Source organism: Pseudazoarcus sp. NS20, assembly GCF_059703745.1.
Genome location: NZ_BAAKIY010000002.1, coordinates 455360 through 634203, shown reverse-complemented (window position 1 = coordinate 634203; position 178844 = coordinate 455360). Strand labels below are relative to the sequence as shown.

159 protein-coding genes and 8 tRNA genes (1 of these 167 cut by a window edge) are annotated in these 178844 nt (G+C 63.0%); 80 read left to right on the top strand and 87 right to left on the bottom strand.

Annotation, left to right across the window (positions count from 1 at the left end; genetic code table 11):
• Positions 1–309 (top strand): hypothetical protein (locus AC6H0W_RS08675; protein WP_497576757.1); only part of this gene is annotated, 309 nt, incomplete at its 5' end.
• Here AC6H0W_RS08675 and tyrS read toward each other — a convergent pair.
• Positions 296–1495: a tyrosine--tRNA ligase gene (gene tyrS / locus AC6H0W_RS08670; protein WP_497576756.1), complete on the bottom strand. Its 1200-nt coding sequence runs from the start codon at positions 1493–1495 to the stop codon at positions 296–298. The genes AC6H0W_RS08675 and tyrS overlap by 14 nt on opposite strands.
• A gap of 110 nt (positions 1496–1605) precedes the next feature.
• Between tyrS and AC6H0W_RS08665 the strand changes: the two genes are divergently transcribed.
• On the top strand, positions 1606–2946 hold the full coding sequence (locus tag AC6H0W_RS08665; protein ID WP_497576755.1) for a peptidoglycan DD-metalloendopeptidase family protein: 1341 nt from the start codon (positions 1606–1608) through the stop codon (positions 2944–2946).
• 61 nt (positions 2947–3007) lie between these two features.
• Here the strand turns inward: AC6H0W_RS08665 and erpA are convergent, their stop codons facing one another.
• The 4 genes from erpA to rplM all read right to left on the bottom strand — a co-directional run bounded on the left by erpA (position 3008) and on the right by rplM (position 5441).
• Positions 3008–3358 (bottom strand): iron-sulfur cluster insertion protein ErpA, encoded by a 351-nt coding sequence (erpA, locus tag AC6H0W_RS08660; RefSeq protein ID WP_497576754.1) that lies wholly within the window; start codon positions 3356–3358, stop codon positions 3008–3010.
• A 119-nt stretch (positions 3359–3477) separates the two neighbouring features.
• A complete protein-coding gene (argC, locus tag AC6H0W_RS08655; protein WP_497576753.1) occupies positions 3478–4506 on the bottom strand; it encodes an N-acetyl-gamma-glutamyl-phosphate reductase in 1029 nt (342 codons plus the stop codon).
• Positions 4507–4606: 100 nt separating this feature from the next.
• Positions 4607–4999 carry a 30S ribosomal protein S9 gene (rpsI, locus tag AC6H0W_RS08650; protein WP_497576752.1) on the bottom strand — a complete coding sequence of 131 codons (393 nt, stop codon included), beginning with the start codon at positions 4997–4999 and terminating at the stop codon, positions 4607–4609.
• A 13-nt stretch (positions 5000–5012) separates the two neighbouring features.
• A complete protein-coding gene (rplM, locus tag AC6H0W_RS08645; RefSeq protein WP_497576768.1) occupies positions 5013–5441 on the bottom strand; it encodes a 50S ribosomal protein L13 in 429 nt (142 codons plus the stop codon).
• Between the two features lie 400 nt (positions 5442–5841).
• On the opposite strand from rplM, the gene AC6H0W_RS08640 reads away from it, so the two are divergent.
• A complete protein-coding gene (locus AC6H0W_RS08640; protein ID WP_497576751.1) occupies positions 5842–6261 on the top strand; it encodes an OsmC family protein in 420 nt (139 codons plus the stop codon).
• Positions 6262–6265: 4 nt separating this feature from the next.
• On the opposite strand, the gene coq7 is transcribed toward AC6H0W_RS08640, so the two are convergent.
• From coq7 to AC6H0W_RS08625, 3 genes are all read right to left on the bottom strand, one after another.
• A complete protein-coding gene (gene coq7, locus AC6H0W_RS08635) occupies positions 6266–6889 on the bottom strand; it encodes a 2-polyprenyl-3-methyl-6-methoxy-1,4-benzoquinone monooxygenase (RefSeq protein ID WP_497576750.1) in 624 nt (207 codons plus the stop codon).
• Positions 6889–7347, bottom strand: coding sequence for a CNP1-like family protein (locus AC6H0W_RS08630; RefSeq protein WP_497576749.1), 459 nt, complete (start codon positions 7345–7347; stop codon positions 6889–6891). The genes coq7 and AC6H0W_RS08630 overlap by 1 nt, the downstream gene beginning before the upstream one ends.
• A gap of 322 nt (positions 7348–7669) precedes the next feature.
• Positions 7670–8200: an RNA pyrophosphohydrolase gene (locus tag AC6H0W_RS08625; protein WP_497576748.1), complete on the bottom strand. Its 531-nt coding sequence runs from the start codon at positions 8198–8200 to the stop codon at positions 7670–7672.
• Positions 8201–8349: 149 nt separating this feature from the next.
• Between AC6H0W_RS08625 and AC6H0W_RS08620 the strand changes: the two genes are divergently transcribed.
• On the top strand, positions 8350–10071 hold the full coding sequence (locus AC6H0W_RS08620; protein ID WP_497576747.1) for a proline--tRNA ligase: 1722 nt from the start codon (positions 8350–8352) through the stop codon (positions 10069–10071).
• A 2-nt stretch (positions 10072–10073) separates the two neighbouring features.
• Positions 10074–10712: a lytic transglycosylase domain-containing protein gene (locus AC6H0W_RS08615; RefSeq protein ID WP_497576746.1), complete on the top strand. Its 639-nt coding sequence runs from the start codon at positions 10074–10076 to the stop codon at positions 10710–10712.
• Here AC6H0W_RS08615 and AC6H0W_RS08610 read toward each other — a convergent pair whose 3' ends face one another.
• The 4 genes from AC6H0W_RS08610 to AC6H0W_RS08595 form a co-directional block, all read right to left on the bottom strand.
• Positions 10713–11327 (bottom strand): bactofilin family protein, encoded by a 615-nt coding sequence (locus AC6H0W_RS08610; RefSeq protein ID WP_497576745.1) that lies wholly within the window; start codon positions 11325–11327, stop codon positions 10713–10715.
• Between the two features lie 263 nt (positions 11328–11590).
• Entirely contained in the window at positions 11591–13036 is a 1446-nt protein-coding gene (tldD, locus tag AC6H0W_RS08605) for a metalloprotease TldD (protein ID WP_497576744.1), read from the bottom strand.
• Positions 13037–13099: 63 nt separating this feature from the next.
• Positions 13100–13924: a carbon-nitrogen hydrolase family protein gene (locus tag AC6H0W_RS08600; protein WP_497576743.1), complete on the bottom strand. Its 825-nt coding sequence runs from the start codon at positions 13922–13924 to the stop codon at positions 13100–13102.
• Positions 13921–17805, bottom strand: a complete 3885-nt coding sequence (locus AC6H0W_RS08595) for a YhdP family protein (RefSeq protein ID WP_497576742.1) — start codon at positions 17803–17805, stop codon at positions 13921–13923. Before AC6H0W_RS08595 ends, AC6H0W_RS08600 begins: the two co-directional genes overlap by 4 nt.
• 243 nt (positions 17806–18048) lie before the next feature.
• Between AC6H0W_RS08595 and glnE the strand changes: the two genes are divergently transcribed.
• The 5 genes from glnE to AC6H0W_RS08570 all read left to right on the top strand — a co-directional run bounded on the left by glnE (position 18049) and on the right by AC6H0W_RS08570 (position 24395).
• Positions 18049–20730, top strand: a complete 2682-nt coding sequence (glnE, locus tag AC6H0W_RS08590; protein WP_497576741.1) for a bifunctional [glutamate--ammonia ligase]-adenylyl-L-tyrosine phosphorylase/[glutamate--ammonia-ligase] adenylyltransferase — start codon at positions 18049–18051, stop codon at positions 20728–20730.
• Positions 20720–22252, top strand: coding sequence for a CYTH and CHAD domain-containing protein (locus tag AC6H0W_RS08585; RefSeq protein WP_497576740.1), 1533 nt, complete (start codon positions 20720–20722; stop codon positions 22250–22252). The genes glnE and AC6H0W_RS08585 overlap by 11 nt, the downstream gene beginning before the upstream one ends.
• 59 nt (positions 22253–22311) lie before the next feature.
• Positions 22312–22764 (top strand): SixA phosphatase family protein, encoded by a 453-nt coding sequence (locus AC6H0W_RS08580; protein ID WP_497576739.1) that lies wholly within the window; start codon positions 22312–22314, stop codon positions 22762–22764.
• 59 nt (positions 22765–22823) lie between these two features.
• Entirely contained in the window at positions 22824–23402 is a 579-nt protein-coding gene (locus tag AC6H0W_RS08575; protein ID WP_497576738.1) for a DUF2062 domain-containing protein, read from the top strand.
• Between the two features lie 63 nt (positions 23403–23465).
• Positions 23466–24395 carry a hypothetical protein gene (locus AC6H0W_RS08570; RefSeq protein ID WP_497576737.1) on the top strand — a complete coding sequence of 310 codons (930 nt, stop codon included), beginning with the start codon at positions 23466–23468 and terminating at the stop codon, positions 24393–24395.
• 15 nt (positions 24396–24410) lie between these two features.
• Here AC6H0W_RS08570 and mnmA read toward each other — a convergent pair whose 3' ends face one another.
• Positions 24411–25535, bottom strand: coding sequence for a tRNA 2-thiouridine(34) synthase MnmA (mnmA, locus tag AC6H0W_RS08565; protein ID WP_497576736.1), 1125 nt, complete (start codon positions 25533–25535; stop codon positions 24411–24413).
• 28 nt (positions 25536–25563) lie between these two features.
• On the bottom strand, positions 25564–26019 hold the full coding sequence (locus AC6H0W_RS08560) for an NUDIX hydrolase (RefSeq protein WP_497576735.1): 456 nt from the start codon (positions 26017–26019) through the stop codon (positions 25564–25566).
• Positions 26020–26314: 295 nt separating this feature from the next.
• Here AC6H0W_RS08560 and AC6H0W_RS08555 point away from each other — a divergent pair, with 295 nt between their 5' ends.
• The 11 genes from AC6H0W_RS08555 (at position 26315) to AC6H0W_RS08505 (ending at position 36358) form a co-directional block, all read left to right on the top strand.
• Positions 26315–27676: a Na(+)-translocating NADH-quinone reductase subunit A gene (locus tag AC6H0W_RS08555; RefSeq protein WP_497576734.1), complete on the top strand. Its 1362-nt coding sequence runs from the start codon at positions 26315–26317 to the stop codon at positions 27674–27676.
• On the top strand, positions 27676–28887 hold the full coding sequence (locus AC6H0W_RS08550) for an NADH:ubiquinone reductase (Na(+)-transporting) subunit B (protein ID WP_497576733.1): 1212 nt from the start codon (positions 27676–27678) through the stop codon (positions 28885–28887). The genes AC6H0W_RS08555 and AC6H0W_RS08550 overlap by 1 nt, the downstream gene beginning before the upstream one ends.
• Positions 28874–29704 (top strand): Na(+)-translocating NADH-quinone reductase subunit C, encoded by an 831-nt coding sequence (locus tag AC6H0W_RS08545; protein ID WP_497576732.1) that lies wholly within the window; start codon positions 28874–28876, stop codon positions 29702–29704. The genes AC6H0W_RS08550 and AC6H0W_RS08545 overlap by 14 nt, the downstream gene beginning before the upstream one ends.
• Positions 29705–29707: 3 nt before the next feature.
• Positions 29708–30364, top strand: coding sequence for an NADH:ubiquinone reductase (Na(+)-transporting) subunit D (locus tag AC6H0W_RS08540; RefSeq protein ID WP_497576731.1), 657 nt, complete (start codon positions 29708–29710; stop codon positions 30362–30364).
• Positions 30365–30973: an NADH:ubiquinone reductase (Na(+)-transporting) subunit E gene (nqrE, locus tag AC6H0W_RS08535; protein ID WP_497576730.1), complete on the top strand. Its 609-nt coding sequence runs from the start codon at positions 30365–30367 to the stop codon at positions 30971–30973.
• 19 nt (positions 30974–30992) lie between these two features.
• Positions 30993–32213, top strand: coding sequence for an NADH:ubiquinone reductase (Na(+)-transporting) subunit F (nqrF, locus tag AC6H0W_RS08530; RefSeq protein ID WP_497576729.1), 1221 nt, complete (start codon positions 30993–30995; stop codon positions 32211–32213).
• Between the two features lie 55 nt (positions 32214–32268).
• Entirely contained in the window at positions 32269–32463 is a 195-nt protein-coding gene (gene nqrM, locus AC6H0W_RS08525; RefSeq protein ID WP_497576728.1) for a (Na+)-NQR maturation NqrM, read from the top strand.
• 24 nt (positions 32464–32487) lie between these two features.
• Positions 32488–32883 (top strand): CBS domain-containing protein, encoded by a 396-nt coding sequence (locus AC6H0W_RS08520; protein ID WP_497576727.1) that lies wholly within the window; start codon positions 32488–32490, stop codon positions 32881–32883.
• A gap of 154 nt (positions 32884–33037) precedes the next feature.
• On the top strand, positions 33038–33958 hold the full coding sequence (locus AC6H0W_RS08515; RefSeq protein ID WP_497576726.1) for a branched-chain amino acid transaminase: 921 nt from the start codon (positions 33038–33040) through the stop codon (positions 33956–33958).
• Positions 33959–33960: 2 nt separating this feature from the next.
• Complete coding sequence (locus AC6H0W_RS08510) at positions 33961–34923, top strand: hydrolase (RefSeq protein WP_497576725.1); 963 nt, start codon at positions 33961–33963, stop codon at positions 34921–34923.
• Positions 34924–34975: 52 nt separating this feature from the next.
• A complete protein-coding gene (locus AC6H0W_RS08505; RefSeq protein ID WP_497576724.1) occupies positions 34976–36358 on the top strand; it encodes a phosphomannomutase/phosphoglucomutase in 1383 nt (460 codons plus the stop codon).
• A gap of 107 nt (positions 36359–36465) precedes the next feature.
• Here the strand turns inward: AC6H0W_RS08505 and alaS are convergent, their stop codons facing one another.
• Positions 36466–39090, bottom strand: a complete 2625-nt coding sequence (gene alaS / locus AC6H0W_RS08500) for an alanine--tRNA ligase (protein WP_497576723.1) — start codon at positions 39088–39090, stop codon at positions 36466–36468.
• 170 nt (positions 39091–39260) lie between these two features.
• On the opposite strand from alaS, the gene AC6H0W_RS08495 reads away from it, so the two are divergent.
• The 5 genes from AC6H0W_RS08495 to AC6H0W_RS08475 all read left to right on the top strand — a co-directional run bounded on the left by AC6H0W_RS08495 (position 39261) and on the right by AC6H0W_RS08475 (position 45211).
• The gene (locus tag AC6H0W_RS08495; RefSeq protein ID WP_497576722.1) at positions 39261–39947 is read left to right on the top strand and encodes a response regulator transcription factor; all 687 of its coding nucleotides are present in this window, start codon (positions 39261–39263) and stop codon (positions 39945–39947) included.
• On the top strand, positions 39944–41221 hold the full coding sequence (locus tag AC6H0W_RS08490) for a sensor histidine kinase (protein WP_497576721.1): 1278 nt from the start codon (positions 39944–39946) through the stop codon (positions 41219–41221). The genes AC6H0W_RS08495 and AC6H0W_RS08490 overlap by 4 nt, the downstream gene beginning before the upstream one ends.
• A gap of 60 nt (positions 41222–41281) precedes the next feature.
• Positions 41282–41839 carry a cob(I)yrinic acid a,c-diamide adenosyltransferase gene (locus tag AC6H0W_RS08485; RefSeq protein ID WP_497576720.1) on the top strand — a complete coding sequence of 186 codons (558 nt, stop codon included), beginning with the start codon at positions 41282–41284 and terminating at the stop codon, positions 41837–41839.
• Between the two features lie 126 nt (positions 41840–41965).
• Positions 41966–44155, top strand: coding sequence for a TRAP transporter permease (locus AC6H0W_RS08480; protein ID WP_497576719.1), 2190 nt, complete (start codon positions 41966–41968; stop codon positions 44153–44155).
• Between the two features lie 48 nt (positions 44156–44203).
• Positions 44204–45211: a TAXI family TRAP transporter solute-binding subunit gene (locus AC6H0W_RS08475; protein ID WP_497576718.1), complete on the top strand. Its 1008-nt coding sequence runs from the start codon at positions 44204–44206 to the stop codon at positions 45209–45211.
• An 80-nt stretch (positions 45212–45291) separates the two neighbouring features.
• Here the strand turns inward: AC6H0W_RS08475 and aroG are convergent, their stop codons facing one another.
• From aroG to yjgA, 3 genes are all read right to left on the bottom strand, one after another.
• Positions 45292–46380 carry a 3-deoxy-7-phosphoheptulonate synthase AroG gene (gene aroG, locus AC6H0W_RS08470; protein WP_497576717.1) on the bottom strand — a complete coding sequence of 363 codons (1089 nt, stop codon included), beginning with the start codon at positions 46378–46380 and terminating at the stop codon, positions 45292–45294.
• An 81-nt stretch (positions 46381–46461) separates the two neighbouring features.
• Entirely contained in the window at positions 46462–47049 is a 588-nt protein-coding gene (mog, locus tag AC6H0W_RS08465; RefSeq protein WP_497576716.1) for a molybdopterin adenylyltransferase, read from the bottom strand.
• Positions 47046–47612 carry a ribosome biogenesis factor YjgA gene (gene yjgA, locus AC6H0W_RS08460; protein WP_497576715.1) on the bottom strand — a complete coding sequence of 189 codons (567 nt, stop codon included), beginning with the start codon at positions 47610–47612 and terminating at the stop codon, positions 47046–47048. The genes mog and yjgA overlap by 4 nt, the downstream gene beginning before the upstream one ends.
• Positions 47613–47673: 61 nt before the next feature.
• Between yjgA and pmbA the strand changes: the two genes are divergently transcribed.
• From pmbA to ribD, 10 genes are all read left to right on the top strand, one after another.
• Positions 47674–49014: a metalloprotease PmbA gene (pmbA, locus tag AC6H0W_RS08455; RefSeq protein ID WP_497576714.1), complete on the top strand. Its 1341-nt coding sequence runs from the start codon at positions 47674–47676 to the stop codon at positions 49012–49014.
• 143 nt (positions 49015–49157) lie between these two features.
• Positions 49158–50240 (top strand): TRAP transporter substrate-binding protein, encoded by a 1083-nt coding sequence (locus AC6H0W_RS08450; RefSeq protein WP_497576713.1) that lies wholly within the window; start codon positions 49158–49160, stop codon positions 50238–50240.
• 98 nt (positions 50241–50338) lie between these two features.
• Positions 50339–50926, top strand: a complete 588-nt coding sequence (locus tag AC6H0W_RS08445; RefSeq protein WP_497576767.1) for a TRAP transporter small permease subunit — start codon at positions 50339–50341, stop codon at positions 50924–50926.
• On the top strand, positions 50923–52701 hold the full coding sequence (locus tag AC6H0W_RS08440) for a TRAP transporter large permease (RefSeq protein ID WP_497576766.1): 1779 nt from the start codon (positions 50923–50925) through the stop codon (positions 52699–52701). The genes AC6H0W_RS08445 and AC6H0W_RS08440 overlap by 4 nt, the downstream gene beginning before the upstream one ends.
• Positions 52680–53351, top strand: a complete 672-nt coding sequence (locus AC6H0W_RS08435) for a histidine phosphatase family protein (RefSeq protein ID WP_497576712.1) — start codon at positions 52680–52682, stop codon at positions 53349–53351. Before AC6H0W_RS08440 ends, AC6H0W_RS08435 begins: the two co-directional genes overlap by 22 nt.
• A 94-nt stretch (positions 53352–53445) precedes the next feature.
• A complete protein-coding gene (locus AC6H0W_RS08430) occupies positions 53446–54531 on the top strand; it encodes a TRAP transporter substrate-binding protein (RefSeq protein ID WP_497576711.1) in 1086 nt (361 codons plus the stop codon).
• A 19-nt stretch (positions 54532–54550) separates the two neighbouring features.
• A complete protein-coding gene (locus AC6H0W_RS08425) occupies positions 54551–55642 on the top strand; it encodes a TRAP transporter substrate-binding protein (RefSeq protein ID WP_497576710.1) in 1092 nt (363 codons plus the stop codon).
• A gap of 79 nt (positions 55643–55721) precedes the next feature.
• The gene (gene glyA, locus AC6H0W_RS08420) at positions 55722–56969 is read left to right on the top strand and encodes a serine hydroxymethyltransferase (protein ID WP_497576709.1); all 1248 of its coding nucleotides are present in this window, start codon (positions 55722–55724) and stop codon (positions 56967–56969) included.
• 24 nt (positions 56970–56993) lie between these two features.
• Positions 56994–57515, top strand: a complete 522-nt coding sequence (nrdR, locus tag AC6H0W_RS08415; RefSeq protein WP_497576708.1) for a transcriptional regulator NrdR — start codon at positions 56994–56996, stop codon at positions 57513–57515.
• Positions 57496–58584 (top strand): bifunctional diaminohydroxyphosphoribosylaminopyrimidine deaminase/5-amino-6-(5-phosphoribosylamino)uracil reductase RibD, encoded by a 1089-nt coding sequence (ribD, locus tag AC6H0W_RS08410; protein WP_497576707.1) that lies wholly within the window; start codon positions 57496–57498, stop codon positions 58582–58584. The genes nrdR and ribD overlap by 20 nt, the downstream gene beginning before the upstream one ends.
• 12 nt (positions 58585–58596) lie before the next feature.
• Here ribD and AC6H0W_RS08405 read toward each other — a convergent pair whose 3' ends face one another.
• Positions 58597–59868, bottom strand: a complete 1272-nt coding sequence (locus AC6H0W_RS08405) for a mechanosensitive ion channel family protein (RefSeq protein ID WP_497576706.1) — start codon at positions 59866–59868, stop codon at positions 58597–58599.
• Between the two features lie 312 nt (positions 59869–60180).
• Here AC6H0W_RS08405 and AC6H0W_RS08400 point away from each other — a divergent pair, with 312 nt between their 5' ends.
• Genes AC6H0W_RS08400 through mnhG form a run of 6 tightly spaced genes read left to right on the top strand, consistent with a single transcriptional unit; the run spans position 60181 to position 66232 of the window.
• Positions 60181–63066: a monovalent cation/H+ antiporter subunit A gene (locus AC6H0W_RS08400; RefSeq protein ID WP_497576705.1), complete on the top strand. Its 2886-nt coding sequence runs from the start codon at positions 60181–60183 to the stop codon at positions 63064–63066.
• A complete protein-coding gene (locus tag AC6H0W_RS08395; protein ID WP_497576704.1) occupies positions 63066–63407 on the top strand; it encodes a Na+/H+ antiporter subunit C in 342 nt (113 codons plus the stop codon). The genes AC6H0W_RS08400 and AC6H0W_RS08395 overlap by 1 nt, the downstream gene beginning before the upstream one ends.
• Positions 63404–65032, top strand: a complete 1629-nt coding sequence (locus AC6H0W_RS08390; RefSeq protein ID WP_497576703.1) for a monovalent cation/H+ antiporter subunit D — start codon at positions 63404–63406, stop codon at positions 65030–65032. Before AC6H0W_RS08395 ends, AC6H0W_RS08390 begins: the two co-directional genes overlap by 4 nt.
• The gene (locus AC6H0W_RS08385; RefSeq protein WP_497576702.1) at positions 65029–65544 is read left to right on the top strand and encodes a Na+/H+ antiporter subunit E; all 516 of its coding nucleotides are present in this window, start codon (positions 65029–65031) and stop codon (positions 65542–65544) included. Before AC6H0W_RS08390 ends, AC6H0W_RS08385 begins: the two co-directional genes overlap by 4 nt.
• Positions 65541–65819, top strand: coding sequence for a K+/H+ antiporter subunit F (locus AC6H0W_RS08380; protein ID WP_497576701.1), 279 nt, complete (start codon positions 65541–65543; stop codon positions 65817–65819). Before AC6H0W_RS08385 ends, AC6H0W_RS08380 begins: the two co-directional genes overlap by 4 nt.
• Entirely contained in the window at positions 65816–66232 is a 417-nt protein-coding gene (gene mnhG, locus AC6H0W_RS08375; protein ID WP_497576700.1) for a monovalent cation/H(+) antiporter subunit G, read from the top strand. The genes AC6H0W_RS08380 and mnhG overlap by 4 nt, the downstream gene beginning before the upstream one ends.
• Positions 66233–66254: 22 nt before the next feature.
• Here mnhG and AC6H0W_RS08370 read toward each other — a convergent pair whose 3' ends face one another.
• Positions 66255–67130 (bottom strand): MBL fold metallo-hydrolase, encoded by an 876-nt coding sequence (locus tag AC6H0W_RS08370; protein WP_497576699.1) that lies wholly within the window; start codon positions 67128–67130, stop codon positions 66255–66257.
• 91 nt (positions 67131–67221) lie between these two features.
• Here AC6H0W_RS08370 and AC6H0W_RS08365 point away from each other — a divergent pair, with 91 nt between their 5' ends.
• The 12 genes from AC6H0W_RS08365 (at position 67222) to darG (ending at position 77674) form a co-directional block, all read left to right on the top strand.
• Entirely contained in the window at positions 67222–67545 is a 324-nt protein-coding gene (locus AC6H0W_RS08365; RefSeq protein ID WP_497576698.1) for an ArsR/SmtB family transcription factor, read from the top strand.
• Positions 67542–67982, top strand: a complete 441-nt coding sequence (locus AC6H0W_RS08360; protein ID WP_497576697.1) for a YeeE/YedE family protein — start codon at positions 67542–67544, stop codon at positions 67980–67982. Before AC6H0W_RS08365 ends, AC6H0W_RS08360 begins: the two co-directional genes overlap by 4 nt.
• Before the next feature lie 10 nt (positions 67983–67992).
• The gene (locus AC6H0W_RS08355; RefSeq protein WP_497576696.1) at positions 67993–68418 is read left to right on the top strand and encodes a DUF6691 family protein; all 426 of its coding nucleotides are present in this window, start codon (positions 67993–67995) and stop codon (positions 68416–68418) included.
• 87 nt (positions 68419–68505) lie between these two features.
• Positions 68506–68865 (top strand): type II toxin-antitoxin system prevent-host-death family antitoxin, encoded by a 360-nt coding sequence (locus AC6H0W_RS08350; RefSeq protein ID WP_497576695.1) that lies wholly within the window; start codon positions 68506–68508, stop codon positions 68863–68865.
• A complete protein-coding gene (locus AC6H0W_RS08345; protein ID WP_497576694.1) occupies positions 68865–69503 on the top strand; it encodes an ATPase in 639 nt (212 codons plus the stop codon). Before AC6H0W_RS08350 ends, AC6H0W_RS08345 begins: the two co-directional genes overlap by 1 nt.
• 109 nt (positions 69504–69612) lie before the next feature.
• Complete coding sequence (hsdR, locus tag AC6H0W_RS08340; protein ID WP_497576693.1) at positions 69613–71973, top strand: EcoAI/FtnUII family type I restriction enzme subunit R; 2361 nt, start codon at positions 69613–69615, stop codon at positions 71971–71973.
• A gap of 44 nt (positions 71974–72017) precedes the next feature.
• Complete coding sequence (locus tag AC6H0W_RS08335) at positions 72018–72317, top strand: type II toxin-antitoxin system Phd/YefM family antitoxin (RefSeq protein WP_497576692.1); 300 nt, start codon at positions 72018–72020, stop codon at positions 72315–72317.
• On the top strand, positions 72314–72748 hold the full coding sequence (locus AC6H0W_RS08330; protein WP_497576691.1) for a type II toxin-antitoxin system VapC family toxin: 435 nt from the start codon (positions 72314–72316) through the stop codon (positions 72746–72748). The genes AC6H0W_RS08335 and AC6H0W_RS08330 overlap by 4 nt, the downstream gene beginning before the upstream one ends.
• A gap of 3 nt (positions 72749–72751) precedes the next feature.
• Positions 72752–74200 (top strand): type I restriction-modification system subunit M, encoded by a 1449-nt coding sequence (locus AC6H0W_RS08325; RefSeq protein WP_497576690.1) that lies wholly within the window; start codon positions 72752–72754, stop codon positions 74198–74200.
• On the top strand, positions 74197–75897 hold the full coding sequence (locus tag AC6H0W_RS08320) for a restriction endonuclease subunit S (protein WP_497576689.1): 1701 nt from the start codon (positions 74197–74199) through the stop codon (positions 75895–75897). Before AC6H0W_RS08325 ends, AC6H0W_RS08320 begins: the two co-directional genes overlap by 4 nt.
• Before the next feature lie 3 nt (positions 75898–75900).
• Entirely contained in the window at positions 75901–76584 is a 684-nt protein-coding gene (gene darT, locus AC6H0W_RS08315) for a type II toxin-antitoxin system toxin DNA ADP-ribosyl transferase DarT (protein ID WP_497576688.1), read from the top strand.
• A 1-nt stretch (position 76585) separates the two neighbouring features.
• Entirely contained in the window at positions 76586–77674 is a 1089-nt protein-coding gene (gene darG, locus AC6H0W_RS08310) for a type II toxin-antitoxin system antitoxin DNA ADP-ribosyl glycohydrolase DarG (protein WP_497576687.1), read from the top strand.
• A 274-nt stretch (positions 77675–77948) separates the two neighbouring features.
• Here darG and AC6H0W_RS08305 read toward each other — a convergent pair whose 3' ends face one another.
• Entirely contained in the window at positions 77949–78152 is a 204-nt protein-coding gene (locus AC6H0W_RS08305; RefSeq protein ID WP_497576686.1) for a cold-shock protein, read from the bottom strand.
• Positions 78153–78511: 359 nt separating this feature from the next.
• Positions 78512–78587, bottom strand: a tRNA-Ala gene (locus AC6H0W_RS08300).
• A gap of 243 nt (positions 78588–78830) precedes the next feature.
• On the opposite strand from AC6H0W_RS08300, the gene AC6H0W_RS08295 reads away from it, so the two are divergent.
• From AC6H0W_RS08295 to AC6H0W_RS08285, 3 genes are all read left to right on the top strand, one after another.
• The gene (locus AC6H0W_RS08295; RefSeq protein ID WP_497576685.1) at positions 78831–79010 is read left to right on the top strand and encodes a CsbD family protein; all 180 of its coding nucleotides are present in this window, start codon (positions 78831–78833) and stop codon (positions 79008–79010) included.
• Between the two features lie 132 nt (positions 79011–79142).
• The gene (locus tag AC6H0W_RS08290) at positions 79143–79274 is read left to right on the top strand and encodes an entericidin A/B family lipoprotein (protein WP_497576684.1); all 132 of its coding nucleotides are present in this window, start codon (positions 79143–79145) and stop codon (positions 79272–79274) included.
• A 318-nt stretch (positions 79275–79592) separates the two neighbouring features.
• Positions 79593–80462, top strand: coding sequence for a hypothetical protein (locus tag AC6H0W_RS08285; protein ID WP_497576683.1), 870 nt, complete (start codon positions 79593–79595; stop codon positions 80460–80462).
• A 122-nt stretch (positions 80463–80584) separates the two neighbouring features.
• Here AC6H0W_RS08285 and AC6H0W_RS08280 read toward each other — a convergent pair whose 3' ends face one another.
• From AC6H0W_RS08280 to AC6H0W_RS08250, 7 genes are all read right to left on the bottom strand, one after another.
• Positions 80585–81574 carry an L-threonylcarbamoyladenylate synthase gene (locus tag AC6H0W_RS08280; RefSeq protein WP_497576682.1) on the bottom strand — a complete coding sequence of 330 codons (990 nt, stop codon included), beginning with the start codon at positions 81572–81574 and terminating at the stop codon, positions 80585–80587.
• On the bottom strand, positions 81571–82710 hold the full coding sequence (locus AC6H0W_RS08275) for a 5-(carboxyamino)imidazole ribonucleotide synthase (protein ID WP_497576681.1): 1140 nt from the start codon (positions 82708–82710) through the stop codon (positions 81571–81573). The genes AC6H0W_RS08280 and AC6H0W_RS08275 overlap by 4 nt, the downstream gene beginning before the upstream one ends.
• Positions 82707–83204, bottom strand: a complete 498-nt coding sequence (purE, locus tag AC6H0W_RS08270) for a 5-(carboxyamino)imidazole ribonucleotide mutase (protein ID WP_497576680.1) — start codon at positions 83202–83204, stop codon at positions 82707–82709. The genes AC6H0W_RS08275 and purE overlap by 4 nt, the downstream gene beginning before the upstream one ends.
• Before the next feature lie 2 nt (positions 83205–83206).
• Positions 83207–84079 (bottom strand): bifunctional methylenetetrahydrofolate dehydrogenase/methenyltetrahydrofolate cyclohydrolase FolD, encoded by an 873-nt coding sequence (gene folD, locus AC6H0W_RS08265; RefSeq protein ID WP_497576679.1) that lies wholly within the window; start codon positions 84077–84079, stop codon positions 83207–83209.
• Positions 84080–84164: 85 nt separating this feature from the next.
• Positions 84165–85895 (bottom strand): potassium/proton antiporter, encoded by a 1731-nt coding sequence (locus tag AC6H0W_RS08260; protein WP_497576678.1) that lies wholly within the window; start codon positions 85893–85895, stop codon positions 84165–84167.
• Positions 85896–85975: 80 nt separating this feature from the next.
• Positions 85976–86614, bottom strand: coding sequence for a response regulator transcription factor (locus AC6H0W_RS08255; RefSeq protein WP_497576677.1), 639 nt, complete (start codon positions 86612–86614; stop codon positions 85976–85978).
• A complete protein-coding gene (locus tag AC6H0W_RS08250; RefSeq protein ID WP_497576676.1) occupies positions 86598–88958 on the bottom strand; it encodes a PAS domain-containing sensor histidine kinase in 2361 nt (786 codons plus the stop codon). The genes AC6H0W_RS08255 and AC6H0W_RS08250 overlap by 17 nt, the downstream gene beginning before the upstream one ends.
• Positions 88959–89217: 259 nt before the next feature.
• Between AC6H0W_RS08250 and aceE the strand changes: the two genes are divergently transcribed.
• From aceE to lpdA (AC6H0W_RS08235), 3 genes are read left to right on the top strand one after another with little or no spacing between them, the layout of a single operon-like run.
• Positions 89218–91899 carry a pyruvate dehydrogenase (acetyl-transferring), homodimeric type gene (aceE, locus tag AC6H0W_RS08245; protein WP_497576675.1) on the top strand — a complete coding sequence of 894 codons (2682 nt, stop codon included), beginning with the start codon at positions 89218–89220 and terminating at the stop codon, positions 91897–91899.
• A gap of 13 nt (positions 91900–91912) precedes the next feature.
• The gene (gene aceF / locus AC6H0W_RS08240; RefSeq protein WP_497576674.1) at positions 91913–93607 is read left to right on the top strand and encodes a dihydrolipoyllysine-residue acetyltransferase; all 1695 of its coding nucleotides are present in this window, start codon (positions 91913–91915) and stop codon (positions 93605–93607) included.
• Positions 93608–93621: 14 nt separating this feature from the next.
• Entirely contained in the window at positions 93622–95394 is a 1773-nt protein-coding gene (gene lpdA / locus AC6H0W_RS08235) for a dihydrolipoyl dehydrogenase (protein ID WP_497576673.1), read from the top strand.
• A gap of 64 nt (positions 95395–95458) precedes the next feature.
• Here lpdA (AC6H0W_RS08235) and AC6H0W_RS08230 read toward each other — a convergent pair whose 3' ends face one another.
• The 12 genes from AC6H0W_RS08230 to ppsA form a co-directional block, all read right to left on the bottom strand.
• Positions 95459–96892: a 4Fe-4S binding protein gene (locus AC6H0W_RS08230; protein WP_497576672.1), complete on the bottom strand. Its 1434-nt coding sequence runs from the start codon at positions 96890–96892 to the stop codon at positions 95459–95461.
• A gap of 12 nt (positions 96893–96904) precedes the next feature.
• The gene (locus AC6H0W_RS08225; protein ID WP_497576671.1) at positions 96905–98794 is read right to left on the bottom strand and encodes a TonB-dependent receptor plug domain-containing protein; all 1890 of its coding nucleotides are present in this window, start codon (positions 98792–98794) and stop codon (positions 96905–96907) included.
• Positions 98795–98993: 199 nt separating this feature from the next.
• Positions 98994–99392, bottom strand: coding sequence for a DUF2946 family protein (locus tag AC6H0W_RS08220; protein WP_497576670.1), 399 nt, complete (start codon positions 99390–99392; stop codon positions 98994–98996).
• A 14-nt stretch (positions 99393–99406) separates the two neighbouring features.
• Positions 99407–99913, bottom strand: a complete 507-nt coding sequence (locus AC6H0W_RS08215) for a copper chaperone PCu(A)C (RefSeq protein ID WP_497576669.1) — start codon at positions 99911–99913, stop codon at positions 99407–99409.
• 118 nt (positions 99914–100031) lie between these two features.
• A complete protein-coding gene (locus AC6H0W_RS08210; RefSeq protein ID WP_497576668.1) occupies positions 100032–100418 on the bottom strand; it encodes a DUF2946 domain-containing protein in 387 nt (128 codons plus the stop codon).
• Positions 100419–100529: 111 nt separating this feature from the next.
• Positions 100530–100694 (bottom strand): DUF1328 domain-containing protein, encoded by a 165-nt coding sequence (locus tag AC6H0W_RS08205; protein ID WP_497576667.1) that lies wholly within the window; start codon positions 100692–100694, stop codon positions 100530–100532.
• Between the two features lie 19 nt (positions 100695–100713).
• Positions 100714–100992, bottom strand: coding sequence for a hypothetical protein (locus AC6H0W_RS08200; RefSeq protein ID WP_497576666.1), 279 nt, complete (start codon positions 100990–100992; stop codon positions 100714–100716).
• 102 nt (positions 100993–101094) lie between these two features.
• Positions 101095–105024 (bottom strand): phosphoribosylformylglycinamidine synthase, encoded by a 3930-nt coding sequence (gene purL / locus AC6H0W_RS08195; RefSeq protein WP_497576665.1) that lies wholly within the window; start codon positions 105022–105024, stop codon positions 101095–101097.
• Positions 105025–105143: 119 nt separating this feature from the next.
• Positions 105144–105692, bottom strand: a complete 549-nt coding sequence (locus tag AC6H0W_RS08190) for a bactofilin family protein (protein ID WP_497576664.1) — start codon at positions 105690–105692, stop codon at positions 105144–105146.
• Between the two features lie 23 nt (positions 105693–105715).
• Complete coding sequence (locus tag AC6H0W_RS08185) at positions 105716–106042, bottom strand: hypothetical protein (protein WP_497576663.1); 327 nt, start codon at positions 106040–106042, stop codon at positions 105716–105718.
• Positions 106043–106099: 57 nt separating this feature from the next.
• Positions 106100–107059 (bottom strand): M23 family metallopeptidase, encoded by a 960-nt coding sequence (locus AC6H0W_RS08180; protein ID WP_497576662.1) that lies wholly within the window; start codon positions 107057–107059, stop codon positions 106100–106102.
• A gap of 234 nt (positions 107060–107293) precedes the next feature.
• Positions 107294–109660: a phosphoenolpyruvate synthase gene (ppsA, locus tag AC6H0W_RS08175; protein ID WP_497576661.1), complete on the bottom strand. Its 2367-nt coding sequence runs from the start codon at positions 109658–109660 to the stop codon at positions 107294–107296.
• Between the two features lie 126 nt (positions 109661–109786).
• Between ppsA and ppsR the strand changes: the two genes are divergently transcribed.
• The 3 genes from ppsR to msrB are packed head-to-tail and all read left to right on the top strand — an operon-like array spanning position 109787 to position 112258.
• On the top strand, positions 109787–110614 hold the full coding sequence (gene ppsR / locus AC6H0W_RS08170) for a posphoenolpyruvate synthetase regulatory kinase/phosphorylase PpsR (protein WP_497576660.1): 828 nt from the start codon (positions 109787–109789) through the stop codon (positions 110612–110614).
• Positions 110615–110668: 54 nt separating this feature from the next.
• Positions 110669–111838 (top strand): DUF2863 family protein, encoded by a 1170-nt coding sequence (locus AC6H0W_RS08165; protein WP_497576659.1) that lies wholly within the window; start codon positions 110669–110671, stop codon positions 111836–111838.
• 12 nt (positions 111839–111850) lie between these two features.
• Entirely contained in the window at positions 111851–112258 is a 408-nt protein-coding gene (msrB, locus tag AC6H0W_RS08160) for a peptide-methionine (R)-S-oxide reductase MsrB (protein WP_497576658.1), read from the top strand.
• A gap of 18 nt (positions 112259–112276) precedes the next feature.
• Here msrB and AC6H0W_RS08155 read toward each other — a convergent pair whose 3' ends face one another.
• Positions 112277–114607, bottom strand: coding sequence for a DNA internalization-related competence protein ComEC/Rec2 (locus AC6H0W_RS08155; RefSeq protein ID WP_497576657.1), 2331 nt, complete (start codon positions 114605–114607; stop codon positions 112277–112279).
• Between the two features lie 71 nt (positions 114608–114678).
• On the opposite strand from AC6H0W_RS08155, the gene AC6H0W_RS08150 reads away from it, so the two are divergent.
• Positions 114679–115233: a DUF2062 domain-containing protein gene (locus AC6H0W_RS08150; RefSeq protein WP_497576656.1), complete on the top strand. Its 555-nt coding sequence runs from the start codon at positions 114679–114681 to the stop codon at positions 115231–115233.
• Here AC6H0W_RS08150 and lolD read toward each other — a convergent pair.
• Positions 115224–115913 (bottom strand): lipoprotein-releasing ABC transporter ATP-binding protein LolD, encoded by a 690-nt coding sequence (lolD, locus tag AC6H0W_RS08145; RefSeq protein WP_497576655.1) that lies wholly within the window; start codon positions 115911–115913, stop codon positions 115224–115226. The genes AC6H0W_RS08150 and lolD overlap by 10 nt on opposite strands.
• Entirely contained in the window at positions 115906–117159 is a 1254-nt protein-coding gene (locus AC6H0W_RS08140) for a lipoprotein-releasing ABC transporter permease subunit (RefSeq protein ID WP_497576654.1), read from the bottom strand. The genes lolD and AC6H0W_RS08140 overlap by 8 nt, the downstream gene beginning before the upstream one ends.
• A 152-nt stretch (positions 117160–117311) precedes the next feature.
• Between AC6H0W_RS08140 and recJ the strand changes: the two genes are divergently transcribed.
• Both recJ and AC6H0W_RS08130 read left to right on the top strand, forming a co-directional pair.
• Positions 117312–119003, top strand: coding sequence for a single-stranded-DNA-specific exonuclease RecJ (gene recJ / locus AC6H0W_RS08135; RefSeq protein WP_497576653.1), 1692 nt, complete (start codon positions 117312–117314; stop codon positions 119001–119003).
• Between the two features lie 86 nt (positions 119004–119089).
• On the top strand, positions 119090–119758 hold the full coding sequence (locus AC6H0W_RS08130; RefSeq protein WP_497576652.1) for an OmpW/AlkL family protein: 669 nt from the start codon (positions 119090–119092) through the stop codon (positions 119756–119758).
• Between the two features lie 68 nt (positions 119759–119826).
• Here AC6H0W_RS08130 and AC6H0W_RS08125 read toward each other — a convergent pair whose 3' ends face one another.
• Positions 119827–121458, bottom strand: a complete 1632-nt coding sequence (locus AC6H0W_RS08125; protein WP_497576651.1) for a methyl-accepting chemotaxis protein — start codon at positions 121456–121458, stop codon at positions 119827–119829.
• 163 nt (positions 121459–121621) lie between these two features.
• On the opposite strand from AC6H0W_RS08125, the gene prfB reads away from it, so the two are divergent.
• Positions 121622–122726 (top strand): peptide chain release factor 2 gene (prfB, locus tag AC6H0W_RS08120; protein ID WP_497576765.1). Its coding sequence is split into 2 segments (ribosomal slippage): positions 121622–121702 and positions 121704–122726, totalling 1104 coding nucleotides; the frame shifts between segments, so codons are not numbered across the junction.
• A 93-nt stretch (positions 122727–122819) separates the two neighbouring features.
• Here prfB and AC6H0W_RS08115 read toward each other — a convergent pair.
• From AC6H0W_RS08115 to AC6H0W_RS08025, 19 genes are all read right to left on the bottom strand, one after another.
• Positions 122820–124208 (bottom strand): DEAD/DEAH box helicase, encoded by a 1389-nt coding sequence (locus tag AC6H0W_RS08115; RefSeq protein ID WP_497576650.1) that lies wholly within the window; start codon positions 124206–124208, stop codon positions 122820–122822.
• A gap of 244 nt (positions 124209–124452) precedes the next feature.
• Positions 124453–124899: a hypothetical protein gene (locus AC6H0W_RS08110; protein WP_497576649.1), complete on the bottom strand. Its 447-nt coding sequence runs from the start codon at positions 124897–124899 to the stop codon at positions 124453–124455.
• Positions 124900–125002: 103 nt separating this feature from the next.
• Positions 125003–126982 (bottom strand): DNA repair helicase YoaA, encoded by a 1980-nt coding sequence (gene yoaA / locus AC6H0W_RS08105; RefSeq protein ID WP_497576648.1) that lies wholly within the window; start codon positions 126980–126982, stop codon positions 125003–125005.
• 137 nt (positions 126983–127119) lie between these two features.
• Positions 127120–128085 carry an L-histidine N(alpha)-methyltransferase gene (locus AC6H0W_RS08100; protein WP_497576647.1) on the bottom strand — a complete coding sequence of 322 codons (966 nt, stop codon included), beginning with the start codon at positions 128083–128085 and terminating at the stop codon, positions 127120–127122.
• Positions 128082–129416, bottom strand: a complete 1335-nt coding sequence (locus AC6H0W_RS08095; RefSeq protein ID WP_497576646.1) for an SUMF1/EgtB/PvdO family nonheme iron enzyme — start codon at positions 129414–129416, stop codon at positions 128082–128084. Before AC6H0W_RS08095 ends, AC6H0W_RS08100 begins: the two co-directional genes overlap by 4 nt.
• A gap of 318 nt (positions 129417–129734) precedes the next feature.
• Positions 129735–130136 carry a DUF6968 family protein gene (locus AC6H0W_RS08090; protein ID WP_497576645.1) on the bottom strand — a complete coding sequence of 134 codons (402 nt, stop codon included), beginning with the start codon at positions 130134–130136 and terminating at the stop codon, positions 129735–129737.
• Between the two features lie 105 nt (positions 130137–130241).
• Positions 130242–131036: an AadA family aminoglycoside 3''-O-nucleotidyltransferase gene (locus AC6H0W_RS08085; protein ID WP_497576644.1), complete on the bottom strand. Its 795-nt coding sequence runs from the start codon at positions 131034–131036 to the stop codon at positions 130242–130244.
• Between the two features lie 117 nt (positions 131037–131153).
• Entirely contained in the window at positions 131154–131573 is a 420-nt protein-coding gene (locus tag AC6H0W_RS08080) for a hypothetical protein (protein ID WP_497576643.1), read from the bottom strand.
• A 603-nt stretch (positions 131574–132176) separates the two neighbouring features.
• Positions 132177–133265, bottom strand: a complete 1089-nt coding sequence (zapE, locus tag AC6H0W_RS08075) for a cell division protein ZapE (RefSeq protein WP_497576642.1) — start codon at positions 133263–133265, stop codon at positions 132177–132179.
• Positions 133266–133532: 267 nt separating this feature from the next.
• Positions 133533–134960, bottom strand: coding sequence for a dihydrolipoyl dehydrogenase (gene lpdA, locus AC6H0W_RS08070; protein WP_497576641.1), 1428 nt, complete (start codon positions 134958–134960; stop codon positions 133533–133535).
• A gap of 72 nt (positions 134961–135032) precedes the next feature.
• Positions 135033–136235: a 2-oxoglutarate dehydrogenase complex dihydrolipoyllysine-residue succinyltransferase gene (gene odhB, locus AC6H0W_RS08065; protein ID WP_497576640.1), complete on the bottom strand. Its 1203-nt coding sequence runs from the start codon at positions 136233–136235 to the stop codon at positions 135033–135035.
• 45 nt (positions 136236–136280) lie between these two features.
• Positions 136281–139109, bottom strand: coding sequence for a 2-oxoglutarate dehydrogenase E1 component (locus AC6H0W_RS08060; protein WP_497576639.1), 2829 nt, complete (start codon positions 139107–139109; stop codon positions 136281–136283).
• A gap of 143 nt (positions 139110–139252) precedes the next feature.
• Complete coding sequence (gene gltA / locus AC6H0W_RS08055; RefSeq protein ID WP_497576638.1) at positions 139253–140545, bottom strand: citrate synthase; 1293 nt, start codon at positions 140543–140545, stop codon at positions 139253–139255.
• Positions 140546–140603: 58 nt separating this feature from the next.
• Positions 140604–140840: an FAD assembly factor SdhE gene (locus AC6H0W_RS08050; RefSeq protein ID WP_497576637.1), complete on the bottom strand. Its 237-nt coding sequence runs from the start codon at positions 140838–140840 to the stop codon at positions 140604–140606.
• Entirely contained in the window at positions 140837–141547 is a 711-nt protein-coding gene (locus AC6H0W_RS08045; protein ID WP_497576636.1) for a succinate dehydrogenase iron-sulfur subunit, read from the bottom strand. Before AC6H0W_RS08045 ends, AC6H0W_RS08050 begins: the two co-directional genes overlap by 4 nt.
• An 18-nt stretch (positions 141548–141565) precedes the next feature.
• The gene (gene sdhA, locus AC6H0W_RS08040) at positions 141566–143359 is read right to left on the bottom strand and encodes a succinate dehydrogenase flavoprotein subunit (RefSeq protein ID WP_497576635.1); all 1794 of its coding nucleotides are present in this window, start codon (positions 143357–143359) and stop codon (positions 141566–141568) included.
• Positions 143356–143709: a succinate dehydrogenase, hydrophobic membrane anchor protein gene (gene sdhD / locus AC6H0W_RS08035; RefSeq protein WP_497576634.1), complete on the bottom strand. Its 354-nt coding sequence runs from the start codon at positions 143707–143709 to the stop codon at positions 143356–143358. The genes sdhA and sdhD overlap by 4 nt, the downstream gene beginning before the upstream one ends.
• Entirely contained in the window at positions 143703–144089 is a 387-nt protein-coding gene (gene sdhC / locus AC6H0W_RS08030; RefSeq protein WP_497576633.1) for a succinate dehydrogenase, cytochrome b556 subunit, read from the bottom strand. The genes sdhD and sdhC overlap by 7 nt, the downstream gene beginning before the upstream one ends.
• Before the next feature lie 72 nt (positions 144090–144161).
• A complete protein-coding gene (locus AC6H0W_RS08025; RefSeq protein WP_497576632.1) occupies positions 144162–144890 on the bottom strand; it encodes a GntR family transcriptional regulator in 729 nt (242 codons plus the stop codon).
• Between the two features lie 210 nt (positions 144891–145100).
• On the opposite strand from AC6H0W_RS08025, the gene AC6H0W_RS08020 reads away from it, so the two are divergent.
• The 3 genes from AC6H0W_RS08020 (at position 145101) to AC6H0W_RS08010 (ending at position 148191) form a co-directional block, all read left to right on the top strand.
• Positions 145101–146093 (top strand): malate dehydrogenase, encoded by a 993-nt coding sequence (locus tag AC6H0W_RS08020; protein ID WP_497576631.1) that lies wholly within the window; start codon positions 145101–145103, stop codon positions 146091–146093.
• 157 nt (positions 146094–146250) lie between these two features.
• Positions 146251–147243 carry an HpcH/HpaI aldolase/citrate lyase family protein gene (locus AC6H0W_RS08015; RefSeq protein ID WP_497576630.1) on the top strand — a complete coding sequence of 331 codons (993 nt, stop codon included), beginning with the start codon at positions 146251–146253 and terminating at the stop codon, positions 147241–147243.
• Positions 147244–147297: 54 nt separating this feature from the next.
• Positions 147298–148191 carry an FHA domain-containing protein gene (locus AC6H0W_RS08010; RefSeq protein WP_497576629.1) on the top strand — a complete coding sequence of 298 codons (894 nt, stop codon included), beginning with the start codon at positions 147298–147300 and terminating at the stop codon, positions 148189–148191.
• Positions 148192–148240: 49 nt separating this feature from the next.
• On the opposite strand, the gene acnB is transcribed toward AC6H0W_RS08010, so the two are convergent.
• Complete coding sequence (gene acnB / locus AC6H0W_RS08005; RefSeq protein ID WP_497576628.1) at positions 148241–150838, bottom strand: bifunctional aconitate hydratase 2/2-methylisocitrate dehydratase; 2598 nt, start codon at positions 150836–150838, stop codon at positions 148241–148243.
• Positions 150839–151037: 199 nt separating this feature from the next.
• Here acnB and acnA point away from each other — a divergent pair, with 199 nt between their 5' ends.
• From acnA to rpmG, 3 genes are all read left to right on the top strand, one after another.
• Complete coding sequence (gene acnA / locus AC6H0W_RS08000; protein WP_497576627.1) at positions 151038–153755, top strand: aconitate hydratase AcnA; 2718 nt, start codon at positions 151038–151040, stop codon at positions 153753–153755.
• A 79-nt stretch (positions 153756–153834) separates the two neighbouring features.
• Positions 153835–154071, top strand: coding sequence for a 50S ribosomal protein L28 (gene rpmB / locus AC6H0W_RS07995; protein WP_497576626.1), 237 nt, complete (start codon positions 153835–153837; stop codon positions 154069–154071).
• A 31-nt stretch (positions 154072–154102) separates the two neighbouring features.
• Positions 154103–154270, top strand: coding sequence for a 50S ribosomal protein L33 (gene rpmG / locus AC6H0W_RS07990; RefSeq protein WP_497576625.1), 168 nt, complete (start codon positions 154103–154105; stop codon positions 154268–154270).
• Positions 154271–154359: 89 nt separating this feature from the next.
• Here rpmG and AC6H0W_RS07985 read toward each other — a convergent pair whose 3' ends face one another.
• Positions 154360–154563 (bottom strand): cold-shock protein, encoded by a 204-nt coding sequence (locus AC6H0W_RS07985; protein ID WP_497576624.1) that lies wholly within the window; start codon positions 154561–154563, stop codon positions 154360–154362.
• Between the two features lie 401 nt (positions 154564–154964).
• On the opposite strand from AC6H0W_RS07985, the gene clpS reads away from it, so the two are divergent.
• Together clpS and clpA are read left to right on the top strand one after the other, a co-directional pair.
• Positions 154965–155273, top strand: coding sequence for an ATP-dependent Clp protease adapter ClpS (gene clpS / locus AC6H0W_RS07980; RefSeq protein ID WP_497576623.1), 309 nt, complete (start codon positions 154965–154967; stop codon positions 155271–155273).
• Positions 155274–155275: 2 nt separating this feature from the next.
• Positions 155276–157552, top strand: coding sequence for an ATP-dependent Clp protease ATP-binding subunit ClpA (gene clpA / locus AC6H0W_RS07975; protein WP_497576622.1), 2277 nt, complete (start codon positions 155276–155278; stop codon positions 157550–157552).
• Between the two features lie 70 nt (positions 157553–157622).
• Here the strand turns inward: clpA and AC6H0W_RS07970 are convergent, their stop codons facing one another.
• From AC6H0W_RS07970 to AC6H0W_RS07955, 4 genes are all read right to left on the bottom strand, one after another.
• Entirely contained in the window at positions 157623–158105 is a 483-nt protein-coding gene (locus tag AC6H0W_RS07970) for a Spy/CpxP family protein refolding chaperone (RefSeq protein WP_497576621.1), read from the bottom strand.
• Between the two features lie 149 nt (positions 158106–158254).
• Positions 158255–160150 (bottom strand): propionate--CoA ligase, encoded by a 1896-nt coding sequence (locus AC6H0W_RS07965; protein ID WP_497576620.1) that lies wholly within the window; start codon positions 160148–160150, stop codon positions 158255–158257.
• Positions 160151–160221: 71 nt separating this feature from the next.
• Entirely contained in the window at positions 160222–161394 is a 1173-nt protein-coding gene (locus AC6H0W_RS07960; protein WP_497576619.1) for a GGDEF domain-containing response regulator, read from the bottom strand.
• A gap of 10 nt (positions 161395–161404) precedes the next feature.
• The gene (locus tag AC6H0W_RS07955; RefSeq protein ID WP_497576618.1) at positions 161405–162403 is read right to left on the bottom strand and encodes an oxidoreductase; all 999 of its coding nucleotides are present in this window, start codon (positions 162401–162403) and stop codon (positions 161405–161407) included.
• A gap of 133 nt (positions 162404–162536) precedes the next feature.
• Here AC6H0W_RS07955 and AC6H0W_RS07950 point away from each other — a divergent pair, with 133 nt between their 5' ends.
• On the top strand, positions 162537–163403 hold the full coding sequence (locus AC6H0W_RS07950; protein WP_497576617.1) for an HDOD domain-containing protein: 867 nt from the start codon (positions 162537–162539) through the stop codon (positions 163401–163403).
• A gap of 5 nt (positions 163404–163408) precedes the next feature.
• Here AC6H0W_RS07950 and AC6H0W_RS07945 read toward each other — a convergent pair whose 3' ends face one another.
• The 15 genes from AC6H0W_RS07945 to AC6H0W_RS07875 all read right to left on the bottom strand — a co-directional run bounded on the left by AC6H0W_RS07945 (position 163409) and on the right by AC6H0W_RS07875 (position 174297).
• A complete protein-coding gene (locus AC6H0W_RS07945) occupies positions 163409–165313 on the bottom strand; it encodes an ATP-binding cassette domain-containing protein (protein WP_497576616.1) in 1905 nt (634 codons plus the stop codon).
• 43 nt (positions 165314–165356) lie between these two features.
• Positions 165357–165431 (bottom strand) — tRNA-Arg (locus AC6H0W_RS07940).
• A 105-nt stretch (positions 165432–165536) separates the two neighbouring features.
• Positions 165537–165613: transfer RNA gene (locus AC6H0W_RS07935), tRNA-Asp, on the bottom strand.
• A 65-nt stretch (positions 165614–165678) separates the two neighbouring features.
• Positions 165679–165754: transfer RNA gene (locus tag AC6H0W_RS07930), tRNA-Glu, on the bottom strand.
• A gap of 11 nt (positions 165755–165765) precedes the next feature.
• Positions 165766–165841 (bottom strand) — tRNA-Ala (locus AC6H0W_RS07925).
• Between the two features lie 89 nt (positions 165842–165930).
• A tRNA-Asp gene (locus AC6H0W_RS07920) sits at positions 165931–166007 on the bottom strand.
• A 65-nt stretch (positions 166008–166072) separates the two neighbouring features.
• A tRNA-Glu gene (locus AC6H0W_RS07915) sits at positions 166073–166148 on the bottom strand.
• A 12-nt stretch (positions 166149–166160) separates the two neighbouring features.
• Positions 166161–166236 (bottom strand) — tRNA-Ala (locus tag AC6H0W_RS07910).
• Between the two features lie 69 nt (positions 166237–166305).
• Positions 166306–167718: an FAD-binding oxidoreductase gene (locus AC6H0W_RS07905; RefSeq protein WP_497576615.1), complete on the bottom strand. Its 1413-nt coding sequence runs from the start codon at positions 167716–167718 to the stop codon at positions 166306–166308.
• On the bottom strand, positions 167711–168637 hold the full coding sequence (gene rssA, locus AC6H0W_RS07900) for a patatin-like phospholipase RssA (RefSeq protein ID WP_497576614.1): 927 nt from the start codon (positions 168635–168637) through the stop codon (positions 167711–167713). Before rssA ends, AC6H0W_RS07905 begins: the two co-directional genes overlap by 8 nt.
• A gap of 18 nt (positions 168638–168655) precedes the next feature.
• The gene (rimO, locus tag AC6H0W_RS07895; protein ID WP_497576613.1) at positions 168656–169984 is read right to left on the bottom strand and encodes a 30S ribosomal protein S12 methylthiotransferase RimO; all 1329 of its coding nucleotides are present in this window, start codon (positions 169982–169984) and stop codon (positions 168656–168658) included.
• Between the two features lie 39 nt (positions 169985–170023).
• Positions 170024–170602 (bottom strand): polyhydroxyalkanoate synthesis repressor PhaR, encoded by a 579-nt coding sequence (phaR, locus tag AC6H0W_RS07890; RefSeq protein WP_497576612.1) that lies wholly within the window; start codon positions 170600–170602, stop codon positions 170024–170026.
• 282 nt (positions 170603–170884) lie between these two features.
• Positions 170885–171625, bottom strand: a complete 741-nt coding sequence (locus AC6H0W_RS07885; RefSeq protein WP_497576611.1) for a beta-ketoacyl-ACP reductase — start codon at positions 171623–171625, stop codon at positions 170885–170887.
• A 180-nt stretch (positions 171626–171805) separates the two neighbouring features.
• Positions 171806–172546, bottom strand: a complete 741-nt coding sequence (locus AC6H0W_RS07880) for a beta-ketoacyl-ACP reductase (protein WP_497576610.1) — start codon at positions 172544–172546, stop codon at positions 171806–171808.
• Positions 172547–172596: 50 nt separating this feature from the next.
• Positions 172597–174297: a PHA/PHB synthase family protein gene (locus tag AC6H0W_RS07875; protein ID WP_497576609.1), complete on the bottom strand. Its 1701-nt coding sequence runs from the start codon at positions 174295–174297 to the stop codon at positions 172597–172599.
• Between AC6H0W_RS07875 and AC6H0W_RS07870 the strand changes: the two genes are divergently transcribed.
• Positions 174284–174574 (top strand): hypothetical protein, encoded by a 291-nt coding sequence (locus AC6H0W_RS07870; protein ID WP_497576608.1) that lies wholly within the window; start codon positions 174284–174286, stop codon positions 174572–174574. The two genes, AC6H0W_RS07875 and AC6H0W_RS07870, sit on opposite strands and share 14 nt — an antisense overlap.
• On the opposite strand, the gene pgeF is transcribed toward AC6H0W_RS07870, so the two are convergent.
• Positions 174568–175326, bottom strand: a complete 759-nt coding sequence (gene pgeF, locus AC6H0W_RS07865; RefSeq protein ID WP_497576607.1) for a peptidoglycan editing factor PgeF — start codon at positions 175324–175326, stop codon at positions 174568–174570. The two genes, AC6H0W_RS07870 and pgeF, sit on opposite strands and share 7 nt — an antisense overlap.
• Positions 175323–176288, bottom strand: a complete 966-nt coding sequence (gene rluD, locus AC6H0W_RS07860) for a 23S rRNA pseudouridine(1911/1915/1917) synthase RluD (RefSeq protein WP_497576606.1) — start codon at positions 176286–176288, stop codon at positions 175323–175325. Before rluD ends, pgeF begins: the two co-directional genes overlap by 4 nt.
• 25 nt (positions 176289–176313) lie before the next feature.
• Here rluD and AC6H0W_RS07855 point away from each other — a divergent pair, with 25 nt between their 5' ends.
• The 3 genes in view from AC6H0W_RS07855 to AC6H0W_RS07845 are tightly spaced (at most 60 nt apart) and all read left to right on the top strand, a layout consistent with a single transcriptional unit that may run on beyond the window.
• Positions 176314–177105 (top strand): outer membrane protein assembly factor BamD, encoded by a 792-nt coding sequence (locus AC6H0W_RS07855; RefSeq protein ID WP_497576605.1) that lies wholly within the window; start codon positions 176314–176316, stop codon positions 177103–177105.
• A gap of 56 nt (positions 177106–177161) precedes the next feature.
• A complete protein-coding gene (locus AC6H0W_RS07850; protein ID WP_497576604.1) occupies positions 177162–178223 on the top strand; it encodes an AI-2E family transporter in 1062 nt (353 codons plus the stop codon).
• Between the two features lie 60 nt (positions 178224–178283).
• Positions 178284–178844 carry the 5' end (the start) of a CoA-acylating methylmalonate-semialdehyde dehydrogenase gene (locus tag AC6H0W_RS07845; protein WP_497576603.1) on the top strand. It continues 933 nt past the right edge of the window, so 561 of the gene's 1494 nt are visible here — the first part of the coding sequence; the start codon lies at positions 178284–178286; its stop codon lies off the right edge, out of view.

The window sequence follows — 178844 nt, the reverse complement described above, 5'->3', positions numbered from 1 at the left end:
CACACTTATCGATTGTCCAAATTTTTAAAGAACCGCTGCCACCCGGCAGCGAAGAAGCGAGATTATGTACAACTCACTTCACTTCGTCAAGCATCTCAGCGAAAAATCTTTGCCGCCGAAACACCTCACAAATCCCCGCAAACCCGCTGCAAACAACACAATCAGCGGCGAAGAGGGGCGCATTGTATAGACACAAAAACCCCTGTCAACACCCCAACAACAACTTCTTCAAAACAACACAAACACAACCACGCACCAATCCAGTGCCGTCAGATACTTAGGCGTAAAAAATACTTCACACAACCTTGATCGAAGCAAAGCGACGCTTGCCAACCTGCAGCACAATCTTGCTACCCGATTGAACGACCAGCGCGCGGTCCTCGATCTTTTCACCATTCATGCGCACCCCGCCCTGCTCGATCATGCGAATTGCCTCCGAGGTGCTCGCCGTCAAACCCGCTTGCTTCAACAGCTGAACAATCGCCAAACCTGAACCGTCAGCATTCAACACTACCTCCGGCATGTCGTCAGGTAAGGCACCGCGGCGGAAGCGCGCCTCGAAATCTTCCAGCGCCATTTCGGCGGCCTTGCGATCGTGGAAACGCTCAACGATTTCCTGCGCGAGCATTACCTTGGCGTCACGCGGGTTGCGACCGGCCTCAACTTCGGCGCGCAGAGCTGCAATTTCCGCAGAGGAGCGGAACGACAGCAAATTGAAGTAACGCCACATGAGTTCGTCGGAGATCGACATCAGCTTTCCGAAGATCTCGCGAGCCGGCTCCGCAATACCAATGTAGTTACCCAAAGACTTCGACATCTTGTTTACGCCGTCCAGCCCTTCCAGCAGCGGCATGGTGAGCACGCACTGGGGGGCCACCCCGTAGTCACGCTGCAGCTCACGCCCGACGAGCAGGTTGAATTTCTGGTCGGTACCGCCCAACTCGACGTCCGACTTCATGGCAACCGAGTCATACCCCTGGCACAGCGGATAGAGGAACTCGTGAATCGCAATGGACTGACCGTTGGCGTAGCGCTTGGAGAAATCGTCGCGCTCAAGCATGCGGGCAACTGAGTGATGCGAGGCCAGCCGAATCATCCCCGCCGAACCAAGCTCCTGCATCCAGGACGAGTTGAAGCACACCTCGGTCTTGTCTGGGTCAAGAATTTTGAAGACCTGCTCGCGATAGGTGCGGGCGTTCTCTTCGATCTGCTCTCGTGACAATGGGGGGCGAGTGGCATTCTTACCTGAGGGGTCGCCGATCATGCCGGTGAAATCCCCGATCAGGAACATCACATGATGACCGAGTTCCTGGAAGTGGCGCAGCTTGTTGATCAGCACCGTGTGACCAAGGTGCAAATCGGGCGCAGTCGGGTCAAAACCCGCCTTCACCCTCAGCGGACGCCCAGTTTTGAGACGCTCAACAAGCTCACTCTCGACGAGCAACTCTTCCGCTCCGCGCTTGATATATTCGAGCGTGCCCTCGACATCCACCATGAAAATCTCCGTTTTACCTTCTGAATCGTCGCGAACGACTTGATTTGCTTTGTACTTTGGCGAGTCCGTTGCTAGACTGCACGAAAAATTTTTTTACCCCAAGGATTCACATGCGGCTCAGGGAAAATGAGATTCTAGCGGAATCGCCTCAACAGCCCACTCGCCCGAAACGGATACCGCTCTCCGTTGCCCTCTTCACCTTCTCCGCTTTCGCCGTCGTCGCCGCGATTGCAGATGTTCCGGGAAGCAACAACACTCCCTTCGAACCTCAAACAGTCATCGAGCAGTTGAGCTCGCCTGGTGTCGAAATGCTGACACTCGGCTCGAACCTCCCGTACGTGTACAACGACAGGATTCTGCCCGGCGACACCCTGCAGTCGATCTTTCGACGACTTGGCATTCAAGACAACGAAGCTTGGGCGTATCTGAACGGCAACAGTGACATGCACAACGTGCTGCGCCAATTGCGCGCAGGCCGCTCGCTGGTCGCGATGGTTGCTCCTGACGGCACGCTCGTTTCTCTTAATCTGCCCGTCGCACGTGGCAGCGAACGCTTTGTAGTCACCCGTGAGAACGGCCAGCTTGTTGCCTCAAGCGCTGAAGCCGCTCAACTCGACACCCAAGTCGAAATGCGCTCGGGAACCATCACTCACTCGCTATTCGGCGCAACCGATGCAGCCGGCGTACCCGACAGCGTCGCGAGCCGCTTCGCAGAAATCTTCGGCACACAGATCGACTTTTCGCGCGATATCCGCAGCGGAGATCAGTTCAGCGTTGTGTACGAAACCGCCTACGACAATGGAATCCCCGTACGCACCGGACGAATCCTTGCGGCGGAATTCCGAAACCAAGGCAAGACTCACCGAGTTCTGCTTCACCGCGAAGCCGATGGCAATGAAGCTTTTTACACTCCGGACGGCCGCGGCCTGAACCAAGCATTCCTCCGCTATCCGCTCGAATTTACGAGAATTTCGTCCAGCTTCGGTCGCCGCATGCACCCCATTCACCGCAGCTGGCGCAGCCACAATGGCACCGACTTCGCGGCCCCGACGGGCACTCCCATCATGGCTTCGTCGGACGGTCGCGTGCACTTTGTCGGCACGCAGAACGGATACGGCAAGACCGTGATCATCCAGCATCGTGACGGCTACTCGACGCTGTATGCACATATGAATGGCTTTGCCCGCGGCATCAGCACGGGGCAGCGCATCCGCCAAGGCGAAACCATCGGCTATGTAGGCATGACGGGCTTTGCCACAGGCCCCCACCTTCACTACGAAATTCGCGTCAACAACCAGCCGCGCGACCCGATGAAAGTGGCACTCCCTCAAGTCGAGCCGCTGGACAAGGCGGAGCTTGCTCGATTCAAGGTCGCAGCAGAGCCCATGCTTGCGCGCCTAGATCTACTCAATCATCAACCGACCCGTGTCGCCTCAGCAGCATCTCGCTGACAATCACCGAAAAGAAAAAAGGACCCCGCGGGGTCCTTTTTTTGGCTCGAACTAAACCGGCTTAGACCGAGAACGAAGACCCGCAACCGCAGGTACTCGTAGCGTTCGGATTGCGAATTACGAACTGCGCACCTTCAAGACCTTCCGAATAGTCGATCTCGGCACCGGACAGGTACTGGTAGCTCATCGAATCGATCAACAAGGTCACGCCGTTTTTCTCAAGCGCGGTATCGTCTTCGGCCACTTCTTCATCGAAGGTGAAACCGTATTGAAAGCCGGAACAACCACCACCCGAAACAAACACACGCAGCTTCAGATCGGGATTGCCTTCTTCGTCGATCAACTCACGAACCTTGCTGGCTGCACTATCGGTGAATACCAGCAGTTCCGGCATGTCGGTAATCGTACTCATGTTCTCTCCTAGGAAAACCACGGTGCCACGTAACTCGCAGCACTTCATATGTACTTTTGACGCAGCGCAAACCAGCGAAGTTCCTTCTGCCGATTCCGCACACGCCTAGCTTACGCTTGTCAGGGGCTGACGGGAACCACTTCCAGCCCGCAAGCCTCATCGAACCCGAACATGATGTTCATGTTTTGAACCGCCTGCCCTGCGGCCCCCTTCACTAGGTTGTCGATGACCGACAACACCACGACCGTATCGCCACCTTGCGGACGATGCACTGCCATACGGCAAAGGTTGCTGGCCCGCACTGAACGGGTTTCCGGATGACGCCCCGGCGGCATGACGTCCACGAACGCCTCATTGCGGAAACGCTCTTCGAAGAGAGCCTGCAAATCGACTTCGCGCGTCAAACGACCATACAAGGTCGCGTGAATGCCGCGCACCATGGGCACCAGATGCGGTACGAAAGTCAGCCCGACGGAGCGACCGGCAACGGTGGCCAAGCCTTGCCGAATTTCGGGAAGGTGGCGATGCCCCGCTACGCCGTAAGCCTGGAAATTATCCGCAGCTTCCGCAAACAGCGTGCGCACCTCGGCCTTCCGGCCCGCGCCCGACACACCTGACTTGGAGTCGGCCACCAAACCATCGAGATCCACCACACCAGCCTCTACCAACGGCAGAAACCCGAGTTGCACCGCGGTGGGATAACAGCCCGGATTAGCGACCAATCGCGCCGTGCGAATAGCTTCGCGATTCAATTCCGGCAGGCCATATACGGCCTCCGCAACCAACTCCGGCGCGGCATGCTCCATGCCGTACCACTTCTGCCACTCGGCAACATCACGGATTCGGAAATCTGCAGCAAGGTCGATCACCCGCACGCCGGCAGAGACGAGTTCGGCCGCCTGCTGCATTGCAATGCCATTGGGCGTCGCAAAGAAGACGACGTCGCACTGATCGAGTCGAGCATCTTGCGGAGCTACGAAAGCCAGATCGACACGCCCACGCAGACTCGGAAACATGTCCGCGACCGGCATGCCCGCCTCGCCTCGAGAAGTGATCGCGGTAACTTCAACACCGGGGTGAACACATAACAGCCTGAGCAGCTCTACGCCCGTATATCCGGTTCCGCCGACAACACCTACCTTGACCATTGCACCTCCTGACTTCGCTTGCAATCGCTTGCGCGGAGCACAAGCCTAAAAACACAAAAGCCGCCCACAGGGGCGGCCTTTGACAAGCAACCAAACGCGGTTAGCGCTTGGAGAACTGCTTGCGGCGACGCGCCTTGCGGAAGCCAACTTTCTTACGCTCGACTTCACGGGCGTCACGCGTGACGAAACCGGCTTTACGCAACACCGACTTCAGTTCGGGATCGAACTCGATCAGAGCGCGGGTGATGCCATGACGCACAGCACCCGCCTGACCCGATTCGCCACCGCCGGTCACGTTGACCATGATGTCGAAACGAGCGGCGTTTTCGGTCAGCACCAGCGGCTGACGGACCACCATGCGACCCGTTTCACGCGAGAAGAATTCGTCAACCGGCTTGCCGTTGACGACGATGCTGCCGGAACCCGGCTTCATGAAAACACGCGCAACCGCCGTTTTGCGGCGGCCCGTGCCGTAATTGTAGCTCACAGCCATTGAGGGGCTCCTGTCAGATCTCGAGAACTTTGGGCTGCTGCGCGGCGTGCGGATGCTCGGCACCCGCATAGCACTTCAGCTTCTTCAGCATGGCGTAGCCCAGCGGACCCTTCGGCAGCATGCCTTTCACAGCCTTCTCGAGGACGCGGGCCGGGAAGCGCTGCTGCATCTTCGTGAAGGTGGTTTCGTAAATACCGCCCGGAAAACCGGTGTGGCGGAAGTACTTCTTGTCCACGGCCTTGTTGCCGGTCACGCGCAGTTTGTCGACGTTGACCACGACGATGAAATCGCCGGTATCAACGTGAGGCGTGTAGATCGCCTTATGTTTGCCGCGCAGACGGCGAGCAACTTCAGCCGCAAGACGGCCAAGCACCTTGTCCGACGCATCGACAACAAACCAGTCGCGCTTGACCTCATGCGGCTTGGCAGAAAACGTTTTCATTCGAATCCTCGATTCTTGTCCGGCCACGCAAGGGCCATCAAACGGAAAGCACGGGATGATATCGGATACCGCTGCTTAGTGTCAAACAACAAGACAGCAGAACGTGCATGAAAAAAAACGCAGCCCGGGGGTTACCGGACTGCGTAAATCCACACCAAAGGAGGAGGGTGGAGGAGACACCGATTGAGGCGAGCAATTCAACCTCACTGAAGCCAATTATCCTGATTAACACTGCTTCAAGCAAGTAAAATTTGTGCGCCGCACAACAAATGTTCTGATGCGAATATAAGAATCCTCTATCAGAGTTTTGCACCTTGGGCGGCGGCCCAACTGACGTGCAAACAGGCGGGTTCCGCTAGAATTTCATCCCTCATATTCTTCACGCCACTTAGGAGCGATCATGGAGTGCACTATCAAATGGCTGGACGGAGTCAGCTTTGTCGCGGAAACCGGCTCAGGCCATCTGGTGGCAATGGACGGCGCCCCTGACGCCGGCGGGCGCAATCTGGCGCCCCGCCCGATGGAGATGCTGTTAGTGGGCGCAGGCGGATGCAGCGCGTTCGATGTCGTGATGATTCTGCGCCGCGGGCGCCACGACATTCGCGGCTGTACGGCCAAGGTCATCGCCGAACGCGCAGAGACCGATCCGAAGGTGTTCACCCGCATCGGCTTTCACTTCACGATAACCGGCAAGAACCTGAAGCCCGAGGCCGTCGAGCGCGCCGTGCATCTTTCGGCCGACAAGTATTGCTCTGCCTCGGTCATGCTCGGCAAGACAGCCGCCATGGAGCACACCTGGGAAGTCGTCGAAGCCGAGTGAATCGTCAGATACGCTGAGCCAGCGTGGTCATCACGCGCCCCATCGCCCGCATGCCCCCTTTGACCGCAGTCGGCAACTCGGCTCCACCGAGCTTGGCTGCCGTTTGCGCGTGACGGACTTCGTCTTCGCTCATCTGCTCAAGGATCGCGCGGGTCTTGACGTCGTCAGGACGCACCTTCTCGAGATGCCTCTTGAGATGTGCCTCGACCTGCCGCTCGGTTTCAGCCAGAAACCCCAGGTTCCAGCGGTCGCCTGCCCTACCCGCCGCCATGCCGATCATCAACGAACCGGCATACCAAAGCGGATTCAGCAGGCTCTTGCGCCCACCCAGTTCGGCAATGCGACGCTCGGTCCAAGCGAGGTGTTCCGTCTCTTCGTCGGCCGCTTTCTCCAACTCCTGCCGAACGCCCTCGTCGCTCGCGGTCAGTGACTGCCCCTGATACAGGGCCTGCGCACAGATTTCGCCGCAGTGGTTCACACGCATGAGCGCTGCGGTTTCCGCGCGCTCGGCATCAGACATGGAGACATCGGGCAAATCCGAACCGGGCACTGGCCGCACGGTTGCAGCGGGCGCGAGCAAGGTGCGCAGCACCTTGTCGAACTGAACGATCAAACCATCGACATTCATCAGCGCCCCCATCCGCGTTCCACCCCCGTTCGCAACGTCCGCAGCGCATCCGCAGTAGTTCGGGGTGGAGCAGGACCGTCGCACAGGTAATTGATCGCCAGGGCGGTCTGCGGGGTGTTCACGCTTGCCGTTCGCATCGTCTGCCACTCTGAGCGACGCGGCGTCGTCCATTCGCCGTCAGGACGACCCAGCGCGTACAGTTTGCGCTCGCCCGTCGTGCACCGGATACCTTCAAAGGTCACGTTCTCGGCCCCACCGCTGGTACGGGTGACCAGCACGAAGCGAACCACGTAGTCAGATCCGACTTCAAGCGACGACTCATCCACATACGAGCGGTTGGATGAGGCCGAGCTGACAAAAAACTCTCGCAGAGAGGCTTCCTGCGGCGGCGGCGGAAACTCGACTTCGGCCTCCCGCCAATTCTCGTCAGGCTCCGAAAGAAACTGGGCCGTTGCCATGACAGGCACGGCCAAAGCCGCAGACAAGACCCCCTGCAAGACACGTCGCAGAATCAAACACATCATCCAACCTCGCATCCTCCCGAGCGGCCAGCGCATCAGCACTCACCCCACAGGCCACACAAATATCGCGAGCGCCGCACGGCGTTCGCACGCAGACTCTGCCCTACCCTTCACCGCAAAGCGCGATGTTCAGACGGGCGTTTCGATGAAAAGTGTACCCCGGAAGCCCAAGCGCCGGTAGAGCGCCCTTTCCAACAACTGGATGGACATGAAAAAGCCCCGCCAATCGACGGGGCTTTCTTGAGCTTGCGCTGATCGGTCACGGCTCGCGAACAACCGCCACGTCCCGGTATTCCGCCGGCAGTTCAGGCACCGCCGGCCGGAACAGTATGGAAGACAGCTCGGACAGCGCCAGCTGATAAACCTGCCGCTTGAATTCGATCACGGAATCCAGCGGAATCCAGTACTCGTGCCAGCGCCAAGCATCGAATTCAGGATGCTTGCTGGCCCGGAGCGACACGTCGGTATCCCGCCCCGTGAGCCGCAACAGGAACCATATCTGTTTCTGACCACGATACGTGCTACGCCACTCACGGCGTATCCAGTTTTTCGGAACGTCGTACTTCAACCAGCCACGCGTGCGTCCGAGAATCTTCACATGGTCGGGTCGAAGCCCGACTTCCTCGAACAGCTCCCGATACATGGCCTGCTGCGGGCTTTCGCCGTGCTTGATGCCACCTTGCGGGAACTGCCAGGAATGCTCGCGAATCCGCTTGCCCCAGAAAACCTCGTTACGCCCATTGACCAGGATGATGCCGACGTTCGGGCGATAGCCCTCGCGATCGAGCATGCTGGAACCCTTGATTCATTCAGTTGAGTCGATTTTTCCACACTTGCAGGGGCTTGGAAAGCGCGAGTCTGCGCGGGTTCCGCTGTTCGCCCCCGCCCCGCTGATAGAATGCGCGCGACAAACCGACAACCTTTCTCCGGAAATTCACGATGTTCGCCAGCAGGTTCTTCATCTCCACGCTCAAGGAAGCCCCGTCCGACGCCGAGGTCACCAGCCATCAACTGATGCTCAGGGCCGGCCTGATCCGCAAGGTTGCCGCCGGCATCTATACCTGGATGCCGATGGGCCTGCGCTGTCTGCGCAAGGTCGAAAACATCGTGCGTGAGGAAATGAACGAGGCCGGCGCCATCGAGGTGCTGATGCCGGCGGTGCAACCTGCCGAGCTGTGGCAGGAATCGGGGCGCTGGGCGCATTACGGCCCGGAACTGCTGCGTTTCAAGGACCGCCACGAGCGGGACTTCGTGGTCGGCCCTACGCACGAGGAAGTCATCACCGACATGGCGCGTCGCGAAATCCGCAGCTACCGTCAGCTGCCGCGCCACTTCTATCAGATCCAGACCAAGTTCCGCGACGAGATCCGCCCGCGCTTTGGCGTGATGCGTGGTCGTGAGTTCCTGATGAAGGACGGCTACTCGTTCCACGCCAGCTACGATGACCTGGTGCGTGAGTACGGCAACATGTACGACACCTACCATCGCATCTTCAACCGCATCGGCTTGCAGTTCCGTGCGGTCGCGGCTGACACCGGATCGATTGGCGGCACTGGCTCGCACGAATTCCACGTCATCGCGGAGACGGGCGAAGACGACATCGCCTACTGCCCTGCATCCACTTACGCGGCCAACGTCGAACTGGCAGAGGCTCTTGCTCCGGCACTTACACGCCCGGCGCCCGCGAGTGCCTTGCAGAAAGTCCATACACCAGGCGTCAAGACCATCGCCGAGCTGGCTGAATACCTCAAGCTTCCAGCTGATCGCACGGTCAAGGCCATCGTCGTCGAGGGTGATGATGAAAGCGGCCGCAAACCGGTCTTGCTGCTGGTGCGCGGCGACCACGAGCTTAACGAGATCAAGGCGCAGAAACTCGATGGCATTGCCGATCCGCTGGTGTTTGCCAGCGCCGAGGCCATCCAGGCAGCATTCGGCGCCGCGCCGGGGTCACTGGGCCCCGTCGGTTTCAAGGGCCGCGTGATCATGGATCGCAGCGTTGCCGCCATGGCCGACTTCGTTGTCGGCGCCAACGAAGACGACTGGCATTACACCGGCGCCAATATCAGCCGCGACTTCAGCGAACCCGAGGTGGCCGATGTGCGCAACGTCGTAGCGGGCGACCCCTCTCCTGACGGCAAGGGCACGCTGGAAATTTGTCGTGGCATCGAAGTCGGCCACATCTTCCAGCTGCGCACGAAGTACGCGCAGGCGCTTGATTGCAAGTTCGTGGACGAGAGCGGGCGTGAGCAGGTCATGGAAATGGGCTGCTACGGCATCGGTGTGTCGCGCATCCTCGGCGCAGCGATCGAACAGAACAACGACGCACGCGGGATTCTGTGGCCGAGCAGCATCGCCCCCTTCGAAGTGGTGATCTGCCCGGTCGGCTACGACAAGTCCGATGCTGTACGCGAAACGGCCAGCCAGCTGCGCCAGCAACTGCTGGAAGCCGGGATCGACGTGATTCTGGATGATCGCGGCGAGCGCCCTGGTGCGATGTTCGCTGACTGGGAGCTGATCGGCGTGCCGCAACGCATCGTGGTGGGTGACCGCGGATTGAAGGAAGGCCTCATCGAGCTTCAAGGCCGCAATGAGGCCGAAGCCCAGCGTATCGCGCCGACCGACGCCTTGCCGACCTTGCTCTCTCGCCTGCGAGCACGCTGAGCATGTTCGCCCTGCCGCGCCCTGCCCTCGCCCTGCTCACCGCCTCGATGCTGTGGGCAGGCGCAACGACGGTGCAGGCCGGGGCGCAGATGTATGAGCCCATGTCGGAAAGCGTGCGCGCCGCGCTGCACGCAGCCGTGAGCGATCGGCCGCCAGCGCGGATCGCGCGCGACGACGACGAGTATCTGGGCTGGAGAAACGCCATGTCCGGGCGGCTGGGACGCTGGCTGCCGGATGAAGCCACGCGCATCGACCTGCTTGATACGGTGCATTACGAGGCCACCCGCGCCGGGCTCGACCCGCAATTGGTTCTGGGGCTGATTCAGGTGGAAAGCGCGTTCCGCAAGTACGCCGTATCAAGTGCCGGCGCGCGTGGATACATGCAGATCATGCCTTTCTGGATCGGCGTCATCGGCCGGCCGGACGACAATCTCTTCCACATGCGCACCAATCTGCGCTACGGATGCATCATCCTGCGTCACTATCTGGACATCGAGAAGGGCAATCTGTTTCGCGCCCTGGGGCGCTATAACGGTAGCCTTGGCAAGGCCACCTATCCGAATCTAGTGCGTACCGCCTGGGAAGGAAACTGGGGCATCACTCCTTCTGCCCAGACGGCACGCGTTGCGGCCAATCCGTAATCAGACGGCGACGGCTTCCGCCGCACGTGCGGCATCCTTGCTGTCGCTGTTTTGGGACTTGTCGCTACCACTGCGGCTGGTACGCTCGGCTTCCGAAGCCATCACGTCACCGCAGATCTGGCCACCCTCTTCGATGAAGATCGAACCATAGCGAATCTTGCCGCTGACGCGACCACCGGCGTGGATCACGAGTTGCTCACGCACCGTCAGTTCGCCGTCGAAACGACCGTGAATTTCGGCCACATCGACGCCAACCTTGCCCTCGAAGGCACCGCCGTCAGCGATACGCAGCACACGGCTGTCCATCGTGGCATCCACGCGGCCTTCCACCACCAGCGTGTCGCAATCAAGAATTTCAGCGCCGCGAAGCTTCACGTCCGGGCCGACAATGAGGCTGCTGTCGCGCTTGCCAGAGTCTTCGCGCTCACGCGAGCGAGCGGACAGATCCGGCGAAGTGGTTGCGGCCGGAGCCGAGGGTGCAGCCTGGGCCTGAGTCGGAGCATTCACCCCCGGACGACGCGCAGGTTCGGTCGCGCCGGTCGCCGGAGTGCGCTGGGCCGTACGATTGGCCGCGTTGTCCGCTGGTTTGTTGAACATATTCGGCTTGTTGAACATGGTGTAGCTCCTTGCTGCGAAGATGAAGCCCGCAGTCTAGGGGGTGCACCAAGGCCGAACCGGCGTGACTTGTTTCAAGGTGGTAAGCGATGAATTGGCTCGTAACCGTGACGTCTTCAACAGGGTAAAGGCAGGAAAGGCGTCAGCAAGCCATTTTGGCTGCAGTTCCAGCAATACAGCGGAATGATAGGCAAAACACCATAGGCCAACGTTACAAACATCGGCTTACATCGGCCGAAACACCCCGCCATTGCTGGAAAAAATCAGGCGGTTCCGCCTACGGTCAGGCCATCAATGCGCAACGTGGGCTGCCCGACGCCCACGGGCACGCTTTGCCCGTCCTTGCCACACGTCCCGACCCCTGGGTCAAGTGCCATGTCGTTACCGATCATCGAAACGCGAGTCAGCGCATCCGGGCCGTTGCCGATCAAGGTGGCGCCCTTGACCGGACGCGTGATCTTGCCGTCTTCGATCAGATACGCTTCAGACGCGGAGAACACGAACTTGCCCGAGGTGATATCCACCTGACCACCACCGAAATTAACGGCGTACAGCCCCTTCTTCACCGAACGCAGAATCTCCTCAGGGTGCTTGTCGCCGCCCAGCATGTAGGTATTGGTCATGCGCGGCATAGGCAGATGGGCATACGATTCGCGTCGGCCGTTGCCGGTCGGCGCCACGCCCATCAGGCGAGCATTGAGCATGTCCTGCATGTAGGCGGTGAGGATGCCGTCTTCGATCAGCACCGTGCGGTTGGTCGGGTTGCCTTCGTCGTCCACGGTGAGAGACCCGCGCCGGTCCGCCAGCGTGCCGTCATCGACGACCGTCACGCCACGCGAGGCCACTTGCTGCCCGATGCGGCCGGAAAAAGCCGAGCTTCCCTTACGGTTAAAGTCTCCCTCCAGGCCATGGCCAATGGCTTCGTGCAGCAAGATACCAGGCCAGCCAGAGCCGAGCACAACAGTCATCGTGCCGGCCGGTGCCGCAACCGCGTCGAGGTTGGTGCGGGCCTGATGCACTGCGGCGCGCGCGTATTCGCGCAGGCGTTCATCGGTGAAATACGCATAGTTGAAACGTCCGCCGCCACCGGCACTGCCCTGCTCCCGGCGGGTGCCGTCTTCCATGATGACCGAGAGCGAAACGCGTACAAGCGGACGAACATCCGCAGCCATGTGGCCATCACTGCGCGCTACCATGACCACTTCCCACGAGCCGGCCACATGCGCCATGACCTGCGTGACGCGGGAATCCTCCGCACGAGCAAAGCCCTCGAGACGCTCGAGCAAGCGCACCTTTTCGGTGTCGCCGAGCGAAGCCAGCGGATCATCCCCGCGATACAACGGGGGCATGGCACGTGCGCGGCCGACCGACACGCTGCGCTCGGCTCCGGCATCCGCAATGGCGCGCGTTGCACGGGCTGCAGCATCCAGCGCGGGCAAGGAGATATCGTCGGAATACGCGAAAGCCGTCTTCTCGCCACTCACCGCACGCACGCCGACACCCTGCTCGATGTCGAAGCTGCCGGATTTGACGATGCCCTCTTCCAGGCTCCAGCTCTCCGCCCGGCGGTACTGGAAATACAGGTCGGCGTAGTCGAGACGGTGGCCCATCAGAGTACCGAGCACGCGCTCCAGGTCATGGTCCGCCAGACTGTATGGCGCCAAAAGGTACTGATCAGCAGTCGCGAGGGCCGGGGTGGCAATGTTCATGTCTTTTCCGTCAGATTGGTTCGTGTGGATGGACCACGAAATAGGCTGTTCGATCCCGCCGGCTCACAGACCACCGAGGGTACGGTGCGCAAGCGCAGGCAGTTGGCCACGCACAGCCTCGAGCCGTGCCGAGTCGAGATCGGCAATCACCATCCCGGGCCCCGCTTCGGTCCGGCAGGCAAGCACTTCACCCCACGGGTCGATGATCATCGTGTGCCCCCAGGTCAAACGCCCGCCGGGGTGTTCGCCGCCCTGCGCTGGCGCCACCACGAAACATTGATTCTCGATGGCGCGGGCACGCAGCAGGACCTCCCAATGCGCACGCCCGGTGGTGGCGGTGAACGCCGACGGCACGAAGATGATGTCCGGCGAGCCCAGCGCACGATACAACTCGGGGAAACGCAGGTCGTAACATACCGACAGGCCCAGACGACCAAACGGGGTGTCGAGCGCAACCGGGCTCGTGCCTGCCTCTATGGTACGCGACTCGTCGTAGCGCTCGCCGCCGTTGTCGAAGCCGAACAGGTGGATCTTGTCGTAGCGCGCGGCCTCACGGCCGGACGAATCGAACACCAGCACGGTGTTGCGTACCCTCTGCGATGTCTCAGCCGTCAATGGCAAGGTGCCACCGACAATCCACACGCCAAGCCGCCGCGCGGTAGCCGACAGAAACTGCTGAATAAGCCCTTCGCCGGGCGTCTCACGCGCTCGAACCTTGGCCTGCTCGTCGGGTGACAGCAAGGCGAAGTACTCGGGCAAAGCGACCAAGCCCGCACCTTGCCCTGCGGCCGCTTCGATCTGCTCTTCGGCCACACGCAGGTTGGCATCGATGTCCGGCCCGGACACCGTTTGAATGGCCGCAACGCGGGCCGCGGCTGACATGGTCATGGCGTATATGCCTCCGTCTCGTCATCGGCCGCCTGAGCCTCGCGCGCCGCATTGCCACCCGCGAGCTTCTCCACCTGCGGGTCATCCCAGCGGCCCGTGATGGCGTAACCGTACGCGAACATGCGCTCGATTGGATCGTTCAACGCTTTCTGTGCCAGATACGCAATGAGGCCGGCAACCGGGTTGACCAGACCAGCCGCGGCACCGATGGCAACACCGTCCGTCAGCGCCGGCTGCACCACTGCCTTGAGATCCTGCGTTTCGCGTTTCAAATCGATCGTACCGGCAATCCACACGCGCGCAGCAGGCCCGGCGATCTGGAAATCGTCCGAGTGCAGCACACCTTGCTGCAAGCTCACGTCACCACCGATTCGATCAAACGCAAAACCATCGCTGAAGACATCGCGAAAATCCAGCGCCAGGCGCCGCGGCAAGGCCTGCAGGCTGAGTACGCCGAGCAGACGGCCCACGCCGGGCTCGAGCTTGGCGAAGCGCCCCTTTTCGGCATCAAGGCGGAAAGCGCCATTCAGGCTGGAGTAATCGATACGGGTCGGCGCGCCCTTCCACTCCAGCTCGCCGGTAAGCAGTGCGGCACCATTGCGAATGGTTTCGGGATAGCCCATGCGGCTCAGGAATTGCCCCACATCCGGGCTGTCCAGCCGCACGCTGAGTTGCGTCAGCGGCGCATCGCCGGGCACCCAGCGCCCGCGTGCAGTCAACTTGGCATCGGCATTGGCAAGAGAGGCCGAGTCGATCAGCCATGCACCGTCTTCATTGCGCGCCTGCAAGGCGAGGCGCCCGAGCTCGCTGTCGTTCAGATAGAAGTGTTCGGCCACGATATCCATGTCGGGCATCGACTGCTGCGGGGACTCATCGCGCAAGGCGCGCGACAACACTGCCTTGTCCGCTTCACCGGCATCGCCCTTGCCAAGTCGCAGGTGGTCGAGCCGCAAGGCCAGCGTGCCCTGCTCGCCCTCATGCCAAGCGAAGCCGCCTTGCACCAAGTCACTGGATACCCGCCCATTCCAGGCCCCTTGACTGGCCGTGGCCGTGAGGTCGAAGTGCTTCAACTCTTGATCGAGAACACGCAGGCTTCCGACATTCGCGCGTACGGCCGCCCAAGGCAGCGTGAGACCGTTACCGACGCCCTGCCCCTGCGCCGGGCCGGCAGACTCGGAGTCGATCAGGTCACGCCAGGCGTCAAGATCCAGCTCGTCCAGCGTGACACGCAGGGACAAGCCGTGTTCCGGCATGCGCGCCTCAGAATGGACACCAATCGCGCCGCGCGTGACGTCGAATCGGCCGGCTTCGTCACGCCCGGAAAACACCGCTTCGAGGCGGTCTTCGAGGCTAATCCGGACATCCTGTACGTCCCCGGCAAAGCCCACCTCCACTTGCAACGGCCAGGCCTCCGAAGCGCTCTTGTTGAACGGATGAGGCAAGCTCGACGAGAGTCCCGCCAAGGTCGAACGCACATCCACGCGCGCGCGCCCTTGCGTGACTGCGATATCGGCTTGCCAGTTGGCGCTGCCGGACAAATGCGACAGCCCCGGCCACTCGTATTGCGCTGCCACGGCACGCATCGTGGCGCCGCCTTTCACGTTGAAGCGCACATCACGTGGCGCCAGCGTGCGTGCTGAAATCTGCAGCGGCTGGCCGAAGGCGCGACCACGCCCTTCCTCAATGCCAAAGGTGCTCTCACTGAAGACGACTCGCCCGCTGGCGCGCTCGACGGGCGGCAGCCACTCGGTCACCTTCACCGTGTTACCCGCAAAACGGAAGGCGCCTTTCACTTTGCTCGCATCGACATCGTGCAGGGGCATGACCAACGTCAGGTCGAGCTCCCCTTCCCCTTCTGCGCTCATGTCATCGGTAAAACCGTTGACGGTGTCGCGCACCGGGCTTTCCGAGACGAAGCGAAGGAAGTCGGAGGTTGCGCCCCGGGCCACACCGCGCAGCGTCATCGGCTGCTCGTTGCGCACATCGAGATCGGGCAGCTCAGCCACCACATCACGCAGTTGCACGCCGAAAATGCGGCCCTCGCTGGCCGAGATGCGCAGCCCCGGCCCCTCGAAGCGCAGCGACGCGACGATGCCTTCGATGGCTGGCCAATCCGGTGCGTACTCGAGCACACCATCGGTCAGGTCAACCGTGACAACGAATTCTCCGGAGCCATCTTCGAACGGAAAATCCGCCAGTCCGCCGCGCAGGGTGAGGCGCGCGTCATGCACCATCGCCTTGCGGATTCCCTGCTGCAGCCACGTGCGCGTCTCATCGCCGATGTTGCGTGGCACGTAACGCCACACGCTGTTGCCCTCGGCCCGGTTCAGTCGCGCCGTTACGTCGATCTCGCCAAGCCGCCCGAGCATCGGGCGATACACGCCCTCGGCCTCGCCCGACACGTCCGGGCTCTCGAAGGTCGCGCGCTCAACACGCACTTCCAACCCCTGCTCGCCGCGGCTCCAGCCACCCTCGGCATTCAGCTCATCGAAGGACAGCCGCGATGCCTCGAACACTTGAGGAATGTCGAGCACTGCATCCCGACTGGTGAGAACGAAGCGGCCCGCATCGCCGTCACCGCTTAACTCTCCGCTCAGCCCCTCGGCGCCGGGCAGGGAATCGCTGGGGCGCACGGCCAGACCGGTGAAGCGCCCTTCCAGGCGAGTGATTTCTGGTGTATCGGCACGGCTGGCCCAATCGATGCGCAAGCCTTCGATGCGCCCGCGCGGGTCATGCTCGGTGATGTGCCGACGGGCTGCGTCCGACAGCGGCACATGCGCGGACAGCTGCACGACCACGCCGAGCTCGGCACTGCTCGCACGCAGCGAGCCGCCCGCGTCCGTCAGGTTCAATTCGATATCGGTCGGCTCGACGCGCAAACCGTCTTCGATCTGGAGTTCGAAGCCTTCCAGGGCAAAGCGCGTACCCTTGGCGTCACGAGCGGCGGTCAGGCGCCCATTCGCGCTGCGGGCGGCAAGCTCGGGCAAGTGCTCTTCCAGTTGCACGCGGAAATCGGCGAGCGCGAAATCGACGGCGCCGGCATTGGGCTCTCCGTCTTCAATGGTGCTCCATGCCTCGACGTTGCCGACCCCGGAAACCGGCCATGGGTAATCAAGCCAGGGTGCCAGGCCATCGAGCCGCCCCTCGACCACTTGGGCATGAAGCTGCCCGTCCCAGCGCGAAATGTCGGCCGGACGATCCGAGACGAGATCACCGCGCAGCGAGATGCGCTGTGCAATGGCGACATCCGGTCGCCCCTCCAGCCCGAAACGGTAACGCCCGGCAGTGCGCACCACCCGCAAGCCGAAATGCTCAAGTTCGAGCAGCGGAGCACCACGCAGTCGGTCATCCCAAGCCAGCCGAGCGTTTTCGATGACGAACTCGCCCTGCTCGAACAACCACGCGGCCACCCCGCCGTCGCCATCCGAACCGCTCATCGGCATGCCCGCAACGTGCATGCGCCCGTCGCCATCCCGCACGACCGACACGTCGGGAGAAATCAGCGTAATACGATGGAAGTTCGGCAAGCCGGTAAGCAAAGAAGACCATGCCAGCTCCGCCTCGATCCGCTCGACCCGCAACGGGGACGGCCCCTCCCCGACACTCAGATCAAAGGCCTGCACACGCAAGGCGATGCCCGGCCAGTCGGCTTGCAGGCGCCCGATGCTGACGGGCACGCCGGCCGCCTGTGACAGACGCTGGACCAACCATTCGCGGTGCTCGTCCGCACGGGGAAGCACAAAGCTGCGCACGCCAAGCAAGACAATCACGAACGCAACCACCACCACTGCAACACGCAGTACCCACCGCCCCCAGTTTCCACGGCGTGCGACCCTTTCGGGCGTCGGGGAGGATGCGGGAACAGGGGAGCGATCAGTCATTGGCGAGTGGGCACAGGAACATTCCGGCTGAACCGGGCCTCGCCAGAGCATCTCCGACGGGTGAAACCGGTGTTCAGCTGCACCGCGGCGAAACAACCCGGACAGGCGCTCGCCAGCGCGCCCCATTCTAACAGCGGCGCAGCCCTTGCAGTGCGCAAAGGCCCGCCATGAGTGCGCTTGTCGGCGCAGCCGGCTGCCTGCATCATGGCCGCTGCCCCGTCACACAGCGCAGGATCGCCCACGATGCACGAAGCCCAGATCAGCCACGCCGCAGGTTTGTCGCGCTATCTCCAGCGCATGCTGGACAGCCGGCCGTGGCTCCGCGAACAGCTTGAATCGTCCATTGCTGACGCGCTCGACGCCGAGGCAATGCAGGCCTTCGTCGGCGAGAGTGCCCGCGACGAGGCCGCCCTGCCCGGCGCCTTGCGGCGCTTGCGCACCTGGGTGCTGTGCCACCTTGCCGTGCGCGATCTGTGCGGCGTGGCCAAGCTCGCGGAAGTCACCGAAACCATGACGACGCTGGCCGAATTCAGCATCCAGCTCAGTCACGAGGTGCACCGCGAAGCGCTGGTGGCGCGTCATGGGCTGCCATTGTCACCCTCGGGCTGGGAGCAGGAGCTCATCATCATCGGCATGGGCAAGCTCGGCGGGCGCGAGCTCAATGTCTCGTCGGACATCGACCTGATTTTCGTCTACCCGGAAGACGGCGATACCGGCGGCACCAAGGTCATCAGCAACTTCGAATTCTTCGAGCGACTCGGCAAACGCATCATCAAGACGCTGGCCGACGTCACCGAGCACGGGCAAGTCTTCCGGGTGGACATGCGCCTGCGCCCCAACGGCGATTCCGGGCCGCTGGTGTGCTCGTTCGACACGCTGGAGAGCTACTTCATCACTCAGGGGCGCGAGTGGGAGCGCTACGCCTGGATCAAGGCACGCCCGCTCAACGGCGAACGCTATGCCGAACTCGAGAAAATCGCCCGCCCCTTCGTGTTTCGCAAATACCTCGATTACGGCGCGTTCAATGCCATGCGCAACCTTCATGCGCAGATCCGCCGCGAGGTAACGCGCCGCGAGCGTGCCAACAACGTCAAGATCGGGCCGGGTGGCATCCGCGAAATCGAGTTCATCGCACAAGTTTTCCAGTTGATCCGCGGCGGACGTGATCGTGAACTGCAGATCCGGCCGACGCTGCGGGTGCTGGCCAAACTGGCGGAACGCGGCATCCTCGCTGCGGACACGGTTGACGAGTTGTCCAGCGCCTATGACTTTTTGCGCCGGCTCGAGCACCGGCTGCAGTATCTGGACGACGCGCAGACACACGACCTGCCGGACGCCGCTCAAGATCTCGGTCTGATCGCTCGCGCCATGGAGTTCGACGGAAGCGAGGCCATGCTCGAAAAGCTCGCTGCCATTCGCGAAGTGGTCAGCCGCCACTTCGACGACGTTTTCAGCGACCCAACGGAAAAGGACGGCAAGGACGAGATCGACGCCGTATGGGCGTCTGGCAGCGAAGACGCCTTCGACCCGGTGCTGAGTCAATTGGGCTACGCCGACCCGCAGCGCGTGGCACACCAATTGGCCGAACTGCACGACAGCCCGCGTTATCAGCAATTGCCCACAGAGATCCGCGGGCGACTGGACTCTCTGGTGCCACGTCTCGTCGAGATCGCCGCCGCCACGCAACACCCGGAACAGACGCTGACGCGCTGCCTCAAACTGATCGAGACGATCAGCCGCCGCGGCGCCTATCTGGCGCTGTTGCAGCAATATCCACAGGCCCTCAAGCGCGTGGCTGACCTGATGAGCGCGTCCAGTTGGGCCACCGACTACCTCACCCGTCATCCAATTCTGCTCGACGAACTGCTCGACGACCGCCATATCCACGTGGAGCCCGACTGGCGCGCGCTGGCCTCCGAGCTGGGGCCGGCCCTTGACGCCATCGAGCCTGACATGGAGCACCAGATGGACATGATGCGCGAGCACCATCACGCTCAGGTGTTCCGTCTGCTCACGCAAGACATCGCCGGAAAACTCACCGTCGAACGCCTGGCCGACCACCTCTCGGCGCTCGCCGACCTGATCCTCGAACTCACGCTGCCGCTGGTCTGGCGCAAGATCAAGAGCCGTCACCGCGACACGCCCGCCTTCGCAGTCATCGCCTACGGCAAGCTCGGCGGCAAAGAGCTGGGCTACGCGTCTGATCTGGACATCGTCTTCCTCTTCGAAGACGACGCCCCCGAGGCCATGGAGGTGTATTCGCGCCTCGCCCAGCGGGTGAACACGTGGCTGTCCACCCGCACGGCCGCCGGCATCCTGTTCGAGACCGACCTGCGACTGCGCCCCAACGGCGACGCGGGCCTGCTCGTGACCTCGATCGAGGCCTTCCGCAAGTATCAGCTCGAATCCGCCTGGCCATGGGAGCATCAGGCGCTTTCTCGCGCGCGCTTCTCCGCTGGGGACAAGCAGGTGGGCGAAGCATTCGAGCACATCCGCAGTGAAGTGCTGAGACAGCCACGCGATCTCGCCAAGCTGCGTCAGGACGTGCTGGGTATGCGCCAGAAGATGCGCGACGCCCATGCCGACAAAGCCGAGGATTTCGAACTCAAGCACGATGCGGGTGGGCTGATCGACGTCGAGTTCATGATTCAGTATCTGGTGCTGGGTCACGCTCACGAACACGCCGAACTCGCACGCAACCTCGGCAACATCGCGCTGCTGCGCATGTGCGGCGAGCTTGGCCTGATCCCCGTGGAGCTCGCCGAACAATGCAGTGACAGCTACCGTTTGCTGCGCCGTCTGCAGCATCGCCAGCGCCTCAACGCGGCCGAATCACGCGTCGCGCCGGCAGACGTGGCCGAGGCGCGCGCACCTGTGCAAGCGCTGTGGCGCATTCTTTTCGGCGAGGCCGGTCATGGCGAATGAGATCGAACTCAAGCTCGGGCTGCCGCAAAAGGCGCTCGGCGCCCTGCGCTGCCATCCGTTGATCGCAGCATGCGAGCTGCAAGGCAAGGTCATCACGCTCGACAACGTGTACTTCGACACGCCCGAACTCCACCTCAAACGCAACCGGGTGGCCTTGCGCACACGCAAGGCCGGACGAACGTGGCTGCAGACAGTCAAGGCCGCAGCCACGTCCACCGGCGGCCTGTCGAGCCGGCCGGAGTGGGAGCAGCCGTATCACGGCGCCTTCGACTTCAGCGCCATCGACCATGCCACCATCCGCAAGCTGCTCGAGCGCCACGCAAACGACATCGCGCCGGTATTCAACACGCGCTTTCGCCGTGAAACCCGGCTGTGGGCACCCGACGATCACACTCGCGTGCTGATCATGATCGACAGCGGCAAGGTGATCTCTGGCGAGCAGGCCACACCCATCTGCGAACTCGAACTTGAGCTTGTCAAAGGCACGCCGCAGGATCTGCTCAAGCTCGCCAGACAGCTCGCCACCGACCTTCCCCTGCTGCCGGACGACGTAAGCAAGGCCGAGCGCGGCTTCAGACTGCATCTGGGCACCCCCGCCCAGCCCGCGCGGGCAGAGCCTTCCGACATCACGCCGGACATGACGCCTTTGGAGGCCTTCCGCGCGCTCGCTTTTGCCTGCATCCGCCAATGGCAGAGCAATGCGGCCGGCGCATCGGCGCATCATGCGCCGGAGTTCATCCATCAACTGCGGGTGTCGCAGCGACGCCTGCGCTCGCTGATCCGCCTGTTCGAACCCGCCCTCCCCGCGCAGTTTGTCGCCACTTGGAGCAACGCCCTGAAACGCAACGCAAGCCGCTTCGGAGACGCTCGCGACTTGGACGTGCTGGCGACCGAGTTGCTGCCGGCGGTTCAAACCACCACGCTTGGCGAAGCCAGTCGCCTGGCGCAACTGGGCCAACGTGTAGACACCGAGCGTGCAAAAGCGCGTCAGCAAACCCTCAAAGCCCTCGACCCGGCCGAACAAGGACGCCTGCTGATCGAGATGATGGGCGATTTGTTGTCTTTGCCCAGCAACGACCTGATCGGGTCAGTCGATCTGCGAACGTTCGCAGCGCTGCAACTGGAGCACCTGCGCAAACGCGCAGCACGCCGTCTGGCCGATGCCACCGACCTCATGCCCGAGCATTTGCACGCGCTACGTCTTGCATTCAAGCAACTGCGCTATGGCCTTGAGTTCTTTTTACCGCTACTGCCACGCAAAGCCCCGGCCTATCTCACGGAACTCGCGCGCGTTCAAAACGCTCTGGGGTTCATCAACGATGTCGATATTGCGCGGCATCGCCTCGGCATGTTGTGCAAAAAGGAGCCGGCTCTACGCGAGGCCGCAGCCTTCTTTTGCGGCTGGCACGGGCCACGCCACGCTCGCAAATCACGCCGCAGCGTGCTGGCCGCGAAGGGGCTGCTGCGTGCCACCCACACCCCGTGGGCCGGCCTTCGCCCCGCCACGCGCAAATCGCCGTAATACCTTTGCAACGCCCTCAACGGAGAATCACCGCATTGACGACACGGGACACTCACCGGATGGATTTGCTTCTCTGGCGGCATGCCGAGGCAGTGGACGGCACGCCTGACCTCAGCCGCGAGCTGACCTCACGCGGACAGGAACAGGCACGCGCCATGGCCGCCTGGCTTCAGAAAAACCGCCCACGCAAACTGCGCGTGCTGGCCAGTCCGGCCACGCGCACCCTGCAAACCGTGAAAGCGTTCACGAACGACTTCGAAAAAGTCGCGGCACTTGGCCCCGACGGAAACGTCGCGGGTGCGCTGGCCGCAGCAGGCTGGCCGGACTCCGGCGGAGCCGTGTTGATCGTCGGCCATCAGCCGGCGCTGGGCAGGCTGGCCGCCCTGCTGCTGTCCGGGCAGGAGGCCGACTGGACGATCAAGAAAGGTGCATTATGGTGGTTCACCAATCGCGTGCGCGATGGCGAAACGCAGACCGTCTTGCGCAGCGTGATCCCCGCCGATTTTGCTTGAATGCGGGGCCTGAACACTGAGCCCTGGAACGGCTGGTACGCGTCGGATTACGGGTTAGAATGCCCCACTCCCTGGCGCGCACCATGATCAAACGCTTCCTCCCGACCCACGAGAGCATCAAAGAAAACCGGCTGTTGAGCTGGTTGGGGCCCCGTATTCACGACCCCCTGCTGTGGCAGGTGAACCGTAATTCGGTGGCTCGGGGCGTGGCGATCGGCGTTTTTTTCGGCTTTCTGATTCCGGTCGCGCAAATCCCTGCCGCAGCGGTAGTCGCACTGGCCGTGCGTGCCAACCTGTGGGTTGCGGCGCTTTCCACCCTGGTCAGCAACCCCTTCACATACGGCCCGATCTATATTTTGGCCTACCGCATCGGAGCGAGCATCCTGCCGCCCGTCGCCGTCGCCAAGCCGGTACCCGACGACCACGCAGTCACTGCCCTGCAATGGATCATCGAAGCCATCAACTGGCTCACCGGCATCGGCCGGCCGCTGGTGCTGGGGATGTTGCTGATGGCGGTGGTAGGCGCCATCGTCGGCTACTTCGGCGTACTGCTGGTGTGGCGCACTAACGTCATCCTTAAACGACACAAACAACGTAAACAGCGATCTGCGTCACGGAAGCCCTCCAGCCCTTCGTGACCCGGCGCTTGCATCTGCTGTACCCTGCGCGCTCTTTTGAATGCAGCGAGCCACTTTCACCCGATGAACGATGCGGTTCAAAACGGCACGGTGCGCGTCATCGACGGCGTACGCCGCGTGCATTACGACGGCTACTGGATCAAGGCGTACGATCCGCCGGCCGATTCGCTCAAGGAAAAGCGCCACCTCATCGAGGCCTTGACCCGGCGGCTGTTCAACCATGTCGAGCATGGCATCAACGTGCCGGGCGAGCGGCTTGCCGAAGCCCGCGCCATCTTCGAGGCCGAGCAGGTTCCCGAGCGCAAGCGCGTCAAGGGCGCGATGCTGGCGGGCGCCCTGTTCAACCGCGCCGCCGACAACTTCACCAAGCTGGTGGACCTGCAATCACGGGGCGCCGACATCGATTCGAGCAACCCTTTGATGCGCGAATGCGGAAAATGCTTGCAGGAAGCCCTTGAGTTAGGCCGCCTGGTGCTGCATCGCAGTGGCGAAGAAGGCATCGATGAACTTTGGGGCGAGCCCTTCCGAGCGTTCTCGATCCCCATAGAAGCCTTTTATGAAAGCCGCTACATCAAGATCGCCGAAGCCTTGCGCGGCATTGATCGCATCGCCGGCACCTTGACGCGCACCTTCGGCAACAGTCTGGTGTTTCACGGCATCGAACAGCATATCCAAGCACTGAGCACGGCGGCCAAGATCAAGTGCGAAACGCTGCGCACGGATGACGACATCTTCGACATCTGGACCGATTTCGTCGTGGCGAGCGAACATCTGGCGGCGTTCAGCCCGCGCCTGATCAACACACCCACGGCCGAAACCATTCAGTTCGCTGCCGAGGGCTGCCAGCTCATCTTGCGCGGACGCGACTTGATCGGCGACATCGCACGAGCGCGTGTATCGATGCCCAAAAGCACACGCGAGTTCGTGGAGCGCTGTGAGCGCTACCAGGAACTCGCACGAGAGCATCTGATTCCGTCCGCAATGGGCGCGTGAACGCCGCATGGCGGTTCAGGCGATGATGCCTCCGCCCAGACACACGCGGGATTCGTACACCACCACGCTCTGCCCCGGAGTCAGCGCCCATTGCGGCTGGGCAAAGACGATTTCCGCGTCCTCTGAGCCGACGCTGTCGACCTCGCAAGGCTCGTCTGTGGCGCGATAACGCGGCTTGGCCGAGTACACCCAGTGAGTGTGCGGCTCACGCCCGGCGATCCAGTTCAGATCAATGGCTTTCAGGCGTTCGCGCAGCAGTGCCGGGTGATCATGCCCCTGCACGGCGTACAACACGTTGGCCGCGACGTCCTTCACAGCCACATACCAGGCATCATGCTCGCCAGCAGAATCCTGCTGCCCTTTCACGCCACCGATGCGCAAGCCCTTGCGCTGACCGATGGTGTGATACATGAGCCCCTGATGCTCGCCCAGCACACGCCCGTCGTCCAGGCTGCGAATCTCGCCGGGTTGCACAGGCAGGTAGCGCATCAGAAATTCGCGGAACGGGCGCTCGCCGATGAAACAGATTCCGGTCGAGTCCTTCTTGGTCGCGACATGCAAACCCGCCTCGGCCGCAAGTCGTCGCACATCGCGCTTGTACAGGCTGCCGAGCGGGAACAACGTCTTGGACAGTTGCGCCTGATTCAGCCGGTACAGGAAATAGCTCTGATCCTTGGTGCCGTCTTCGGCTTTCAGCAACTGGTATTCGACCCGGCCATCGTTCTCCCAGCGTCGCACCTGGGCGTAATGGCCGGTGGCGATGCGCTCTGCGCCCAATGCCATGGCATGGTCGAGGAAGCAGCGGAACTTGATCTCGGAGTTGCACAGGATGTCGGGGTTGGGCGTACGGCCGGCCTCATACTCGCGCAGGAAGTCGGCGAACACCCGCTCCTTGTATTCCTTGGAGAAGTTGACGACTTCCAGATCAATGCCGATCACGTCGCACACCGAAGCCACATCGACCAGATCCTGACGCGACGAACAGTACTGGTCGTTGTCGTCATCCTCCCAGTTCTTCATGAACAGGCCCGTGACCCGGTACCCCTGCTGCTTGAGCAGCCAGGCCGTGACGGACGAGTCGACGCCGCCGGACATGCCGACCACGACATGCATTCCTGCGGGGTCTCGTTCAACGGACATCAGCACTTCCTCCACATCAGATCTTTGGTCATGCGCCGTACCACACCAGGTCGAGCGGGTAGCGTTTGCCGGCCAGCCAGTCATCGAGCGAACGCAGCACCAGCGGGCTGCGGTGACGCTCCGCGCTGCCGCGCAACTCGTCTTCGGTCATCCACAAGGCACGCACGATGCCTGCATCCAGCGCCAACCCGGGCAACGCCTCCCCGGCAGTACCGGCAAAAGTGAAACGCACATAGGTGACGTCTTGCGGCATCAGGCGCCAGTGATAGATACCCACCAGTGCGGAGGGCTCGAATGCATGCGCGGTCTCTTCACGCACTTCGCGCACCGCGGCCTCCACAAGCGACTCCGAGGGCTCCAGGTGACCTGCCGGCTGATTCAATCGCAAGCCGACCGAGGTTTCCTCTTCTACCATCAGGAAGCGGCCGTCGCGTTCGATCACCGAGGCCACCGTGACGTGCGGCTTCCAGCTTCTTTCCATCATTGGCAACTCGAGCAAAAGGAACGCGATTCTACCGCTCGCGCCCCTGCTCAGGCGAGGGCCGCGATGCTGCACTGCAAGGCTTTCCGGGCAAATTGACCGCGGTCAATTATGGGTAAAGCTCATACGCCAAAAGTGGCATCAAAATTTGATGTAATCGGCCCGAGCCAGTAACATTGATACGTTTTGTTCAGCCGACCCAAAACGCTTCCTTCCTTGCTCAAGTCAAGGAAATCTAATGGCGTAGCAGCAACTTTCGGGGTTCAGGTCGGCACCCGACAACCAGGATCAGACCTCTATGCTTATAAAGATCAAGAAAGGCCTGGATCTGCCCATCAGCGGAAAGCCGGAGCAGCGTGTAGAAGACGCAAAACCGGTTCGACATGTGGGAGTCATCGGCGTTGATTACGTCGATCTCAAACCCACGATGCTCGTCGCTGAAGGTGACAAGGTCAAACTGGGGCAGCCGCTCTTCGAGCACAAAAAGCTGCCGGGCGTTGTATTCACTGCTCCAGGTGCGGGCGAAGTCGTGGCGATCAATCGCGGCGCTCGACGCATGCTGCAGTCAGTGGTTATCCGCCTTGATGAAACCGAGGAGACAATCGATTTCACCGCCTGTCCTGCTGACCAGCTCAGCTCACTGACTCACGAGCAGGTTCGCGACAAGCTTCTCACCTCCGGTCTGTGGACTTCGTTCAAGACCCGCCCCTTCGGCAAGATCCCCCACCCTGAAACTCGCCCGGCTTCGATTTTCGTCACGGCCATCGACAGCAACCCGCTGTCGGCCGACCCGCAAATCGTCATCAATGCCGACCTCGAGGCGTTCAACAACGGCCTCGCAGTTCTGGCGCCGCTGACCGACGGCCCGTTGTGGGTGTGCAAAGCCGATTCGGCTCGCATTGATACCGCCTCCAGCGACAAGGTTCGCGTCGTCAGCTTCGACGGCCCGCACCCGGCAGGCCTGCCCAGCACGCACATTCACCATCTTGATCCGGTCAGCGCCTCCAAAATGGTATGGCACCTGAACTATCAAGATGTAATCGCGATCGGCAAGTTGTTCACCACTGGCAAGCTGCCGACCGAACGCGTCATCGCCGTGGGCGGCCCCCGCGCCAAGAATCCGCGCCTGCTGCGCACACGTGTCGGCGCAAGCCTGGACGAAGCGCTCGCCGGTGAAACCATCGACGGTGAAAACCTGCGCATCGTGTCGGGCTCGGTCTGGTCCGGCCGTCGCGTCTCGCAGTGGTCTGCCTATCTCGGCCGCCACCATCTGCAAGTCAGCGTGCTGCAGGAAGGCACCCCGCGCGAGTTCATGGGCTGGGTCAACCCCGCCGGCAAGAACAAGTTCTCGATGCTCAACGTGATGCTTTCGAGCTTCAGTCGCGGCAGCAGCCGCCTGTTCGACTTCACGTCTTCGCAGAACGGCAGCCCGCGCGCCCTGGTGCCGCTCACCACCTTCGACAACATCGTTCCGATGGACGTCCTCGTCACCCCGCTGCTGCGCTACCTGCTCGTCAGCGATACAGACATGGCGCAGAAACTTGGCTGCCTTGAACTGGACGAAGAAGACATGGCGCTGTGCTCCTTTGTATGCGTCGGCAAGCACGATTACGCCCCGGTGCTCCGTCAAAACCTTAGCTTGATTGAGAGGGAAGGCTGATGTCAGGCATTCGACGCTTCCTTGACCGGATCGAGCCGCAGTTCCACAAAGGCGGCCGATTCGAGAAGTACTACGCGATGTACGAGATGGTGGATACGTTCCTGTATTCCCCGCCCGACACCACCCGCACCGCTCCGCACGTCCGTGACGGCATCGACCTCAAGCGCATGATGAGCTACGTGGTCGTTGCCCTGCTGCCGTGCATCATCTGGAGCTGGTACAACAGCGGCTATCAGGCCAACCTCGCGCTGACCGAACTCGACATCGTTCGTGAAGACTGGCGCGGCGCGCTGCTGGCGGCATTCGGCATCGGCTTCAACCCCAACAGCCTGTTCGCGAACCTGGCGCATGGCTTCTTGCTCTTCCTGCCGCTCTACCTGACGACGCTGATCGTCGGTGGTCTGTGGGAGGTCCTCTTCGCCACCGTGCGCAACCACGAAGTAAACGAAGGCTTCCTCGTCACTTCGATGCTGTTCACGCTGACCCTGCCGCCTGAAATGCCGCTGTGGATGGTTGCCATCGGCATCAGCTTCGGCGTGGTCATCGGCAAGGAAGCCTTCGGTGGCACGGGCAAGAACTTCCTGAACCCGGCGCTTACCGGCCGTGCCTTCCTGTACTTCGCCTATCCGGCCGAGATTTCAGGCGATCAGGTTTGGGTTGCAGTGGATGGCTTCTCCTACGCCACCCCGCTCGGCCTCGGCGAAACCGGCGGTTTGGCGGCCATCACCGAGAACGTGAGCTGGATGCAGGCCTTCCTCGGCATCATGCCGGGCTCGCTGGGCGAAACCTCGACGCTGGCAATCCTGATCGGTGCAGCCTTCCTGCTCTACACCCGCATCGCCTCCTGGCGCATCATGGCGGGCGTGGCGGTCGGCGTAGCCATCACCGCGTTGATCTTCAATGCGCTGGCAAGCGATGCTCGCCCGATGATGGCCGTGCCGTTCTACTGGCACTACGTCCTCGGCGGTCTGGCCTTCGGCGCCGTGTTCATGGCAACCGACCCGGTTTCGGCCTCCATGACCAATGCCGGCCGCTGGGCCTTCGGCATCCTGATCGGCTTCATGACGGTCGTGATCCGCTGCATCAACCCGGCCTTCCCGGAAGGCATCATGCTGGCGATTCTGTTCGCCAACCTTTTCGCACCACTGATCGACTACGTGGTGATCCAGATGAACATCCGACGGAGGGAGCGCCGCCATGTCAGCGCCTGAGCAAAAATCCGCCGGCGGCCCGCTGGCATCCATCCTCGCCCTGCCGAACGATAGCGGCAAGAAGACGCTGTTCATGGCCGTCACTGTATGTCTCGTGTGCTCGGTGGTCGTCGCTTCGGCGGCCGTCGGTCTGCGCCCGATTCAGGTGGCCAACCAGGAAGCCGACCGCATCCGCAACATCGTGGAAGTGGCAGGCGTATCACAGCCTGGCCAGTCTGCAGCCGACGCGTTCCGCGAAAACGTCGAATCGATGCTGATCCGCCTTGAGGATGGCACCGAGAGCGACGCCTACGACGTCGCCACGTTCGACATCGAGCGCGCAGCGAAAGACCCGGACATGTCCAAGGCTCTTTCGCGCTCCGAAGACCCGGCAAACATCAAGCGCAAGCCTGAGTACATGCCGGTGTATGTGGTGCGCAACGAAGCCGGCGACGTCCAGACCTTGATCCTGCCGGTGCACGGTGCAGGCCTGTGGTCGACGCTGTACGGCTTCCTCGCGCTTGAGGGCGACCTCAACACCATCAACGGCCTGAAGTTCTATCAGCACGCTGAAACTCCGGGTCTGGGTGGCGAAGTCGACAACCCGAACTGGCGCGCGATCTGGAACGGCAAGGTTGCCTACGACGACAATGGCCGTCCGGCAATCCAGCTCGTCAAGGGCGGTGTCGACCACTCTGCTCCGGGCAACGAAAGCCGCATCGACTCTCTCGCCGGTGCAACGCTTACCGCGCGCGGCGTCGAGAACCTGATCAACTACTGGCTCGGCGAGGACGGCTACGGCCCCTTCATCGAACGCCTTCGTAACGAAAGGGGCTAAGCCATGGCAAGCGATACCAAGAAGCTTATTTCCTCCCCGGTCGCGGATAACAACCCGATCATTCTGCAGGTTCTGGGGATCTGTTCGGCACTCGCGGTTACCACCAAGATGTCGACCGCTTTCACGATGTGCATCGCGCTCACCGCTGTGCTGTGCGGCTCGAACGTGCTGATCTCGCTGATCCGCAACCACATCCCGAGCAGCATCCGCATCATCATCGAGATGACCATCATCGCCTCGCTGGTGATTCTCGTGGATCAGCTGCTGAAAGCGTTTGCCTTCGGCCTCTCCAAAGAGATGTCGGTGTTCGTTGGCCTGATCATCACCAACTGCATCGTGCTCGGTCGCGCGGAAGCCTTCGCCCTGAAAAACCCCCCGCTTCCCAGCTTCTGGGACGGTCTGGGCAACGGCCTCGGCTACAGCGCCATTCTGCTGATCGTCGGCTTCGTGCGTGAGCTCTTCGGCTCGGGCTCGCTGTTCGGCGTGCAGATCCTGTCGCTCGCCAAGGATGGTGGCTGGTACGTGCCCAACGGCATGCTGCTGCTGCCGCCGAGCGCCTTCTTCCTGATCGGTCTGATCATCTGGGGTGTGCGTGCATGGAAGCCCGCACAGGTCGAGAAGCCCGATTTCCAGATCCAGCATCGTGCCGAGGTGTCGTAAATGGAAGCCTTGTTCAATCTCTTCATTACTGCGGTTTTCGTTGAAAACCTCGCACTCGCCTTCTTCCTGGGCATGTGCACGTTCCTGGCCATCTCCAAGCAGATCGGCGCCGCCTTCGGTCTCGGCATCGCCGTTGTGGCAGTTCAGGCCCTCACCGTCCCGGTGAACCACCTGATCTACTACTACCTGCTGCGTGACGGTGCGTTGGCCTGGGCGGGTCTTCCCGACGTCAACCTGAACTTCCTCGGCCTGATCGTGTACATCGGCGTCATCGCCGCGCTCGTGCAGATCCTCGAGATGTTCCTCGACAAGTACGTGCCGGCGCTCTACAACGCGCTGGGTGTGTACATGCCGCTGATCACGGTGAACTGCGCCATTCTGGGCGGCACCCTGTTCATGGTCGAGCGTGACTACAACTTCGCCGAAAGCGTGACCTACGGCGTGGGCTCCGGCGTGGGCTGGGCCCTTGCGATTACCGCCTTGGCGGGCATTCGCGAGAAGCTCAAGTACTCCGACATCCCCGCTGGTCTGCAGGGGCTTGGCATCACGTTCATCGCAACCGGTTTGATGTCGCTGGGCTTCATGGCCTTCTCCGGCATCCAGCTCTGACGCGAAGAGGTATCCACACATGACTGAAATCATTCTCGGTGTTTTCTTCTTCGTCGCGATCGTCATCGTACTGGTGTACGTGATTCTCGCGGCGCGCTCGAAGCTGGTGGCAACCGGCAACGTGAAGATCAACATCAACCACGAAAAGACCATCGAAGTGCCGGTCGGCGGCAAGCTGCTGGGTGCCTTGGCCAACGCCAAACTGTTCGTGGGCTCTGCCTGCGGCGGCGGCGGCACCTGCGCTCAGTGCAAGGTCAAGGTCTTCGAGGGCGGCGGCGCCATCCTCCCGACCGAGACCGGCCACATCAACAAGCGCCAGGCCCGTGAAGGCGAGCGTCTGGCGTGCCAGGTCGCGGTCAAGCAGGACATGACCATCGAGGTCCCGGAAGAGGTCTTCGGCGTCAAGAAGTGGGAGTGCACCGTGCGCTCCAACGACAACGTCGCGACCTTCATCAAGGAGCTCGTGCTCGAACTGCCGCCGGGCGAGAACGTCGACTTCCGTGCTGGCGGCTACATCCAGATCGAAGCGCCCCCGCACGAAGTCGACTTCAAGAACTTCGAGATCGCTGATCGCTTCCGCGACGACTGGGACCGCTTCAACGTTTGGCAGTACAAGTCCAAGGTTGACGAAGAAACCATCCGCGCCTACTCGATGGCCAACTATCCGGAAGAGAAGGGCATCATCATGCTCAACGTCCGGATCGCCACGCCGCCGCCGCGCGCCGAAGGCGTACCGCCGGGCAAGATGTCTTCCTTCATCTTCAACCTGAAGGCTGGCGACAAGGTCACCATTTCCGGTCCGTTCGGCGAGTTCTTCGCCCGCGAAACCGAGAACGAAATGGTGTTCATCGGCGGTGGTGCCGGCATGGCGCCGATGCGCTCGCACATCTTCGATCAGCTTGGCCGCCTCAAGTCCAAGCGCAAGATGACCTTCTGGTACGGCGCCCGCTCCAAGCGTGAAATGTTCTACGTCAACGACTTCGACACCCTCGCAGCCGAGAACGAGAACTTCACCTGGCACTGCGCGTTGTCCGACCCGCTGCCCGAAGACAACTGGACGGGCTACACGGGCTTCATCCACAATGTCCTGTATGAGAACTACCTCAAGGACCATCCGGCTCCCGAGGATTGCGAGTTCTACATGTGCGGACCTCCGATGATGAACGCGGCGGTCATCCAGATGCTTCTCGATCTGGGCGTGGAACGCGAAAACATCATGCTCGACGACTTCGGCGGCTGATGTCCCATCGGCGCCCCTTCCCCGGGGGCGCCGTAACTCCACCACAGGAGACTGCATGTCCATCTACATCGTCACTTTCCTGATCATGGTTGTTGCTGTTCTTGCCATGGCCGTTGGCGTACTGGCCGGTCGCAAACCCATCGCCGGCAGCTGTGGCGGACTCGACAAATTCAACATCGAATGCGTCGCAGGCTGTGACAAGCCCTGCCCCAAGCGCGAAGCGCGCGCTCAAGCCGAACAACACCAATAAAGCGCTCTCAAGAGGGGACAAATCATGCTCAAGTCGCTACTCGTCAAAGACTACATGTCCGGTGATCCGCTTTCGTTCAATCCGGACATGGACGTACTCGATGCCATCCACTTGCTGCTCAAGCATGAAATGACCGGAGCCCCCGTTACCGACCACACCGGTCGCGTCGTGGGCTTCCTGTCCGAGAAAGACTGCATCAAGGTCGCGATAAGCGCCTCGTACCACGAAGAACGCGGCGGTCGCGTCAAGGAATTCATGTCCGCCAACGTCATCACGCTGGAACCGAGCTCCTCGTTGATGGAAGCCGCCGAAATGTTCGTCGGCAGCCCCATCCGCTGCTATCCGGTCGTTCAGGAAGGCAAACTCGTTGGGCAACTGTCCCGCCGTAACATCCTCACGGCACTCGAGAAGCTCTGGTAAGCGCCTTCAGCAGCTCACCTGCATGCAAGCCGGCTACATGCCGGCTTTTTTCATGCTTGAGGCGCCCAACGCAGCCCTCCGATTACGCTAGAATTCAAGCTTTTCCGCCCACCACCGGGCGGTGATGCCCCTACACCCGCTGGAGAATTCGAACATGTCCATGGCCGACCGTGATGGCTTCATCTGGTACGACGGCAAACTCGTACCGTGGCGCGATGCAACCACTCACGTACTCACCCATTCGTTGCACTACGGCCTGGCCGTGTTCGAGGGCGTGCGGGCGTACAAGACCGAGCGCGGCACGGCGATCTTCCGTCTCCAGGAACACACCAAGCGCCTGCTCAACTCGGGCAAGATCTACATGATGAACATCCCCTTCAGCCTCGAAGAGCTGATGGAGGCCCAGTGCGAAGTGGTGCGCTCGAACAAGCTGGAATCAGGCTATCTGCGCCCCATCGCCTTTTACGGCTCCGAGAAGATGGGCATCTCCACCCGCGGCGCAACGGTGCACGTGAGCGTCGCTGCCTGGCCCTGGGGCGCGTATCTGGGTGAAGACGGCATCGAGCGCGGCATCCGCGTGAAAACCTCGTCCTACGCACGCCACCACGTGAACGTCACCATGCCGCGCGCCAAGGTCGCCAGCACCTATGCCAACTCGATTCTGGCCAACCTGGAAGTGACGGGCCAAGGCTACGACGAAGCGCTGTTGCTCGATACCCAGGGCTTCGTCGCCGAGGGTGCCGGTGAGAACCTGTTCGTGATCAAGGACGGCAAGATCTACGAACCGGAGATCGCATCCGCCCTGACCGGCATCACGCGCGACTCGGTGATGACCATCGCTCGCGAATTCGGCCTGGAAGTGCAATCCAAGCGCCTCACCCGCGACGACATCTACATTGCCGACGAAGCCTTCTTCACCGGCACCGCGGCTGAGGTCACGCCCATCCGTGAGCTCGACGACCGCATCATCGGCAACGGTGCGCGTGGGCCCATCACCCAGAAGATCCAGGCACGCTACTTCGACGTGGTGAATGGCCGCGCGCCGGAGTACGACCACTGGCTGACCTACGTCTGAGCGTGAGCCCGCGCCCGGCATCGCCTTGGTGGCTGCCGGGCGCCCACCTCCAGACCATTTACCCCCTGCTCCGCAAGCCGCCTGCCCCGGCATGGCGACGCGAGCGTCTCGACACGCCGGACGGCGATTTCATCGATCTCGACTGGCTGCATCACCCCGCCGCGGAAACGGCGCCGCTGGTCGTGCTGTTTCACGGGCTGGAGGGCTCCAGCCAATCCCACTATGCACGCAGCTTGATGCACGCCGTCGCGCTACGCGGCTGGCGCGGCGTAGTGCCACATTTCCGTGGCTGCTCTGGTGAGCCCAACCGGCTCGCACGCGCCTATCACTCCGGCGACAGCGCAGAAATCGGCTGGATTCTTGAACAGCTTCGGCCGCGCGCGTCTGGTGCCCCGATGTTTTCCGTGGGAGTGTCTCTGGGTGGCAACGCACTGCTCAAATGCCTCGGCGAACGTGAAGCCGCCGCACGCGCATATGTCGCCGCTGCGGTGGCCATCTGCCCTCCGCTCGATCTCACCGTCTCAGGCCATGCGCTGGCGCTTGGTTTCAACCGCGTCTACACGCGCCACTTCCTCGATACGCTTCGACCCAAGGCACTCGCCAAACTTCAGCGCTTTCCCGACTTGTTCGACCACGGCCGCATGCAGCGTGCAACCACGCTGTATGACTTCGACGACGTGTATACCGGCCCTGTACACGGTTTCTCCGGGGCAGACGATTATTGGAGACGGGCCTCATCCCGCCCCTGGCTGGGTGGCATTACCGTTCCGACGCTATTACTGACCGCCGCCAACGACCCGTTCGTACCGCCTGCTGCCCTACCAGCGAGCGCCGAGCGCTCACCCGCGCTCACGCATGAACACAGCGCCTGGGGCGGCCACGTCGGTTTTGTAACCGGCCCTTTCCCCGGGGGACTGAATTGGCTCGCCGCACGTACACTGACTTTTCTGGATCGCTCGCTCTGAGCCCCCCCTGTTCGAACACTCACAATCTCATCACACCGGATAAAGCGCCGTCATGAAATACGCACTCCCTGCCCCCGAGATTTTCAAAGCCTATGACATCCGCGGCATCGTTGATCGCAGCCTGACTTCGGATTCGGTGCGCGCCATCGGCCACGCGCTTGGCTCAGAAGCCGTTGCCCGCGGCCAGAAGAGCATCGCCATCGGCCGCGATGGCCGCCTCTCGGGGCCTGAACTGGCCGGCGCCCTGGCAGACGGCATTCGCGCCGCCGGCGTGAACGTCATCGACATCGGCGCCGTACCGACCCCGCTGACCTACTTCGCTGCGCACCAACTCGGTGTGCATTCCTGCGTCAGCGTAACCGGCAGCCATAATCCGCCCGACTACAACGGTCTGAAGATGGTGCTCGGCGGCAAAACCCTGCACGGCGAGCTGATTCAGGACCTGCGCCGCCGCATCGCCGAGGACGATCTGGCGCATGGCGAAGGCACGCTTTCGCACGCCAGCGTCATCGATGACTATGTGCAGCGCGTGCTCTCGGACACCAAACTGGCCCGCCCGATGAAGCTGGTGGTCGATTGCGGCAACGGCATTGCCGGCGCAGTGGCTCCGCAACTGCTCAAAGGCCTGGGCTGCGAGTTGGTGGAATTGTTCTGCGACGTTGACGGCACGTTCCCCAACCATCACCCCGACCCCTCCAAGCCCGAAAACCTCGAAGACGTCATTCGCGCGTTGAAGGAAACCGATGCCGAGCTGGGTCTGGCCTTCGACGGCGACGGCGACCGCCTCGGCGTCGTCACGCGCGACGGGCAGATCATCTACCCCGACCGCCAGCTGATGCTGTTCGCGGCCGACGTACTGTCACGCGTTCCGGGCGGCGAGATCATCTACGACGTCAAATGCACGCGTCTGCTTGATGGCTGGATTCGCGAGCACGGCGGCAAGCCCACCATGTGGAACACCGGCCACGCTCTGATCAAGGGCAAGCTCGCGGAAACCGGCGCCCCGCTCGCGGGCGAGATGAGCGGCCACGTATTCTTCAAGGAGCGCTGGTACGGCTTTGACGACGGCCTGTACGCCGCCGTGCGCCTTCTGGAGATCCTGTCGCGCCACGATGACCCCAGCGCCGTGCTCAACGCCCTGCCGGACGCGCTGTGCACGCCTGAGCTCAACATCCGCATGGAGGAAGGCGAGCCGTTCGAGCTGGTGCGCAAACTGCGCGAAAGCGCCAAATTCGATGGTGCGGAGCGCCTCATCAAACTCGACGGCGTGCGCGTGGAATACGCCGACGGCTTCGGCTTGGCCCGCGCATCCAACACCACTCCGGTGGTCGTACTGCGATTCGAGGCCGACAATCAGCAAGCCATCGAGCGCATCCAGAACGACTTCCGCAAAGCCATCGAAACCGCTTGGCCGGGGCTGACACTGCCGTTCTGAAGACGCCGAAGAAGACTGGCCATGCCCGCAGCGGCATGGTCAAAACAAACGGGGCGGCCCGCAAGCCGCCCCGTTTCATTTTGCGCGATCCCCCGAGCAGCCCAAGTTCAGGCCAGACGCTGCTCGACCCAGCCAGCGACCGAGTTCAAGGCAGCCGGCAGATGTTCGGGCTGCGTACCGCCCGCCTGCGCCATGTCCGGCCGCCCGCCGCCTTTTCCGCCAACCTGTTGGGCGACCATGTTGACCAGCTCGCCGGCCTTGACCTTGCCGGTCAGATCCGCCGTCACACCGGCGATCAGGCTGACTTTACCGTCGCCCGCCGAAGCCAGCACGATCGCCGCCGAGCCGAGCTTGTTCTTGAGCTTGTCCATGGCTTCGCGCAGCGTCGCCACATCGGCGCCCTCGAGCGTAGCCGCCAGCACCTTGGCGCCGTTGATGTCGATGGCTTGCGAGGCGAGATCGTCGCCTTGACTCGAAGCCAGCTTGGACTTCAGGCGTGCGATTTCCTTCTCCAGCGCGCGCACGTTGTCCATGATGCCTGCCACGCGCGACACCACTTCATCCGGCTGCACCTTCATGGCCGCCGACAAGCCCTGGACGCGCCGCTCCTGCTCCTGCAGGTAATGCAGCGCGTTCTCGCCGGTGATCGCCTCGACACGGCGGATGCCAGCCGCCACGCCGCCTTCCGACACGATCTTGAACAGGCCAATGTCTCCGGTGCGCAGCACGTGCGTGCCGCCGCACAGTTCTTTGGAGGAGCCGATGCTGAGCACGCGAACCTCGTCGGCGTACTTCTCGCCGAACAGCATCACCGCGCCGGATTGCTGCGCTGCGTCGAGCGCCATTTTCTCAGCGTTGGTGGCGGTGTTGGCGAGTACCTCGCGGTTCACGATTTCTTCGACTTCGCGGATTTCCTCGGCCGTCATCGGCGCGTTGTGCGTGAAGTCGAAGCGCGTCTTTTCGGCGTCGACCAACGAACCCTTCTGCTGCACATGCGCGCCCAGCACCTCGCGCAGCGCCTTGTGCATGATGTGGGTGACCGAGTGGTTGCGCGCGGTGGCTGCACGCGCAGCAACATCCACACGCGCCGTGACGGCCTGACCCTTGACGATGCGGCCGGTGGTCACCGTGCCGTGATGACCGAACACCGCAGCCTGGATCTTCAGCGTGTCTTCCACGGCGAAGATGCCACCGCCCCCGCGCAGTTCGCCACGGTCACCCACCTGGCCGCCGGACTCGGCATAGAACGGCGTCTCGTCGAGCACCACCACGCCCAGCTCGCCCTCATTGAGCGCTTCGACTTCGCTGCCGTCACGGTACAGCGCCAGCACCTTGCCCTGCTCTTCCAGGCTGTCGTAGCCGTGAAAATGCGTTTCCGGGCCGGCATATTCCAGCGCAGCGGCCATGCGGAACTTGCCTGCCGCACGGGCTTGGGCTTTCTGGCGCGCCATGGCGGCGTCGAAGGCCTCGGCATCCACGGCCACTTCGCGTTCGCGGCAGATGTCGGCCGTGAGATCGAGCGGGAAACCGTAGGTGTCGTGCAGCTTGAAAGCGGTTTCACCGTTGAAGGTCTTTTCACCGGCCTTGGCCAGCGCATGAAGCTCGGCCTCGACGATGGCCATGCCATTCTCGATGGTGGCGAAGAAGCGCTCTTCCTCCTGCCGCAATACGTCAGTGATGCGGCGCTGGCCTTCATTGAGCTCGGGATAAGCATCGCCCATCTCGGCCACCAGATCGGCCACCATGCGGTGGAAGAACGGCCCACGCGCGCCAAGCTTCCAGCCGTGACGGATGGCGCGGCGGATGATGCGGCGAAGCACGTAGCCACGGCCTTCGTTGCCCGGAATGACGCCGTCGGCAATCAGGAAGGAACAGGCGCGGATGTGGTCGGCCAGCACCTTGAGCGAGGGCGAATCCATGTCGGCACCGGAGGTCTCACGCGCCGCCGCCGCGATCAAGGCCTGGAACAGGTCGATTTCGTAGTTGGCGTGCACGCCCTGCAGCACGGCCGAGATGCGCTCCAGGCCCATGCCCGTGTCAACCGACGGCTTGGGCAGCGGGTGCATCACGCCCTTGTCGTCGCGGTTGAACTGCATGAAGACGTTGTTCCAGATCTCGATATAGCGGTCGCCGTCTTCCTCAGGTGAGCCCGGCGGGCCGCCCCAGATGTGTTCGCCGTGATCGTAGAAAATCTCGGTGCATGGGCCGCAGGGGCCGGTGTCGCCCATCATCCAGAAGTTGTCGGAGGCGTAGCGTGCGCCCTTGTTGTCGCCGATGCGGATGACACGCTCGGCGGGCACGCCCATTTCCTTGGTCCAGATGTCGTAGGCCTCGTCGTCTTCGGCATACACGGTGACCCACAGCTTCTCTTTGGGCAGCTTGAAGACTTCGGTCAGCAGCTCCCATGCATACGAAATGGCGTCGCGCTTGAAGTAGTCACCGAAGCTGAAGTTGCCCAACATCTCGAAAAAGGTGTGGTGACGCGCGGTGTAGCCCACGTTTTCGAGGTCGTTGTGCTTGCCGCCGGCACGCACGCATTTCTGCGAGGTCGTTGCACGGGTGTAGGCGCGCTTGTCGAAGCCGAGGAACACGTCCTTGAACTGGTTCATGCCCGCGTTGGTGAACAGCAGCGTCGGATCGTCATGCGGCACAAGCGAGCTCGATGCAACGATCTGGTGCCCCTTTGAGGCGAAGTAGTCGAGGAATTTCTGGCGGATTTCGGCGCTTTTCATGGCGGATTCTGGCCCGGTGAACGAGGCGTTCCGGAGTATGCTGGAAAGCGAAGAAGTCTAGCATGAGCAGGCGTTTCGCCGCCGCCGCACATCGTGCTCACACGGCGCTTTGACACCTTCTTGAGACTCGCTGCGCTAGGCTTGCACAACTTGCCCCTTTTTCCTGAATCATGGCCACTCGCGTACTCATCGTCGAAGACCAGTCTGCCCTCGCCGCCAATCTCGAAGAATTCTTCGACGATCAGCGCTACACGCTCGATTTTGCCGCCGACGGGCTGACTGCACTGCACCTGCTAGCAACGCAGGAATTCGACGTAGTGGTGCTCGACGTGATGCTGCCGGGCGTGAATGGCTTCGAGATCTGCCGGCGCATCCGCGACGATCTCGGCAGCAATGTGCCGGTGATCTTCATGACCGCCCGCGGCGAGCTTTCCGACAAGGAAGAAGGCTTCACCTTGGGCGGTGACGACTATCTGGTGAAACCCTTTGCGCTGCGCGAACTGCAGCTGCGCATTGATGCGCTGACACGCCGTGAGACCGCCACACGGGACGGTGCCCTGCGAGCCGGGCAGATCAGCTACGACTGCGGCACGCTGATGGCCGGCCTCGACGGGCATGGCGAGGTCATGCTGGGCGGCACCGCCGCGCGCATTTTCGAGCAATTGGTGCGGGCACACCCGCGCATCGTCACCCACGACGTACTGAGCCGTGCCATCTGGGGCACCGACGATGGCGACCCGCACACACTGCGCACCCATATTTACGTGTTGCGCCGCACGCTGGAAGCCGCGCTCGGTGACGCGCTGGTCGAAACCGTGCACGGCCGCGGCTATCGGCTCAAGCCATCGCAAGCATGAGCGAGAGCTCCCTCGCCCGGCGGATCTTCCGCAGCATCTTCGCCATCGGCGCCATCAACGTGGCGGTGACCATGGTGGCCATCGAATTCATTTACGAAGACGTCGAAGACACCATCCTGCGTCTCGAACTGGCCGAAGAGCGCAACTTCCTCGAACAACGCATCAAGGGCTCGCAGGTCCAGTCGTGGAATTCGGCGCTGCTTAGGGCGCTGTATGTTCCCGACGGCCAGACGGCCGAGAACATGCATCCGCTGTTCATCAACCGGCCGATCCCCTTCTCGGCCGAAGTGCTCGACGGCGAAAAGAGCTTTCTGCTGTCGATCGACCGCACCGAATCCCCCCCCGGCGTGCTGTACCTCGCGCAGGACATCTCCATTCTGGAAGACCGCGAAGACTTCATGCAGCTCGCCGTCGCGTTTCTCGGGGCGGGCATGCTGCTGCTCGGCTTCTTGCTGGCACGCCATGGCACCCGCCGTGTGGTGAAGCCGCTTGAAGCGCTCACCGGCGACATCCGCAGCATCGAGCCCGGCACGCGCATCAATCGCATCGAATCCGCCTACGAGGAAATGGAGCTTGCGGACATCGCCAACACGCTCAACGACTTGCTCGGCGCGCTCGACGAATACGTGAAGCGCGAGAAATCTCTGGTCAGCCTCGCCAGCCACGAACTGCGCACGCCGATCGCCGTCATCGCCGGCGCACTGGATGTGCTGGAACAACGCGCCTCGCTAAGCACAGCGGACCAGCGCACACTGAGCCGCATCCGCCGGGCCACCGATGAAATGCGCAGCGATGTTGACGTGCTGCTCAAGCTGGCGCGACGCCACGGCAACGAGGACGAACCCACACGCATCAATCTGACCGCCTGCATAGACGAGGTCATCGCCGACATCGAAGCCTGCTCGCTCGACACCTCGCGGCACATCACCAGCGCTGCACCGGCCGAGCCTGTGCATGTCGTGGCAGACCCGGCGCTCGTGCGCATGCTGCTGCGCAACCTTATCCAGAACGCCGTGCGCCATACGCGCGACGAAGTGCACGTGGACATCACGCCAGAGCATCTGCGCATTCGCGATCATGGTGACGGGCTGCCCCAAAGCGCCCAGGCACGCCTTACCGCGCCCACAGCACAACAATCCGTCCCCGAGAACGGACTCGGACTGTTCATCGTGCGCCTCATCTGCGAACGTCTGGGGTGGCACATCGCCATCCGCAGCGACAGTGCTGCGGGCACCGCAATCGAGCTGTATTTCGATCGAAGCAATGCTGCCTGAAGCATCTCCCCGCCTATAATCGGCTGTTTCGCGCGCACCCGCGCGCCTCGGAGAAGCGCCATGGGCAACCGTCTCAGCAAAATCTACACGCGCACCGGCGATGCCGGCACCACCGGCCTCGGCAACGGTCAGCGCGTATCAAAAAACGACCAGCGCGTGCATGCCATGGGCGACGTCGACGAACTCAACGCCTCGCTCGGCGTGCTGCTGTGCGAGACGCTGCCGGAAGAAGTCCGCGACCTGCTCACGGGCGTACAGCACGACCTGTTCGACCTGGGCGGCGAGCTGTGCATTCCGGAAATGACCTTGATCACCGCTCCTCAAGTTGAACGCCTCGAGAAGTCGCTCGATCGCCTCAACGCCCCGCTTGAGCCGCTCAAAGACTTCATCCTGCCCGGCGGCACCCGCGCCGCTGCACTGGCACACCACGCCCGCACCATTTGCCGCCGCGCCGAGCGCGTGGTGGTGGCACTGGCCGAGACCCCTGAAGAACCCGTCAGCGATGCGCTGCGCCAATACCTCAATCGCCTGTCGGATCTGCTCTTCGTGTTGGCGCGCGTGCTCAACCGCGCCGAGGGGCGTGGCGACGTACTCTGGCAGAAGGGCCAGAACGCTTGATCGACACCTGCGCAGTCCGCGATATCCACAATTGTCGCGGCTTTGCGCGAAGCCTAACCTCCCGCCCAATCATCGATGCACGCAGCATGACGTGCTTCGAACAACGTGAATAAAGTGGGAGATGCGATGTCCGACGCAGACAAGTCGCTCGATGACCTCGACGACGCGCAACGCAAGAAGGTCGCTGAGCTTCTTGAAAAAGAGGCCAAGACCGAACGCCGACCGCGTGGCCTGTGGCTGTGGGTGACATCGCTGCTCAGTGCCGCACTGGTGCTGATCTATTTCTACGGCGCCGGCTTCCAGGCCCTGCCGACCGAGTACCACCTCGGCGTCTATGTACTCATCACCTTCGTGCTGGTGTTTCTGCTCTACCCGGCCGGTGGCCGCATTGCGGTCGCCAGCATGTCGGTGCTTTCTGCGTTCCTGGTGGCGCTCGGCGTTACATGCTTTCTGGTGTTCGATTCGCCCGTGGCGCTGTGGGACCAGCTCACGATGTTCCGGGAAACGCTCGAATACGACGGCTTCGCGCTTGCGTGGCAGAACGACTTCGGGCTGCTGTGGGTACCGTTCGCGCTGACCCTGCCGTTCGCTGCGATACTGCTGCCGCTCGACCAGTGGATGGTGCGCCGCTTCCCGCAGTCTCCCACGGCCAGCGACCTGATCATGACCGCAGCCGTCGCCGGCTCGGTGATCTATTGGATCGCCCAGTTCGAAGCCCTCAACTACCGCGCAGGGGCCGAGAACCAACTTGACCGCCTGATCAGCCTGATCGGCCTCGTGCTGTCGCTGGAAGTCTGCCGCCGGGTGCTGGGGTGGTCGATCACCTTCGTCGGCATCGCGGCACTGGCCTTTGGCCTGTTCGGCCCGTACCTGCCGGAGCTGTTCTCGCATCGCGGCTTCAGCATCGACCGCCTCGCCACTTCGCTGTTCATCACCACCAACGGCGTGTTCGGTGTCATGGCCGGCGTACTGGCCACCTACGTCATCCTCTTCATCTTCTTCGGCGCTTTCCTGCAAAAATCCGGCGCCGGCAAGTTCTTCATCGACCTGCCGCTGGCTCTGGCCGGGCGCTCGACCGGCGGCCCGGCCAAGGTGGCCGTCATCTCCTCGGCCCTGTTCGGATCGGTTTCGGGCAGCGCCATCGCCAACACGGTGTCCTCGGGCGCCTTCACCATCCCGATGATGAAGCGTGCCGGCTTCAAGCCGCATGTGGCGGGCGCCATCGAGCCGGCGGCGTCCATCGGTGGCACCTTCCTGCCGCCGATCATGGGCGCAGGTGGCTTCCTGATGGCCGAACTCACCGGCATCCCGTATTCGCAGATCATGCTGTACGCCATCGGGCCGGCGCTGCTCTACTTCCTGGCGGTGTTCTGCATGGTGCACTTCGAGGCCAAGAAGCTTGGCATCGTCGGCATCAACGACGAAGAATTCCCGCACTGGAAGGAAGTCCTCAAGAAAGGCTGGTACTTCGCGCTGCCGCTGATCATCATCACCGTGCTGATGCTGATGGGCCGCTCGCCCAGCAATGCTGCCTTCTGGGCCACGCTGTCGTGCATCGCGGTGAGTTGGGTCAGCAAGGAAACGCGCATGGGGCCGAAGGAGATCTGGGACGCCATCCAGACCGGCGCGCGCAACACGCTGATCATCGGCGCAACCGTGGGCGTCATCGGCGTGATCGTCGGCGTGATCTCGCTCACCGGCATGGGGCTGAAGTTTTCCGATCTGATCATCTCGATGGCCGGTGACAGTCTGTTCATCGCCATCGTGCTGATTGCGCTGGCCTCGCTCGTACTCGGCATGGGCGTACCCGTTACCGCCGCATATCTGATCGTGGCAGTGCTGGCAGTACCAGCGCTAGGCAACTACGGCGTGTCGGCCATCGCCGCCCACATGATCGTGTATTGGTTGTCGCAGGACTCGAACATCACCCCACCGGTCTGCGTGGCAGCCTACGCGGGCGCCGCCATTGCGGGCTCCGATCCGTGGAAAACCGGCTGGACCTCGTTCAAGTTCGCCAAGATGCTGTACGTCACGCCGCTGCTGTTCGCGTACGTGCCGGGCATCCTGCTCGAAGGCTCGGCGTTCGACATCTTCACGGCATTCTTCTCGGCCACGCTCGGCACCATCGCCTTCGGCGCCTTGGCCATGGGCTTCCTGCGCCGTCGCACCAGCATGATCGAATGGGCGCTGCTCGGTGCGGCAACCTTCGCCCTGTACTGGCCCGACTTCATTAGCGACCTGGTCGGCTGCGCGTTGGTGGCCCTGGTGTGGTGGCTGCAGCGTGACGCCCAGCCCGTGCCGCGGCCCACCGTCTGATTTTTCAACGTTCTACCTGCAACACTACAAACCAGAGGAGACATTCTGATGATGACCAAACTGATGAAACTGCCGGCGACCTTCGGCACGCTCGCCGTGGCAGCCGTCGCGGCCCTCACGCTGACGGCCTCGCCTGCCGCGGAAGCGCAAACCAAGCGTCTGGCCTTCTCCGGCGGGCCAGACGGCGGCACCTTCCAGTTCTTCTCGAACGGGATCGCCACGCAGCTCTCCCGTCACGTAGACGGTGTCGAGGTGTCGAACATGGTTTCCGCCGGCTCGGTCGAGAACCTGCGCCGCGTGAACTCGCGTGATGCCGAATTCGGCATTGTGTACTCGGGCGATATCTACCTCGGCATGAACGGCCGCCTGACCAACGACACCAACCGTTATCGCAACGTGCAGGTCGTGTCCTACCTGTACGGTGCGCCGGGCCACCTGATCGTGCGCGAAGATTCCGGCATCACCGAAGTCTCGCAACTGGCCGGCAAGCAAGTCGCCGTCGGCCCTGCTGGCTCGGGTGCCGCAGCTTCGGCTCAGCGCTTCTTCGAGAGCGTAGGGCTGTGGGACAAGATGAAGCCGACCTTCATCGGCTACTCGCAAGGCGCCTCGGCGCTGGGTGACCGCCAGATCGACGCGCTGTGGGTCTTCGCCGGCTTCCCGAACGCTTCGGTGATCCAGGCCGCCACGTCGAACAAAGTGCGCCTGCTGCAGGTATGGGAAGCGGCGGAGAAAGGCACGCTGGCCAAAGACCACCCCTACTACGCCAAGGTCACCATCCCGGCCGGCACCTATCCGGGCGTGGACTATGACGTGCACTCGATCTCCGACTCCGCCCTGTGGGTGGCCGGTCGTCACGTGTCTGCCGACGACATGTACAAGTACGTCAGCAACATCTATTCGGACGCTGGCCTGAAGTACATGCATTCGGTTGCCAAAGCGGCTGAAGCCATGACCATCCCGGACGCACTGCTCGGCGTCGTGACCCCGGTGCATGCTGGTGCCGCGAAGTTCTGGGAAGAGAAAGGCCTCAAGCTCAAAGACGACCAGAAGCCCTAAGCTTCACATCGCTTGAACGAAAAAGCCCGGCCGATTGGCCGGGCTTTTTTGCATTTGCGCCGTATGCCTGCGCCAGGCCGTCACTCCAATTCGGACGCCTTGCGCACGCGGCGCTTGCGCACACCCTCGGCCAGGGCATCGAGCACCGGCACGGTGTCTTCCCAGCCGATGCAGGCGTCGGTGATGCTTTTGCCGTACTCCAGCGCCTGATCGGGCACGAGATCCTGACGGCCTTCCTTGAGGTGCGACTCGATCATCAAACCGATGATGCGATCTTCGCCAGCGGCCATCTGGCCCGCCACGTCTGCAGCAACCTCGATCTGCAGCGCATGCTGCTTGCGGCTGTTGGCGTGCGAGCAGTCGATCATCAGCTTGGCCGGCACGCCGGAGGCAGCCAGCGCCTTGCAGGCGATATCCACACTGCCTGCGTCGTAGTTGGGGCCACCGCTGCCGCCACGCAGAATCACGTGACAGTCTTCGTTGCCCTTGGTGGACACGATGGCCGAGTGCCCCGCCTTGGTCACCGACAGGAAATGATGCGGCGACTGCGCGGCCTTGATGGCATCCACGGCGATGCGCACGTTGCCATCGGTGCCGTTCTTGAAACCGACCGGGCACGACAGGCCGGAGGCCAGCTCGCGGTGCACCTGGCTTTCGGTGGTACGCGCACCAATGGCACCCCATGAGATGAGGTCGGCCACGTACTGCGGCGTGATCATGTCGAGAAACTCGGTGCCAGCCGGCAAGCCCATGTCATTGATCTCCCACAACAACTTGCGGGCGATGCGCAGACCTTCGTTGATGCGGAAACTGTTGTCGAGGAAGGGGTCGTTGATCAGCCCCTTCCAGCCCACCGTGGTACGCGGCTTCTCAAAATAAACGCGCATCACCACCAGCAGATCATCTTGCAGGCGGTCAGCCTCGGCCTTGAGGCGGCGTGCGTACTCGATGGCCGCATCGGTGTCGTGGATGGAGCACGGCCCCACCACCACCAGCAGGCGGTCGTCGGCACCGTACAGGATGCGATGGATGGCCTGGCGCGTCTCGTACGCCGTCTGGGCAGCCTTGTCCGAAGCCGGAAACTCGCGCAGCACGTGCGTCGGGGGGACAAGTTCCTTGATTTCCTGGATGCGGGTGTCGTCGATGGGTTTGTTTGCCGTTGCAGACATCATGTGTACCAACACAATTTCGGGAAACGCGGATTTTACTCCGCAAGCGCAAGCCGGCGCGAACCGGGTTTTCCGCAGGCCTCAGCTCTTGGGGCGCAGCGCGTGTTTGGGGCGGAAGACCTTGATGACATTTTCATCAGCCTCGACATACGGCCCACCGATCAAATCGATGCAATACGGGATGGCAGCGAACACGCCGGTATGCACGACCTTGCCGTCTGCGTCGCGCAGGCCTTCCAGCGTCTCGCGAATGGCGCGCGGCTGGCCCGGCAGGTTGACGATCAGACTCGTACCGCGCACCACCGCCACCTGCCGCGAGAGAATCGCCGTCGGCACGAAGTTGAGGCTGATGCGGCGCATCTCTTCGCCAAATCCCGGCATTTCCTTGTCGCCAACCGCCAGCGTGGCCTCCGGGGTGACGTCGCGTAGCGCCGGGCCGGTGCCGCCGGTGGTGAGGATCAATGCACACTTCCTGGTGTCGGCCAGCTCTTTGAGCGTGGCCTCAATGACGGGCTGCTCATCGGGGATCAGGCGCGTCTCGGCACTCCACGGTGAGGTCAACGCGCCGTCAAGCCAGTCGCGCAAGGCCGGAATGCCCTGATCCTCGTAGGTGCCTTCCGAGGCTCGGTCGCTGATGGAAACCAGACCGATGGTGATGTGTTCGCTCATGCAGACTCCGTTTCGTCAGGTTCTTCGTCATCCACCACCTGGGTGCCGTCCAGGCCACGCAGGATGCGGAAAATCTCGCGGTAGGATTTGGGCGGCTTGTTCTGCTCGCGCTCTTTGAGCGCATTGCGGCGCAAGGTGCGCAGGTGCTGCAGATCGGCATGCGGCCATTCTTCCACGATGCGACCGGCCACCTTCTCGTCTTCGAGAAAGGCGTCGCGCAAGCGTTCGAGCCGATGATGGCGCGCCACTTCCTCTTTCGACACATTCTTGAAGGCATCCAGCGCAGCGCGAATCGGCTCGGCGTCGATGCCGCGCATCAGCTTGCCGATGTACTGCAGCTGCCGGCGGCGCGCCTCGTGCTGGGTGATGCGCCGCGCAGCCAGCACGGCTTCGCGCAGGTTTTCAGGCAGATCAAGCTTCTTCAGGCGCTCACCCGGCAGCTCGACCAGCTCGGTGCCGATATCCTGCAGCGCATGCATCTCGCGCTTGCGGCTGCTCTTGCTGGGCCGCCCGTCAAACGGGTCGTCGATCTCGTCTTGTTGGTCTCGCCGGGCGTTGCTCATGGGGAAGTCTGTCGCTGGATCGGGGTAAGATTATAGCCTTTCACCGCAGGCACCCCGCTCCATGTCCGACTCCGGCTTCTCTTTTTCCCACGATCGTTTGAGTGAAATCGCCGCCCGCGTGGTTGAACTTGCCCGCGCCCGCGGCGCCGATGCCTGCGAGGCGGAGGTTTCCGAAGGCTCCGGGCAGACGGCCAGCGTTCGCAAGAGCGAGGTCGACACCATCGAGTACAACCGCGACAAAGGTGTCGGCATCTCGGTGTACATCGGCAAAAGCCGCGGCCACGCCAGCACTTCCGACTTCTCCGACGAGGCCTTGCAGTCGACGGTGGAGGCGGCCTTGTCGATCGCGCGCTTCACGGCGCCCGACCCGGCCGCAGGCCTGCCGGACGCCTCTTTGCTGGCGCGCGACTGGCCCGATCTCGATCTGCATCACCCCTGGAACATTGACATCGAACAGGCCATCGAGCTGGCACGCAGTTGCGAAGAAGCCGCCTACGGTGTCGGCAAGCAGATCTCCAACTCGGAGGGCGCCAGCGTATCCACACAACAGGCGCATTTCGTGTTCGCCAACAGCCTGGGTTTTCTCGGCGGTTACGCCAGTTCGCGCCACAGCACATCGTGCTCGGTGATTGCCGGCAAGGGTGACGGCATGCAGCGCGAGTTCTGGTACGACTCGCGCCGTGACGCGGCCGACCTCGACAGTGCTGAGTCGATTGGCCGCAAGGCTGGCGAACGCGCCCTCCGCCGTCTGGGCGCCCGCAAGATTTCAACCTGCGAAGTGCCCGTACTGTTCGAGGCGCCGGTAGCACTGACACTGTTGGGCAATTTCACGCATGCTGTGAGCGGCGGCGCGCTGTACCGCAAGTCCAGCTTTCTGCTCGATTCGCTCGGTCAGCAGATCCTGCCGTCGTTCGTTTCGATTCACGAGCGCCCTCATGAACGCAAGGCCTTCGGCTCATCGCCGTTCGACAGCGAAGGCGTGGCAACCCACCCGCGCGATGTGGTGGCCGACGGCGTGCTGCAGGGTTACTTCCTGTCCACGTACACGGCGCGCAAGCTGGGCATGCAGACCACCGGCAATGCGGGCGGCTCGCACCACCTGGTGATGCAAGGCGGCGATGACGACTTCGAGGCTCTGCTCAAGCGCATGGGCCGCGGCCTGCTGGTGACCGAGTTGCTCGGCCAAGGCGTGAACTACGTCACGGGCGACTATTCACGCGGCGCCGCCGGATACTGGGTAGAGAATGGCGAAATCCAGCATGCTGTCGAAGAGGTAACCATCGCCGGCAACTTGCGAGACATGTTCATGAACATCGTATCAATCGGGAATGACGCGCTGCCGCGCGGCGCGAAACGCTGCGGATCGGTGCTCATCGAACGCATGAAGATTGCCGGAAGCTGATTGCACGGCGCGGTACGGCGGTCATTCGTGCGGGCACCGCACAATACGGGTTATCCGAGGTGTGCCGTGGGTGGCGGATTCATATAATGCGGCGCACTATCGCAACACCTAGCAACACCTAACCACAAGAAGAGGAGGAAACCGTGGAACGCCGCAAGTTTCTGAAACACGCCGGTATCGCCGGTGTCATCGCCAGCGCCAGCGCGCCGGCCATCGTCAGTGCTCAGCAGAACATCCGTTGGCGCCTTGCCTCCAGCTTCCCGAAATCGCTCGGTACGCTGTTCGGTGGCGCTGAAGCCTTTGCCCAGAGCGTTTCCGAAGCCACGGGTGGCAAGTTCAACATCACCGTGCACGCTGCCGGTGAGCTAGTCCCCGCCTTCGGCGTGCTCGACGCTACCCGCAACGGCACCATTGAGTGCTCGCACACGGCTCCGTACTACTTCTTCGGCACGGACGAAACTTTCGCACTCGATTGCGCGATTCCGTTCGGCATGAACTCCCGCCAGCAGACCGCGTGGATGTACGAAGGCAACGGCCTCAAGCTGTTCCGCGACTTCTACGCCGAGTACAACATCGTGAACTTCCCGATGGGCAACTCGGGCGCCCAGATGGGCGGCTGGTACCGCAAGGAAATCAAGTCGGTTGCCGACCTGAACGGCCTGAAGTTCCGCGTCGGCGGCTTCGGCGGTCGCGTGTTGGCCAAGCTGGGCGTTCTGCCGCAGAACATCCCGGCCGGCGAGATCTATCAGACCCTGGAAAAAGGCACCATCGACGCCGCCGAATGGATCGGCCCGTACGACGATCTGCGCCTGGGCCTGCACAAGGTTGCCCAGCACTATTACTTCCCGGCCTGGTGGGAAGGCAGCACGCAGTTCACGCTGTACGTCAATGACAAGGCCTTCAACGCCCTGTCGCCGGAGTACAAGGCCATCGTTCGTCAGGCTGCCAGCGACGCCCACGTGCGCGTTCAAGCCCGCTACGATGCACTGAACCCGGGTTCGCTCAAGCAGCTCATCGCCGAAGGCGCCAAGCTGCACCGCTTCCCGCGCGATGTGATGGACGCCGCCTTCAAGGCCCGCCGCGAAGTCTACGACGAGCTCAACGAGAAGAATCCGAAGTGGCGCAAGATCTTCGCCGACTACGAGGCCTTCCAGCGTGACTCGTACCAGTGGGAAGGCGTTGCCGAAGGCAGCTACAACCAGTACATGGCTGCCCAGAAGCTGTAATTGTTCCAAAGCCGCCCGCGCCATTCAGCGCGGGCGGCTTTTTGTCGTCTGCAGTCTTTATTTTCAGGCCAACCTCTGGCCTCGCCATGGAGCCCGCGATGGGACCCCTGCTCACGCTTTCCGCAGCCATCGATGCGACCAGCCGATTCATCGGCAAGGCCATGATCTGGTTCATTTTTGCTGCTGCCGTCATCAGCGCCGGCAATGCCGTCGCGCGTAAGGCATTCAGTATCGGCTCGAACGCCTTCCTCGAAGTTCAGTGGTATCTCTTCGCAGCCGCTTTCATGCTTGGCGCAGCCGCTACCTTTCTGAACAACGGTCACGTGCGCATCGACGTGCTGGCAAGCCGTTTTACCAGCCGTACACGCGCCATGATCGACATCGGCGGCATCCTGATCTTTCTGCTGCCGCTGTGTTATTTCATGATCGATTTCTCCTGGCCGCTGGTCTCGCGAGCCTATGAATTCGGTGAAGTTTCGTCGAACGCCGGCGGCCTCATTCGCTGGCCGGTGTACGCCACCCTTCCAGCCGGTTTCGCCTTGCTGGCATTGCAGGCCGTGTCGGAACTGATCAAACGCGCCGGCTTCCTGGCCGGCCAGGCACCCGACCCGTTCGCTCAGGGTGACGAAGAAATCCCCCCGGTCGTTGAAGGGATGACTCAAACGGCTGACGAGGTTCGTAAATAATGGAATTCATCGCTGCCAACCTCGCGCCGATCATGTTCGGCGCGCTCGTGCTGTTCCTGCTGTCGGGCTTTCCGGTTGCATTCTCGCTGGCCGCCTGCGGCCTGTTCTTCGGTTTCATCGGCATGGAGTTGGGCCTGCTGCCCGGCACCATGTTCCAGGCGCTGCCGCTACGCGTGTTCGGCATCATGCAGAACGAGACGCTGCTGGCGATCCCGTTCTTCACCTTGATGGGGCTGATACTCGAGCGAAGCGGCATGGCCGAGGATCTGCTCGACACCATCGGGCAGGTCTTCGGCCCGATTCGCGGCGGTCTGGCGCTGGCCGTGATCTTCGTCGGCGCCCTGCTTGCGGCCACCACCGGCGTGGTCGCGGCTTCGGTGATTTCGATGGGCCTGATCTCGCTGCCGATCATGCTGCGCTACGGCTATTCGCGCCCGCTCGCAGCCGGGGTGATTACCGCTTCGGGCACGTTGGCGCAGGCACTGCCGCCGTCCATCGTGCTGATCGTGCTGGCCGACCAGCTCGGCCGCAGCGTTGGCGACATGTACAAAGGGGCTTTCCTGCCCGCCTTCATTCTGGTGGGCATGTACGTGCTGTACATCGTCGTGCTGTCGATCTTTTCGCCGAAGACCGTGCCCGCCCTGCCGCCCGAAGCGCTCAAGTACAAAGAGCCTGACGGTGGCTCCGGCATGCGCTCGCTGGGCGTGCTGATGGCCATTCTCGCCGCCGTGGGCCTTGCCTTCGGGCACTTCTACGGCGACATCGCCAGCTGGATGCAAGATCGCACGGTGAACCCCGCCACCGATGAAACGGTGGTGATGTCGCTGACCGTCGTGACCGCACTGGGTCTGTTGCTTGCGCTCGGCAACAAGGTACTCAAGCTGGGCCTGTTGTCAGTGATCGCCGAGCGTGTGGTGTTCGTTCTGATTCCGCCGCTGGCGCTGATCTTCCTGGTGTTGGGCACCATCTTCATCGGCGTGGCAACGCCGACCGAAGGCGGTGCAATGGGGGCCGTCGGTGCGCTGCTCATGGCCGTTGCGCGACGCCGCCTGGACTGGAAGCGCCTGTGCGATGCGCTGGAATCGACCACCCGCCTGTCGGTGTTCGTGATGTTCATCCTGATCGGCGCCACGGTGTTCAGCTTCACCTTCACCGCCATCGACGGCAAGGAATGGGTCGAGCACCTGTTCGACAAGCTGCCGGGCGGTCAGATCGGCTTCCTGATTTTCGTCAACCTGGTGGTGTTCGTACTGGGCTTCTTCCTCGACTTCTTCGAGATCGCCTTCATCCTGATTCCGCTGCTCGCACCGATCGCCGACAAACTCGGCATCGACCTGATCTGGTTCGGCATCATGATCGCCATCAACCTGCAGACCTCGTTCCTTACGCCTCCGTTCGGCTTCGCGCTGTTCTACCTGCGCAGCGTGGCGCCGGTTTCAGCGTACGTCGATCGGGTCACGAAGAAACGCATCGAAGGTATCCGCACCACGGACATCTATCGTGGTTCGGTGGTCTTCGTACTCATCCAGCTGACGCTGCTCGGCTTGTTGATGGCCTTTCCGCAGCTGGTCACCGGCAACCTCGACGCCAAAGTCGACGTCGACCTCGACACCATCCAGATCGCCCCGCAAGAAGGCTGGGGCAATGGCGGCAGCGGTGGTGGCTGGGGTGACTCCGGCAGTGGTTGGGGTGCAGAGCCCGCGGCTCCGGCGGGTGGAGATGTCCCTGCCCCGGCCGAGCCCGCTGAAGGCGGATGGGGAAACAACGCCTGGTGACGGGGCACACTGCCACCACCACCCTGTGCCTGATACGGCATGGTGAAACCGCGTGGAATGCCGAGCGCCGCATTCAGGGGCAGCTCGACATTCCACTCAATGCCAACGGCGAGAGTCAGGCGCAGGCCACCGCCAATGCGCTGCAAGGGCAAGCTTTTGATGCAGCCTACTGCAGCGACCTTTCTCGCGCCCATGCAACCGCGCAAGCTGCTGCCGACCGTCTGGGCATCGCACTCACGCCCGAGCCGCAATTGCGAGAGCGCCATTACGGCATCTTCCAGGGCCTGACCTACGCCGAAGCCAAGCAGCGCTACCCGCAGGATTTCGCACGCCACTCCACCCGCGACCCGCTCTACACACTGCCCGAGGGCGGCGAGAGCCTCACGCATCTGGCCGCGCGCATTCATGCGGTCATCGACCGCATCGCTCACATGCATGCCGGCGGCCGAGTATTGATCGTCACCCACGGCGGCGTGCTCGACATCGTCAATCGCATGGCCACCGGCAAGCCGCTATCGACCGAGCGCGACTTCGTGCTGCCGAACGCCGCCCTCAACTGGATCGTGCGTGAGCCCGCCGGCTGGCGCGTGCTGAGTTGGGCCGATCAACGGCATCTGACGCATACACGCGACGAATTGCCGCGCACCTGACGTGCACTGATTACGCTCTCCTGCGTTTGCGGTACCCTTTCGGCCCATTGCGCCATGCTGGCGCCGACCGCGTACGCATCCGAGGAGATTCCGCATGAGCAACCGCCGCCAGTTTCTGAAAGGTTCCGGCATGGCCGGCATTCTGGCGGCCGGTTCGGCTCCGGCGATCGTCATGGCACAACAGAACGTGCGCTGGCGCCTGGCCTCAAGCTTCCCGAAATCCCTCGACAATCTGTTCGGCCCGTCGGAGTTGTTCGCGCGCAGCGTGGCCGAAGCCACTGGCGGGCGCTTCCAGATCTCGCTGTATGCCGCCGGCGAGATCGTGCCGGCCTTCAGCGTGGTCGATGCGGTGCAGAACGGCACGGTGGACTGCGCGCACACCGCGCCGTATTACTTCTTCGGCAAGGACGAGACCTTTGCCTTCGACTGCGCCATTCCCTTCGGCATGAACTCGCGCCAGCAGACGGCGTGGATGTACGAGGGCAACGGCCTCAAGCTCACGCGCGAGTTCTACGCCCAGTACAACATCGTGAACTTCCCGATGGGCAACACCGGCGCACAAATGGGTGGCTGGTATCGCAAGGAGATCCGCAGCGTCGCCGACCTGAACGGCCTGCGCATGCGCATCGGCGGCTTCGGTGGGCGCGTGCTGGCCAAGCTGGGACTGGTGTCGCAGAACATCCCGGCGGCCGAAGTCTATGCCGCACTCGAGAAAGGCACCATCGACGCCACCGAGTTCGTCGGCCCCTACGACGACCTGCGACTGGGCCTGTACCGAGTCGCGCCCTACTACTACTTCCCGGCGTGGTGGGAAGGCGGCGCGCAAGTCTGTCTGTACGTGAACGACAAGGTCTGGGGCGCCTTGTCGCCGGAGTACAAGGCCATCGTGCAGCGCGCCGCCAGCGAAGCCCACATCTCGATGCAGGCACGCTACGACGCACGCAACCCGGCCGCACTGAAGCAGCTCATTGCCGAAGGCGCCAAGCTCTCGCGCATGCCGCGTGACGTGATGGACGCGGCCTTCAAGGCCTCCCGCGAGGTGTATGCCGAGCTGAACGAACGCAACCCCAACTGGCGCAAGATCTTCAACGATTACAGCCGCTTCCATTCTGACCAACTTCAGTGGGAGCCTGTGGCAGAAGGCACGTACAACCAGTACATGTCCGCGCAGCGCCTGTAACGCACTGCCGCGACACATCATGACGACACGCCGCCGCTTTATTGCCCATACCGGCGTGGCAGGCATCCTCGCCGCCGGCACCGCACCGGGCATGGCCGTGACCGGCCGCAACATCCGCTGGCGCTTGGCATCGAGCTTTCCGCGCTCGATGGATGCGCTGTACGGCGGCACCAACCGTTTCGCCCGCAACGTGGCCGAAGCCAGCGACGGCCGCTTCGTCATCAGCACCTATGCCGCCGGCGAACTGGTGCCCGCCTTCGGCGTCGTGGATGCCGTGCAACAACACACCGTCGAGTGTGCCCACACCGCGCCGTATTACTTCTTTGGCAAGAACGAAGCCTTCGCCTTCGACACGGCCATCCCCTTCGGCATGAACTCGCGCCAGCAAACCGCGTGGATGCTGGAGGGCAACGGCATGAAGCTGATGCGCGAGTTCTACGCGCCCTACGACATCGTGAATTTCGCGATGGGCAACTCCGGCACCCAGATGGGAGGCTGGTACCGCAAGGAGATCCGCAGCCTGGCCGATCTGCGCGGCATGCGCTTTCGCATCGGAGGCTTCGGCGGCGTGGTGTTCTCGCGCCTCGGCGCCGTGCCGCAGAGCATTCCCATGGCCGACGTACACTCGGCCATCGAACGCGGCGTGATCGACGCCACCGAATTCATCGGCCCCTATGATGACCTGCGCCTCGGCCTGCATCGCATCGCGCCGTACTACTACGCGCCCGCCTGGTGGGAAGGTAGCGGCCAGCTGTCGCTATACATCAACACGCATGCCTGGAACGCGCTGCCCACCGAGTATCAGCACATCGTGCGACTCGCCGCGAGCGACGCCCACGTGTGGATCCAAGCCGCCTACGACGCGCGCAATCCGCCGGCAATGAAGCAACTCATCGCCGAGGGCGCCAAGCTCATGCGCACCCCGCGCGAGATCATGGATGCCGCGTTTCGCGAGTCGCAGGCCTTGTATGCCGAGCTTGATCAACGCAACCCGGCGTGGCGCAAGATTTTCGCCGACTACCGCCGCTTTCAGCGCGATCAGGTGCAGTGGTCGTCCGTGGCCGAAGACCTCTACAACCAGTACATGGGCGCGCAGGATCTGTCGCGCTGAAAGGCGCGCCCCGTAAGGGGGCATACAGCCTGACATGCTAGAATCCCAAGCACTTCATCACGCAAGCGAGCGCCAACGAATGTTCTCTGCGAAAGACACCCTTGCCCTGACCGATCCCGAGTTGTGGAAGGCCGTTGCGGCCGAAAACCATCGCCAGGAAGAACACATCGAACTCATCGCATCGGAGAACTACGTCTCCCACGCGGTGATGGAGGCACAGGGTTCGCAGCTCACCAACAAGTACGCCGAGGGCTACCCCGGCAAGCGTTACTACGGTGGCTGCGAGTTCGTCGACATGGCCGAACAACTCGCCATCGACCGCATCAAGAAAATCTTCGGTGCCGAGGCCGCCAACGTGCAGCCCAACTCCGGCTCGCAGGCCAACCAGGCCGTGCTGATGGCTTTCGCCAAGCCCGGCGACACCATCCTCGGCATGAGCCTGGCCGAAGGCGGCCACCTCACCCACGGCATGGCACTGAACATGTCGGGCAAGTGGTTCAATGCCGTCTCCTACGGCCTGAACGACAAGGAAGAAATCGACTACGACGCGATGGAGCGCCTGGCCCACGAGCACAAGCCGCGCATCATCGTGGCTGGCGCATCGGCCTATTCGCTGCGCATCGACTTCGAGCGTTTCGCCAAGGTCGCCAAGGATGTCGGCGCCGTCTTCTGGGTCGACATGGCGCACTACGCCGGCCTGATTGCCGCCGGCGAGTACCCCAACCCGGTACCGCATGCCGATGTCGTCACCTCGACCACGCACAAGACGCTGCGCGGCCCGCGCGGCGGCATCATCCTGATGAAGGCCGAGCACGAAAAAGCCCTCAACTCCGCGATCTTCCCCGGCCTGCAAGGTGGCCCGCTGATGCACGTCATCGCCGCCAAGGCCGTGGCCTTCAAGGAAGCGCTGGAGCCGGGCTTCAAGACCTACCAGCAGCAAGTCATCCGCAACGCCCAGGCCATGGCGCGCACGCTCACCGAGCGCGGCCTGCGCATCGTGTCGAATCGCACCGAGAGCCACGTCTTCCTGCTCGACCTGCGTGCCAAGAAAATCACCGGCAAGGATGCCGAAGCCGCTCTCGGCCTGGCCCACATCACGGTGAACAAGAACGCCATTCCGAACGACCCCGAGCGCCCGATGGTCACCTCCGGCATCCGCATCGGCTCGCCGGCCATGACCACCCGCGGCTTCGGCGAAGCCGAGGCAGTCACCGTGGCCAACCTGATCGCCGACGTGCTCGAAGCACCTGCCGACGAGGCTGTGCTGGCGCGCGTGCGCGAGCAGGCCGCGGCGCTGTGCGCACGCTTCCCGGTGTATGGCAACTAAACGGCAAGGGACGGGCCGCCGACAATGAAATGCCCGTTTTGTGGTGACCCCAACACCCAGGTCACCGATACGCGCGAAAACGACGAAGGCGACGTGGTGCGTCGCCGTCGCCGCTGCGTGGCCTGCGACAAGCGTTTCACCACCTACGAGCGCATCGATCTCAAGATGCCGCAGATCGTCAAACGCAACGGCAACCGCAGCGAATTCGACCACGACAAGCTCGCCGCCAGCCTCAAGCTCGCGCTGCGCAAGCGCCCCGTCGCGGCCGAAGCCATCGACGCCGCCATCGACCGCATCGAGGCACGCCTGCTGTCACTGGGCGAGCGCGAGATCACCAGCAACAAGCTCGGCGAGCTGGTGATGGACGAACTGCGCGCACTCGATCAGGTGGCCTACGTGCGTTTCGCTTCGGTGTACCGCAACTTCACCGACGTTGACGCCTTCGCCGACCTGATCCGTGAAGTCAAAACACGCCCGCGCCGCGGTCGCCAGCCCGGCAAGAGCAGCACCACCACTTCGGTCGAAGATGACCTTTTCCGCGATTGATCACCAGATGATGGCGCGCGCGCTGCAACTCGCAGCGCGCGGCCTGGAAACCACCACGCCCAATCCTCGCGTCGGCTGCGTGCTCGTGCGCGATGGCGTGATCATTGCCGAGGGCTGGCACGAACGCGCCGGCCAGCCGCATGCCGAAGCCGCCGCACTGGCGTTGGCCGGCCCCGCGGCGCGCGGCGCCACCGCCTACATCACGCTTGAGCCCTGCGCCCACTACGGCCGTACCCCGCCGTGCGCCAAAGCGCTGGTTGAGGCCGGCGTGGGCCGCGTGGTGGCAGCCATGTCCGACCCCAACCCGAAAGTAGCTGGCCGTGGCTTCGCGCTGCTCGAAGAGCACGGCATCCCGTGGCAGGTCGGCCTGCTCGAAGCCGAAGCGCGCGAGCTCAACATCGGCTTCATTTCGCGCATGACGCGCGGGCGGCCCTGGGTGCGCCTGAAGGCGGCAAGCACGCTCGATGGCAAGACGGCGCTTGAAAACGGCACCAGCCAGTGGATCACCGGCCCGGCCGCACGCCGTGACGGCCACCAGTGGCGCGCACGCGCCTGCGCCATCCTGACCGGTTTCGGCACCGTCAAGGCCGATGACCCGCAGCTCACCGTGCGTGATGTGCCGTGCAGCCGTCAGCCGCTGCGCGTGGTGGTCGATGCACGTCTCGAAACCCCCGTCACCGCACGCATCGTGCAAGGCGGGAACGTACTCATCGCCTGCGCCACACGCGACGAAGGCCGGGCAGCCGCGCTGGAAAAGCTCGGAGTGGAAATCGTGGCGCTGCCCAACCCGGCTGGCAAAGTCGATCTACCCGGTCTGCTCGCGGAGTTGGCACAGCGCGGCATCAACGAGGTGCATGCCGAGGCCGGCTTCAAGCTCAACGGCTCGCTGCTGCGCGAAGGCTGCGTGGATGAACTGCTGCTCTACGTTGCCCCTATGCTGGTCGGCGATGCGGCCATGGGCATGTTCAACCTTGCCGCTCTCACCGATCTGCAAAAGGCTCATCGCCTGCGCATCACCGACCTGCGCGCAGTGGGCGAGGATTTTCGAATCCTCGCCCGAGTGCGCTGAAGCATCGGGCGCTCACGCCTCCACGATCAGTTTTTCAGCCTCCGAGCCGCGTCCGATCTGACGCATGTCATGACCAGTGGGCGTCTGATGCACGCGCAGACCGAACTCCGGCAGCACGGCAAAGATGTGGTCGAAGATGTCGCCCTGAATGGCTTCGTATTCGACCCAGCGCGTGGTCGTGGTGAAGCAGTACAACTCCATCGGAATGCCGTTCGGTCCACCCTCAAGCTGCCGCACCATCAAGGTCATGTCCTTGTGGATTTGCGGGTGCGCCTGCAGGTAAGCGTTCAGATAGGCACGGAACGTACCGATATTGGTGAGACGACGGCCATTCATCGGGCAATCCCAATCGTTGCCGAGTGACTGGTTGAACTGCTCGATTTCCGTCATCTTGTTATCCAGGTACTTGGCAAGCAGATGGCCGCGATGCAGACGCTCGACATCCTCTCGGCTGATGAAGCGCACGCTGGTGCTATCGATCATCACGCTGCGTTTGATGCGGCGCCCACCCGAATCAGACATGCCGCGCCAGTTCTTGAACGAGTCAGAGATCAATGCATACGTGGGAATGGTGGTGATGGTGTTGTCCCAGTTGCGCACCTTGACTGTCGTCAGCCCGATATCGACGACATCGCCATCCGCTCCATACTTTGGCATCTCCAACCAGTCACCGAGTGCCAACATGTTGTTCGCCGAAAGCTGAATGCCGGCCACCAGCCCCATGATCGGGTCTTTGAAGACCAACATCAGCACGGCAGTCATGGCCCCCAGACCGGACAGCAGAATCGCCGGCGACTGACCGACCAGCAGTGAGACGATCAGCACGCCCCCCAGGATGGCGCCGACCAGCTTCACGCTCTGGAACACACCCCGCAGCGGCAGATGACGCCCACGCACGCTGCGCTGAGCAATGTCGCCGATGCCGTCGAGCAAGGAGAAAATCGCCAACATCATGAACAGCACGATCCAGACATTGGTGCCGACTTCGATCACCCCGCGGGCAAACGCGCCCTCTTCCATCCACAGACGCATCTGCGCCTGCACGATGACACCCTGAGCCGCAAGCGCCAGCCGATTGAAGAAATTCCGGTGCACCAGCACTTTCGGCCATTCACGCTTCGATCCATCCGCAAAGCGCATCAACATGCGCAACACGACGCGATGCAGCACCAAGTGAAGCACCAGCGCCACAAGCGCGATCACGCAAAGCACGATCAAGGTCGACAACAACTCGACGTTCTGCATACCGGCCGTGAGCAGCCACTGTTCAATGTAATCCTGCAAACCTCTTCTCCCAGCAATATCAATCACTTCTCAATCACCCTGACTCAGCAGGAATGCGGAAAAAGCAAATCGTTTTAATACAAACACATACAAGAACCACATTCTAACAAAAGTATTTTTTCACCCCTATCCGGAGCGACCGCGCCAGCGACTGTCGCCATTTGCGGCTTTGAGAGGATTGGCCGCTGCGGTTATTATCTAATGGTCTTGCACATCGCCCGAACGCCGCATGACTGCGGCATCTTCGAGCTGTCCCGATCGCACGGGGCCGGCCACGAAGCCAGACCGGCGCGATCAATATTTCGACCCCAGATGCTGCTTCACTCCATCATCCTGATGCCGTTCATCGGCAGTCTGCTGGCTGCCTTGATGCCGGAAAACGCGCGCAATCGCGAAGCCTGGCTGGCTGGCGCCGTCGCCGTATATGGCCTTGTCGCAGGCGGCTCACTGTACTCCACCGTCACCGCAGGTGAGGTGGTGCGCGAAAGCACCCAGTGGGTGCCCGCGCTCGGCCTGGAGTTCGCCTTGCGGGTGGACGGCCTGGCCTGGCTGTTCATGATGCTGATCGTGGTCATCGGCCTGCTGGTGGTGCTGTACGCGCGCTATTACATGTCGCCCGAAGACCCGGTGCCGCGCTTCTTCTCATTCCTGCTGGCCTTCATGGGCTCGATGCTGGGCGTGGTGATGTCGGGCAACCTGATCCAGCTCGTGGTGTTCTGGGAGCTGACCAGCGTTACCTCTTTCCTGCTCATCGCCTACTGGCACCACCGCGCCGACGCGCGGCGCGGTGCGCGCATGGCCTTCACCGTCACCGCTACCGGCGGGCTCTGCCTGTTTGCCGGCGTGCTGGTGCTCGGCAACATCGTCGGCAGCTATGACATCGACGACATTCTGGCCGCGGGCGAGCTGGTCAAGCAGCACGACTACTACATGGTCGTGCTGGTGCTGGTGGCACTCGGCGCACTCACCAAGAGCGCGCAGTTCCCGTTCCACTTCTGGCTGCCGCACGCCATGGCTGCCCCCACGCCGGTGTCGTCGTACCTGCACTCGGCCACCATGGTGAAGGCTGGCATCTTCCTCTTGATGCGCCTGTGGCCGACGCTGGCTGGCACGCCGGAATGGACGTGGATCATCGCCGGCGCCGGCGTGTGCACCATGCTCATCGGCGCCTTCGTGGCCATTTTCCAGCACGATCTCAAAGGCCTGCTGGCCTATTCCACAATCAGCCATCTGGGCCTCATCACCGTGCTGCTCGGCATGGGCACACCGCTGGCGATGGTGGCGGCGGTATTCCACACGCTCAACCACGCCACGTTCAAGGCCTCGCTGTTCATGGCCGCCGGCATCATCGATCACGAAACCGGCACGCGCGACATGCGGGTACTCAAGGGCCTGCGCCACACGCTGCCGATCACCGCCACGCTGGCCATCATCGCCAGCGCGGCGATGGCCGGCGTGCCATTGCTCAACGGCTTCCTCTCCAAAGAAATGTTCTTTGCCGAGACGCTGCTGGTGGGCTCCGAGCACAACTGGTGGATGTCCGCTGCGGCCGTGGCGATGGGCATCTTCAGCGTGGCGTATTCGCTGCGCTTCATCTCGGTGTTTTTCGGCAAGCTCACCGAGAAGCTGCCGCGCGAACCGCATGAGCCGCCACGCTGGATGCGCTTCCCGGTCGAACTGCTGGTGCTGGCCTGCCTGATCGTCGGCATCATCCCCGGCATCAGCGTTGGCCCGCTGCTGCACTCGGCCGTTGCCTCCGTATTGGGCGACGCAACGCCCGAGTTCAGTCTGGCGGTGTGGCACGGCTTCAACGTCCCGTTGCTGATGAGCTTCATCGCACTGGGCGGCGGCGTGCTGTTCTATCTACTGCTGCGCCGTCGGCTGGGGCTGGACACGCGCGAGCGGGTGCCCCTGCTGCATCGCCTCAACGGCGCGCAGGCCTATGAAACCACCATGCTGCGGCTGACTTCCGCCGCATCCTTCCTGCTCGACCGCCTCAGCACCACCCGCACCCAGCCACAGTTGCTGCTGATGATGTGCCTGCTGATCGCCGTGCCGCTGTTGCTGCTGACCTCCATGCCGCAGTGGATCACCCGCCCGCTGTCCGGCACCGATCCTTATTTCGTCACCATGTGGGTAATCGGCTGCGCCTGCGCGCTGGCCGGCGCCTGGATGGCCAAGTTCCACCGGCTGGCCGCCCTGGCCTTGATCGGCGGCACCGGCATCGTCACCGCCCTCACCTTCGCCTGGCTATCGGCGCCTGATCTGGCGCTGACTCAGTTGATGGTGGAAACCGTCACCACCGTGCTGATCCTGCTCGGCCTGCGCTGGCTGCCGCCGCGCCTGAGTTCAAAAGGCTTCGACACGCCAGCGCCGGCCACGGTGTGGGTGCGCCGCACGCGCGACATGAGCGTTGCCGTGCTGGGCGGCTTGGGCATTGCCGCACTGAGCTACGCCATTCTGGTGAGACCTGCCACCGACACGATTTCCGACTTCTTCCTGATGCGCGCCCTCACCGAAGGCGGCGGCAGCAACGTGGTCAACGTCTTGCTGGTGGATTTCCGCAGTTTCGACACCTTCGGTGAAATCACCGTACTGGCGATCGTTGCGCTCACCGTGTACGCGCTGTTGCGCCGCTTCCGCCCATCGCCCGACAGCGCGGAGATTCCGCCGCAGCAACGCAACCCCATCGACCCGGCCTCGCAACAAACGCCGGCCGAGCAAGCCAACAGCGGTTATCTGATGATTCCGGGCATCTACCTGCGTTTGCTGCTGCCCTTCATGCTGGTGATCTCGGCCTATTTCTTCATGCGCGGCCACAACCTGCCGGGCGGCGGCTTCGTTGCCGGGCTGGTGTTCGCCGTGGCCATGCTGGTGCAGTACATGCTGGCCGGTGCGGTGTGGGTGGAAAGCCATCTACGCCTCAACCCGCACCGCTGGTTGAGTTACGGCCTGCTGGTGGCGGGCCTCACAGGCCTTGGGGCATGGGCCTTCGGCTTCCCCTTCCTGACCACGCACACGGCGCATTTCGACCTGCCGTTGCTGGGTGAGGTGCACGTGCCAAGCGCCTTCGTGTTCGACTTCGGCGTTTTCGGGGTGGTCGTCGGCACCACCATCCTGATGCTGGTCGCGCTGGCTCACCAGTCGGTGCGGAGCCACCGCCACACCGGCGAAACCACCACCGGGGGAGAACGCTGATGGAAGCCACAATCGCCATCGCCATCGGCGTGCTGTTCGGATGCGGCATCTGGCTGATCCTGCGCCCGCGTACCTTCCAGGTCATCATCGGCCTGCTGCTCATGTCGTACGCGGTGAACCTGTTCATCTTCGCGATGGGCCGGCTGTGGATCAACTCGCCTCCCATCACGCTCGAGCCCGGGCTCGACCCCACGATAATCGCCGACCCGCTGCCGCAGGCGCTGGTGCTCACGGCCATCGTCATCGGCTTTGCCACCACGGCGCTTTTTCTGGTGATGATGATCGGCTCACGCGGTCTGACCGGCACCGACCACATTGACGGCGAGGATTCCGATTCATGAATTCCATCGCCTGGACGCAGCACCTCATCCTGCTGCCCATCCTGTTGCCCCTGCTTGTCGGTGCCGTGCTGGTGCCGATCAACGAAGCGCGCCACGGTCTGAAGTTCGGCATCAACCTTGCCAGCACGCTGGTGACGCTGGTGCTCGCCTGCGTGCTGCTTGGGCTGGCCGACAGCGAGCATTTCGAAGACGGCATCGGCGTGTATCTGGCGGCCAACTGGTCGGCACCGTTCGGCATTGCGCTGATGCTCGATCGCCTGTCGGCGCTGATGCTGCTGCTCACTTCGGTGATTGCGCTGGCCGCACTGGTGTTCTCGATGGAGCGCTGGGCGCGCGTCGGCGTGCACTTTCACTCGCTCTTCCAGTTCCTGCTCACCGGTCTGAACGGCGCCTTCCTCACCAACGACCTGTTCAACCTCTTCGTGTTCTTCGAGGTGATGCTGGCTGCGTCCTACGGCCTGGTGCTGCACGGCTACAACGTACGCCGCATCCGCGCCGGCATGCAGTACATCGTGATCAACCTGGTGGCGTCCTTCCTGTTCCTGATCGGCGTGGCGCTGATCTATGCGAGCACCGGCACGCTGAACATGGCCGATCTGGGCGCGCGCATTCCAGGCCTGCAGCCGGACAAGCTGCTGTTCCTGCAGATCGGCGCAACCATTCTTGCGCTGGCCTTCCTCACCAAGAGCGCGATGTGGCCGCTGGGCTTCTGGCTGCCGCGCGTCTATACGGCGGCCTCGCCGTCCGTGGCCGCGATGCTCGTGCTGATGACCAAGGTGGGTGTGTATGCCGTGCTGCGGCTGTGGACCACCGCCTTCTCGCCCGAGGCCGGCGACGCGGCGGGCTTCGCGCTGGAGGCCTTGCTCATCGGCGGGCTGGTGACCATCGGCTTCGGCACGGTGGGCATGCTGGCGAGTGAAGAAGGCCCCCGCATGGCAGCCTACGGCGCCATCATCTCGTCCGGCACCTTGTTGGCGGTAATCGGCTTTGGTGACGCGGCACTGCTCACGGTGGGCCTGTACTATCTGCTCGGCTCCACGCTGGCCACCGCCGCCTTCATGATGCTCAGCGAGCTGGTGGAGCGCATCAAGCCGCCCGGCTTCGCGCTGCTGGCGGTCACCATGGAAGCCTTCGCCATCGAAGACAAGCCCGAAGAGCCCGTGGGCGTGGGCATCCCCGGCTCGCTGGCCTTCCTCGGGCTGGCCTTTGCCGGCTCGGCGCTGGTCATCACCGGCATGCCGCCGCTGTCTGGCTTCGTGGCCAAGTTCGGCCTGTTCCACGCGATGCTCGACCTCACTCCGCCCGAAGGCCCGGTGTCGGTCTTCGTATGGACCACCATGGCCTTGCTGGTGCTGTCGGGCTTTGCCGGCGTGGTGGCGCTGATGCGCTTTGGCGTGCGTACCTTCTGGGCGTCGGGCGCAGTCGCTGCACCACGCCTAAGCGTGTCGGAAGCCACGCCGGTGCTGTCGCTGCTGTGCCTGTGCATTGCGCTGACCATCCTCACCGCGCCGATGCTCGACTACCTTGGCCGCACGGTGACCAGCCTGACCGACCCGGCCGGCCAGGCCGCCCGCGTGCTGGGTGAGCAACCGGTGATGCGCCTGATGCCGGAGGGCGCACGATGAAACGCTACATCCCCTCGCCCCTGCTGACGCTGGCCTTGCTCATCACCTGGTTGCTGCTGAACCAGACGGTGGCCTTCGCGCACATCCTGCTTGGCACCGCGCTGGGCATCGCGGCGCCGCTGTTCGCGCGCCCGCTGCTGCCGCACGGCCATGCGCGCATCCGCCGTCCGCTGGCGCTGTTCAAGCTGCTGTGGCTGAGCCTGATCGAAATCGTGCGCTCGTGCTTCAACGTCAGCCGCGTCATTCTGTTCGCACGCACCGACGGCCTGAACTCGCAGTTCATCCGCATTCCGCTCGACATGAAGAGCCCGCACGGGCTGGCCTTTCTGTCGTGCCTGATCAACTCCACCCCCGGCACGGTGTGGGTCGAGCTGTTGCCCGACACGCACGAGCTGGTGCTGCACGTGTTCGACCTGCACGACGCGCAGTGGTGGATCGACACCATCAAGACACGCTACGAGCAGCCGCTGATGGAGCTGTTCGAAGGCACCGTACCGGAGACGAAGCCATGAACACCTTGCTCGCCTTCTCCATCGGCTTCGCGCTGTTCAGCGTGGTGGCCGCCATGCTGCTGTGCACGCTGCGCCTGCTCATCGGCCCCACCGCACAAGACCGCGTGCTGGCGCTCGATACGCTGTGGATGTGCGCCATGTTGCTGGCCATCGTGCTGGGGGTGTATTTCGGCAATCTGATCCACTTCGAGGTGGCCTTGCTGATTGCGCTGATCGGCTTCGTATCCACCATCGCGCTGGCCAAATTCCTGATGCGTGGCGAGGTGATCGAATGACCGCAGCGGCTGAATTGCCCGCCTGGGCTGCACTGCTGGTGTCGCTGCTGTTGCTGCTGGGCGGCGCCATCACCTTCATCGGTGCGCTGGGGCTGGTGCGCTTGAAGCATTTCTACCAGCGCATCCACGGCCCGGCCATCACCATAACCTTGGGCGCCGGCTGCTTCCTGGTGGCCTCGATGATCTACTTCACGGTGTCGAGCGAGCGGCTGGTGATTCACGAGCTGCTGATCACCGGCTTCGTGCTGATGACGGCGCCGGTGGTGGCCATGCTGATCATGCGTGCCGCCGTGTATCGCGATCTGCGCTCGGGGCGCCGCGTGGCCTCGGGCAAGCCGGGCGACCCGTACTTCTACCCCGACGAATCCATTCCCGAGCAAGAAGAAGCCACCGAAGCCGCCAAGCCCGACTGAGCGGACACCACGGCGGCACCGCTCACAGCGTGTTGAGCGGAATCTTCAGGTAGCGCACGCCATTGTCCTCGGCCGGCGGCAGTTCGCCGGCGCGGATATTCACCTGCACCGAGGGCAAGATCAGCACCGGCATGTCCAGCGTGGCATCGCGCTTGGTGCGCATGGCTACGAACTCATCCTCGCTGATGCCGTCATGCACGTGAATGTTGCCGGCGCGCTGATCGGCCACCGTGCATTCCCACTTCGGCGCGCGGTCATCCGGCGGGTAGTCGTGGCACATGAACAGACGCGTCTCGGGCGGCAGCGACAGGATCTTGCGCGTCGAGGCGTACAGCACGCGGGCATCGCCACCCGGGAAGTCGCAGCGCGCCGTGCCCACGTCGGGCATGAACAGCGTATCCCCCACGAACACCGCATCGCCCACGTGATACGCCACGCACGCGGGCGTGTGGCCGGGCACGTAGAGAATTTCGGCCTCCAGCTCGCCGATGTGAAAGCGCTCGCCCTCGGCAAACAGGTGATCGAACTGCGAGCCGTCCATGCAGAACTCCGGCTCGAGGTTGAAGATGTCGCGGAACACCTTCTGCACGCGCGTGATGTGGCTGCCAATGCCGATCTGCCCACCCAGTTGCTTGCGCAGATACGGCGCCGCCGAAAGATGGTCGGCGTGGGCGTGGGTTTCGAGAATCCACTGCACCTTCAGCTCATTCGCACGCACGTAGTCGATCACCCTGTCGGCTGACGCAAAGCGCGTGCGGCCCGATTTGGGATCGTAATCAAGCACCGAATCGATGATGGCGCATTGACTGCCCCGGCCGGCATGCACCACGTAGGTCACCGTCCCGGTTTGCGGTTCGAACAGGCCACGGACCTGCGGGCGTTGGCTGGGAGTACTCACGATACGTCCTTGTTCGTTGCGATGATTCAATATATTTACTAATAGTTTATTAGTAAATATATTGTAATTATCTGATAAACACCGCCCGATTATGGACCAGCAAGCCGTCACCCTCCAAACCATGCAGAGCAACGCTGCACGCGCCTGTCGGCTGATGAAGGCGCTGTCCAACCCCGACCGGCTGATGGTGCTGTGCCGGCTGTCGCAAGGCGAGCTCAGCGTGGGCGAGATCGAAACCGCGCTGGGCATCCGCCAGCCCACGCTGTCGCAGCAGCTCACCGTGCTGCGCGAGGAAGAGCTGGTGCTCACCCGCCGCGACGGCAAGAACATCCATTACCGCATCGCCAGCGACGAAGCTCTGGCGGTCATCCAGGTGCTGTACGACCAGTTCTGCAACAAGGAGTCCCGCACATGAGCATCGATTGGGCCAACTTCACGCCGTGGGCGTCGCTTGCCGGCGGCGTCCTCATCGGCATTTCGGCGGCGCTGTTCGTGCTGCTCAACGGTCGCATCCTGGGCGTCAGCGGCATTCTGGGTGGCCTGCTGCAACCCAGGCCGGGCGACACCTTCTGGCGCGTGGCCTTCGTGCTAGGCCTGCTGGCCGCGCCGTTCGCGTATGCCCTGCTCGCCCCCGCCGGCTTCATGACCGACCGCAGCATCGACGCCGGATACGGCCTCATCGTGCTCGCCGGCCTATTGGTGGGCATCGGCACGCGCTACGGCTCGGGCTGCACCAGCGGCCACGGCGTGTGCGGCCTGTCGCGCCTGTCGGTGCGCTCGCTGGCCGCCACGCTCACCTTCATGGCGGCAGGCTTTGCGGTCGTCTTTGTCGTCCATCACGTGCTCGCCTGAGGAGCCCACCATGCCCCGACTCTCCGCATTCATCGTCGGCCTGATCTTCGGCCTCGGCCTGCTGCTCTCCGGCATGACCGACCCCGCAAAGGTCATCGGCTTTCTTGACCTCTTCGGCACCTGGGACCCGTCCCTGGCCTTCGTCATGGGCGGCGCCATCGGCGTTGGCGTGGTGCCGTTCGCACTGGCAAAACGCCGCAAGCAAAGCCTGCTCGGCGAGCCCATGCACCTGCCCAAGGCCACTCAAATCGACAAACGGCTGATCGTCGGCGCGCTGACCTTTGGTGCCGGCTGGGGCCTGGCCGGCTTTTGCCCCGGCCCGGCACTCGTCACCATGGCCGCTGGCGAACTCAAGGCGCTGGTCTTCGTGGTGGCCATGCTGGCGGGCATGGCGGCATTCAACCTGCTGGAACAACGCAGCGCCACACACCGCTAAGCGTACAAAAAGGCCTTAAAGGCAATTTTTACCAAAATTGCCTTTTGGTCTATCATGGAGCCATCACAACGCCCCTGCGGAGGCTCCATGAGCACCCTCGCCGCCCCCCGCGACATCCTCGCCCAACTGCCCCACGCCGCCGCCTCCGACGTCAAGAAGCTCGGCTGGCGCGGCGTGATGAAAACCGTGCGCAGCGATGGCAAGGTGGTCGTCACCAACCACAGCGAGCCCGAAGCCGTCATCCTCTCCACCGAGGAATACGCCCGCCTCGTGCAGCTTGCCGAGCAAGCCGCCCCGCGCGCCGAAGACGCCCTCGCCACCCTGCGCGCCGACTTCGACCGCCGCCTCGCCGCCCTCAACGCACCCGACGCCGCTGAAGGCCTGCGCAACGTCATGCGCCGTGGCGCCAAACTCGAAGGCAAGGTCAAGGCCGGCACGGGTCATTGATGGCTCGTCCCGTCCTGTACGTACTCGCCGGCGTCAACGGCGCCGGCAAAAGCTCCATCGGCGGCCACCTGCTGCACAAAGCCGGCCTGAGCTGGTTCAACCCCGACACCTTCGCCCGCGAACTCATCGCCGCCACCGGCTGCGGCCAGACCACCGCCAACAGCCAGGCCTGGCACGAAGGCATGCGCCGCCTCGACACAGCACTCGCCAACGGCCAGAACTACGCCTTCGAAACGACGCTGGGCGGCGACACCGTCGCGCAGAAAATCCTCGACGCCACCCGCAGCCACGACGTGCTGATGTGGTTCTGCGGCCTCGACTCCCCCGAACACCACATCGCCCGCGTGCGCGCCCGCGTCACTTCCGGCGGCCACGACATCCCCGAAGCCAAGATCCGCGAACGCTACCCCCGCGCCCAACTCAACCTCATCGCCCTCATGCCGCATCTGGCGCATCTGCAGGTGTGGGACAACAGTGCCGACGCCGTGTCAGGCGAAGCGGTGGCTGACCCGGTGTTGGTGCTGGAGATGGAAGACGGTCGGCTGGTTTGGCCGAAAGCGGACGACCCGGCCCGGTTCTCGCTGATTCCAGACTGGAGTAAAGCACTGGTCGAAGCGGCCATTCAAAGAGCGCAGTGAACTGCGCCGCTCGGCAATGTCATCCACCGTGGCTGCTAGCCGTCCGATCTGGTAAGTTCCAATTCGCTCGTCCTAATCACATCCAATTTTTCGGCCTGGCACTTACCCCATGAAACTCTCCGAACGGGACGTCTGCACGAAGTTCATCACGCCCGCATTAGTCAGCGCGGGCTGGGACATACAGACTCAGGTTCGCGAAGAGGTCGGCTTCACCAAGGGTCGTGTCATCGTGCGCGGCAAGCTGCACAGCCGGGGCAAGGCCAAACGCGCGGACTATGTCCTGTACGCACGCCCCAATCAGCCGGTGGCGCTCATCGAAGCCAAAGACCAGGGCCACTCCATCGGCGCGGGCATGCAGCAGGCACTCGATTACGCCGACGCGCTGGATGTGCCATTCGTTTTTTCCAGCAACGGAAAGGGGTTCCTGCTCCACGACCGCTCAGGCAGCTTCGGCCAGACCGAAACCGAACTCGGGCTGAGCGAATTCCCTTCGCCGGAATTGCTGTGGCAACGCTACTGCGAATGGAAAGGCCTCGCCGGTGCAGCGCAGGAAACCATGGAAGCGCCGTATTTTGATGACGGCTCCGGGCGTGCTCCGCGCTACTACCAAGCCAACGCCATCAATCGCACAGTTGAAGCCGTCGCGCGCGGGCGACAGCGCATCCTGCTGGTCATGGCCACCGGCACCGGCAAGACCTACACCGCCTTCCAGATCATCTGGCGGCTGTGGAAGTCGCGCGTGAAGAAACGCATCCTGTTCCTGGCTGATCGCAACATCCTCGTCGATCAGACACGCACCAACGACTTCCGCCCCTTCGGTGCGGCCATGACCAAGATCGAGAAGCGCCAGGCCAACAAGGCCTTCGAGATCTATCTGTCGCTGTATCAGGCGGTCACCGGCAACGAGGAAGAGCGGAACATCTACAAGCAGTTCTCGCCGGACTTCTTCGACCTCATCGTCATCGACGAATGCCACCGCGGCAGCGCGGCCGAGGATTCCGCCTGGCGCGAGATCCTCGATTACTTCTCGTCGGCCACGCACATCGGCCTGACCGCCACGCCCAAGGAAACCAAAGAGGTTTCCAACATCCATTACTTCGGCGAGCCGGTGTATTCCTACTCGCTGCGCCAAGGCATCGACGACGGCTTTCTCGCCCCCTACAAGGTCGTGCGCATCGACATCGACCGCGACCTGCAAGGCTGGCGCCCCGCCAAGGGGCAAGCCGACAAGAGCGGCCAGCTCATCGAAGACCGCATCTACAACCAGAAAGACTTCGACCGCACGCTGATCCTGGAAGCGCGCACCGAACTCGTTGCCAGCAAGATCACGGAATTTCTACAAACCACCGACCCCTTCGCCAAGACCATCGTCTTCTGCGAAGACATTGATCACGCCGAGCGCATGCGCCAGGCGCTGGTGAACCTCAACCCGGATCGCATGCGCGAGAACCGCAAGTACGTCATGCGGATCACCGGGGACGAAGCCGAGGGCAAGATGGAGCTCGACAACTTCATCGACCCCGAGAGCCGCTACCCGGTCATCGCCACCACCAGCAAGCTCATGACCACCGGCGTCGATGCCCAGACCTGCAAGCTCGTCGTACTCGACCAGCGCATCCAGTCGATGACCGAGTTCAAGCAGATCATCGGCCGCGGCACGCGCATTAACGAGGACTTCGACAAGTACTGGTTCACCATCATGGACTTCAAGAAGGCCACGGAGTTGTTCGCCGACCCGGCCTTCGACGGCGACCCGGTGCAGATCTACGAACCGGGGCCGGGCGAACCGCCCGTACCGCCGGAAGATGAGCAGCAGACTGACGGCGAAGGCCTGCCGGAAGGCGCCGACTCCGGCAACGAAGTCATCGAAGACCCGCCGCCCGGAGGCCGCACCCGCTACGTCGTCGGCGGCGAGGTCAAGGTGCAGGTCGTCGCCGAGCGCGTGCAGTACTATGGCCCCGACGGCAAACTCATCACCGAATCCCTGCGTGACTACACCCGCAGCACCGTGCGCCGCGAATACGCCTCACTAGACGACTTCCTGCGCCGCTGGTCCAATGCCGAGCAGAAGCAGGCCGTCATCGCCGAGCTGGAAGAACAGGGCGTGCTGCTCGACGCACTGGCCCAAGAAGTCGGCAAGAGGGCCGGAAAAACCTTCGACCCCTTCGATCTGGTCTGCCACGTCGCCTTCGATCGCCCCGCCCTGTCCCGCAAGGAGCGCGCCGAGCAAGTCCGCAAAAGCGACGTCTTCGCCCGCTATGGCGAGCAAGCCCGCGCCGTGCTCGACGCCCTGCTCGACAAGTACGCCGATGCCGGCATCGAGAGCATCGAAGACATCAAGATCCTCACCCTCGACCCGTTCAACCGCATCGGTACGCCCGGCGAAATCATCAACGGCGTCTTCGGAGACAAGAGCGCGTATCTGAACGCCGTGCATGCGCTGGAAGATGAGCTGTACCGTGCTGGCTGATTGAGACTACAATTCAAAAATAATTTATTGAATTGAGGTCACAAATGCACATCAGCGTGCGCGAACTCAAAACCCATCTGTCACAGATTCTCGCCAGCGCACAGGAAGGCGAGGAGATCACGGTCACGTCCCACAAACGCGTCATCGCCCGCATCATCGGAGTCCCTGGCAACCCGGCCGAAAACCTGCCTGCTTCGTGGTCGGAAGCTCAGCGCACCCGCGTGGCCGAGTTGATCCAGCAAGGGCGCCTGCTGTGGAAGGGAGGAAAGCCCGAGGGCGGTCCCGCGCACACGGTCATCCAAGGCAAGACCATGGCCGAGATGGTGCTTGAAGATCGCGGATGATCACGTACTTCGACACATCGGCCCTGTTCAAGCTCTACGTTGCCGAAGCAGGGCGGGCAGAAACGATGCAACTGCGTGACACCAGCGAACAGCTCGCCACAGTGCTGATCACGCACACCGAAATGCAGGCCACCTTCGCGCGTCGCATGCGCGAAGACCCGGCCAGCGCCGATTCGCTCAAGCTCGACCGGCAAGCCTTCCTCCACGACTGGTCGAGCTGGCTGGTCATCCCGGTAGATGCCCCACTGGTCGAACTGGCCGGTCGTTACGCCGAATTGTTTTCACTGCGTGCCTACGACAGCGTTCATCTTGCTGCCGCTCAAATACTGCGCCAGCAAACCGGCATGGAAATCGCGTTTGCCTGTTTCGACCGCCGTCTCAACGACGCTGCCGGCCTGCTCGGCCTTGCCACTCCCTTTCTGAAAGCCTGACCCATGTCCCTCAGCACCACCATCAAATCCATCCAGGACATCATGCGCAAGGATGTCGGCGTCGACGGCGACGCGCAGCGCATCGGCCAGCTCGTGTGGATGTTCTTTCTCAAGATCTACGACGACAAGGAATCCGAGTACGAGCTGCTGGATGATGCCTACCGCTCGCCCATCCCCGAGCCCCTGCGCTGGCGCAACTGGGCGGCCAACCCCGAGGGCATGACCGGCGAGGAACTGCTCGACTTCGTCGACACGCAGCTCTTCCCCACCCTCAAGAACCTGCAGCCCAAGGGCGACGACCAGCGCGGCTTCGTGATCCGTGGCGTGTTCGAGGACGCTTACAACTACATGAAGTCCGGCACCCTGATGCGGCAGGTCATCAACAAGATCGTCGCCGGGCTGGACTTCAACAAGGCGCAGGACCGCCACCTCTTCGGCGACGTGTACGAGCAGATCCTGCGCGACCTGCAGAACGCCGGTAACGCCGGCGAGTACTACACCCCGCGCCCGGTCACGCAATTCATGGTGGACATGCTCGCCCCGGAACTGGGCGAGAAAATCCTCGACCCCGCCTGCGGCACCGGCGGCTTTCTCACCTGCGCCATCGAGTACGTGCGCAAGCACCATCGGGGAACGGTCGAAGACGAGCGCAGCCTGCAAGAGAGCATTTTCGGCATAGAGAAAAAGCCCCTGCCGCACCTGCTCGCCACCACCAACATGATCCTGCACGGGCTGGACGTGCCCACCAACGTGCGCCACGACAACACCCTCGCCCGCCCGCTGCGCGACTACGGCCCGAAAGACCGCGTAGATGTCATCCTCACCAACCCGCCCTTCGGCGGCATGGAAGAAGACGGCATCGAAGGCAACTTCCCCGCCGCCTTCCGCACGCGCGAAACGGCCGACCTGTTCCTCGTGCTCATCATGCACCTGCTCAAACCCGGCGGCCGCGCCGCCGTGGTGCTGCCCGACGGCACCCTGTTCGGCGAAGGCATCAAGACCCGCATCAAGGAACAGTTGCTCGAAACCTGCAATCTGCACACCGTCGTGCGCCTGCCCAACGGCGTGTTCAACCCCTACACCGGCATCAAGACCAATCTGCTGTTCTTCACCAAGGGCGCGCCCACCGAAGAAGTCTGGTTCTACGAACACCCCTACCCGCCCGGCTACAAGAACTACTCCAAGACCCGGCCCATGCGCATCGAAGAGTTCGCCACCGAAAAGGCGTGGTGGAACGCACGCGAGGAAAACGAACACGCCTGGAAGGTCAGCGCCGCCGACATCCGCGCCCGCAACTACAACCTCGACATCAAGAACCCGCACAGCCCAGACGTGGAGTCCCACGACCCCGACGAACTGCTCGCCGCCTACGCCGACCTGCAAGGTCGCATCCAGACCACCCGCGATCAGCTCAAGGCCGTGCTCGCCGCGGCGCTGGAGGGCCGGCAGTGAGCGCCTTGGTGACCGACAACCTGCCGCTGATTGCCACCGCCCCGGACGGCATCAAGCGCCTGCGCGGGCTCATTCTGGAACTGGCCGTGCGCGGCAAGCTGGTGCCGCAGGACCCCGCGGATGAACCCGGCAGCGAACTGCTCAAGCGCATCGAAACCGAGAAGGCGCGGTTGGTGAAGGAAGGGAAGATTCGAAAGCCGAAGGCAGTGGAGGCGGTTGGGGAGGATGAGCGGCCATTTGAAGTGCCAGCAACATGGGAATGGATACGCCTTGCGGAAGTAGCCAATCCTCAAGCGGGCTTTGCATTCAAATCGTCGGCCTTCAACGAGGCCGGTCACGGCTTACCGCTTATCCGAATTCGCGATGTCGGATTTTCAAACCCGAACACATATTTTGACGGGCCTTACCGCGACGAGTTTGTTGTCCATGCCGGAGACTACCTTGTCAGCATGGATGGTCAATTCCGAGTCGCCACATGGCAAGGGCCGCCGGCCTTGCTCAACCAGCGAGTTTCAAGGCTTCAGTTCTATTGCGACCAAGTCGTCCAATCTTTCGTGTCAGCAAGCCTTCAGTTCAGGCTCAACGAACTACAAGGCGTGAAGGCTTACACCACCGTTGACCACCTATCGGGAGGTCAAATAGCGTCAGCCGCAATCCCGCTCCCGCCCCTCCCCGAACAACACCGCATCGTCGCCCGCGTCGATGAACTGATGGCGCTGTGCGACCGCCTCGAAGCCGAACAGACCGACGCCGCCGAGGCCCACGCCCGTCTCGTCGACGCCCTGCTCGCCACCCTCACCGCCAGCCGCGACGCCCGCGACACCGCCGCGAACTGGCAACGCCTGTCCGAGCACTTCGACACCCTGTTCACCACCGAAGCCAGCATCACCGCGCTCAAGCAGACCGTCCTCCAACTCGCCGTCATGGGCCGCCTCGTCCCGCAAGACCCCAACGACGAACCCGCCAACGAACTGCTCAAACGCATCGAAGCCGAAAAGGTGCGAATGGTGAAGGAAGGGAAGATTCGCAAGCCGAAGGCGGTGGAGCCGGTTGGGGAGGATGAGCGGCCGTTTGAGGTCCCACTCGGATGGGAGTGGGCGCGAATCGGATCAGTCGTGACTGATAGTGGCGCGGGCTGGAGTCCGTCCTGCGAGTCTCGATCACGCACCGACGCTCACGAGTGGGGTGTACTCAAAGTGAGCGCCGTTACGTGGGGTAGCTTTGACTCGGATGCGAACAAGGCACTCCCCGCGCACTTGGAGCCGAGGCCCGAGCATGAAGTGCAACCGGGTGATTTTCTGGTTTCACGCGCAAATACAGCCGAGCTGGTTGCGAGAAGCGTATTCGTTGAGACCTGCGCTCCGCGACTCATGCTGAGCGACAAGATTGTGCGCTTGAAATTGGCTTCTATCGTCTCCGGCAGATACATCAACATCGTCAACTCATGCAACCATGCCCGCGCCTACTATGCAGAAGTGGCTGGCGGCACGAGTTCATCAATGAAGAATGTTTCTCGGGAGCAAATATTGAGTCTGCCGTTATCGCTCCCACCCCTCCCCGAACAACACCGTATCGTCGCCCGCGTCGACGAACTGATGACCCTGTGCGACCGCCTGCAGGCCGACCTCGCCACCGCCCGCAACCACCGCGCCCGCCTGGCCGACACGCTGGTGCAGGCGGCGCTGGAGGCGGCCTGAACCATGCCTGCGCCGCGCCCGATCCGGCTGTTCCACATCACGGCCATCGCCAACCTGCCGGCGATCTGCGCGGCGGGCGCCTTGCTGTCGAAGAACCGCGGCGCGGCCAACGGGATTGCGTACCAGAACATCGCTCACGGTGGCGCTCAAGGTGCTCGCGCTGCGCGGCGCCTGCCGGACCCGCCGGGTGGCGGAGTACATGACTTCGTGCCGTTCTATTTCGCGCCGCGCTCGCCGATGCTGATGGCCATCAACGGTGGAAAGGTTGCCGGGTGCGATCTGCGCCAGGCAGACATCGTGCACATTGAAACCACGGTGGAGGCCGTCACCGAACCGGGCGTGCAGTTCGTGTTCTTCGACCGCAATGCCACGCTGGCCTTTAGCACGCCGCATACCGACCTTGCCCGCATTGACGACGCAGTGGCGTGGGACCTGCTGACGGAGCAGCCTCGGCTCGATGGCTTCTGCAAGTACTGGCACACTATGCCTTCCAACGCGCGCTACGTGGACCGGATGGAGCGCCGACAGGCGGAGTTTCTGGTGAGGGACAGCGTGGCGCTCGACGCCGTTACGCGCATCGGCGTGATCGACGCCGAGCGACAGGCCGACGTCTCGGCCATACTGCAGGCAGCGGGCGTGAATCTGCCTGTGGTAGTGATGAAAGACTGGTATTTCCTGGGGCAATGAGATGACGATCCGGATCATGCAGGGCGACTTGCTGAAGCAAGACAACGTGGACGCCATCGTCAACACCGTCAATTGCGTGGGCGTGATGGGCAAGGGCATCGCGCTGCAGTTCAAGAACAAGTGGCCGGCCAACTTCCGTGACTACGCGGCCGCCTGTAAAGCCGGCGAAGTACGCCCGGGGCGCATGTTCGTGCACGACTCGGGCGGACTGGTGAAGCCCAACTACATCATCAACTTTCCGACAAAGGATCACTGGCGCGGAAAGTCGCGCATCGAGTTCATCCGCGACGGGCTGGCCGATCTGGTGGAGCAGGTGCGCAGGCTCGGCATCCGCTCGATTGCGATCCCGCCGCTCGGCTGTGGCAACGGCGGCCTGGAGTGGTTGCAGGTACGTCCGCTGATCGAGCAGGCCTTTGCCGCATTGCCGGAGGTTGAGGTACGGCTGTTCGAACCCGGCGAGGCGCCCGATCCGAAGTCCATGGAAGTCAATACCGAGCGCCCCCGCATGACACCCGGCCGCGCCGCGATCCTCAAGGCCATCGAGACCTATCGCGAGCTCGATTACGGGGTGTCGCGCATCGAGGTGCAGAAGCTTGCCTATTTCCTGCAGGAAGCCGGCCAACCGCTGGACTTGAAGTTCGAAAAGCACCATTACGGGCCTTACTCCGATGCATTGCGCCATGCGCTGCAGCGCATGGAGGGCCATTTCGTCCGCGGGGTCGGCGATGGCGTTGTGGAATCCGAAATCGAGCCGGTCTCAGGCGCACTGCAGGAAGCAAATAGTCTGCTGAATGATCTGAGCGATGCCGACTTGGATGCTCGCATAGCCCGTATCGCCACCCTGATCGACGGATTCCAATCGCCATACGGTATGGAATTACTCGCAACGGTTCATTGGGTCGGATCGCGCGAGGGAGCCGCCGCCCCGGAAGCCGCCTTGAATTGCATCCGCCACTGGAACGAGCGCAAGAAGCACACCATGACGGCCGAGCATGTGCGGATTGCCTGGAATCGGCTTACCGATGAGGGATGGTTGAAGCAGACCAAGCAAAGTCATGGCGAACGGCAAACCGGACAACTGTTCTGCTGACGACGCAATCAAGACCACCAAACAAAAAGCCCGACCTCTTCAGGTCGGGCTTTTTGTGTATCGATGGTAAAGCACATAAGGGTCGAACTCGCGACCTCCGCATTGCGAACGCGGCGCTCTCCCATCTGCACACCGTAATGAACCGGCATACCACGGTGACGCTGTGCCAATCCGCCCTACGTCACTGTGCAACGGTCCACACACCAAACTGCCGCGGCTGAACGTAAAAAAGCCCGGTTTCCCGGGCTTTTCTGCATCCTGCTCCGAGCTAGGCTCAGGCGGGCTGGATGTTTGCTGCTTGCTTGCCTTTCGGGCCATTGACGACGTCGAAAGTCACAGCTTGATTTTCTGCGAGGCTCTTGAAGCCGCCGCCTTGGATCGCGGAGAAGTGAGCGAAAAGGTCGTCACCGCCGTCAGACGGGGTGATGAAGCCAAAACCTTTTGCGTCGTTAAACCACTTTACGGTACCTGTTGCCATGATTGCTTCCTTGCAATGATTGGTGATGGGCGAAATGCCCGCTGACGAGGATCAAGGCGAGAAGCTGACTAACAAGTTACCGTTTTAAGGGCTGCTGTGCTGCTGCTACTGACGTTCTTCATACACCCGCTGAACGCAGTATCCGGACATGAGCAGGCAATAGCAAGAAATATCTGAAATTAAATAAAAAAACAGGTTGGTGGACGGAGCCCGGCGATGCTCGTGCAGCCCGATCGGTCCAGTCATTCAGCATAATTCGCGAATAGCAAAAGACGAACCCCGCCATTCGTCTGTGGCATGCCCCTGGGGCGTCAATGCAAAAAGCCCGACCTGCTCAGGTCGGGCTTTTTGCGTATCTGTGGTGGACCGAATGAGGATCGAACTCACGACCTCCGCATTGCGAACGCGGCGCTCTCCCAGCTGAGCTATCGGCCCACGAAGCGCGGATTATAGCGACGGCTCAGGGGTTTGCAAAGACCGACGCCCCGTGCGAAGGAGCCCGCCAAGTGTTACCGGAATTTAGGATGGGTAACCGTCCGTTAGATACGCCCACCGACCCGGAGGCTTCCCGTATCTTGATTGCACGCTTGGAGGTTCGACGGCTCGGTTGCCAGCGTTTCGAGGGCAAACGGCGCTTTCCGGGCACTTACTCGTAATAACTTCAACAAGGAGACGAGCATGGACAAGGACCGTATCAAGGGCAGTGGCAAGGAAGTCAAAGGCTCCATCAAGGAGACCGTCGGCAAGCTCACGGGCAACCACCAGACCGAGGCGGAAGGCAAGCTCGAGAAGGCCGTCGGCAAAACGCAGCGCAAGGTTGGCGAAGCCAAAGACAAGCTGCGCGACGCGGTGGATTGATCGCCCACGGCAACTTGCCCACCAGCGCCCCACCGTTAGGGGCAAAGCAGTCGACACCAAAAACCTGAATGTTGCGAGCCGCGCTTGCGACGCTACTCACGGGGCTCATCGCCCCCCTCAAGGAGAAAAATCATGAAAAAGACCCTTTGGATGTTTGCCATTGCCCTGCTGAGCACGCCGTTTCTGATCGGCTGCAACACGATTGATGGTGCAGGCAAAGACATTGAGCGCGGCGGCGAAAAGATTCAGGAACAAGCGCGCTAAGGAGTTTCGCTGACTTCACCCCCGGCCCGGCGGCCTCTCTCCCCTTCTTTGAGATCCGCCGGGCCGATTGATTGGCGCCAGGCCAATCGCTTCAGTGCAGAAACGTATTTTCCGATCGACGACTGCGCGGCTTGCCACCGGTGACACATCTGCCCAAATGGCCGCAGCGGCACATACAACGTAGAGGAAACGTCATGCAATACATTCTTCTCTGGCTACTAGGCATCCCCCTGCCGATCCTCATCCTGATCGCCATCTTGCTGTAACGCCGGCCATCAGACTTGAACATGCGGTATTCAACCATTTGAGGATTCGAACATGCAGACCACTCATCCTGCTGCCGCACATGTCGGCGCAACCCCGCCCGTGATGGGCACCGAACGCTCAGTTGTATCGTGGGGCGCCGTGTTGGCGGGCGCCGTCATTGCCGCCGCCATGTCGGCCATGTTGCTGGCCGGCGCGTCGGGCCTTGGCTTCATGTCGATCTCGCCGTGGCAGAACGAAGGCGCTTCGGCCACGGCGGTCACCATAGGCGCCGTTGTCTGGCTGCTGATCACCCAGATCATTGCGTATGGCATCGCCGGCTATGTTACCGGCCGCCTGCGCACCCGCTGGACGGACACCGCAGTGGATGAGGTTTACTTCCGCGACACCGCGCACGGCTTTCTGGTGTGGGCGGTGAGCGTGATCGTGACGCTGGCGCTGCTGGGCTCGGCAGTGAGCTCCATTGTGTCGGGCACCGCCAAGACCGGCGCGGCCCTGGCTGGCGGCGCGGCTGCCACAGTGGCCTCGACGGATGCCCCGGAAGGCATGTCGTTGGAGTACTTCACCGACACGCTGCTGCGCGCCGAGGAACCGGCTGGCGTCGAGCGCCAAGGCGACACACGCCGCGAAGTAGGCACGATTCTGGTCCGCAGCGCCATCAACGGCGAAATGGCGCAGGAAGACGAGACCTATCTGGTGCGCGTGGTGGCGGACTACGCCGATGTGGATGAAGCCGCTGCCCGTCAGCGTCTTGATCAGGTGTGGGGCCAGGTGGAAGCGTTCGAGCAGAACGCACGTGAAGCTGCCGACGATGCGCGCAAGGCCGCTGCCGCCTTCTCGCTGTGGGCATTCATCTCGCTGCTGCTGGGCGCCTTCATCGCCAGCTTTGCCGCCACCATCGGCGGACGCGCCCGCGACCGCTAAGGCATTCAGCTCGGGCCGGTCTGAGGGCCGCCCGGTTGCGATGGCGTAAAACAAACGGGCCGATCACCCCGAGGTGGTCGGCCCATTTGTTTGTCTGTTAATTGCCAGCGCAGTCTGGCCGCTCAGCCTTCACCCGAACCGGTTTCCGCACGACCCAGGCGATCGGCCACGGCTTGCCATTCAGCCGACTGCGCAGGCGCCTCGACCAGAATGATGTCGGCGCCCAGTGCATCCAGCGTCCGCAAGTTGGCATACAGGTCGTGCGCGTAGCCGGCGGGGTCGGCGGGCGCGGTCAGCCAATACAAACAAGCAGCGCTTTGCGGCTGGCGCGCCAGCACGGCCACACCCTGCCCTGCATGAACCTGCACTGTGCCGGCCAAGCGGCTGGTTTCGATCAGCTTCAGCGGCGTGCGCGGCGCGTAATGCGCGGCCAGCGCGCCGGACACGCGCGGCGCGGCCGCATCCGTTGCAGCCTCATCTGCCGATACGCGCGGGCGACGACCGATGACTGCGGCGATGGCGTCGGCCGAGATGGCACCGGGGCGCAGCAGTACCGGGGAGTCGCGCGACAGGTCGAGAATGGTGGATTCGATGCCCACTTCGCAGGCGCCGCCGTCGAGCACCACGGGCACCTTGTCGCCCAGCTCTTCCACCACATGTTGCGCGGTGGTGGGGCTGATGCGGCCAAAGCGGTTGGCGCTGGGCGCGGCGATGCCGGAATCGAAGGCCTGAAGCAGTGCCAGCGCCACCGGGTGGCCGGGCACACGCAGGCCGACGGTGTCTTGCCCGCCGGTGACGTCATCGGGCACATCGGCCGTGCGGCGCAGGATCAGCGTGAGCGGGCCGGGCCAGAAGGCCTTGGCGAGCGCGATGGCGTCTTTGGGAATGGCGCTGGCCCACTGCGGCAGGTGCTCGGCACTGGGCAGATGCACGATCAGCGGGTGATCAGCCGGGCGGCCCTTGGCCGCGAAGATGCCGCGCACGGCATCCGGGTTGAGCGCATCGGCGGCCAGGCCATATACCGTTTCAGTGGGCAAGCCGACCAGGCCCCCGGCGCGCAGCACATCGGCTGCGCGGGCGATGTTGTCGGGCGTGGCCGCGAAAACGCTCATTCGTCGGTGATGCCGATGGCAGCGCGGGCACGCATGGCGCGTTCGAGCACTTCGGGCATGTCACTGCCGACCACCGTGAAGTGCCCCATCTTGCGGCCGTGGCGTGCCTGGTGCTTGCCGTACAGATGCACGCTCAGGCCGGGCTCGCGGTGCAGCACGGCCCAATCGGGCTCGCGGTACTGCTCGCCGTCGAACCACAGATCACCCAGCAGATTGACCATGACCGCCGCCGAATGCTGGCGCGGCTCGCCCAACGGCAAGCCGGTGAGCGCCCTCACCTGCTGCTGGTACTGACTGGAAACGCAGGCATCGATGGTGTGGTGGCCGCTGTTGTGCGGGCGCGGCGCCATTTCGTTCACCACCAGCTTGCCGCCGGTGACGAAGAACTCCACGCCGAGCGTGCCGACATAGCCGAGCTTCTCGGCAATCGCGGCGGCAGCGCGCTGGGCTTCCGCAGCCAGCGCGGCATCGACACGCGCCGGGGCGATGGTGACATCCAGAATGCCGTTGCGGTGCTGGTTCTCGCCGGTGGGGAAGCACTGCACATTGCCAGCGGCATCGCGCGCGAGCACCACGGACACTTCGCAGTCGAGCGGCAGCATCTTTTCGAGCACGCAGTCGTCGCCGAACTTCTGGAACGCTGCCAGCGCTTCGGCATGACTGCTGACGCGGGCCTGGCCCTTGCCGTCATAGCCGAAGCGGGCAATCTTGAGAATGGCCGGAAACAGCGCGGCATCGGCGTTGCGCACGTCGTCTTCGCTGCGGATCACGGCAAACGGGCCATGCGGCAGGCCGTGTTCGGCGAGGAAGGACTTCTCGCGGATGCGGTTCTGGCACACCGCCACGGCGTCAGCACGCGGGTGCACCGGCACGCTTCGCGCGAGGTATTCCAGCGTGGCGGCCGGTACGTTTTCGAATTCGGTGGTGATGGCAGCGCACTCGGCTGCGAGCTGATCGAGCGCGGCGGTGTCTTCATACGCAGCCACCAGGTGGTGGTCGGCAATGCGACCGGCCGGGCTCTGCGGATCGGGGTCGAGCACCCAGACCTTGAAGCCCATTGCGTGGGCGGCCGTAACGAAGAAGCGGCCAAGCTGGCCGCCTCCGAGCATGCCGAGGGTAGCGGGCGGGAGAATCATTGCGGCTCCAGTTTCATGGCCAGCACAGTTTGCGTCTGGCGCTCGCGGAAGTCGGTGAGCTTCTGTGCCAGCGCAGCATCCTGGTTGGCGAGCAGCGCCACGGCAAACAGCCCGGCGTTGGCAGCGCCCGCCTCGCCTATGGCGAAGGTGGCCACCGGAATGCCTTTGGGCATCTGCACGATGGACAATAACGAATCCTGACCCGACAGCGCCTTGCTCTGCACCGGCACGCCCAGCACCGGCAGCGTGGTCTTGGCGGCCACCATGCCCGGCAGGTGAGCGGCGCCACCGGCACCGGCGATGATGGCCTTGAGGCCACGTTCGCGCGCGGCTTCGGCGTATTCGAACATCAGATCAGGCGTGCGGTGGGCAGACACCACGCGCGCCTCGTACGGCACGCCGAAGTCGTCCAGCACCTTGGCGGCGGCCTGCATCGTCGGCCAGTCGGAGTTCGACCCCATGATGATGCCGACAACGGGCTTTTGTTCGCTCATGTTCATCCCTTTGCGCGCTGCGAGCGCTCGGCTGACTCGAGGGTGTTTTCGAGCAGCATGGTGATGGTCATCGGGCCGACGCCACCCGGCACCGGCGTGACCAGCGCGGCCACCTCGGCTACCGACGCGAAGTCGACGTCGCCACACAGTTTTCCGGCCTCAGGGCCGGATTCGATTCGGTTGATGCCCACGTCAATGACCACCGCACCGGGTTTGACCATGTCGCCGGTGACGAAGCGCGGCTTGCCCACCGCGGCCACGACGATGTCAGCCCGGCGCGTGTGGAAGGCCAGATCGCGCGTCTTCGAATGGCACACAGTGACGGTGGCGCCGGCATTGGTGAGCAGCATTGCCATCGGCTTGCCGACGATGTTGGAACGGCCGATCACCACAGCCTCGGCGCCCTGCAGCTTCACGCCCTCGGCCTCGAACATCTTCATCACGCCATGCGGCGTGCACGGAATGAAGCATTCGCGCCCCTGCGACAGCAGGCCGACGTTTTCGGCATGGAAACCGTCGACGTCTTTCTCCAGCGCAATCGCCTCAAGCACGGCTTGCTCATCGAACTGCGGCGGCAGCGGCAGTTGCACCAGAATGCCATGTACGGCGGGGTCGGCATTGAGCTCGGCGATACGCGCGAAGACCTCGTCCGGCGCCACATCCGCGGCGTAATCGAACTTGAGCGAGCGGATGCCGGCCGATTCGCAGGCCGCCACCTTGTTGCGCACGTAAACGGCCGATGCGGGGTTACCGCCGACCAGAATTACCGCCAGACAAGGTTCGACGCCGCGCGCCTTGAGTGCCGAGGCACGGGTGGCGATTTCGCCGCGTACGCGGTCGGCCAGAGCCTTGCCGTCGAGAGTGCGAGCCGTCATGAGTGTCGGGGCTCCGAAAAAGGGCGTGATTTTACAGCAGCATCAGCGGCTTGTGCGAATGCGTCGACGGCACGGCGAGCGCTTGTTAACGCGGGCATTTCAAGCCGATTTCATCGACCTTGCCGCGCTCGTCGGTGTGGCGCACGATGAGTTGAAAGCCGCCCACGGCAATGCGATCACCCTCGACCGGGTGGCGCCCCAGGCGGCGCGAAAAAAGAGCACGCAGGCTCAAGCCATCTTCACCGGGTTCCAACATCAAACCGTAGGCCGTCGCCAGATCACCCGCGAGACTGTCGGCCGCCACGGTGAACTCGCCAAAGAAGGCTGCATTGTTCGACAACTCGTCGTCGCGCCCGGCCTTGAAGGCTTTGGCGAGCTTTTCGGCCAGGGCGTCGGGTGCCATCAGCCACACGCCGTCGCCCTCCCGCAACTCGGTCTCGGCATCCAGCGTGATCAGCCTGCCACGCCGCAACACTGCCACGCAGCGCACATCCGCACTGGCCTCGGAGCGCGTCAGATCATCTGGATGAGCCCCATCCGCACGCGACTTGCGGCCCACCACGTATTCCAGGAGCTCCAGTGCAGCACGCTCCCCCACCCACACTTCAATGCGGTCGACGGGTTCATCCTTGGGCGGCACGACCACGCCCAGCAGGCGTGCCGCCACCGGCACGGTGGAACCCTGTATCAGCAGCGACATCAGCACCACCGCAAAGGCCACGTCGAACAGCAAGCCGGAGTGCGGCACGCCCATGATCAGCGGGTACATGGCCAGCACGATGGGCACTGCCCCACGCAAGCCCACCCATGAGATGTACAGCAGTTCGCGCTTGGAGAAACGGAAGGGCAACAAGCAGGTGACCACCGCCAACGGACGCGCCACGAACATCAGGAAAGCGGCCATGGCCGCAGACAACGGCGCCTGCTCGATCAGATGCGAAGGCGTGACGAGCAAGCCCAGCGTCAGGAACATGCCGGCCTGCGCGAGCCAGGCCAGGCCGTCCATCACGCGCAGCACATGCTCCGTGGCGTGCGAGCGGCGGTTGCCCACCACCAGCCCGGCCAGATAGATGGCGAGAAAACCACTGCCGCCAATGCTGTTGGTGGCCGCGAAAATCATCAGACCACCCGACATGATGAGCAAGGCGTAAAGACCTTCGGCCAGACGCAGCTTGGCCAACAATCGGGCCAGCACCCAGCCGCCGATGGCGCCGGCGATCAGTCCCAACGAAAACTGCTGCAGCAACATCAGGCCGATGGTGAGAGGGCCACCCTCGCCCGGCATCATGATGGCTTCCACCATTACCGCGACGAGCAGGATGGCCATCGGATCGTTGGCACCGGACTCGATTTCAAGCGTGGCTTTTACCCGGTCATTGAGCCGCACACCACTGTTGCGCAGCAGCGAAAACACGGCGGCCGCATCGGTGGAGCCCACGATGGCCGCCAGCAGCAGACCGAGCTTCCAGTCGACATCGAACAGCCATACCGCAAATACGCCCAGCAGCAGCACCGTGGCGACCACGCCCCAGGTGGCCAGCACCGTGGCGGGGGCGAAGGCTACGCGGAAGCTAGCCAGCCGGGTGCGCAAACCACCGTCAAGCAAAATGATGGCCAGCGCCAACTGCCCGATGAACATGGCTGTGCCAAAGTCATCGAAACTGACACCACCCACCCCCTGCTCGCCGGCCAGCATCCCGACGAGCAGGAACATCAGCAGCAGCGGCAAGCCCAGACGGGCAGACAAGGTGCTCGCCACGACACTGACGAACAAAAGCAGAGCGAGCAACAGCAGGATGGTGTTGATGTAATCCATTCAGACGAGTGCAGTGAGACAGGCTGGCGCCTGTCGGATTGAACAAAGCCCGTCCGAAGCCGCCCGCGGCGGCACAGAAATCAACTGCGAAGGATGGACGGATCAACCGTCAGAACGTGCTGAACGAGTTCGGCCAGCGAGCGCACTTCCATCTTTTCCATGACGCGTGCGCGATGCACTTCGACGGTCTTGATGCTGATGCCAAGCACATCGGCGATCTGTTTGTTGAGCTTGCCGGCGAGAATAAGTTTCAGCACTTCGTGTTCGCGCTGCGTCAGATCGGCCAGCCGACGCGACACGTCGGCCTTGAGCACGCGTTGCCCGCGCTCGTTGCGCTCGCGCGCCAGCGCAGACTCGATGACGGCGAGCACTTCACGCTCACCGAAGGGCTTTTCGATGAAGTCCTCGGCACCTCGCTTGAGCGCCTCGACCGCCATCGGAACATCACCGTGGCCGGTGATGAAGATCACCGGCAAGCCGGTGTTACGGGCACGCAGCAGCTCGAACAACTCGAGCCCGCTGATGCCGGGCATGCGCACGTCGAGCAGTACGCAACCGGTTTTGGCCTGATCGCACACGGCGAGAAAATCTTCGCCGGACGAGAAGGTACGCGTGCGGTACCCGTTGGATTCGAGAAGCCACACGAGGGAATCGCGCAGGGCTTCGTCGTCGTCGATGATGTGGATGACCTGCTCGGCAGGGTCAGGCAACTTGCTCACGCACAGCTCCGGTGGAAAGTACGAAGCTGAATACGGTACCACCTGCCGGATTATCGGCAACCTCAAGATGGCTGTCGTGGAACTCGACGATGGAGCGGCAGATGTTCAGCCCCATGCCCATGCCTTCGGGTTTGGTGGTGTGGAACGGCATGAAAAGCTGCTCGCGCTCGCCCTTGGCGATACCGGGGCCGCGGTCTTCCACGGCAATCTCGACGCCCTCGCCCTCCAGCACCCGGGCTCGCACGATCACCGTGCGGCGCACGGCCGGCATGGTGGAAACGGCCTCCAGCGCATTGCGCACGAGGTTGAGCACTACCTGCTCGATCATGATGCGGTCTGCAAACACCTGCGGCAGGCCCTCTTCCACCTGCAGCTCGATGCGCCCGCCGCTGCGTCGGGCGTCGATCTCGGCAAACCCGATGGCATCTTCCAGCGTCTCGGCGACCGTGATGGGCGCACGACGTGGCTCGCTCTTGCGCACGAAGTCGCGCACGCGGCCGATGATCTTGCCGGCACGCTCGGCCTGCTGACTGGCTTTGGTCATGGCCAGCAGCAAATCTTCGGCACGGTAGTTGTCGCTTTGCAGGCGCGTGACGCAGCCCATGCAATAGTTGGCGATCGCGCCCAGCGGCTGGTTGAGCTCATGCGCCAGCGTCGAAGCCATCTCGCCCATGGTGATCAGGCGCGCCGTGTGCTGCAGGCGCTCGTCCTGCATGCGCGCCATCTCTTCGGCCTGGCGGCGGTCGGTGATGTCGGTGGCGATGCCCATGCGCACGATACGCCCGTCCACCCAGCGCGAGGCGTGTTCGCGCAAGTGATACCAGCGGCCGGAAATACGGTGCTGCACTTCGCCGTCGAACAGCTCGCGCGGCAGGCTGATGGTGTCCAGACGGCTGAGGTCGGTCTTGTATTCGACGCTTTCCGGCTGCGGCGCGGCCACGCCGGCAATGGTGCGTCCGACTACGTCGTAGCCATGCACGATCTTGAAGGCGCGGTTGGCATACAGAATGGTGTCGTCGGTGGCATCGGCCACGAACACCACTGCGTCGAGCCCGTCGAGCACCGCCTCGAAGCGGCGTTGCGAGGCCTCCAGCGCCGCGCGCACACGCTTGGGCTCGGTAATGTCCGCCACCGAAGCCATCCAGCCCGTCTGGTGACCATGCACGTCGATGAGCGGTGAAAGGTAGAAGCGCACATCGATGCGCTCGCCGCTGCGACGGCGGATGCGCAAATCGAAACCACTGGTGAGCGCCCTGCCCGCCACCGACATCTCCAGCTCGCGGCGGCATTCGTCGTGAGCGTCTTCAGGCCAGTACGGAAACGGCGGCATGGCGCCAAGCAACTCGCTCTCGTCGAAACCGACCAGACGGCAGAACGCGGGGTTTACATAAATGATGCGCCCCGACAGGTCGATGGCCCGCAGGCCGGTGATGACCGACTCCTCCATGGCCTTGCGGAACGCCGATTCCTCGCGCAACGCGTCTTCAGTATCGCGCCGACGCCCCATGTGCTCACGCAGCAGCCAGAAACTCCACAGGATGATCAGCGACAGCCCGCTGATGACGATGAGGAAGATCGCATACGGCGTGGGGTCGGCAATCTTGAATGACACTGCACGCAGCACCAGCCCCGCGCCCGGCAGGTCAAGCGGCAATTCAAACGCAATGCGCTCATCGAGCGGCAACGTGCTTGGATTGACGGCAACCGACTGCCCGCGCGCATCCACCAGACTGATCTGATATCGCTCGGCAAACCAGTCCGGCACCAGTTCCGCCACCATGCGCTCGGCCGAAAAAATGCCCACGATGGTGCCGACGAAGAGCTCGCCGTTGCGCACCGGCACATGCACCTGCAGGATGGTCTGGCCGTTGGGCGTCACACGGGGTTCGCCGTAGGCGATCACCCCGAGATCTTCCGCGCGCCGGAACGCCATCATCTGCTGAACGTCGAGCATCTCGGAAAGGCGCAGATTGGCCGTCGAAACCGGCGCGGCCCAGCGCACCCGGCCGTCATCGCCCACCCAGGCCACTTCGACAAGCTGCCCGTTCACGGCAATGTGGCGCGTCACGCTCTGGTCGAACTCTTCGCCGGTGATCGAGCCGTTGGCGAGATCATTGGCCAACTGCAGCAGGAATGTCTCGGCGCTCTGTTTGTGCAGCCGGATGGTTTTTTCCGCCCACTGCACGTCACGCACGATCATGCCGCGCGCAGCTTCGGCTTCACGTTGCTGCAACTGCCAGACGATGGCGCAGGCGGTGACCACCAGCAGCGCAATGGCCACGTAAGGAGCCGTCCAGTACCAACGCTGGGATGAATTCGAGCCGGGGCTTGGCGGGGTGGACATCAAGTGCCTGGAATAAGGGTAAGTTTGCCGAGTGTGGCAGTCCGGCGCCTTGGACGGAATCGGGTTTTTCCCCTACGCTTTCAAGTTGCCGGCCGAGCACCTGCATTCTATGGTGCGGCGCACGATTGCGCCTTACGAAACATCGTTTTATATTACGAAACACCTGAATGGGCGACCTACCCGACCGCGCATTCGCAGAACAACACTCCGCCCGATCCGGGCAGAGTCCGCAAAACAGAACGGCATGAGGAGACAATCCATGACCGCCAACCAGCACGCCACCCTGCAAAACGACCCCGACACGCAGGAGACCGGTGAATGGCTCGAAGCGTTGAACGGCGTCATCGCCGCTGAAGGCCCCGAGCGCGCGCACTATCTGATTGAACGCCTGATCGACTCTGCGCAGCAGCACGGCGCCGACATTCCGTATTCGGCCACCACGCAGTACATCAACACCATCCCTGTCGATCTGCAGCCGCAGTACCCCGGCGACGCCGACATGGAACTGAAGATCCACTCCTACATCCGCTGGAACTCCATGGCGATGGTGGTGCGTGCCAACAAGCACACCAACGTCGGCGGTCACATTGCCAGCTTCGCCTCAGCCGCCGCTCTCTACGACGTCGGCTTTTCGCATTTCTGGAATGCGCCCAACGGCAAGCACGACGGCGATCTGATTTTTTTCCAGGGCCACGCCGTGCCGGGCGTCTATGCCCGCGCTTACATGCTGGGCCGCTTCACCGAAGAGCAGATGGACAACTTCCGCCAGGAAGTCGACGGCAACGGCATCTCGTCGTATCCGCACCCCTGGCTGATGCCCGATTTCTGGCAGTTCCCCACGGTTTCGATGGGTCTTGGCCCGATCCAGGCGATCTACCAGGCCCGCTTCATGAAGTACATGGCGAGCCGCGGCCTGATCGACGCCGAGAAGGCAGCGCAGCGCAAGGTGTGGGCATTCCTTGGCGACGGCGAAACCGACGAAGTCGAATCGCTGGGCGCCATCGGCATGGCCGCGCGCGAGAAGCTCGACAACCTGATCTTCGTCATCAACTGCAACCTACAGCGCCTCGACGGCCCGGTACGCGGCAACGGCAAAATCATCCAGGAACTCGAAGGCGAGTTCCGCGGCGCTGGGTGGAACGTCGTCAAGGTCATCTGGGGCACGCAGTGGGACACCCTGTTTGCGCAGGACAAGTCCGGCGCGCTCAAGCGCCGCATGCTCGAAGTGGTGGACGGCGAGTACCAAACCTACAAGTCCAAAGACGGCGCCTACGTGCGCGAGCACTTCTTCAATACCCCCGAACTCAAGGCGCTGGTGGATGACTGGACCGACGAGGAAATCTGGCGCCTGAACCGCGGCGGCCACGACCTGTTCAAGATCTTCGCAGCCTACAACCAGGCCACCACCCACACCGGCCAGCCGACGGTGATCCTCGCCAAGACCATCAAGGGCTTCGGCATGGGTTCTGCCGGTGAAGCGATGAACATCTCGCACCAGCAGAAGAAGATGGACGTCGATGCCATCCGCCGCTTCCGCGACCGCTTCGACCTGCCGGTGCCGGACGACCAGCTCGAGAAAATCCCCTACCTGAAATTCGCCGAAGACTCGCCCGAGTACAAGTACATGCTCGAGCGCCGTCAGAACCTCGGCGGTTTCCTGCCGCAGCGCCGTCGCAGCGCCGACGCCCTGCCGGTGCCGGCGCTGGAAGCCTTCGACGCACTGCTGAAGGCTTCCGGTGAAGGTCGCGAGCTGTCCACCACCATGGCCATCGTGCGCATCATGAACACGCTGCTGCGCGACAAGCAGATCGGCAAGCACATCGTGCCGATCGTGCCGGACGAATCGCGCACCTTCGGCATGGAAGGCATGTTCCGTCAGTACGGCATCTGGAGCCAGGAAGGTCAGAAGTACCTGCCGGAAGACCACGACCAGTTGATGTTCTACAAAGAGAGCGTCGACGGCCAGGTGCTGCAGGAAGGCATCAACGAAGCGGGCGCCATGTCCGACTGGATCGCCGCCGGCACTGCCTACAGCGTGCACGGCGTGCAGATGGTGCCGTTCTACATCTTCTATTCGATGTTCGGCCTGCAGCGCACCATGGACCTGTGCTGGGCCGCCGGTGACCAACGCACCCGCGGCTTCCTGATCGGCGGCACGGCCGGGCGCACCACGCTCAACGGCGAAGGCCTGCAGCATGAAGACGGCCACAGCCAGATCCTGGCCGGCGCCATCCCCAACTGCGTCACCTACGACCCGACCTTTCAGTATGAAGTGGCCGTCATCGTGCAGGACGGCATGCGCCGCATGTTTGCCGAGCAGGAGGATGTCTTCTACTACCTCACGGTGATGAACGAGAACTACGAACATCCCGAGATGCCGAAGGGTGCCGAGAAAGACATCATCAAGGGCATGTATGCCTTCCGCAAAGGTGGCAAGGGCAAGGGCCCCCGCGTGCAACTGCTGGGCTCCGGCACCATCTTCAACGAAGTCATCGCTGCGGCCGATCTACTCAAGAGCGACTGGGGCGTCGAGTCCGACATCTGGGGGTGCCCGAGCTTCAACGAACTGGCCCGCGACGGTCAGGCCACCGCGCGCTGGAACCTGCTGCACCCGACCGACAAGCAGAAGAAGTCGCATGTTGAAAGCCTGCTCGACGGCGCCAAGGGGCCGGTCATCGCCGCCACCGACTACATCAAGCTGTTTGCCGAACAGATTCGCCCGTACGTACCGAATCGCTACACGGTGCTCGGCACCGACGGCTTCGGCCGCTCGGACACGCGCGAGAAGCTGCGTCACTTCTTCGAGGTCAACCGCTATTGGGTCACCGTGGCGGCACTGAAATCGCTGGCCGACGACGGCACCATCGAAGCGGCCAAGGTTGCCGAGGCCATCAAGAAGTACGACCTCGACCCGAACAAACCCAACCCGATGACGGTTTGAGGAGAACGCTGCGATGAGCCAGTTGATTGAAGTGAAGGTTCCGGACATCGGCGATTTCGACGAAGTCCCTGTCATCGAGCTGTTCGTGAAGGTCGGTGACAGCATCAAGAAAGAAGAAGCGATCTGCACCCTTGAATCCGACAAGGCCACGATGGACGTCCCCTCGTCCGCCGATGGCGTCATCAAGGAAGTGCTGATCAAGGTCGGCGACAAAGTGGCCGAAGGCTCGGTGCTGATCAAGGTCGAAGCCGCCGGCGCGGCCGAAGCCCCGGCCGCTGCAGCGCCCGCCGAAAAAGCCAAACCGGCCCCGGCGGCACCTGCTGCTGCGCCCGCCGCACCGGCCAAGACCGCGTCCGCACCGGCATCCGGCGGTGACGTTGTCGAGGTGAAGGTGCCGGACATCGGTGACTTCGACGAGGTCCCGGTGATCGAGCTCTTCGTGAAGGTCGGCGACACCATCAAGGAAGAAGAGGCCATCTGCACCCTCGAGTCCGACAAGGCCACGATGGACGTGCCCTCTCCCGCTGCCGGTGTGGTCAAGGAAGTGTTGATCAAGGTCGGCAGCAAGGTTGCCGAAGGTTCGGTGCTGATCAAGGTGGAAACGGCTGGCAGCGCACAGCAAGCCGCTCCGGCAGCGGATGCAGCTCCGGCGCCTGCCGCGGCGCCCGCACCTGCCCCGGCCGCAGCACCGGAACACAAAGCCGAAGCACCGGCACCCGCCGCTGCGCCCGCCAGCGCCCCGGCGAACGCCCCGACTCCGGTGGCCATCGGCGGTGCCGTACATGCCAGCCCCTCGGTGCGCGCCTATGCACGCGAGCTGGGTGTCGACCTGTCGCAGGTGAAACCCAGCGGCCCGAAAAACCGCATTCAGCGTGAAGACGTCACTGCCTTCATTAAAGGCGCCATGAGCACCGGTGTGGTGCCGGGCAAGACGTCTGCGGCTGCGCCGGCCGTTGGCGGTGGTGGCGGGCTCGACCTGCTGCCGTGGCCGAAGGTCGATTTCGCCAAGTTCGGCGAAGTCGACGTGCAGCCTATGAAGCGCATCAAGAAGATCTCCGGCGCCAACCTGCACCGCAACTGGGTCATGATCCCCCACGTCACGCAGTACGACGAGACGGACGTCACGGATCTGGAAGCACTGCGCAAGGAACTCAACGAAACCCGCGAGGCCAAGGCCTCGGGCGTGCGCTACACGATGCTCGCGTTCGTCATCAAAGCGGTGGTTGCCGGTCTCAAAAAGTACCCGCAGTTCAACACTTCGCTCGACGGCGACAACCTGGTGTTCAAGAAGTACTTCAACATCGGTTTCGCGGCAGATACACCGAACGGTCTGGTCGTGCCGGTGATCAAGAACGCTGACCAGAAGAGCGTCACCGATATCGCGCTGGAAATGGCTGAGCTCTCGAAGAAGGCACGCGACGGCAAGCTGGGCTCGGCCGACATGCAGGGCGGCACCTTCTCGATCTCCAGCCTCGGCGGCATCGGCGGCACCTACTTCACGCCGCTGATCAACGCGCCGGAAGTGGCCATCCTCGGTCTGTCCAAGCTGTCGATCAAACCGCTGTGGGACGGCAAGGCATTCCAACCGCGTCAGGTGCTGCCGCTGTCGCTGTCGTATGACCACCGCGTCATCGACGGCGCCGAGGGCACGCGCTTCATCGACTACATCAGCAAGGCGCTGGCCGACATGCGCCGCACCCTGATCTGAGCCGGAGGCGCATCATGGCACTCATCGAAGTGAAAGTTCCGGACATCGGCGATTTCGACTCCGTACCGGTCATCGAACTGTTCGTCAAAGCGGGCGACTCGATCAAGAAAGAAGAAGCGATCTGCACCCTTGAATCCGACAAGGCCACGATGGACGTCCCCTCGTCCGCCGATGGCGTCATCAAGGAAGTGCTGATCAAGGTCGGCGACAAAGTGGCCGAAGGCTCGGTGCTGATCAAGGTCGAAGCCGCCGGCGCGGCCGAAGCCCCGGCCGCTGCAGCGCCCGCCAAGGATGCAAAACCGGCCCCCGCGCCCGCTGCCGCCCCGGCCGCTGCCAGCCATTCGGGCAGCGCCGACATCGAGTGCGACGTGCTGGTCCTCGGCGCCGGCCCCGGCGGCTACTCGGCGGCGTTCCGCGCGGCCGACCTCGGCCTCAAGACGGTCATCGTCGAGCGTTACCCGACGCTGGGTGGCGTGTGCCTGAACGTGGGCTGCATTCCCTCCAAAGCGCTGCTGCACGTTGCTGGCGTGATGGACGAGGTGAGCCACTTTGCCGAACTGGGCATCGAGTTCAAGGCGCCCAAGATCGACATCGACAAGCTGCGTGCCCACAAGGAAAAAGTGGTCGGCAAGCTCACCGGCGGTCTGGCCGGCATGGCCAAGGGCCGCAAGGTCGAGGTGGTGCGCGGCATCGGTGCTTTCCTCGACCCGCATCACGTCGAGGTGCGGCTCACTTCGGGTGATGGCAAGGATGTCACCGCTGACAAGAAGGTCGTCAAGTTCAAGCAGGTCATCATCGCCGCCGGCAGTCAGGCGGTGAAGCTGCCCTTCATGCCGGAAGACCCACGCGTGGTGGACTCCACCGGGGCGCTGGAACTGCAGTCCGTACCCAAGAAAATGCTGGTCATCGGCGGCGGCATCATCGGCTTGGAAATGGCCACGGTGTATTCCACGCTGGGCGCACGCATCGACGTGGTCGAAATGCAGGACGGCCTGATGCAAGGCGCCGACCGCGACCTCGTGAAGGTGTGGGAGAAGGTTAACACCCACCGCTTCGACAACGTCATGCTCAGGACCAAGACGGTTTCGGCCGAAGCCAAGAAGGACGGCATCTGGGTCAAGTTCGAGGGCGAAAAGGCCCCGAGCGAAGCACAGCGTTACGACCTGGTGTTGGTGGCCGTCGGCCGCAGCCCGAACGGCAGCAAGATTGCCGCCGACAAGGCCGGCGTGGCGGTGACCGAGCGCGGGTTCATCGAAGTCGACAACCAGCAGCGCACCAATGTCTCGCACATCTTCGCCATCGGTGACATCGTCGGTCAGCCAATGCTGGCGCACAAGGCGGTGCATGAAGGCCACGTGGCCGCAGAGGTTGCCGCAGGCCAGAAGTCGAGCTTCGATGCGCTGCAGATCCCGTCGGTGGCCTACACTGACCCGGAAGTGGCTTGGGCCGGTCTGACCGAACTCGAAGCCAAGGCCAAGGGCATCGAGTACGAGAAAGCCGTGTTCCCGTGGGCGGCCTCGGGTCGCGCCATTGCCAACGGCCGAGACGAAGGCTTCACCAAGCTGCTGTTCGACAAGAACACGCACCGCATCATCGGTGGCGCCATCGTCGGCACGCATGCCGGCGATCTGATCGGCGAAGTGTGCCTCGCCGTCGAGATGGGCGCCGACGCGGTGGATATCGGCAAAACCATCCACCCGCACCCGACGCTGGGCGAATCCATCGGCATGGCCGCCGAAGTGGCTCACGGCAGCTGCACCGACCTGCCGGCGCCGCGGAAGCGCTGATCGGCCTGGCTGTAAACAAACGGGGCGCCTTGGCGCCCCGTTTTCATTTCCGTCGCAACATACCTCAGTGCACGTGGGGGCCCGCCTCCGGTACCAACCACGGCGCGGCCAACTTGAGCGCAATCACCGCCAGATACAGCCATACCAGCGCACTGCCGTAGAGCCACACCTGTCGGCGCAGCGGCACGATCGCCACCATTACCCCTGCCCTCTGCCACACCAGCCACAACGCCCAGGCCGCGCCAACATAGGGCAGCACGGAGAGCCACTCCAGCCAGGCATCGCCCTTCTGTGCCAACGGCGCGATGTTCCACTGCAGCCCCATCAGCGCCCCACTGTGATTGACCAACTCATGCGCGGTGTTGGTCGCAAAACGGCTCAAAGCACGCGGAATCAACGGCAGTAATACCAGCGGCGCCAGCGCACAGGCCATGCTGTTCGCGGCGCTGCGCCACGGCAGCCCGCTCAGGCGCGCAACCCGCCCGTAGCCCCACACCGCAACCGGCGCCGTAAGCATCACCGCCGACACCAGCGCCAGAAAGCGGCCGAGGTCGAAGAAAGCGGCATCCAGCGGCAACACGCTGTGCAGCCACTCACCCGCCCGGAACCAGGGCAGGTAAGGCTCCAACGACGTGTGGCGCAAACCATGCAGAAACTGAAGCCCGATGATCACGACGCCGAGAATGACGATAAAGATCCATGATTCGTTACTGTCCTGGCCTTGAATCGGCTTGCTGAGCGCACTCCCAGGCCTGGCGGCTGACACATGCACGCTGTCACAGGCCGTCACGCAATCGGTGCACAAAGTACAAGCGCCCATGTCGTTGCGCTCCGCAAAGCGAAACGGTGACAGATGGTAGCTGCACGCCTTGGCGCAATCGAAGCTGCGGCACTGGCTGCACTCCTGCTGGTCCGTCTCGATGCGTAGCATGCCGATGCGTCCGTGACTGGCCAGCAATCGCCCCAGCGGGCAAAGATGCTTGCACCAGGCCATGTCCTTGAAAACGAAGAACACGCCAAAGGCGATCACCGTGAAGCCGAGAAAGTACCAAGCGGTGTCGCGGGTCGAATTGCTCAGCAGGCCGGGCATGGCGAACGACACGACCCAGTAGCCCAGCACAAGCACGGCCAGACTGATCCAGACCCCTCGCAACTGCGTCGGAAAGCTGCGCCGCATACCTACACGACTCAACCATTTCCCGACGAACCCGTGCGGGCAAACCGCGCAGAAGGCATTGCCCAGCGTAGGCGTAACCACCGCAGTGAACAACGGCCAGAAAATGCCCCACATCAGCAACACGCTCAGGCCGATGCGCGCGTCCTCTGTGATCAGACCGGTGGCGATGGACGCCACCAGCAGGACCAGCGCCACCACCCTCAAGCCGGTCATCAGCCAGCCCTTGCGCAACAAACTGCCCACCACGGGCCAGCGAGTGATCCACACCGGCGCATGCTCGGCCGCCGGCAGTTCGACCTTGATCGGAATGACTCTGCTCATGGCGCACCTCCGTCAGAAGTCGAAACGCGCGCCGACATAGGCGTAGCGCGCATCCAGATCACTGCCCAGAACCCGGCCGGAAACGTTGTCGGGCTCGCGTTCATCGAACAGGTTCTCGATGCCGGCAAAGAGTCTCACGCTGCCGCTCCAGGCGTACTTCACCCCGAGATCGAAGCGCGTGAGATTGCTGTTGTACGGCGGGCTGCCGCGTGGTGCGCTGGTACCGGCTTCGAGAATATCCTCGAGGCGCAGTGCTCGTAGCGAGGTCTCCCACAGACCGCGAACATGCATCAGCTCGAGGCGCCAAGTCCGCTCAGCTCGGCCGGTGAGGCGCTCGCCGGTGTTGGCATTGCGAGCATCGGTGATATCGAGACCGCCAGACAGTGACCAGTGCTGGCCAAAGCGCCACGACGCCAGCAGCTCGGCGCCGTCGATCTTGGCCTGCTGCACGTTCTGATACTCGAGCACGCTCGGCACGGTCGAAACCCGCACTGTCTCGATCAACTGTTTGATGCGGTTGCGGTGCACGGTGAGTTCGACGTGACCGCGGGCGAACTCACGCCTTAGCATCGCCTCCCAGGTTTTCGACTCTTCCGGCTTGAGGTCTGGATTGCCGCGAATGGAGCTGGCACGGGCACCGCTGCCCCGCGTGAACAACGAGAAGCGCTCACCCAGCGAAGGCGCGCGAAAGGCCGTGCCGTACCCGACGCGCGCGCTCCACGCATCCTTGCTCCAACCCAGCGAGACGCGCGGATTGACGCTGCTGCCGAAATCGTCGAATCGGTCGAAGCGGGCACCGGCCACAAGTTGCCATTGCGGGTTGATCTGCCACTGATCCTGCGCCAGCATGAAGTAGTTGTTGCGTGATGCCTCGCGGCTGTGGATAGTGACGTCGATCTCATCGCGCATGGCGCCGGCGCCGACCGACACCAGATGATCGTCATGCGGCGAGAAGTGATACACGCCGTCACCTTGGTACTGGCGGAACTCGGTGCGCTCCACGGTAGGGTAGCTTCGGATCGCTTCGCCCTTGCTCTGCCCTGCGCTGCCCCGCAGAACCAGCTCTCCGTCACCGAGCATCTGACGATAATCGAGGCTGCCAAAGTAACGGCGCTCATCCTCGATGCGCTCGTAATCGCCGGCCGGATCATCGACGCGCGTTCGGCCATCCCGATCGAACGCCTCCAGCGCCCAGCTGATGCTGCGTGTGGCATCGGGGCTCCAGCGACCACGATAGCTGCCGGCCCAGTTGCTGAGCTTGCCGCGGTCATCCTCCAGCGAGCCGCGATAACGCATGGCATCTCGGTAGTCCTGCTCCAGAGTGAAGCTGTGCCCAAGCGCCTGGCTGCCGGTTCGCACGTTCAGCCCGGTGCGCAGACTCTCACGCCCCTGCTCACTGGCGCCGGCTTGCACGAACACTGTGGATCCCGGGTTCTCGCCCGGGTGACGGGTAATGACGTTCACAACACCACCAAGGGCCTCGGAACCGTGCAGGGACGACAAGGGGCCGCGCACGATCTCGATGCGTTCAACGTCGAAGAACGAAATCTGCGCCGGGTTGCTGCTGCCATAGTTGTTGGTACGCCGGAAACCATCCACCAACACCAGCGTATGGTTGGTGTTGAAGCCCCGAATCGCGATGCTGCCGGTGGCTCCGTTGCTGGACGTCTGCACTCCAGCCGCATGCTTGAGCGCCTGAGAAACCGTGCCGTCCCCATGACGCTCGAGTTCTTCGCGGTCGATCACCTCAACGCTGGCCTGAACGTCGCGTACGGCCGACTCTTGCCCGGTAGCGGTAACGATTACGCTGTCGAGCTGCGTCACCCGGGGCTGCGACTGTGCCGCAACGACGCCTGACCACCCTACAGCCACCGCCGTTGCAAAACAAAATACCTTCTTCATCTGCCTGATCTCCGGAGGGGCCACGTCCACGCCCAAGGCGGGGGGCTCATCCTCAATGCCTGACTTGTACGGTCAGAAAAAAGCCGACGCATCGACACAAGCACGACCGTCCATGAAATCCGCCACGGGGGAGAGAACAAGCGGAATGCGCAAGGACGGCCGAAGACAATGCGTCGGCAAAACGGGAAAAGCGGAAAAATCAGGCGTGCGCCGGAGGGGCGCGAGAACTGGCGACTTGCCAGTCGAAGGAATTCCAGACTGGAACAACCGGGCGAAGCATGCTCAAGCCGGCACAGATCTGCACAGGCACCGGCATGCCGGAGACTTCGGGGAGGATCGCTGGCGCGGCAACATGCAGCCTGCACCATTCACAGACCGGCTCGCGATGCGCGGGCGCATCTTCGGAGGGGTCGGCATCGAGCGCAACCCGCTCGATGCCGTAGGCAGTACAGATTTCCAGCCACACATCCCCGCCCGCGCCCCGCGCGGCCGCGCTGGCCATGGCCGGAAGCAACGCGCCGAACAAGACAGTGAGAGCAACCGTCCAGGCGAGCCACCGGCGCAAGGCGTGCATGCGGATCAGGGAGGTGTGGTGCATCGCGTGCTCAGCACTCAATGATGCTTGTGCTCACCGTGCCCGGAAGACGAGCCACCGTGCTGTTGCGTCAGCGCACGTGCGGTGGCCTTGACCTCAACCGACTCGCGCTTGCCGTCCGCCGTTTCGATGGTCAATGTCAGCGGCACATGAGCGCCCTCCTTCACCTGCTCGACCAGATCGATCAGCATCACGTGATAGCCACCCGGCTTGAGCTCGACAGCCTCGCCCGCCGGCAGATCCAACCTCTCGATTTCACGCATGCGCATGACGTTGTCGGCGCTCATAGTCATTTCGTGCACCTCGACGACCTTGGCTGCCGGCGAATCGGCCCCTACCAGACGAGCACCGTCTTTTGCGGTAAGCGTCATGAAGGCCCCCGTCGCACGCTGCTGCGGTACCGTGGCTCGCACCCAGGCATCGCTTACCTGGACGGCCCCGTGCCCGGCATGAGCGTGATCATGCGCTTGAGCGGCGAACGTCAGACACAGGGCAAAGGCGGACAGAGCGAACATTTTCTTCATGATGACCTCACAACGGGTTGAATACATGGGACAGCAACCGCACGCACTTACGCGCACGGCTTACATCGGGAACTGGGAAGTAAAGACGGCCCGCGCCAGGACGGCGAGCCGGAATGCTTCAGAGGGCGACCGGCGGAGCGCGAGGGAGCGCTGTGGAGCGGATGGGGGCGGATACGCCCTCGAAGGTGGCGCCGACGGACAGCGCCAAGACATCTTCTGCAGAGAAAAGCGGTGAGGCAAAAACCGGAAGAAAAGTGTCATCGAACCATGACACCAGGCAATACGGACAATGCTCGACCAGCAGTAAAGGCTTGGCCGGCGCATTGTCATCAGGCGCGACGCTGCGCACCTCGATGCCACCTGCAGTGCACACCTCCATCCAGCCGAAGCCGCTGACCTTGTCCGCAGAAAAAGCATGCCCCAGCGACGGCAACAGGGCTGCAGCCAGCATCACGAGGATGACCAGCCGGGCAGTCAAGCGTTGCAAGGTGACGAAACGGCGCATGCATTCAAATCAGTCAGGGAATCAGCGCATTCTAGCCCAAGGGCATCCCCATACTGCAAGCACAAAAAAAGCCCCCGGAAACCGGGGGCTTTTGGCTTTACTGACTGCGGTTCAGGTTGGCACACCCTGACCGGTGAACAACGACACGATGAACAGAATCACGAAGATGAAGAACAACACCTTGGCAATTCCTGCCGCGGTCCCGGCCACGCCGGTAAAGCCCAGCAGACCGGCAATGAGCGCGACGCCTAGAAAGATCAGAGTCCATCCCAGCATATGCAGCTCCTTTTAATTTTTAGTTGGTTGCTTCTTCGACTTTGTCGTCAATTTCCTCGCCAGCGTTCTCGGCCGGACCGTCGTTATCGAACGTATCCTTCACGTTATCGACAGCGTTATCGATGCTCTCGCCAGCGCGTTCCGCCGGACCTGCAGGGTTAACCGCGTCGCGAACATCCTCGACCGCTTCATCGACGGCTTCACCAGCTTCCTGTGCTGGCCCTTTGTCCGAGCAACCAACCAGAACAGCAAACGGAATGGCCAGCAGCATCGGCAGATAGCGGATTTGGTTTCGCATGAGTTGCTCCCTTTTTTGTTAGTGAGGCTGCAGTCTATCGAGCAATCTCGGGAAATTGGGAAGAGGTTACAAACCGATCATCTCGCTTACATCTTGCATAAATCAATCCAGCCAAACGCGTGCGTTGCGGAACATGCGCGCCCACGGCGAATCCTCACCCAAAGACCGCGGCGCCCAGCTCATCTGCACCGTTCGGAAACTGCGTTCGGGGTGAGGCATCATGATGGTGATGCGACCGTCAGGGGTCGTGCAGCCCGCCAGCCCGTCGGGCGAGCCGTTGGGGTTGGCCGGGTAACGGCTGGCCACGGCACCGCGGTTGTCGACGTAACGCACGGCTGCCAGCGCCGCTGCGCGGTCGGCATCGGATGCAAACACCGCCTGCCCCTCACCGTGACTGACCACGATCGGCATCCGGCTGCCGGCCATGCCGGCGAACAGGATCGACGGGTTGTCGACGATCTCGGTCATCACGAAGCGTGCCTCGAACTGCTCGCTGCGGTTGCGCTGGAAGGTCGGCCAGTGCTCGGCGCCCGGAATGATTTCGGCAAGATGGGCCATCATCTGGCAGCCGTTGCACACGCCCAGCGCAAAGGTGTCGTCACGTCCGAAGAAGGATTCGAACGAATCGCGCAGCGCCGGGTTGAAGAGAATGGACTTGGCCCAGCCCTGACCAGCACCGAGCACATCGCCGTACGAAAAGCCGCCGCAGGCCGCCAGACCATGAAAGTCTTCCAGCTTGTAGCGCCCGGCCTGCAGATCGGACATGTGCACGTCGTACGGGGCAAATCCGGCACGCTCGAATGCTGCGGCCATCTCGATCTGCGAGTTCACGCCCTGCTCTCGCAGCACGGCAATCCTCGGTCGCGCACCGTTGGCAATCATCGGCGCAGCAACGTCCAGCGACGGGTCATAGCTCAGCGCCACCGACAAGCCGGGGTCGCCCGCGTCGGCCAGCGCTTCGAATTCTTCGCGCGTGCACTCGGCGTCGTCACGCAGCGCCGCAATGCGATAGCTAGTTTCGGACCAGGCCTGCAGCAACTCGACACGCGGTGCCTCGAACACCAGCTTGGCGTTGCGGCGCAGGCGGACGGAATCCAGCTCGTTCGGCTCGCCGATGAAATGGCAGCTCAGCCCGGCCTCACGCAGGGTGCCGGCCACACGCGTGCGATCGGCGCGGCGGATCTGCACCACGGCGCCAAGCTCTTCAGCAAACAGGCCGGCAAAGATGCGGTCGTTGAACCGACCCTTGAGAGTATCCGGGTGCTTGTCGAGACCATCGACATCGTTGGCGCTGGCGTCATAACACACGGTATCAAGCACCACCGACAGGCCGCACTTGGAGGCAAAGGCCATTTCGCACAGCGTGGCAAACAGGCCGCCGTCGCTGCGGTCGTGATAAGCCAGCAGCAGATCATCCTGGCGCAGAGCCTGGATGGTCGTGAAGAAGGCTTTGAGCTTGTCGGCGGAGACATCCGGCGCCACTTCGCCGACCGAGCCACACACTTGCGCCAGCGCCGAGCCGCCAAGGCGATTGGCGCCCTCACCCAAGTCGATCAACAGCAGCTCGGTCTCTACGCCGTCTTCCAGAATGAGTTGGGGCGTCAGCGTGCGGCGCACGTCTTCCACCGGGGCGAAAGACGTGACGATCAGCGACAGCGGCGCAACCACCTGCCTGTCTTCGCCGTTCTCGGCCCAAGCCGTGCGCATCGACAGGGAGTCCTTGCCGACCGGAATCGCCAGCCCGGCGTCCTGGCAGAAGCGCGATACGGTGGCAACGGTATCGAAGAGGCGTGCGTCTTCCCCCTTGTGACCGGCGGCGGCCATCCAGTTGGCCGACAGCTTGACCCGGTTTATGTCGGAAATGTCAGCCGCCGCGAGGTTGGTCATGGCTTCACCCACCGCCATGCGCCCCGATGCCGGAGCGTCCAGACACGCCAGCGGAGTGCGCTCGCCCATGGCAAAGGCTTCGCCCTTGTAACCGTGGAAATCAAGCGAAGTGACGGCCACATCGGCCACCGGAATCTGCCACGGGCCGACCATCTGGTCGCGGGCGGTCAGACCACCGACCGAGCGGTCACCGATGGTGATGAGGAAGCTCTTGCTGGCCACCGTGGGCAGACGCAGCACGCGGAACGCGGCTTCACGCAGGTCGATGTCAGTCAGATCGAACGGCGGCAAATGCACGGCGCGGCGCGAAACCTCGCGCGTCATCTTCGGCGGCTTGCCGAGCAGTACCTGCATTTCCATGTCGACCGGCTTGTTGCCGAAATGGCGATCGCTGACGGTCAGGTGACCGTCGTCGGTGGCTTCGCCGAGCACGGCGAACGGGCATCGCTCGCGTTCGCAGATGGCGCGGAAATCGGCCAGGCGCTCGGGCGAGATGGCCAGCACGTAGCGCTCTTGCGACTCGTTGCTCCAGATCTCGCGCGGGCTCATGCCGGGCTCTTCGATGTGCACTTCGCGCAGCTCGAAATGCGCGCCCAGCTTGGCCGAATCGGCCAGTTCGGGCATGGCATTCGACAAGCCGCCTGCACCGACGTCGTGAATCGCCAGAATCGGGTTGTTGGCGCCCTGCTGCCAACACGCGTCGATGACTTCCTGACAACGACGCTCGATCTCGGGGTTGCCACGCTGCACGGAGGCAAAATCGAGGTCGGCGGTGTTGGTGCCGGTCGCCATGCTGGAGGCCGCGCCGCCGCCCAGGCCGATCAACATGCCGGGGCCACCCAGCTGGATCAGCAGCGTGCCGGGCGCGAACTCGACCTTGAACGACTGTTCGGCCTGGATGTTGCCCAGACCGCCGGCGATCATGATCGGCTTGTGATAGCCGCGCATCTCGCCTTCGACAACCTGTTCGAAGGTGCGGAAATAGCCGGCGAGGTTGGGACGCCCGAATTCGTTGTTGAACGCGGCGCCGCCCAGCGGGCCTTCGATCATGATGTCGAGCGCCGAGGCAATGCGCTCAGGCTTGCCGTAGGGCGCTTCCCACGGCTGCGTGAATTCGGGAATGTTGAGGTTCGACACCGAGAAGCCGGTCAGGCCGGCCTTCGGGCGTGAGCCGCGACCGGTGGCGCCTTCGTCGCGAATCTCTCCCCCGGCGCCGGTGGACGCGCCCGGGAACGGCGAGATGGCCGTCGGGTGGTTGTGCGTTTCGACCTTGGTGAGGATGTGGGTCAGCTCGCGGTGGTAACTCCAGCGGCCGTCGGCATCGGGGTACAGGCGATCGGCTTCGGCGCCTTCGATGATCGAGGCGTTGTCCGAATACGCAACCACCGTGCCTTCGGGATGCGCCTTGTGCGTTTCGCGGATCATGCCGAACAGGGTCTTGCCCATGGCCTGCCCGTCAATCACCCAGTCAGCGTTGAAGATCTTGTGACGGCAATGTTCGGAGTTGGCCTGCGCGAACATCATCAACTCGACGTCGGTCGGGTCGCGCTGGATGCGCGTGAAGTTGTCGACGAGGTAATCGATTTCGTCATCCGACAGCGCCAGCCCGAGATCGGTATTGGCAGCCACCAGCGCTGCACGGCCACCGGCCAGCACACCAACCGTGGTCAGCGGCTGCGGCTCGTAGTGGTGGAACAGCGCATCGGCCTCGTCCAGCGTGGCCAGCACCGATTCGGTCATTCGGTCGTGCAACACGGGCATGAGAGCCTCGCGCTGCGGCTGCGTGAGCGGCTTGGCGTCGGCGAACAGCCAGGCCGTGCCACGCTCGACGCGCACGACTTGAGCAAACCCGCACTGACGCGCGATGTCGGTCGCCTTGGAAGACCACGGCGAAATCGTGCCGAGGCGTGGCACCACCAGCAACATCGGGTCGGCCACCGTTGCAGCCACACTTTCAGCGCCGAGCAGATCGGCCAGACGCGCGCACTCGGCGTCCGAGAGCGGAGCGCTCAATTCAACGAAGTACCAATGAAGAGCGGCAACCGAGGACACGCCGGGCAGATGCTCGGCGATGGAGGGCTGGAGGCGGGCGAGACGGGCGGGAGACAAGGCTGCGCCACCGCGCAGCTTGAGGATTTCGGCCATGTAGGTGCGATCGGAGAGGGTTTGAAGCGGGTCGTCAGTACAACCCGGGAAAGGATCGCATTATAACCGACCCACCCCCTTCCATTGGCAGCCCGAGGTGTCCGATTCGGGCCAGAGGATCAACGCGATGCGAGAACCCGGTCGTTATCCTGCGCAGCGGCAATGGCCGCCCCCTCGGCACGCTCGCCAGCAGGCTGCGAAGCCGAGCCCCCCAAGGGCGGACGCGGGACCGATGCAACTCGTGGCTCGGCCGCGTTCGGGCGCACCGCGGGGGGAACCTCGACACGTGAGCCAGACCCGTCTTCCTGAATCCGCAACAGGTTGCCTTCGACCGTGGCGCCGCAGTCCATTTGCAGTTGGCGGTAGCGGACGTTCCCCACTACCACGGCTCCGGCCTGAAGCTCGGCAAAATGCTCGACTTCGAGGTTGCCGGTGATGTTGCCGTTGATCACCGCATCATAGGTATGCACCTTGCCGGTAATCACGCCTTTCTCGCTCAGGACCAGCAGGCCCTTGGTGCCCGGCTTGCCGAACACATTGCCCTCGACATGCCCGTCGATACGCAAGCCGCCCGAGAAATGCACGTCACCGACGATGTGCAGATTGTCCGCAACGAGGCTGGAAAGCTTCGTGACCTCGATGCCGCCTTTTTTCTTCTTGCCGAACATGTGCTACTCCCGTTGCGGCGAAGTCAGCGAGCAGCCGCAGGCTTGTTCGCTGACCTCATGAATTCAAGCTCTTCACGTGTTTGCTTGTGTTGCTCGTTCAAGGCGGCCAATTGCCGCTCCAGCTCGGCGCGAGCGCCCAGCGAGATTTCGAGATCCATGCGCGCAGAGTCGAGCGCTTCGCGCGTCTGCACCAGCTCGGCCTCAATGCTGGCAAAGCGGTCGTCGAGCAAGGAGAGCGAAAGGCGCTGGGCACCGAAAAACAGCGCTGCAGCCCCGATCAAGGCAGAGGTGATGAAGAAGACGAGGCCTCTGAGCAGCCCCGACCCGGCTGGCTCGCGAGAGGCGAGCACGATCTTTCCTGAAGTGAGATGACGATTTGCGGTGTTAGATCGCGACTGCATCGTCAATCAGAGCCCGCGAAACTGGGCCATGTAGGTGGTCGGATCGACGAAGCGACCGTCGCGCAGTATCTCGAAATGCAGATGGGGGCCGGAAGATCGGCCAGTGCTGCCGACTCGGGCGATCTGCTCGCCCGGCATGACCACCTGCCCCACCTTTACCAGCAAGGCCGAAGCATGAGCATAGCGGGTCACGAGCTCACCACCGTGGTCGATTTCGACGGTACGACCGTACTGCGGGCGGTAGCCGGAAAAAATCACACGCCCACCGGCACTTGCATAAATCGGCGTACCCGTGGGCGCCGGGTAATCGACACCGCTGTGAAACGCGCGCTTGCGGGTGAACGGATCGACGCGGTTACCGAACGACGACACCACCGGACGATCACGCACGGGCTCGCGGCCCGGCAAGGCCATGTGAGCGAGGTTGAGCGCAACCACGGCTTGATCGAGCTCACGCATCAACTCGGAGAGGCGCTCCATGCTGCCTTCAACCGTTCCAAGGCCCAACGCGTCTTCCACACGATTTTCTAAGGAAGGATCGACAACGCCGGATTCATTCTGCACGGGCTTGAGCAAGGGACCACCGGCCGGCTTTCCCGGAGGCGTCTTGGCAAGACGCCCTTCAACCGACTCGGCCATGTTGGCACGGCCATCAATTTCGGCCAGCACGCCCACACGAAACGCCAGATCGCGCGCTTCGTTCTCGAGCTGGCTCATGCGGCCAGTCAATTCGCCGATGCGATCAATGAGCAGACGACTGTCGGATGTGTAAGCAGGCGTATTGAGCGAGGCAGGGGTCTGGACGACGATGGCACTGGAACCGCGGCTCACTACGTAGCCGATGGCAGCACCCGCGGCAAGGATGGCGACGGTGGCGAGCGACATCACCACCACCACCGCTCGCATGCTCAGCGTACGCGACCTGGAAGTGGCCAGCGAGCCGGCAGAGAGGATCACGAAAGCCATCCAAGCTCCTACGGACAAAAAAGCCTGTCCGTATTGGGGAAAATCGGACAGCGCAACGACATTTGAATTCGTACGAATCAAATTCCGTTACATCATTAAAGGAACCAGTCTACCACCAAAAAACTGCCCTCCCGCAAGTGGAATTTTGCGGAAGGGCGGGATTTTTACCGTCTGCAGAAACTCGAGCCGCGGCGCATGGCCCGCAGCGGCCCGAGCCGTGCGCTACACGGGCGCTCAGCTCTTGCGATGAGAGGCCAGCGCAAGCCAGGTGTCGACCACCGTGTCGGGGTTGAGCGACAGGCTGCGGATGCCCTCGTCCATCAGCCACTCGGCGAAGTCCGGGTGATCCGACGGCCCCTGTCCGCAAATGCCTACATACTTGTCGGCGCGGTTGCAGGCCTGGATCGACATCGACAGCATCATCTTCACCGCCGGATCGCGCTCGTCGAAAGCATGCGCCACCAGACCGGAATCGCGGTCCAGCCCCAGCGTGAGCTGCGTCAGATCGTTGGAACCGATGGAGAAGCCGTCGAAACGCTCAAGGAAGGCATCCGCCTGCAGCGCGTTGGACGGAATCTCGCACATCATCACCAGTTTGAGGCCGTCCTTGCCGCGTTCGATGCCGTGTTCGGCCAACAGAGCGATGACCGCATCGGCCTCACCCAGGGTGCGCACGAACGGAATCATGATCTCGACGTTGGTCAGCCCGAGGTCGTTGCGCACTTTCTTCAGCGCAGCGCATTCCATCTCGAAGCAATCGCGGAAGTTCTGCGCAATGTAGCGCGAGGCACCGCGGAAGCCGAGCATGGCGTTCTCTTCTTCCGGCTCGTAGATGCTGCCGCCAAGCAGCTTGCGGTATTCATTCGATTTGAAGTCGGAGGTGCGGACGATCACCGGCTTGGGCCAGAACGCCGCGGCGATGGTGGCGACGCCTTCGGCCAGCTTGTCGATGTAGAACTGACGCGGGCTGGCGTAGCCACGCGAACGGCGCAGGATTTCCTCGCGCAGGCTGGCCGGTACGCGGTCGAGCTCGAGGATGGCCTTCGGGTGGATGCCGATCATGTTGTTGATGACGAACTCCAGGCGGGCAAGACCCACGCCGTGGTTCGGGATCTGCGCGAACTCGAAGGCCAGCTCCGGGTTGCCGACGTTCATCGTGATCTTGAGCGGGATTTCCGGCAGGTTGCCGGTATCGGTGGTGACCACCTCGAAATCCAGCTTGCCGCGGTAAACGTAACCGGTGTCGCCTTCGGCGCACGAGACGGTGACGCTTTCGCCTTCGTCCAACACCTCGGTGGCGTTGCCGCAACCCACGATGGCCGGAATGCCCAGCTCACGCGCAATGATGGCGGCGTGACAGGTGCGGCCACCGCGGTTGGTGACCACCGCCGCGGCTTTCTTCATCACCGGCTCCCAGTTGGGGTCGGTCATGTCGGTCACCAGCACGTCTCCCGGCTGCACGCGGCTCATTTCAGAGGCATGCGCCACCACACGCACGGTGCCGGCGCCGATCTTCTGGCCGATGGCGCGGCCTTGCGTCAGGGCCTTGCCGTACTGCTTGAGGCGGTATTTCTCCATGACGTGGCCGGATTCCTGCGACTTCACCGTCTCCGGGCGCGCCTGCAGGATGTACAGCTTGCCGTCCTGGCCGTCCTTGCCCCACTCGATGTCCATCGGGCGGCCGTAATGCTGCTCGATGATCACGGCGTAGCGCGCGAGCTCAAGCACATCGGCATCTGAAAGCGAGAAACGGTGACGGTCGGCTTCAGGCACATCCACCGTACGCACGGATTTGCCGGCTTCACGCGTGGCCGAGAACTCCATCTTGATCATCTTGGAGCCCAGGCTGCGGCGCACGATGGCCGGCTTGCCCTCGGCGAGCTTGGGCTTGTGCACGTAGAACTCGTCGGGGTTCACCGCGCCCTGCACCACCGTCTCACCCAGACCGTACGAAGCGGTGATGAACACTACCTCCTTGAAGCCCGACTCGGTGTCGATGGTGAACATCACGCCCGAAGCGCCGGTATCGGAGCGCACCATGCGCTGCACGCCGGCCGACAGCGCGACCACGTCGTGCTCGAAATTCTTGTGCACGCGGTAGGCGATGGCGCGATCGTTGTAGAGCGACGCGAACACTTCCTTCATGGCATGCAGGATGTTCTCGTAGCCGTGGATGTTGAGGAAGGTCTCCTGCTGACCGGCGAACGAGGCGTCCGGCAGATCTTCCGCCGTGGCCGACGAACGCACCGCGAAGCTGCCCTCGCCGTCGGCGGTAAGCGCTTCGTACGCGGTTTTGATCTCTTGTTCGAGCTTGGCGGGGAACGGCGTATCGACGATCCAGCCGCGGATCTCTTCACCGGTTTTTGCCAACGCCACCACATCATCCACATCCAGACTGGCGAGGCGCTCGCGAATGCGATCTGCCAGACCCTGATGAGCGAGGAATTCGCGATAGGCCTCGGCCGTTGTCGCAAAACCGCCCGGCACGCGTACACTTCCGGGCAACTGACTGATCATCTCCCCCAGGGAGGCGTTTTTTCCGCCGACCTGCTCGACATCGGTCATGCGCAGTTCGGTAAAGGGGATGACATAGCGGGTCATGTAGACTTCCTCGCTTGCGGTTGGACAAAGGGCCGATTGGCGCGGATTCTATTCATCTTTGTTGCGGTGCAGTACGGTAGTCTCCCGTATTGACCCAGGTCAATTTTTTTGAACCAATCGAAGCCTATGCCCCATCAGCGCACCGCCTTCTTCATCTCCGACGGAACCGGCATCACGGCCCAGACGCTGGGGCAAAGCCTGCTCTCGCAATTCAAGGACGTGCAGTTCCGCGAAACGCGCATTCCCTTCGTTACCGACCGCGAGCGTGCGCTCGACTGCGCTCGCCAGATCCGCGCTGCAGCAGAGCGCGACGGCGTGCGCCCGATTGTCTTCAGCACGCTGGTCAACCCCGAGACGGTTGCCGGCCTGCGCGAAGCCGATGCGCTGTTCATCGACCTCTTCGAGCAGTTCATCGGCCCGTTGGAGAGCGAACTCGACATGCGCTCCACCCACACGGTCGGACGCTTTCACGGCATTGCCGAAAACACCGCATATCAGGCCCGCATCGAAGCCATCAACTACACCATGGCGCACGACGACGGCGTGTCCTCCCACAACGGGCTCGATAGCGCTGATGTCATTCTGGTTGGCGTATCGCGCTCAGGCAAGACGCCCACGAGTCTTTATCTGGCCATCCAGTTCGGCATCAAGACCGCCAACTACCCGCTGATTCCGGAAGATTTCGAGCGCAACCGCTTGCCCGGCGCGTTGATGGAGCATCGCGGCAAGCTCTTCGGGCTTACCATCGACGCCGAACGCCTCGCTCGCGTACGCGAAGAACGCCGACCGAACAGCACCTACGCTTCGCTGGCCAACTGCCGGCACGAAATTGCTGCGGCGCAAAAACTGATGCGCCGCGAGAACATCCCCTGGATTGACTCCACCACCAAATCAATCGAGGAAATCTCCGCTACCATCATGCAAGCCATCGGACTCGAACGGCACATCTGGTAGTCTCCGGCCGCATTTCGATGCGCCCCGCTCTCCCCAACGGAAACCATCCGTCTCATGACAAGAACCCGACAGAAACGCCGTGGCGGCCTCGGCCGCGACACCGAACTCCTCATCTGGCTGGCCGCTGGCCTGGCCGAATCCGGCAGCCTTGCCGAAGATCGCTACTGGGAAAGCCAGCTCGACAGCAACGTCGACCGCGTGCTCTCCGAGCACGACGAAGAAGCGCTCAATGCCGCGCTGGACCAGTTGTACGCCAAGGATGCGCGCGGCTATGAAGAGCTCGCCGATTTCATCGAATCGCGCTCCGAAACCGCTTCCAAGCTCGACGACGCGCACGACGTGCTGCTGATCGGCGCGCCGATTCTGGCGTGGTCGCGCTTCCGCATTCCGGCCAGCACCATTCCGCCAGCCGTGCTTTCCAACCTGCGCGTGCACCTGCAGGCGCACATCCTGTCGGGCGACGCCAAGCTGGCGCTGGCCGATTACCTGTTCAGCCCCGATCAGCTGCCGCGCGGCTACTGCGCCACCAGCGAGTTCACGCAGGCCATCGGCCGTGCCGCACTGGCCGGGCAGGATCTGCGCATCGAGACTCAAGGCATGCCCGAGACGGCGCACTTCCTGTCTGACACGCGCTACTTGCTGGCCGCCATCACGGTACCCAAAGGCAAGCCCTTCTTCAGTTGGCAGGAGACCGGCGGCAGCCGCGACGACGCGCTTGACCGCTGGCGCAGCCAGGGCGGCGCCAGCCTGGCACCGCTTCTGCCCGGCTGCGCCACCGAAGTGGTGCTGCCCGAAGCCTATTTCGCCGCCAGCCGTCAGGCCGACCGCGAGAGCCGTCCCTACGCCATTCGCGCTTCGGTAGCCTTTCTGGGCGCAGAACTGGAAACGCCCGCCAGCAACCTGCGCGCAGTCATCGCACCCTTCCACGAGCGCGATCTGGAGGAGTACCGCATCGGCTTCGCCCGCCGCGACGGTGACAAGGTGGTGCATGGCGTGGTGTGGCCGCTGCTCGGTGCCGAAGACGACCAATCCGACATTCCGGCAGAGATCGAAGCCGTGCTGCGCGACTGCGGTGTGGGCGAAGTGGTGTATCTCGATCACCGCTTCCCCCTCGAATTCTGCGACGACTGCGGCGCGCCGATGTACCCGTCCGCAGAGGGCGAGGTGGTGCACGCCGAAATGCCCGAGGAGCACGGCGAACCCACGCCGCGCCACCTGCACTGAACGGAGACCGCCATGAGCCGCAAGATCGAAAAGACCGACGCCGAATGGGCCGGCCAACTGACGCCGGAGCAGTTCCGTGTCACCCGTCACAAGGGCACGGAATTCGCCTTTTCCGGCGCATACTGGGATCACTGGAAGATCGGTGAATACCGCTGCGTATGCTGCGATGCGCCCTTGTTCCACTCCGAGCACAAGTTCGACGCCGGCTGCGGCTGGCCGAGCTTCTGGATTCCATCCGCGCCGCAGAACGTCGAGGAAGAGCGCGACATCAGCCACGGCATGGTCCGCACCGAAGTGCTGTGCGAGCAGTGCGGCGCCCACCTCGGCCACGTCTTCGAAGACGGCCCGCCGCCCACCGGCCTGCGCTACTGCATCAACTCGGCCTCGATCCGCTTCCGCGCCTTCGACAGCAAGGACTGAAGCGCGCTGCCCTAGCGCCTAGCGGCCGTGCCAATAGCGTGGCGCCTTCTCGCGCCACGCTTCCAGGCTCACCCCCTGCTCATCGAAGTTTGCCGTGATGGCGCCCTGCGAATCGGTGCGCCAGTTGCGCGCACCGGCCTGCGCCCAGCGCGACCACGCATCGGGATGCGGGTGGCGATGGGCGTTGAGATTGCCCACCGGAAAGATCACGTGGCCGGCTCCCACCGCCTCCACCAGCCGCGGAGACGAAGAGCCGCGGCTGCCGTGATGCGGCGCGACGACCACGTCCGCCGTGAGGTCCAGTTGCTCATCGGCGGCCAATGCCCTCTCGGTGGGGGCGCCGATATCTCCGGGCAGCAGCACACTCCCGTAGCGAGAGCTGATTCTCAACACGCAGGAGCGCTCGTTATGGCGGGCTAGAGCAGACGCACCCTCGGCCGGATGCATGAATGCAAAGCGCACGCCATCAAGCTCCCATGTTTCGCCAGCCCGGCATGGCACCATCGGCATCGAGGTGGGCGCCAGGCGCACGGGCTCGTCATCCAGACCCGACCACAAACGTCCGACGGGCATTACATCCAGCACGCTCTGCGCACCGCCGATGTGATCGCTGTCGCCATGAGATAGCACCATCGCCTCCAGCTTGCGCACGCCTTGGCCCCGCAAATAAGGCACCAACACGCGCTGGCCGGCATCCGTCACCGGGCCGTAGGTGGGCCCGGTGTCGTACATCATGTCGTGACCAGCGGTCTGCACATGCACCGCCAGCCCCTGCCCCACGTCCAGCACCGTGACGCGAAATGCTTCCTCGCGAGGCCGCTCGGGAGCCCACATCAGCATCGGGATGATCGCCAGAACGCCGGCGGCACGCGCCGGAGTTCCACGCGGCAACAGCAGCCACGCGGCACCGACCAGCGCACACAGGATCAACGGCGTCGGCACACCCGGCCCATGCCATAAGGCCCAGGGTTGAGCGGACAATTCGCCAAGCCCGCTCATCATCAAGGCCGTAACCGCATGCGCAAGCTCGAGCAAACCGGCATAGGGCACGACGATGCCGAGCAGCACCAGCGGCGCAATCACGAAACTCACCAGCGGAATGGCAAAAGCGTTGGCCAATGGCCCTGCCAACGAGACGGTACCGAACAGCATGAACAGCACCGGCGCCAGTGCCAGCGTGATAGCAAGCTGAATGCGCACCGCCGCAAGCCAGGCCTTGTCGGCCACCAGCCGCCCCGACACCACCAGCAGAATCACCCCGACGGCCCCGAACGACAGCCAGAAGCCGGCCGACAAGACGGCCCACGGGTCCGCCAGCAACACCACGAACAAGGCCAGCGCCAGCACGTGCGTCGGGCGTGACTGCCGACCGCTGGCGATCGCCACCGCAGCCACACCCAGCATGATCAGCGCGCGCTGTGCCGGCAGACCCAACCCGGCGAGCAAGGCGTAGGCCGCCGCCGCAAGCAGGCCGCAAACGGCCGCCACGCGCCGTGCGGCGATGCGTTCGACCAGACGCGGCACACGCCGCCAGGCCCAGCCCGCAATGCCGCCAACGGCCAACGCCACCAACGAAACATGCAGGCCGGAGATCGCCACCAGATGCCCTACCGCAGTGCGCCGGAACACCTCCCACTGTTCGGCACCAATGGCACGCTGATCACCGATGGCCAGCGCAGTCAGAATGCCGGCATACGGCCGCCCCTCCAGTGCAAGCGCAAAGCGCGCGCGCACGGCGTCACGCACCCGGTGCACACCGGCCATGAATCCTGGCACGAATGCGTCGAGCCGCTGATTTTCCACGTCCTGCCGCACGTAGCCAGTGGCTCGCAGACCACGCTCGAGCAGCCAGGCTTCGTAGTCGAAACCACCGGGGTTGCTGAAGCCGTGCGGGCGCTTGAGACGCACGGTGAGCGCCCAGCGCTCGCCCGGCGCAAGCGCCTCCGGCAGGCTGCCGCGCCCCTGAAAGGCGTACCAACCGAGCTGAATACGCGACGGCACATCGGCATCGGCGGACTCAACGTTCAAGACAAAACGCCAGGCGCCGCCGTCAAGCTGCTGCGGCAAACCGTCGATGACGCCCACCACACGCAGGTCACGGGCCTCGGCCGTCATGGGCAACGCGTCCGCCAGCCGCCATTCGGCACGCCACGCCGCCCAAACGAAACCACCGGCCATTGCCGCAAGCAGACATGCCGCCGTGCGCCAGCGTCCCTTACAAAAGCGAACCCCTGACAGCACGGCAACGACTAGAATCGTCGCCATGACAACGACGAAGTGACCGGGCAACGTCGGCAGTTGCTGCAACGACAGTATCCCAAGCGAGAAAGCAAAGACGGCTGCACGCATGATGACATCATCATCTCGCAGCCATGAATATGGAACAAGGGCCGGCTCCCCCGGCCAGACCAGACCCTCACATGCGCAAACTCTTCCGCCGTATTCTCCCCAGCCAGGAGACGATCAACGGCAACCGCTGGCTCAGGCCGTTTGCCAGCTCACTGCTGCACCCCAGCCTGTGGCACCTCAACCGTCACTCGGTTGCGGGGGCCATTGGCATCGGCCTGTTCTGCGGTTTGATTCCAGGGCCGCTGCAAATGATCTCCGCAGCGGTGGCCTGCATGGTGCTGCGTGCGAACCTGCCATTGGCGATGGTCACCACGCTTTACACCAACCCGCTGACCATCGTGCCGCTGTATTTCATCGCCTATTTCATGGGCATTTTCGTCACCGGCGGACACATGGACGACTTCGTCGAGCCACCCGCGCTGGGCGACATGAGCCTTCAGGATTGGGCGAGCGAATTCCTGATATGGACCATCGGGCTGGGCAAGCCGCTGGCCATCGGGCTGGTGGTGTTGGCAAGCGTGCTTGCCGTGGGCGGCTATTTCGCCACCCGCGGCATCTATCGCTGGAAACTGGTGCGTGCCTGGAACAAGCGGCGCGAACGCCGCCAGCGCCAGCGTCAGGCCTGAAGCTGGCCGTCCACCAGACGCACGGTGCGCTCGGCGCGGCGTGCCAGAGTGTCGTCGTGGGTGACGATCACGAAGCTGGTGCCGAGGCGCTCGTTGAGCCCCAGCATCAGGTCGAACACCGACTCAGCGGTGCGCCGATCCAGATTGCCGGTGGGTTCGTCGGCCAGCACGCAGGCCGGTGAAGTCACCAGCGCGCGCGCAATCGCCGCGCGCTGACGCTCGCCGCCCGACAACTCGCCCGGCGCGTGATCCAGCCGCGCGGCCAGCCCGACTTCCTTGAGCATTGCCGCCGCCCGCTCATCGGCCTCGGCGCGCGGCATGCGGCGGATGTACAGCGGCATCGCGACGTTTTCGAGCGCCGAAAATTCCGGCAGCAAATGGTGGAACTGATACACGAAGCCCAGCACCTGATTGCGTTGATGGCCGCGTTCCGCGTCGCTCATGCTGGAGAAATCACGGCCGTTGATCAGCACCCGACCGGAGCTCGGCACATCCAGCCCGCCCAGCAGATGCAGCAAGGTGCTCTTCCCGGAGCCCGACGAGCCGACAATGGCCAACCGCTCGCCGCGCGCGATCGACAAGCTCACGTCGCGCAGCACCGCCAGCGCGCCCGGCCCCTCGCGGAAAACCTTGTTCAGCCCTTCGCAGGCCAGCACGGTGTCTTTCATTGCTTCACTCATAACGCAGCGCCTCCGCCGGATTGACGCGCGAGGCGCGCCAGCTCGGGTACAGCGTGGCGACCAGAATCAGCACGAAGGACACCGACACGATGGAAATCACATCGCTCGCCAGCACCTTCGAGGGGAGATCCTGGATGTAGTAGATTTCTTTGTTCCACAGCGTGGCGCCAGTGATGGCTTCAAGCCACGGGATCACCACGTCCAGGTTGCTCGCCAGCAGCAGGCCACCGATGACGCCGCCGATCAGACCGACGAAACCGATCACCGCCCCCTGCAACACGAAGATCTTCATGATCGAACCGGGGCTGGCGCCGAGCGTGCGCAGAATGGCAATGTCGGCGTTCTTCTCCTGCACCGCCATCACCAGCATCGACACGATGTTGAACGCCGCCACCGCCACGATGAGGAACAGGATGATGGTCATCATCGTTTTTTCGAGCTGCACGGCACGGAAGAAGTTGGCATGGCTGCGCGTCCAGTCGGTGACCATCGCCGGCACGGTGATGGCCGCCGCCAGCTCACGCACCACGCGCGGCGCAGAAAACAGGTCATCGAGCTTCAGGCGCACGCCCGTCACCGACTCACCCAGGCGGTACAACACCTGCGCGTCGCGCATGTGAATCAGCGCAAGGCCGGAGTCGTACTCGTACATGCCGGCCTCGAAGATGCCGACCACCTCGAACTGACGCACGCGCGGCATCACTGCCGCCGGCGTGACGATGCCTTGCGGCGCGATCAGCGTCACCTTGTCGCCCATGCGCACACCCAGCGCAAAGGCCATGTCGCGCCCCAGCACCACGCCGAAGCGGCCCGGTACCAGTCCATCCAGACTCCCTTCCTGCATGTACTCCGAAAAGTCCGCGACACGCTCTTCGTCCGCCGGCAGGATGCCGCGCACCAGCGTGCCACGCACCGTCTGGTTGTACGACAGCATGGCCTGCTCCTGCACATAGGGCGCACTGGCCAGCACCGAGGGATGGCGCATGGATTCGTCCGACACCTGCTGCCAGGCATCCATGCCTTCGCCATGGCTGGTGATCTGGATGTGCGAGGCCACGCCGAGGATGCGCGTGCGCAACTCTTCCTGAAAGCCGTTCATCACCGACAGAACGACAATAAGCGCCATGACACCCAAGCCGGTGCATAGCATCGACACCAATGAAATGAAGGAGATGAAGCGGTTGCGGCCTTGGGCGCGCTTGCGTGAGCGCGTGTATCGCAAACCGACGAGGACTTCGTAGCGCATCCGTGCTCGCGTTCAGACAAAGATGCCATTGTGCCGCAAGCCCGTGGCGGGCGTGTGGCTACGAGTTGCAACGGCCGTCACGGCGCAGCGGGCGCGGGGCTGCGTGCTAGACTCCGGCGGTCTCCCGCACCCCCCCACTCCAGAAGAATTCCATGCCCGTCATCCAGCCGCGTCAGGCCCATTTCCCTATTGTGCAGGCCCTTGTCGATGCCGGCGTGCACCCGCTGCTCGCGCGCATTTACGCGGCGCGCGGCGTGAAGCGGCGTGACGAGCTGGACTACAAGCTCTCGGATCTGCTGCCGCCCGGCGCCCTCACCGGCACGTACGAAGCGGCGCAGTTGCTGGCCGACGCCATCGAAGCCGGCGCACGCATGGTCATCGTTGCCGACTACGACTGCGACGGCGCCACTGCATGTGCCGTGGCCGTACGCGGGCTGCGCGCCATGGGGGCCGACGTGCATTACCTGGTGCCCAACCGTTTCGAGTATGGCTACGGCCTCACGCCGGCCATCGTCGAGCTAGCTGCGCGCATGGAGCCGGAACTGCTGATCACCGTCGACAACGGCATCGCCAGCGTCGACGGCGTAGCCGCCGCGCGTTCGCTCGGCATCGCCACGCTGATCACCGACCACCACCTGCCGGGCGACACGCTGCCCGAGGCGGACGTGATCGTGAACCCCAACCAGCCGGGCTGTGACTTCCCCAGCAAGTCACTGGCCGGTGTGGGCGTGATGTTCTATGTGCTGCTCGCGCTGCGCGCCGAGATGCGCGAGCGCGGCGCGTTTGGCGAACGGCCCGAGCCGAATCTGGGCGACCTGCTCGACCTCGTTGCGCTGGGCACCGTCGCCGACGTCGTCAAGCTCGATCGCAACAACCGCATTCTGGTGTCGCAGGGCCTTGCGCGCATGCGTGCGGGGCGCATGCAACCGGGGGTGCGGGCACTCTTCGCCGCAGCCTCGCGTGACCCGGCCAAGGCTTCGAGCTTCGACATGGGCTTCGGCCTGGGCCCGCGCCTGAACGCCGCCGGCCGCCTGTCGGACATGAGCCTGGGCATCGAATGCCTGATCACCGACGACCCGGCCCGCGCGCTCAACATCGCGCAGGAGCTTGACCGCTTGAACCGCGAGCGCCGCAGCATCGAACAAGGCATGCAGGAAGACGCGCTGCTGCGGCTGATGGATTTCGACCCCGGCAATACGCTGTCGGTCAGCCTGTTCGAAGCGGATTGGCATCAGGGTGTGATCGGCATCGTCGCCGGCCGCATCAAGGAGCGCCTCAACCGCCCCACCTTCGCCTTTGCACGCGGTAACGACGGCGAGCTCAAAGGCTCGGGCCGCTCCATCCCCGATCTGCACCTGCGCGATGCGCTCGATCTCGTCAGCAAACGCCGTCCCGAGCTGCTGCTGCGCTTCGGCGGCCACGCGGCGGCGGCCGGCGTGACCATTCGCGAAACCGACCACGCCGAATTCACCTCGGTATTCGAAGACGTGGTGCAGGAACTGCTCGGCGACACCGACATCACCCGCCGCATCGACACCGATGGCGGTCTCGAATCGGCCTGGATGAGCCTCGACGCTGCGCGCATGCTCGAGCAGGACGTATGGGGCCACGGCTTCCCGGCGCCGGTGTTCAGTGACGTGTTTCGCGTCGACAACCAGCGCCTGCTCAAAGAGAAGCACCTGAAACTGCAAGTCTCGAAGAACGGTCAGCGCTTCGATGCCATCCAGTTCAATTTTGCCGAGGCCGCGCCGGGCGAAATCCACGCCGCGTATCGGCTGGCAAGCAACGAGTACAACGGCGTCACCAGCCTGCAACTGATGCTCGAGCACTTCGAGCCGGCGTGATTCGCCCCTGCGTTTGATCTGGATCAGAGCGTCAAAAAGCCATACCACTACCATGGCCTTTCCAATCAAACCACTGGAAAGGCACCATGAAGAAGGCTCTGGTCATCGCTGCGGCACTCGCTGCAGCCACCCCCGCTCTGGCCCACGAGGCAGGCAGTTTCATCATTCGCGCAGGCGCTGCGCACGTTGCGCCGAATGACAGCAGCTCGCGCATCGCCACCGCCGCCACCGGCCCGATTGCCGGCACCAAGGCCAGCGTCAACAGCGACACGCAGCTGGGTCTGACCTTCGTCTACAAGCTCACCGACCACCTCGGCGTGGAACTGGTGGCCGCGACGCCGTTCAGCCATCGCGTCAGCGTCGGTGGCTTGGGCGCCCCGATCGACGGCAAGCTGGGCGACGTCAAACACCTGCCACCCACCCTCAGCCTGCAGTACTACCCGCTGGCCAAGGAATCGCGCTGGCAGCCGTACGTGGGCGCCGGTCTGAACTACACCACCTTCTTCGGTGAAAAGCTCACCAGCACGCAGAAGGCCAACGGCTTCTCCAGCCTGAGCCTGAGCGATTCATGGGGACTCGCACTGCAAGCCGGCATGGACTACATGATCACCGACAAGCTGATGTTCAACGCAGCGGTATGGCACATCGACATCGACACCCAGGCCACACTGCGCCACGCCACACTCGGCAAGACCAAGGTCAATGTGGATATCGACCCGTGGGTGTTCATGGTGGGTCTGGGCTACCGCTTCTGAACCACACACCCAAAAGCAAATGGCCGGGCAATGCCCGGCCATTCTTGTTTGCATCCATGCAGTGAAGATCAGCTCAGGCGGAAGCGCCCGACGGTTTCCGTCAGCATCGTGCCGAGGCGCTCCAGCTCGCGCACCGTGTCGGCGGTTTCACGCACCGAGCGGTTGTTCTCTTCCGCCATCTGGGCGATGCGTTCGACGTTGCCGGCCACGTCGTTGCTGGCCACGGTCTGCTCCTTCAGCGCGTCCGAGATGCCCGCAGCGTGCTCCACCACATCACGCGCACCGCCAGCGATACGCTGGATGACCTCGCCCGCCTCGTTGGCCAGCGACACGCCTTCATTCACCTGCGTGATGCTCGAACGCATGGCCTCCACCGCACGGTTGGTGCCAGCCTGCATCGAGCCGATCATGCCGCCGATTTCGTGCGTGGACACCGCGGTGCGCTCGGCCAGCTTGCGCACCTCGTCCGCCACAACGGCGAAGCCACGGCCCTGCTCACCCGCCCGCGCAGCCTCGATGGCGGCGTTGAGCGCCAGCAGGTTGGTCTGCTCGGCGATCTCCTTGATGACATTGACGATGGAGGAGATGCGGTCGGATTGTTCGACCAGCGCTTCGATGTCCTGCGCCGTCACGGACACGCGCTCGGAAATTTGCTGGATGCTGGTCACTGTGCGCGTCAGCACGGCACTCCCTTCACCCGCGATGCTGTCCGATTCGCGTGCGATGCGAGCGGTTTCGTTGGCACCGTCGGCCACATGGTTGATGCTGACGGTGAGCTCCTCCACCGCGGCAGCCATGCTCGACGAAGCCTCACTCTGCTGCTCGGACGACTCTTCAAGCGACTCGGTGGTGGCAGACAGCTCGGTGGCGGCGGCAGCCAGACGCTCGGAGCCGGACGCGATCTGACTGAGGATGCCGCGCAGGCTTTGCTGCATTTCGGCGTTGGCAGCAAGCAACTGCGAGACCTCGTCGCGACCATCGGCCGCCACCTGCACGGTGAGATCACCCGCTGCGGTGCGACGCGCGATATCCACGGCATTGGCCAACCGACGAGACAGATTGCCGGAAATCACCAGGGCCAGCCCGATGGCCAGCAGGGCCGCCAGAACGCCGCTGACGATGATGGCCGTCACGGCCTGGTTCTGCTGCCGATCCTGCGCGGCCATACGCTCCGCGAGCAGCACGCGCTCGTGATCGACCAGCTCTTTCGCCAGATCACGCATCCGGGCCATCCCTACGCGCCCCGTACCTCGGCGCACGAAGCCTTCCATGCTCTGCATGATGTCGAGCCCAGAGTTGATCTGCTCACGGATGGTCATCATCGGCACGACAGTGTTGTTCTGCCATTCGGCCAGCTGCTCCTCGAGCAAGCGCAAACGATCAAGCTGCTCGGGGGTGTCGGCAAGCAGGCTCTTGAGGTCGGCAACGAGCTCGGCAAACTCCCTCTGCCCATCTTGGTAAGGCCCGAGAAAAACATCGTCCCCCGAGAGCGCATACCCCCGAACACCGGCCTGCATATTGGCCAGCGCAATGCGGATCTGCTCCACCTGGACGATGATCTTGTAGGTTATTTCCGTGCGCTCACCCGCCGCCTTAGCACGATCAAAGCTGAACAACGCAATCGCTATGACGGTCGCAATCACCGCCAGAATGATGCCGAAGGCCAGCATGAGCTTGTGACGTACCGATAGATTGTTCACTTTCAGACTCCGAGGCAGATGCGAGTTTTACTACTTACCCCTCCTATCGGCGGCCCTCCGCGATTCTGAAGGGCGCCCCCTTAAAAAAAACACGCCAGTGCGATGCCCCGCCTCGGCCGGTATACTGTTGCGCTTCGAAATGAATCCGGATACCGAGCAGATCATGGAAGCCGAACGCATCAACGCCCTCTCCGAAAAACTCGCCGACCTCGCCGCACGCGGTCGCGAACTCCGGAGGTATCTTTGACTACGATGAAAACGCTACCAAGCTGCGCGAACTGAACCTCGCTCTGGAAGACCCGGCGGTGTGGAACAACGCCGAACGGGCGCAAGAGCTGGGCAAGGAAAAACGCGCGCTGGAGAACATCGTTGTCACGCTCGATGAAATCGAGCAGATGTCCACCGATCTGAAAGACCTCTTCGAACTCGCCGAAGCCGAGGACGACGAGGAAACCATGGTCGCGGTCGAGACCGACCTCGCCGAGCTCGAAGCCAAGGTGCATGCGCTGGAGTTCCGCCGCATGTTCTCGAACCCCATGGACCCGAGCTCGTGCTTCATCGAAATCCAGGCCGGTGCCGGCGGCACCGAGGCGCAAGACTGGGCGGGCATGCTCGAACGCATGTACCTGCGCTACAGCGAGCGCAAGGGTTTCGACGTCGAGATCATGGAAGAGTCTGAAGGCGAAGTCGCCGGTATCAAAGGCTGCACCATCAAGGTCAATGGCGAATACGCCTACGGCTTCCTGCGCACCGAGACCGGCATTCACCGCCTCGTGCGCAAGAGCCCGTTCGACTCCAACGCGCGCCGCCACACCAGCTTCACCTCGGTGTTCGTGTACCCGGAAGTCGATGACTCCATCGAGATCGAGATCAATCCGGCCGACCTGCGCGTAGACACCTACCGCGCATCCGGTGCCGGTGGCCAGCACATCAACAAGACCGACTCCGCCGTGCGCATCACGCACGAGCCCAGCGGCATCGTGGTGCAGTGCCAGAATGACCGCTCGCAGCACAAGAACCGTGCAGAAGCCATGTCCATGCTGAAGGCGCGCCTGTACGAGCAAGAGCTGCGCAAGCGGCAGAGCGAGCAGCAGGTGCTGGAAGACAGCAAGAGCGACATCGGCTGGGGCCACCAGATCCGCTCATACGTGCTCGACCAGTCGCGCATCAAGGACCTGCGTACCAACCATGAAGTCGGCAATACCCAGGCCGTGCTCGACGGCGATCTGGACGACTTTATCGCAGCCAGCCTCAAGCAAGGCGTCTGAGGCCGCCCCACGCGCACATTGAAAAGGGGTGCCCTCGGGCACCCCTTTTTTGTGATCTGCCGGCCGCCTCACCTCACGGCGGGCGGCCACACATCAGCCGCGCGGACCACCCGGATTGCGCGGACGACGCGCACCGGCACCGTCACCACGCGGGCCATCGCCACGGCCACCGCCGTTGCCACGCGCCTGACCGCCACCGGAGCCATTGCCGGCACGACGGCCGCCGCCCGGCTGCTGACCACGCGCACCGCCGCCCTGACCCGGACGACCATGGCTGCGCGGGCCGGGGCGCGGCGGACGTGCATCCGACACTTCCACGTGCGTACCCGGCGCGGCCGGCACGAAGCCGGTTGCCTCGGCGCGCTGGATACGACGCTTGATGAGGCGCTCGATGGCTGCCAGCAGCTTGTTTTCTTCAACATCCACCAGCGAGATGGCGGCGCCCGAAGCGCCGGCACGGCCGGTACGGCCGATGCGGTGCACGTAGTCTTCCGGCACGTTCGGCAGTTCGAAGTTAACCACTTGGGGCAGTTGATCGATGTCCAGACCACGCGCGGCGATGTCGGTCGCGACCAGCACCGGCAGCTTGCCGTCCTTGAAGTCACCCAGCGCACGCGTGCGCGCCGACTGGCTCTTGTTGCCGTGAATGGCGGCGGACGGAATGCCGTTCTTCTCGAGATATTCGGAGAGCTTGTTGGCGCCGTGCTTGGTGCGCGTGAACACCAGCACCTGCTCCCAACTGTTCTGACGGATCAGCCACGCCAGCAATTCGCGCTTCTGCTTCTGACCGACCATGTACACCGCTTGGTCCACCAGCTCGTTGGCCGTATTGCGGCGCGCCACTTCGACGCAACCCGGGTTGTTCAGCAGGCCGTTGGCAAGCTGACGGATTTCATCCGAAAAGGTCGCCGAGAACAGCAGGTTCTGACGCTGCTTGGGCAGCAGGGCCAGCACCTTGCGGATGTCGCGAATGAAGCCCATGTCGAGCATGCGGTCGGCTTCGTCGAGCACGAAAATCTCGACGCCCGAAAGGTCCAGCGTCTGCTGACCAACGTGGTCGAGCAGACGGCCCGGCGTGGCAACCAGAATGTCCACGCGCTTGCGCAGCGCAGCGATCTGCGGGTTGATACCAACACCGCCGAACATCACCATCGACGTCAGATCAACGTGCTTGCTGTAGGTCTGCACGGATTCTTCGACCTGCGCGGCCAGCTCACGCGTCGGGGTCAGGATCAGGCAGCGCGGGCGGCCCGGTTTGCCGTTGGCGGCCGGCTTCTCAAGCAGGCGGTGCAGCACCGGCAGCGTGAAGCCGGCGGTCTTGCCCGTGCCGGTCTGCGCGGCGGCCAGCAGATCGCCGCCCGCAATGACCAGCGGGATGGCCTGCGCCTGCACCGGCGTAGGCGTGGTGTAACCAGCTTCGGAAATCGCACGCAAAAGGGGAGCGGCCAGTCCGAGACCGGTGAAATCGGTTTGAATCGTCATCTATTGAGCTACTCGTGCCGGGCCTGTCGCGCGTCTGCGAGACACCAATCTCAGGCTGGCGGGAAGTCGGGAGCCCGTTGCGGACCCACCGGATAGGAAAGTTGCGCCCGTGCCGATTGGAGACACGAACGGGGCGGATGATACCGCACTTCCGTCCCCTCCCCCGGACTATCTTCGCCGTTACGCCTGTGCCGACGGGGCCGCATCTCGCCGCAAGCTCGACGTGCAGCGCGCCCGCTGCGCGCTAACGCGAATCCCCCAGCACCAGTTCGAACTCCGGCTTGGGGCGCATCAAGGTCTGCTGCCGTGGAGTGGTGCGCATCTGCAGGCGCATGTATTCGTTGCGCCCGCGTGCTTCGTGCAGGCGCATGCAGTATTCGATGATCTCGATACGCGCGGCCAGTGGCACCTCGTTCATGCGGTCGAGATACAGCAGGTACGACACTTCGCCGACGCCGACCAGATTGAGCACGGTGCGCAAGCTGAACCACGGGTCTTCGCCTTCCTGGCTGATCGGCATGCCGTGGCGCATCATGATTTCGCGCACGTCATGCTCGATGCGCTCGGACAGCATCGGCAGGGACGCAGGCGGCTGCGCTCCGTACATGCCGGCCGCGGCCGGCAGACTGACGGCCAACAGCGCGCTGCAAAGCCACACGCGCCAGTGCTGCGAGTTGCGTACTTTGATCATGGCACCCTCCTCCTCGAACGGCCGGCGTCGCTTCTGGGGCGAACGTCTTCAGCCTGAGAAAAGAATGGATCAGTCGTGGGCCATGCGCATAGCGTAAAAACCCTTACTCGGCAGGTGCTTTTTCGGGTGTTTGTGACAACGGTGGCGGCAGCGCTTCGAGCCACTCCACCGCTTCGGCTTCGACGCGCGTGCGGCGCATCGGTGGCAGGCTGCGCCACACCATCTTGCCGTAGGGTTTGTTGATCATGCGCGGGTCGCAAACGCACAGCAGGCCGCGGTCGTTCTCGCTGCGGATCAGGCGCCCGGCGCCCTGCTTCATGCTGATCACCGCACGCGGCAGTTGGTAGCTCATGAAGGGGTTGTAACCGGCTTTCTGCATGTGCTCGATGCGCGCCGCCAGCACCGGGTCGTCGGGCGGTGCGAACGGCAGACGGTCGATGATCACCAGGCTCAGTGCATCACCCGGCACGTCCACGCCCTCCCAGAAGCTCTGGCTGGCCACCAGCACGGCGTTGCCGAGGCTACGAAAGCGCGCCAGCAGTTCGGTGCGCGAGCCCTCGCCCTGCAGCAGCATCGGCAAGTCGTCACCGGAAGCCGCCAGCCCATCGGCAATCTGCGCATGCACGCGGCGCATGGCACGCAGCGAGGTGCACAACACGAAGGCGCGGCCGCGCGAGGCGCGGATCAGCGGCAGTGCGGTGCGCGCCACAGCATCGGCGTAGTCGGGGTGATTGGGGTCGGGCATGTTGCTGGGGGCGTACAGCACGGCCTGCTCGGCGTATTCGAAGGGGCTGCCCCACACCGCTGTTACCGGCGGCTTCTCGAGCCACGACAAGCCCATCTCGTTGCAGTAGTGGGTGAAGTCGTTGCCCACCGCCAGCGTGGCCGAGGTGAACACCCACGCGCGCAACTGGCCTTCGAGCTGGCGTTTGAACACGCTCGCCACATGCAGCGGCGTGGCGTTGAGCGCCACCGACTGGCTGAACACCTCCACCCAGCGCACCATCTCGGTGTCTTCGGGGCCGCGCCAGCGCGCCAGCCGCTCGCGCATCTCTTGCGTGCGGCGCAAACAGTTGCCCAGTCCTTCCGAGCGCTCGGCCTGGGTCTCCAGCACCGTCTCGAAGGCGATCAGCGCATTCTCGGCTTCATCCACCGCCTCGTCGAAGCCTTCGCGCTCGGCCGCCACGCTGTAAGCCATGCGCGCCGATTCGGGGCCGAAGGCCAGCCGCAAATCACGCGCACCTTTCTCCAGCGCACGCGTGGCGTCGATCAAGTCACGGCAATCGGGGGCGGATGCGATGGTTTCGGAGCGCGTATCTCGAGCCAGCTCCAGGAGTTGCGCCGTGGAAACGCTTTCGCCGAAAAACAGGCTGGCCGTCTCCGGCAACTGATGCGCCTCATCGAAGATCACCGCATTGCAGGCCGGCAGCAACTCGCCCATGCCCACGTCGCGCAGCATCACGTCGGCGAAGAACAGGTGGTGGTTCACCACTACCACATCGGCGTCCATGGCCTCGCGCCGCGCCGCCATCACGAAGCAATCCTTCACGTTCGGGCATTCCTGCCCCAGGCAGTTGTCTCGCGTGGAGGTGGCGGCGATCCAGGCCAGCGAATCCTCGCGCACGTCGGTGCACTCGGCCTTGTCGCCGGTAGTGGTGATCTGCGCAAAGCGCACGATCTTGCGCAGGTCGGCCGCGTCCTGCGGGCTTTGAAACCGCCCTTCCCTGGCGTTGCGCTCCAAGTGATACGGGCACACGTAGTTGGCCCGACCTTTGAGCAGCGCCATGCGCACCGGCACCTTCAGCGCATCGCGCACGGTCGGCAAATCACGCTTGAAGAGCTGATCCTGCAGGGTCTTGGTGCCGGTGGAGACAATCACCTTACCGCCCGCCAGCAGCGCCGGCACAAGGTAAGCAAAGGTCTTGCCGGTGCCGGTGCCGGCTTCGGCCACCAGCACGCCGTAGTTCTTCAGCGCCTCTTCAATGCGCCCCGCCATCTCGATCTGCTGCGGCCGTGCCCGAAACCCCGGAATCGCGCGGGCGAGAGGCCCGTCGGGCGAAAAAGCGTGGGCAAGATCGGTCATGGAGAAGATGTGTCGCGGGAAAGGCGTAATGGTAGCAAGCGACAGTATCGTAGGGCGCAATAACCGCAGGGCATTGCGCCGGATGTGTCGAACATTCGGCGGACTACGCCGCGCTAATCCGCCCTACGGCAGCCACCTTAATCCGCCCCGCACCCGGCCAGAGCCAACGCAAAGCCGTCGTCCAAGTTCTCCCAGCAATCCTGCTCGACAAAGCCCGCCTCGCCGAGCAGCGCGAAGATTCCCTCCCGGGTGTACTTGTGAGCGCTCTCGATCCAGATCGGCTCGCCCTCGGCCAACGTCAATTCCAATTCTGCCGCCGGGATGCGCACCGTCTGCGCCTTGCGGCTCACCAGCCAAGCTTCGATGCGCGAGGCTTCGGCATTCCAGTGCACGCGGTAATCGAAGGCCGACAGCTCGAAATCGCCGCCGAGTTCGCGGTTGATGCGCAGCAGCAGGTTGCGGTCGAAGGCGGCCGTGACGCCAAGCGGGTCGTCGTAGGCGAGCAGCATGTCGCGCTCGCTCTTCACCAGATCGGCACCGAGCAGCACGCGGTCGCCTGGGCTCATGGCGGCACGCACTTTGCGCAGCATGGCCAGCGCGCCGGGGCGGTCGAAGTTGCCGATGTTGGAGCCCAGCATCAGCACCAGCTTTGGGCCGAGGGCGGCTTTCATTTCAGTCAGGCCGGCCTCGTAGCTGGCTTCATGGCGGAAGACGTGCAGGCCGGGCATGGCACTCAGCCGCGCATCCGCCGCCTCCAGTGCAGAAGCCGATACGTCGATCAGATGCACATCCAGCGGCATCGCCTGCGCATCTCGCGCGCCCAACAGACAGGCGAGCTTGGCGCCGTTACCGGGGCCTAGCTCCACCACCGAGCGCACGTGCGGGCACGCCGCCAGAATATCCGCGCCGTGCCGCTCCAGCACCGCCGTTTCGGCGCGCGTCAGGCGGTACCACGGCAAAGCGCAGATGGCTTCGAAAAGCGCCGAGCCGAGGGTGTCGTACAGGTAACGCGACGGCAGATGCCGTGGCGACGCGGTAAGGCTTGCGCGGATGTCGCGTGCAAAGGCAGCGACTTCAGCATCCAGCGGCATGCGTGCATTCATCGGCCACACTCCTCGACACAACGGAAACTCGCGAACACATAGGGATAGCGCGGGCGAAACCAGTTACGGAACGACGGGCGGATCAGTTCCACCACCGTCGCCGGTGACGCGCCCTTCATCACGTAATGCTGCCCATCGAAGAAATCGGCCGAATACTCCGGGTACTCGGCCATCGGCGTAAAGCCGGCAAACGGCGCAAACCGCGTGCAGGTCCATTCCCAGCCGTTGCCCACCAGATCCTCCACGCCCCAGGCGCTCGCGCCGTCCGGGTGGCTGCCGGCGGGCTCGGGGTCGTAACCGTCGAAGCCAAACGCGCCGTGACGAGCCTGCGGCGCTTCATCGCCCCACGGGTAGCGCCGCTGCGGGCCGCCCGGCTGACCAAGCGCCGCGCGTTGGTACTGCGCCTCGGTCGGCAAGGCCATGCCACGCCATCGCGCATAGGCGCTGGCCTCCGCACGCGTCACCCACACCGGCCACGCCAAGGGCAAAGGCAAGGTCTCAAACATGCCGCGCCACTGCCACGACTGCCCTTCGCGCTGCCAGAAATGCGGGTGCGTAATGCCCTTCTCGCGCAGCCACACCCAATCTCCGGCCTGCCACCAACGCTCGTCCTCATAGCCGCCGGCCTCGACAAAGGTGAGGTACTCGGCATTAGTGACGTTGTGGCGCTGAATGCGAAACGCCGGCACATCCGCACCGTGCGCCGGCAACTCGTTGTCCCACGCAAACGGCAGATCACCGGGCGCAACGCCCAACACCGCACGCCCGGCAGGCACCTCGACCATTTGCTGCACCGGCGGCGCCCCGCCCACCTTCGCCGCGTAACCTGCCGGCGCACGCTTGTGCTCGTGCGGCAGCGCATGCCACAGGTACATCAACGTCTCGTGGTGCATGGTCTCGTGCTCAAGCACGCGGTGCACCACATCCACCGGCCCCGCCGGGTCGCGCATTACGATCTCAATCGCCGCCCGCACGCGGCGGTCCGCCTCGTCGCGAAAGGCGATGACGGTGGCTCGATCCGGCCACTCATCCGCCTCGTTGCCCCGCGCCTTCACATCACTGGTGTCCTCATGCGGATCAATGCCGCGCTCGAACAACCGCTCCAGCTCTTCATCAATCGCTGGCCCGCCCAGCGCCTTGCGCACCAGATGCGCGTGGCTGAACGCCGGCACATGGCCTTCGTAGAACACGAGGGGGTTGCGTAAGGGAATCGGGCGACGGAAATAGGCATCGTCCGACAGCATCGCGTACAGCGAATGCATGCGACGACGATTGCGGTCGAACTGCTCGAACAACTCCTGCCCGACTTGAAACGTGGTGGGCGCATTCATGCGGCAGAACCTCCTGGCCGTGCCCACCGGATTCGGCAGGCGGGTTGCGATGGCTGCAACGCTACCCGCTCAATGTTGCCTCTTGTGGCGGGCGGGTGCCAACTCCAAGAAGTAGCGAAAAATGACTAAAGCTCGCAACTTATGAAGCGTGGGTCACGAACAAAGATCGGAAGGGTAAAAACATGCGGCGCAATGCCCTGCGGTTGTTGCGCCCTAAGCGGGCTCATGCTGGTCCCCATCGCAATATCAATGAAGTGACAGTAAGCAAAGCGCAGGCCCGCCCGAGCATAGGGTGGGTTACGCGGGGCTACCGGGTTCCTAGCCTCGGCTGCAAAACGCACGCTCCCTACACTCGATACAACACTCAGGGCCCACCCTCGCGCCATGGCCAATCGACGGCCGCGTCATACGGCGCATCCCCAAATAAAGGCTGACGCCCGGCTCGGCCGATAGCGCCTCTAACTTTTGCCGCACCATGTTGAAAGCCAGACACAGCGCCTGCAGCGAATCCACGCCACAGGCGAAAAGCGCTTCCACCTCGGCACCGCGCGCGATCCGAACCGGGCAGCGCCAGTCCATGCCCGTCACGGTAGTCACAGCTTGAACAGGCGCCCCGATCTCAACGGTGAGGCTCACCGCGCCCGACGCGCTGATCAGTTCGAATGTGCGTTCAGCCACGACATGGCTGAAGCTCGTCGGAATCGGCGGAAGTTCTTTCATGGGTACTCCCAGGCAATGCATCGAACCGCCAGAACGCAGCAAAACTCAAGCCCGGCGACGGTCGAATGGCCCGCCCACAGCCCCCTGGGCTTGGGCCCCGAGATATCAGCGGGCGCCGAGCAAGCCTGCAGTTTGATGTTTCACAAACTGAATGAACGCCGCCACTTCGCCTGACCGCGATGCCAAGCGGTCTTCCGCCCGCCCGAGATACGCATCGCGTGCTGCACGCATCAGTGGCTGATGCTCGGCCGGCAAGCGCGCCAGCGCCCAATCGGCCGCAACATCCTTCGGCGCAATCTCGCCCGTTTCCGCGCTGTACCAGATGCGGCACAGGGTCAGCACAACATTGCGCTCATCGCCTTCCCAGTCGGGGGGCGAGCTCCAGACCGTCAGCGCAGCAGCCAAGGCTTCGAACAAGTCGCTGTGCGGCACCGGCTCGAAGAGGTCTTTCGCGCTCGCCCCCCGCAACGCGATGCCGTGCTGCCTAACCTGAGCCAGCAAAACCGCCAAATCCGCATCCACCTGAGCCGGCTCGACCACTCCGCAAAGAATGTCCTCTCGCTGCCACTCACCAAACTGCAATTCCCGCTTGGCCGGATACCGCCACGGCACAACCTCGTCGCGCACGACGACCGTCACCTCCAGCGCGCGCAGCGCTTCACTCTCACCGGGGAAAGAGGACACCTTCAACAAGTCGCTCACCAACTTCAACCGCACTTTCGCATCAAGCGGCGCAGCCACCGTGACCAAAAAATCCACATCGCTTAACGGCTTGAGCCCGCCATCCAGCGCCGAACCATACAAATGCACGGCTACCAAAGCCGACTCAAGGTGTCGCTCGATCACGGAGACGGCTTGCTTTACTTGAGCGGTAATCTCGATGGGAATGCCTTCAGTCATTGGGAGTAATGTTCTGTATTCCTGCGCACCGGAAAGAAGCGCCTAACCGAGGTAGCTCACTGCGATAACCACGGTTGTTCCCCGAGCAGACGGCCGCCCCGGCTTTGCCCCGCAAGCTCACTTCTGCTGGCTCACCGCAACGCTGCCGCTCTCAGTCACCGTCACGTACCGCTGAGCCACCTGCCCCGAAGTGAATCCTCGAGAAAAAATGACATGGACGCTGCGGCTACCGACTCGCTCATGGCCCAACTCATAGGCAATCTGCACTCCATTGGCGGTGAAACCTTCGAGCGCCTTCAAGTGCTCCGCCGCCAACGAGAAATGCTGCCCGAAAGCTTCCACCTCTAGCGATGCGATGCCCGTTTCCGACTGAGTACCGGAGATGTTTACAGAACCCGAACCCGCGACGCCCTTCGACTCAACACTGAAAGCATCGAAAAGCAAGATCGCTTCCCGCGAGGCAAAACCACTTTGGGACGCGCCGAGCAGCGATAGAACGAAAGCCGCACTCAGGAAGGTCTTGCGCGATGAAAGCATGTGACTGATTCCCCCATTCGGACTTCATGCAAAACTCGGCGCAATGTCCTGCGCTCACTCCAGCCTGCCCGAGCAGTCAGGCCGCATCATACGTCGCGACAGGCCTGCTCTATGACGGGGGTTCTCGCCGCCTCCATCTGCCCTGGCACTTCCGCGTTGGACAAGGCCTTGAGGAAGTTTGCGCGCGCCAACTCCCTGTCACCAAAAAGGAACAACTCCTCCGACGTGCCAAAGCTTACAGAGCCCGGCGGCCGTGGGTGCGCGCCGTCAGATTGCGGAATGGCAGCTCTTCGGAGTTCGTCAGCGAGAGCAGAGGCTTGAAAAGTGCCTGGCTTTACGCTGATCCAAGCAGGCAGCGCGCCATAGGTTAACAATCCAGAACCATCGCTATTGACGATAAGGCGGCAGCCGCCATGGGGCATGTCGAAGGTAACGACCGGACCATGGAGACCCTCAGCCTTAGCTTGCCCCGCGAGAAGAAGGACAAAGACCAACGCATGAACTCTCACAAACGACCTCACGACTGAGTTAAGTGGCCGCGATAGCGGCGGCTTGAATGCCAGACGGCATAAAGCGAGAGCGCCTCCAAGCGGCCCCAAAGGGCTACGCCCGATGTGCCTCGGCCAGATACTCCCTGCCCCTCATTTCGACCAAGCGACTCACCGTACGCACAAACTCGTGCGCGTTCTGCCCCTCCACATACACCTCATGCGCCTCCACCTCGGCGCTGACTACAAGGTTCACCCGCTGGTCGTAAAGCACGTCGATGAGCCAAGTGAAGCGGCGCGCGGCAGAGGCTTCGGCCGGCGTCATGCGCGGCACGGCAGATAACAACAGGGTGTGGTGCTGGCGGGCGATGTCGAGGTAGTCGTTCTGCGAGCGCGGGCCGTCGCACAGGGTGGCGAAATCGAACCAGATGACGCCGGCGGCGCGGCCGAGCACAGGCAGCGTGCGCTCTTGCACTTCGACGTGACCGGGCTCCGGCAGGGTCTGGGTGAGGCGCTCGAAGTCGGCGGCGAGGCGGGCTTCGGCCACTGCGTCGGCGGGGACGACCCAGGTCTGCATGTCGACCAGCGCGCGCAGGCGGTAGTCGTTGCCGGCGTCCACTTCGAGAACGTCGAAGCGCTGGTTCATCAGCTCGATGGTGGGGATGAAACGCTGGCGCTGCAGGCCGTGGGGGTACAGGCCGTCGGGCGGGTAGTTGGAGGTCATGACGAAGACCACACCGGCGGCCAGCAGCGATTCGAGCAGGCGGCCGAGGATCATGGCGTCGGCGATGTCGGAGACGTGGAATTCGTCGAAGCAGAACAGGCGTGTTTCTGCCGCGATGCGCTCGACCACTTTGGCGAGCGGGTCGGCTGCGTGGTTGAGGCGGCGCAGGTCGTTCTGCACCTCTTGCATGAAGGCGTGGAAGTGCACGCGGCGCTTTTTGGGCTCCGGCACGGCCTCGTGAAAGCGGTCCATGACGAAGCTTTTGCCGCGCCCTACTCCGCCCCACAGATAGACGCTGCGCGGTGGAGCAGGCTTGCTGAACAAGCGGCTGAGGAAGCCGGCTGCGGGTGAGGCAAGCTCGTCTGCCAGGCGTTGCAACCGGGTGATGGCGGTTTGCTGCGAGGCGTCGGCAGTGAAGCCGCGCTCGGCGAGGGCTGTGTGGTAGGCGGAGACGATGACGCCGGATGCGGGTTCAGTCATGTGGGCAGGCTGGATAAGCGCCGAGGCGGGTTCAGGGGCGTTGGGCCATGCGGGAATGGCGCGACTGCAAGCGAGGCTGCAGGTGGGGATGGTAGCGCACGGGATTGCTACGGCGCGGGTGACTCGCACGACATGGGCCCGAGTGCTGCGACGCGGTCACTGGATTGCTTCGGCGCTGCGCTTCTCGCAATGACAGATTCTTGAGCGCCCTGCCATCGTGTGAGCCTCTTGCGGCAGGCTCACACGATGGCAATGGCGGGACGCCGCTCAGAAGTGCAGCGGGCGCTTGTCGACGGCCAGGGCGGCCTCGTGCACCACTTCCGACATGGTCGGGTGAGCGTGGCAGATGCGGGCGAGGTCTTCGGCTGCACCGGCGAACTCCATGGCCACGACGGCTTCGGCGATGAGCTCCGAGGCACCGGCACCGATGATGTGCACGCCGAGGATGCAATCCGTTTCGGCGTCGGCGAGGATCTTGGCGAATCCCTCGGGGGCGGCCATGCCCATGGCACGGCCGTTGAAGGCAAACGGGATCTTGCCGGCGCGGTACTTCACGCCGTCAGCCTTGAGCTGCTGCTCGGTCTTGCCGACCCAGGCGATTTCGGGGGCGGTGTAGATGACCCACGGCACGGTGTTGAAGTCGCAGTGGCCAGCCTGGCCGTTGATGACCTCGGCCACCATCACGCCCTCTTCCATGGCCTTGTGCGCGAGCATGGGGCCGCGCACCACGTCGCCCACGGCCCACACTCCGGGCAGGCCGGTGGCGCAGTGATCATCGACCTTGATGAAGCCGCGATCATCCAGCTCGAGACCGACGCGGTCGGCATCCAGCCCGTCGGTGTTGGGCACACGGCCCACCGACACGATGAGGCGGTCTGCGGCGAGCTTGTGCTCTTTGCCGTCTTTGTCGGTGTAGTCGATGGACACGCCGCTGCGGGTTTTCTTGACCTCGCCGATCTTGCAGCCGAGCTGGATGTCGAGACCCTGCTTGGTGAAGATCTTGAGCGCTTCCTTGCCCACATCCACGTCAGCCGCGCCGAGGAAATCCGGCAGGGCTTCGAGCACGGTGACTTCGGCACCCAGGCGGCGCCACACCGAGCCCATTTCCAGACCGATGACACCGGCGCCGATGACGGCGAGCTTCTTGGGCACGGTTTCGAGATCGAGCGCGCCGACGTTGTCGCAGACCACCTTGTTGTCGACTTCGATGTCTTTCAGGTGACGCGGGCGCGAGCCGGTGGCCACGATGACATTCGTGGCGAGCACCTCTTCGTCACCCACGGCGATGCGCCAGCGATCACCCTCGCGCGCGATGAAGCGACCGTGCCCGGCGACAAAGGTGACCTTGTTCTTCTTGAACAGGCCCTTGATGCCGCCGGTGAGCTGATCAACGATGCCGTTCTTGCGCTTGAGCATCTGCGCCACGTCAATCTTGGGCTTGCCGACAACGATGCCCTGGTCGGCAAAAGTGTGGCCGGCTTCCTCGAACAAATGCGAGGTGTGCAGCAGTGCCTTGGACGGAATGCAGCCGACGTTCAGGCAGGTACCGCCCAGACGCGGTTCGCCTTTGGGGTCGGCATAGGGGTTGGATTCGCAGCAGGCCGTCTTGAGGCCGAGTTGGGCAGCGCGGATGGCCGCCACGTAACCGCCGGGGCCACCGCCGATCACGAGTACGTCAAATTCCCGGGTGGACATGGGTGTGTGTCTCCTGTGGGGTGTGCGAGACGCGCACCGGCCGGATGACGGCCGGTGCGGCGAGAGCGTGAATCAGATGTCGATGATCAGGCGCGCAGGGTCTTCCAGCGCTTCCTTGATGGTGACCAGGCCCAGCACGGCTTCACGGCCGTCGATGATGCGGTGGTCGTACGACAGCGCGAGGTAGTTGATCGGGCGGATGACGACCTGACCGTTCTCCACCACCGGGCGATCCTTGGTGGCGTGGATGCCCAGGATTGCCGACTGCGGCGGGTTGATGATCGGGGTCGACAGCATCGAGCCGAACACGCCGCCGTTGGAGATCGAGAAGGTGCCACCGGTCAGCTCTTCCATGCTGAGCTTGCCTTCCTGCGCCTTCTTGCCGAACTCGGCGATCTTCTTCTCGATGTCGGCGATGCTCATCTGATCGGCGTCACGGATGATCGGCACCACCAGACCACGCGGGCTGCCGACGGCGATGCCGACGTCGATGTAGCCGTGATAGATGATGTCATTGCCGTCCACCGAGGCGTTGATGATGGGGAATTTCTTCAGCGCGGCCACCACCGCCTTGACGAAGAAGCCCATGAAGCCCAGGCGCACGCCGTGCGTCTTCTCGAAGCGCTCGCCGTACTTCTTGCGCAGCTCCATCACCGGCGCCATGTTCACTTCGTTGAAGGTCGTGAGGATGGCGTTTTCGTTCTTCGACTGCAGCAGGCGCTCGGCGATGCGGGCGCGCAGGCGCGTCATCGGCACGCGCTCTTCCGGGCGGTCGGCAGCGTCACGCTCGATGGTGCGCTCGGAGCGCGCAGGCGCGCTGCTGCCGGCTGCCACGGCGTCTTCCTTGGTGACACGGCCACCACGGCCGGTGCCGGAAACGCTGTCGGCCGACACGCCTTTCTCTTCGAGAATCTTGCGTGCCGCCGGGCTGGCTGCGGACGACGAAGAAGACGACGATGTCGAGGCGGCCGCCGGCTTGCTCTCGGCTTTAGCCGGTGCAGCAGCGGACTTGCTCTCGGCCTTGGCGGCGCCCTTGGCTTCGGTGTCGATCTGGGCGATCAGCTCGCCCGATGCGACGGTATCGCCATCGCCCTTGACGATCTTGATGATCACACCGTCGGCGGGTGCCGGCGTTTCGAGCACGACCTTGTCGGTTTCGATGTCGATCAGGTTCTCATCACGCGAAACCGCGTCGCCTTCCTTCTTGTGCCACTTCACCAGCGTCGCTTCAGACACCGATTCCGACAGTTGGGGCACCTTCACTTCTATCAGCATGGAGTTTTCTCCCTGTTGCCTGTTCTGTTTGCCGAGGGGGACGAATCAATCCTTGAGCGGACTGAATGCGTTTTCGATGATGGTTTTCTGCTGCAGGTTGTGCTTTGCGTAATACCCCACCGCCGGCGACGCTGCGCCCGGGCGGCTGACCAGCTTGAGCGTGCGCTTGGCGCCCAGCACGTTGGCCAGATGCTGGCGAGAGGCAAGCCAGTACCAGGCACCCTGGTTACGCGGCTCTTCCTGACACCACACGTATTCCTTGGCGTTGGGGAAGCCGTCGAGCACCTTGCCCAGCGCCTCGGCCGGGAACGGGTACAACTGCTCGATGCGCACCAGCGCGGTGTCGGTGATGCCCTGCTCACGGCGGTAGGCCAGCAGCTCGTAGTAGATCTTGCCTTGGCACAGCACGACGCGTTTGACCTTCTTGGCTTCCAGCGCATCGACCTCGCCGATGACCGTCTGGAAGCGCCCGGTGGCCAGCTCGTCGAGCGTGGAAATGGCCTCTTTGTGACGCAGCAGCGATTTCGGCGTGATGATGACCAGCGGCTTGCGCACCTTGCGCAGCATCTGGCGGCGCAGCAGGTGGAAAATCTGAGCCGGCGTGGTGGGTACGCACACCTGCCAGTTGGTTTGCGCGGCCATGTTCATGAAGCGCTCGATACGCGCCGACGAGTGCTCCGGGCCCTGCCCTTCGTAACCGTGCGGCAGCATCATCGTGAGACCGCACAGACGGCCCCACTTGGCTTCGCCCGAGCTGATGAACTGATCGAGCACCACCTGCGCACCGTTCACGAAGTCGCCGAACTGCGCCTCCCACACCACGAGCTGGTTGGGCTCGGCGGTGGCGTAGCCATAGTCGAAGGCCAGCACGGCCTCTTCGGACAGCACGGAATCGAAGATGTTGAACGGGCCCTGGCCGTCGCGAATTTCCTGCAGCGGAATCCACGCGCCATCGTTCCAGCGTTCGCGCTTCTGGTCGTGGAACACCGCATGGCGGTGGAAGAAGGTGCCGCGGCCCACGTCTTCACCCGACACGCGAATGCCGTAACCCTGCGCCACCAGACTGGCGTAGGCGAGGTTTTCGCCCATGCCCCAGTCGAGCGGCAATTCGCCTTTGCCCATGGCTGCGCGGTCGTTGACGATTTTCTCGACGCGCGAATGCAGGGCGAAGCCTTCGGGCACCGCCGTCAGGCGCTCGGCCAGACGCTGCGCTTCGGACATCGGAATGGCGGTGTCGGCCTCGTCGGTGTAGGGCTGACCGAGGAACGGTGTCCAATCAACGGCGTACTTGCTGCTGTGGCCCGACAGCACCGGGTTGGACAGCAACTCGCCGCGGTCGAGGTGCTCGCGATAGTCGCGGATGACGTTGTCGGGCTCTTCCGGCGGGATGGAGCCTTCCGCCACCAGACGGTCAGCGTAGATCTGCCGCGTGCCGGGGTGCGCCGCAATCTTGCGGTACATCAACGGCTGCGTGACCATCGGCTCGTCCTGCTCGTTGTGGCCGAGTTTGCGGAAGCACATGATGTCGATGACGACATCTTTCTTGAACTCGTTGCGGAATTCGACCGCCATCTGCGTCACCAAGGCCACTGCCTCGGGGTCGTCGCCGTTCACGTGGAAGATCGGCGCCTCGACCATCTTGAAGATGTCGGTGCAGTACAGCGACGAACGAATGTCGCGCGGGTCGGAGGTGGTGAAACCGATCTGGTTGTTCACCACGATGTGGATGGTGCCGCCCGTGCCGTAGCCACGCGTCTGCGAGAAGTTGAGCATCTCCTGGTTGACGCCCTGCCCTGCCACGGCGGCATCGCCGTGGATGAGCACGCCCACCACCTGCTTCTTCTCGGTGTCGCCGCGGCGTTGCTGGCGTGCGTACACCGAGCCGGCCACCACCGGGTTGATGATCTCGAGGTGCGAGGGGTTGAAGGCCAGCGTGAGGTGCACCGGGCCACCGGGGCTCATCACGTCGCTGGAAAACCCCATGTGGTACTTCACGTCGCCCGAGGCGAGGTCGGCCGCGGCTTTGCCCTCGAACTCGGAGAACAGCATCGAGGGCGACTTGCCCAGCACGTTCACCAACAGGTTCAGGCGGCCACGGTGGGCCATGCCGATGACGATTTCCTGCGCGCCATTGCTGCCGGCCACGCGCACGATCTCGTCCATGGCGACGATCATGGATTCGCCGCCTTCGAGCGAGAAGCGCTTCTGGCCGACGTACTTGGTGTGCAGGTAGCGCTCAAGCGTCTCGGCAGCGGTGACGCGGCCTAGGATGCGGCGCTTGTCTTCGACCGAGAAGCGCGGCGTGCCGCGCAGGCTTTCGAGGCGCTTCTGGATCCAGCGCTTTTGCTGGATCTCGGAGATGTACATGTACTCGCTGCCGATCGAGCCGCAATAGGTCTGGCGGATGGCTTCGAGAATTTCGCGCAGCGTCGCGTGCTCGCCACTGAAACCGTGGAACGAGCCTACATTGAAGCTGCGGTTGAGGTCGGCTTCGGTGAAGCCGTAATGCGAGGGCTCCAGCTCGGCCACATCGGGGCGCTCATTGCGCTTGAGCGGATCGAGATTGGCCCAGCGATTGCCCAGAAAGCGATAGGCATTGATGAGTTGCAGCGTCTTGACCTGGAGCTTGTCGTCGTCGCCGGCCGACACCGTGCGCATGCGTGGCTTCTTGGCCAGTTGCGCGAAGGATTCGACCACCGGACTGTGGGCGACATCGCGCACCGCGGCACCTGCCTGCGCCTGCAACTTGTCGAAGTATTCGCGCCAACTGTCCTCTACCGAGGCCGGGTCGGCCAGGTAGGATTCGTACAGCTCCTCGACAAACGGGGCGTTGCTGCCGAATAGGTAGGACGTCGATCTGCGCTCTTGCATCATTTTGATCACCTGCTCGCTGGGTACTTCACGACTTGCAGTGCTGCAACGCCTTCCTGATGTGAAAACGGGACGACCGCACAGCGCGGCCATCCCGTCTAAGAATCAGGAATGGCAGGCAGCTTCCTGCTCCTGCGACATGGCGTTCATCGCTTGGCCATGTCGGGGACGTCGCGACGCGCTGCACCGGTGTACAGCTGACGCGGACGCCCGATCTTGTATTCCGGATCGGTGATCATTTCTTCCCACTGGGTGATCCAGCCGACGGTACGCGCCAGGGCGAACACGCAGGTGAACATCGAAGTGGGAATGCCGATCGCCTTCTGGACGATGCCGGAGTAGAAATCCACGTTCGGGTAAAGCTTGCGCTCGACGAAGAACTCGTCTTCCAGCGCGATGCGCTCGAGTTCCATCGCCAGTTTGAACAGACGGTCGTTTTCCAGACCGAGTTCGCCCAGCACGTCGTAGCAGACCTTGCGCATCAGCTTGGCGCGCGGGTCGTAGTTCTTGTAGACGCGGTGACCGAAGCCCATCAGGCGGAACGGGTCGTCCTTGTCCTTGGCACGCTTGATGTATTCACCCACGCGCGACACGTCGCCGATCTCTTCGAGCATGTTGAGGCAGGCTTCGTTGGCACCACCGTGGGCCGGGCCCCACAGACATGCGATGCCGGCCGAGATGCAGGCGAACGGGTTGGCGCCCGACGAGCCGGCCAGACGCACGGTCGAGGTCGAGGCGTTCTGCTCGTGATCGGCATGCAGCGTGAAGATGACGTCGAGCGCATGTGCGACCACCGGGTTCGGCTTGTACTCCTCACACGGGGTGGCGAACATCATGTGCATGAAGTTCTCGGAGTAGCTCAGGTCGTTGCGCGGGAACATGAACTGCTGCCCGGTGTTGTACTTGTACGCCATGGCGACGATGGTCGGCAGCTTGGCGATGAGGCGATACACCGACATGGTGCGGTGCTCTTCGTCCGAGAAATCCATGGCTTCGTGGTAGAAGGCCGAAAGCGCGCCGACGATGCCGACCATGATGGCCATCGGGTGCGCATCACGGCGGAAGCCGTTGTAGAAGCGCATGAGCTGATCGTGCAGCATCGAGTGGTTCTTGATGGAACGCTCGAACTCGGCCTTTTGCGTTTCGTTGGGCAGTTCGCCTTTGCGCAGCAGATAGGCGACCTCGAGGAAGCTGCATTTGTCGGCAAGCTGCTCGATGGGGTAACCGCGATACAGCAGTTCGCCCTTGTCACCGTCAATGAACGTGATCGAGGATTTGCAGCTGCCCGTCGAGAGGAAGCCTGAGTCGTAGGTGAACAGACCGGTCTGGCCACCGAGGCTGCGGATGTCGATGACATCGTTGCCGTGCGTGCCGCTCAGGATCGGGAAATTGTAGGTTTTCCCGTCCACGGTCAGCGTTGCATTACGTTCATTGCTCATTGTCTTTCCCTTATGCTTGCCAAATATTTCTTGTTGTCGGCGTCTGCCCGCTGCGGCGTCACAGCCGCTGCAGCAGCGCGATGATTTCTTTCCAGCGCTCTTCCGGACATGCCTCGCTGCCATTCACCATGGCCCAGAGCTCATGGTCTTCGCAGAGCAACAAATCCTCGAGATTCGCCAGCTGTACGTCGTCAAGACCGTCCAAGTGTCGCTCAATAAAGCGCTCAAGAACAAGATCGAGTTCCAGAAGCGCCCTGCGGCAATGCCAGCGAACACGGCCTTTCGGGCTCGTCATACGGCGCGCTGCACCATCAAGTCCTTGATCTTGCCGATGGCCTTGGTCGGGTTCAGGCTCTTCGGGCAGACATCCACGCAGTTCATGATTGAATGGCAGCGGAACAGGCGATACGGATCTTCGAGGTTATCCAAACGCTCGCTGGTGGCCTGATCACGCGTGTCCGCGATGAAGCGATACGCGGCCAGCAGACCGGCCGGCCCCACGAACTTGTCGGGGTTCCACCAGAACGACGGGCAGGCCGTGGAACAGCATGCGCACAGAATGCATTCGTACAGGCCGTTGAGCTCATCGCGATCTTCGGGCGACTGCAGGCGCTCGCGCTCGGGCGCTGCGTCGTTGTTGATCAGGTACGGCTTGATTGAGTGGTATTGCTTGAAGAACTGCGTCATGTCGACGATCAAGTCGCGAATGACGGGCAGGCCCGGCAACGGGCGCAGCACCACGGGCTGCTTCAGATCGGCAATGTCGGTCATGCAAGCCAGACCGTTCTTGCCGTTGATGTTCATGGCATCCGAGCCGCACACGCCTTCGCGGCACGAGCGGCGGAACGATAGCGAGTCGTCCTTGGCCTTGAGGCGCACCAGCGCATCGAGCAGTTTCTTGTCCGCCGGATCAAGCTCAACGGAAATGTCCTGCATCCACGGCTTTTCGTCACGATCAGGGTCGTAGCGATAAATCTTGAACTGGAGTTCGCGAGTACTCATGTCATCGTTCTCCGGCACTCAGTAGATGCGCTTGGCGAGCGCGATCGGCTTGGTGTCCTCGTTCAATGCCTTGAGGTTCACCGGCTTGTATTCGAGGCGGTCGCCCTCGCTGAACCACAGCGTGTGCTTGAGCCATTCGTGATCGTTGCGGCCGTTGGGGAATTCCGGCGTATCAGGCGCATCGTCGCGCACGTGGGCGCCGCGAGACTCCTTGCGCGCATCGGCCGAGACGATGGTGGAGCGCGCCACTTCGATCAGGTTGTCGAGTTCCAGCGCCTCAATGCGGGCAGTGTTCCAGACCTTGGACTTGTCCTTGATCTCGGTGCGGCGCGCACGTTCCGCAACTTCCTTCATGTGCGTGACACCTTCGCTGAGGAGATCGGCAAAACGGAACACGCCGGCATGCTTCTGCATGGTGCGCCGCATGTCCTGGCCCACCTCGAACACGCTCTCGCCGTCTTTCTGATTGTCGAGGCGGTTCAGACGCGACATCGAACGCTCGGAGGCGTCCACCGGCAGCGGGCGCAGTGGCAGGTTGCCCGACTCGATGTCCTCCACCACCGTCTCACCCGCCGACTTGCCGAACACCAGCAGATCAAGCAGCGAGTTGGTGCCAAGGCGGTTGGCGCCGTGCACCGAAGCGCAGGCGCATTCGCCCGCGGCATAGAAGCCGACCACCGGCGCGGAGGGGTCGTCGTTCTTCGGAACGACCACCTGGCCTTTGTAGTTGGTCGGAATGCCGCCCATCTGGTAGTGGCAGGTCGGGACCACCGGAATCGGCTCGCGGATGGGGTCGACGCCGGCAAAACGGATGGCGATCTCGCGGATGCCCGGCAGGCGCTTCATGATGGTTTCCGGCGCCAGGTGCGTGATGTCGAGCAGCACGTAGTCCTTGTCCGGGCCACAACCACGGCCTTCGTTGATCTCGGTGGTCATGGCGCGCGAAACCACGTCGCGCGAGGCCAGATCCTTGAGGTTGGGCGCGTAGCGCTCCATGAAGCGCTCGCCCGAGGCGTTGCGCAGGATTCCGCCCTCGCCGCGCACGCCTTCGGTGATCAGCACGCCCGCGCCGGCCACGCCGGTCGGGTGGAACTGCCAGAACTCCATGTCCTCAAGCGGGATGCCGGCGCGCGCCGCCATGCCGCAGCCGTCGCCGGTGTTGATGAAGGCATTGGTGGAGCTGTGGTAGATGCGCCCGGCGCCGCCGGTGGCGAAGATCGTGGCACGGCTGTGGAAGATCGCGACCTCGCCGGTTTCCATTTCCAGCGCGGTGACGCCCAATACGTTACCGAAGGCGTCGCGGATCAGGTCCAGCGCCATCCACTCGACGAAGAAATGCGTGTTGGCGCGCACGTTGCGCTGATACAGCGCATGCAGCATGGCGTGGCCGGTGCGGTCGGCCGCCGCACAGGAGCGCGAAACCGGCGTCTGGCCGTAGTTCTGCGAATGACCGCCGAACGGGCGCTGGTAGATCTTGCCGTTGTCGAGACGGTCGAACGGCATGCCGTAATGCTCGAGTTCGACGACCACCTCGTTGGCACGACGGCACATGAACTCGATGGCGTCCTGGTCGCCCAGCCAGTCCGACCCTTTGACGGTGTCGTACATATGCCAATGCCAGTTGTCTTCGGTGGAGTTGCCCAGCGAAGCGGCCACGCCCCCCTGCGCCGCAACGGTGTGCGAGCGCGTCGGGAAGACCTTCGTCAGCACGGCTGTTTTCAGGCCCGATTCAGCCAGTTGCAGGGCGGCACGCAAGCCGGCACCACCGGCGCCGACGATCACTGCGTCGAAAGTGTGCTTCGCAATAGTCACGCCGACAGCCTCCAGAGAATCTGCGCCGCCCAGCCGGCATAGCCGACGAGCAGGAACACCACGATGACGTGCAGCGCAAGCCGCAGGCCGGTGGGTTTGATGTAGTCCATGAAGATGTCCCGGACACCGATCCACGCGTGGTAGAACAGCGCCAGGAAGAACAGGAAGGTGGTGAAAGCCATGAAGCCGCCCGCGAAGAGGGCTTGCCACGAGGCATGACTGAAATCCGGCAGCATCAACACGCGCACGCCGAACAACACGGTGTAGAACGCCATATAAACCGCGGTGGCGCGCTGGGCGATCCAGTCTTTCAGGCCGTAGTGAGCACCGACGACAATGCGCTTCACCATAGAGCCACCCCGATGGCGACGGTCAGCGCAACGCTCACGACCAGCACGATCACAGAGCTGCGGCGCGCGGCGGCAAGATCGCTGCCCACATGCACGTCGAGCAGCAGGAAGCGGATGCCCGCACAGAAGTGATGCAGGTACGCCCACAGCAGGCCGAACAGAACCAGCTTGACCAGCGGATTGGAGACAACGTCACGGTAGGCGTCATAGGCCACCGGCGAGCCCAGGCTGCGATCGAACAGCCACAGCAGCAACGGCAACATCAGAAACAAACCGGCACCACTGACACGGTGCAAGATGGAAACGATGCCCGGCAAGGGCAAGCGTATCTGATGCAGCGCCAGAAACTTGGGGCGCTTACGCGCCGTTGAATCCGACATCTCGTCCAACCTCCCGAAAAGCAGCCTTGAAGGCTAAGGTACTGAGGCCGCCTGCAGCTGCGACCAGATCTTTCAGTTCAGTTCGTTCAGATAGAAGTGGTCGTCGGTGAGATACAACCCCCGACGCCACTCCACCGGCTTGTCACCGTATGTATAGGTCACGCGCTCGACCGACAGAAGCGGCTTGCCTTCCGGCACTTTCAAGGCCTCGGCCGCAGAGCGATCCGCCGCAACAGCCCGAATGCTCTCGCTGGCTCGGATCATGCGCACACCGAAACGGTTTTCGAACAGGCTGTACAGCGAACTCTTCCAGGATTGCAGGAGTTCGAGGGTTAGACCCTGGAACTGCTCACCCGGCAGATAGATTTCATCCACTACGACCGGTTTGCCACCAAAGCGCAGCAGTCGGCGTACGATGATGATCGGGTCGCCCTGCTTCAGGCCCAGCATGCGCGAGGCCTCATTGCCCGCCTTGGCGCGCCAGCACTCCAGCGGCAGGCTCTCGGGCGTGGCCAGCGGGCCATCTTCTGGCACCAAGCGCAGAAAGCGGAACAGCGCGCGCGGATCCTGATGGGAGGCCACGAAGGTGCCTTTGCCTTGCCGACGCATCAACAGATTCTCGGCGGCCAGCTCATCAACCGCCTTGCGCACGGTGCCTTGCGACACGCCGAAGCGCGCAGCAAGCTCCTGCTCACTCGGAATGAGCTGCCCCGGCTGCCATTCACCAGCCTCAAGCGCCTGAATCATCAGGCCTTTGATCTGGCGGTACAGCGGGCTGAAGGTGGGTGATTCGTGAGCCATCGGCGCATTTCAGCACAAAAATTTTGTGACGTCTATCCATCATCTCTTGTCTTATATAAGACATAAGATATGATTTCATTGATTTTGACATCTGCGGCATCCGCTACTAACATCTGCGCGCCCGTCGAAGCCACTGTGATTCCGGCAGATTCTTTGCTTTCGCAGGGCCAAGTCCGATTCTACAAACATCTGTTTTGAGGGAGCATTGAAATGAGCAAATCCCCCGTTCGCGTCGCCGTCACCGGTGCCGCCGGCCAGATTGGCTACAGCCTGCTGTTCCGTATCGCCAGCGGCGAAATGCTCGGCAAGGATCAACCGATCATCCTGCAATTGCTGGACCTGCCCCAGGCGCAAAAGGCGCTGGCTGGCGTGATCATGGAGCTGGAAGACTGCGCGTTCCCGCTGCTCGCCGGCATCACCGCCAGTGACGACCCGAACGTGGCGTTCAAGGACGCTCAGGTTGCCCTGCTGGTCGGCGCCCGCCCGCGTGGCCCCGGCATGGAACGCAAGGATCTGCTCTCCGAAAACGCCAAGATCTTCACCGTTCAAGGCGCGGCCATCGGCCAGCACGCCTCGCCGGATTGCAAAGTATTGGTGGTCGGCAACCCCTGCAACACCAACGCCTTCATCGCCATGAAAACGGCCGAGAAGTTCGGTCGCGTGCCGGCGAAGAACTTCACCGCCATGCTGCGCCTGGACCACAACCGCGCGCTGTCGCAGCTCGCCACCAAGAGCGGCCGTGACGTTTCCAGCCTGAAGAAGCTGGTGGTGTGGGGCAACCACTCGCCCACCATGTACGCCGATTACCGTCTGGTCACGTCGGGAAGCGACAGCGTCAAAGACCTGATCAACGACGAAACCTGGAACCGCGACACCTTCCTGCCCACCGTCGGCAAGCGTGGTGCGGCCATCATCGAAGCACGCGGCCTGTCGTCGGCCGCCTCGGCCGCCAACGCCGCCATCGACCACATCCGCGACTGGTGGCTGGGTTCGCATGGTGAATGGGTCACCATGGGCGTTCCGTCCGACGGCAGCTACGGCGTACCCGAAGGCATCATCTTCGGCGTACCCTGCATCACGAAGAACGGTGAATACGAAGTGGTCAAAGGCCTCGAATTCGACGACTTCTCGAAAGAGCGCATCAAGCGCACGCTCGACGAACTGCTCGAAGAGCGCGAAGGCGTGAAAGACCTGCTCGGCTGATCGCCGCGTCACACACCAAAAACGCACGGCGCGCCGTGCGTTTTTTTTCGCCTGCGAGTCGGCAAATGGCCGCCCTGCTTGCAGACGAAGCACACCAAGCGGGCATTGATCGCCATTCCGGGCGAAAATACGCCCAAGCCGCAATCGAGAAATCACCATGACCTCCGCCCAACACCCCTCGGACGTTCTGTTCGACGCAGAAAAGCCCTTTCCCATCCTGCCCGCCGTTGACCACTACGCCGGCTCGGAAAAACTCATGCGCAAGGCGCTGGCCCTGCAAGCGGACCTCGGCCCGATTTTCGACGTGACGCTGGATTGTGAAGACGGCGCGCACGCCGGGGCGGAGGCGGCACATGCGCAGATGGCCGCAGAGATTGCCGCCGGCTCGGACAACCGCTTCGGCCGCGTCGGCGCACGCATCCATGATCTGAGCCACCCGCTGTGGCAACAGGATCTCGACATTCTGGTGCGCGGGGCTGGCTGCCGGCTGGCCTTTCTCACGCTTCCGAAAGCGCGCTCTGCGGCCGATGTGCGCATTCAGGTGGAGACCCTGCGCCGCATCGAAGGCGAACACGGCATCGAACGCCCGATCCCGGTCCACGTGCTGATCGAAACCCACGGCGCCCTGCGCGAAATCTGGCAGATCGTGGCCATCGACGGCGTGGAGTCGGTGGACTTCGGCATCATGGATTTCGTCTCGGCCCATCATGGCGCCCTGCCCGGCTCCGCCATGGTCAGCCCGGGGCAATTCACTCACCCGGTGGTGGTGCGCGCCAAGTGCGAAATGGTGGCGGCTGCTCTGGCTCACGGCGTGGTGCCCGCGCACAACGTCACCACCGAACTACGCGACACCGAGCACATCCGCAACGACGCATTGCGTGCACGCAGCGAATTCGGCTTTCTGCGCATGTGGAGCATCCACCCGAACCAGATCGTGCCGATCGTCGAGGCCATGCGCCCGGACTTCTCCGAAGTGCAGGCAGCAAGCGAGATCCTGCTGGCTGCGCAGGACATGGCCTGGGGCCCGATCCAGCACGATGGCAAACTGCACGACCGCGCCTCGTACCGTTATTACTGGGAACTGCTGGCGCGCGCTCACGCCACCGGCATGGGTATCGACAGCGAAGCCAAACGACGCTTTTTCGCCTGACATCAACGCGGCGATGTGCACTTTTGCACATCTTCGATGCATTACAATGCGCGCATGAGCAGCCCGACCAGCCATCCCGTTGAGAACACGGTACTTTTTCTCGACGTTGTGAACAGTGTTCGCCTCTACGAGCAGAGCGGCGATCACAAGGCGTTCTCAGTGGTCACTGCCTGCCTGCAACACGCCAGCACAGTAGTCACCAACCGCGGTGGCCGCGTCGTCAAACACACCGGCGACGGCCTGATGGCCGTTTTCTCGAACCCCGAGGCAGCCGCCGACTCGGCCATCGGCATTCACCTCGCAATGCGCGACAACCCTACGCTCGGCAATCAGCCACTGGGGGTGCGCATCGGCTTCCACACCGGCCCCTTGCTGCAAAGCGGCACTGACGTGTTCGGCGAAACCGTCAATCTGGCTGCGCGCATCGCCGCACTGGCATCGGCCGGCCGAGCCCTCACCACCGCAACCAGCCTGGAAGCCATGGGAGCGCCTTGGCGTGAGCGTCTGTCCGCCGTGGCCTCGCGCCCGGTGCGCGGCCTCAACCAGCCGGTCGAACTGTATGAGCTGCGCTGCGAGCCAGGCGGCGAGACCACCAGCGTGCTCGGTTTCGACCCGACGCAGCAAGAGAGCATCGAACTGCGCCTGCGCTACAGCCTCGGTTGGCGCATGGTGAATGCCTGGAGGCCCGTGCTGCGCATCGGACGCGGGCCGACTTCCGACCTCGTGCTGGAAGACCAGCGCGCGTCGCGCCAGCACGCCGAAATCGAGCTGCGCGGCAACAAATTCGTGCTATCCGACCGCAGCAGCAACGGCACCTACGTCACCATAGGCAATGCCCCCGAGTTCATCCTCAGCCGGGAAGATGCGGTATTGCACGGCACAGGCTGGCTGTCATTCGGGCGCAGTCGCAACGAAACGCCGTTTGCCATCGAATTTTTCTGCAGCTGAAAACAAACAGGGCGCCGATGGCGCCCTGTTTGTTTGCTGCAGCCTGCGATCAGACTTCGACGCTATCGGCCACTTCACGGAACTCCGCGATCTGGTCGAAGTTCATGTAGCGGTAGATGTCCGCAGCCTTGTCATTGACCACCTGCACTTGAGCGAGATACTCGGCCGGCGTCGGGATACGGCCCATCAAAGCGCACACCGCCGCCAGTTCGGCTGAGCCCAGATACACGCGCGTATCAATGCCCAAACGGTTGGGGAAGTTGCGCGTGGAGGTCGACATGGCCGTGCTGCCCTTGCGAATCTGCGCCTGGTTGCCCATGCACAGCGAGCAGCCCGGCATTTCCATGCGCGCACCGGATTTGCCCAGCACCGAGTAGTAGCCCTCTTCGTTGAGGATCATCGCGTCCATCTTGGTCGGCGGCGCGATCCACAAGCGGGTGGGAATATCGCTCTTGCCGTCGAGCACCTTGCCGGCAGCGCGGAAGTGGCCGATGTTGGTCATGCACGAACCGATGAACACTTCGTCGATGGTGTCGCCCGCCACTTCGGACAGCGGCTTCACGTCGTCCGGATCGTTCGGGCAGGCCACCAGCGGCTCCTTGACGTCGGCCAGATCGATTTCGATCACGGCGGCGTACTCGGCATCGGCATCGCCGTGCATCAGTTGCGGGTCGGCGATCCACGCTTCCATGGCCTGAATGCGGCGCGTCAGCGTGCGCTTGTCTTCGTAGCCGTTGGCAATCATCCACTTCATCAGCGTGATGTTCGAGCGCATGTATTCGATGATCGGCGCCTTGTCGAGGTGCACCGTGCAACCAGCGGCAGAGCGCTCGGCCGACGCGTCGGAGAGCTCGAAGGCCTGCTCCACCTTGAGCTCGGGCAAGCCCTCGATTTCGAGAATGCGGCCGGAGAAGATGTTCTTCTTGCCCTTCTTCTCGACCGTCAGCAGACCTTGCTGAATGGCGTAGTACGGAATTGCATTGACCAGATCGCGCAGCGTCACGCCGGGCTGCATCTGGCCCTTGAAGCGCACCAGCACCGATTCGGGCATGTCGAGCGGCATCACGCCGGTAGCAGCCGCAAACGCCACTAGGCCGGAGCCGGCCGGGAAGGAGATACCGATCGGGAAGCGCGTATGGCTGTCGCCGCCGGTGCCGACGGTATCGGGCATCAGCAGACGGTTGAGCCAGGAGTGGATCACGCCGTCACCCGGCTTGAGCGACACGCCACCACGGTTGGTGATGAAGCTCGGCAGCTCGCGATGCATGCGCACATCCACCAGCTTGGGGTAAGCGGCGGTATGGCAGAACGACTGCATCACCAGATCGGCCGAGAAACCCAGACAGGCGAGATCTTTCAACTCATCACGCGTCATCGGCCCGGTGGTGTCCTGCGAGCCTACCGTGGTCATGCGCGGTTCGCAGTAGGTGCCCGGGCGAATGCCTTGCCCCGCCGGCAAGCCGCAAGCGCGGCCAACCATTTTCTGCGCCAGCGTGAAGCCCTTGCCGGAATCGGCCGGCGCCTGCGGCAGACGGAACAGCGTGGACGGCGGCAGCCCGAGTGCCTCGCGAGCACGCGTGGTGAGACCACGACCGATGATCAGCGGGATACGGCCACCAGCACGCACCTCGTCGAGAATCACCGGCGTCTTGAGCGTACTCTCGGCGATCACTTCGCCGTTCTTCAACGCGGTGACGGTGGCAGCGGCGGCGTCGATGCGCAGCTCGATCTCGTCGCCCATCTCCATTTGCCCGACATCGATTTCGACCGGCAAGGCGCCGGCATCTTCCATGGTGTTGAAGAAAATGGGCGCGATCTTGCTGCCCAGACACACGCCACCGAAGCGCTTGTTCGGCACGTAGGGAATGTCTTCGCCGGTGAACCACAGCACCGAGTTGGTCGCCGACTTGCGCGACGAACCGGTTCCCACGACGTCACCGACATACGCCACGACGTTGCCGCGCTCGCGCAGATCCTGCAGAAATTTCACCGGGCCGCGCGTACCGGCCTCTTCAGGCTCAATGCCGGCACGCGGGTTCTTCAGCATGGCCAGCGCGTGCAGCGGAATGTCCGGACGCGACCATGCATCCGGCGCCGGCGACAGGTCATCCGTATTGGTTTCGCCAGTGACTTTGAACACCGTCACTTTCATCGAAGCCGGAATCTCGGGGCGGCCGGTAAACCACTCAGCGTCGGCCCACGACTGCATCACCTCCTGCGCATTGGCATTGCCACCCTTGGCAAGATCCTTGACGTCGTGGAAATAGTCGAACATCAGCAGGGTTTTCTTGAGGCCCTCGGCCGCAATCGTGCCTACCTCAGCGTCGCCGAGCAGATCGATCATCGGCTTGATGTTGAAACCGCCGAGCATCGTGCCGAGCAGTTCTGTAGCCTTGGCACGGGAGACAAGGTCACACTGCAGTTCGCCACGCGCCACCTTGGCGAGAAACTCCGCTTTCACCTTGGCCGCGTCATCCACACCGGCCGGTACGCGATGGGTCAGCAGTTCGAGCAGAAAGGCATCCTCCCCGGCCGGCGGGCTGGAGAGCAGGTCGATCAGCTCGACGGTTTGCTGACGCGACAGCGGAAGCGGCGGAATGCCGAGCGCGGCGCGTTCGGCGACGTGGTCACGGTAGGCTTGCAGCATGTGGGATCCTTGAAATGAAAGAAACGCCCCGCAGGGTTGGCGGGGTAGATTATATGTCTTTTATAAGACTTGCGCAGGGCACGCCAGACGTTGCATCCTGCAAAACTGTGTCGCGAACCGGTCGCGCCGACTACAGTCACTACTGTGCGTCGCGTCGCCGCTTCGCAACTCGCCAGACCGCCGACATAGGAGCCCTTCGATGACGCCCCATAACCTCTTCGACACGCTCAAGCCGATTTCGGAAACAGAAGAGACCACGCTGCACTACTCACTGCCGGCGCTCGAAGCGGCCGGGGTTGGCAAGGTTTCGCGACTCCCGGTTTCGCTGCGTATCGTACTCGAAGCCGTGCTGCGTAACTGCGACGGGCGCCGCATTACCGAAGAACACGTGCGCGAACTGGCCGCCTGGAAGCCCAACGCCGAGCGCACCAGCGAAATCCCCTTCGTTCTCGCACGCGTGGTGCTGCAGGACTTCACCGGCGTGCCCTTGCTGTGCGACCTCGCCGCCATGCGCGACATCACTGCCGCACAAGGCGCCGACCCCAAGCGCATCGAACCCCTGGTGCCGGTGGATCTGGTGGTCGACCACTCCGTGCAGGTGGACGAATACGGCACTGCCATCGCACTGCGTCGCAACATGGAGCTGGAGTTCGAACGCAACCGCGAGCGCTATCAGTTCATGAAATGGGGCATGCAGGCCTTCGATACCTTCCGCGTCGTACCGCCTGGCATTGGCATCGTCCACCAAGTGAATCTGGAATACCTCTTCCGCGGCGTGCGCAGCCAAACGCTCGACAAGACCACCGTGCTGTTCCCGGACACTCTGGTCGGCACCGATTCGCACACCACCATGATCAACGGCGTGGGCGTCGTGGGCTGGGGCGTGGGCGGCATCGAAGCTGAAGCGGCCATGCTGGGCCAACCGGTGTACATGCTCACGCCTGATGTCGTCGGCGTGGAACTCAGCGGCTCGCTGCCTGAAGGCGTAACAGCCACCGACCTGGTACTGACCGTCACGGAAATGCTGCGCCGAGAAAAAGTGGTCGGGCAATTCGTGGAATTTTTTGGCGAAGGCACCAGATCACTCGGGGTGACCGACCGCGCCACGATCGCCAACATGGCCCCGGAGTACGGTGCCACGATGGGCTTCTTCCCGGTCGACGAAAAGACCGTGGAGTACATGCGCAACACCGGACGCAGCGATGAAGACTGCGCTCGCTTCGAGGCTTACTTCCGCGCCCAAGGGCTGTTCGGCGTGCCGCGCAGTGGTGAGGTCGATTACTCGCGCACGCTGCACCTCGACCTGCGCTCGATCGTGCCGTCGCTGGCCGGCCCGAAGCGCCCGCAAGACCGCATCCGCCTCGCAGACATGGACGAGCGGCTCACGCACCTGCTTGCGCTCCCCGCCGTCGACGATGGCTTCGGCGTACCGGAATCCGCGCTGGGCCCGCGCGTACCGACAGATCTACCCAATGTGACACTCGGCCACGGCGACATCCTGATTGCGGCCATCACTTCGTGCACCAACACCAGCAACCCCGCCGTACTGATCGCTGCCGGCCTGCTCGCACAGAAGGCCGTTGCCAAAGGGCTCAGCGTCGCGCCGCATATCAAGACGTCGTTGGCGCCGGGCTCACGCGTGGTAACGGACTACCTCGAGCGTGCCGAACTCATGGAACCGCTGGCGCGCCTCGGCTTCACGCTGGCCGGCTACGGTTGCACCACCTGTATCGGCAACTCCGGCGACCTCGCCCCGGAACTCAACAAGGCCATCCAGGACAACAACATCGTTGCTGCCGCGGTGCTGTCGGGCAACCGCAACTTCGAAGCGCGCATCCACCCGAACATCCGCGCCAACTTCCTGGCTTCGCCGCCGCTGGTCGTCGCGTTCGCAATCGCCGGACGCGCCAACATCGACCTCACCCATGAACCGCTTGGCACCGGCACCGACGGACATCACGTCTACCTCAAGGACATCTGGCCCACTTCCGAGGAAATCAACGCCGTCATGCCGTATGCGCAAGACCCGGCGACCTTCCAACGGCTGTACAGCGATTTCACCAAGGGCCACGACCTGTGGAACGACATCTCGGCCCCTCAAGGGCAAGTGTACGACTGGCCCGAATCCACTTACATCGCCCGCCCGCCCTTCTTTGAAGGCTTCTCGAAGGACCCGGCGCCGATCAACGACATCCGCAACGCCCGCCCGCTGTTGCTGCTGGGCGACTCGGTCACCACCGACCACATTTCCCCGGCAGGCTCGTTCAACGAAAAGTCGCCCGCTGGCGCGTGGCTGCTCGAACAAGGCGTAACGCGCCGCGAATTCAACTCTTATGGCTCACGCCGCGGCAATCATGAAGTGATGATGCGCGGCACCTTCGCCAATGTGCGCCTGAAGAATCTGATGCTGCCCCCGAAAGAGGACGGCTCCCGCGTGGAAGGTGGCTTTACCTTGCTGAACGGCAAGCAAGTACCGGTCTTCGACGCCGCGAATGCCATGATGGCCGCCGGCACCCCCGGCATCATCTTCGCCGGCGAGGAGTACGGCACAGGCTCAAGCCGCGACTGGGCCGCAAAAGGCACCAGCCTGCTGGGTGTCCGCGCCGTGGTTGCACGCAGCTTCGAACGCATTCACCGCTCCAACCTAGTCGGCATGGGCGTGCTTCCCTTGCAGTTCCTCGGTGATCAGTCGTGGCAACAACTCGGCCTGGTGGGTGACGAAACCTTCGACATCCTGGGCATTTCGGGCAAACTCTCGCCCCAGCAAAAACTCACGCTGACCATTCATCGGGCGAACGGAAGCACCGAGGCCATCGAATTGCTGTGCCGCATCGACACCCCCATCGAGGTCGAGTACTACCGGCACGGCGGGATACTGCCCTTCGTGTTGCGTGACATCCTGCAGGGAGGTAAATGAATCATCCATTTACCTTGCGCGACAGGATCGACATCCTGTATGATTCCGCGTTTCAAGAATTCCGAACCTGGAGCATCAAATGGCTCGCGTCTGCCAAGTGACCGGTAAAGCACCGATGGTGGGTAACAACGTTTCCCACGCGAACAACAAGACCAAGCGCCGCTTCCTGCCCAACCTGCAGAACCGCAAGTTCTGGAGCGAAGCCGAGAACCGCTGGATCCGCCTGCGCGTATCCAACGCCGCCCTCCGCACCATCGACAAGAACGGCATTGATTCCGTCGTTGCCGATCTCCGTGCGCGCGGCGAGAAAATCTGACGCGCAACCACAAGACTGAACGGAGAACAGCATGGCCAAGGGCGCACGCGAAAAAATCAAGCTGGAATCGACCGCTGGTACGGGTCACTTCTACACCTGCTCGAAGAACAAGCGCACCACCCCGGGTAAGCTTGAATTCATGAAGTACGACCCGGTCGTACGCAAGCACGTGATCTACAAAGAAACGAAGCTCAAGTAATCCATCGAGCTACGGACAAAAAAAAGCCGCTGATTCAGCGGCTTTTTCGTTTCCAGGCGCCCTTTCAGACACTTGGCTTGGTGCGTGCTTCAGGCTTTCTGAATGTTAGAAGCCTGCTTACCCTTCGGCCCCTGGGTCACTTCGAAGCTGACCTTTTCACCTTCTTTCAGGGATTTGAAGCCCGCCATGTTGATGGCGGAAAAGTGTGCGAAGAGATCTTCGCTGCCGTCGTCCGGGGTGATGAAACCGAAACCCTTGGAGTCGTTGAACCACTTAACGGTACCAGTTGCCATATTGCCTAGATCCTTCAAATGAACAGAGGTGCGCGAGCGGAGCCCACGGGTGCCGGGATGCCGAGTGAGTTTCCGCCACCGCTGAACAGCCCTGAAAGCCAAGACTGACACGGATTTGGTCTGTTACTTTGCACCTAACACGAATTCTGCTTTTACGCACTTGCATTCTGAGCGTCAACACTTTATTGCCGGATTCAATCAATCCGCATCACAGCGTCGTCACGACGCCACAAAACAGCCTTTGAAACACTGCGATCAGTGGTTGAAATTCATGCACTTAGCCCCCACCTCTGCACCATGCAGCGCAACAAAAACCATGTTGCGAAAGTGCCCAAAACCCGCATTCCGCGCGCCCTCTACGACGTATTGCACTCTGCGCCGACTGGATTAGAATGACTCGCATGGCCACCCACAAACAGAGCGAACACGTAGCAGAAGCGGAACGAACGAGCACCAAGCCGCCTCCACTCTTCAAGGTGCTGCTGCTCAACGATGACTTCACCCCAATGGAGTTTGTCGTGATCGTACTGCAGCAATTTTTCGGCATGGATCGCGAACGAGCGATGCGAGTCATGCTCCAAGTACACACGGAAGGTTCAGGCGTTTGCGGCGTTTTCCCCAAGGACGTTGCATCGACCAAAGTCGAGCAGGTCGTGTCTTTTGCCCGGCAGCACCAGCATCCACTGGCATGCGTGATGGAGGAAAACTGAGAATGATCGCCCAGGAGCTTGAAGTCAGTCTTCACATGGCATTTGTCGAAGCCCGGCAGAAGCGGCACGAGTTCATCACGGTTGAACACCTGCTGCTCGCGCTGATCGACAATCCGTCCGCAGCCGAGGTATTGAAGGCCTGCGCAGCGAATATCGAGGAGCTGCGCCGCGAACTGACCAATTTCATTACCGAGCACACCCCGAAAGTCGAGAACGTAGAGGAAGTCGACACCCAGCCCACGCTGGGCTTCCAGCGCGTGATTCAACGCGCCATCCTGCACGTTCAGTCTTCGGGCAAGAAAGAAGTCACCGGTGCCAATGTGCTGGTCGCGATCTTCGGCGAGAAAGACTCGCACGCCGTATATTTCCTGCAGCGCCAGAAGATTTCCCGTCTCGACGTAGTGAATTTCATCTCGCACGGCATCGCCAAATCGCCGCAGCAAGGCGCCGCCCCGCAGGCGCGCAACGAAACCGAGCAGGAGCAAGAGCAGGAAGCCGCTCCGTCCGGAGGAGCCCTCGAGAACTTCACGCAGAACCTCAACCAGCAGGCCTTGATCGGCAAGATCGACCCGCTGATCGGACGTGAGAAAGAAGTCGAGCGCGTCATCCAGACTCTGTGCCGCCGCCGCAAGAACAACCCGCTGCTGGTAGGCGAAGCCGGGGTCGGCAAGACGGCCATTGCAGAAGGTCTGGCTCGCCGCATCGTGGAAGATCGCGTGCCTGACATCCTCAAGGGTGCTCAGGTGTATTCGCTCGACATGGGGGCTTTGCTTGCCGGCACCAAGTACCGCGGTGACTTCGAACAGCGCCTCAAGGCGGTGCTGAAGCAATTGCGCGAAGCCGACAATGCCATCTTGTTCATCGACGAAATCCACACGCTGATCGGAGCGGGTGCGGCCTCGGGCGGAACGCTCGACGCCTCCAACCTGCTCAAGCCTGCGTTGTCTTCGGGCCAGCTCAAGTGCATCGGCGCCACGACCTATGCCGAGTTCCGCCAGATTTTCGAGAAGGATCACGCGCTGTCGCGGCGCTTCCAGAAGATCGATGTGGTCGAGCCAAGCGTCGCCGAGACCGTAGAGATCCTGAAAGGGCTGAAGAGCCGTTTCGAGGAGCATCACAACATCAAGTATTCGTCGGCGGCGCTGTCGTCCGCCGCGGAATTGGCTGCGCGTTACATCAATGACCGTCACCTCCCTGACAAGGCCATCGATGTCATCGACGAGGCCGGTGCGGCCCAACGCATCCTGCCGAAATCACGTCAGCGCAAGCTCATCGGCCGCGCCGAGATCGAAGAGATCGTTGCCAAGATCGCGCGCATTCCGCCTCGCTCGGTATCGAACGATGATCGCCAGTCGCTGCGCACGCTCGACCGCGACCTGAAGAACGTCGTGTTTGGTCAGGATGCGGCCATCGAGGCGCTCTCCAAGGCCATCAAGATGTCTCGCTCCGGTCTCGGCAACCCGCAGAAGCCGATCGGCAGTTTCCTGTTCAGCGGCCCCACCGGTGTCGGCAAAACCGAGGTTGCTCGTCAGCTTGCCTACACGCTGGGTATCGAGCTGGTGCGCTTCGACATGTCGGAATACATGGAGCGCCATGCCGTGTCTCGTCTGATCGGTGCGCCTCCTGGCTATGTCGGCTTCGACAACGGTGGTTTGCTGACGGAAGCCGTCACCAAGAAGCCGCACTGCGTACTACTGCTCGACGAGATCGAGAAGGCGCATCCCGACATCTATAACATCCTGCTGCAGGTGATGGATCACGGCGCACTGACGGACAACAACGGTCGTCAGGCCGATTTCCGCAACGTCATCATCATCATGACCACCAACGCTGGCGCAGAAGCAATGCAGAAGACTGTGATGGGCTTCTCCGCCAAGCGCGAGTCGGGTGATGAGATGGGCGAAATCAAGCGCATGTTCTCGCCGGAATTCCGCAATCGCCTGGATGCCACAATCTCCTTCGGCGCGTTGACCAACGAGATCATCCTGAAGGTGGTCGACAAGTTCCTGATGCAACTGGAAGCTCAGCTGCACGAGAAGAAGGTCGAAGCTCACTTCAGCGACGAGTTGAAGACGTGGCTGGCTTCGGAAGGCTTCGACCCGTTGATGGGCGCCCGTCCCATGGCTCGACTGATCCAAGACACCATCCGCTCGGCTTTGGCCGACGAACTGCTGTTCGGCCGCCTGGCCAACGGTGGCGATGTCACCATCGACCTCGACCCGAACGGAAAGGTAAAGCTGGTGTTCGACGAGGAAGAAGCGGCTCAGACCACGCACTGAGTCTTTTCTGCAGCCCCAACGACAAAGCAGCCTCAGGGCCGCTTTGTCGTTTCAGACCGGCGTCACCGCATCACCCACGCGGAGCTGGGCGCTTCTTGCCCTCGCGGGGATGCGCAGGACGCTCGTCAAACACCTTGCGCTGCTCTTCGTCCAGCACGGCATACAGCTTCTCCGCAGCCGCGCGCGTCTTGCGCACTTGCTCAAGGCGGGCTTCGGCGGCTTCTTCCATGTGACTCATCCGCTCAAGCGTCGTCACGGTCTCTTTCTTGTCTGCGCGCTTGTCGTGTCCCGGGCGGCCGTCGGTCACCGTCTTGCGAAAATCGTCCCATGCCGGCCGTTGGTCGGCACGCAGTGTCAGGCGCTCCGACAGGCCATCAAGGCGCTCGGTCATGCGTTCTGCGTGGCGCTCTTTCATCGCGGCTACCTTTTCAGCACGCGGTGTAGAGCGCTCACCGTCCGCCGCTTGGGCCAGCGCCGAACCGGAAGTAGCCACGCCGGCGGTCAGCAGGGCAACGATCATCAGCGATTTACTCATGCGGATACTCATCTTCATGTTCCTCCTGAAGGCGAGACCGGCGGCATGCCGATCTTCGACAGGGGCATTTGATCAAATCGATGTAAGCCCGATTTGTCGGTAATGCGGAGAAATGAGTTGCCGTGTATCGCCGAAGCCACTCGATACCCTGGGATACAAAGTGACGCTCAACGCGTGGCCAGGCGCTCGCGAATCTGCTGCAGGGTCGATGGATCTTCAATGGTCGTGAGATCGCCGGGCTCGCGACCTTCGGCCAAGGCCTGAATGGCCCGCCGAAGCATCTTGCCGGAGCGGGTCTTGGGCAAGCCTGACACGAAGAACACCCGTGAGGGCCTGGCAATGGCGCCCAGATGCGCGTCAACGGCACGCATCACCTCGGCCTCCAGTCGCACGACCGCTTCGGGCGACGCCTCCGCGTCAGCACTCTTCAGCACGGCGAAAGCCATGGGCACCTGCCCCTTGATATCGTGTGTCACGCCGACCACGGCGACCTCGGCAACCCCGGGATGCCTTTGAATGGCCTCTTCGATTTCTCGCGTTCCCAGCCGATGCCCCGCTACGTTGATGACGTCATCGATGCGCCCCAGGATGCTGTAGTAACCGTTCTGATCGCGTATCCCCCAGTCGGATGAGGAATACACGAGCGGCTCGCGGAACAGGCTGAAGTAGTTGGAGACGAAGCGCTCATCTTGCCCCCACACCGTGCTGAGGCACCCTGGAGGCAGCGGCGGAACGATGCCCAGCACGCCTTTTTCATCCGCGCTGCACTCGCTCCCGTCTTCACGAAACAGGCGCAGATCGTAGCCATAAACGGGAAAACCGGGCGAGCCATGCTTGATTGGGAAAGCCTCGACCCCGGGCTGGATGGCGAGTATCGGCCAGCCGCTCTCGGTCTGCCAGTAGTTGTCGATGACTGGAATCCCCAGCTCGGTGGCGATCCAGCGATGCGTGGTTTCGTCGAGCGGCTCGCCCGCCAGAAAGAGATGCTTCAGCGACGACAGATCCGAGCGCTTCAGCCACATCGGGGCCTGCTTCTTGAGAACTCGAATCGCCGTGGGAGCCGAGAACATGACATTCACCCGATATTTCTCGACCAGGCGCCACCAGATGCCCGGATCGGGCCGTAGCGGAGTGCCTTCGTACATCAATGTGGCCATGCCGGCAATCAGCGGCGCATAAATGATGTAGCTGTGCCCCACGACCCAGCCGATGTCCGAGGTGACGAACATCGTCTCACCAACCTGCCCGGTGAAGATGTACTTCATCGATGCCGCCAGTGCCACGCAGTAGCCGCCGGTATCACGCTGCACGCCCTTGGGCTTGCCGGTGGTACCTGAGGTGTACAGGATGTAGCTCGGCTCGCTCGACTCCATCCACACCACGGGCACGACGGCATCAACGTGCTTGCGCCGCAGCTCCGCGTAGTCGACATCACGCCCTTCGACTCGGGCAAAACCCTGATCGATACCGCGATCCACGATGAGCACATGTTCAGGCGGGTGGCTGGCGAGCCTGCACGCCTCGTCGACCAACGGTTTGTAGGCTACGGCTTTGCCGTTGCGCATGCCTGCATCGGCGCTGACCATCAACACCGGCTGAGCATCGTCGATGCGAGTCGCCAGCGATGACGCGGCAAAACCGCCGAACACGACGGAGTGGATCGCACCGATGCGCACGCACGCCAGCATGGCGAAGCAGGCTTCCGGGATCATCGGCATGTAGATCAGCACGCGATCCCCCTTCCGGACACCCAGATCAAGGTAGATCGCCGCCATGCGCTCGACTTCGCGCAGCAACTCTTCGTAGCTGTAGGTGCGTTCGATGCCGGTTTCGGTAGAGACAAAAATCAGCGCAGGGTCGCGGGGGCGCCCCAAGGCATGGCGATCAACCGCGTTGTGACACAGATTCGTGGTGCCGCCAACGAACCACTTGGCAAACGGCGGGCGGGAGTAATCACAGATGGTCTGGGGCGCATGCTGCCACTCGATCAGCTCGGCCTGCTCGCGCCAGAAGGCATCACGATCCTCGATCGAGCGCCGATGGAATGCTGTGTATGCCGACATGTCCCCTCCTCCGCATACCGTTCAATGCTTGAGCGGCCTCCCCTCTTTGCGGAGGATGACCGCAGCTTGACTCACTCCCTGCCGTTCTTGCCGCTCTCCCGCTGCATGATCACCGCCTCAAGCTTTTCGATCGGCATTCCGAGCGGATGGATTTGTTCGATGCGCGCCAGAAGCGGCAAGAGCGTGGCCAACACCTCGGGGACACGTTCACTGACGCCGTCTTCATCGCCAAGACGCAATCGCCCGAGAATCTGATCGATGCTCACCAAGCCCTTCAGCAGCCTCTCGACGACCTCGCGGGTAACCTCCCCCTCATTGCCCACAACCCGGCTTCCGCCAGCGGACTGAGCCTGCTCCATGCGAGCAGTGGCACGCTCGATCAAACCCTCCAGAGTGGCGACGTCATCCACGTACGAACTCGCCACACCAACCGACACCCCGATGCGAATCTTCTCGTCACGATAAGTCATCGTCAGCTTGTCGATAGCCGTTTGCAAGCGCAGGGCAAAGGCACAACTGGCGACCATGTCGGCCAGCGAGGAGAGCACGGCGAATCTTCCGGGAGCCAGTTCGCTCACGGTGTCTTCGTGACGCACCTTGCTGGAGAGAATTCCGCGCAAACGGCGAGCGATGAGTGCCGCCAACTCGGCTCCCCGGCGCGCCTCCAGACCCGCGAAATCATCGATCGAAACCACCATCACGCTGATGCTGCCGCGGCTGCGGCGCGCCAGTGCAAGATCCTGGCTTCCGCGCCAGTTCAGATAGGAACGCGTGGCCAGCCCGGACACCGGATCGAGCGGACTCTGATTGGCCAGCGCCTCTCGGCTGGCTTCAAGCTCCCGGCTGGTCTGACCGAGCTTGCTCAAGGAATCGAGCCGTGCGATCAATTCGGCAGCGCCGATTCCCTTGGTAATGAAATCATTGGCGCCGAGCTGCCGCGCGCGCTCACAGGCCTCGTCGTCTTCGTCGCCCGAAATGACGATCACCGGAAGCCTCTGCAAACGCGGTATGCGCGAGGCGCGCAAACGCTCGATCAGACCGTAGCCATCGAGTATGGGCATGCCGAGATCGGTGACCACCAACTCGATGGCCGAATCGATCAGCAGCGCTTCCCACGCCGACTGACCATCGGACTCTTCGCGACAATCGAAACGGCCACGGATCTGCTTGATGATGCTGGCCCGCACCATGCGCGAATCATCGACGATCAACAGCCGAGGCTGACTTACCTGCTCTGCACTCATCAAGCCCTCATCAGGCGGAAATACGCACGACGGTGCGTCCCTTGACCTTGCCGGCGATGAAATCATCGAATGCGGCAGGCAGCTCATCGAACGAAATCTGGTGACTCAGGCGCTGCAGATGGCGCGGCTTCAAGTCGCCCGCGAGACGTTCCCACACCTGCTGACGCAGCGGGAAGCCAGTGTTGGCGGAATCAATGCCGAGCAGGCTGACGCCCCGCAATATGAACGGAAACACGGTAGTGTCGAGCCGGAAATCCGCAGCATTTCCAATACTGGCAACAGCGCCTCCGAGCTTCATTGAAGCCAACACCCAGTGGAGGATGCGCCCACCGACATTGTCCACCGCGCCCGCCCACTGCGCAGCCTCCAGTGGCCGCAACTTGTCGAAGTCGATTTCGTCACGCAACTTCACTGCGCTGGCACCGAGGCTGATCAGATAGTCGGCCTCGGCGGCCTTGCCGGTGAGCGCCACCACCTCATAGCCAAGCCCGGCCAGCATGTCGATGACCAGACCACCTACACCACCTGTCGCGCCGGTCACCACAACGGGCCCTTGCGCAGGCGTCAGGCCGCAAGCTTCCATGCGCATCACGGCAAGAGCCGCGGTGAAGCCGGCCGTACCAAGTGACATCGACTCCAGCAGATCCAGCCCCGCCGGCAGTTTCACCACCCAGTCCGACGGCACCCGGGCAAGCTCCGCAAAGCCGCCGTGATGCGCAACGCCGATATCGAAGCTGGTGGCGATGACCTCGTCGCCGGCCGCGAAGCGGGGGTCGCTGCTGGCCACCACCACGCCCGCCATGTCGATGCCGCCCACACAGGGGAAGCGACGGATGATCTTGCCAGCCCCGGTGGCCGCGAGGGCATCCTTGTAGTTGATGCCCGAATAACGTACTTGAAGGGTGACTTCGCCAGCGTCGAGGTCGTCGGCGCTCATGGATGTGAGCCGCCCCGACACGTTGCGCTGATCGTCCTGAGTGATCAGAAAAGCCTTGAATGTCGAATTCATCTGCCCCCCTGTACGCTGCTGGCGCAGCCCGGTTGAAAAGATTATAGCCACACCGCTAAGACCCTCCAGCGCTTCTGTTTTGGGGGCAGACTGGCCATAATCATCGTCATACACGCATCCATTGCGAGCCCGAATGAGCATACTCGAAAAGCCGCTGAGTTCCGCCCGCGCCTATGTGGACTTCCTCTCGCAGCAACCACTGCCGGTGCTGCGCCAGACAGCCCGCCAGATCGAGACCATGCGGGCGCAACGCGAGACCATCAATGCGCGCCAGCTGGCGGGCGTGGTGCTGGGCGACCCGCTCTTTGCGATCCGCCTTCTGGTGTGGATGGAAGAGCATCGCAATCGCTTGCGCAACCACGACATCACCACGCTCGACCGAGCCATCATGATGATGGGGCTCGATCCGTTCTTCGATGAGTTCTCGGACCTTCCCACGGTGGAGGAACAGCTCGCAGACCGCCCCGACGCCTTGATCGAAGTGCTGCATGTGTTCGCGTGGGCACGGCGCGCAGCACACCATGCACGTGACTGGGCCATCCTGCGGCATGACATCGATGTGGACGAGGTCGCTCTGGCGACCTTGCTAAGACCCGCCTGCGAGATCCTGCTGTGGGTGTTCGCACCCACTTTGGCAAGCGACATCCGCAAGCATTTGAAGGACAACCCGCGCATTCGCACGCTCGTTGCCGAACATGCAGTGCTTGGCTGCACCGAGCGGGACATTCAGCTTGGGCTCGCCCATGCGCTGCATTTTCCGGCATTGCTGATCACGTTGATGGACGAGGCCCACGGCAGCAATCCTCGCGTGCGAAACGTGGCGCTGGCCATCGACTTCGCGCGACATTACGCCCGCGAGGACTGGAGCAGTCCGGTGCTGCGCAACGTATTCAATGATCTGCTGAAGTTGCTGCCGGTAGGGCGCGAGCAACTATTGGAACGCCTCGCTGTACCTCCCGAAGCGGTCGAGCACTGGAACACCCCAGCCGACGAACCCTAGGCGCTTCAACCGCCGCGCGATTCCAGCTCCACCCAGCGCGTCATCGCCTCTTCCAATTCGCTCTCGATGGCCTCCAGGCGTTGCTTGAGGCCCGGCACCTCTTCCGGGGCACTCTGATACAGGCCGGGGTCTGCGAGGCGTGCATGCACCGCCTCCTGCTCGGACTCCAGGTCGGCAAGGCGCTGCGGCAAGGCTTCTAACTCACGCTTTTCGTTGAACGATAACTTGGCCTCGCGCTTCGCTTCGCGCGGTTTCTCCGCCGCGGCGCGAGATTCCTTGCCAGCGTTCTTGGACGCCGCGGGTTGGCTCACGGCGTTGTCCCTGACACGCATCCAGTCCGCATAGCCACCGGCGTACTCTCCCCAGCGCCCCTCGCCCTCATGGGCGATCACCTGCGTCACCACGTTGTCGAGAAATGCACGGTCGTGACTGACCAGAAACAGCGTGCCGTCGTAACTCGCCAGCAGCTCTTCAAGCAGATCGAGCGTTTCGATGTCGAGGTCGTTGGTCGGTTCGTCGAGCACCATCACGTTGGCCGGGCGTGCAAACAGACGCGCCAGCAAAAGGCGGTTGCGCTCTCCCCCCGACAACGACTTCACGGGCGAGCGCGCGCGCTGCGGTGCGAACAGGAAATCGCCGAGATAGCCAATGACGTGCTTGCGCTCGTTGCCGATCTCGATGAAATCCGACCCCGGGCTGATCACTTCCGTCAGCGGCAACTCAGGGTCGAGCTGCTCGCGCATCTGATCGAAGTACGCCACGGTCTGTCGCGTGCCACGGCGCACCAGGCCCTCATCGGGCTCAAGCTCGCCCAGAATGAGTTTCAGCAAAGTGGTCTTGCCTGCGCCATTCGGGCCGATCAGACCGATACGGTCGCCACGCAGAATGCGCGTGGAGAAGTCGCGCACCACGGTCTTGCCGCCGAAAGCCTTGGTGACGTCATGCAATTCGGCCACCATCTGGCCGCTGCGCTCACCCTGGTCCACGGCGAGTTTGACATCGCCGAGTCGATCCCGGCGCGCCACGCGGTCGCGGCGGAGGCTTTCAAGCCGTCGCACACGGCCTTCATTACGGGTCCGTCGTGCCTCGACGCCCTTGCGAATCCAAACTTCCTCTTGGGCCAAAAACTTGTCGAAACGAGCATTCGCCTTGGCTTCGGCCTCAAGCTCCTCCTCTTTGCGGGCCACGTAGTCGGAGAAACGACCGGGATAACTTTTGAGGCTGCCGCGGTCGAGTTCGATGATGCGCGTGGCCACGTTGTCGAGGAACACCCGGTCATGGGTGATCACCACCACGGCGCCACGGAAATCGCGAATCAGCCCTTCGAGCCAGAGGATGCCATCCAGATCGAGATGGTTGGTCGGCTCATCCAGCAGCAGCAGATCCGGCTCGGCCACCAACGCACGCGCCAGCGCCACACGCTTGATACCACCGCCGGAAAGCGCATCCGCACGCGCAGCGCCATCCAGCCCGACACGCACCAGCATCTCGTCCACACGCTGCCCCACGCGCCAGCCATCGGCGGCTTCGATATCGTGTTGCAAGGCTTCGAGCTCGGCCATGGCGGCATCGTCGGGGTTGCTGCCGAGGCTCTGCATGGCGGCATGATAGGCCACCAGCTTGCCGGCAATGTCGCCCAGGCCTTCGGCCACCACGGAATACACGTCCTGCTCCAGACTGAAGTCGGGCTCTTGCGGCACATACGCCACGCGCAAGCCCGGCTCGCGCCACAACAAGCCATCATCGAGTGCCGCCTGCCCGGCGCACGCGCGCAGCAAGCTGGATTTACCCGAGCCATTGCGCCCGATCAACGCCACGCGCTCACCCGCATCGAGCTGAAACGAGGCGTGGTCGAGCAACTCGACGTGGCCAAAGGCGAGGCAGGCGTTTTCGAGGGTCAGCAGAGGCATGAGGAGGAAGTCGAAAATGAAAGCAGAGCGGCTCGCGCCGATGTGGTCCCCCCGCCGGGAATCGAACCCAGATCTAGCGCTTAGGAGGCGCTCGTTCTATCCATTGAACTACAGGGAGAGGCCGGAATTCTAGCCGCAGGCGCACGGATCACCAAACCGCCGAACGGCATATGCACGGCTGCGTAAACGACAAAAGGAGCCAATCGGCTCCTTTTCATCTGGTTGGCGGAGTGGACGGGACTCGAACCCGCGACCCCCGGCGTGACAGGCCGGTATTCTAACCAACTGAACTACCACTCCACACTTCTGAACAGCTTCCGGCGATGCTTTGCCGGCTTGCAGCGCGCTAACACGAGCTGCCGTGTTGGCGTCCCCACGGGGATTCGAACCCCGGTACCTACCGTGAAAGGGTAGTGTCCTAGGCCTCTAGACGATGGGGACATCTTTTCGGTTGGTGGAGGTAAGCGGGATCGAACCGCTGACCTCTTGCATGCCATGCAAGCGCTCTCCCAGCTGAGCTATACCCCCGAACCGAAGCCGACGATTATAGCGAGAGAACCTACCTTCCGCAAGCACCGCGCGTTTGAGGCTGATCGCGCACTGCTGGCTAAAACTGTTGGCGGAGTGGACGGGACTCGAACCCGCGACCCCCGGCGTGACAGGCCGGTATTCTAACCAACTGAACTACCACTCCACACTTCTGAACTGCTGCCGACATTCATCTGCCGGCGTGCGACTCGCCAATGCGTGCCACTGTGTTGGCGTCCCCACGGGGATTCGAACCCCGGTTATCGCCGTGAAAGGGCGGTGTCCTAGGCCTCTAGACGATGGGGACATCTTCTTTCGTTGGTGGAGGTAAGCGGGATCGAACCGCTGACCTCTTGCATGCCATGCAAGCGCTCTCCCAGCTGAGCTATACCCCCGACGGCGAAAGAGCGCGCATTATAGGGGCCGACCTGCAGGGTGTAAAGCCTGTTTCGGGCAATTTTCTTTCAAACCACCTTGCCGGGATTCATCAGCCCTTGGGGATCAAAGGTTTGCTTGAGAGCCCGCATCATTTCCAGCTCGACTTCGCTGCGGTACAGCTTGATCTCGTCGCGCTTGAGCTGCCCCAAGCCATGCTCGGCCGAAATCGAGCCACCCAGCGCATGCACCAGATCGTGCACAACCCGGTTGATTTCAGACGTCCGCGCAATGAACTCGGGGTTGGCTTGCGAGTCGGCCTTGGACAGGTTGTAGTGAAGATTGCCATCGCCAATATGGCCGAACGCAACAATGCGGGCATCCGGCCAACGCTCTAGCAAGGCTTGCTCTGCCCGCTGCAGGAACTCGGGCATCCGGCTCACCGGCACGGCAATGTCGTGCTTGATGCTGATGCCCTCCACCCGCTGGGCCTCGGAAATGTTCTCGCGCAGCGCCCACAAGGCCTCGGCTTGAGCGCCACTGCGAGCGATCACCGCATCACGGATCAACTCTTGTTCGAACGCCTGCTCCAGCGACGCCTCCAGCAGCGCCTCAAGCGACTCACTGGCAATCATGTCGGACAACTCGATCAGCACACCCCACTCACTCGGCTCGGCAAACGGCGAACGCACGTCCGGGATATGTTTGAGCACAAGCTGCAATGCTTGGCGGCCGACAATTTCAAACGCCGTCACCCGATCGCCGCAATGCGATTGCACCAGACGCAGCAAAGCCACCGCCGCCGCGGGGTCCGGCACATCCACCCAGGCCGTGGCTTGCGACCTCGGCAGCGGGAAGAGCTTCAGCGTCACCGCCGTGACGATGCCCAACGTACCCTCAGCACCGATGAACAGCTGTTTAAGGTCGTAGCCGGTATTGTCCTTGCGCAGGGCGCGCAGTCCGTCCCACACGCGGCCGTCAGGGAGCACCACCTCCACACCCAGCACCAAGTCGCGCATGTTGCCGTAGCGCAGCACTTGCACTCCGCCTGCGTTGGTCGACAGATTGCCGCCGATTTCACAACTGCCTTCCGAGGCAAGCGATAGCGGGAACAGGCGCTCGTGCTGCTCGGCCGCCTGCTGCACGCTGGCCAACGTGCAGCCGGCCTCGACCACCATGGCGCTGTTGGCGGCATCGATCGCCCTCACCCGCTTCATGCGTGAAAGATTGATCACCACCGACTTGCCGTGCTTGAGTGGCGTCGCACCACCGCACAGCCCTGTGTTACCCCCTTGCGGCACGATGGCAACACCGGCCTGAATGCAGGCGCGCACCACCGCCGCGACTTCGTCGGTGCTGGCGGGAAACACCACAGCCAGGGCTTCGCCGCGATAACGCCCACGCCAATCGGTGAGCCAGGCTTGCTTATCGGCGGGCCCGGACAATACGTGGTCGGCGCCACACACCTCACACAAAGCGTCGATCAGTTGCGAATCAGGCATCGCGCTCACTCCGGTCAAGGGCGTGCAGCAAGAGCACGCGGTTGCGCTCCACGGCCGCCTCACCCTCGGCAATGGCCTCATCGGCGCGGTGGAAATCCATGATGTCGAGTTGCGCCACGCGCGGAGAAATCAGGACGTCGGCGGGCTCTCCGGCCAAGCGACTGAGGGTGATACGCATCTGCATGATGTCGATGCTGGAGGCGATGACGTCACCCATCGAAGGCAACGCATCGATTGCTTGAGTGCTCGACGATGAGCGCAGTCCGACCTTGCCAAGCAGGCGACGCGCCAAGCTCTCGCGCGCGGAAAGCTCGGCCGTCTTGGCGGCATAACGCCCCACCACGCCCGAGCCCAACTCGACACCGATGACGATTTCGGCGCCGAGTGCGCGGCACAAGGAGACCGGAACGGGATTGACCAGCCCACCGTCGACCAGCACCCGACCGTTGCGCTCGACCGGTGCGAACAGCCCCGGCATGGCGATCGAGGCACGCACCGCGTCAGACAGCTTGCCGTCTCGCAGCCACAACTCCCGACCGGTATCGAGTTCGGTTGCCACGCACGCGAAGGGGCGATCGATCTGCGTGAAATCGTCTGCGAAGAAATGGCTGGAGCAATACTGCAAGACCTTCTCGCCGCGGATGAGGCCGCCACGGAAACTCAGATCGAGCATGCCGACCACGTGCCGCCACTCCAGCGAGGAGACCCATTCGCGCAGCTCCTGCGCCTTGCCGGAAACATACGCCGCGCCGACCAGAGCACCGACGGAGGTACCGCACACCACGTCCGGCCGGATGCCCTCGCGCTCGAGGGCCGCCAGCACCCCGAGGTGAGCCCACCCACGCGCTGCCCCGCTTCCGAGCGCCAGCCCGATTACCGGCCGGCCATCCCGGCGAGCAGTCAGCGAGGATTCATACATGGACGAACGGTGTCTCCGTCAGATGGGTTTGGCGTACAGGTCGTGCACGTCGCAATCGGTGATGCGCACTCGCGCGAACTCCCCGATCTCGAGATGCTCGCCGTCGGGAATGATCACCGTGCCGTCGATTTCCGGCGCATCGGCACAGGAGCGCGCGAGCGCGCCCTCTTCGTCAATGTCATCCACCAGCACATCAATCTCGCGGTCGATCCAGCGCTCCAGGCGTTGGGTCGAGATGTCTTCCTGAAATGCCATCAGACGCATGCGGCGCTCGTCGCGCACTTCTTCCGGTACCGGATCAGCGAGTTCGTTGGCCGTCGCGCCCTCGACCGGCGAATACGAAAACGCGCCGACACGGTCAAGCTCGGCCTCGGCCAGAAACTGCAGCAACTCCTGGAAATCCTCTTCGGTTTCACCCGGGAAGCCGGTGATGAAGGTCGAGCGGATCGTCAGGTCGGGGCAGATCTCGCGCCACTTGCGGATGCGGTTCAGCACGTTCTCCGAGCTGGCCGGACGGCGCATGGCCTTGAGGATGCGTGGGCTGGCATGCTGGAACGGGATGTCTAGGTACGGCAGGATCTTGCCCTCGGCCATCAGCGGAATCAGGTCATCCACGCTGGGGTACGGATACACATAGTGCATGCGGATCCACACGCCCAGGTCACCCAGCGCATTGGCCAATTCGAGCAAGCGCGTCTTGAGCGGGCGACCGTTCCAGAAACCGGTGCGGTACTTGGTATCCACGCCATAGGCGCTGGTGTCTTGCGACACCACGAGGATCTCTTTCACGCCGGCATCCACCAGCGCTTCAGCCTCTTTCATGACCTCATGGATCGGCCGGCTCACCAGATCGCCACGCATCGACGGAATGATGCAGAAGCTGCACCGGTGGTTACAGCCTTCGGAAATCTTCAGGTAGGCGTAATGATTCGGCGTCAGACGCACGCCCTGCGGCGGCACCAGATCAACGAAGGGGTCGTGCGGCTTGGGCAGGTGCGAGTGCACCGCCAGCATCACCTCTTCGGTGGCATGCGGGCCGGTCACTGCCAGCACTTGCGGGTGCGCGGTTTGCACCACGCCCTCTTTAGCGCCCAGACAGCCGGTGACGATCACCTTGCCATTCTCGCTGAGCGCCTCACCGATGGCGTCCAGCGACTCCTCGACGGCAGCGTCGATGAAGCCACAGGTGTTCACCACCACCAGATCGGCATCTTCGTAGCTGCCCGAAATCTCGTAGCCTTCGGCGCGCAGACGGGTCAGGATGTTTTCGGAATCGACCGTCGCCTTGGGACAGCCGAGCGAGACGAAACCGACACGCGGCACGTCCCGTTGGATAATTCGGGTCATGAAATCGTCACTCTGATCGGCCGCGGGATGCGGCCGCAATCACTTCTTGTCGCCGGACTTGTCGTCGTTGCCCGCAGCCGGCGGGTTGAAATTGGGGAACGGGAAGCCGGTAAACATGTTGCGCGTCTGGCTCTCGATCTGCTGCTGCATCTGCTCGAACATCTTCTTGCTCTGATCCAGGTACGCGCCCATCACGCTGTTTAGCGCCGGCCCCTGGAAGCTCATGAACTGGGCCCACATGTCCTGGCTGATGGCGTTGTTGTCGCCATACAGCGCACGCGCCTGATCCTGCAGCTTGGCCTGCATGTCGGTGAAGGCCTTGATGTTGTTCTCGAGGTATTTGCCCATCACGCCCTGGGTGGCGTTGCCGTAGAAACGGATCATCTGCGACAGCAAGTCGCAGGTGAACATCGGCGCACCGCCCGCCTCTTCTTCGAGGATGATCTGCAGCAGGATGGAGCGCGTCAGGTCTTCCCCCGACTTGGCATCCACCACCTGGAATTCTTCGAGTTCCAGCACCAGTTGCTTGACGTCGGCCAGCGTTATGTACGAACTGGTACGCGTGTCATACAGGCGGCGGTTGGGATACTTCTTGATGAGTCGCATCTTGTCGGCCATGCTCGGCGGTCTCCTCGGCGTTGGCGGATTTCTTGCAGATTACCGGCGATTATAACGCGCCGGAGTTCGACAACCTTGGGCTTTCCCAGCTTTACCCGGACATTCGTCTCAACGCCGCGCCAGCCCGCGTCAAGCGCTGCACCGACAGAAAAGCCCCCGCGCTTGCCACTGCGTGGTGGCGCAGCGACCACGGGGGCGGGTTTATCTTGGGACGGCCCGGCGACAAAAAGCCCCGCGTTTCCGCAGGGCCCGTTGAATACGGCGGGTTACACGCTTGCGCGATCAGGACATGTGCAGGCCGCCGTTCATGTTGAGCGTGGCCCCCGTCATGTAGCCCGAGAGGTCCGACGCCAGATAGGCCACGAGGGCTCCGATCTCCTCCGGCTTGCCCAGACGCTTCATCGGCACGCTGTCGGTGATGGCCTGACGGATATCCTCACGAATGGCCATCACCATGTCGGTGGCGATGTAGCCCGGTGCAATCGCATTCACCGTGACGCCCTTGGTGGCCAACTCCGCCGCCAGCGCTTTGGTGAAGCCGAGTACGCCTGCCTTGGCGGTGGAATAGTTGGTCTGCCCGGCCTGCCCCTTGACGCCATTCACCGACGAGATGTTGATGATGCGCCCCCAGCCGCGCTCGGCCATCTTTGGCGAAACGTGGTGGGTTACGTTGAACAAGCTGTTGAGGTTGGTGTTGATCACCGCGTCCCACATGGCTTTTTCCATCTTGGGAAAAAACTTGTCGCGGGTAATGCCTGCGTTGTTCACCAGCACGTCGATCGGGCCGACGGCGGCTTCGACCTTGGCAACCATCGCCGCGCACGAGTCGTAGTCGGAAACATCGCCCTCGGCAGCCAAGAAAGTGAAGCCAAGCTTGCCCTGCTCGGCGATCCAGACGTCCTTGGGCTCGTAATCCGGGAGGCAGTTTGCCACGACCTGAAAACCATCCTTGGCCAGGGCCTGACAGATTGCGGTGCCGAGCCCGCCCATAGCGCCGGTGACCAGTGCGACCTTGTTTGCCATGACAAACCTCCTGCAGTAGATGAAGCCCGAGCGTGAAGTCGAAAATCGCAAATTGCGGCGACGCACCACGCCTTTTCTGCAGGAATTATAAACACATAATCTTTTTGCGCTGCATTGCAAAAATATTATGTGACGCCTTGGACGGCACTCGGATTCAGCCTTCCGGCGGCCTGTCGCCGATCAGAACATGTGCTGGCCACCGTTGATGGAAATGTTGGCACCGGTCACGAAAGCCGCCTCTTCGGAGGCCAGATAGGCGACCAGCCCGGCAATCTCCTCCGGCTTGCCCAGGCGCCCCAGCGGGATCTGGGGAAGAATCTTGGAATCGAGGATTTCCTGAGGGATGGAGGTCACCATCTTGGTGCCGATGTACCCCGGTGAAATCGTATTCACCGTCACGCTGTTGCGTGCAACCTCAAGCGCCAGCGCCTTGGTGAAGCCATGCACGCCGGCCTTGGCGGCCGAGTAGTTGGTCTGGCCGAAAGCGCCCTTCTGACCATTCACCGACGAAACATTGATCACGCGACCCCAGCGGCGCTCCACCATGCCTTCGATGACGTGCTTGGTCATGTTGAACACGCTGTCGAGGTTGGTACGAATCACCGCATCCCAGTCTTCGCGGCTCATCTTGCGGAAGGTGATGTCGCGCGTGATGCCGGCATTGTTGATCAGCACATCCACCGGCCCGACGGCCTTGGTCACCTCGTCAACACACGCCTTGCAGGAATCGTAGTCCGACACGTCACACTGAAAACCGCGAAAGCCGTAGCCCATGTTCTGCATGGACTTGAGCCATTCCTCGGCCTTGGTATTGGACGGCGAATATGTGGTCACCACGCGATAACCCAGCGCGGAAAGCTTGATGCAGATGGCCTCGCCCAGGCCGCCCATGCCGCCTGTTACCAAAGCTACTCGTGTCATTGTGTCTTCTCCTCTAAGTCGGCCTCTCCGGCTCGCTGTTGTACAAGCATTCAGACGCGCTCTTTCACGTACCGCCCCGGCGCAGGCTCGATCATCTTGAACCGGGCATTGCCGGGCTTCTTCCTCGCGGGGACGCTGCGCCCCCCGTGGCCTTTCAGCCAGTCCGCCCAATGCAACCACCAACTGCCGGCATGCTCCACGCTGCTCGCGAGCCAGCCGTCGGGCTCATGGCCATGATGCGAAGACGTGCGGTAACTGCGCCGATTGCGCGAGGCCGGGTTGATCGCCCCGGCGATGTGGCCGCTCGCCCCCAGCACGAACGTGGTGTCGCCACCCAGCAGCGCGCGTGAAGAGTAGGCGCCCTGCCATGGCACGATGTGATCTTCCGCCGTGGCCAGCAAATAGGCTGGGGCCTTGATGCGGCCCAGGTCAACCGGCTCGTTCAGCATACGCAGTCGCCCTGGCTCGCGCAGGGCATTGTCCAGGTACATGTTGCGCAGATACCACGTCATGAACGGGCCGGGCAGATTGGTGCTGTCGGTGTTCCAGTAGAGCAGGTCAAACGCCTGCGGCGTGGTGCCTTTCAGGTAGTTGCCCACTACGTATTGCCAGATGAGGTCGTTAGCACGCAGCGAGGCAAACACGCCCGCCAACTCACCCCCTTTCATCAAGCCGCCGGATTCCGCGGCCTGCTCGCGGGCAGAGACGGTGCCCTCATCCACCAGGCAGCCCAGCTCGCCGGCTTGATCGAAATCGAGCAGCGTGGTCATCAAGGTGAGGGATGCCACCTCACCGCCGCGCGCAGCATCGACCGCCAGCGCACTGGCCAGCAAGGTGCCGCCTATGCAAAAGCCCAGCACATTGGGATCAGGCACGCGAGCAATGTCGCGCGCCGCACCCAGGGCTTCCAGCACGCCGATCTGCACATAGTCGTCCCACGTCAGCGCGGACTCAGCGGCACCGGCGTTCTTCCACGAAATCATGAACACCGTGAAGCCCTGCTCCACCGCAAAGCGCACGAAGGAATTCTGCGGCGTGAGATCGAGGATGTAGTACTTGTTGATGCACGGCGGCACGATCAGCAGCGGCCGACTCGCCACCCGCGCGGTGAGCGGTGCGTACTGGATGAGCTGCATCACCGCGTTCTCGTGGATCACTGCGCCGGGCGTCAGCGCGAGGTTGCCGCCGACCTCGAAGGCACTCTCGTCCGTCATAGAGATGCGGCCCTTGTCGAGGTCGGCCAGCAGGTTGGCAATGCCCCGGGTGATGCTCTCGCCACCGCTGTCGAGCGCGGCCTGGATGAACTCGGGGTTGGTCGCGGCAAAATTCGACGGCGCCAGCGCCTCGACCATCTGCCGCGTCATGTAGGCCATGCGCCCCTTGCTGCGGGCGTCGCCGTGCGGCAGGGCATCGACCGTGCGCGTAACGAATTCGGCATTGAGCAAGTACGCCTGCCGCAGGTAATCGTGAAAGGGGCTCGCCGCCCACTGCGGCGCAGAGAAGCGTCGATCACCGGGCGGCGTGACCACCACCGGGTCGGCCGACGTGCCCGCCGGGCGCGTCAGCATGGCGTGCCACAGGATGGCATGGCGCTCGGCAAATTCGCGCTGCAAGGCGGCAAACGCGGCGGCGCCCGGCCCTTTAGTTCCAGCAACGTGCTCGAGCAACGGCCGCATGCCGTTGGTCAGGGCCTGCGCAGCCTTGCTCATCTCGCCCAACAGGGCCTCCAGATGCGAGTTGTCGCTGCTCATCGCTCCTCCACTCACCCGGCAAGATCATGAATTCGGTTTACAATCCCGCCCCATGTATCTCATCGCAATCGGTTGGATCTACGTTGTTCTGATGGCCTCGATCGTCAACCCGAACTGGGTTGGCGGCGTGCTCACCTTTTTGTTCGCCGGGCTCGGGCCGTTGGCTCTGTTCCTGTGGATTTTTGGCACCCCAGCACGCCGACGCGCCAAGGCTCGGCGCGAAGCGGAGGAACAACGCCTCAACGACGATAGGCCCGATGCAAGCGGCGATCAATAGCGCCTTGCCGCAAGCGGATCGATCCACACCAGCGAAGCAAAACGCCCGGTGACGCCATCACGCCGGTAGGAATAGAAGCGCCCGGCATCGGCCACCGTACATTCCCCTCCGCCCGAAATGCGCATCACGCCTGCGGCATGCAACCGCTGACGCGCCAGCAGATAGATATCCGCCAGCCATTTGCCTGGCCGCTCCCCAGCCGCAAACGCCTCTTCGGCCGCCTGCGCGTGCGCACAGAAGGCATCGCGCACCTCGCCCCCCACCTCGAAGGCTTGCGGCCCGATGGCCGGCCCCAGCCACGCCTGGATTTGTCCGGGCGGCACCTGCATGGATTCAACCGTGCGTTCGAGCACACCGCCGAGCAGGCCGCGCCAACCCGCATGGGCCGCAGCCACCACCGACCCCGTGTCGTCGCAGAACAAAACGGGAAGACAATCCGCCGTCATCACGGCGCACACAACGCCCGCTTTCCGCGCGATCACCCCATCGCCGCGACGGGAGGCCGTCGGGTCGTCGGCCGACACCACCTCCGTGCCATGCACCTGCTCCAGCCATGCCGGCTCGGATGGCAAGTGCGCCGCCAGCAAACGCCGGTTGCACGCGACCGCAGCCGGCTCATCCGCCACATGCGAACCCAGATTGAGGCCGGCATACGGCCCCGTGCTGACACCGCCACTGCGCGTAGTCACCAGCGATCGCACATTCGGCGGCGCGGGCCAATCGGGAACTATCCAGTCGTGCGGTGCGCTCATGCGCCCTCCTTGTGGACGCGCAGACTCGCCAGCAAGGCCTCGAAATCCTGCGGCAGAGTAGCCTGCCACTGCATGGCTTCGCGACTCGACGGATGCAGCAGACCGAGCCGAAAAGCGTGCAGGGCCTGTCGCTCGAAAGCGTCAAGCACGGCGCTGCCCGAGCGGCGCTTGCCGTAGGCCGGGTCGCCCACCAACGGGTGGCCGATGCTTGCCATGTGGACGCGTATCTGATGAGTGCGGCCGGTTTCGAGCTTGCATTCGACCAGCGTGGCGGCGGCCAAGCGCTCTCGCACCTCGTAGCGAGTGCGGGCCTCGCGCCCGCCCTCCACCACGGCCATTTTGGTGCGCTGCACCGGGTGGCGTCCGATCGGCGCATCCACGTTGCCAGCACCGCTGACGCGGCCGTGCACCAGCGCGTAGTAATGCCGCGCGACGCTGCGTGCCTGCAACTGACGCACAAGATCGGTCTGCGCGACCAGCGTCTTGGCGACCACCATCAATCCGCTGGTCTCCTTGTCGAGGCGGTGCACGATGCCGGCACGCGGCACGGCATCCAGCGATGGCGCGTGATGCAGCAAGGCGTTGAGCAGCGTGCCGCTCCAGTTTCCACTACCGGGATGCACCACCAGCCCCGCCGGCTTGTTCAACACCAGAATGGATGCATCTTCGAAAACGATATCGAGCGCAATGTCTTCCGGCCGCTCGGCCAGCACGGCTTCGGGCTCGGGTTCCTGCACGCACAGGCGCTCGCCGCCCCAGACCTTGGATTTGGCATCGCGCACCTCGCCGTCGAGCACGACATGGCCGTCTTTCAGCCAGGCCTGCAGGCGAGTGCGGGAATGTTCGGGAAAGAGCTGCGCGAGCGCGCGATCGAGTCGCAGCCCCGCACAGGATGAAGGTATCTCCAGTTCGCGGAACGATTCCACCGCAACCTCTGAGCTATAATCGTCGGACCTTTTCACGCGGGTGCGATCAATGGCGGTACTAATGAAAGTGTTGCGCAGTTTAGCCGTAATCTCGGCGGCACTGGCGGCGGGCTGCGGCCTGTTGCCCGAGCAGATCGACGAAACGGTCGACTGGAGCGCACAGCGCATTCACGCCGAAGCCCGCTCGGCAATGACCGAGGGCGGCTACGACCGCGCCATCGACCTGCTTGGCAAACTCGAAGCCCGTTACCCTTACGGCCGCTTCGCCCAGCAGGCGCAGCTCGAGATCGCCTACGCGTACTACAAGACCAATGAGCGCGAAATGGCGCTGGCTGCTGCGGACCGCTTCATTCGTCTGCACCCAAACCATCCCAACGTCGATTACGCCTACTACCTCAAAGGGCTCGTAAACTTCAACGAGAACCTCGGCCTGCTCGCGTTCATCTCGAACCAGGATCTGTCCGAGCGTGACCCCAAAGGCGCGCAGGAAGCCTTCGACTCCTTCAATGAGTTGGTCACGCGCTTCCCTGATAGCCGCTATGCACCGGACTCGCTGCAGCGCATGCGCTATCTGGTGAACTCGCTGGCTCAGCATGAAGTGCACGTTGCGCGTTATTACCAGAACCGTGGTGCGCATGTGGCCGCGGTCAACCGCGCGCAGTCGGCGATCAAGAACTACCCGGACGCGCCCGCCATCGAAGAGGCGCTTTTCATCATGGCCGCCAGCTACGACGCCATGGGTTTGACCGATCAGCGTGAAGACACCGAGCGCATCATCAAGATGAACTTCCCCGACAGCGTGTATTTCCATGGCGGCCCCGAGGACACTCGCCCGTGGTGGCAGCTCTGGTAAGCCGGCGCGGCTGATCGACAGGGCGGGCAACCGCCCGCCGAACGGAGGCCCGGTCAATGTTCCAATACCTGCAAGCGTGGTTCAACCGCCACTTCTCTGACCCGCAAGTCGTCATTCTTGCGCTGGTATTGATCATCGGTGTGGTGCTCGCGCTGTTTGCCGCAAGCTTGCTGGCCCCGCTGATCGCCAGCGTCATCGTTGCCTATCTGCTTGAAGGCGTCGTACGCCTGTTGATGAAACGGGGCATGAATCGCCCGATTGCGGTGGTTCTGGTGTTCACGCTGTTCCTGAGCCTGTTCGTGCTCACCATGCTGCTGCTGATCCCCCTGCTGGCCGGGCAAGTGGGGCAACTCGCACGTGAGCTGCCGTCGATTGCCAGCAAGCTCCAGGCACTGGCATTGCAGCTGCCCGAGCGCTATCCGCAGATTTTTTCGGAGCAGCAAGTCTATGAACTGCTGGATTCCGTCCGCAACAACCTCACCATGTTCGGCCAGCGCATCCTCGTGCTGTCGCTGAACTCGGCGGTACACCTCGTCACGCTGCTGGTGTATCTGGTGCTGGTGCCGTTGCTGGTGTTCTTCATGCTGAAGGACAAACACAACATCGTGGCGTGGTTTCTGCGCTTTCTGCCGCGCGAGCGCAGCCTGGTCAACCGCGTCTGGGCCGATGTCGAAGCCGGCATCGGCAGCTACGTGCGCGGCAAGTTCATCGAAATCCTGATCGTGTGGAGCGTGAGCTACGTGGTCTTCGCCCTGCTCGGTCTGCCCTACGCCATGCTGCTGTCGCTGATCGTCGGCCTGTCGGTGATCGTGCCGTACGTTGGCGCGGCAGTGGCCACCGTCCCGGTCGCCGTGGTGGCGTATTTCGAATTCGGCATCTCGCCGCACTTCTGGTACGTGCTGGCCGCCTACGGGATCATCCAGTTTCTCGACGGCAACGTGCTGGTGCCGATCCTGTTCTCCGAAGTCGTCAATCTGCACCCTGTCGCGATCATCGCCGCGGTGCTGGTTTTTGGCGGCATCTGGGGGATTTGGGGAGTATTCTTCGCCATTCCACTGGCGACGCTGGTAGCGGCGGTACTGCGTGCCTGGCCGTCACATGCCGAAGCGCCGGCCTAAAGGCCGGGCAGTGCATCACGCTACCCGCTGACAAAACGATTGCTGCAATGAGGAGTTGAGATGGAGACACTCGGTCACTACATCAACGCCGCCCCGTTCAGCGACGGCGGTCGCAGCAGCGCAGTGCACAACCCGGCCAGCGGCCAGGTGGCCCGTCAGGTAGAGCTGGCTTCGCGTGCCACCGTGGAGCGCGCGATCTCGGCCGCGCAAGAGGCCTTCCCCGCATGGCGTGCCACACCGCCGCTGAAGCGCGCGCGCATCCTCTTCAAATACAAGGAGCTGCTCGAGCGCAACGCCGATCAGGTGGTGGCGGCCATCGTCAATGAACACGGCAAGGTGTGGGAAGACGCCCATGGCGAGCTTGCACGCGGCATCGAAGTGGTGGAGTACGCCTGTGGCGCGCCTGAATTCCTCAAGGGCGAGCACTCGCGCGACGTCGGACCGGACATCGACTCGTGGTCCGAATTCCCGCCGCTGGGCGTGGTGGCAGGCATCACCCCCTTCAATTTTCCGGCGATGGTCCCGATGTGGATGTTTCCGATGGCCTTGGCCTGCGGCAACACCTTCATTCTGAAACCTTCGGAGAAAGTCCCTTCGGCGGCGCGCCTGCTGGCCGAACTG

Excerpts from the sequence above, each read along its gene's own strand:
- AC6H0W_RS08100 (WP_497576647.1), bottom strand. The coding sequence starts at position 128,085 with ATGAATGCACGCATGCCGCTGGATGCTGAAGTCGCTGCCTTTGCACGC.
- AC6H0W_RS08015 (WP_497576630.1), top strand. The coding sequence starts at position 146,251 with ATGACCTCCGCCCAACACCCCTCGGACGTTCTGTTCGACGCAGAAAAG.
- odhB (WP_497576640.1), bottom strand. The coding sequence starts at position 136,235 with ATGCTGATAGAAGTGAAGGTGCCCCAACTGTCGGAATCGGTGTCTGAA.
- AC6H0W_RS08665 (WP_497576755.1), top strand. The coding sequence starts at position 1,606 with ATGCGGCTCAGGGAAAATGAGATTCTAGCGGAATCGCCTCAACAGCCC.
- AC6H0W_RS08425 (WP_497576710.1), top strand. The coding sequence starts at position 54,551 with ATGACGACACGCCGCCGCTTTATTGCCCATACCGGCGTGGCAGGCATC.
- aceF (WP_497576674.1), top strand. The coding sequence starts at position 91,913 with ATGAGCCAGTTGATTGAAGTGAAGGTTCCGGACATCGGCGATTTCGAC.
- glyA (WP_497576709.1), top strand. The coding sequence starts at position 55,722 with ATGTTCTCTGCGAAAGACACCCTTGCCCTGACCGATCCCGAGTTGTGG.
- AC6H0W_RS08345 (WP_497576694.1), top strand. The coding sequence starts at position 68,865 with ATGGCTCGTCCCGTCCTGTACGTACTCGCCGGCGTCAACGGCGCCGGC.
- AC6H0W_RS08190 (WP_497576664.1), bottom strand. The coding sequence starts at position 105,692 with ATGTTCGGCAAGAAGAAAAAAGGCGGCATCGAGGTCACGAAGCTTTCC.
- AC6H0W_RS07955 (WP_497576618.1), bottom strand. The coding sequence starts at position 162,403 with ATGAATTCGACATTCAAGGCTTTTCTGATCACTCAGGACGATCAGCGC.
- rplM (WP_497576768.1), bottom strand. The coding sequence starts at position 5,441 with ATGAAAACGTTTTCTGCCAAGCCGCATGAGGTCAAGCGCGACTGGTTT.
- aceE (WP_497576675.1), top strand. The coding sequence starts at position 89,218 with ATGACCGCCAACCAGCACGCCACCCTGCAAAACGACCCCGACACGCAG.
- AC6H0W_RS08595 (WP_497576742.1), bottom strand. The coding sequence starts at position 17,805 with ATGACTGATCGCTCCCCTGTTCCCGCATCCTCCCCGACGCCCGAAAGG.
- phaR (WP_497576612.1), bottom strand. The coding sequence starts at position 170,602 with ATGGCCGACAAGATGCGACTCATCAAGAAGTATCCCAACCGCCGCCTG.
- purL (WP_497576665.1), bottom strand. The coding sequence starts at position 105,024 with ATGGCCGAAATCCTCAAGCTGCGCGGTGGCGCAGCCTTGTCTCCCGCC.
- AC6H0W_RS08025 (WP_497576632.1), bottom strand. The coding sequence starts at position 144,890 with ATGGCTCACGAATCACCCACCTTCAGCCCGCTGTACCGCCAGATCAAA.
- argC (WP_497576753.1), bottom strand. The coding sequence starts at position 4,506 with ATGGTCAAGGTAGGTGTTGTCGGCGGAACCGGATATACGGGCGTAGAG.
- rpsI (WP_497576752.1), bottom strand. The coding sequence starts at position 4,999 with ATGGCTGTGAGCTACAATTACGGCACGGGCCGCCGCAAAACGGCGGTT.
- AC6H0W_RS08165 (WP_497576659.1), top strand. The coding sequence starts at position 110,669 with ATGACAAGAACCCGACAGAAACGCCGTGGCGGCCTCGGCCGCGACACC.
- AC6H0W_RS08540 (WP_497576731.1), top strand. The coding sequence starts at position 29,708 with ATGGCAAGCGATACCAAGAAGCTTATTTCCTCCCCGGTCGCGGATAAC.
- AC6H0W_RS08350 (WP_497576695.1), top strand. The coding sequence starts at position 68,506 with ATGAGCACCCTCGCCGCCCCCCGCGACATCCTCGCCCAACTGCCCCAC.
- aroG (WP_497576717.1), bottom strand. The coding sequence starts at position 46,380 with ATGTCTGCAACGGCAAACAAACCCATCGACGACACCCGCATCCAGGAA.
- AC6H0W_RS08330 (WP_497576691.1), top strand. The coding sequence starts at position 72,314 with ATGATCACGTACTTCGACACATCGGCCCTGTTCAAGCTCTACGTTGCC.
- ribD (WP_497576707.1), top strand. The coding sequence starts at position 57,496 with ATGACCTTTTCCGCGATTGATCACCAGATGATGGCGCGCGCGCTGCAA.
- AC6H0W_RS08250 (WP_497576676.1), bottom strand. The coding sequence starts at position 88,958 with ATGTCCACCCCGCCAAGCCCCGGCTCGAATTCATCCCAGCGTTGGTAC.
- AC6H0W_RS08570 (WP_497576737.1), top strand. The coding sequence starts at position 23,466 with ATGAACGATGCGGTTCAAAACGGCACGGTGCGCGTCATCGACGGCGTA.
- AC6H0W_RS07970 (WP_497576621.1), bottom strand. The coding sequence starts at position 158,105 with ATGAAGATGAGTATCCGCATGAGTAAATCGCTGATGATCGTTGCCCTG.
- AC6H0W_RS08260 (WP_497576678.1), bottom strand. The coding sequence starts at position 85,895 with ATGGATTACATCAACACCATCCTGCTGTTGCTCGCTCTGCTTTTGTTC.
- AC6H0W_RS08060 (WP_497576639.1), bottom strand. The coding sequence starts at position 139,109 with ATGATGCAAGAGCGCAGATCGACGTCCTACCTATTCGGCAGCAACGCC.
- AC6H0W_RS08395 (WP_497576704.1), top strand. The coding sequence starts at position 63,066 with ATGGAAGCCACAATCGCCATCGCCATCGGCGTGCTGTTCGGATGCGGC.
- AC6H0W_RS08230 (WP_497576672.1), bottom strand. The coding sequence starts at position 96,892 with ATGAGCAGAGTCATTCCGATCAAGGTCGAACTGCCGGCGGCCGAGCAT.
- rpmB (WP_497576626.1), top strand. The coding sequence starts at position 153,835 with ATGGCTCGCGTCTGCCAAGTGACCGGTAAAGCACCGATGGTGGGTAAC.
- AC6H0W_RS08550 (WP_497576733.1), top strand. The coding sequence starts at position 27,676 with ATGTCAGGCATTCGACGCTTCCTTGACCGGATCGAGCCGCAGTTCCAC.
- AC6H0W_RS08200 (WP_497576666.1), bottom strand. The coding sequence starts at position 100,992 with ATGCGAAACCAAATCCGCTATCTGCCGATGCTGCTGGCCATTCCGTTT.
- AC6H0W_RS07950 (WP_497576617.1), top strand. The coding sequence starts at position 162,537 with ATGAGCATACTCGAAAAGCCGCTGAGTTCCGCCCGCGCCTATGTGGAC.
- AC6H0W_RS08600 (WP_497576743.1), bottom strand. The coding sequence starts at position 13,924 with ATGACCATGTCAGCCGCGGCCCGCGTTGCGGCCATTCAAACGGTGTCC.
- AC6H0W_RS08620 (WP_497576747.1), top strand. The coding sequence starts at position 8,350 with ATGTTCGCCAGCAGGTTCTTCATCTCCACGCTCAAGGAAGCCCCGTCC.
- AC6H0W_RS08150 (WP_497576656.1), top strand. The coding sequence starts at position 114,679 with ATGCGCAAACTCTTCCGCCGTATTCTCCCCAGCCAGGAGACGATCAAC.
- AC6H0W_RS08280 (WP_497576682.1), bottom strand. The coding sequence starts at position 81,574 with ATGAGCGTTTTCGCGGCCACGCCCGACAACATCGCCCGCGCAGCCGAT.
- tyrS (WP_497576756.1), bottom strand. The coding sequence starts at position 1,495 with ATGGTGGATGTCGAGGGCACGCTCGAATATATCAAGCGCGGAGCGGAA.
- mnhG (WP_497576700.1), top strand. The coding sequence starts at position 65,816 with ATGACCGCAGCGGCTGAATTGCCCGCCTGGGCTGCACTGCTGGTGTCG.
- AC6H0W_RS08520 (WP_497576727.1), top strand. The coding sequence starts at position 32,488 with ATGCTCAAGTCGCTACTCGTCAAAGACTACATGTCCGGTGATCCGCTT.
- AC6H0W_RS08610 (WP_497576745.1), bottom strand. The coding sequence starts at position 11,327 with ATGTTCAACAAGCCGAATATGTTCAACAAACCAGCGGACAACGCGGCC.
- clpS (WP_497576623.1), top strand. The coding sequence starts at position 154,965 with ATGGCCACCCACAAACAGAGCGAACACGTAGCAGAAGCGGAACGAACG.
- tldD (WP_497576744.1), bottom strand. The coding sequence starts at position 13,036 with ATGAACATTGCCACCCCGGCCCTCGCGACTGCTGATCAGTACCTTTTG.
- AC6H0W_RS08090 (WP_497576645.1), bottom strand. The coding sequence starts at position 130,136 with ATGAAAGAACTTCCGCCGATTCCGACGAGCTTCAGCCATGTCGTGGCT.
- acnB (WP_497576628.1), bottom strand. The coding sequence starts at position 150,838 with ATGCTGCAAGCCTACCGTGACCACGTCGCCGAACGCGCCGCGCTCGGC.
- AC6H0W_RS08130 (WP_497576652.1), top strand. The coding sequence starts at position 119,090 with ATGAAGAAGGCTCTGGTCATCGCTGCGGCACTCGCTGCAGCCACCCCC.
- AC6H0W_RS08360 (WP_497576697.1), top strand. The coding sequence starts at position 67,542 with ATGAGCATCGATTGGGCCAACTTCACGCCGTGGGCGTCGCTTGCCGGC.
- AC6H0W_RS08335 (WP_497576692.1), top strand. The coding sequence starts at position 72,018 with ATGCACATCAGCGTGCGCGAACTCAAAACCCATCTGTCACAGATTCTC.
- recJ (WP_497576653.1), top strand. The coding sequence starts at position 117,312 with ATGCCCGTCATCCAGCCGCGTCAGGCCCATTTCCCTATTGTGCAGGCC.
- AC6H0W_RS08155 (WP_497576657.1), bottom strand. The coding sequence starts at position 114,607 with ATGCGTGCAGCCGTCTTTGCTTTCTCGCTTGGGATACTGTCGTTGCAG.
- AC6H0W_RS08305 (WP_497576686.1), bottom strand. The coding sequence starts at position 78,152 with ATGGCAACAGGTACCGTAAAGTGGTTTAACGACGCAAAAGGTTTTGGC.
- AC6H0W_RS08555 (WP_497576734.1), top strand. The coding sequence starts at position 26,315 with ATGCTTATAAAGATCAAGAAAGGCCTGGATCTGCCCATCAGCGGAAAG.
- AC6H0W_RS08625 (WP_497576748.1), bottom strand. The coding sequence starts at position 8,200 with ATGCTCGATCGCGAGGGCTATCGCCCGAACGTCGGCATCATCCTGGTC.
- AC6H0W_RS08495 (WP_497576722.1), top strand. The coding sequence starts at position 39,261 with ATGGCCACTCGCGTACTCATCGTCGAAGACCAGTCTGCCCTCGCCGCC.
- AC6H0W_RS07875 (WP_497576609.1), bottom strand. The coding sequence starts at position 174,297 with ATGAGCAGCGACAACTCGCATCTGGAGGCCCTGTTGGGCGAGATGAGC.
- AC6H0W_RS08515 (WP_497576726.1), top strand. The coding sequence starts at position 33,038 with ATGTCCATGGCCGACCGTGATGGCTTCATCTGGTACGACGGCAAACTC.
- yoaA (WP_497576648.1), bottom strand. The coding sequence starts at position 126,982 with ATGACCGATCTTGCCCACGCTTTTTCGCCCGACGGGCCTCTCGCCCGC.
- AC6H0W_RS07850 (WP_497576604.1), top strand. The coding sequence starts at position 177,162 with ATGTTCCAATACCTGCAAGCGTGGTTCAACCGCCACTTCTCTGACCCG.
- lpdA (WP_497576673.1), top strand. The coding sequence starts at position 93,622 with ATGGCACTCATCGAAGTGAAAGTTCCGGACATCGGCGATTTCGACTCC.
- AC6H0W_RS08115 (WP_497576650.1), bottom strand. The coding sequence starts at position 124,208 with ATGACGATTCAAACCGATTTCACCGGTCTCGGACTGGCCGCTCCCCTT.
- pmbA (WP_497576714.1), top strand. The coding sequence starts at position 47,674 with ATGTCCGACTCCGGCTTCTCTTTTTCCCACGATCGTTTGAGTGAAATC.
- AC6H0W_RS08045 (WP_497576636.1), bottom strand. The coding sequence starts at position 141,547 with ATGAGTACTCGCGAACTCCAGTTCAAGATTTATCGCTACGACCCTGAT.
- AC6H0W_RS08140 (WP_497576654.1), bottom strand. The coding sequence starts at position 117,159 with ATGCGCTACGAAGTCCTCGTCGGTTTGCGATACACGCGCTCACGCAAG.
- nqrM (WP_497576728.1), top strand. The coding sequence starts at position 32,269 with ATGTCCATCTACATCGTCACTTTCCTGATCATGGTTGTTGCTGTTCTT.
- yjgA (WP_497576715.1), bottom strand. The coding sequence starts at position 47,612 with ATGAGCAACGCCCGGCGAGACCAACAAGACGAGATCGACGACCCGTTT.
- ppsR (WP_497576660.1), top strand. The coding sequence starts at position 109,787 with ATGCCCCATCAGCGCACCGCCTTCTTCATCTCCGACGGAACCGGCATC.
- alaS (WP_497576723.1), bottom strand. The coding sequence starts at position 39,090 with ATGAAAAGCGCCGAAATCCGCCAGAAATTCCTCGACTACTTCGCCTCA.
- AC6H0W_RS08080 (WP_497576643.1), bottom strand. The coding sequence starts at position 131,573 with ATGCTTTCATCGCGCAAGACCTTCCTGAGTGCGGCTTTCGTTCTATCG.
- AC6H0W_RS08020 (WP_497576631.1), top strand. The coding sequence starts at position 145,101 with ATGAGCAAATCCCCCGTTCGCGTCGCCGTCACCGGTGCCGCCGGCCAG.
- msrB (WP_497576658.1), top strand. The coding sequence starts at position 111,851 with ATGAGCCGCAAGATCGAAAAGACCGACGCCGAATGGGCCGGCCAACTG.
- AC6H0W_RS08490 (WP_497576721.1), top strand. The coding sequence starts at position 39,944 with ATGAGCGAGAGCTCCCTCGCCCGGCGGATCTTCCGCAGCATCTTCGCC.
- AC6H0W_RS08290 (WP_497576684.1), top strand. The coding sequence starts at position 79,143 with ATGAAAAAGACCCTTTGGATGTTTGCCATTGCCCTGCTGAGCACGCCG.
- pgeF (WP_497576607.1), bottom strand. The coding sequence starts at position 175,326 with ATGAGCGCACCGCACGACTGGATAGTTCCCGATTGGCCCGCGCCGCCG.
- rssA (WP_497576614.1), bottom strand. The coding sequence starts at position 168,637 with ATGTATGAATCCTCGCTGACTGCTCGCCGGGATGGCCGGCCGGTAATC.
- AC6H0W_RS08365 (WP_497576698.1), top strand. The coding sequence starts at position 67,222 with ATGGACCAGCAAGCCGTCACCCTCCAAACCATGCAGAGCAACGCTGCA.
- gltA (WP_497576638.1), bottom strand. The coding sequence starts at position 140,545 with ATGAGCAATGAACGTAATGCAACGCTGACCGTGGACGGGAAAACCTAC.
- AC6H0W_RS07855 (WP_497576605.1), top strand. The coding sequence starts at position 176,314 with ATGAAAGTGTTGCGCAGTTTAGCCGTAATCTCGGCGGCACTGGCGGCG.
- AC6H0W_RS08205 (WP_497576667.1), bottom strand. The coding sequence starts at position 100,694 with ATGCTGGGATGGACTCTGATCTTTCTAGGCGTCGCGCTCATTGCCGGT.
- purE (WP_497576680.1), bottom strand. The coding sequence starts at position 83,204 with ATGAGCGAACAAAAGCCCGTTGTCGGCATCATCATGGGGTCGAACTCC.
- AC6H0W_RS08630 (WP_497576749.1), bottom strand. The coding sequence starts at position 7,347 with ATGGCAACGGCCCAGTTTCTTTCGGAGCCTGACGAGAATTGGCGGGAG.
- sdhD (WP_497576634.1), bottom strand. The coding sequence starts at position 143,709 with ATGGTGAAGCGCATTGTCGTCGGTGCTCACTACGGCCTGAAAGACTGG.
- AC6H0W_RS08295 (WP_497576685.1), top strand. The coding sequence starts at position 78,831 with ATGGACAAGGACCGTATCAAGGGCAGTGGCAAGGAAGTCAAAGGCTCC.
- hsdR (WP_497576693.1), top strand. The coding sequence starts at position 69,613 with ATGAAACTCTCCGAACGGGACGTCTGCACGAAGTTCATCACGCCCGCA.
- AC6H0W_RS08325 (WP_497576690.1), top strand. The coding sequence starts at position 72,752 with ATGTCCCTCAGCACCACCATCAAATCCATCCAGGACATCATGCGCAAG.
- darG (WP_497576687.1), top strand. The coding sequence starts at position 76,586 with ATGACGATCCGGATCATGCAGGGCGACTTGCTGAAGCAAGACAACGTG.
- AC6H0W_RS08505 (WP_497576724.1), top strand. The coding sequence starts at position 34,976 with ATGAAATACGCACTCCCTGCCCCCGAGATTTTCAAAGCCTATGACATC.
- AC6H0W_RS08010 (WP_497576629.1), top strand. The coding sequence starts at position 147,298 with ATGAGCAGCCCGACCAGCCATCCCGTTGAGAACACGGTACTTTTTCTC.
- AC6H0W_RS08575 (WP_497576738.1), top strand. The coding sequence starts at position 22,824 with ATGCCCCACTCCCTGGCGCGCACCATGATCAAACGCTTCCTCCCGACC.
- AC6H0W_RS07985 (WP_497576624.1), bottom strand. The coding sequence starts at position 154,563 with ATGGCAACTGGTACCGTTAAGTGGTTCAACGACTCCAAGGGTTTCGGT.
- AC6H0W_RS08050 (WP_497576637.1), bottom strand. The coding sequence starts at position 140,840 with ATGACGAGCCCGAAAGGCCGTGTTCGCTGGCATTGCCGCAGGGCGCTT.
- lolD (WP_497576655.1), bottom strand. The coding sequence starts at position 115,913 with ATGAGTGAAGCAATGAAAGACACCGTGCTGGCCTGCGAAGGGCTGAAC.
- ppsA (WP_497576661.1), bottom strand. The coding sequence starts at position 109,660 with ATGACCCGCTATGTCATCCCCTTTACCGAACTGCGCATGACCGATGTC.
- AC6H0W_RS08545 (WP_497576732.1), top strand. The coding sequence starts at position 28,874 with ATGTCAGCGCCTGAGCAAAAATCCGCCGGCGGCCCGCTGGCATCCATC.
- AC6H0W_RS08095 (WP_497576646.1), bottom strand. The coding sequence starts at position 129,416 with ATGAATGCGCCCACCACGTTTCAAGTCGGGCAGGAGTTGTTCGAGCAG.
- AC6H0W_RS08580 (WP_497576739.1), top strand. The coding sequence starts at position 22,312 with ATGGATTTGCTTCTCTGGCGGCATGCCGAGGCAGTGGACGGCACGCCT.
- AC6H0W_RS08110 (WP_497576649.1), bottom strand. The coding sequence starts at position 124,899 with ATGATCAAAGTACGCAACTCGCAGCACTGGCGCGTGTGGCTTTGCAGC.
- AC6H0W_RS08210 (WP_497576668.1), bottom strand. The coding sequence starts at position 100,418 with ATGCGCCGTTTCGTCACCTTGCAACGCTTGACTGCCCGGCTGGTCATC.
- AC6H0W_RS08430 (WP_497576711.1), top strand. The coding sequence starts at position 53,446 with ATGAGCAACCGCCGCCAGTTTCTGAAAGGTTCCGGCATGGCCGGCATT.
- AC6H0W_RS07945 (WP_497576616.1), bottom strand. The coding sequence starts at position 165,313 with ATGCCTCTGCTGACCCTCGAAAACGCCTGCCTCGCCTTTGGCCACGTC.
- AC6H0W_RS08225 (WP_497576671.1), bottom strand. The coding sequence starts at position 98,794 with ATGAAGAAGGTATTTTGTTTTGCAACGGCGGTGGCTGTAGGGTGGTCA.
- AC6H0W_RS08385 (WP_497576702.1), top strand. The coding sequence starts at position 65,029 with ATGAAACGCTACATCCCCTCGCCCCTGCTGACGCTGGCCTTGCTCATC.
- darT (WP_497576688.1), top strand. The coding sequence starts at position 75,901 with ATGCCTGCGCCGCGCCCGATCCGGCTGTTCCACATCACGGCCATCGCC.
- rpmG (WP_497576625.1), top strand. The coding sequence starts at position 154,103 with ATGGCCAAGGGCGCACGCGAAAAAATCAAGCTGGAATCGACCGCTGGT.
- AC6H0W_RS08275 (WP_497576681.1), bottom strand. The coding sequence starts at position 82,710 with ATGATTCTCCCGCCCGCTACCCTCGGCATGCTCGGAGGCGGCCAGCTT.
- AC6H0W_RS08180 (WP_497576662.1), bottom strand. The coding sequence starts at position 107,059 with ATGGCTTTCGTGATCCTCTCTGCCGGCTCGCTGGCCACTTCCAGGTCG.
- AC6H0W_RS08400 (WP_497576705.1), top strand. The coding sequence starts at position 60,181 with ATGCTGCTTCACTCCATCATCCTGATGCCGTTCATCGGCAGTCTGCTG.
- erpA (WP_497576754.1), bottom strand. The coding sequence starts at position 3,358 with ATGAGTACGATTACCGACATGCCGGAACTGCTGGTATTCACCGATAGT.
- AC6H0W_RS08480 (WP_497576719.1), top strand. The coding sequence starts at position 41,966 with ATGTCCGACGCAGACAAGTCGCTCGATGACCTCGACGACGCGCAACGC.
- mnmA (WP_497576736.1), bottom strand. The coding sequence starts at position 25,535 with ATGTCCGTTGAACGAGACCCCGCAGGAATGCATGTCGTGGTCGGCATG.
- AC6H0W_RS08640 (WP_497576751.1), top strand. The coding sequence starts at position 5,842 with ATGGAGTGCACTATCAAATGGCTGGACGGAGTCAGCTTTGTCGCGGAA.
- AC6H0W_RS08355 (WP_497576696.1), top strand. The coding sequence starts at position 67,993 with ATGCCCCGACTCTCCGCATTCATCGTCGGCCTGATCTTCGGCCTCGGC.
- AC6H0W_RS08220 (WP_497576670.1), bottom strand. The coding sequence starts at position 99,392 with ATGCACCACACCTCCCTGATCCGCATGCACGCCTTGCGCCGGTGGCTC.
- AC6H0W_RS07905 (WP_497576615.1), bottom strand. The coding sequence starts at position 167,718 with ATGCCTGATTCGCAACTGATCGACGCTTTGTGTGAGGTGTGTGGCGCC.
- nqrF (WP_497576729.1), top strand. The coding sequence starts at position 30,993 with ATGACTGAAATCATTCTCGGTGTTTTCTTCTTCGTCGCGATCGTCATC.
- coq7 (WP_497576750.1), bottom strand. The coding sequence starts at position 6,889 with ATGAATGTCGATGGTTTGATCGTTCAGTTCGACAAGGTGCTGCGCACC.
- AC6H0W_RS07965 (WP_497576620.1), bottom strand. The coding sequence starts at position 160,150 with ATGTCGGCATACACAGCATTCCATCGGCGCTCGATCGAGGATCGTGAT.
- nrdR (WP_497576708.1), top strand. The coding sequence starts at position 56,994 with ATGAAATGCCCGTTTTGTGGTGACCCCAACACCCAGGTCACCGATACG.
- AC6H0W_RS07880 (WP_497576610.1), bottom strand. The coding sequence starts at position 172,546 with ATGACACGAGTAGCTTTGGTAACAGGCGGCATGGGCGGCCTGGGCGAG.
- AC6H0W_RS08285 (WP_497576683.1), top strand. The coding sequence starts at position 79,593 with ATGCAGACCACTCATCCTGCTGCCGCACATGTCGGCGCAACCCCGCCC.
- lpdA (WP_497576641.1), bottom strand. The coding sequence starts at position 134,960 with ATGTCCACCCGGGAATTTGACGTACTCGTGATCGGCGGTGGCCCCGGC.
- clpA (WP_497576622.1), top strand. The coding sequence starts at position 155,276 with ATGATCGCCCAGGAGCTTGAAGTCAGTCTTCACATGGCATTTGTCGAA.
- mog (WP_497576716.1), bottom strand. The coding sequence starts at position 47,049 with ATGAGCGAACACATCACCATCGGTCTGGTTTCCATCAGCGACCGAGCC.
- AC6H0W_RS08560 (WP_497576735.1), bottom strand. The coding sequence starts at position 26,019 with ATGATGGAAAGAAGCTGGAAGCCGCACGTCACGGTGGCCTCGGTGATC.
- AC6H0W_RS08390 (WP_497576703.1), top strand. The coding sequence starts at position 63,404 with ATGAATTCCATCGCCTGGACGCAGCACCTCATCCTGCTGCCCATCCTG.
- zapE (WP_497576642.1), bottom strand. The coding sequence starts at position 133,265 with ATGACTGAACCCGCATCCGGCGTCATCGTCTCCGCCTACCACACAGCC.
- AC6H0W_RS08380 (WP_497576701.1), top strand. The coding sequence starts at position 65,541 with ATGAACACCTTGCTCGCCTTCTCCATCGGCTTCGCGCTGTTCAGCGTG.
- acnA (WP_497576627.1), top strand. The coding sequence starts at position 151,038 with ATGACGCCCCATAACCTCTTCGACACGCTCAAGCCGATTTCGGAAACA.
- AC6H0W_RS08085 (WP_497576644.1), bottom strand. The coding sequence starts at position 131,036 with ATGACTGAAGGCATTCCCATCGAGATTACCGCTCAAGTAAAGCAAGCC.
- AC6H0W_RS07960 (WP_497576619.1), bottom strand. The coding sequence starts at position 161,394 with ATGAGTGCAGAGCAGGTAAGTCAGCCTCGGCTGTTGATCGTCGATGAT.
- sdhC (WP_497576633.1), bottom strand. The coding sequence starts at position 144,089 with ATGTCGGATTCAACGGCGCGTAAGCGCCCCAAGTTTCTGGCGCTGCAT.
- AC6H0W_RS08615 (WP_497576746.1), top strand. The coding sequence starts at position 10,074 with ATGTTCGCCCTGCCGCGCCCTGCCCTCGCCCTGCTCACCGCCTCGATG.
- nqrE (WP_497576730.1), top strand. The coding sequence starts at position 30,365 with ATGGAAGCCTTGTTCAATCTCTTCATTACTGCGGTTTTCGTTGAAAAC.
- AC6H0W_RS07885 (WP_497576611.1), bottom strand. The coding sequence starts at position 171,625 with ATGGCAAACAAGGTCGCACTGGTCACCGGCGCTATGGGCGGGCTCGGC.
- AC6H0W_RS08485 (WP_497576720.1), top strand. The coding sequence starts at position 41,282 with ATGGGCAACCGTCTCAGCAAAATCTACACGCGCACCGGCGATGCCGGC.
- glnE (WP_497576741.1), top strand. The coding sequence starts at position 18,049 with ATGCACGAAGCCCAGATCAGCCACGCCGCAGGTTTGTCGCGCTATCTC.
- AC6H0W_RS08445 (WP_497576767.1), top strand. The coding sequence starts at position 50,339 with ATGGGACCCCTGCTCACGCTTTCCGCAGCCATCGATGCGACCAGCCGA.
- AC6H0W_RS08435 (WP_497576712.1), top strand. The coding sequence starts at position 52,680 with ATGGGGAAACAACGCCTGGTGACGGGGCACACTGCCACCACCACCCTG.
- AC6H0W_RS08215 (WP_497576669.1), bottom strand. The coding sequence starts at position 99,913 with ATGAAGAAAATGTTCGCTCTGTCCGCCTTTGCCCTGTGTCTGACGTTC.
- AC6H0W_RS08585 (WP_497576740.1), top strand. The coding sequence starts at position 20,720 with ATGGCGAATGAGATCGAACTCAAGCTCGGGCTGCCGCAAAAGGCGCTC.
- rimO (WP_497576613.1), bottom strand. The coding sequence starts at position 169,984 with ATGACCCGAATTATCCAACGGGACGTGCCGCGTGTCGGTTTCGTCTCG.
- folD (WP_497576679.1), bottom strand. The coding sequence starts at position 84,079 with ATGACGGCTCGCACTCTCGACGGCAAGGCTCTGGCCGACCGCGTACGC.
- AC6H0W_RS08475 (WP_497576718.1), top strand. The coding sequence starts at position 44,204 with ATGATGACCAAACTGATGAAACTGCCGGCGACCTTCGGCACGCTCGCC.